The organism is Nocardioides xinjiangensis, assembly GCF_017916385.1.
GTDB lineage: Bacteria > Actinomycetota > Actinomycetes > Propionibacteriales > Nocardioidaceae > Nocardioides > Nocardioides xinjiangensis.
Window position 1 is genome coordinate 2,181,579 of sequence record NZ_JAFMSW010000001.1, and the last position, 226,139, is coordinate 2,407,717.

Annotated in this window: 215 protein-coding genes, 5 tRNA genes and 2 pseudogenes (1 of these 222 only partly in view); 150 read left to right on the top strand and 72 right to left on the bottom strand. The window is 72.6% G+C overall.

Features of this window, described 5'->3' with window-relative positions:
- Positions 1–305 precede the first annotated feature (305 nt).
- Entirely contained in the window at positions 306–1,763 is a 1,458-nt protein-coding gene (locus J3P32_RS10250) for a C40 family peptidase (RefSeq protein ID WP_307861651.1), read from the top strand.
- A 16-nt stretch (positions 1,764–1,779) separates the two neighbouring features.
- On the opposite strand, the gene J3P32_RS10255 is transcribed toward J3P32_RS10250, so the two are convergent.
- Positions 1,780–2,655, bottom strand: a complete 876-nt coding sequence (locus tag J3P32_RS10255) for a sulfotransferase domain-containing protein (protein WP_210439670.1) — start codon at positions 2,653–2,655, stop codon at positions 1,780–1,782.
- Positions 2,656–2,690: 35 nt separating this feature from the next.
- Between J3P32_RS10255 and J3P32_RS10260 the strand changes: the two genes are divergently transcribed.
- Entirely contained in the window at positions 2,691–4,763 is a 2,073-nt protein-coding gene (locus tag J3P32_RS10260) for an acyl-CoA dehydrogenase family protein (RefSeq protein WP_210439671.1), read from the top strand.
- Positions 4,764–4,848: 85 nt separating this feature from the next.
- Positions 4,849–5,424 carry an alpha/beta fold hydrolase gene (locus tag J3P32_RS10265; protein ID WP_210439672.1) on the top strand — a complete coding sequence of 192 codons (576 nt, stop codon included), beginning with the start codon at positions 4,849–4,851 and terminating at the stop codon, positions 5,422–5,424.
- A 94-nt stretch (positions 5,425–5,518) separates the two neighbouring features.
- Here the strand turns inward: J3P32_RS10265 and J3P32_RS10270 are convergent, their stop codons facing one another.
- Positions 5,519–6,055 (bottom strand): inorganic diphosphatase, encoded by a 537-nt coding sequence (locus J3P32_RS10270; RefSeq protein ID WP_210440743.1) that lies wholly within the window; start codon positions 6,053–6,055, stop codon positions 5,519–5,521.
- A 102-nt stretch (positions 6,056–6,157) separates the two neighbouring features.
- Between J3P32_RS10270 and dacB the strand changes: the two genes are divergently transcribed.
- The 13 genes from dacB (at position 6,158) to J3P32_RS18495 (ending at position 17,696) form a co-directional block, all read left to right on the top strand.
- Positions 6,158–7,639 (top strand): D-alanyl-D-alanine carboxypeptidase/D-alanyl-D-alanine endopeptidase, encoded by a 1,482-nt coding sequence (gene dacB, locus J3P32_RS10275; RefSeq protein ID WP_210439673.1) that lies wholly within the window; start codon positions 6,158–6,160, stop codon positions 7,637–7,639.
- 93 nt (positions 7,640–7,732) lie between these two features.
- On the top strand, positions 7,733–8,749 hold the full coding sequence (locus J3P32_RS10280) for a zinc-dependent metalloprotease (protein ID WP_210439674.1): 1,017 nt from the start codon (positions 7,733–7,735) through the stop codon (positions 8,747–8,749).
- Positions 8,746–9,720, top strand: coding sequence for a tRNA lysidine(34) synthetase TilS (gene tilS, locus J3P32_RS10285; protein WP_210439675.1), 975 nt, complete (start codon positions 8,746–8,748; stop codon positions 9,718–9,720). The genes J3P32_RS10280 and tilS overlap by 4 nt, the downstream gene beginning before the upstream one ends.
- A gap of 97 nt (positions 9,721–9,817) precedes the next feature.
- Positions 9,818–10,183, top strand: coding sequence for a response regulator (locus J3P32_RS10290; RefSeq protein WP_210439676.1), 366 nt, complete (start codon positions 9,818–9,820; stop codon positions 10,181–10,183).
- 34 nt (positions 10,184–10,217) lie between these two features.
- Complete coding sequence (hpt, locus tag J3P32_RS10295; RefSeq protein ID WP_210439677.1) at positions 10,218–10,769, top strand: hypoxanthine phosphoribosyltransferase; 552 nt, start codon at positions 10,218–10,220, stop codon at positions 10,767–10,769.
- A 114-nt stretch (positions 10,770–10,883) separates the two neighbouring features.
- A complete protein-coding gene (gene ftsH / locus J3P32_RS10300) occupies positions 10,884–12,941 on the top strand; it encodes an ATP-dependent zinc metalloprotease FtsH (protein ID WP_374222513.1) in 2,058 nt (685 codons plus the stop codon).
- 38 nt (positions 12,942–12,979) lie between these two features.
- Positions 12,980–13,558: a GTP cyclohydrolase I FolE gene (gene folE / locus J3P32_RS10305; protein WP_307807860.1), complete on the top strand. Its 579-nt coding sequence runs from the start codon at positions 12,980–12,982 to the stop codon at positions 13,556–13,558.
- Between the two features lie 41 nt (positions 13,559–13,599).
- Positions 13,600–14,436 (top strand): dihydropteroate synthase, encoded by an 837-nt coding sequence (gene folP, locus J3P32_RS10310; protein WP_210440745.1) that lies wholly within the window; start codon positions 13,600–13,602, stop codon positions 14,434–14,436.
- On the top strand, positions 14,433–14,807 hold the full coding sequence (gene folB / locus J3P32_RS10315) for a dihydroneopterin aldolase (RefSeq protein WP_210439679.1): 375 nt from the start codon (positions 14,433–14,435) through the stop codon (positions 14,805–14,807). The genes folP and folB overlap by 4 nt, the downstream gene beginning before the upstream one ends.
- Positions 14,800–15,369, top strand: coding sequence for a 2-amino-4-hydroxy-6-hydroxymethyldihydropteridine diphosphokinase (gene folK, locus J3P32_RS10320; protein WP_210439680.1), 570 nt, complete (start codon positions 14,800–14,802; stop codon positions 15,367–15,369). Before folB ends, folK begins: the two co-directional genes overlap by 8 nt.
- A gap of 7 nt (positions 15,370–15,376) precedes the next feature.
- Positions 15,377–15,871 (top strand): DUF3180 domain-containing protein, encoded by a 495-nt coding sequence (locus J3P32_RS10325; RefSeq protein ID WP_210439681.1) that lies wholly within the window; start codon positions 15,377–15,379, stop codon positions 15,869–15,871.
- Between the two features lie 10 nt (positions 15,872–15,881).
- Complete coding sequence (locus tag J3P32_RS10330) at positions 15,882–16,499, top strand: hypothetical protein (RefSeq protein WP_246850037.1); 618 nt, start codon at positions 15,882–15,884, stop codon at positions 16,497–16,499.
- A 108-nt stretch (positions 16,500–16,607) separates the two neighbouring features.
- A complete protein-coding gene (locus J3P32_RS18495; RefSeq protein ID WP_210439682.1) occupies positions 16,608–17,696 on the top strand; it encodes a GNAT family N-acetyltransferase in 1,089 nt (362 codons plus the stop codon).
- Positions 17,697–17,717: 21 nt separating this feature from the next.
- Here the strand turns inward: J3P32_RS18495 and J3P32_RS10340 are convergent, their stop codons facing one another.
- Positions 17,718–18,752 (bottom strand): ABC transporter ATP-binding protein, encoded by a 1,035-nt coding sequence (locus J3P32_RS10340; RefSeq protein ID WP_374222515.1) that lies wholly within the window; start codon positions 18,750–18,752, stop codon positions 17,718–17,720.
- Between the two features lie 3 nt (positions 18,753–18,755).
- Here J3P32_RS10340 and J3P32_RS10345 point away from each other — a divergent pair, with 3 nt between their 5' ends.
- The 3 genes from J3P32_RS10345 (at position 18,756) to J3P32_RS10355 (ending at position 21,220) form a co-directional block, all read left to right on the top strand.
- Positions 18,756–19,451, top strand: coding sequence for an ABC transporter permease (locus J3P32_RS10345; RefSeq protein ID WP_210439683.1), 696 nt, complete (start codon positions 18,756–18,758; stop codon positions 19,449–19,451).
- Positions 19,451–20,188, top strand: coding sequence for an ABC transporter permease (locus J3P32_RS10350; RefSeq protein ID WP_210439684.1), 738 nt, complete (start codon positions 19,451–19,453; stop codon positions 20,186–20,188). The genes J3P32_RS10345 and J3P32_RS10350 overlap by 1 nt, the downstream gene beginning before the upstream one ends.
- An 87-nt stretch (positions 20,189–20,275) precedes the next feature.
- The gene (locus J3P32_RS10355; protein WP_210439685.1) at positions 20,276–21,220 is read left to right on the top strand and encodes an ABC transporter substrate-binding protein; all 945 of its coding nucleotides are present in this window, start codon (positions 20,276–20,278) and stop codon (positions 21,218–21,220) included.
- Positions 21,221–21,230: 10 nt separating this feature from the next.
- Here the strand turns inward: J3P32_RS10355 and J3P32_RS10360 are convergent, their stop codons facing one another.
- Positions 21,231–22,370 (bottom strand): glycosyltransferase family 2 protein, encoded by a 1,140-nt coding sequence (locus J3P32_RS10360; protein ID WP_210439686.1) that lies wholly within the window; start codon positions 22,368–22,370, stop codon positions 21,231–21,233.
- A gap of 35 nt (positions 22,371–22,405) precedes the next feature.
- Between J3P32_RS10360 and J3P32_RS10365 the strand changes: the two genes are divergently transcribed.
- From J3P32_RS10365 to J3P32_RS10425, 13 genes are all read left to right on the top strand, one after another.
- Positions 22,406–23,521, top strand: a complete 1,116-nt coding sequence (locus J3P32_RS10365; RefSeq protein WP_307807842.1) for a sulfotransferase family protein — start codon at positions 22,406–22,408, stop codon at positions 23,519–23,521.
- Positions 23,518–24,468 (top strand): glycosyltransferase family 2 protein, encoded by a 951-nt coding sequence (locus tag J3P32_RS10370; RefSeq protein WP_210439687.1) that lies wholly within the window; start codon positions 23,518–23,520, stop codon positions 24,466–24,468. Before J3P32_RS10365 ends, J3P32_RS10370 begins: the two co-directional genes overlap by 4 nt.
- Positions 24,469–24,817: 349 nt before the next feature.
- A complete protein-coding gene (locus tag J3P32_RS10375; RefSeq protein WP_210439688.1) occupies positions 24,818–25,759 on the top strand; it encodes a MetQ/NlpA family ABC transporter substrate-binding protein in 942 nt (313 codons plus the stop codon).
- A 28-nt stretch (positions 25,760–25,787) separates the two neighbouring features.
- The gene (locus tag J3P32_RS10380; RefSeq protein ID WP_210439689.1) at positions 25,788–26,816 is read left to right on the top strand and encodes a methionine ABC transporter ATP-binding protein; all 1,029 of its coding nucleotides are present in this window, start codon (positions 25,788–25,790) and stop codon (positions 26,814–26,816) included.
- Positions 26,813–27,478: a methionine ABC transporter permease gene (locus J3P32_RS10385; RefSeq protein ID WP_210439690.1), complete on the top strand. Its 666-nt coding sequence runs from the start codon at positions 26,813–26,815 to the stop codon at positions 27,476–27,478. The genes J3P32_RS10380 and J3P32_RS10385 overlap by 4 nt, the downstream gene beginning before the upstream one ends.
- A gap of 123 nt (positions 27,479–27,601) precedes the next feature.
- The gene (locus J3P32_RS10390) at positions 27,602–28,513 is read left to right on the top strand and encodes a Rossmann-like and DUF2520 domain-containing protein (RefSeq protein WP_210439691.1); all 912 of its coding nucleotides are present in this window, start codon (positions 27,602–27,604) and stop codon (positions 28,511–28,513) included.
- Positions 28,510–29,460, top strand: a complete 951-nt coding sequence (gene panC, locus J3P32_RS10395; protein WP_210439692.1) for a pantoate--beta-alanine ligase — start codon at positions 28,510–28,512, stop codon at positions 29,458–29,460. The genes J3P32_RS10390 and panC overlap by 4 nt, the downstream gene beginning before the upstream one ends.
- Positions 29,460–29,876 (top strand): aspartate 1-decarboxylase, encoded by a 417-nt coding sequence (panD, locus tag J3P32_RS10400; protein ID WP_210439693.1) that lies wholly within the window; start codon positions 29,460–29,462, stop codon positions 29,874–29,876. The genes panC and panD overlap by 1 nt, the downstream gene beginning before the upstream one ends.
- A gap of 35 nt (positions 29,877–29,911) precedes the next feature.
- Positions 29,912–31,603 (top strand): L-aspartate oxidase, encoded by a 1,692-nt coding sequence (locus J3P32_RS10405; RefSeq protein ID WP_210439694.1) that lies wholly within the window; start codon positions 29,912–29,914, stop codon positions 31,601–31,603.
- Complete coding sequence (gene nadC / locus J3P32_RS10410; RefSeq protein WP_210439695.1) at positions 31,600–32,505, top strand: carboxylating nicotinate-nucleotide diphosphorylase; 906 nt, start codon at positions 31,600–31,602, stop codon at positions 32,503–32,505. The genes J3P32_RS10405 and nadC overlap by 4 nt, the downstream gene beginning before the upstream one ends.
- On the top strand, positions 32,502–33,272 hold the full coding sequence (locus J3P32_RS10415) for a type III pantothenate kinase (RefSeq protein WP_210439696.1): 771 nt from the start codon (positions 32,502–32,504) through the stop codon (positions 33,270–33,272). The genes nadC and J3P32_RS10415 overlap by 4 nt, the downstream gene beginning before the upstream one ends.
- A gap of 169 nt (positions 33,273–33,441) precedes the next feature.
- Entirely contained in the window at positions 33,442–33,798 is a 357-nt protein-coding gene (locus J3P32_RS10420) for a histone-like nucleoid-structuring protein Lsr2 (RefSeq protein WP_210439697.1), read from the top strand.
- Between the two features lie 172 nt (positions 33,799–33,970).
- Entirely contained in the window at positions 33,971–36,535 is a 2,565-nt protein-coding gene (locus J3P32_RS10425; RefSeq protein WP_210439698.1) for an ATP-dependent Clp protease ATP-binding subunit, read from the top strand.
- A 44-nt stretch (positions 36,536–36,579) separates the two neighbouring features.
- On the opposite strand, the gene J3P32_RS10430 is transcribed toward J3P32_RS10425, so the two are convergent.
- A complete protein-coding gene (locus tag J3P32_RS10430) occupies positions 36,580–37,461 on the bottom strand; it encodes an A/G-specific adenine glycosylase (RefSeq protein WP_210439699.1) in 882 nt (293 codons plus the stop codon).
- A 68-nt stretch (positions 37,462–37,529) separates the two neighbouring features.
- Here J3P32_RS10430 and J3P32_RS10435 point away from each other — a divergent pair, with 68 nt between their 5' ends.
- The gene (locus tag J3P32_RS10435; protein ID WP_210439700.1) at positions 37,530–38,372 is read left to right on the top strand and encodes a hypothetical protein; all 843 of its coding nucleotides are present in this window, start codon (positions 37,530–37,532) and stop codon (positions 38,370–38,372) included.
- Between the two features lie 354 nt (positions 38,373–38,726).
- On the opposite strand, the gene disA is transcribed toward J3P32_RS10435, so the two are convergent.
- Positions 38,727–39,851 carry a DNA integrity scanning diadenylate cyclase DisA gene (disA, locus tag J3P32_RS10440; RefSeq protein WP_210439701.1) on the bottom strand — a complete coding sequence of 375 codons (1,125 nt, stop codon included), beginning with the start codon at positions 39,849–39,851 and terminating at the stop codon, positions 38,727–38,729.
- A 121-nt stretch (positions 39,852–39,972) separates the two neighbouring features.
- A complete protein-coding gene (gene radA / locus J3P32_RS10445) occupies positions 39,973–41,367 on the bottom strand; it encodes a DNA repair protein RadA (RefSeq protein ID WP_210439702.1) in 1,395 nt (464 codons plus the stop codon).
- Between the two features lie 219 nt (positions 41,368–41,586).
- On the opposite strand from radA, the gene J3P32_RS10450 reads away from it, so the two are divergent.
- Positions 41,587–42,654 carry a LacI family DNA-binding transcriptional regulator gene (locus tag J3P32_RS10450; RefSeq protein WP_210439703.1) on the top strand — a complete coding sequence of 356 codons (1,068 nt, stop codon included), beginning with the start codon at positions 41,587–41,589 and terminating at the stop codon, positions 42,652–42,654.
- On the opposite strand, the gene J3P32_RS10455 is transcribed toward J3P32_RS10450, so the two are convergent.
- The 11 genes from J3P32_RS10455 to J3P32_RS10505 all read right to left on the bottom strand — a co-directional run bounded on the left by J3P32_RS10455 (position 42,651) and on the right by J3P32_RS10505 (position 52,229).
- Positions 42,651–42,800, bottom strand: a complete 150-nt coding sequence (locus J3P32_RS10455; RefSeq protein ID WP_210439704.1) for a hypothetical protein — start codon at positions 42,798–42,800, stop codon at positions 42,651–42,653. The two genes, J3P32_RS10450 and J3P32_RS10455, sit on opposite strands and share 4 nt — an antisense overlap.
- 74 nt (positions 42,801–42,874) lie before the next feature.
- Positions 42,875–43,558 (bottom strand): class I SAM-dependent methyltransferase, encoded by a 684-nt coding sequence (locus tag J3P32_RS10460; RefSeq protein WP_307861652.1) that lies wholly within the window; start codon positions 43,556–43,558, stop codon positions 42,875–42,877.
- A gap of 2 nt (positions 43,559–43,560) precedes the next feature.
- On the bottom strand, positions 43,561–44,199 hold the full coding sequence (locus J3P32_RS10465) for a VOC family protein (protein WP_210439705.1): 639 nt from the start codon (positions 44,197–44,199) through the stop codon (positions 43,561–43,563).
- Positions 44,200–44,258: 59 nt separating this feature from the next.
- A complete protein-coding gene (locus J3P32_RS10470; RefSeq protein WP_210439706.1) occupies positions 44,259–45,629 on the bottom strand; it encodes an alkaline phosphatase family protein in 1,371 nt (456 codons plus the stop codon).
- Positions 45,630–45,685: 56 nt separating this feature from the next.
- Positions 45,686–46,855, bottom strand: coding sequence for a metabolite traffic protein EboE (gene eboE / locus J3P32_RS10475; protein ID WP_210439707.1), 1,170 nt, complete (start codon positions 46,853–46,855; stop codon positions 45,686–45,688).
- 5 nt (positions 46,856–46,860) lie between these two features.
- The gene (locus J3P32_RS10480) at positions 46,861–47,724 is read right to left on the bottom strand and encodes a TatD family hydrolase (RefSeq protein WP_210439708.1); all 864 of its coding nucleotides are present in this window, start codon (positions 47,722–47,724) and stop codon (positions 46,861–46,863) included.
- 58 nt (positions 47,725–47,782) lie between these two features.
- Positions 47,783–48,433, bottom strand: a complete 651-nt coding sequence (locus J3P32_RS10485) for an EboA domain-containing protein (protein WP_210439709.1) — start codon at positions 48,431–48,433, stop codon at positions 47,783–47,785.
- The gene (locus J3P32_RS10490) at positions 48,430–49,323 is read right to left on the bottom strand and encodes a sugar phosphate isomerase/epimerase family protein (protein ID WP_307861653.1); all 894 of its coding nucleotides are present in this window, start codon (positions 49,321–49,323) and stop codon (positions 48,430–48,432) included. Before J3P32_RS10490 ends, J3P32_RS10485 begins: the two co-directional genes overlap by 4 nt.
- Complete coding sequence (locus J3P32_RS10495; RefSeq protein ID WP_210439710.1) at positions 49,320–50,180, bottom strand: SCO3242 family prenyltransferase; 861 nt, start codon at positions 50,178–50,180, stop codon at positions 49,320–49,322. Before J3P32_RS10495 ends, J3P32_RS10490 begins: the two co-directional genes overlap by 4 nt.
- Entirely contained in the window at positions 50,177–51,379 is a 1,203-nt protein-coding gene (locus J3P32_RS10500) for an inositol-3-phosphate synthase (RefSeq protein ID WP_210439711.1), read from the bottom strand. Before J3P32_RS10500 ends, J3P32_RS10495 begins: the two co-directional genes overlap by 4 nt.
- A gap of 67 nt (positions 51,380–51,446) precedes the next feature.
- The gene (locus J3P32_RS10505; protein WP_210439712.1) at positions 51,447–52,229 is read right to left on the bottom strand and encodes a hypothetical protein; all 783 of its coding nucleotides are present in this window, start codon (positions 52,227–52,229) and stop codon (positions 51,447–51,449) included.
- Positions 52,230–52,255: 26 nt separating this feature from the next.
- Here J3P32_RS10505 and J3P32_RS10510 point away from each other — a divergent pair, with 26 nt between their 5' ends.
- The 5 genes from J3P32_RS10510 to J3P32_RS10530 all read left to right on the top strand — a co-directional run bounded on the left by J3P32_RS10510 (position 52,256) and on the right by J3P32_RS10530 (position 56,646).
- Positions 52,256–53,200 carry a Ppx/GppA phosphatase family protein gene (locus J3P32_RS10510; protein ID WP_210439713.1) on the top strand — a complete coding sequence of 315 codons (945 nt, stop codon included), beginning with the start codon at positions 52,256–52,258 and terminating at the stop codon, positions 53,198–53,200.
- A 2-nt stretch (positions 53,201–53,202) separates the two neighbouring features.
- Positions 53,203–54,000 carry a sugar phosphate isomerase/epimerase family protein gene (locus tag J3P32_RS10515; RefSeq protein ID WP_210439714.1) on the top strand — a complete coding sequence of 266 codons (798 nt, stop codon included), beginning with the start codon at positions 53,203–53,205 and terminating at the stop codon, positions 53,998–54,000.
- 18 nt (positions 54,001–54,018) lie between these two features.
- The gene (locus J3P32_RS10520; RefSeq protein WP_210439715.1) at positions 54,019–54,612 is read left to right on the top strand and encodes a TetR/AcrR family transcriptional regulator; all 594 of its coding nucleotides are present in this window, start codon (positions 54,019–54,021) and stop codon (positions 54,610–54,612) included.
- A 580-nt stretch (positions 54,613–55,192) separates the two neighbouring features.
- Complete coding sequence (locus J3P32_RS10525) at positions 55,193–55,912, top strand: ABC transporter ATP-binding protein (RefSeq protein WP_210439716.1); 720 nt, start codon at positions 55,193–55,195, stop codon at positions 55,910–55,912.
- Entirely contained in the window at positions 55,909–56,646 is a 738-nt protein-coding gene (locus J3P32_RS10530) for an ABC transporter permease (RefSeq protein ID WP_210439717.1), read from the top strand. Before J3P32_RS10525 ends, J3P32_RS10530 begins: the two co-directional genes overlap by 4 nt.
- Here the strand turns inward: J3P32_RS10530 and J3P32_RS10535 are convergent.
- Positions 56,627–56,992: a hypothetical protein gene (locus J3P32_RS10535; RefSeq protein ID WP_210439718.1), complete on the bottom strand. Its 366-nt coding sequence runs from the start codon at positions 56,990–56,992 to the stop codon at positions 56,627–56,629. The two genes, J3P32_RS10530 and J3P32_RS10535, sit on opposite strands and share 20 nt — an antisense overlap.
- A gap of 84 nt (positions 56,993–57,076) precedes the next feature.
- Between J3P32_RS10535 and J3P32_RS10540 the strand changes: the two genes are divergently transcribed.
- The 7 genes from J3P32_RS10540 to J3P32_RS10570 all read left to right on the top strand — a co-directional run bounded on the left by J3P32_RS10540 (position 57,077) and on the right by J3P32_RS10570 (position 62,845).
- Positions 57,077–58,012, top strand: coding sequence for a proline dehydrogenase family protein (locus J3P32_RS10540; RefSeq protein ID WP_246850039.1), 936 nt, complete (start codon positions 57,077–57,079; stop codon positions 58,010–58,012).
- Positions 58,013–58,049: 37 nt separating this feature from the next.
- Positions 58,050–58,850 (top strand): pyrroline-5-carboxylate reductase, encoded by an 801-nt coding sequence (gene proC, locus J3P32_RS10545; protein ID WP_210439719.1) that lies wholly within the window; start codon positions 58,050–58,052, stop codon positions 58,848–58,850.
- A gap of 83 nt (positions 58,851–58,933) precedes the next feature.
- Complete coding sequence (locus J3P32_RS10550; RefSeq protein ID WP_210439720.1) at positions 58,934–60,115, top strand: acetoin utilization protein AcuC; 1,182 nt, start codon at positions 58,934–58,936, stop codon at positions 60,113–60,115.
- Between the two features lie 188 nt (positions 60,116–60,303).
- Positions 60,304–60,510: a helix-turn-helix domain-containing protein gene (locus J3P32_RS10555; protein WP_090969018.1), complete on the top strand. Its 207-nt coding sequence runs from the start codon at positions 60,304–60,306 to the stop codon at positions 60,508–60,510.
- Positions 60,511–60,617: 107 nt separating this feature from the next.
- Positions 60,618–60,719 (top strand): 30S ribosomal protein bS22, encoded by a 102-nt coding sequence (locus J3P32_RS10560; protein WP_008356322.1) that lies wholly within the window; start codon positions 60,618–60,620, stop codon positions 60,717–60,719.
- Positions 60,720–60,732: 13 nt separating this feature from the next.
- Positions 60,733–61,710 carry an SDR family oxidoreductase gene (locus tag J3P32_RS10565; protein WP_210439721.1) on the top strand — a complete coding sequence of 326 codons (978 nt, stop codon included), beginning with the start codon at positions 60,733–60,735 and terminating at the stop codon, positions 61,708–61,710.
- On the top strand, positions 61,703–62,845 hold the full coding sequence (locus J3P32_RS10570; protein WP_210439722.1) for a lysophospholipid acyltransferase family protein: 1,143 nt from the start codon (positions 61,703–61,705) through the stop codon (positions 62,843–62,845). Before J3P32_RS10565 ends, J3P32_RS10570 begins: the two co-directional genes overlap by 8 nt.
- Here the strand turns inward: J3P32_RS10570 and J3P32_RS10575 are convergent.
- The 3 genes from J3P32_RS10575 to J3P32_RS10585 all read right to left on the bottom strand — a co-directional run bounded on the left by J3P32_RS10575 (position 62,842) and on the right by J3P32_RS10585 (position 66,003).
- The gene (locus J3P32_RS10575; protein ID WP_210439723.1) at positions 62,842–64,125 is read right to left on the bottom strand and encodes a DUF5667 domain-containing protein; all 1,284 of its coding nucleotides are present in this window, start codon (positions 64,123–64,125) and stop codon (positions 62,842–62,844) included. The genes J3P32_RS10570 and J3P32_RS10575 overlap by 4 nt on opposite strands.
- A 79-nt stretch (positions 64,126–64,204) precedes the next feature.
- Positions 64,205–64,984 carry a sigma-70 family RNA polymerase sigma factor gene (locus tag J3P32_RS10580; protein ID WP_246850041.1) on the bottom strand — a complete coding sequence of 260 codons (780 nt, stop codon included), beginning with the start codon at positions 64,982–64,984 and terminating at the stop codon, positions 64,205–64,207.
- Positions 64,985–65,112: 128 nt separating this feature from the next.
- Entirely contained in the window at positions 65,113–66,003 is an 891-nt protein-coding gene (locus tag J3P32_RS10585; RefSeq protein ID WP_307861654.1) for an HAD family hydrolase, read from the bottom strand.
- A 31-nt stretch (positions 66,004–66,034) separates the two neighbouring features.
- Between J3P32_RS10585 and J3P32_RS10590 the strand changes: the two genes are divergently transcribed.
- From J3P32_RS10590 to hemB, 8 genes are all read left to right on the top strand, one after another.
- Positions 66,035–67,597 (top strand): class I adenylate-forming enzyme family protein, encoded by a 1,563-nt coding sequence (locus J3P32_RS10590; RefSeq protein ID WP_210439726.1) that lies wholly within the window; start codon positions 66,035–66,037, stop codon positions 67,595–67,597.
- Positions 67,594–67,833 (top strand): glutaredoxin family protein, encoded by a 240-nt coding sequence (locus J3P32_RS10595; protein WP_210439727.1) that lies wholly within the window; start codon positions 67,594–67,596, stop codon positions 67,831–67,833. Before J3P32_RS10590 ends, J3P32_RS10595 begins: the two co-directional genes overlap by 4 nt.
- Before the next feature lie 55 nt (positions 67,834–67,888).
- Complete coding sequence (locus tag J3P32_RS10600; protein ID WP_307861655.1) at positions 67,889–68,857, top strand: LLM class flavin-dependent oxidoreductase; 969 nt, start codon at positions 67,889–67,891, stop codon at positions 68,855–68,857.
- 201 nt (positions 68,858–69,058) lie between these two features.
- On the top strand, positions 69,059–69,733 hold the full coding sequence (locus J3P32_RS10605) for a redox-sensing transcriptional repressor Rex (RefSeq protein WP_210439729.1): 675 nt from the start codon (positions 69,059–69,061) through the stop codon (positions 69,731–69,733).
- Positions 69,730–71,016: a glutamyl-tRNA reductase gene (locus tag J3P32_RS10610; RefSeq protein ID WP_210439730.1), complete on the top strand. Its 1,287-nt coding sequence runs from the start codon at positions 69,730–69,732 to the stop codon at positions 71,014–71,016. The genes J3P32_RS10605 and J3P32_RS10610 overlap by 4 nt, the downstream gene beginning before the upstream one ends.
- Positions 71,013–71,969 (top strand): hydroxymethylbilane synthase, encoded by a 957-nt coding sequence (hemC, locus tag J3P32_RS10615; protein ID WP_307861656.1) that lies wholly within the window; start codon positions 71,013–71,015, stop codon positions 71,967–71,969. The genes J3P32_RS10610 and hemC overlap by 4 nt, the downstream gene beginning before the upstream one ends.
- Positions 71,966–73,630: a bifunctional uroporphyrinogen-III C-methyltransferase/uroporphyrinogen-III synthase gene (locus J3P32_RS10620; RefSeq protein WP_210439731.1), complete on the top strand. Its 1,665-nt coding sequence runs from the start codon at positions 71,966–71,968 to the stop codon at positions 73,628–73,630. Before hemC ends, J3P32_RS10620 begins: the two co-directional genes overlap by 4 nt.
- Positions 73,631–73,660: 30 nt before the next feature.
- Positions 73,661–74,656, top strand: a complete 996-nt coding sequence (gene hemB / locus J3P32_RS10625) for a porphobilinogen synthase (RefSeq protein ID WP_210439732.1) — start codon at positions 73,661–73,663, stop codon at positions 74,654–74,656.
- A 384-nt stretch (positions 74,657–75,040) separates the two neighbouring features.
- Here hemB and J3P32_RS18210 read toward each other — a convergent pair whose 3' ends face one another.
- Entirely contained in the window at positions 75,041–76,231 is a 1,191-nt protein-coding gene (locus tag J3P32_RS18210) for a lytic transglycosylase domain-containing protein (protein ID WP_210439733.1), read from the bottom strand.
- A gap of 182 nt (positions 76,232–76,413) precedes the next feature.
- Here J3P32_RS18210 and hemL point away from each other — a divergent pair, with 182 nt between their 5' ends.
- The 6 genes from hemL to ccsB all read left to right on the top strand — a co-directional run bounded on the left by hemL (position 76,414) and on the right by ccsB (position 82,368).
- Complete coding sequence (hemL, locus tag J3P32_RS10635) at positions 76,414–77,745, top strand: glutamate-1-semialdehyde 2,1-aminomutase (protein WP_210439734.1); 1,332 nt, start codon at positions 76,414–76,416, stop codon at positions 77,743–77,745.
- 2 nt (positions 77,746–77,747) lie between these two features.
- Positions 77,748–78,425, top strand: a complete 678-nt coding sequence (locus J3P32_RS10640; protein ID WP_210439735.1) for a histidine phosphatase family protein — start codon at positions 77,748–77,750, stop codon at positions 78,423–78,425.
- A 137-nt stretch (positions 78,426–78,562) separates the two neighbouring features.
- The gene (locus tag J3P32_RS17850) at positions 78,563–79,006 is read left to right on the top strand and encodes a TlpA family protein disulfide reductase (protein WP_307807850.1); all 444 of its coding nucleotides are present in this window, start codon (positions 78,563–78,565) and stop codon (positions 79,004–79,006) included.
- Positions 78,999–79,748 (top strand): cytochrome c biogenesis CcdA family protein, encoded by a 750-nt coding sequence (locus J3P32_RS10650; protein WP_210439736.1) that lies wholly within the window; start codon positions 78,999–79,001, stop codon positions 79,746–79,748. Before J3P32_RS17850 ends, J3P32_RS10650 begins: the two co-directional genes overlap by 8 nt.
- On the top strand, positions 79,745–81,385 hold the full coding sequence (gene resB / locus J3P32_RS10655; protein WP_307861657.1) for a cytochrome c biogenesis protein ResB: 1,641 nt from the start codon (positions 79,745–79,747) through the stop codon (positions 81,383–81,385). The genes J3P32_RS10650 and resB overlap by 4 nt, the downstream gene beginning before the upstream one ends.
- On the top strand, positions 81,382–82,368 hold the full coding sequence (gene ccsB / locus J3P32_RS10660) for a c-type cytochrome biogenesis protein CcsB (RefSeq protein ID WP_210439737.1): 987 nt from the start codon (positions 81,382–81,384) through the stop codon (positions 82,366–82,368). The genes resB and ccsB overlap by 4 nt, the downstream gene beginning before the upstream one ends.
- On the opposite strand, the gene J3P32_RS10665 is transcribed toward ccsB, so the two are convergent.
- Entirely contained in the window at positions 82,285–82,461 is a 177-nt protein-coding gene (locus tag J3P32_RS10665) for a hypothetical protein (RefSeq protein ID WP_210439738.1), read from the bottom strand. The genes ccsB and J3P32_RS10665 overlap by 84 nt on opposite strands.
- Positions 82,462–82,497: 36 nt before the next feature.
- Here J3P32_RS10665 and J3P32_RS10670 point away from each other — a divergent pair, with 36 nt between their 5' ends.
- On the top strand, positions 82,498–82,761 hold the full coding sequence (locus tag J3P32_RS10670; RefSeq protein WP_210439739.1) for a DUF4229 domain-containing protein: 264 nt from the start codon (positions 82,498–82,500) through the stop codon (positions 82,759–82,761).
- Positions 82,762–82,781: 20 nt separating this feature from the next.
- Positions 82,782–83,888, top strand: a complete 1,107-nt coding sequence (locus tag J3P32_RS10675) for a DNA glycosylase AlkZ-like family protein (protein WP_210439740.1) — start codon at positions 82,782–82,784, stop codon at positions 83,886–83,888.
- Here the strand turns inward: J3P32_RS10675 and J3P32_RS18500 are convergent.
- The 3 genes from J3P32_RS18500 to J3P32_RS10690 are packed head-to-tail and all read right to left on the bottom strand — an operon-like array spanning position 83,875 to position 87,405.
- Entirely contained in the window at positions 83,875–85,131 is a 1,257-nt protein-coding gene (locus tag J3P32_RS18500; RefSeq protein WP_210439741.1) for a GNAT family N-acetyltransferase, read from the bottom strand. The genes J3P32_RS10675 and J3P32_RS18500 overlap by 14 nt on opposite strands.
- A 59-nt stretch (positions 85,132–85,190) precedes the next feature.
- Positions 85,191–86,066 carry a 1,4-dihydroxy-2-naphthoate polyprenyltransferase gene (locus J3P32_RS10685; RefSeq protein WP_210439742.1) on the bottom strand — a complete coding sequence of 292 codons (876 nt, stop codon included), beginning with the start codon at positions 86,064–86,066 and terminating at the stop codon, positions 85,191–85,193.
- Entirely contained in the window at positions 86,050–87,405 is a 1,356-nt protein-coding gene (locus J3P32_RS10690; RefSeq protein ID WP_210439743.1) for an MFS transporter, read from the bottom strand. Before J3P32_RS10690 ends, J3P32_RS10685 begins: the two co-directional genes overlap by 17 nt.
- A gap of 215 nt (positions 87,406–87,620) precedes the next feature.
- On the opposite strand from J3P32_RS10690, the gene J3P32_RS10695 reads away from it, so the two are divergent.
- Both J3P32_RS10695 and J3P32_RS10700 read left to right on the top strand, forming a co-directional pair.
- Positions 87,621–89,180 (top strand): HNH endonuclease signature motif containing protein, encoded by a 1,560-nt coding sequence (locus tag J3P32_RS10695; protein WP_210439744.1) that lies wholly within the window; start codon positions 87,621–87,623, stop codon positions 89,178–89,180.
- A gap of 176 nt (positions 89,181–89,356) precedes the next feature.
- Positions 89,357–89,557, top strand: coding sequence for a hypothetical protein (locus J3P32_RS10700; RefSeq protein ID WP_210439745.1), 201 nt, complete (start codon positions 89,357–89,359; stop codon positions 89,555–89,557).
- Positions 89,558–89,743: 186 nt separating this feature from the next.
- On the opposite strand, the gene J3P32_RS10705 is transcribed toward J3P32_RS10700, so the two are convergent.
- Complete coding sequence (locus J3P32_RS10705; protein WP_210439746.1) at positions 89,744–90,028, bottom strand: hypothetical protein; 285 nt, start codon at positions 90,026–90,028, stop codon at positions 89,744–89,746.
- Positions 90,029–90,342: 314 nt separating this feature from the next.
- Here J3P32_RS10705 and J3P32_RS10710 point away from each other — a divergent pair, with 314 nt between their 5' ends.
- Positions 90,343–90,756, top strand: coding sequence for an ANTAR domain-containing protein (locus J3P32_RS10710; RefSeq protein WP_210439747.1), 414 nt, complete (start codon positions 90,343–90,345; stop codon positions 90,754–90,756).
- 245 nt (positions 90,757–91,001) lie between these two features.
- On the opposite strand, the gene J3P32_RS10715 is transcribed toward J3P32_RS10710, so the two are convergent.
- The 5 genes from J3P32_RS10715 to J3P32_RS10735 all read right to left on the bottom strand — a co-directional run bounded on the left by J3P32_RS10715 (position 91,002) and on the right by J3P32_RS10735 (position 93,813).
- The gene (locus J3P32_RS10715; RefSeq protein WP_210439748.1) at positions 91,002–91,463 is read right to left on the bottom strand and encodes a hypothetical protein; all 462 of its coding nucleotides are present in this window, start codon (positions 91,461–91,463) and stop codon (positions 91,002–91,004) included.
- Positions 91,464–91,528: 65 nt separating this feature from the next.
- On the bottom strand, positions 91,529–92,788 hold the full coding sequence (locus tag J3P32_RS10720) for a NupC/NupG family nucleoside CNT transporter (RefSeq protein WP_210439749.1): 1,260 nt from the start codon (positions 92,786–92,788) through the stop codon (positions 91,529–91,531).
- Entirely contained in the window at positions 92,781–92,957 is a 177-nt protein-coding gene (locus tag J3P32_RS10725) for a hypothetical protein (RefSeq protein WP_210439750.1), read from the bottom strand. Before J3P32_RS10725 ends, J3P32_RS10720 begins: the two co-directional genes overlap by 8 nt.
- Positions 92,958–92,976: 19 nt before the next feature.
- Positions 92,977–93,522, bottom strand: a complete 546-nt coding sequence (locus tag J3P32_RS10730; RefSeq protein ID WP_210439751.1) for an RNA 2'-phosphotransferase — start codon at positions 93,520–93,522, stop codon at positions 92,977–92,979.
- A gap of 3 nt (positions 93,523–93,525) precedes the next feature.
- On the bottom strand, positions 93,526–93,813 hold the full coding sequence (locus J3P32_RS10735) for a DUF1330 domain-containing protein (RefSeq protein WP_210439752.1): 288 nt from the start codon (positions 93,811–93,813) through the stop codon (positions 93,526–93,528).
- Positions 93,814–93,856: 43 nt separating this feature from the next.
- On the opposite strand from J3P32_RS10735, the gene J3P32_RS10740 reads away from it, so the two are divergent.
- Genes J3P32_RS10740 through menD form a run of 3 tightly spaced genes read left to right on the top strand, consistent with a single transcriptional unit; the run spans position 93,857 to position 97,442 of the window.
- Positions 93,857–94,885 carry an AMP-binding protein gene (locus J3P32_RS10740; RefSeq protein ID WP_307861658.1) on the top strand — a complete coding sequence of 343 codons (1,029 nt, stop codon included), beginning with the start codon at positions 93,857–93,859 and terminating at the stop codon, positions 94,883–94,885.
- A 17-nt stretch (positions 94,886–94,902) separates the two neighbouring features.
- Entirely contained in the window at positions 94,903–95,844 is a 942-nt protein-coding gene (locus J3P32_RS10745) for an o-succinylbenzoate synthase (RefSeq protein ID WP_210439753.1), read from the top strand.
- Positions 95,841–97,442 carry a 2-succinyl-5-enolpyruvyl-6-hydroxy-3-cyclohexene-1-carboxylic-acid synthase gene (gene menD, locus J3P32_RS10750; protein ID WP_210439754.1) on the top strand — a complete coding sequence of 534 codons (1,602 nt, stop codon included), beginning with the start codon at positions 95,841–95,843 and terminating at the stop codon, positions 97,440–97,442. Before J3P32_RS10745 ends, menD begins: the two co-directional genes overlap by 4 nt.
- 58 nt (positions 97,443–97,500) lie before the next feature.
- Here the strand turns inward: menD and J3P32_RS10755 are convergent, their stop codons facing one another.
- Positions 97,501–98,703, bottom strand: a complete 1,203-nt coding sequence (locus tag J3P32_RS10755; protein WP_210439755.1) for a glycoside hydrolase family 16 protein — start codon at positions 98,701–98,703, stop codon at positions 97,501–97,503.
- Positions 98,704–98,825: 122 nt separating this feature from the next.
- Between J3P32_RS10755 and J3P32_RS10760 the strand changes: the two genes are divergently transcribed.
- Complete coding sequence (locus J3P32_RS10760; RefSeq protein WP_210439756.1) at positions 98,826–99,461, top strand: MBL fold metallo-hydrolase; 636 nt, start codon at positions 98,826–98,828, stop codon at positions 99,459–99,461.
- Position 99,462: 1 nt separating this feature from the next.
- On the opposite strand, the gene J3P32_RS10765 is transcribed toward J3P32_RS10760, so the two are convergent.
- Entirely contained in the window at positions 99,463–100,710 is a 1,248-nt protein-coding gene (locus tag J3P32_RS10765) for an isochorismate synthase (protein ID WP_210439757.1), read from the bottom strand.
- A 146-nt stretch (positions 100,711–100,856) separates the two neighbouring features.
- Here J3P32_RS10765 and J3P32_RS10770 point away from each other — a divergent pair, with 146 nt between their 5' ends.
- Positions 100,857–102,053 carry an AMP-binding protein gene (locus tag J3P32_RS10770; protein WP_210439758.1) on the top strand — a complete coding sequence of 399 codons (1,197 nt, stop codon included), beginning with the start codon at positions 100,857–100,859 and terminating at the stop codon, positions 102,051–102,053.
- Here the strand turns inward: J3P32_RS10770 and J3P32_RS10775 are convergent.
- Positions 102,041–103,072, bottom strand: coding sequence for a L,D-transpeptidase family protein (locus tag J3P32_RS10775; RefSeq protein WP_210439759.1), 1,032 nt, complete (start codon positions 103,070–103,072; stop codon positions 102,041–102,043). The genes J3P32_RS10770 and J3P32_RS10775 overlap by 13 nt on opposite strands.
- 100 nt (positions 103,073–103,172) lie before the next feature.
- Here J3P32_RS10775 and J3P32_RS10780 point away from each other — a divergent pair, with 100 nt between their 5' ends.
- The 16 genes from J3P32_RS10780 (at position 103,173) to J3P32_RS10855 (ending at position 120,761) form a co-directional block, all read left to right on the top strand.
- Positions 103,173–103,862 (top strand): demethylmenaquinone methyltransferase, encoded by a 690-nt coding sequence (locus J3P32_RS10780; RefSeq protein WP_210439760.1) that lies wholly within the window; start codon positions 103,173–103,175, stop codon positions 103,860–103,862.
- 209 nt (positions 103,863–104,071) lie between these two features.
- Positions 104,072–104,431, top strand: coding sequence for an NADH-quinone oxidoreductase subunit A (locus J3P32_RS10785; RefSeq protein ID WP_210439761.1), 360 nt, complete (start codon positions 104,072–104,074; stop codon positions 104,429–104,431).
- A gap of 4 nt (positions 104,432–104,435) precedes the next feature.
- Positions 104,436–104,990 carry a NuoB/complex I 20 kDa subunit family protein gene (locus J3P32_RS10790; RefSeq protein ID WP_210439762.1) on the top strand — a complete coding sequence of 185 codons (555 nt, stop codon included), beginning with the start codon at positions 104,436–104,438 and terminating at the stop codon, positions 104,988–104,990.
- A gap of 29 nt (positions 104,991–105,019) precedes the next feature.
- Positions 105,020–105,883 (top strand): NADH-quinone oxidoreductase subunit C, encoded by an 864-nt coding sequence (locus tag J3P32_RS10795; RefSeq protein ID WP_210440756.1) that lies wholly within the window; start codon positions 105,020–105,022, stop codon positions 105,881–105,883.
- Complete coding sequence (locus J3P32_RS10800; protein ID WP_210439763.1) at positions 105,883–107,235, top strand: NADH-quinone oxidoreductase subunit D; 1,353 nt, start codon at positions 105,883–105,885, stop codon at positions 107,233–107,235. The genes J3P32_RS10795 and J3P32_RS10800 overlap by 1 nt, the downstream gene beginning before the upstream one ends.
- Positions 107,232–107,879, top strand: coding sequence for an NADH-quinone oxidoreductase subunit NuoE (gene nuoE, locus J3P32_RS10805; protein WP_210439764.1), 648 nt, complete (start codon positions 107,232–107,234; stop codon positions 107,877–107,879). Before J3P32_RS10800 ends, nuoE begins: the two co-directional genes overlap by 4 nt.
- A complete protein-coding gene (nuoF, locus tag J3P32_RS10810) occupies positions 107,876–109,183 on the top strand; it encodes an NADH-quinone oxidoreductase subunit NuoF (protein ID WP_210439765.1) in 1,308 nt (435 codons plus the stop codon). The genes nuoE and nuoF overlap by 4 nt, the downstream gene beginning before the upstream one ends.
- Entirely contained in the window at positions 109,180–111,660 is a 2,481-nt protein-coding gene (locus tag J3P32_RS10815) for an NADH-quinone oxidoreductase subunit G (protein WP_210439766.1), read from the top strand. Before nuoF ends, J3P32_RS10815 begins: the two co-directional genes overlap by 4 nt.
- Positions 111,660–113,009, top strand: coding sequence for an NADH-quinone oxidoreductase subunit NuoH (gene nuoH, locus J3P32_RS10820; protein WP_210440757.1), 1,350 nt, complete (start codon positions 111,660–111,662; stop codon positions 113,007–113,009). Before J3P32_RS10815 ends, nuoH begins: the two co-directional genes overlap by 1 nt.
- Positions 113,002–113,577 carry an NADH-quinone oxidoreductase subunit NuoI gene (gene nuoI, locus J3P32_RS10825; RefSeq protein WP_210439767.1) on the top strand — a complete coding sequence of 192 codons (576 nt, stop codon included), beginning with the start codon at positions 113,002–113,004 and terminating at the stop codon, positions 113,575–113,577. The genes nuoH and nuoI overlap by 8 nt, the downstream gene beginning before the upstream one ends.
- A complete protein-coding gene (locus J3P32_RS10830; protein ID WP_210439768.1) occupies positions 113,574–114,401 on the top strand; it encodes an NADH-quinone oxidoreductase subunit J in 828 nt (275 codons plus the stop codon). The genes nuoI and J3P32_RS10830 overlap by 4 nt, the downstream gene beginning before the upstream one ends.
- Positions 114,398–114,691, top strand: coding sequence for an NADH-quinone oxidoreductase subunit NuoK (gene nuoK, locus J3P32_RS10835; RefSeq protein ID WP_210439769.1), 294 nt, complete (start codon positions 114,398–114,400; stop codon positions 114,689–114,691). The genes J3P32_RS10830 and nuoK overlap by 4 nt, the downstream gene beginning before the upstream one ends.
- 52 nt (positions 114,692–114,743) lie before the next feature.
- Positions 114,744–116,693: an NADH-quinone oxidoreductase subunit L gene (gene nuoL / locus J3P32_RS10840; protein ID WP_210439770.1), complete on the top strand. Its 1,950-nt coding sequence runs from the start codon at positions 114,744–114,746 to the stop codon at positions 116,691–116,693.
- Positions 116,690–118,177, top strand: coding sequence for an NADH-quinone oxidoreductase subunit M (locus J3P32_RS10845; protein ID WP_210439771.1), 1,488 nt, complete (start codon positions 116,690–116,692; stop codon positions 118,175–118,177). Before nuoL ends, J3P32_RS10845 begins: the two co-directional genes overlap by 4 nt.
- Positions 118,174–119,766, top strand: a complete 1,593-nt coding sequence (gene nuoN, locus J3P32_RS10850; RefSeq protein ID WP_210439772.1) for an NADH-quinone oxidoreductase subunit NuoN — start codon at positions 118,174–118,176, stop codon at positions 119,764–119,766. Before J3P32_RS10845 ends, nuoN begins: the two co-directional genes overlap by 4 nt.
- Positions 119,763–120,761 carry a polyprenyl synthetase family protein gene (locus J3P32_RS10855; RefSeq protein ID WP_210439773.1) on the top strand — a complete coding sequence of 333 codons (999 nt, stop codon included), beginning with the start codon at positions 119,763–119,765 and terminating at the stop codon, positions 120,759–120,761. The genes nuoN and J3P32_RS10855 overlap by 4 nt, the downstream gene beginning before the upstream one ends.
- Before the next feature lie 16 nt (positions 120,762–120,777).
- On the opposite strand, the gene J3P32_RS10860 is transcribed toward J3P32_RS10855, so the two are convergent.
- Positions 120,778–121,041 (bottom strand): hypothetical protein, encoded by a 264-nt coding sequence (locus J3P32_RS10860; protein WP_210439774.1) that lies wholly within the window; start codon positions 121,039–121,041, stop codon positions 120,778–120,780.
- Positions 121,042–121,165: 124 nt separating this feature from the next.
- Here J3P32_RS10860 and J3P32_RS10865 point away from each other — a divergent pair, with 124 nt between their 5' ends.
- Both J3P32_RS10865 and J3P32_RS10870 read left to right on the top strand, forming a co-directional pair.
- A complete protein-coding gene (locus J3P32_RS10865; RefSeq protein ID WP_210439775.1) occupies positions 121,166–124,195 on the top strand; it encodes a M12 family metallo-peptidase in 3,030 nt (1,009 codons plus the stop codon).
- Positions 124,196–124,367: 172 nt separating this feature from the next.
- Complete coding sequence (locus J3P32_RS10870) at positions 124,368–125,894, top strand: S8 family peptidase (RefSeq protein WP_210439776.1); 1,527 nt, start codon at positions 124,368–124,370, stop codon at positions 125,892–125,894.
- 65 nt (positions 125,895–125,959) lie between these two features.
- On the opposite strand, the gene J3P32_RS10875 is transcribed toward J3P32_RS10870, so the two are convergent.
- The gene (locus J3P32_RS10875) at positions 125,960–126,184 is read right to left on the bottom strand and encodes a DUF2188 domain-containing protein (RefSeq protein WP_210439777.1); all 225 of its coding nucleotides are present in this window, start codon (positions 126,182–126,184) and stop codon (positions 125,960–125,962) included.
- A gap of 102 nt (positions 126,185–126,286) precedes the next feature.
- On the opposite strand from J3P32_RS10875, the gene J3P32_RS10880 reads away from it, so the two are divergent.
- A complete protein-coding gene (locus J3P32_RS10880) occupies positions 126,287–126,799 on the top strand; it encodes a GNAT family N-acetyltransferase (RefSeq protein ID WP_246850984.1) in 513 nt (170 codons plus the stop codon).
- A gap of 243 nt (positions 126,800–127,042) precedes the next feature.
- Here J3P32_RS10880 and J3P32_RS10885 read toward each other — a convergent pair whose 3' ends face one another.
- Both J3P32_RS10885 and rarD read right to left on the bottom strand, forming a co-directional pair.
- Complete coding sequence (locus tag J3P32_RS10885; protein WP_210439779.1) at positions 127,043–128,503, bottom strand: HNH endonuclease signature motif containing protein; 1,461 nt, start codon at positions 128,501–128,503, stop codon at positions 127,043–127,045.
- A 605-nt stretch (positions 128,504–129,108) separates the two neighbouring features.
- On the bottom strand, positions 129,109–130,017 hold the full coding sequence (gene rarD, locus J3P32_RS10890) for an EamA family transporter RarD (protein ID WP_210439780.1): 909 nt from the start codon (positions 130,015–130,017) through the stop codon (positions 129,109–129,111).
- 93 nt (positions 130,018–130,110) lie between these two features.
- Here rarD and J3P32_RS10895 point away from each other — a divergent pair, with 93 nt between their 5' ends.
- Positions 130,111–130,518: a hypothetical protein gene (locus tag J3P32_RS10895; RefSeq protein ID WP_210439781.1), complete on the top strand. Its 408-nt coding sequence runs from the start codon at positions 130,111–130,113 to the stop codon at positions 130,516–130,518.
- A 36-nt stretch (positions 130,519–130,554) separates the two neighbouring features.
- Here the strand turns inward: J3P32_RS10895 and J3P32_RS10900 are convergent, their stop codons facing one another.
- Positions 130,555–131,667, bottom strand: a complete 1,113-nt coding sequence (locus J3P32_RS10900) for a 2-oxoacid:ferredoxin oxidoreductase subunit beta (protein WP_210439782.1) — start codon at positions 131,665–131,667, stop codon at positions 130,555–130,557.
- Entirely contained in the window at positions 131,667–133,592 is a 1,926-nt protein-coding gene (locus J3P32_RS10905; RefSeq protein ID WP_307861660.1) for a 2-oxoacid:acceptor oxidoreductase subunit alpha, read from the bottom strand. The genes J3P32_RS10900 and J3P32_RS10905 overlap by 1 nt, the downstream gene beginning before the upstream one ends.
- A 506-nt stretch (positions 133,593–134,098) precedes the next feature.
- Here J3P32_RS10905 and J3P32_RS10910 point away from each other — a divergent pair.
- From J3P32_RS10910 to J3P32_RS10925, 4 genes are read left to right on the top strand one after another with little or no spacing between them, the layout of a single operon-like run.
- On the top strand, positions 134,099–135,136 hold the full coding sequence (locus tag J3P32_RS10910) for a sulfate ABC transporter substrate-binding protein (protein ID WP_210439784.1): 1,038 nt from the start codon (positions 134,099–134,101) through the stop codon (positions 135,134–135,136).
- Between the two features lie 16 nt (positions 135,137–135,152).
- Positions 135,153–136,001, top strand: a complete 849-nt coding sequence (cysT, locus tag J3P32_RS10915) for a sulfate ABC transporter permease subunit CysT (RefSeq protein ID WP_210439785.1) — start codon at positions 135,153–135,155, stop codon at positions 135,999–136,001.
- Complete coding sequence (locus J3P32_RS10920; protein ID WP_307861661.1) at positions 135,994–136,866, top strand: sulfate ABC transporter permease; 873 nt, start codon at positions 135,994–135,996, stop codon at positions 136,864–136,866. The genes cysT and J3P32_RS10920 overlap by 8 nt, the downstream gene beginning before the upstream one ends.
- Before the next feature lie 40 nt (positions 136,867–136,906).
- Positions 136,907–137,884, top strand: a complete 978-nt coding sequence (locus J3P32_RS10925; RefSeq protein ID WP_210439786.1) for a sulfate/molybdate ABC transporter ATP-binding protein — start codon at positions 136,907–136,909, stop codon at positions 137,882–137,884.
- 73 nt (positions 137,885–137,957) lie between these two features.
- Here the strand turns inward: J3P32_RS10925 and J3P32_RS10930 are convergent, their stop codons facing one another.
- Positions 137,958–138,254 (bottom strand): hypothetical protein, encoded by a 297-nt coding sequence (locus J3P32_RS10930; RefSeq protein WP_210439787.1) that lies wholly within the window; start codon positions 138,252–138,254, stop codon positions 137,958–137,960.
- Between the two features lie 156 nt (positions 138,255–138,410).
- Between J3P32_RS10930 and J3P32_RS10935 the strand changes: the two genes are divergently transcribed.
- Positions 138,411–139,331 carry a methylenetetrahydrofolate reductase gene (locus J3P32_RS10935; RefSeq protein WP_307861662.1) on the top strand — a complete coding sequence of 307 codons (921 nt, stop codon included), beginning with the start codon at positions 138,411–138,413 and terminating at the stop codon, positions 139,329–139,331.
- 160 nt (positions 139,332–139,491) lie between these two features.
- On the opposite strand, the gene J3P32_RS10940 is transcribed toward J3P32_RS10935, so the two are convergent.
- On the bottom strand, positions 139,492–140,064 hold the full coding sequence (locus J3P32_RS10940) for a DoxX family protein (protein WP_210439788.1): 573 nt from the start codon (positions 140,062–140,064) through the stop codon (positions 139,492–139,494).
- A gap of 131 nt (positions 140,065–140,195) precedes the next feature.
- The gene (locus J3P32_RS10945; protein WP_282593979.1) at positions 140,196–143,966 is read right to left on the bottom strand and encodes a glycosyl hydrolase; all 3,771 of its coding nucleotides are present in this window, start codon (positions 143,964–143,966) and stop codon (positions 140,196–140,198) included.
- Positions 143,967–144,154: 188 nt separating this feature from the next.
- Here J3P32_RS10945 and J3P32_RS10950 point away from each other — a divergent pair, with 188 nt between their 5' ends.
- The gene (locus J3P32_RS10950; RefSeq protein ID WP_210439790.1) at positions 144,155–144,808 is read left to right on the top strand and encodes a TetR/AcrR family transcriptional regulator; all 654 of its coding nucleotides are present in this window, start codon (positions 144,155–144,157) and stop codon (positions 144,806–144,808) included.
- A 115-nt stretch (positions 144,809–144,923) separates the two neighbouring features.
- Here J3P32_RS10950 and J3P32_RS10955 read toward each other — a convergent pair whose 3' ends face one another.
- A complete protein-coding gene (locus J3P32_RS10955) occupies positions 144,924–145,415 on the bottom strand; it encodes a YajQ family cyclic di-GMP-binding protein (protein WP_210439791.1) in 492 nt (163 codons plus the stop codon).
- 84 nt (positions 145,416–145,499) lie between these two features.
- On the opposite strand from J3P32_RS10955, the gene J3P32_RS10960 reads away from it, so the two are divergent.
- The 4 genes from J3P32_RS10960 (at position 145,500) to J3P32_RS10975 (ending at position 149,222) form a co-directional block, all read left to right on the top strand.
- Positions 145,500–145,581: transfer RNA gene (locus J3P32_RS10960), tRNA-Tyr, on the top strand.
- A gap of 86 nt (positions 145,582–145,667) precedes the next feature.
- Positions 145,668–146,924, top strand: a complete 1,257-nt coding sequence (locus tag J3P32_RS10965) for an AGE family epimerase/isomerase (protein ID WP_307861663.1) — start codon at positions 145,668–145,670, stop codon at positions 146,922–146,924.
- Positions 146,925–146,931: 7 nt separating this feature from the next.
- Entirely contained in the window at positions 146,932–147,885 is a 954-nt protein-coding gene (locus J3P32_RS10970; RefSeq protein ID WP_210439793.1) for a carbohydrate kinase family protein, read from the top strand.
- On the top strand, positions 147,882–149,222 hold the full coding sequence (locus J3P32_RS10975; protein ID WP_307861664.1) for an MFS transporter: 1,341 nt from the start codon (positions 147,882–147,884) through the stop codon (positions 149,220–149,222). The genes J3P32_RS10970 and J3P32_RS10975 overlap by 4 nt, the downstream gene beginning before the upstream one ends.
- Positions 149,223–149,252: 30 nt before the next feature.
- Here J3P32_RS10975 and J3P32_RS10980 read toward each other — a convergent pair whose 3' ends face one another.
- The gene (locus tag J3P32_RS10980) at positions 149,253–149,933 is read right to left on the bottom strand and encodes a histidine phosphatase family protein (RefSeq protein ID WP_210439794.1); all 681 of its coding nucleotides are present in this window, start codon (positions 149,931–149,933) and stop codon (positions 149,253–149,255) included.
- 249 nt (positions 149,934–150,182) lie between these two features.
- Here J3P32_RS10980 and mptB point away from each other — a divergent pair.
- Positions 150,183–151,490: pseudogene (gene mptB / locus J3P32_RS17855) on the top strand (polyprenol phosphomannose-dependent alpha 1,6 mannosyltransferase MptB); the annotation flags it as partial.
- Here mptB and J3P32_RS10985 read toward each other — a convergent pair.
- The 3 genes from J3P32_RS10985 to J3P32_RS10995 are packed head-to-tail and all read right to left on the bottom strand — an operon-like array spanning position 151,475 to position 154,779.
- Entirely contained in the window at positions 151,475–152,656 is a 1,182-nt protein-coding gene (locus J3P32_RS10985) for a glycosyltransferase (protein WP_210439795.1), read from the bottom strand. The pseudogene mptB and the gene J3P32_RS10985 overlap by 16 nt on opposite strands.
- A 51-nt stretch (positions 152,657–152,707) precedes the next feature.
- Positions 152,708–153,937 carry a fumarylacetoacetase gene (gene fahA, locus J3P32_RS10990; protein ID WP_210439796.1) on the bottom strand — a complete coding sequence of 410 codons (1,230 nt, stop codon included), beginning with the start codon at positions 153,935–153,937 and terminating at the stop codon, positions 152,708–152,710.
- Positions 153,934–154,779, bottom strand: a complete 846-nt coding sequence (locus J3P32_RS10995; RefSeq protein WP_210439797.1) for a hypothetical protein — start codon at positions 154,777–154,779, stop codon at positions 153,934–153,936. Before J3P32_RS10995 ends, fahA begins: the two co-directional genes overlap by 4 nt.
- 57 nt (positions 154,780–154,836) lie before the next feature.
- Here J3P32_RS10995 and J3P32_RS11000 point away from each other — a divergent pair, with 57 nt between their 5' ends.
- A complete protein-coding gene (locus tag J3P32_RS11000) occupies positions 154,837–156,057 on the top strand; it encodes a homogentisate 1,2-dioxygenase (RefSeq protein WP_210439798.1) in 1,221 nt (406 codons plus the stop codon).
- Between the two features lie 43 nt (positions 156,058–156,100).
- Positions 156,101–157,375: a multidrug effflux MFS transporter gene (locus J3P32_RS11005; RefSeq protein ID WP_210439799.1), complete on the top strand. Its 1,275-nt coding sequence runs from the start codon at positions 156,101–156,103 to the stop codon at positions 157,373–157,375.
- Between the two features lie 3 nt (positions 157,376–157,378).
- On the opposite strand, the gene J3P32_RS11010 is transcribed toward J3P32_RS11005, so the two are convergent.
- Complete coding sequence (locus tag J3P32_RS11010) at positions 157,379–159,313, bottom strand: ABC transporter ATP-binding protein (protein WP_307861665.1); 1,935 nt, start codon at positions 159,311–159,313, stop codon at positions 157,379–157,381.
- The gene (locus J3P32_RS11015) at positions 159,310–161,259 is read right to left on the bottom strand and encodes an ABC transporter ATP-binding protein (RefSeq protein ID WP_307861666.1); all 1,950 of its coding nucleotides are present in this window, start codon (positions 161,257–161,259) and stop codon (positions 159,310–159,312) included. The genes J3P32_RS11010 and J3P32_RS11015 overlap by 4 nt, the downstream gene beginning before the upstream one ends.
- A gap of 78 nt (positions 161,260–161,337) precedes the next feature.
- Here J3P32_RS11015 and J3P32_RS11020 point away from each other — a divergent pair, with 78 nt between their 5' ends.
- The 9 genes from J3P32_RS11020 to J3P32_RS11060 all read left to right on the top strand — a co-directional run bounded on the left by J3P32_RS11020 (position 161,338) and on the right by J3P32_RS11060 (position 166,695).
- The gene (locus tag J3P32_RS11020) at positions 161,338–162,276 is read left to right on the top strand and encodes a pirin family protein (protein WP_210439800.1); all 939 of its coding nucleotides are present in this window, start codon (positions 161,338–161,340) and stop codon (positions 162,274–162,276) included.
- A 53-nt stretch (positions 162,277–162,329) separates the two neighbouring features.
- Positions 162,330–162,860: a DNA-3-methyladenine glycosylase I gene (locus J3P32_RS11025; RefSeq protein WP_307861667.1), complete on the top strand. Its 531-nt coding sequence runs from the start codon at positions 162,330–162,332 to the stop codon at positions 162,858–162,860.
- A gap of 10 nt (positions 162,861–162,870) precedes the next feature.
- A complete protein-coding gene (locus J3P32_RS11030; protein WP_210439801.1) occupies positions 162,871–164,286 on the top strand; it encodes an amidase in 1,416 nt (471 codons plus the stop codon).
- A 70-nt stretch (positions 164,287–164,356) separates the two neighbouring features.
- Positions 164,357–164,429, top strand: a tRNA-Thr gene (locus J3P32_RS11035).
- A gap of 37 nt (positions 164,430–164,466) precedes the next feature.
- Positions 164,467–164,543: transfer RNA gene (locus J3P32_RS11040), tRNA-Met, on the top strand.
- 39 nt (positions 164,544–164,582) lie between these two features.
- Complete coding sequence (rpmG, locus tag J3P32_RS11045) at positions 164,583–164,753, top strand: 50S ribosomal protein L33 (protein WP_210439802.1); 171 nt, start codon at positions 164,583–164,585, stop codon at positions 164,751–164,753.
- Between the two features lie 88 nt (positions 164,754–164,841).
- A complete protein-coding gene (locus J3P32_RS11050) occupies positions 164,842–165,246 on the top strand; it encodes an FAS1-like dehydratase domain-containing protein (protein ID WP_210439803.1) in 405 nt (134 codons plus the stop codon).
- Positions 165,243–165,644 (top strand): MaoC/PaaZ C-terminal domain-containing protein, encoded by a 402-nt coding sequence (locus J3P32_RS11055; protein ID WP_210439804.1) that lies wholly within the window; start codon positions 165,243–165,245, stop codon positions 165,642–165,644. Before J3P32_RS11050 ends, J3P32_RS11055 begins: the two co-directional genes overlap by 4 nt.
- Entirely contained in the window at positions 165,637–166,695 is a 1,059-nt protein-coding gene (locus J3P32_RS11060) for a UDP-N-acetylmuramate dehydrogenase (protein ID WP_210439805.1), read from the top strand. The genes J3P32_RS11055 and J3P32_RS11060 overlap by 8 nt, the downstream gene beginning before the upstream one ends.
- Here J3P32_RS11060 and J3P32_RS11065 read toward each other — a convergent pair.
- Positions 166,692–167,732, bottom strand: coding sequence for an adenosine deaminase (locus J3P32_RS11065; protein WP_210439806.1), 1,041 nt, complete (start codon positions 167,730–167,732; stop codon positions 166,692–166,694). The two genes, J3P32_RS11060 and J3P32_RS11065, sit on opposite strands and share 4 nt — an antisense overlap.
- Positions 167,733–167,857: 125 nt before the next feature.
- Here J3P32_RS11065 and J3P32_RS11070 point away from each other — a divergent pair.
- The 6 genes from J3P32_RS11070 (at position 167,858) to J3P32_RS11095 (ending at position 171,524) form a co-directional block, all read left to right on the top strand.
- A tRNA-Trp gene (locus J3P32_RS11070) sits at positions 167,858–167,930 on the top strand.
- Positions 167,931–167,989: 59 nt separating this feature from the next.
- On the top strand, positions 167,990–168,244 hold the full coding sequence (gene secE / locus J3P32_RS17860) for a preprotein translocase subunit SecE (protein WP_210439807.1): 255 nt from the start codon (positions 167,990–167,992) through the stop codon (positions 168,242–168,244).
- Positions 168,245–168,292: 48 nt separating this feature from the next.
- A complete protein-coding gene (gene nusG, locus J3P32_RS11080; RefSeq protein ID WP_210439808.1) occupies positions 168,293–169,105 on the top strand; it encodes a transcription termination/antitermination protein NusG in 813 nt (270 codons plus the stop codon).
- 144 nt (positions 169,106–169,249) lie between these two features.
- A complete protein-coding gene (gene rplK, locus J3P32_RS11085) occupies positions 169,250–169,678 on the top strand; it encodes a 50S ribosomal protein L11 (protein ID WP_210439809.1) in 429 nt (142 codons plus the stop codon).
- A 63-nt stretch (positions 169,679–169,741) separates the two neighbouring features.
- Complete coding sequence (rplA, locus tag J3P32_RS11090; protein ID WP_210439810.1) at positions 169,742–170,464, top strand: 50S ribosomal protein L1; 723 nt, start codon at positions 169,742–169,744, stop codon at positions 170,462–170,464.
- A 193-nt stretch (positions 170,465–170,657) separates the two neighbouring features.
- Positions 170,658–171,524, top strand: coding sequence for a hypothetical protein (locus tag J3P32_RS11095; protein ID WP_210439811.1), 867 nt, complete (start codon positions 170,658–170,660; stop codon positions 171,522–171,524).
- A 21-nt stretch (positions 171,525–171,545) separates the two neighbouring features.
- Here J3P32_RS11095 and J3P32_RS11100 read toward each other — a convergent pair whose 3' ends face one another.
- The gene (locus tag J3P32_RS11100; protein ID WP_210439812.1) at positions 171,546–172,481 is read right to left on the bottom strand and encodes a DnaB-like helicase C-terminal domain-containing protein; all 936 of its coding nucleotides are present in this window, start codon (positions 172,479–172,481) and stop codon (positions 171,546–171,548) included.
- A 340-nt stretch (positions 172,482–172,821) separates the two neighbouring features.
- On the opposite strand from J3P32_RS11100, the gene rplJ reads away from it, so the two are divergent.
- The 16 genes and pseudogenes from rplJ to J3P32_RS11180 all read left to right on the top strand — a co-directional run bounded on the left by rplJ (position 172,822) and on the right by J3P32_RS11180 (position 194,403).
- Positions 172,822–173,487: a 50S ribosomal protein L10 gene (gene rplJ, locus J3P32_RS11105; RefSeq protein WP_210439813.1), complete on the top strand. Its 666-nt coding sequence runs from the start codon at positions 172,822–172,824 to the stop codon at positions 173,485–173,487.
- An 81-nt stretch (positions 173,488–173,568) separates the two neighbouring features.
- On the top strand, positions 173,569–173,964 hold the full coding sequence (gene rplL, locus J3P32_RS11110) for a 50S ribosomal protein L7/L12 (RefSeq protein WP_210439814.1): 396 nt from the start codon (positions 173,569–173,571) through the stop codon (positions 173,962–173,964).
- Positions 173,965–174,172: 208 nt separating this feature from the next.
- On the top strand, positions 174,173–175,129 hold the full coding sequence (locus tag J3P32_RS11115; RefSeq protein WP_210439815.1) for an ABC transporter ATP-binding protein: 957 nt from the start codon (positions 174,173–174,175) through the stop codon (positions 175,127–175,129).
- A gap of 18 nt (positions 175,130–175,147) precedes the next feature.
- Complete coding sequence (locus J3P32_RS11120; protein WP_210440764.1) at positions 175,148–175,921, top strand: MlaE family ABC transporter permease; 774 nt, start codon at positions 175,148–175,150, stop codon at positions 175,919–175,921.
- 1 nt (position 175,922) lies between these two features.
- A complete protein-coding gene (locus tag J3P32_RS11125) occupies positions 175,923–176,747 on the top strand; it encodes an MlaE family ABC transporter permease (RefSeq protein WP_210439816.1) in 825 nt (274 codons plus the stop codon).
- A gap of 5 nt (positions 176,748–176,752) precedes the next feature.
- Positions 176,753–178,027, top strand: a complete 1,275-nt coding sequence (locus tag J3P32_RS11130) for an MCE family protein (protein ID WP_210439817.1) — start codon at positions 176,753–176,755, stop codon at positions 178,025–178,027.
- Positions 178,024–179,061 (top strand): MCE family protein, encoded by a 1,038-nt coding sequence (locus J3P32_RS11135; RefSeq protein ID WP_210439818.1) that lies wholly within the window; start codon positions 178,024–178,026, stop codon positions 179,059–179,061. The genes J3P32_RS11130 and J3P32_RS11135 overlap by 4 nt, the downstream gene beginning before the upstream one ends.
- Before the next feature lie 61 nt (positions 179,062–179,122).
- Positions 179,123–180,085: an MCE family protein gene (locus J3P32_RS11140; protein ID WP_210439819.1), complete on the top strand. Its 963-nt coding sequence runs from the start codon at positions 179,123–179,125 to the stop codon at positions 180,083–180,085.
- A 3-nt stretch (positions 180,086–180,088) separates the two neighbouring features.
- Positions 180,089–181,234: an MCE family protein gene (locus tag J3P32_RS11145; RefSeq protein ID WP_210439820.1), complete on the top strand. Its 1,146-nt coding sequence runs from the start codon at positions 180,089–180,091 to the stop codon at positions 181,232–181,234.
- Positions 181,231–182,634: an MCE family protein gene (locus J3P32_RS11150; RefSeq protein WP_210439821.1), complete on the top strand. Its 1,404-nt coding sequence runs from the start codon at positions 181,231–181,233 to the stop codon at positions 182,632–182,634. Before J3P32_RS11145 ends, J3P32_RS11150 begins: the two co-directional genes overlap by 4 nt.
- Positions 182,631–183,920, top strand: a complete 1,290-nt coding sequence (locus J3P32_RS11155) for an MCE family protein (RefSeq protein WP_210439822.1) — start codon at positions 182,631–182,633, stop codon at positions 183,918–183,920. The genes J3P32_RS11150 and J3P32_RS11155 overlap by 4 nt, the downstream gene beginning before the upstream one ends.
- Positions 183,884–184,522: a hypothetical protein gene (locus tag J3P32_RS11160; protein WP_210439823.1), complete on the top strand. Its 639-nt coding sequence runs from the start codon at positions 183,884–183,886 to the stop codon at positions 184,520–184,522. Before J3P32_RS11155 ends, J3P32_RS11160 begins: the two co-directional genes overlap by 37 nt.
- Positions 184,519–185,346, top strand: coding sequence for a J domain-containing protein (locus J3P32_RS11165; RefSeq protein WP_210439824.1), 828 nt, complete (start codon positions 184,519–184,521; stop codon positions 185,344–185,346). The genes J3P32_RS11160 and J3P32_RS11165 overlap by 4 nt, the downstream gene beginning before the upstream one ends.
- Before the next feature lie 272 nt (positions 185,347–185,618).
- Positions 185,619–189,170: pseudogene (rpoB, locus tag J3P32_RS11170) on the top strand (DNA-directed RNA polymerase subunit beta); the annotation flags it as partial.
- Between the two features lie 86 nt (positions 189,171–189,256).
- Positions 189,257–193,102, top strand: coding sequence for a DNA-directed RNA polymerase subunit beta' (locus J3P32_RS11175; RefSeq protein ID WP_210439826.1), 3,846 nt, complete (start codon positions 189,257–189,259; stop codon positions 193,100–193,102).
- Positions 193,103–193,167: 65 nt separating this feature from the next.
- On the top strand, positions 193,168–194,403 hold the full coding sequence (locus J3P32_RS11180) for a geranylgeranyl reductase family protein (protein ID WP_210439827.1): 1,236 nt from the start codon (positions 193,168–193,170) through the stop codon (positions 194,401–194,403).
- Between the two features lie 7 nt (positions 194,404–194,410).
- Here J3P32_RS11180 and J3P32_RS11185 read toward each other — a convergent pair whose 3' ends face one another.
- Entirely contained in the window at positions 194,411–195,433 is a 1,023-nt protein-coding gene (locus tag J3P32_RS11185; RefSeq protein ID WP_210439828.1) for an acyltransferase family protein, read from the bottom strand.
- A 30-nt stretch (positions 195,434–195,463) separates the two neighbouring features.
- Between J3P32_RS11185 and J3P32_RS11190 the strand changes: the two genes are divergently transcribed.
- The 5 genes from J3P32_RS11190 to J3P32_RS11210 all read left to right on the top strand — a co-directional run bounded on the left by J3P32_RS11190 (position 195,464) and on the right by J3P32_RS11210 (position 200,738).
- On the top strand, positions 195,464–196,393 hold the full coding sequence (locus J3P32_RS11190) for an NUDIX domain-containing protein (RefSeq protein ID WP_210439829.1): 930 nt from the start codon (positions 195,464–195,466) through the stop codon (positions 196,391–196,393).
- On the top strand, positions 196,390–197,655 hold the full coding sequence (locus J3P32_RS11195; RefSeq protein WP_210439830.1) for a hydroxyacid-oxoacid transhydrogenase: 1,266 nt from the start codon (positions 196,390–196,392) through the stop codon (positions 197,653–197,655). The genes J3P32_RS11190 and J3P32_RS11195 overlap by 4 nt, the downstream gene beginning before the upstream one ends.
- A gap of 235 nt (positions 197,656–197,890) precedes the next feature.
- Entirely contained in the window at positions 197,891–198,556 is a 666-nt protein-coding gene (locus tag J3P32_RS11200) for a hypothetical protein (RefSeq protein WP_210439831.1), read from the top strand.
- A gap of 114 nt (positions 198,557–198,670) precedes the next feature.
- A complete protein-coding gene (locus J3P32_RS11205; protein ID WP_210439832.1) occupies positions 198,671–199,873 on the top strand; it encodes a class I SAM-dependent methyltransferase in 1,203 nt (400 codons plus the stop codon).
- Positions 199,866–200,738, top strand: coding sequence for a hypothetical protein (locus J3P32_RS11210; protein WP_210439833.1), 873 nt, complete (start codon positions 199,866–199,868; stop codon positions 200,736–200,738). The genes J3P32_RS11205 and J3P32_RS11210 overlap by 8 nt, the downstream gene beginning before the upstream one ends.
- Here J3P32_RS11210 and J3P32_RS11215 read toward each other — a convergent pair.
- Positions 200,735–201,424, bottom strand: coding sequence for an aspartate/glutamate racemase family protein (locus J3P32_RS11215; protein WP_210439834.1), 690 nt, complete (start codon positions 201,422–201,424; stop codon positions 200,735–200,737). The two genes, J3P32_RS11210 and J3P32_RS11215, sit on opposite strands and share 4 nt — an antisense overlap.
- Positions 201,425–201,444: 20 nt before the next feature.
- Positions 201,445–202,197, bottom strand: coding sequence for an SDR family NAD(P)-dependent oxidoreductase (locus tag J3P32_RS11220; RefSeq protein ID WP_210439835.1), 753 nt, complete (start codon positions 202,195–202,197; stop codon positions 201,445–201,447).
- 41 nt (positions 202,198–202,238) lie between these two features.
- Between J3P32_RS11220 and J3P32_RS11225 the strand changes: the two genes are divergently transcribed.
- The 3 genes from J3P32_RS11225 (at position 202,239) to J3P32_RS11235 (ending at position 205,035) form a co-directional block, all read left to right on the top strand.
- Positions 202,239–203,123, top strand: a complete 885-nt coding sequence (locus J3P32_RS11225; protein ID WP_210439836.1) for a ribonuclease HI family protein — start codon at positions 202,239–202,241, stop codon at positions 203,121–203,123.
- Between the two features lie 143 nt (positions 203,124–203,266).
- Positions 203,267–204,523 (top strand): D-inositol-3-phosphate glycosyltransferase, encoded by a 1,257-nt coding sequence (gene mshA, locus J3P32_RS11230; RefSeq protein WP_307861668.1) that lies wholly within the window; start codon positions 203,267–203,269, stop codon positions 204,521–204,523.
- Positions 204,520–205,035 carry a type III secretion system chaperone family protein gene (locus J3P32_RS11235; protein ID WP_210439837.1) on the top strand — a complete coding sequence of 172 codons (516 nt, stop codon included), beginning with the start codon at positions 204,520–204,522 and terminating at the stop codon, positions 205,033–205,035. Before mshA ends, J3P32_RS11235 begins: the two co-directional genes overlap by 4 nt.
- Here the strand turns inward: J3P32_RS11235 and J3P32_RS11240 are convergent.
- From J3P32_RS11240 to J3P32_RS11250, 3 genes are all read right to left on the bottom strand, one after another.
- Positions 205,022–205,975 (bottom strand): DMT family transporter, encoded by a 954-nt coding sequence (locus J3P32_RS11240; protein ID WP_307807945.1) that lies wholly within the window; start codon positions 205,973–205,975, stop codon positions 205,022–205,024. The two genes, J3P32_RS11235 and J3P32_RS11240, sit on opposite strands and share 14 nt — an antisense overlap.
- Positions 205,976–206,044: 69 nt before the next feature.
- The gene (locus J3P32_RS11245; RefSeq protein WP_210439838.1) at positions 206,045–206,722 is read right to left on the bottom strand and encodes a response regulator transcription factor; all 678 of its coding nucleotides are present in this window, start codon (positions 206,720–206,722) and stop codon (positions 206,045–206,047) included.
- Positions 206,723–206,789: 67 nt separating this feature from the next.
- Positions 206,790–208,031: a sensor histidine kinase gene (locus tag J3P32_RS11250; protein ID WP_374222516.1), complete on the bottom strand. Its 1,242-nt coding sequence runs from the start codon at positions 208,029–208,031 to the stop codon at positions 206,790–206,792.
- A gap of 111 nt (positions 208,032–208,142) precedes the next feature.
- Here J3P32_RS11250 and phoU point away from each other — a divergent pair, with 111 nt between their 5' ends.
- Positions 208,143–208,802 (top strand): phosphate signaling complex protein PhoU, encoded by a 660-nt coding sequence (phoU, locus tag J3P32_RS11255; protein WP_210439840.1) that lies wholly within the window; start codon positions 208,143–208,145, stop codon positions 208,800–208,802.
- A 57-nt stretch (positions 208,803–208,859) separates the two neighbouring features.
- Here phoU and J3P32_RS11260 read toward each other — a convergent pair whose 3' ends face one another.
- Genes J3P32_RS11260 through J3P32_RS11270 form a run of 3 tightly spaced genes read right to left on the bottom strand, consistent with a single transcriptional unit; the run spans position 208,860 to position 210,793 of the window.
- Entirely contained in the window at positions 208,860–209,603 is a 744-nt protein-coding gene (locus tag J3P32_RS11260) for a phosphoglyceromutase (protein ID WP_210439841.1), read from the bottom strand.
- Entirely contained in the window at positions 209,600–210,073 is a 474-nt protein-coding gene (locus tag J3P32_RS11265; protein WP_210439842.1) for a hypothetical protein, read from the bottom strand. Before J3P32_RS11265 ends, J3P32_RS11260 begins: the two co-directional genes overlap by 4 nt.
- 21 nt (positions 210,074–210,094) lie before the next feature.
- A complete protein-coding gene (locus tag J3P32_RS11270; protein WP_210439843.1) occupies positions 210,095–210,793 on the bottom strand; it encodes a UbiA family prenyltransferase in 699 nt (232 codons plus the stop codon).
- Positions 210,794–210,950: 157 nt separating this feature from the next.
- Between J3P32_RS11270 and J3P32_RS11275 the strand changes: the two genes are divergently transcribed.
- A complete protein-coding gene (locus J3P32_RS11275) occupies positions 210,951–211,436 on the top strand; it encodes a CarD family transcriptional regulator (RefSeq protein ID WP_210439844.1) in 486 nt (161 codons plus the stop codon).
- Positions 211,437–211,438: 2 nt separating this feature from the next.
- Positions 211,439–212,020 carry a 2-C-methyl-D-erythritol 4-phosphate cytidylyltransferase gene (locus J3P32_RS11280; protein WP_210439845.1) on the top strand — a complete coding sequence of 194 codons (582 nt, stop codon included), beginning with the start codon at positions 211,439–211,441 and terminating at the stop codon, positions 212,018–212,020.
- On the opposite strand, the gene J3P32_RS11285 is transcribed toward J3P32_RS11280, so the two are convergent.
- Entirely contained in the window at positions 212,001–212,684 is a 684-nt protein-coding gene (locus J3P32_RS11285; protein WP_210439846.1) for an IspD/TarI family cytidylyltransferase, read from the bottom strand. The two genes, J3P32_RS11280 and J3P32_RS11285, sit on opposite strands and share 20 nt — an antisense overlap.
- Before the next feature lie 12 nt (positions 212,685–212,696).
- A complete protein-coding gene (gene ispF / locus J3P32_RS11290) occupies positions 212,697–213,182 on the bottom strand; it encodes a 2-C-methyl-D-erythritol 2,4-cyclodiphosphate synthase (RefSeq protein ID WP_307807946.1) in 486 nt (161 codons plus the stop codon).
- Between the two features lie 36 nt (positions 213,183–213,218).
- On the opposite strand from ispF, the gene J3P32_RS11295 reads away from it, so the two are divergent.
- Complete coding sequence (locus J3P32_RS11295) at positions 213,219–214,736, top strand: molybdopterin-dependent oxidoreductase (protein WP_307807947.1); 1,518 nt, start codon at positions 213,219–213,221, stop codon at positions 214,734–214,736.
- Between the two features lie 43 nt (positions 214,737–214,779).
- Here J3P32_RS11295 and J3P32_RS18505 read toward each other — a convergent pair whose 3' ends face one another.
- Positions 214,780–215,982 (bottom strand): peptidase C39 family protein, encoded by a 1,203-nt coding sequence (locus J3P32_RS18505; protein WP_210439848.1) that lies wholly within the window; start codon positions 215,980–215,982, stop codon positions 214,780–214,782.
- A gap of 100 nt (positions 215,983–216,082) precedes the next feature.
- On the opposite strand from J3P32_RS18505, the gene cysS reads away from it, so the two are divergent.
- From cysS to J3P32_RS11315, 3 genes are read left to right on the top strand one after another with little or no spacing between them, the layout of a single operon-like run.
- Complete coding sequence (cysS, locus tag J3P32_RS11305; RefSeq protein WP_210439849.1) at positions 216,083–217,483, top strand: cysteine--tRNA ligase; 1,401 nt, start codon at positions 216,083–216,085, stop codon at positions 217,481–217,483.
- Between the two features lie 2 nt (positions 217,484–217,485).
- Positions 217,486–218,442 carry a 23S rRNA (guanosine(2251)-2'-O)-methyltransferase RlmB gene (rlmB, locus tag J3P32_RS11310; protein ID WP_210439850.1) on the top strand — a complete coding sequence of 319 codons (957 nt, stop codon included), beginning with the start codon at positions 217,486–217,488 and terminating at the stop codon, positions 218,440–218,442.
- Between the two features lie 7 nt (positions 218,443–218,449).
- Complete coding sequence (locus J3P32_RS11315) at positions 218,450–219,964, top strand: metallophosphoesterase (protein ID WP_210439851.1); 1,515 nt, start codon at positions 218,450–218,452, stop codon at positions 219,962–219,964.
- Between the two features lie 22 nt (positions 219,965–219,986).
- Here the strand turns inward: J3P32_RS11315 and J3P32_RS11320 are convergent, their stop codons facing one another.
- A complete protein-coding gene (locus J3P32_RS11320) occupies positions 219,987–221,195 on the bottom strand; it encodes a DUF4032 domain-containing protein (protein ID WP_210439852.1) in 1,209 nt (402 codons plus the stop codon).
- An 11-nt stretch (positions 221,196–221,206) separates the two neighbouring features.
- Complete coding sequence (locus tag J3P32_RS11325; protein ID WP_210439853.1) at positions 221,207–223,051, bottom strand: glycoside hydrolase family 13 protein; 1,845 nt, start codon at positions 223,049–223,051, stop codon at positions 221,207–221,209.
- A gap of 49 nt (positions 223,052–223,100) precedes the next feature.
- On the opposite strand from J3P32_RS11325, the gene J3P32_RS11330 reads away from it, so the two are divergent.
- Positions 223,101–223,176, top strand: a tRNA-Thr gene (locus tag J3P32_RS11330).
- Positions 223,177–223,185: 9 nt separating this feature from the next.
- Here the strand turns inward: J3P32_RS11330 and pdxY are convergent.
- The 4 genes from pdxY to J3P32_RS11350 all read right to left on the bottom strand — a co-directional run.
- Positions 223,186–224,049 carry a pyridoxal kinase PdxY gene (gene pdxY / locus J3P32_RS11335; RefSeq protein WP_210439854.1) on the bottom strand — a complete coding sequence of 288 codons (864 nt, stop codon included), beginning with the start codon at positions 224,047–224,049 and terminating at the stop codon, positions 223,186–223,188.
- A gap of 33 nt (positions 224,050–224,082) precedes the next feature.
- Entirely contained in the window at positions 224,083–224,856 is a 774-nt protein-coding gene (locus J3P32_RS11340) for a dioxygenase family protein (protein WP_210439855.1), read from the bottom strand.
- Between the two features lie 96 nt (positions 224,857–224,952).
- Positions 224,953–225,675, bottom strand: a complete 723-nt coding sequence (locus J3P32_RS11345; RefSeq protein WP_210439856.1) for a uracil-DNA glycosylase — start codon at positions 225,673–225,675, stop codon at positions 224,953–224,955.
- On the bottom strand, positions 225,672–226,139 hold the 3' end of the coding sequence (locus J3P32_RS11350) for a pyridoxal phosphate-dependent decarboxylase family protein (RefSeq protein ID WP_210439857.1). It continues 957 nt past the right edge of the window; the window shows 468 of its 1,425 coding nt (coding positions 958–1,425); its start codon lies beyond the right edge, outside the window; the stop codon is at positions 225,672–225,674. Before J3P32_RS11350 ends, J3P32_RS11345 begins: the two co-directional genes overlap by 4 nt.

Sequence of the window (226,139 nt, forward strand, 5' to 3'; positions counted from 1 at the left end):
GCCCGGCGGGAGGCCGTTGCGTCATGCGGAGGCGTACGTATGGGTGCGGGTTGGTATGACGCTGCCCGGCGGGGGGCCGTTGCGTCATGCGAAGGCGTACGTATAGGCGCCGGTTCGTATGACGCAGGCGCCGCCGGCGGGCGGCCCATAGAACTACAAGCGTGTAGTTCTCAAGCCGACACGCCGTCGATGCGTGAGAAAGTTGGGAAAAGTGTTCACAGTGTGACAAAAGTTCACTAACGTGCTTCGCGTTGCCCGTGCGATGGGGAAGTCGCGCGGTCCCGAGTTCACGTAGGGGAGCCACTGTGCCCGTCGCCCGCCCGCACCACCCGTCACCGACCCGGCGGCGTACGACGTCGCGCTGGGTGGGTGCCGTCGTCCTGGTCGCCGGACTCGGGGCCGGGGGTGGCCACGGGGTGGCGTTCGCGGACGAGACCGTCCCCAGCGAGGCGGACGTCTCCGCCGCGCGCGAGAGCGTCGAGCAGAAGGGCCGCGACGTCGCCGCCGTCCAGGCCGACCTGATCCGGGCCGGCCTCGAGCTCGAGTCCGCCGGGGACCGCGCCGCGCGGGCCGCCGAGGCCTGGAACGGGGCTCGCTGGCGCGCTGCCGAGGCTCGCCGCGACGCCAGGGAGGCCGAGGCCGCTGCGGCCGCAGCACGCGAGGACGTGCAGCGCCAGCGCGACCTCTACGCCGCAACGGTCGTGCAGTCCTACGAGGACGGGAGCCAGGTGCAGGGCCTCTCGGCCATCGTCGAGGCCGACGGGGTCGAGGCGCTCATCGACCGCACCGTGACGATGGGCAACACCTCCGACGCGCTCGACCACCAGTACGACTCATTCATCGCCGCGTCGGCCGTCGCCGAGGTCACCGCCAGCACGGCCGAGCAGGCGTCCGAGCGTGCCGCCGGCGCGGCTGCGGAGGCCGAGGAGGCCCGGGACGCGGCCGCCGCCGCCGAGGCCGCCGCCGGCGTCCGGGCGGAGTCGATCGCGACGACGAGGGCGGACCTCATCGCCGAGCTCGCCGAGCTCGAGGGCATCAGCGTCCGGCTCGCGGAGCGGCGCCAGCGCGCGCTCGAGCAGGCCGCCGCCGAGGCCGCCGCTGCCGCGGCCCAGGCCGAGGCGGAGGCGCAGGCGCAGGCCGAGCTCGAGCAGCAAGCGTCCACGCAGACGCCGACGTCCACGCCGACCCAGACGCCCACGCCGACCCAGACGCCCACGCCCACGCCGACCCCGACTCCGACCGGCACGCCCACCCCCACGCCCACCCCGACCCCGACCGGCACGCCCACCCCCACGCCCACCCCGACCCCGACAACGCCGCCCAGCCCAACCCCGACAACGCCGCCCACCCCGCCGCCCACCCCGACCCCCACCCCGCCGCCCACCCCGCCGGCCCCGGCGACCGGCGCGACCGCCGCGATCGCCTTCGCGACCTCGCAGCTGGGCAAGCCCTACAGGTGGGGCGCCGCCGGCCCGGACGCCTGGGACTGCTCGGGGCTCACGTCGGCCGCCTGGGCGAGGGGCGGCCGGTCGCTGCCGCACTACTCGGTGGCGCAGTACACCCAGTCCACCAAGCTCACCGCAGGCCAGCTGGCTCCGGGCGACCTGGTGTTCTGGGGGTCCTCCAGCAGCCCGAGCTCGATCTACCACGTCGCGCTCTACGTCGGCGACGGCCAGATCATCCACGCCCCCCGCACCGGCCGGCCGGTGACGCGGGAGTCGATGTACTCCTGGCGCGCGCCGAACTTCTTCGCCCGGCCCTGACGACCGGGGACGCGGTCTACCGCACCTTGCGCGCGAACCGGTCGGCGAGCTCGCCGGGGTCCAGGTCCCCGTCGAGCACGAGCCGGGTCGGCCACGCCGAGGTGTCGATCCCCGAGAGCTCCTCGAAGAGGGCCAGGTCCTTGGCGTAGACCTCCGCCACGCGGGACAGGTCGTCGGCGGTCGGTGGCGTGCCGGGCACCTGCTCCGCGCCGGCATGCCAGTTCCGCAGCGGCGGCACCTGCTCGAAGCGCGGCAGGCCCAGGAAGTCGGTCGTGCGGTGCACGGTCCCCTCGAAGTCGCCCAGCATCGCGCGCAGCTCGAGCAGCAGCCACTGCTGCCGGTCGAAGAGCTCGAACCCCCGCTGGAGCTGCTCGCCGTAGAACCCGCGCGCGAGTCCCGTCATGTGCCGCCACCGCATGGTGCGTACGTCGTCAGGCACCGCGTCGGGCAGCGACGTGTGCGGCCACTCCGTCAGGAAGTCGGGCCAGTCCGGCCACGCGAGGTTGCGCGAGCGCAGCATCACCCAGTGGGAGAACAGGCGCTCCAGCGGGTCGCGGAAGACCGCGATCAGCGGCATGTCGGGCTTGTAGGCCCGCATCCGCTCCAGCGCGCGCGGCCAGTACAGGTAGGTGGGCGACGCGTCGCCGAGCAGCCTGTGGACGGCCGCGCGCCGCGGCGCGGTGTAGTCGCGCTCGTAGTCCGGGGCCGACCAGTCGACGGTCTCGTCGTCGAAGTAGTGCCGCTCCTTGTCGGGCGCCTGGCACACCAGCCGGTGCTGGTTCAGCGTCACCGCCAGCGTCGACGTGCCGCCCTTCTGCACGCCGACGACGGCGAAGTTGTAGGGCATGGTCCCCAGCGGACCGCCCGAGGAGGTGGCATCCGACACGTTCATCGCGGTGAACCTACCCCCACGGCTACGTTGTCGGCATGGCCACCGACCAGGTCCCGCCCATCGCGGACGAGATCCCCACCGTGCAGCCCGAGTCGCCCGCCGTCGAGCGGGTCGAGGACGACGGCGTGCACGCCGACGACAGTGGCTACCGCCAGCCGTCCGTCGACGTCTCGGCCCTCCGGGCGCTGCTCGACGGCCGCTACCGCGAGGTGCGCGACCTCGTCCGCGCCAACCTCGCCGAGCACGCGCAGGTCCTCCTCGACCAGGAGCAGATGACCACCGCCGACTTCCGCGAGCGGGTCAGGGACGTCGTGGTGCTCATGGCCCGGACCGGGCAGACCGGCATGGGGTTCCCCGAGGAGTACGGCGGCGGGGGCGACATCGGGGCCTCCATCGCCGCCTTCGAGACGCTCGCCTTCGGCGACCTGTCGGTGCTGGTCAAGGTGGGGGTCCAGTTCGGGTTGTTCGGTGGCGCGATCCTCCAGCTCGGCACGAGGTCGCACCACGACGCGTACCTCGCCGACCTCGTCAGCGGCCGCACCATGGGCTGCTTCGCGATGACCGAGAGCGGCCACGGCTCCAACGTGCAGGCCCTCGGCACGGTCGCCACGTACGACGCGGAGACGCAGGAGTTCGTCATCACCACTCCTGACGAGGCGAGCCGCAAGGACTACATCGGCAACGCGGCGGCCCACGCCGAGCTCGCAGTGGTGTTCGCGCAGCTCGAGGTCGGCGGCGAGCGCCACGGGGTGCACGCCTTCGTCGTCCCGGTCCGCGACGGCGGGCGGGTCGTCGACGGCGTGCGGATCGAGGACTGCGGCCCCAAGATGGGTCTCAACGGCGTCGACAACGGCCGGATCTGGTTCGACGCGGTCCGGGTGCCGCGCACCGCGCTGCTCAACCAGTTCGCCGAGGTGACGCCGGAGGGCCGCTACCTCTCGCCGATCGACAACCCCCACAAGCGCTTCTTCACCATGCTCGGCACGCTCGTGCAGGGCCGCGTCTGCGTCGGCGGCGCCGGCATCAACGCCGCCAAGGTCGCGTTGACGATCGCGACGCGCTACGCCGAGCGGCGCCGGCAGTTCGAAGCGACCTCGCCCGACGAGGAGCAGGTGCTCCTCGACTACGGCATGCACCAGCGACGGCTGCTGCCGCTGCTCGCCCGGACGTACGCGCTCCACTTCGCGCAGGACGTGGTGTCCGGGCAGCTGCACGAGGTGTTCTCCGGCCCCGGACCGACCGAGCCCGGCAGCGACGAGCACGCCCGGCGCGTGCTGGAGTCCCGCGCCGCCGGCACCAAGGCGCTGGGGACGTGGCACGCCACCCGCACCATCCAGGAGTGCCGCGAGGCCTGCGGCGGTGCGGGCTACCTGAGCGAGAACCGGTTCGCGGCCCTCAAGGCCGACACCGACGTCTTCACCACCTTCGAGGGTGACAACCACGTCCTGCTCCAGCTCGTCGCCAAGGGGCTGCTGACCGACTACGCCGGCGAGTTCGAGGACATGGACCAGCTCGGCATGGCCCGCTTCGTCGCGGGCCTCGCGGTCGAGACCGTCGTCGAGCGCACCGCGGTGCACAAGCTCGTCCAGTCGGTCCGCGACCTCCTCCCCAGCGGCGACACCTGGGACCAGGAGACGGGGCTGCTCGACCCCAACTACCAGCTCGCGATGCTGCGCTTCCGCGAGGAGCACATGATCGGCAGCGTCGCCCGGCGGCTCAAGCGCGGCATCGACCAGGGGATGAACCCCGGTGCGGTCTTCTCCCGCGTGCAGGACCACGTCATCGCCGCCGCCCGCGCCCACACCGAGCGGCTCGTGCTGGAGGCGTTCGTGGCCAAGGCCGCCGAGCTCCCCGACGGAGACCTCAAGGTCACGCTCAACCTGCTCTGCGACCTCCACGCCCTCACCACCATCGAGGCCGACCGCGCCTGGTTCATGGAGCACGGCCGCCTCTCCAGCACTCGCTCGAAGGCCATCAGCCGCGAGGTCAACGCGCTGTGCCGCAAGATCCGGCCCCTGGCGGTCGACCTCGTGGACGCGTTCGGCGTGCCGGAGGAGATGCTGCGCAGCCCGGAGCTCCTGTCGTGGCCGGTCGGGTCGGACGGCTGAGATGGGCGCCCCCGGCCCCGGCGACAGCCTGTCGCCGCTGCCCGGAGCGCTGAGCTGCTGCCGAGGCACGAAGGGGGCCCCGGCCATGACCTTCGGCGGCCTGCCGACCCGTTGGGAGCCGCCCGGCGCGAGCCGCGGCGTGGCGCTCGTCGCCCCCGGCCGGGCGTACTCACCGAGCGCGCCCCTGCTCGAGTTCGCGCGCCGCGCGCTGCTGCAGCACGGGTTCACCGTCCAGCAGCTGTGGTGGGACTCCACCACCCGCGGCGAGGAGGACCCCGGGACGTGGGTACGCCGGCACGTGGCCGCGGCGCACGCCGCCGAGGGCGCCGACCGCGTGCTCGTCGTCGGCAAGTCGCTCGGCACCCGCGCCGCTTCGTACGCCGCCGAGCACGGGCTTGACGCCGTCTGGCTGACCCCGCTGCTCGTCGAGCCGGTCGTCGCCGACGCGATCGGCGCCCATCCGGGCCGGCAGCTCCTCGTCGGCGGGCTGGCCGACGAGCTGTGGGAGCCCGGCGTGGCCCGAGCGCTGGCCCGCGGCGGCTGCGAGGTCCTCGAGGTGCCGGATGCCGACCACTCCATGGGCACGTCGGACGCGGTCCGCACCGTCGAGATCCACCTGGAGGTCGCCCGGGCCGTGGACGCCTTCCTGGCACGGACCTGACCCCTCAGCGCCCAGGAGTGGGGCCGGGGGTGGGGTCCGGGGGGTGGGGGTCAGGCCGCGAGCACGAGCCTGCCCACCGGGCCGGCCTGGGGGCTCAGGCGTCCTCGCCGAGGCTGTCGTCGGCCATGTTGTCGAGGTCGTTGCCGTGGCCCTCGGTCTCGAACCGCTCGAACGACGCGCGGACCTCCGCCTCGGCCTCGGTGCGGCCGACCCAGTCGGCGCCCTCGACGGACTTGCCCGGCTCGAGGTCCTTGTAGACCTCGAAGAAGTGCTGGATCTCCAGGCGGTCGTACTTGGAGACGTGGTTGATGTCGCGCAGGTGCTCCAGGCGCGGGTCGTGGCTCGGGACGCAGAGCACCTTGTCGTCGCCGCCGGCCTCGTCGGTCATCCGGAACATGCCGATCGCGCGGCACTCGATGATGCACCCGGGGAAGGTCGGCTGCTGGAGGATCACCAGCGCGTCGAGCGGGTCGCCGTCCTGGCCGAGGGTGTTCTCGATGAAGCCGTAGTCGGCGGGGTAGGCCGTCGAGGTGAAGAGCATGCGGTCCAGCCGGATGCGTCCGGTCTCGTGGTCGACCTCGTACTTGTTGCGCTCACCCTTGGGGATCTCCACCACCACGTCGAACGTCAGCACGTCTTCCTCCACTCTCCGGCACGTCGTCGGGCCGCTCGCCGCGACCGGGCGGCAGCCCGACGCGTTGTCCTCGGGGCAGTCTCGCGCACAATGGCCCCGATGCGCGAAGCGAAGAGGCCCGAACGGCGGCGACGTGACGTACGCCACCCCGTGACGGTGTGGCTGCCGACGGTGCTGGTCCTGGCGCTGCTGGCCACGGGGGTCGGCGCCCACCGGTTCGAGTGGGGACAGCGCTACCTGCCGTGGCTCGCCGCGGACCCGGTGACCGAGCCGGAGCAGATGCTTCCGCCGGCGGGCCTCGAGCTGCCCGCGTGGTCCCCGCCCGCCGCCCCCGCGCACCCGATCGACGCGTCGGCCCCGATCGTGCCGGCGCGGGTGGCGGCCGCGGTCTCCGACGAGCTCGCGGACCCCGACCTCGGCCGCCACGTCGTCGGCGCCGTCTCCTCGCTGGCGCCGGGACCACCGGTGTGGACCTCCGGCGACGGGCGCTACCTGCCGGCCTCGACGACCAAGCTGCTCACCCTCGGCGCGGCGCTCGAGGTCCTCGGCCCCGACCACACCTTCACCACGAGGGTCGTGCGCGGTGCCTCGCGGCGCGAGGTCGTCCTCGTCGGCGGGGGCGACCCGCTCCTGGCCAGCGAGCCGGTGACCCTCGCGGAGGCGGGCTCGGCGTACCCGCCGCGCGCGGACGTGACGACGCTGGCGCTGGCCGTGGCCGACGCCCTCGGCGGTCGCGGCCGGGTGGAGGTCCGCTTCGACGACACCCTCTTCAGCGGCCCGACCGACAACCCGGCCTGGCGTCGTGACTACGTCCCCGACGACATCGTCAGCCCGATCACCTCGCTCATGGTCGACGGCGGGCGCGAGGCCGACGGGCAGTCCCGCTCGGACGACCCGTCATTAGCCGCGGCCCGGGTCCTCGCCGACGGCCTGCGGTCCGCGGGACTCCGGGTCGTCGGCGCGCCGCGGCGCGGCGCGGCCCCTCCCGGGGCCGAGCAGCTCGCCGCCGTCGAGAGCGCCCCGCTGTCGCAGGTCGCCGAACGGATCATCGACGTCAGCGACAACGAGGGCGCGGAGGTCGTCGCCCACCACGTCGGCATCGCCACGTCGGGCACCGGATCCTTCGAGGCGGGCGCCGCGGGCGTGACCGGGACGCTCCGCGCGATGGGCATCGACGTCGCTCGCGACCGGGTCCGCGACGGCTCCGGGCTCTCGCGGCGCAACCGGGTCTCGACCGCGACCCTCCTCGGCCTCGTCCAGCGTGCGGCCGGCCCGGACGGCGAGCGCCTGCGCAGCCTGGTCACCGGGCTCCCCGTCGCCGGCTTCACGGGGTCGCTGACCTACCGGTTCGCCGAGGGGCCTGCCGTGGCACGCGGCCTGGTCCGGGCCAAGACCGGCACGCTCACCGGGGTGCACGCGCTGGCCGGGATCGCGGTCGGCCGCGACGGAGCGCCGATGGCGTTCGTGCTCGCCGCCGACCGGGTCGCCCCCGAGGACGGCCTCGACGCCCAGGAGGCGCTGGACCGCGCCGCCGCCGCCCTGGCTGCCTGCCGCTGCTCGACGACTGCGTCGGCCGGCTAGGGCCTGCGTCCCGCCGCGCAGCCCCGGCGCCCGCGCGACGTCCCCTTCCCGCGGTCCGGGAGGCGATTCCTCGCCCCCGGCTAGGGTCGGCACATGGACCTCGTCGACTGGGACTTCGCCGTCACCGTGGGATCCCGCATCGCCGGGCCGGGACCCGACGTGTCGGCCGACGAGGCGGCCGCCGCCGTGCTCGAGCTGCGCGAGGGTGCGGCCCGCTCCACCCCGCTGGTCCGGGACTTCACCGGGCTGCAGGCGGAGGCCGGGACCGCGCCGGTGCTGGTCGTCGACCGCCGCGGCTGGCTGCGTGCGAACGCCGACGGCTTCGCCAGGATCCTCACCCCGGTCGTCGACCGGCTCGTCGAGAAGAGGGGCGCGCCTTCGGCCCTCGCCGGTGTCGTCGGCACCAGGGTGACGGGCGCCGAGGTGGGCCTGCTGCTCGGCTTCCTCAGCAGCAAGGTGCTCGGCCAGTTCGACCCGTTCCACGAGCCGCACGGCCGGCTCCTGCTCGTGGCGCCCAACATCGTCCACGTCGAGCGCGAGATCGGTGCCGACCCGACGGACTTCCGGCTGTGGGTGTGCCTCCACGAGGAGACCCACCGCGTCCAGTTCACCGCCAACCCGTGGCTCGGGCAGCACCTGATGAGCCAGATGCACGCGGTCGCCGACACCATCGAGCCCAGCGCCCTCCTCGACGGCCTGCGGCGCGGTGCCGAGGCGATCCGCGGCGGCGACGGCAGCATCATCGACCTCGTCTCCTCGCCGGAGCAGAAGGAGATCCTCGACCGGGTCACCGGCGTGATGTCGCTGCTGGAGGGACACGCCGACGTGGTGATGGACGGCGTCGGACCCACCGTCATCCCGTCGGTCGCGGAGATCCGCCAGAAGTTCAACCAGCGACGCAAGGGCGCCGGTTCGATCGACAGGCTGCTGCGCCGGCTGCTCGGCCTCGACGCCAAGATGGCGCAGTACCGCGACGGCGCGGTGTTCGTGCGTCACGTGGTCGACAAGGTCGGCATGGCCGACTTCAACGCCGTGTGGACGGGGCCGGAGACCCTGCCGTCGAAGGCCGAGATCGCCGACCCCGACGCCTGGGTCGCCCGCGTGCTGTGACCCTGCACCCCTCGGTCGCCGCCGTCCGCGTGCCGGTCCGGGCGGCGCTGTCCGAGCTGTCGCCCGGCGACACCGTCGGAGTCGCCTGCAGCGGGGGCGCCGACTCCCTGGCCCTCGCGTCGGCCGCCGTCTTCGAGGGACACAAGCTCGGTCTGCGCGTCGTCGGCGTGACCGTCGACCACGGCCTGCAGCCCGGCTCCGCCGCGCAGGCCGACCGCGTCGTCTCCCAGCTCGCAGCGATGGGGGTGGACGAGACCCTCACCGCGCGCGTCGACGTGGGGACGGCGTCGGGGCTCGGTCCCGAGGCCGCCGCCCGCGAGGCGAGGTACGCCGTCCTGGAGCAGGTCGCCGCACACCTCTCGGCGCGGGCGGTGCTGCTGGGGCACACCCTCGACGACCAGGCCGAGACGGTGCTGCTCGGCCTCACCCGCGGGTCGGGAGGCCGGTCGCTGCAGGGCATGCGGCCCGCGTTCGACGTCTTCGTGCGCCCGCTGCTGGGGGTGCGCCGCGTGGACACCGTGACGGCCTGCCAGGTCGAGGGCCTCGAGACCTGGGACGACCCGCACAACCACGATCCCGGCTTCACGCGCGTCCGGGTGCGCGACCACGTGCTGCCCGTCCTCGAGGCGGAGCTCGGCCCCGGGATCGCCGAGGCGCTGGCCCGCACGGCCGACCAGCTGCGCGAGGACACCGCCCTCCTCGACGAGCTCGCCGCGGCGGCGTACGACCGCGCCGCCCGGGACGGAGGGCTCGACGTCGCCGCCCTGGCGGCCGAGGCGCCGGCGCTGCGGCACCGCGTCGTGCACCGCGCGGCGCTCGCGGCGGGCGTGCCGCCGTCGGAGCTCACCCGCGACCACGTCCTCGCGGTCGACGCGCTGCTCACGGACTGGCGCGGGCAGAAGTGGATCGACCTCCCCGGCCACCGGCGCGCCCTGCGGCGCAGCGGCCTGCTCGTGCTCGAGGCTCGGTGACGCTCGTCCGGGCACGCCCACGTCCCGTAGGGTGCGCAGGGCCACGTACGTCGGGTCGTCGCACCCGGCGCCGGGTGCTCCAGAGCGGAGGAACGTCATGGACCGCGTGCTGGTCGTGGAGGACGACGACGACATCCGCGACCTCATCGTCCTCGCGCTGACCGGACGCGGGCTGCGGGTGCACGACTTCGCGGACCCGGTGGCGGCGCTGGACTTCGCCTCCACGGCCACCTGCGACGCCGCGGTGCTCGACTGGAGCATGCCCCGCATGCACGGTGGCGAGCTCTGCGCCCGGCTGCGCGAGCTGCCGCACCTGCGCGACGCACCCGTCGTCATCGTCACCGCGCACGCCGACGCCGAGACCCGCGACCGGGCCACCGCCGCAGGCGCGACCCGCTTCGTCACCAAGCCGTTCTCGTTGAAGCAGCTCGCCGAGGTGGTCGTCGACCTGCTGGCGGGGTGAGGACCGCGCCGACGCACGCCCTAGGCTGCAGCCCATGGACTCGTCCCACGTGGAGCACGACCTGGTCAACGTCCTCTTCACCGAGGAGCAGATCCAGCAGCGGCTCGCCGAGATGGCGTTGCAGATCTCCGAGGACTACGCGGGACGCGACCTGCTCGTGGTCGGCGTGCTCCGCGGCGCCGTGATGGTGATGGCCGACCTCGCGCGCGCGATGCCCGGCCACCTGGAGATGGACTGGATGGCCGTCACCTCCTACGGCTCGGGCACCAAGTCGTCCGGCGTCGTGCGGATCCTCAAGGACCTCGACACCGACATCAGCGGCCGTGACGTGCTCATCGTCGACGAGATCATCGACACCGGGCTCACCCTCAGCTGGCTGGTCAACAACCTCTCGAGCCGCAACCCGGCGAGCGTCGAGATCGCCACGCTGCTGCGCAAGCCCGAGGCCCTGTCGATGCCCGTCGAGCCGAAGTACGTCGGGTGGGACATCCCCAACGAGTTCGTCGTGGGGTACGGCCTCGACTACCGCGAGCGCTACCGCAACCTGCGCGACATCGGGACCCTCGCCCCCCACGTCTACAGCTGACCCCGCAGCGGCCGCCGCTCGCGGGGGTCGCCCCGCTACACCCCGCCTGAAAGAATGAGCCTCCCGGTGACGTCCGGCGTCGCCACCTCAATCCCCAACCGGTGAAAGTTGCCTGTGAAGCGCATATTCAAGGGTCCCTGGCTGTGGATCGTCCTGTCCGCCTTCGCGGTGCTCCTGGCGATCCAGTTCCTCGCGCCCAGTGACGGCTACGACGAGGTCAAGACCTCGACCCTCGCCTCCTACATCGACGACGGCTCGGTCGACGAGATCCTGTTCATCGACGGTGACCAGGTCATCGAGGCCACCCTCGACGAGGGCACCCGCGACGACGGCGACAAGGTGACCGCCCACTACATCCAGGGGGAGCAGGAGGCGCTGCTGGAGGCGGTCAAGGAGCAGTTCGCCGAGGGCACGATCTCCGACTACGACTCCGACAACCCGCAGCCGAGCTTCCTCGGCTCGCTGCTGGCGACGCTGCTGCCCTTCGCGCTGATCATCCTGCTGTTCGTCTTCCTGATGAACCAGGCCCAGGGCGGCGGCGGCCGCGGGGTGATGCAGTTCGCCAAGTCCAAGGCCAAGCTCATCACCAAGGACATGCCCAAGACGACGTTCAGCGACGTCGCCGGCTGCGAGGAGGCGATCGAGGAGCTCGGCGAGATCAAGGAGTTCCTCACCGACCCGGCCAAGTTCCAGGCCGTCGGCGCCAAGATCCCCAAGGGCGTGCTGCTCTACGGCCCGCCCGGCACCGGCAAGACCCTCCTCGCGCGCGCCGTCGCCGGCGAGGCCGGGGTGCCCTTCTACTCCATCTCCGGCTCCGACTTCGTCGAGATGTTCGTCGGCGTCGGTGCCAGCCGCGTCCGCGACCTCTTCGAGCAGGCCAAGGAGAACCCGCCGGCCATCGTCTTCATCGACGAGATCGACGCCGTGGGCCGCCACCGCGGTGCGGGCATGGGCGGTGGCCACGACGAGCGCGAGCAGACGCTCAACCAGCTGCTCGTCGAGATGGACGGCTTCGACGTGCGCGGCGGCGTGATCCTCATCGCCGCCACGAACCGCCCCGACGTCCTCGACCCCGCGCTGCTGCGCCCGGGCCGCTTCGACCGGCAGGTGCAGGTCGACGCCCCCGACCTCAACGGCCGCTACCAGATCCTCAAGGTCCACTCCCGCGGCAAGCCGATCGCGCAGGACATCGACCTGATGAGCATCGCCCGTCGCACCCCCGGCTTCACCGGCGCCGACCTGGCCAACGTGCTCAACGAGGCCGCGCTGCTGACCGCCCGCAGCAACGCCAAGCTCATCACCGACGCCTCGCTCGACGAGGCGATCGACCGCGTCATCGCCGGCCCGCAGCGTCGTACGCGCCTGATGAGCGAGCGCGAGAAGCTCATCACCGCCTACCACGAGGGCGGCCACGCCCTGGTCGCGGCGGCGCTGCCCGGCACCGACCCGGTGCACAAGGTGACGATCCTGCCGCGCGGTCGCGCGCTCGGCTACACGATGGTGCTGCCCGACCGCGACAAGTACTCCCAGACCCGCAGCGAGATGCTCGACTCGCTCGCCTACATGCTGGGCGGGATGGCGGCGGAGGCGCTGATCTTCCACGACGTGACCTCCGGAGCGGGCAACGACATCGAGAAGGCGACCAACCTGGCGCGCGCCATGGTCACGCAGTACGGCATGACCGAGCGCCTCGGCGCGGTCAAGCTCGGCGACAGCAACTCCGAGCCCTTCCTGGGTCGCGACATGGGCCACACGCGCAACTACTCCGAGAAGACGGCCGCGGCGGTCGACGAGGAGGTGAAGGCGCTGCTCAACCACGCGCACCAGGAGGCCTTCGAGATCCTCGAGACCAACCGCGACGTGCTCGACGCGCTCGTGCTGGCGCTGCTGGACAAGGAGACGCTCGACAAGGCGGAGATCGCCGAGATCTTCGAGCCGCTCACCCGGCGCCCGACGCGCCCGGCCTGGACGGGCTCGCCCGAGCGGGTGCCCTCCTCGATCCCGCCCGTCGACATCCCGCAGGAGATCCGCGACCGTGCCCTGGCCGGCGCGGCTGCCGAGGAGCCGGAGGCCGGCGCGATCCTGACGCCCCCGGGAGCCGGCGGCGACCTCCACGGCACGCCGGAGGTCGGTCCGGAGGCGCCCGTCCCGCCACGCCCGGACGCCCCGTGACCGACCCGATCTCCGCCCCGGACCGGGCGCCCGAGGACGTGCCGCCGTTCGACCACGCCCGCGCCGAGGCCGCGGTGCGCGAGCTGCTCGCCGCCCTGGGCGAGGACCCCTCTCGCGAGGGCCTGCGCGAGACGCCGGCCCGGGTCGCGCGGGCGTACGCCGAGCTGACGCAGGGCCTTCGGCAGACGGCCGAGGAGGTGCTGACGACCACCTTCGACATCGGTCACGAGGAGATGGTGCTGGTCCGCGACATCGAGCTCTGGTCGATGTGCGAGCACCACCTGGTGCCCTTCACCGGGGTGGCCCACGTGGGCTACATCCCGGCGGAGAGCGGCAAGATCACCGGGCTGTCCAAGCTCGCCCGCCTCGTCGACGTCTACGCCAAGCGCCCGCAGGTGCAGGAGCGGCTGACCACCCAGGTCGCCGACTCGCTGATGGAGATCCTCGAGGCGCGCGGGGTCATCGTGGTCATCGAGGCCGAGCACCTCTGCATGACCATGCGCGGGGTCCGCAAGGCGGGCGCGCGCACCATCACGTCGGCGGTCCGCGGCGCCATGCTCACCAACCAGGCCACGCGTGCCGAGGCGATGGCGCTGATCCGTTCGGGCACCAGGTGAGCGAGGCCGGCCTCCGGCACGAGCCCGGGGTCCCCCGGGTGATGGGCATCGTCAACGTCACGCCCGACTCCTTCTCCGACGGGGGCCGCTGGGACACCACCGAGACGGCGGTCGCGCACGGGCGGCGGCTGCTGGAGGAGGGCGCCGACCTCCTCGACATCGGCGGCGAGTCGACCCGGCCCGGGGCCACCCGCCCGCTCGTGGCCGAGGAGCTCGACCGGGTGGTCCCTGTCATCGAGGAGCTCGCCGGCGACGGAGCCCTGGTCTCGGTGGACACCATGCGCGCGGAGGTCGCCGAGGCGGCCCTCGCGGCGGGGGCCCGGATCGTCAACGACGTCTCCGGCGGGCTCGCCGACCCGCGCATCCTCGACGTCGTCGCCGCCGGTGACGCGACCTACGTGGCGATGCACTGGCGTGCCCACGCCGACCGGATGCGCGACTTCGCCGACTACTCACCCGACGGCGTCGTGGCGACCGTGCGCCGTGAGCTGGCCGAGCGCCTGGACTCCGCCGTGGCCGCCGGCGTCGCGCTGGAGCGCATCGTCGTCGACCCGGGGCTCGGGTTCGCCAAGCAGCCGCACCACAACTGGGAGCTCCTGGCCGGGCTCGACGTGCTGCGCGGGCTCGGCCGGCCGCTGCTGGTGGGGGCGAGCCGCAAGTCGTTCCTGGGCTCGCTGCTGGCCGAGGACGGCGCCCCGCGCCCGGTCGACGGGCGCGAGCACGCGCACGCCGCCCTGGTCGCGCTGCTCGCCGGCCGCGGGGTCGACGTCCTGCGCGTGCACGACGTACGCGCCACGCGGGACGCCCTCGCGGTGGTGCGGGCGCTGGCTCCGGGAGGTCCGGGCGAGCCGGCCCCCCACGGGAAGGACGAGGCATGAGCGACGAGCTGGCCGTGACCGGCATCGAGTGCTTCGCGCACCACGGTGTCTTCGACTTCGAGAGGCGCGAGGGACAGGTCTTCGTCGTCGACCTCGTGCTCGGCATTGACACCCGCCCCGCGGCGGCGTCGGACGACCTCGCGGAGACCGTGAACTACGGGACGCTGGTCACCGACGTGAAGGCCGCCGTCGAGCGCGACCCGGTCGACCTGATAGAAACCGTCGCCCAGCGCATCGCCGATGTGTGCCTGTTGGACGGTCGTGTTCAATGGGCCCGAGTCACGCTCCACAAACCTGATGCGCCCATCGACGCGACGTACTCGGACGTCGCGCTGACGATCACCAGAAGGCGAGACACCTCTCATGACTGAGACACCGAACCCGAACATCGTGGACGCCGACTCCCTCACCGGTGAGATGCACCCGATCCGGCGGGTCGTCGTCGCGCTGGGGTCCAACGTCGGGGAGCGCCTGGCCTCGCTCCAGGGTGCCGTCGACGCGCTCGCCGACACTCCTGACTTCTTCGTCACCGGCGTCTCCCCGGTCTACGAGACCGAGCCGGTGGACGCGCCGGACGGCTCGGGGCCCTACCTCAACGCCGTCGTGCTGGCCGACACCACGCTCCCGGCCGCCCGCCTGATGGAGCGCGCCCTCGCGATCGAGGACGCCTACGCCCGCGAGCGCACCGACGTGCGCAACGCGCCCCGCACGCTCGACGTGGACCTCATCGTGGTGGGCGACCGCCGCTCCAACGAGGACTTCCTGCAGCTCCCGCACCCCCGCGCCCACGAGCGCGCCTTCGTGCTCCAGCCGTGGTACGACCTCGAGCCCGACGCGGTGTTCCCCGACCGGGGACCGATCGCCCAGCTCCTCGACGCCGCGGACTCCTCCGGCGTCAAGCGGCGCGAGGACCTGCACCTCGAGGTCGAGTGAGCCACGGGTGACCCAGGCCGGACCGGGCGACGAGCCGCCCGAGCCGAGGGGGCGGCTGCGCCCGACCTCGGCGCGCGCCCTGACGACCTGTGCGGTCCTCGGGCTCGCCGTCGGGTGGGGCGTCCACCGGGTCGGCGACGCCGTGGCCGGCCGCCCGCCGCTCGTGTCGTGGGTGCAGGCACTGGCCCTCGTGCTGGTCGCCGCGATCCTGGCCTTCCTCGCCTGGCACACGTGGCAGACCGTGCACGTCCGCGGCGAGCGCCTCGACCCCCAGCAGGCCCTCAACCGCCTGGTGCTGGCGCGGGCGTGCGCCCTCGGCGGCGCCGTCGTCGCGGCGGGCTACGTGGGGTACGCCGTCAGCTGGCTGGGCGACCAGTCGGAGGTCGCCGACCGCTGGGTGCTGCGGTCGGTGGTGGCGGCGCTGGGCGGAGTGGGCGTGATGCTCGCCTCGCTCGCCCTGGAGCGTGCGTGTCGCGCGGACGGCGGCCGGCCGCGCACCTAGGCTGGGCGCCATGCCTTCCCAGCAGCCCCAGCAGTCACAGGTGTCGCGGACGCCCGCGCGCCGGCGCCAGCGCAGCACGCGCCTGGTCGTCGCCGTCGCGCTCCTCGCCCTCGGCGCCGCCCTCGTGGCCGGCGCCCTGGCGTCCGCCTCGGGCGTCCTGACCGCTGCCGCTGCCGTCGTGGCGGTGCTCGCCGGCGCCGCGGCCACCCGGATCACGCACGCCGAGCTCCTGCAGGCCCGGCGCGACGCCGCCCGCGACCGGGCCGTCCAGGCGCAGGAGTACCGCGCCCTCACCGAGCGCCGTACGGCCGAGTCGGCAGCCTTCGCCGCCGACATGGAGCGCCGCATCGCCGAGCGCGAGGACGCGATCCACGTGCTGGAGCGCGCCCTGTCGTCCGCGCAGAAGAACGCCGCCGAGCAGAGCCTCAGGCGCGCGCAGGAGACGCGCCGCGCCGACGCCGCCGAGCGCGGCCGCGACACCGCCGAGCGGGGTCGCGACGAGGCCGAGTCCCGGGCCGCCGAGGCGATCGTCCTCGTCGCCGAGCTCGAGGCCGAGCTCGACGTCGTGCGTGCCGAGCTCGACTCGCTCCGCGCCGCCGCCGCGCGCCGCAACCACCGCAGCGCCTGACCCGCTCCCGCCGCACGGGCGGTGCGGGAGGCCACCTGGGGCCGTCCCGGACCCGCTCCACTCACCGCCGGGGCGGCCGGCCGCGGGCGTACGGAAGAATGGGCGCTCGTGATCCCCGAGGACAACCGGTTCGAGAGCGACCCCGCCGAGGCCCTGCCCGAGGACCCGGGACTCCCCGCCGGCTGGGTCGTCGACACCCCTGACGGTACGGACCCCGCCACCGTCGAGCGGCTCACCGAGCTGCTGCGGGGCCACGAGCGGGCGGGTCGCGGGTGGGCCGCGTCGGGTCCGGGCGAGGTGCTCGTCGAGGTCTCCGAGCGTGGCCTGACGATGCGGGAGAACGTCGTGGTCCGCGACCCCGACGCTCGGGTGCGCGCCTGGGGCAGTGTGCACGACCGCGCCGAGGGCCGGATGCTGCTGGTCCACATCGTCGACCGCGACCTCGACGACCCGCTCGCCGACCGCTGCAGCGACCTGCTCCTCGAGTGGGCGGAGGCCCAGGCGAGGTCCGTCGGCGCCGCACGCGGGCTGGCGGTCCAGCAGGTCGACACCGGTGCCTTCGCCGACGACGAGCGCCAGCACCGGTGGCTGTCCGGCGCCGGCTTCCACCGGGTCCGCACCTGGTGGCAGATGAGCCGCTCGGTGGAGGCGGCCGAGGCCGACCTGGTCCCCGACCCGGCACGCTGGGAGCGCAAGGGCGTCGTGTTCCGCCGGGTCGAGCGGCAGGGCGACGGGATGCCGGCCGAGGCCGACCTGCGGGCCGTCCACGACGTGCTCGAGGGCGCCTTCACCGACCACTTCAACTCCGCCGAGGAGACCTTCGACGAGTTCATCCACCGCCTCCGCGAGGACCCCGGCCACCGCTGGGACCACTGGTGGCTCGCGGAGCTCGTCGACGGCGAGGGCGGCCGGCCCGAGCCGGCCGGCGCCCTGGTCGGGACGGTCAGCGAGTCGGCCGACGGGCCGGACGGGTCGTACGTCTCCTACCTCGGCGTGCTCGAGTCCGCCCGCGGGCGCGGCGTCGCGAAGGGCCTGCTGCGCACGATCATCGCCGACGCGGCCTCGCGCGGCCGCGACCGCGTCGGCCTCGAGGTCGACGCGGACTCGCCGACCGGCGCCGAGGGGCTTTACACCGCGATGGGCTGGGGCACCACGTACGTCACCGAGTCGTGGCACAAGGACGTGCGCGTCGACTGACGACCGTGCCCGGGCCGGCGCTCAGCGCGAGCGCAGCGACGCACGCAGCGCCCGGTGCACCCCCGCGGGGGTCAGCACACCGAGGAAGACCGGGCCTCGCCGCACGCCGACCATCGGCTTGTCGTCCCCCAGCATCGCCGCCAGCGCCTCCTCCAACGAGGAGTCGATGTCGATCGCCGCACCGAGCTCACCGGTGGTCACGCCGTCCAGCGGCTCGAGGTCCTCCTCGCGCAGCCGCGTGACGGTCAGCATCCGCAACCCGTCGGACCCGACGAAGTCGGCCACCTGGTCGTCGGCGGGGTGAGCCAGCAGCCGGGCTGGCGTGGCGTACTGGGCGAGGCGGCCGCCGGCCGCGAAGACGGCGACCCGGTCGCCCATCCGGATCGCCTCGTCGATGTCGTGGGTCACCAGCACGACCGTCTTGCCGAGCTCGGCCTGCACGCGGCGGAACTCGTCCTGCAGCCGGTGGCGCACGACGGGGTCGACCGCCCCGAACGGCTCATCCATCAGCAGGACGGGCGGGTTGGCGGCCAGGGCGCGGGCCACCCCCACCCGCTGCCGCTGCCCGCCGGACAGCTCGTGGGGGTAGCGCCGCGCGAAGTGGCGGGGGTCGAGGCCCACGGTGCTCAGCAGCTCGTGGGCGCGCTCGCGGGCCGTCGCCCGGGACTCGCCGTAGAGCAGCGGCACGGTCATCACGTTCTGCTCGACGCGCTGGTGGGGGAACAGGCCGACCTGCTGGATCACGTAGCCGATGCCCCGGCGCAGCGCGACCGGGTCGACGCCGGTGACGTCCTGCCCGTCGAGCCAGATGCGTCCGGTGGTCGGCTCGATGAGCCGGTTGATCATCTTCAGCGTGGTGGACTTCCCGCACCCCGACGGCCCGACGAGGCACACCATCTCGCCGCGCCCGACCTCGAGGTCGAGCTCGTGGACTGCGACCGTGCCGTCGGGGTAGGTCTTGCCGACGCCCTCGAGCCGGATCATGGCGTCGACGGCGGCCCCTGCTGCTCCGGGCTCGGATGGGGCCGGCTCGGCCCCTATGGCGGTAGCGTCCATGCGGTGACCCTACGTGCGGCAGCCGACGGCCCGAGCTGCTACAGCCGGTTCGTCAACGAGTGGTTCTGCTGGCAGTACGTCGAGGACCGGCACGACCAGATCGCCGACGCGCTCGTCGAGCACGTCACCATCACCGTGGCCGCGCTGCTGCTCGGCGTGGCCCTCTCCTTCCCGCTCGCCCTGCTCGCCCGCCGGGTCCCGCGGCTCGAGGCGCTGGTCCTCGGGTTCAGCACCGGCGTCTACACCGTCCCGTCCCTGGCGCTGCTGCCGCTGCTGGTGCCCTTCACCGGCCTGTCCGCGGCCACGGTCGTCATCGGCCTGGGTCTCTACGCGCTCACCATCGTGGTGCGTGCGCTCCTCGACGGCCTCCGCTCCGTGCCCGACGACGTCCGCGAGGCCGCCCGGGGCCTGGGCTACGGCCGCGCCCGGATGCTCGCCCGGATCGAGCTGCCCCTCGCGCTGCCGGTGACGATGGCCGGCCTGCGGGTCGCCGCCGTGTCCACGGTCGCGCTGACGACCGTCGGCACGCTCGTGGCGTACGGCGGGCTCGGCAACCTCATCGCCCACGGCGTGCAGCGCGACTTCCGCGCCGAGCTGACCACCGCCGCCGTCCTCTGCGTGCTGCTGGCGGTCGTGATCGACCTGCTGCTCGTCGCACTGCAACGGGTGCTCACGCCCTGGGCGGCGGGTGCGCGCTGATGGAGCTGTTCACCGACACGTGGCACTACCTGCTCGACGCCGACAGCTGGACCGGCGGCGGCGGGTTCGTGGCCCGGCTGCTGGAGCAGCTGCTGCTCACCGCCACCGCCCTCGTCGCCGCGGTGCTGCTCGGGCTGCCCCTCGCGCTGTGGCTCGGGCACGTGGGGCGCGGCGGCTTCGTGGCCGTCAACGTCTCCAACGTCGGCCGGGCCGTGCCGACGTTCGCCCTCCTCGCCGTGCTCGTCGCCGCCGACTGGCCCGGGTCGTCCGACTTCGGTCCCTACGGGCGCGCCGGGCTGGCCACGCTCATCGCGCTCGTCCTGTTCGCGCTGCCGCCGATCATCACCAACGGCTACGTGGCCGTGCGCGAGGTGCCGCGGGAGGTGCTCGAGGCGGCCGACGGCATGGGCATGGCGGCCCGCCAGCGCTTCCGGCAGGTGGAGCTGCCGCTCGCGCTGCCGGTGATCGCCTCGGGCGTACGGCTCGCGCTGGTCCAGGTCTGGGCCACGGCCACCATCGCCGCCCTGGTCGCCGGGCCGGGGCTGGGGCGCATCATCACCGAGGGCTTCGCGCGCAACGACTACGCGCAGGGCATGGCGGGTGCGGTCGTGGTCGCCGTCGTGGCGCTCGTGCTCGAGCTCGCCGCTGCGGCAGCCCAGCGAGCCGTCGACCCCCTGCCGCGGGGTCGTTCCGGCCGTGCCCCCGACGCCGTGTCGGTGGGCCCGACTACCGTGTGAGCAGCCCCCGTCGGGGACTGAGCGGTCTCCGCTCGCATCACCGGACACGCGTGGCTGCGCCACGGGACACAGAAGGTTGAACACGACATGCACGCACGACGCCCGCTGCTGGCGGTGACGGCACTGGCCCTGACGGCCCTCATGGCCGGCTGCGCCGGCGACGACCTCCCCTCCGACGACGACACCGGCTCCGGCTCCGCCGCGGGCGAGGGCACGTCCGTCGTCATCGGCAGCCAGAGCTTCGACGAGGCCGCCCTCGTCACCGCGATGTACCAGCAGGTCCTCGAGGGCGAGGGCTACGAGGTGGAGACCCGCCTGGTCGACACCCGCCCGGTCTACCTCAACGAGATGCCCGACTCGGTCCAGATCGCGCCGGAGTACGTCGCCGGCGTCGTCGACCAGCTCAACACCGACGCCTACGGCCCCGACGCCGAGCCGCTGTCCACCAGCGACGCGCAGGAGACGATCGACGCCGGCGCCTCGCTGCTCGAGGACAAGGGGATCACGCTGCTCGAGCCCTCCAAGGCGTTCTCGGCCAACGGCTACTTCGTCAGCCAGGAGTTCTCCGACGCCGAGGGCGTGACCAAGCTGTCCGACCTCGAGGGGGAGGCGGTCACGCTGGCCGCGGCGCCGGACTGCAAGGGCCGCACCGACTGCGAGAAGGGCCTGGTCGACACCTACGGCATCGACATCACCCTCGAGCCGCTCGGCTACGCCTCGACCGAGACGTTCCAGGCGGTGCTCGACGGCGAGGCCCAGCTCGGCCAGACGAGCACGCTCGACGGCACGCTCGAGGACCAGGGACTCCTCCTGCTGGAGGACGACCGGGGCATCCAGCCCGCGCAGAACCTCGTCCCGGCCGTGTCCTCGCAGTTCCTCGCCGACCACCCCGACGTCGAGGGCCTGCTCAACGACCTGATGGGCGCCCTCGACAACGAGACGCTGGCCGAGCTGCTGGTCCGGGTGCAGGTCGACCGGGAGGAGCCGGCCGACGTCGCCCAGGACTTCCTCGAGTCCGAGGGCCTGGTCTGAGCCCCGCCCGTCAGGACCCCACCTCGTGGTCCCGCAGCCTGAGGGCTGCGGGATCCACGGTGGTGTCGTCGAGCACCGCGTGCGGCACCGACAGCCGCCACGTCCCGGTCGCGACGTCCTGGACCCGCGGTGCCGGCCCGTCGAGGGTGGCGACCCACTCCATGAGCGCGGCGACGTCGGCGCGGCGGTCCTGCTCGACGAGCCAGCCCGCCAGCCGGTGCACCGGCAGCAGGCCGCTGTGCACGAGGGAGCGCTGCCCCCAGAGCTCCAGGACGCCCGAGCGCAGCAGTCGCCACCACTGCGTCGAGCACCCTGGCACGAGCTGGAAGTAGCGCCACAGGTCGCCGGCGAGCACCCGGTCGAGGAAGATCTCCTCGACCTCGACCGACCCGTGGGCCCGCACCGACGCCAGCGAGCGCCGCTTGGTCTCCCAGCGGTCGGCGAGGTCCTGCACGGTCGCCCGCGTCTGCGTGATCGACCCCTCGCGGATCCGCCACAGGTAGGTCGTCTCGCCGAGCACGTCGAAGGTGCCCTCGAGGAACGCGCGGGTGGTGGTCGGCTGGTCCTCGTAGCGCACGCCCTCGGGCCAGGACATCGCCTGCTCGTCCCACCACGACCGCCGGAAGAGCTTGTTCCAGGCGAAGATGTCGCCGAGCAGCTCGGGTCGCTGCTCGATCCGGGCCGAGCGCATCGGCGGGGTGTGCAGCCGCCTCAGCCACCGCGGCTCGGTCAGCGGGCCGTCGAGGTCGCTGTCGTCCTTCGACAGCCAGTGCAGCGCGGAGGCGGTGGCAAAGTCGGAGCCCGACGCCTCCAGCGAGTCGACGAGGGTGCGCAACGCGGTGGGCTGCAGGAGGTCGTCGGAGTCGACGAAGGCGAGGTAGTCGCCGCGCACGTGCGCGGCCCCGGTGTTGCGCGCGGCGCCCAGCCCCGCGTTGGCCTGGTGGACCACGGAGATCCGGTGGTCGCGCGCGGCCCAGGCGTCGGCCTTCTCGCCGGTGCGGTCGGTCGACCCGTCGTCGACGATCACCGCCTCCCAGCGCCGGTGCGTCTGGGCCACCAGCGAGCCGAGGCACTCGTCGAGCCAGCGCTCGACGCCGTACGCCGGGATCACCACCCCGACCAGGGGTCCTCGGGACAACCAACGCCTCACGGGCGGCGACTCTAGCCACCGGTAGGCTCACGGCCGTGACCGAGCAGCCACGAGCGATCGACGAGATGAATCCCGAGGGCGTGCCGCGGAAGGTCCTCTTCGTCGCGGGGGCCGGCCGCAGCGGCACCAGCACGCTCGCCGGCATCGTGTCCCGGCTCGGGATGCACGTGCCGCTGCCGGAGGTGCCGCCGGACGACTCCAACCCGCGCGGGTTCAGCGAGCCCCAGTGGGTCGTCGACGTGCACGACGAGTGGCTGAAGGAGGCGCTCGTCCAGGTCAGCGACAGCCGTCCGGGCGCGTGGTTCGACACCGGCCGGATCTGCAGCCGCGAGCCGGCGCGCATCCGGGTCAGCGAGTGGCTCGAGCCGCACTTCGCCGAGCACCCCGAGCTCGTCGTCAAGGACCCGCGGCTGAGCTGGTTCCTGGGCCTCTGGCGGGTGGCTGCGATCCGCACCGGCGCGACACCCGTCTTCGCCACCATGCTGCGCCCGCCGGCCGAGGTCGTCGGCTCGAAGCAGAAGTACTACGCCAACAAGCTCGGCTCGGCCCACCTCGCCGCCAGCTGGGTCAACATGCTGCTGCACACCGAGCGCGCCACCCGGAGCGTCGAGGGCGTGGGTGACGCCGGCGCCGGCCGGGGCCGGGTCTTCGTGCGCTACGAGGACCTGCTCACCGACTGGGTGCGCACGACGACCGCGTTGGGCCACGCGCTCGACCTGCAGACCATCATCCACACCCGCAGCGACCAGATCCGCGAGGTGCACCGCTTCATCGACCCCAACCTCAGGCGCGTCACCTCGACCCTCGCCGACCTCGCGCTCCCCAAGCGGCTGCACGACCTCACCGCCGCGACGTGGGAGCAGCTGAACAAGCTCGCCGACGAGGGCGGGGACACCCCCGGCGCGCACGCCACCTTCGACCAGCTGCGCGAGGCCTACGTCGAGCTCTACGAGGAGGCGGAGGCGATCAGCCGCTCGACCGCCGAGCACGCCCGCCACCAGGCCCGGCGCCGCGCGCTGGCCGAGGCCGCCGCGCAGGAGCCGTCGAGGTCGCTCGCCGACCGCGTGCCCCACGACGTGCGCGCGGCGATCCCGCCATCGGTGCGCCGCGGCGTCCGCAAGGCGCTGGGCCGCACGCGGGACGAGCAGTGACCGTCCCGATCGGGTCGGGCCACGGCGTCAGCAACATCGAGGGCCACACCGACTTCGACATCGTCTGGCCGTGGCACCAGCCCGGTGGGCTGCGCCGCGGCGCCACCGCGGTGCTCCGCGTGAAGAACGAGGCGCCCGGCCTGCGCTTCGTGCTGCCGCCGCTGCTGCGCGCCTGCGACCACGTCCTGCTCGTCGACAACGGCTCCGACGACGGCACCGGCGAGGAGGCGCTGCGCGTGGCGGCCGAGCACGGGCTCGCCGACCGGTTCACGCTGCGGGAGTACCCGTTCCGGGTGGCCCGCGCCGGCGCGGAGCACCTCGCGGTCAACGAGCGCTCGGTGCACTCCCTGGCCTACTTCTACAACTGGTGCTTCTCCCACGTCCGCACCCGCTACTCGTGGAAGTGGGACGGCGACATGGTGCTCACCACCGAGGGGGAGGTCTCGATGTCCGACCTGTCGTGGCAGGTCGGCACGGCTGAGGCGGTCATCCGGTTCCCGCGCCACGGGCTCTACGTCGAGTCCGAGCGCCGGGCGTTCCTCGACCTCGGGCTGCGCAACATCGAGGAGTGGGGCTTCCCGATGAGCCCCGACTACGTCTACACCAAGGCGCCCGAGTGGGAGATCCGCACGACCCCCGAGCGGATCGAGATGTTCGCCCTGCCGCAGGGGCTGTGCGTGGAGCTCAAGTGGCTCGACGGCGACGAGTTCGCCCACTGGACGAACCCCGAGTCGTTCGCCACGTCGATCCGCAACCGCCGCAAGCGCCGCGAGTGGCTGGTGTGGAACGCCCTGCACGCCGGGGAGGTGCCCGAGGGAGTCATCGAGATCGAGTCGCCCGAGGGGGTCCACGTCGTCGACCACGTCACCCACGCGTGGCTCCCGCGCGCGCCGCGGCCCTTCGTCGTCGACGACCCCGACCACGCCAAGCTGCACCTGCGGGCCTGACCGCTCCGCGCCTCCGGGTAGTCCACCGGGAAACGGCTGGCGATGGCCGCGATCCGGAGCCATTGCCCGGTGGACTACCCGAGCAGGCGACGGAGGAGCGGCCCCGTCGACCGCGCCAGCCGGGCGAGGTGACGTCGGCGAGCGCGCGTCGGGCCGGTGTCCGTGACCGGGTTCACAGGTGATCGGGGCATACCGGCCCCGGGCGCGGCGGTTGCCGGACTGTGGCCCTCGGTGGCTCCAGCCCTGCGCGCAGCGATCAGTAGCGCTCGTCCAGGGCGGACCGCCTGCCACGCCAGGTGACGGCGTCCCGCGCCGCGCCCTTCCCGTGCGTACGACGAAAGGCTCCGCCATGTCCGAGACCAACCCGCAGATCGCGCCGCCCACCTCGCGGCGTATGCCCCTCCTGATCGCCATCGCCGTGCTGGTCGTCCTCGCCGTCGTCGGCGGCGTCGTCTGGTCGCGCAGCGGCGACGACGCCGGTGCCGCCGCAGGCGAGGAGAGCACCAAGGTCGTCCTCGGCACGGTCGGGGCCAGCGACCCCTACTGGCAGGTGCTCGTCGACGCCGCCGCGGAGGAGGGCATCGACCTCGAGGTGAAGGACTTCGCCGACTACACCCAGCCCAACCCCGCTCTCAGCGAGGGCGAGCTCGACATCAACCAGTTCCAGCACATCGTCTACCTCGCGGAGTACAACGTCGCCAACGACGACGACCTGGTGCCGCTCGGCTCCACCGCGATCTACCCGCTCGGTCTCTACTCGAGCAAGGTCGACTCGGTCGAGGACATCCAGGACGGCGACACCGTCGTCGTGCCCGACGACGACAGCAACCAGGCCCGCGCCCTGCTGATCCTCCAGTCGGCCGGCCTCATCACGCTCGAGGACGGCGGCAGCATCTACTCGACCCTCGCCGACATCGACGAGGACGCCTCGCGCGTCCAGGTCAAGGCCATCAAGGCCGACCTCACGCCCACGTCGCTGCCCGACGTGGCCGCGGCGGTCATCAACAACGACTTCGTCGAGAAGGCCGGCCTCTCCTTCGCCGACGCGCTCGCCACCGACGACGTCGAGGACCCCAACGCGCTGCCCTACGTCAACATCTTCGCCGTCCGCCCCGAGGACCGGGACGACCCGGCCCTGCTCGAGCTCGTGGAGATCTACCAGGAGACCCAGGCCGTCCTCGACGGCGTGCAGGACGTCTCCGGCGGCACCGCCGAGCTCGTCAAGATCCCGCAGGACGAGCTGCAGGCCTCGCTCGACGAGGTCGAGGCCGACACCGAGGCCCGGCAGTAACGCCGACGCGCAGGAGGAGGAGCCCGCGATGCCACTCGTCGAGATGACCGACGTGCACAAGACGTTCCCGGCCGCCCGCGGCGGCGCGGCCGTCGAGGCGATCCGCGGCGTCGACCTGGCCGTCGAGGCCGGGGAGATCGTCGGCATCGTGGGCTACTCCGGCGCCGGGAAGTCCACGCTGGTGCGGCTCATCAACGCGCTCGAGACGACGACCTCGGGCAGCGTGCGGATCGACGGGCGGGAGATCACCACCCTCGGGGAGCGCGAGCTGCGTGAGGTGCGGCTGGGGATCGGCATGGTGTTCCAGCAGTTCAACCTGTTCGGCTCGCGCACGGTCTGGGGCAACATCGCCTACCCGCTCGAGGTCGCCGGCGTGCCCAGGGCCGAGCAGAACAGGCGGATCTCCGACCTGCTGCACTTCGTCGGCCTGGCCGACAAGGCCCACAGCCACGTGGAGGAGCTCTCCGGCGGTCAGAAGCAGCGCGTCGGCATCGCCCGGGCGCTCGCCACCAACCCGAAGCTGCTGCTCGCCGACGAGGCGACCAGCGCGCTGGACCCGGAGACCACCCAGGAGGTGCTCGCGCTGCTGCGGCGCGTCAACCGCGAGCTGGGCATCACGATCGTGGTCATCACCCACGAGATGGACGTCGTGCGCAGCCTCGCGCACCGCGTCGTGGTGATGGAGGCCGGCCGCATCGTCGAGGAGGGGCCTGTGGTCCGGGTGCTCTCCGACCCGCAGCAGCAGGTCACCCGCCGGTTCGTGTCGACCATCGTCGACGACGAGCCCGGCGCGGAGGCGCTCGCGGCGCTGCACGAGCGGCACGCCGGGCGCTTCGTCAAGCTCGCGTTCCGCGGCGACGAGGTGCGCCAGAGCGACGTCTTCGCGGTCCTCCTCGACCACGGGGTGCGCTTCGAGCTCGTCTTCGGCGGGATCGAGGAGGTCCAGGGGGAGACCTTCGGCAACCTGACCCTCGCCCTCGACGGCGACCCGGCGGCCGTGGACGCCGCCGTCGACGCCGTACGAGTGCTCGTCCCCCTGAAAGAGCTGGCGCGATGACCGACACCAACATCGGCCAGCTCTGGCCGCTCTTCTGGTCGGCGGCCTGGGAGACGCTCTACATGGTCGCGATCACGCTGACCCTGGGCGGGCTGCTGGGGCTGCTGCTCGGGCTGGCGCTGTACGTGACCCGGCGCGGCGGTCTCTACGCCAGTCGGCCGGTGAACGTGGTGCTCAACGTGCTCGTCAACTTCTTCCGGCCGATCCCGTTCGTCATCTTCATCGCCGCGGCGCAGCCCCTCGCCCGCGTGGTCGTGGGCACCGGGATCGGCAACCCGGCCATCATCTTCGCGCTGACCATCGCGGCGATGTTCGGCATCAGCCGCATCGTGGAGCAGAACCTCGTCACGGTGGACCCCGGTGTCATCGAGGCGGCCCGCTCCGTCGGCGCCAGCCGGGCGCGGATCGTGCGCACCGTGGTGATCCCCGAGGCGCTCGGCCCGCTCGTGCTGGGCTACACCTTCGTGTTCGTCGCGATCGTCGACATGACCGCGGTCGCAGGGGTCGTCGGCGGCGGCGGCCTCGGGAACTTCGCCCTGCAGTACGGCTTCCGCCAGTTCGACACGGTCGTCACGTGGACGGCGGTGATCGTGATCGTGGTGCTCGTGCAGGTCGGGCAGCTGGCCGGCAGCTCCGCGGCGCGGCGCATCCTGCGCCGCTGACCCGGCGTCACGCGTGGCGTGCGTCACGGTCACGCTCGGTTCCGCCGCGGAATCCGCGGGCGTAGGCTCGACGGTGATCGCAGTAGATCGGTACCCGCGAGGGACTGAAACGAAGAGGTCGACATGACGAAGCCTGTGCGCGTGTTCCGCGTCGGCGTGATCGGTGCCGGGCGCGTGGGCGCCGTGCTGGCCGCGGCGCTTCGCTCCGCCGGTCACGAGGTCGTGGCCGCCGCCGGCGAGTCCGACGCCTCGCGAGCCCGCATCGACGTGCTGCTCCCCGGAGTCCGGGCGGGCAAGCCGACCGAGGTGGCGCGGCGCAGCGACCTCCTGCTGCTCACCGTCCCCGACGACATGCTCTCCAACGTCGTCACGATGCTGAGCGCGAGCGGTGCGATCAGCGAGGGCCAGGTCGTCGTCCACACCAGTGGCCGCCACGGGCTGGCGGTGCTCGAGCCCGCCCGCGCCGTCGGTGCCCGCACCGTCGCGATGCACCCTGCCATGACCTTCACCGGGACCGAGGTCGACCTGCCGCGCCTGTCCGGCTGCGTCTTCGGCGTCACCGCCGACGAGGCCGACCGCGACCTCGCCGAGTCCCTGGTCGTCGACCTCGCCGGCCGCGCGATGTGGGTGCCCGAGGGCCGCCGCACGCTCTACCACGCCGGACTCGCCCACGGCGCGAACCACCTCGTCACCCTGGTCGCCGAGGCGATGGAGATCCTCTCCGCCGCCGGCGCCGAGGACCCGGCCGCCACGCTGCGCCCGCTGCTCTCCGCCGCGCTGGACAACGCCCTCGAGGACGGCGACGCCGCCCTCACGGGGCCGATCGTCCGCGGCGACGTCGAGACCGTCCGCGCTCACGTCGCGGGCCTGCTCGCCGACGCCCCGCAGACGCTGCCGTCTTACCTCGCGATGGCGCACGCCACCCTCGACCGGTCCGTCACCGACGGCCGGCTGCTGCCGATCCGCGCGTCGAAGATGCTGCGCGTCCTCGCGGCCGCGGAGACCTCCGTCGAGCAGGGCACCGGCCCTCGATGACCGCAGCTCCCGTCCTCGCGTCGACCCGCGAGGAGCTCGCCGGCCTGCTCGCCGCCGCCCGCAGGTCGGGCGACGCCGTCGCGTTCGTGCCCACGATGGGCGCCCTCCACGAGGGCCACGCCAGCCTCATGCGGGTGGCCCGGCAGGCCACCGACGGGCCGGTCGTCGTCAGCATCTTCGTCAACCCCATGCAGTTCGCGCCGACGGAGGACCTCGACCGCTACCCCCGCACGCTCGACGCCGACCTCGAGGTCTGCGCCGCCGAGGGGGTCGACGTGGTCTTCGCGCCGAGCGTCGAGGAGATGTACCCCGGCGGCTTCAGCCACGACTCCGTCCGCGACGGTGTCACCGTGGCCCCCGGAGCGCTCGCCACGATCCTCGACGGCGCCTCGCGTCCCGGCCACTTCGACGGCGTCCTGACGGTGGTGGCCAAGCTCTTCGGCCTGGTCCGCCCCGACGTGGCGGTGTTCGGGCAGAAGGACTACCAGCAGCTGGTCCTCGTCCGCCGCATGGTCCGCGACCTGTGCCTGGGCATCGAGGTCGTCGGCGCGGAGACCGTGCGCGAGCCGGACGGGCTGGCCCTCTCCAGCCGCAACCGCTACCTCGACGCCCACGAGCGCCAGGTGGCCACGGCCCTCGGTCGCGCGCTCCGGGCAGCGCGCGAACGCGCGCGCTACGGGGTGCCGGCGGCGCGCTGGGCCGCGATGTCGGTCCTCAAGTCGGAGCCGGGCCTGGAGCTGGACTACCTCGCGCTCACCTCGCCCGACCTCGGCGAGCCCCCGGAGACCGGCGAGGGCCGCATCCTCGTCGCCGCGCGGGTGGGCACCACGCGGCTGATCGACAACGTGCCGGTCGTGTTCGACCGCATCACGCCTCAGGCCGGCCCTGGGGCGACCCCGGCGGGGACCGCGCACGCGGCCTCGACCACCAGTGAGAGGAGCAGCTGATGCTGCGCACCATGATGAAGTCCAAGATCCACCGGGCCACCGTGACCCAGGCCGATCTCCACTACGTCGGCTCGGTGACCGTCGACGAGGACCTGCTCGACGCCGCCGACCTGCTGCCGGGCGAGCTGGTCCACATCGTCGACGTCACCAACGGCGCCCGCCTCGAGACGTACACGATCGCCGGGGAGCGGGGCTCGGGCGTCATCGGCATCAACGGTGCCGCCGCCCGCCTGGTGCACCCCGGGGACACCGTGATCCTCATCGGCTACGGCCAGATGGAGACGGCCGAGGCCAAGCAGCTCCAGCCGCGCGTGGTGTTCGTCGACGCCGACAACAAGGTCCTGGCCACCGGCCACGACCCGGCGGAGACCTTCGGCGACACCTCGCTGAGCCGCGGCGACCTCGTCGCCCGGTAGGGATCCGCCGGTCGGCGACTCGATAGCCTGCCCGGATGACATCGCACCGGCCGGTCCCGGGCCGGCTCCGCGCCCCCGCGCCCGGGTGGACCACCCGTGCCGACGTCGTGGTGGTCGGGTCGGGCATCGCGGGGCTTACCGCTGCGCTGCGCATCCACGCGGCGGATCCGTCGCTGCGCCTGCTCGTCGTCACCAAGGACGTCCTCGGCGCAGGCTCCACCCAGTGGGCGCAGGGCGGCATCGCGGCCGCCCTGGGGCCGGAGGACACCCCGGAGCAGCACGAGCGCGACACGCTCGTCGCAGGCGCGGGAGCCTGTGACGTCGAGGCCGTGCGCGTGCTGGTGACCGAGGGACCCGGGGCCGTCCACGAGCTGATCGCGCTCGGCACGCAGTTCGACCACCACCCCGGCGGTGAGCTGTCGCTGACGCGGGAGGGCGGCCACCTCCGCGACCGGATCGCCCACGCCGGGGGCGACGCCACCGGTGCGGAGATCCAGCGCGCGCTCATCGCAGCGGTCGAGCGCGCACCGGAGATCGGGGTCGTCCAGCACGCGCTGGCCGTCGACCTCCTCCGCGGCGACGACGGCGGCGTCGCCGGCCTGACCCTCCACGTCCTCGGTGAGGGCCGGCGCGACGGCGTCGGCGCGGTGCACTGCCGAGCCGTCGTGCTGGCCTCCGGGGGCCTCGGCCAGGTCTTCAGCCAGTCCACCAACCCGAGCGTCTCCACGGGCGACGGGATGGCGCTCGCCCTCCGCGCCGGCGCCCGGCTGCGCGACCTCGAGTTCGTCCAGTTCCACCCCACCGTGATGTGGCTCGGCCCCGACTCCTCGGGCCAGCAGCCGCTGATCTCCGAGGCGGTGCGCGGCGAGGGTGCCCACCTCGTCGACGACGCCGGCGACCGCTTCATGCTCGGCACGCACGAGCTCGCCGACCTCGCGCCGCGCGACGTGGTCGCCAAGGCCATCACCCGCCGCATGGGCGAGACCGGCCGGCCGCACGTGTGGCTCGACGGCCGCCACCTCGGCCGCGCCGTGTGGGAGCGTCGCTTCCCGACGATCCTCGGCGTCTGCGGCCGGCACGGGGTCGACCCGGTGAGCGAGCTCGTCCCGGTCGCCCCCGCCCAGCACTACGTGTCCGGCGGCGTCGCCACCGACCTGTGGGGCCGAACCACCGTCCCGGGGCTGTACGCCACCGGCGAGGTGGCCTGCTCCGGGGTCCACGGCGCCAACCGCCTGGCCTCCAACTCGCTGCTCGAGGGCCTGGTGTTCTCGCGGCGGATCGCCGAGGTGCTGCCCGCTGAGCTGCGCCCGTGGTCCGAGCCGGTCGCGGACGAGCGCCACGCCGGCCTCGTCGCGGCCGAGCGCAGGCGGGCGCTGCAGGAGGTGATGACCAGCCGGGTCGGCGTGCTGCGGCACGCCGACGGCCTCGACGAGGCGCTGGCGTTCCTCGGCTCGCTCGAGCACGGCGATGCGGAGGTCGGCCCGCCCGCCTGGGAGACGACCAACCTGCTCACCGTCAGCACCGCCCTCGCCGAGGCCGCGGCCCTGCGCACCGAGACCCGCGGGTCGCACTGGCGCGAGGACCACCCCGACCGCGACGACACGGGGGCCGGTCACGTCGACTCGTGGCTGGAGCCCGACGGCACCGTCGCGGCCGAGTGGACGTACGCGCCCGCGACCGATCCCTCGACCCCCTCGACCCCCTCGAACGTGGAGGTGCCGGCATGACGCGCATCGAGGACGTCCCCGCCGACGTCAGGGCCGACCTCGCCGCGGCCGGCCTCGACGAGGACCACGTCTGGGACGTGGTGGGGCGCGCGCTCATGGAGGACCTGCCGCAGCGGCCGCACCACGACCCCACCAGCGAGTCGACGATCCCGGCGGACGCCCGGGCCGAGGCGGTCGTCGCCGCCCGCGAGCCCGGGGTCGTAGCCGGGCTGGCCGTCGCTGCGGTCGCGTTCGCCATGGTCGGCGCCGACGCCACGATCAGCAGCCGCGCGCCCGACGGCACGCGGGTCGAGGAGGGCGACGTCGTCCTGCGCATCTCCGGTCGGACCCAGCGGCTGCTCGTCGCCGAGCGCACCGCGCTCAACCTCGCGTGCCACCTCTCCGGCATCGCCACCGCGACCGCGCAGTGGGTCGACGCGCTCGCCGGCTCGCCCACCCGCGTGCTCGACACCCGCAAGACGCTGCCCGGGCTGCGCACCCTGCAGAAGTACGCCGTCCGCTGCGGCGGCGGGGTCAACCACCGCTCGAGCCTGCAGGACATGGCGATGGTCAAGGACAACCACGTCATCGCCGCCGGCGGGGTGCTGCCCGCGCTCGAGGCGATCCGCGGCCGTCACCCGGGACTGCCGGTCGAGGTGGAGGTGACCACCCTCGACCAGCTCGACGAGCTGCTCGCACTGCCGGAGCCGCCGGAGCGCGTCCTGCTCGACAACATGGCCGACGACATGATGTCCGAGGCCGTCCACCGCACGGCGGGCCGGGTGCCGCTGGAGGCCAGCGGGGGGGTCACCCTGGAGCGTGCCGGACGCATCGGCGCGACCGGCGTCGACTTCGTCTCGGTCGGCGCGCTCACCCACTCGGTGGAGGTCCTCGACCTCGGCATGGACCTGGTCGAGCGATGAGCCTGCTCGCCGCGGACATCCGCAACACGCACACCTTCCTCGGCGTGCTCGACGGCGAGGACGTGCTCGCCGACTGGCGAGTGGCGACCGACGAGCGCCGGACCGCCGACGAGTGGTCGCTCCTCCTCCGCGGACTGCTGGGCGAGCACCTCAACGGCGTCGACGGCATCGCCGTGTGCTCGACGGTGCCGGCCGTCCTGCACGAGTGGCGCGAGATGCTCGACACGCACTTCGGCGACGTCACCGCCGTCGTGGTGGAGCCCGGCGTGCGCACCGGCATCCCGGTGCTGATGGACAACCCGCGCGAGGTCGGCGCCGACCGCATCGTGAACGCCCTCGCGGCGGCGACCCTCCACGGTGGCCCGGCCATCGTGGTCGACTTCGGCACCGCGACGACGTTCGACGTCGTCAACGGCAGGGGTCAGTACGTCGGCGGCGCGATCGCCCCCGGCGTCGAGATCTCGCTGGAGGCGCTGGGGCGGCGCGGCGCCCAGCTGCGCAAGGTCGAGCTCGCGCGCCCGCGGTCGGTGATCGCCAAGAACACCGTCGAGGCGCTGCAGAGCGGGATGGTGTTCGGGGTCGCGGCCCAGGTCGAGGGTTTAGTGGCACGGATGATCGCCGAGCTCGGAGCGGCGGAAGGCGACGTCACCGTCATCTCCACGGGGCACCTTGCGCCGCTCCTCGTCGAGGACTGCGGGTGCTTCACCCTGCATTCCCCGTGGTTGACGCTCCAGGGCCTGCGCCTGGTTTTCGAACGCAATTCCTGAGCGATACGGCGCACCCTTTTGCCCGCTGCAAACCCGTGCTGCCACAATGCGAAATGCATTTGCCTCGCCGCGCCATATTCCGCGCGTCGTTCCAGCATTCTCACCACGTCATTCTCACCACGTCATTCCTCGTTTGCGAATGAGGTGACCGAAGGAAAAGGAATTCGCCATGGCACAGAAGGTGAACATCGTCCTCGTCGACGACCTCGACGGCAGCGAGGCGACGGAGACCGTCACGTTCGGGCTCGACGGGACGACGTACGAGATCGACCTGAACGACGCCAACGCCGCCGCCCTCCGCGAGGTGCTCAGCGGGTACGTCGGGCACGCCCGCAAGGTCGCCGGGGGCGGTCGTCGCGGGCGCCGGTCGAGCGGCGGGTCGTCCTCGTCCTCCGGCGGCTCCAACGGCTCGGGCAGCGCGCACACCCGGGAGGTCCGCGAGTGGGCCAAGTCCCAGGGCATGGAGGTCTCCGAGCGCGGCCGCATCTCCGCCGAGGTGCAGCAGGCCTACGACGCCGCCCACTGACGCTCGAGACGTCCGTCCCCGCCCCCGGCCGGAGGCGGGGACGTTCGCTGTCAGCGGACGCCCTCGGCTGTGGGCGGGGAACACGTAGGCTGGAGTCGGGCGTTGAGCCCAGTGTCCGCACCCCGGCCGCCTGCGCCGGATCCGCGGACCACGCAGACGTAGAGGAGCGCACATGTTCGAGCGGTTCACCGACCGAGCCCGGCGAGTTGTCGTGCTGGCCCAGGAAGAGGCCCGCATGCTCTCCCACAACTACATCGGGACCGAGCACATCCTGCTCGGCCTCATCCACGAGGGCGAGGGCGTCGCGGCCAAGGCCCTCGAGTCCCTCGACATCTCCCTGGAGGCCGTGCGTGCCCAGGTCGAGGAGATCATCGGCCAGGGCCAGCAGGCGCCCTCCGGCCACATCCCGTTCACGCCGCGGGCGAAGAAGGTGCTCGAGCTCTCCCTGCGCGAGGCGCTCCAGCTCGGCCACTCCTACATCGGCACCGAGCACATCCTGCTCGGCCTGATCCGGGAGGGCGAGGGCGTCGCGGCCCAGGTCCTGCAGAAGCTCGGCGCGGACCTCAACCGGGTCCGCCAGCAGGTCATCCAGCTGCTCAGCGGGTTCCAGGGCAAGGAGTCGGCCACGGCCGGCGCCCAGACCGCCGGCTCCGGTGGCGAGGCGCCGTCCAGCTCGCTGGTCCTCGACCAGTTCGGCCAGAACCTCACCCAGGCGGCCCGCGAGGGCAAGCTCGACCCCGTCATCGGGCGCGAGCAGGAGATCGAGCGCGTCATGCAGATCCTGTCGCGCCGCACGAAGAACAACCCCGTCCTCATCGGCGAGCCCGGCGTCGGCAAGACCACGATCGTCGCCGGCCTGGCGCAGGACATCGTCAAGGGCAACGTGCCCGAGACGCTCAAGGACAAGCAGATCTACACCCTCGACCTCGGCGCGCTGGTCGCCGGCTCGCGCTACCGCGGTGACTTCGAGGAGCGCCTGAAGAAGGTGCTCAAGGAGATCCGCACCCGCGGCGACATCGTGCTGTTCATCGACGAGATCCACACGCTCGTCGGTGCCGGTGCGGCCGAGGGCGCGATCGACGCGGCCAGCATCCTCAAGCCGATGCTGGCCCGCGGTGAGCTGCAGACCATCGGCGCCACCACGCTCGACGAGTACCGCAAGTACCTCGAGAAGGACGCCGCGCTCGAGCGCCGCTTCCAGCCGATCCAGGTGCAGGAGCCCTCGATCGCGCACACCATCGAGATGCTCAAGGGCCTGCGCGACCGCTACGAGGCGCACCACCGCGTCACGATCACCGACGAGGCCCTGGTCTCGGCGGCGACGCTGGCCGACCGCTACATCTCCGACCGGTTCCTGCCGGACAAGGCCATCGACCTCATCGACGAGGCCGGTTCGCGACTGCGGATCCGCCGGATGACCGCTCCGCCGGACCTGCGCGAGTTCGACGAGAAGATCGCCGACGTGCGCCAGCGCAAGGAGGCGGCGATCGACGGGCAGGACTTCGAGGCCGCGGCCCGCCTGCGCGACGAGGAGAAGCAGCTCTCGGCCCGCCGTGCCGAGCGCGAGAAGCAGTGGCGCGCCGGTGACCTCGACGAGATCGCCGAGGTCGACGAGGAGCTGATCGCCGAGGTCTTGGCCGTGGCCACGGGCATCCCGATCGTCAAGCTCTCCGAGGAGGAGTCCACGCGACTGCTCAAGATGGAGGACGAGCTCCACAAGCGCGTGATCGGCCAGGAGGAGGCCGTCAAGGCCCTCAGCCGCGCGATCCGTCGTACGCGTGCGGGCCTCAAGGACCCCAAGCGCCCCGGTGGCTCGTTCATCTTCGCCGGCCCCTCGGGCGTCGGGAAGACGTGGCTGTCCAAGACGCTCGCGGAGTTCCTCTTCGGCGACGAGGACGCGCTCATCCAGCTCGACATGAGCGAGTTCTCCGAGAAGCACACCGTGTCGCGCCTGTTCGGCTCGCCCCCCGGCTATGTCGGCTACGAGGAGGGCGGCCAGCTCACCGAGAAGGTGCGCCGCAAGCCGTTCTCGGTCGTGCTGTTCGACGAGGTCGAGAAGGCCCACCCCGACATCTTCAACAGCCTGTTACAGATCCTCGAGGAGGGTCGCCTGACGGACTCGCAGGGTCGCGTCGTCGACTTCAAGAACACCGTCATCATCATGACGACCAACCTCGGTACGCGCGACATCTCCAAGAGCGTCAACCTCGGCTTCAACCAGATGGGCGACGCCGCGGGCTCCTACGAGCGGATGAAGAGCAAGGTGTCGGAGGAGCTCAAGCAGCACTTCCGTCCCGAGTTCCTCAACCGCGTCGACGAGATCGTGGTCTTCCCGCCGCTGTCGCGCGAGCAGATCATCGCGATGGTCGACAACATGGTCGACGCCGTGGAGCTGCGGCTCAAGGACCGCGACATGTCGATCGAGCTCACCCAGCCCGCCAAGGACCTGCTCGCCGAGCGGGGCTTCGACCCGGTGCTCGGTGCGCGGCCGCTGCGTCGCACGGTGCAGCGCGAGATCGAGGACGTGCTCGCCGAGAAGATGCTCTTCGGCGAGGTCGGCCCCGGGCAGATCGTGCTCGTGGACGTCGAGGGCGAGGGCGTCGAGGCGAAGTTCACCTTCCGCGGCCAGAAGAACTCGGCCGTGCCCGACATGCCGCCGCTCGAGACGGTCGTCGAGGGTCCGGTCGGCGACGGCCCGGACGACTCGACGGGTCCGGCGGACGTGCCGAAGGCCTGACCGGCGGCCCGACCGTCGCAGACTGACGGCCCAGCCTCACCAGATCACCCCGGGAGCGCCCAGCGCCCCGGGGTGATCCGCGTCAGGAGCCGGTCGGCGACGAGGCCGGCCAGGCAGCGCTCGCGCTGCTCCGCGTCGGGCCAGGCCGCCTCCACCTGCGCTGCGTGGACGGAGTCGGCGTCCCGGGCCAGCGCGAGGATCCGGCCGCGGCACTGGCGGTCGGTGCCGGCCCACGCCTGGCCCCGGCGGGGCGGGCCGGCGTACGCGGGGAAGCCGGCGCCGCGCCACGCGCACAGGTCGGCGACCGGGCAGGCGTCGCACGCCGGCCGGCGTGCCGTGCACACCAGTGCGCCCAGCTCCATGGTCGCGACCGCCCACGTCGCGGCGGTCGCGGGGTCGTCGGGCAGCAGCGCGGTGGCGACCTCGCGCTCGGCCCGGGTGACCGCCGGTGCGGGCGCCTCCACCCCGGACACGGCCCTGGCCAGCACGCGGCGGACGTTGGTGTCGAGGACGACGTGCCGCTGCCCGAAGGCGAAGCTGGCGATCGCCGAGGCGGTGTAGTCCCCGACGCCGGGCAGCGCGAGCAGGTCGTCGTACGACGCCGGTACCTCGCCGCCGTGCCGGTCGACGATCGCCGTCGCGGCGGCGTGCAGGCGCAGCGCCCGGCGCGGGTAGCCCAGGCGCCCCCACATGCGCACCGCCTCTCCGGTCGCCTCGACGGCGAGGTCGGCAGGCGTGGGCCAGCGCTCCAGCCACGCGGCGTGGACGGGCAGGACCCGGACCACCGGAGTCTGCTGCAGCATGAACTCGCTGACCATCACCGACCACGGGGTGGCCGCCGGCTCCCGCCACGGCAGCTCGCGTGCGTGCTCGTCGTACCAGGCGAGCACGGGATCGTGCAGCGCGCTGGTGGGAGGGGCGTCCATCGCCCGCGATCGTAGGCGAGCCGGTGCGCCTCCGCCGAGACGGGCCGCTCGGTGCCTAGCCTGACCACATGCCGACGACCGTACGACCTCGTGGGCTGCTGCCGGCCCGGGTCTACTGGACCCGACGGCTCGTCGTGCTGGGCGTCCCGCTCCTCCTCGTCGTCGTGCTGGCCCGGGTGCTCGGCGGCTCCGGCGACGGCACAGACGACACGGCCGGTCGTGCCACCCAGGCCGGCGCCACGCTCGAGCAGTCGCTCACCGCGCCGACCGCTGGCCCGACGGCGCAGGTGGAGCCCGGCACGAAGGGGAAGCGCAAGGGCCGGCGCGCGGAGCTGACCGCACCGCCCGAGCCGGTGCTCGCCGAGCCCACCGGGCCGTGCACCCCGTCCGACATCGTCGCCACCCCGGCCATCACCTCGGTCGCCGGCGGCGCGGACATCCCCATCACGCTCAACCTGCGCACCGTCGTCACCGAGGCCTGCACGTGGCAGGCGTCGGCGGAGACGCTGACCGTGACCATCACCTCCGGCAGCGACCACATCTGGAGCAGCCGCGAGTGCCCCGCCTCGATCCCTCCGCAGGACGTCGTGGTCCGCCAGGCCGTCGACGCCCCGGTCGTCGTGACTTGGTCGGCGCGTCGCTCCGACGAGGGCTGCACGAAGTGGGCCGAATGGGCTCGGGTCGGGTTCTACCACGTCGAGGCGGCTGCGCTCGGTGGCGAGCCGACGGACGTGCAGTTCGAGCTGGTCCCGCGGCAGCCGGAGGTCATCACGAAGACCGTCGACCCGCAGCAGCAGGGCACCGGCGGCGGGAATGGCGACGGGAACGGCGGGCGCGGCGGGCGCGGCGACGGGAGCGGCGACACCGCCCATACGCCCGGCGAGGACGGCCAGGGCAACTCCGCCGGCTGAGCCCCCGAGCGGTGAGTGAGGCAGGTTCCCTCCGGTGAGGGCGGGCCTCGGTTCCGGCGGCGCCGGCGGGCGTCATGCGAAGGCGTACGTATGGGTGCGGGTTCGTATGACGCAGGCGCGGGCCGAGGCGGCGCCGGCGGGCGTGATGCGGAGGCGTACGTATGGGTGCGGGTTCGTATGACGCAAGCGCCGGCCCGAGGCGGGCGTGATGCGGAGGCGTACGTATGGGTGCGGGTTCGTATGACGCAGGGGCGGGGCCGGGGCGAGCGTCATGCGGAGGCGTACGTATGGGTGCGGGTTCGTATGACGCAGGAGCGACGGCGCGCGGCCGCGGCCGCCCGGCAGGGGCGGGCGTCAGATGTAGCGCTCGGTGATGCTCGACTCCGCGAGGCGGGACAGGCCCTCACGGACGCTGCGGGCGCGCAGCTCGCCGACGCCCTCGACGGCCTGCAGGTCGTCGATGCCGGCCGACAGCAGCTGCTGGAGACCGCCGAAGTGGTCGACGAGCCGGTCGACGACGGCCGCCGGGAGGCGCGGCACCTTGGCGAGGAGCCGGTAGCCGCGGGGCGCGACGGCGGCGTCGAGGTGCTCGGCACCCCCGAGACCGATGGTGCGGGCCACCGCAGCGGGGTCCACCAGCTCGGTCGGGGAGAGGCCCTCGAGCTCGGCGAGGTGCGACTCGGGGCTGGCCTGGCGGCGCCGACCGCCAGGGAGGTAGTCGCGGACCACGAGCTCGCGCTCGGCGTCGACCCCGGTGACGAGCTCCTCGAGCTGGAGCGACAGCAGCCGGCCGTCGGTGCCGAGCTCGAGGACGTAGTCCTCGATCTCCCGGGCGATGCGGATGACCATCTCGAGGCGCTGTGCCACGACGGCGACGTCGCGCACCGTGACGAGGTCCTCGATCTCCAGCGCCGACAGGGTCGCGGACACCTCGTCGAGGCGGAGCTTGTAGCGCTCCAGCGTGGCGAGGGCCTGGTTGGCGCGGGTGAGGATCTTGCCGGAGTCCTCGAGGACGTGGCGGATGTCGCCGACGTAGGCGGCGATGATCTGCATCGACTGCGACACCGAGATGACGGGGTGGCCGGTCTGCTTGGCCACCCGCTCCGCCGTGCGGTGCCGGGTGCCGGTCTCCTCCGACGGGATCGTGTGGTCGGGCATGAGGTGGACCGCGGCCCGGTGGATGCGGGTGAGGTCCTTGTCGACGACGATCGCGCCGTCCATCTTCGCCAGCTCGCGCAGGCCGGTGGCGGTGAAGGGGACGTCGAGGGTGAAGCCGCCGGTCGAGATCGAGTCGACGGTCTTGTCCTGGCCGAGCACGATGAGGGCGCCGGTGCGGCCGCGGAGGATCCGCTCCAGGCCGTCGCGCAGCGGCGTACCGGGTGCGATGGACGCCAGGGTCGCGCGCAGCCTCAGCTGCTCGTCGATGCGCTCGGCCACCGGTCCTCCACCTGCCGTCTCCTCGGCGCCCCGGTGCGCCATCGGGTGAAGTGTAGGGGTGGCGACCCCGGTGGGACGGATCCTTCCCAGCGGTCGGCCCCGCCGGGGCGGCAGGTGGGAGGCCGGCGGAGCCGCCGGGGGAGTGGCACGTCGGGGCGGCGGGTCAGAGCGGCGGGGTCAGCTCGAGGGTCAGCAGCGCCCCCACCACGTCGTCCACCTCGATGACGCGGAGGCCGTCGACCGTGCGGCGCGAGGGGATGCCGCGCTCGCTCGGCAGGGCGCGGCCGCGGGGGACCACCGCCACCTTGAAGCCGAGGCGCGAGGCCTCGGCGATGCGCTGGGGCAGGTCGCGGACGCGGCGGAGCTCGCCGGCCAGGCCGATCTCGCCGATGGCCACGGCGCCGCGCGGGGCGGCGATGCCGAGGTGGGAGCTCGCGACCGCCACCGCGATGGCCAGGTCGGCGGCCGGGTCGTGCAGCTTGGCACCGCCGACGGTCGCCACGAACGTGTCGCTGCCCGCGATGCGCAGCCGGGCGTGGCGCTGCAGGACCGCGAGCACCATGTCGACCCGCGAGGACTCCACGCCCGAGACGGTGCGTCGCGGGCGCTCGAGCGGCGATGGGGTGAGCAGTGCCTGCACCTCCGCGAGCAGCGGCCGGCGCCCCTCCATGGTCACGGCCACGCAGGTGCCGGAGACGTCCTGGGTGTGGTGCTCGACGAAGAGGCCGGTCGGGTCGGTGACGGCCTGGATGCCCTCCGAGGAGAGGTCGAAGCAGCCGATCTCGTCGACGGGGCCGTAGCGGTTCTTCATGGCCCGGACCATGCGGAAGCGCGAGTTGCGGTCGCCCTCGAAGTGGAGGACCACGTCGACGAGGTGCTCGAGCACGCGCGGGCCGGCGATGGAGCCGTCCTTGGTCACGTGGCCCACGATCATCGTGGTGATGTTGCGGGTCTTCGCCACGCGGATGAGCGCGGCGGCGACCTCCTTGACCTGGGTCACGCCGCCCGGGACGCCGTCGATCCCCGAGGCGCCGATCGTCTGGATCGAGTCGACGACCAGCAGGGTCGGCCGGACGTCCTCGATGTGCGTCAGCACCGCGCCGAGGTCGGTCTCCGCGGCGAGGAACAGCTCGTCGTGCACGCCGCCGGTGCGGTCGGCCCGCAGCCGCACCTGGGCGGCCGACTCCTCGCCGGTGACGTAGAGGGTGCGCTGGCGGGTGCGCGCGGTCTGCGCGGCCACCTCGAGCAGCAGCGTGCTCTTGCCCACGCCCGGCTCACCGGCCAGCAGGATGGCCGCGCCCGGCACCAGCCCGCCGCCCAGCACGCGGTCGAGCTCGGGCACCCCGCTGGCGCGTGCGACGGACTCGGTGACGGGCACCTGCGCGATCGGGACCGCCGGGGTGGACACCGGGCCGGCCGCCGCCCGCAGCGTGGGCGCACCGGCCTCGGCGACCGAGCCCCAGGCCTGGCACTCGCCGCAGCGGCCCACCCACTTCGCCGTCTCCCACCCGCACTCCGAGCAGCGGTAGGAGGGGCGGGCCTTGGCCTTCGTCGACATGGGCGCAACGCTAGGCGAGGCCACCGACAGCACGGGGACGGCGTACGCCGGCGCGCCGGAGACCCGCGCCGCTCGGACACGCGCCCGCGGAGGCGCTCGGCCACGCGTCCCCGCGCGGCCGCTCGACCTTTCCCGCGCTCCGTGCGGAGCGTCCCGCGTCGCCGGTCGGCGTCAGGCTTATGCTGACGCCGATCGGTCCAGGGCTCGGGAGGGGGAGGGATGGCTCGCAGCGAGCACCGCCCGGGCGGCCACCTACCGGTGACGCCGCCCACCCTCGCCGACGTGGCGGAGCGTGCCGGGGTCTCCCGCCAGACGGTCTCGAACGCCGTGAACAACCCCGACCTGCTGCGGCCCGACACCCTCGAGCGCGTGCGGCAGACGATCGCCGAGCTCGGCTACTCGCCCAACCGCGCGGCGCGCAACCTCCGCACCCGGACCTCGCAGCTCATCGGTCTGCGCTTCGGTGCCGTGCAGGAGGGCACCGCCAACGCCGCGATGGACCGCTTCGTGCACTCGCTGGTCGAGGCGAGCGAGGAGGCCGGCTACCACGTGCTGCTGTTCCCCGGCGACGACGAGGACCCGGTCGGGGGCTACGACAACCTGCTGCGCTCGACCGCCGTCGACGCGTTCGTCGTCACCGACACCTACCTGGGCAACCCCCAGGCGGCCTGGCTGAGCCAGCAGCGGGCGCCGTTCGTCGCCTTCGGCCGGCCGTGGGACGACGAGGGCGCGCGGCACGTGTGGGTCGACGTCGACGGGGCAGCCGGCATCGCGCTCGCCACCCAGCACCTCATCGACCGCGGCCACACCCGGATCGCGTGGATCGGCTGGCGCAAGGACTCCCCGATCGGCGAGGACCGCCGCTCCGGCTGGGTGCGCACCATGCACGCCAACGGGCTCTCCACCACCGGCCTCGCCTCCCGGGTCGAGGACGTCGTGCACAGCGGCGCCGAGGCAGCCGCCGTCCTCCTCGACGAGTCGCGCCCCACCGCCTTCGTGTGCGCCTCGGACACCCTCGCCATGGGGGTCCTGCACACGTTGTGGATCCGGCAGCTCGCCCCGGGGCGCGACATCGCCGTGGTCGGCTTCGACGACTCCCAGGTGGCGCAGGTCTACCCGGTCGGGCTCACGTCGGTGCGCCAGCCGCTGGAGGACGTGGCCGTCGAGATCGTCCGGACGCTCCGGGCGCTGCTGTCGCACCAGCCCGTCGTGACCCGCGGCGTCCTCCTCGAGCCGACGCTCGCGATCCGCGAGTCCAGCCAGCCCGAGCCGCCGCCGAGGACCTAGCCGGACTTCTTGTTGGACTTCCCGCCCTTCTTGCCCAGCTCGGACTGCGCGGCCGACGACTTGCGCGGGTTGGACTCGCCCTCCTTGCCGGCCTTGGCGTTCGCCTTCTTCGCCGTCTTGCTGCCCTTGCCCTTCTCCTCGGCCACGACTGGCTCCTCTCGACCGGTGCCGGTGCTCACCGACACCCACGAGGTACCCCGGGCCGGGGCCGGCATGTCGCTCAGAAGTGGCGCCACCACAGGTTGACCGCGTAGTCGACCTCGGTGCCGGTGTGCGAGGCCAGCGCCTCGTCGGCTGCCTGCGGAGGCAGCTCGATGCGCACGACCTTCTCGAGGTCCTCCCGGGTGGCGAAGGACCAGCCCATGTCGATCGGGCGGCGCCGCCAGCCGTGCGTCGACCAGAACCGTTCGACCGCGACGGGGTCGACCTCGGGGAAGCCGCGGCGGAACCAGCGGCCGAACGTCGACCTCGTCGGGTCGTTGTCGATCACGAACGCCGTGCCGCCGCGTCGCACGACTCGCTCCAGCTCGCGCAGCCCGGGCTCGGAGCCGGGGCCGAAGAAGTAGGCCCAGCGGGCGTGGGCCACGTCGACCGACGCGTCGGGGAGGGGCAGCGCCTGGGCGGTGCCCTCGAGCACGGTCACGTGCGCCAGCGACCGCGTACGACGTCGGGCGAGCGCGGCGAGCGGCGGGTGCGGCTCGACCCCGACGACCCGTGCCGCGTCGCGCGCCCAGACCGGCAGGTGGAACCCGCTGCCGCAGCCGACGTCCAGGACGGTGCGCCCGGTCCAGTCGCCGATCTCGCGCATGGCCGTGGCGATGCGGTCGTGCGGGTCGGCCGCGCGGTTCTCGAGCTCGTAGAGCTCGGGGGTGTTCCAGATGTTGGGTGAGGGCCGCGCCCTCACCGTCAGATCCGGACCAGGCCGTGCGGGGTCTGGATCTGCACGGCGACGATCCCGGGGGTGCCGTTGGGGGCGACCCACTCGACCTTGACGTCCTCCAGGGGCGCCTCGACCGTCTCGCCGAGCCACTCGCTGACCCGCTGCGGGTCGCCGGCGATCTCCAGGCACGCCAGCGAGTAATCGCCCGTGGCGCCCGCGCTGGGGTGCATCTCCGACGGCGACTGCCACTGGATGAAGAACGGCAGCTGCGGGTCGGAGATCAGGCCGTTCACGCCGATCTGCTGCCACACCAGCTCGGTGCCGTCGGGACGGTGCCGGTTGCCCTTGACGGCCTCGCGGCCCAGGCGTGCCTCGATCGGGGCGATGTCGTCGACGGAGACGACCCAGCCCATCCAGCCGCCGCCGAGCGCGGAGCGGGCACGGACGGCTTGGCCGAAGGGAGCCTTGTCGCTGGCCGGGTGGTCGAGCACCTCGACGATCTCGAAGTAGGTGTCGCCCGCCAGCGGCAGGATCATGTTGCGGGTGCCGAATCGTGGGTGGACGCCGCCGTCCATGAAGTGCGTGCCGAGCAGCCCCCCGATGCGCTGGGCGGTGCTGGCGAGTCCATCAGGTCCGGCGGCGAAGCTGACGTGGTCCAGGCGCATGAACAGATTGTGAGCCTGTTCGCCCCGGATGTGGACATCGGGGTGGTGTTCTCTTGATGTCAAGAGGTGCCGGCGAGCCGGAGGAGCAGGTCTCGCACGTCCGTGGCCGGCACCGAGCCCGCGACCGCGCCGGGGGTGCTGCACACCAGCATCGGACCGCCGGCCGGGTCCTTCGGCAGGCGCCCGTGGGTGCCCCGGACCGGGGAGGGGTCGAGCGGGACGACCTTCATCGCGTAGCGCAGCCCGGCCATCTTCCTGGCCAGCGTCAGGCCCGCCTTGAGCTTGACCGCCTTGTCCTCGGGGTCGAAGAAGAGCTCGGCGGGGTCGTAGCCGGGCTTGCGGTGGATCTCCACGCCGCGCGCGAAGTCGGGCGCGCGCGCGTCGTCGAGCCAGTAGTAGTAGGTGAACCAGGCCGTCTCGTCGGCCACCAGGACCAGGTCGCCGGAGCGCTCGTGGTCGAGGCCGTACGCCGCCTGGCCCGCGCGGTCGAGCACCTCGTCGACGCCCGGGAGGTCGGCGCAGAGGGCGCGGACCCGCTCGAGGTCGGAGGGGTCGTCCACGTAGACGTGCGCGACCTGGTGGTCCGCGACCGCGAAGGCGCGGGAGGTCCACGGGTCGAGGTACTCCATGCCGTCCTGGGTGTAGACCTCGAGCAGGCCGTTGCGCCGCAGCATGCGGTTGACGTCCACCGGCTGGTCGGCGGCGGTGATGCCGTACTCCGACAGCACGAGCGCGGTGACGCCGGTCCGCTCGGCGTCGTCGAGCAGCGGGGCCAGGGCCGCGTCGACGTCGCGTGCGGCCTGTCGGGCCTGCGGCGAGTCGGGGCCGAAGCGCTGGAGGTCGTAGTCGAGGTGCGGGACGTAGCAGAGGGTGAGGTCGCTGCGCGGCATCAGCCGGCGGGTGGCGGCGATGATCCACTCGCTCGACGCGATCGAGGCGGTCGGCCCCCAGTAGGTGAACAGCGGGAACTCGCCGAGCTCGCCGACCAGCTCGTCGTGCAGCTCCGGCGGGCGGGTGTAGCAGTCGGGTGCCTTCTTGCCGTCGGCGTAGTAGATGGGTCGCGGGGTGACCGTGTAGTCGGTCGTCGCGCCCATGGCGTACCACCAGCAGACGTTGGCGACGGTGTAGTCGGGGTGCTCGCGCCGGATCGTCTCCCACACCTTCTCGCCCTCGACGAGCTTGTTGTGCTGGCGCCAGAGGAACACCTCGCCCAGCTCGCGGAAGTACCAGCCGTTGCCGACCGCCCCGTGGCCCGACGGCGGCTGCCCGGTGAGGAACGTCGACTGCACCGAGCAGGTGACGGCCGGGAGGATCGGCTCCAGCGTCGCCTGAGAGCCCTGGTCGGCGAGGCGGCGCAGCCGCGGCATGTGGGTGAGCAGGTCGGGGGTGAGGCCGACGAGGTCGACGACGAGCAGCTTGGGGTGGGCCACGGTGACGTCCTGTTCTGGTGGTTCCGGGGTGGTCTGTCGGGGTGCGGGGCGGGTGCTCAGTCGATCGGGGTGAGGCCGAGCCCGACGAGCTCGTCGCGCACCCAGGCGAGCTCGGCGGCGAGCCCGGTTGCGAGCGCGTCGTCGTCGGCGGGCGCGCCGTCGGGGAGCACGGACCACGTGTAGGTCTCGACCTCGAGGTGGTCGGTGCGGGCGGTGTCGCCGCCGAGGAGCGCCGCGAGCGACTGCCGGAGCTCCGCGCGGCTGTTGCGCAGCGGCGCCGCGGGGTCGGCGTGGACCGGCACGTGGAAGTGCACGCGCCACGGGGAGCGGTCGTCGAGCGGTCGCTGGCCCTCGAGGGCGTCGGGGAGGTCGTCGCGGGCCGCGAGACGGCTGCCCGCCCGCTGGCGTACCTGGTGAAGGAACCGGTCCTCGGAGTACGCCGTCAACGCGGCGCGCGCCTCCGGGTCGGCCGGGTCCTCCACCACCAGCGCGGCGGCGGGCTGGACCTTGACGACGTCGAGGCCGGCGGCGTCGAGCCGGGCCAGGGCGTCCGTGGCGTCCTCGAAGCCCACGGCGAGGTGGCAGAGGTCCAGGCAGACCCCGATGCGCTCGCGGTCGGCGGAGTCGAGCCGCTCGACGGCCTCGGCGATCGTCTCGATGACGCAGCCCGGCTCGGGCTCGAAGGCGACCCGGATGGTGCGGCCGGTGTCGGCCTCGATGGCGGCGAGCCCCTCGGCCAGCAGCTTCAGGTGCAGCTCGGCGTGCGCCTGGCGGTCGGCGAGCCACGGGGCGCGCCAGGCGAGGGGGAGCGTCGAGATGCTGCCGCGGGCGGCGTCCTCGGGCAGCAGCGCGGCGAGCACGCGGGCGACGTCGAGGGTGTAGTCGAGGCGGGCCTGCTCGGCCCACGTCGGGTGGTAGACGCGCTTCTTGACGACCTCGTCCTGGAACGCCGAGTAGGGGAACGCGTTGAGGGTGACCATCTCGACGCCGTGCGCCTCGATCGCCTCGCGCAGCCGCTGCACCTCGCCGAGGTCGGCGGCGAGCCGGTGCGCGGCGGCGGCCGGCAGCCACATGCCCAGCCCGACGCGGTCGGTGTCGAGGTGACGGCGGAGGCGGTCGCCGTACGTGCCGACCTGGGCGATGAGCCCGTCGACGTCCTCCGCGGGCAGCACGTTGGTGCCGTAGCCGAGGTGCACGACGGTCCCGTCGGGGTGACGCAGCCGCATCGCGATCAGTCCCGCGAGCCGCGCAGGATGGAGTTGCCCTCGAAGGTGGCCGAGGCGTCGGTGGCGGCGCCCTCGTCGTCGAGGAGCAGCCGGCCGCTCTGCCCGAAGAACTCCACGGGGTTGCGCCACAGCACCCGGTCGACGTCGTCCTCGCTGAAGCCGGCCTCGAGCATCGCGGCGCCGGTCTTGGCGGTCTTGAGCGGGTCGCTGCGGCCCCAGTCGGCGGCGGAGTTGACCAGCACGCGGTCGAGGCCGCGGCGCTGGAGGATGGCGACCATCCGGTGCTCGTCCATCTTGGTGTCGGGGTAGATCGAGAAGCCCATCCAGCAGCCGGCCTGGTCGACCTGGTCCACGGTGACCTCGTTGAGGTGGTCGACGACGACCATGCCCGGCGCGAGACCGGAGTCGGCGACGAGCTCGAGGGTGCGGCGGGTGCCCTGCTCCTTGTCGCGGTGCGGGGTGTGCACCATGGCCGGCAGCTCGAACTCGACCGCCAGCTCGAGCTGCCGGACGAACGCCTTCTCCTCCTCCACGGTCATGGAGTCGAAGCCGACCTCGCCCACCGCGACCACGCCGTCCTTGGCGAGGTAGCGCGGGAGGACCTCGAGCACCTCGGTGCACCGCGGGTCGTTGGCCTCCTTCGGGTTGAGCGCGATCGTGCAGTGGTGCGCGATGCCGAACTGCGACGCCCGGAACCGCTCCCACCCGACGAGGGCGTCGAAGTAGTCGGTGAAGGACCCGACGCTGGTGCGGGGCTGGCCGAGCCAGAACGCCGGCTCGACCAGGGCGCGCACGCCCGCGGCGTGCATGGCCTCGTAGTCGTCGGTCGTGCGCGAGGTCATGTGGATGTGCGGGTCGAAGATGCGCATCAGGGCTCCATCGGGTCGGGCTCGGGTCCGGCGTGGGGTTCGGGCATCGGGGCGCGCGTCAGGGTCGGGGCGGGGCGGCCGCAGAGGCGTCGAGGACGGCCTGCACGTCCGGGGGCACGTCGCGACCGGCCGCCTCGCGCTCGCGGCGGTAGCGCTGCACCATCTCGGCGAGCTCGCGGTCGGCCCGCGCGGCGAGCCCCGTCACGGCCGACACCGGGACGCCGGTGAACAGGCACTTGAGGACGCCCTGGCGCCAGGCGTCGTCATCCAGGCGGTCGCTGTGCGCCCCCATGGCGGCGGCCACGAGGCGGGTGTCGTTGGTGCGCAGCGCGTCGAGCAGCAGGTCGCTGCCGTCGAGCTGACCCGGTGGCGCGGCCTCGACGCCGTTGAGGGCGTGCAGCACGGCCCGCTTCTCGTCGCTGTCGCCGTAGCGGTAGACCTCCCGGAGCTCGGCGAGCAGCGCGGAGGCGTCGAGGGACCTCGCGGCCTCCCGCACCAGCTCCACGCGTACGGCGTCCTCGATGAGCACGCCGTCGGCGCCGGGGAGCGGCCCGCGGGCGGTCCTGCGTGCCGCCGCCGGGAAGGCGCGGCCGAGGCGGGACGGATCGTCGGCGACCTCCGCGGTGAGGTCGTCCAGCTGGGCCCGCCCGCGGTCGTCGAGCGCGGCCCGGATGGTGTCGTGGTCGGCCAGGGGCCGGATCTCGGTCATGGTGTACGCCCTTCGGCCGGGGTCGGAGCAGCGCCGCTGATGCGGTCGAGCGACGCGCGCAGCGCCGCGATCTGGCGGGCGGCCACGGCCGGCGCCGCATGCGAGTGGCGCGGCAGCTCGACGCTCGCCAACCCGTCGAAGCCGGTGGCGAGGAGGGCGCGCAGGACCGCGTCGAGGTCGAGCGTCCCCGTGCCGAGCTCGAGGTGCTCGTGCACGTCGCGCACCATGTCGTCGACCTGCACGTTGCCGATCAGCTCGCCGGCGAGGGCCACCGACGCCTCGGGGCTGCGCGGCTCGTTGCAGACCAGGTGTCCCAGGTCCAGGGTCAGGCGCAGGTGCTCGGGCTCCCCGAGGCGGCGGCGCAGGTCGAGCGCCTCGTCCACCGTGTCGACGTGCATGCCGGGCTCCGGCTCGAAGCAGACGGTCACGTCGAGCTCGTGGGCGAGCTCGAGGACGGGGCCGAGGCCGTCGAGCAGACGCCTCCAGCCCTCATCGCCGGTCACGCCCTCGGGCAGCACCCCCGACCAGCACGACATCGCCTCGGCGCCCAGGTCGGCGGCGATGCGCACGGCGCGGGTCAGCAGCTCGATGCGGGGGCCGCGGTCACCGTCGCTGACCAGCGTGGGCTCGTGCTTGCGCCACGGGTCGAGGACGTAGCGCGATCCGGTCTCGATGACGACGGCGAGACCGTGCTCGGCGAGCGTCGCGGCGGCACGGGAGGTCTGCGCGGCGGCGTCGTGGGCGAAGGGGTCGAGGTGCGGCTGGTCCAGCGTCAGCGCGACGCCGTCGTAGCCGAGCCCCGCGATCACCGCGCACGCGTCGGGCAGGCGGTGGCCGGAGAAGCCGTTGGTGCCGTAGCCGAGCCGCAGCGCGTGTCCCGGCGAGGTCACGTCGGGCTCCAGCGGCGCGAGAGCGAGCGGTAGGCCGGTCCGGCGCCCACGACCGCCGCAGCCGCGGCGAGCCGGCCGCGTCGGGCGAGCCAGGCGCCTTGGAGCAGCGAGAAGCCGCCGATGCCGGTGCGGGTGGCGGTGCGGACCGCGTCGGCGGTGGGGTCGGCCGCGGCCCGCGCCTGGGCACGGCCGACGACGACGGCGTACGCCGCCGCGAGCCCGACGCCGGCGAGGCGGGCGGCCCGCCCGGCGTCACGGTCGTGGTGGGCGGCGTGGGCGGTCGCCGCCGCGACGGCGAGGGTGCCGGCCGTCACCGCCGCGGCGATGCCGGGCCGGGTGCCATGCACCTCGCCGCGGCTGAGCCAGGTCAGGCCGGCGGTGTGGGCGGTCATCGCGAGGGCGGGCTGCCACGCGGCCGCCGGCGAGGCGTGGGCGCCGAGGAGGACGTCGAGGCCGCGGGTGGACGCCATGGCGAGCGGGCCGACCGGCGCGTCCTTGGCGGCCGCGTCGTAGGCGACGACCATCATCGCCAGCGGAGCGCCGATGGCCACGGCGGAGCGCCCGCCGAGCAGCGCGGCCGTGCCGAGCCCCGCGGCGCCCAGGCCTGCGGCGATGCCGAGCGCCGCAGCGGGCGTGACGCGACCGGAGGGGATCGGGCGCTCGGGGCGCTCCCGCGCGTCGACCTCCCGGTCGCACCAGTCGTTGAAGGCCATTCCCGACCAGTAGAGGCACGTCGACGCGAGCGGCATCGCCCAGCCCCGGCCGCCGGCGCCGTGGGCGGCACCCGACCAGGCGTCACCGGGGATGGAGAACGCGGCCGGCGCGCGGGTCAGCTCGACCAGGTCGGCGACCCTCACCCGGACACCCGCTCGGCACACTCGTGCGACCACGCGAGCAGCGTCTCCCACTGCTGGGCGAGGCGGTGCTCCTGCGAGCCGAGGGGCGACTTGAAGAAGAAGCCGAGCGCGGCCAGCGGCCCCGTCTCGCCGACGGCCACGGCGCGCCCCGTCAGGCGCGCGAGGTCGAGCACGAGCGGTGCGGCGAGGGCCGAGTCGCAACCCTCCCACGTGAAGTGCATGGTCATCCGCGTGCCCAGGAAGCCGTCGAAGCGGATGTGGTCCCAGGCGGTCTTCCAGTCGCCGAGGTCCTCGACGTAGTCGATGTGCATCGGACCGGGGACCTCGTGGCCCAGCATCGCCTCGAGCCCCGAGCGCTTCGTGCCGGTCTTGCTGGAGCGCGCGGCGGGGTCCGACAGGGTCGAGCCGTCACCGCCGCCGAGCAGGTTGATCGAGGTCCACGAGCGCACGGCGAGCGAGCGCGTGGAGAACATCGGAGCGAGGGCGGACTTCACCAGCGTCTCGCCGGTCTTGCCGTCGCTGCCCGCGAACGGCAGGCCGCACCGGTCCGCCAGCTCGCGCAGCGCGGGGACGTCCATGCCGGGGCTCGGGGTGAAGGAGACGTAGGGCGCGCCGGCGAGGAGCGCCGCGCAGGCATAGGCGGAGCTGGGGGACAGCGGTGCGCGTCCGGCCGCCCAGGCGGCCTCGAGGTCGGCCCACGTGGCGGCGTCCGCACCGGCGTCGTGGGGCGGCTCGGTGCTCGACACGTCGATGACCACCACCCGGTCGACGGTGGCGGCGAACTCGCGGATGTCGGCCGCGAGCCGCTCGACGTCGGCGCGCTGGTCGGCGGACTCGCCGAGGCGTACGCCGGCACGCAGGCGCGCCTCCGTGGCCTCGAGGTCGGGGCCGACCTGCTGCACGAGGACGCCGGGCACGACTCCTCCGGCCACGAGCCGCTCGGCCTGCTTGCTGAGCGGGACGGTGCCGACGTCGTGGCCGCCGACGACGATGTCGCCCCAGGCGGCGAGCCCGCGCCCGTCGAGGTCGGGGTGGGCGGTGACGCAGCCGGTCTCGTCGGTCAGGCGGCCCGCGAGCGCCGCCAGGCCGATGGTCGCCGTGGTCGCCAGCGAGCCACGGGCGCCGACGAACCAGATGCCGAGCGAGCCGGCGCCGGCGTCGGAGGGAAGGGGGGCCGAGGAGGTGGAGGGGGATGCCACTGGTCGAAGGTAATGCACGTCACAACCACTTTCCAACGGCGGGTCCGGAACTTTTGTCGGCAGACGGTCAAAAGTGGCGGGGGTCCGCCGGGTGGAGGGCGAGCGCCGAACGAGAGCGCACGTGGGCCTCGCAGTGGCGGACCAGCTCGGCGTACCCCTCGGGTCCCATCAGCTCGACCAGCTCGGCGTCGTGGGTGAGGTAGACCGGCTCGACCGCGACGTGCGCCTCGGTGTTGCCCGAGCAGTACCAGTCGAGGTCGTGGCCGCCCGGCCCCCACCCCCGACGGTCGTACTCGCCGATGGAGACCTCGGTGTACGACGTGCCGTCCTGCCGCTCGACGCTGCGGAACTGGCGTCGGATCGGCAGCTGCCAGCACACGTCGGGCTTGGTCTCGAGGGGGTTCCTGCCCTGGCGCAGGGCGAGCCCGTGGAGGGCGCACCCGGCGCCGCCCGGGCCGACGGAGGGCCCGAAGTCGGGGCGGTTCTGGAAGACGCACGCCCGCTGGCCGTCGTGCTCGAGGGTGGACGTCTTGCGCTCGCCGTCCTCGTCGACCTCGACCCAGTCGGCCTTCCCCACCGCGCGACGCGGGTGGAACTGCCAGTCGTCGGGCGTGAGCTGGGCGACGAAGCCGGCGACCCTTTCCTCGTCGTCGCTGTCGGCGAAGTGCGCCCCGAGCGTGCAGCACCCGACGTCGGGGGCGTCGGCGTAGATGCCCTGGCAGCCGCGGCCGAAGATGCAGGTGTAGGCGGACGTCAGCCACGTCAGGTCGCAGCGGAAGACCTGGGTCTCGTCGGCGGGATCAACGAACTCGACGAACGCGCGAGGGAAGACCAGGTCGACTTCGGGCACTCGATCACCCTAGTAGCGTGGCGGGCATGCGCCTTGGCGTCCTCGACATCGGCTCCAACACCGGCCACCTGCTGGTGGTGGATGCGCACGGCGGCGCCGCCCCGCTCCCGGCCTCCTCGCACAAGCAGCCGCTCCGCCTCGCCGAGCACCTCGACCGCGACGGCGCGGTCACCGCCAAGGGCGTCGAGGCGCTCACCGACTTCTGCGCCTCGGCGACGGAGATCGCCGAGGACAAGGGCTGTGAGGAGATGCTGGGCTTCGCGACCTCCGCGGTGCGCGACGCGGTGAACTCCGACGAGGTGCTGGCGCACGTCGAGGAGCACAGCGGGGTGCGGCTCGAGGTCCTCTCGGGCGAGGACGAGGCGCGGCTGACCTTCCTCGCCGTACGCCGCTGGTTCGGCTGGTCGGCCGGCCGCCTGGCGGTGTTCGACATCGGCGGCGGGTCGCTGGAGATCGCCGGCGGCACCGACGAGGCCCCCGACGTGGCCTGGTCGCTACCGCTCGGCGCGGCCCGGTTGGCGCGCGCGTGGTTCGACGGCGGCAGGCCGTCGGAGGAGCAGGTCAAGGACCTGCGCAAGCAGATCCGCGCCGAGATCGCCCGCGACGCCGGTCACCTGCTGCGCCCCGGCGTACCCGATCGGGCCGCCGCTACCTCCAAGACGTTCCGCTCGCTCGCCCGCATCTGCGGCGCCGCGCCCAGCGGTGACGGCCCCCTCGTGCCGCGGGTCCTCGAGCACGAGACGCTGTCGGGCTGGATCCCGAAGCTCATGGAGCTGTCCTCCGACGAGCTCGCCGAGCTGCCGGGCGTCTCGCCGAGCCGTACGCACCAGATCGTCCCGGGCGCGCTGGTGGCCGAGGCGTGCATGGACATCTTCGACCTGGGCGAGCTGGAGATCTGCCCGTGGGCGCTGCGCGAGGGCGTCATCCTCGAGCGGCTCGACCGGATCTCCGTCGTGACGAGGCCGCGCTGACGATGGGTGCCACGCCGCTGGTCGGCCTCTCCACCGCCTCGGTCTACCCCGAGTCGACGGCGCACGCCTTCGGGTGGGCGGCGCAGCTGGCCTACGACGCCGTGGAGGTGATGGTCGGCATCGACTCCCTGAGCCAGCAGGTCGACGCGGTGAGGAGGCTCAGCGAGCACCACGAGGTGCCGGTCTGCGCCGTGCACGCCCCGTGCCTGCTGTTCACGCAGCGGGTGTGGGGCACCGACCCGTGGGTCAAGCTGGAGAAGTCGGCCGAGATGGCCGCGACCGTCGGCGCCGACGTGGTCGTCGTGCACCCGCCGTTCCGGTGGCAGAAGGACTACGCCGCCGGCTTCGTCGAGGGCATCGCCTCGCTGGAGGCGCGCACCGGCATCGCCTTCGCCGTGGAGAACATGTACCCCTGGCGGGCCTCGTCGCGGCGCGGCATGGAGATGTACCTCCCCGGCTGGGATCCGAGCGACGAGGCGTACGCGAACACCACGATCGACCTCTCGCACGCCGCCATCGCGCGCAGCGACGTCATCGCGATGGCCGCCCGGATGGGCGACCGCCTGCGCCACGTGCACCTCACGGACGGCAGCGGGTCCGCCAAGGACGAGCACCTCGTGCCGGGCCGCGGCATCATGCGGGCGGCGGAGCTCCTCGAGCACCTCGCCGGCTCGGGCTTCTCCGGCCACGTCGTGCTGGAGATCAACACCCGACGCGCGGCCGACCGGGCCGAGCGCGAGGCCGACCTGGTGGAGTCGCTGGAGTTCGCCCGGTCGCACCTGGGCGTGACCACGCCATGAGCCGCCCGTGAGCCGCCCGTGAGCACGCGCGCGTCGCGCGGACGACGCCCGGGCGCACCCGACACCCGCGCCGAGGTGCTGGCCGCTGCGCGCACGTCGTTCGCCGAGAGGGGCTTCCGCGGCACGACCATCCGCGCCGTCGCGGCCTCCGCCGGCGTCGACCCCGCCCTGGTGCACCACTACTTCGGCACCAAGGACGACCTCTTCGTCGCCGCGCTGGAGATCCCCGTCGACCCGCGCGAGGTCCTGGCGCCCGTCGTGGCCGCCGGACCCGACGGCGCGGGCGAACGGCTGCTGCGCACCTTCCTCGGCGTGTGGGACGACCCGCAGGTCCAGCCCGGGCTGCTCGCCGTGGTCCGCTCGGTCGTCGCCGACGACAGCGGCGGACTGGTCCGCGAAGGGTTCATCCCGGTCGTGGTGGGACCCGTCCTGGCCGGCCTGGTGCCCGACCGGCCCGAGGTGCGGGTGCCGCTCGTGGCCAGCCAGATGGTCGGGCTCATCGTCACCCGCTACGTCCTCGCGCTCCCGCCGATGGCGCAAATGCCGGCCGAGGACGTGGTGGCCCGGGTGGGGCCGGTGCTGCAGCACTACCTCACCGGCGACCTGCCCTGACGCTCGTACGACGCCTGTTGCTGGGGCGGTGCCCCCTGCCGGAGGCCTGCCCGGAGCGGTGCGTGAGACATGTTTTGCGCCGCCCGAACCTGCGCCACGCACCGCTCGGCTGTCGTCCGCCGCTGCGGCGGTGCGTGAGACACGTCCCCAGCCCGCAGAACCTGCGTCACGCACCGCTCGCCCTGCAGGCACGCCCGGGGCGGTGCGTGAGACACGTTCCGGCCTGCCAGAACCTGCGCCACGCACCGCTGGGCTGTCGATGCTTGCTGGAGCGGTGCGTGAGGCACGTTCCGAGCCCCAGAACCTGCGTCACGCACCGCTCGCCCTGCAGGCCCAGCTGGAGCGGTGCGTGCGACATGTTTCGCGCCCGCAGAACCTGCGTCACGCACCGCTCGGCCTGCAGGCACGCCCGGGGCGGTGCGTGAGACATGTTTTGCGCCCGCAGAACCTGCGTCACGCACCGCTCGGCCTGCAGGCACGCCCGGGGCGGTGCGTGAGACACGTTCTCAACCCGCAGAACCTGCGTCACGCACCGCTCGAAGGGTTGACGGCGCCCACCCGCCGGCGCACAATTCAACACATGACGAAAAACGTCGTGCAAGTGCGAGACCTCGTGGTCGTGCGGGGCGGTCGCGAGGTGCTGCCGGGCGTCTCGCTCGACGTGCCGGCGGGGGTCACCGGTCTGCTCGGCCCGAGCGGGTGCGGGAAGACCACGCTGATGCGCTGCCTCGTCGGCGCCCAGCGCGTCCGGTCGGGAACGGTCGAGGTGCTCGACGAGCCGGCCGGCAGCCCGCCGCTGCGGACGCGCGTCGGCTACGTCACCCAGGCCGCGAGCGTCTACGACGACCTGACGGTGGCGGAGAACCTCGCCTTCTTCTCGCGCGTCCTCGGCGTCGGCCGCGACGCGGTGGACGAGGCCGTCGCGGCGGTCGGGCTCGATGACCACCGCCACCAGGTGGTCGGCCGGCTGTCCGGCGGCCAGCGCAGCCGCGCCAGCCTGGCGGTCGCCCTGCTGGGTACGCCGGACCTGCTGGTGCTCGACGAGCCGACGGTCGGCCTCGACCCGGTGCTCCGCCGCGACCTGTGGGCGCTGTTCCACCGCATCGCCGACGGCGGAGCGGCCGTCCTGGTCTCCAGCCACGTCATGGACGAGGCGGAGCGCTGCCACCGGCTGCTGCTCATGCGTGGGGGACGGATCATCGCCGACGGCTCACCCGCCGAGATCCGCGACCGCACCGGCGCCGCGGACGTCGAGCAGGCGTTCCTCCGCCTCGTCGAGGGGCGGGAGGAGGCCGCATGAGCCCGCGCGTCACGCTCGCCGTCGCCGGCCGGGTGCTCACCCAGGTCCGCCGCGACCACCGCACGCTCGCGATGCTGATGGTCGTCCCGTGCGCGCTCATCAGCCTGCTGTGGTGGATGTTCGAGGACCTCCCGGGCGACCTCTTCGACCGCTTCGGGCCCGGCCTGCTGGCGATGTTCCCCTTCATCGTGATGTTCCTCGTGACCAGCGTGACCACCCTGCGCGAGCGGTCGTCCGGCACCCTCGAGCGGCTGTTGACGATGCCGCTGGGGCGGCTTGACCTCCTGCTCGGCTACGCCCTCGCCTTCGGCCTGCTCGCCGCCGTGCAGTCGGCGGTGGCCGTGGGGGTCAGCGTCGGGCTGCTCGGCCTCGAGGTCTCGGGGCCGGTCTGGCTGCTCGGCGTCGTGGCCGTCGCCGACGCCGTCCTCGGCACCGCGCTCGGGCTGCTGGTGAGCGCCTTCGCCACCACGGAGTTCCAGGCGGTGCAGTTCATGCCGGCGTTCGTGCTGCCGCAGGTCCTGCTGTGCGGGCTGTTCGTGCCGCGCGACGCCATGCCCGGGGTGCTGGAGGTGGTCAGCGACGCGCTGCCGCTGTCGTACGCCGTCGACGCGATGCAGGAGCTCGTCGGAGCGGCCGACGCGGGCCGGGTGTGGCGCGACGTCCTCGTCGTGGCCTGCTTCGCGCTGGCCGCGCTGGGCCTGGGATCGGCGACGCTCAGGCGCCGGACGCCCTGACCCGGCTGAACAGCCACGCGGCGGCCGCGAAGAGGGCGGCGTACATGACGGTCAGCATCACGACGTCCACCACCGACGCGGCCACGTCGTCGGTGGCCACCATGCCGATCGCGACGGCGCCGGCGACCACTGTCGTGACGGCTGCGGCGCCGAGGGCGAGCACCATCCCGCGGGGCCGGAAGCGCGTCGACACGGCGACGACCAGGGCGACCACGGGCGCTGCGAGGTAGACGGCGTCGCGGTCGCCGTCGCCGACGATGCCGAGGGCGCCGATGCCGAACAGCAGGAACAGGACGGTGGCGAGGGACACGCCCGTCGCGAGGGCGTAGCGGGAGCTCGGGGTCATGCCCCACACGCTAGGAGCGGACCGGGCCGCAGGGGGTGGAGGAGGTGTGAAGGTACGGTCGAGGTTCGGCGTAGCCTTCGGGACATGTCGTTGCTCCGCCAGCCGATCCTCCTCCTCGCGCGCAGCCAGGGGGTCAAGAAGCTCGTCTCGACCATGCCCGTCTCGAGCGGCATCGTCACCAGCTACGTCCCCGGCGAGACCACGGCCGACGCCGTCGAGGCGACGCGCGCGCTGCTGGACGACGGCCTGCGGGTGACCCTGGACTACCTCGGCGAGGACACCACCGACGCCGCGCGCGCCGAGGCCACCGTCGCGGCCTACAAGGAGCTCCTGGCCGACCTGGCGACCCAGGGGCTGTCGGCGCACGCCGAGGTGTCGGTCAAGCTCAGCGCCATCGGTCAGTTCCTCCCCGACAACGGCCACAAGGTCGCGCTGGAGAACGCCCGCGACATCTGTCGCGCCGCCCGCAACGCCGGCACCACGGTGACCCTCGACATGGAGGACCACACCACCACCGACTCCACGCTCGCCATCCTGCGCGAGCTGCGCAAGGACTTCCCCGAGACCGGCGCCGTCCTGCAGGCGATGCTGCACCGCACCGAGGCCGACTGCCGTGCGCTGGCCTACGAGGGCTCGCGCGTGCGGCTGTGCAAGGGCGCCTACATGGAGCCCGAGGAGGTCGCCTTCCAGGACAGGCTCGACATCGACAAGTCCTACGTCCGCTGCCTCAAGGTGCTGCTCGAGGGACAGGGCTACCCCATGGTCGCCACCCACGACCCGCGGATGGTCCAGATCGCGTCGTCGCTGGCCAGCCGGTTCGGCCGCCGCCCCGGCACCTACGAGTTCCAGATGCTCTACGGCATCCGTCCCGAGGAGCAGAAGCGCCTCGCCGCCGCGGGCGAGACCGTGCGGGTCTACATCCCGTACGGCACCGAGTGGTACGGCTACCTCATGCGGCGCCTGGCCGAGAAGCCCCAGAACCTCGCCTTCTTCGCGCGGTCGCTCGTCTCCAAGAAGTAGGCGACGCCCGCCGGCGCCGACGCAGTAGGTTGGCCCCATGAGTACAGCCATCATCGGCGCCGGGGTGATGGGGGAGACCCTCCTGTCGGGGCTGGTGCGCGCCGGCCGCCGGGTCGATCAGCTCATGGTCGGCGAGAAGCGCGCCGAGCGGGCCCGGGAGCTCGAGGAGCGCTACGGCGTGGCCGTGGTGTCCAACCGCGAGGCCGCCGCCAAGGCCGACACCGTCGCGCTCGTCGTCAAGCCGCAGGACATGGGCGACGTGCTCGACGAGATCGCGTCCGACCTGCGCGCCGGGCAGCTCGTGGTGTCCCTCGCCGCCGGCATCACGACGGCCTTCATCGAGTCACGGGTGCCCGAGGGCGTGGCGGTCGTCCGCGTCATGCCCAACACGCCCGCCCTCGTCGACGAGGGGATGGCGGCGATCTCGCCGGGCTCGCACTGCGACGAGTCGCACCTGGAGGAGGCCGAGTCCCTCATGGCCTCCACCGGCAAGGTGCTGCGCATCCCGGAGAAGCAGATGGACGCCGTCACCGCGATCTCGGGCTCGGGACCGGCCTACATCTTCTTCGTCGTCGAGTCGATGATCGAGGCCGGCGTCCACCTCGGCCTGCCGCGGGCGACCGCCACCGACCTCGTCGTGCAGACCCTCGTCGGATCGGCGGCGATGCTCCGCGAGACCGGCACGCACCCCGTCGTGCTGCGCGAGCAGGTGACCTCGCCCAGCGGTACGACGGCCTCGGCGCTGCGCGAGCTCGAGATCCACCGGGTGCGGGCGGCGTTCCTCGCCGCGATGGAGGCCGCGCGCAACCGCTCGCGCGAGCTGGCCGAGGGGTCCTGAGCGACGCCGGACGACGACCCAGGCGGTCCGCCCACGCCGTCCGCCTGTCGGACCGCTGCGCGAGCAGGGGTAACGTCCGCCACATGGAGTGCGCCGGGCCCACGTCAGTCGTGTTCGACCCGACGCTGACGGCGTACGACTTCGGCCCCACGCACCCGATGTCGCCGGTGCGCGTGGACCTCACGATGCGGCTGGCCGAGGAGCTCGGCGTCCTCGACGGCATCAAGCGGGTGGACGCGCCGGTCGCCACGGACGCGCAGATCGCCACAGTCCACGAGCAGGGCCTCATCGAGGCGGTGCTGAAGGCGGGGAGCACGCCCGGCTTCGAGGACGCCGCCCGCGGCCTGGGCACCGAGGACGACCCCGTCTTCACCGACATGCACCAGGCGAGCGCGCACGTGGTGGGCGCCAGCCTGGAGGCGGCCCGCCAGGTGTGGAGCGGCGAGTCGCTCCACTCCGTGAACATCGCCGGCGGGCTGCACCACGCCATGCCCGAGCGCGCGAGCGGCTTCTGCATCTACAACGACGTGGCCGTGGCCATCACGAAGCTGCTGGCCGACGGCGCCGAGCGGGTGGCCTACGTCGACATCGACGTCCACCACGGCGACGGCGTGGAGCGGGTGTTCTGGGACGACCCGCGGGTCCTCACCGTCTCCCTGCACGAGACCGGGCAGATGCTCTTCCCGGGGACCGGCTTCCCGACCGACACCGGCGGCCCGGGCGCCGAGGGCACGGCCGTCAACGTCGCCCTCCCGCCGGGCACCTCCGACGCGGGCTGGCTGCGCGCCTACCACGCCGTGGTCCCGCCGCTGCTGCGCGAGTTCGGGCCGCAGGTGCTCGTGACCCAGCACGGCTGCGACTCCCACATGAACGACCCGCTGGCGCACATGATGCTCAGCGTGGACGGCCAGCGCGCGGCCTACCTCGCGCTGCACGAGCTCGCCCACGAGGTCGCCGGCGGCCGCTGGGTGGTCACCGGCGGCGGCGGGTACTCGGTGGTCGACGTCGTGCCGCGCGCCTGGTCGCACCTCCTCGCCATCGCCTCCGGCAGGCCGCTCGACCCCGCGACCCCGACGCCCCCGAGATGGCGGGCGTACGTCGAGGAGGTGCTGGGAGCGACGGCGCCGCACCGGATGACCGACGGGCGCACGCCGGCCTACCGCGACTGGGCGTCGGGCTACGACCCGGAGTCGTGGCTCGATCGGGCGATCAACGCCACGCGGACCGCGGTGTTCCCGCTCCACGGCCTCGACCCCCTGCCCTGAGCGTCGGGCCGGGCGCCTCGAACTGCCGTCCGCCGAGAATCAACCCGACACGCCGCCAGTCACACAAGTTTCTCTGTCATTCCTCTTCCCCACCCGTCACAGGGGCCCTATTGTCACCGGAAGCGGCACGCCTGTGACGCCGGTGGGGAAGCCGGCGCCGTCGCCGTACAGAAGGATCGGTGCACACCATGGCTGAGAACATCCCTGGCGACATGTCCGAGGCGCAGTTCCTGACCATCGCCGAGGTCGCGGCCAAGATGCGCGTCTCGAAGATGACCGTCTACCGGCTCGTCCACGGCGGCGAGCTGCCCGCGGTCCGCGTCGGCCGCTCGTTCCGGGTCACCGAGGACGACGTCAACGAGTACCTGCGCAAGAGCTTCTACAACGCCGGCTGAGCGCCGGGTTCCGCTGGTCTGACTCGATTCGGGGCTGCGTACACGGGCCAAGTAGGGTGTGCGGGTCCGACCGACGAGTGTCGGTCGCAACGAAAGGTCTGATCCACGTGGGTTCTGTCATCAAGAAGCGGCGCAAGCGCATGGCCAAGAAGAAGCACCGCAAGCTTCTCAAGAAGACGCGCGTCCAGCGCCGCAAGCTCGGCAAGTAACACCCCCTCGACCATGGGACGGGTCGTGCTGGTCACCGGGATCTCCCGGGACATGGGGCGACGCTTCGCGCGCGCCGCGGCCGGCGACCCGTCCGTCGACCGGGTGATCGGGGTCGACGTCGTCCCACCGCGGGGCGACCTCGGCGACGTCTCCTTCGTGCGTGCGGACATCCGCAACCCGGTCATCGCGAAGGTCCTCGCCAAGGAGGACATCGACACAGTGGTCCACATGAGCGTCATCGCCACGCCCGGCTCGGCCGGCGGGCGGGGCACGATGAAGGAGCTCAACGTCATCGGCTCCATGCAGCTGCTCGCTGCGTGCCAGAAGTCCGCGACCGTCGAGCGCGTGGTCGTGAAGTCGACGACCACGGTCTACGGCTCGAGCCCGCGCGACCCCGCGATGTTCACCGAGGACATGGGCCCCAAGCGCCTGCCGTCCTCCGGCTACGCCAAGGACGTCTACGAGGTCGAGGGGTACGTCCGCGGGTTCGCCCGCCGCCGCCCCGACGTCGCCGTCACCATGCTCCGCGCGGCCAACGTGGTCGGACCCCATGTCTCCAGCCCGCTGACCAACTACTTCCGGCTGCCGGTCGTCCCGCGGGTGCTCGGCTTCGACCCGCGCATGCAGTTCCTCCACGAGGACGACCTGCTCCGCGTCCTGCGGCACGCCGCGACGAGCGGCGTCCCCGGCACCTTCAACGTCGCCGGCGACGGCCTGATGACGCTGAGCCAGGCGGTGCGCCGGCTCGGCAAGCCGTCGGTGGCGATGCCCCGCATGGCCGTCGGCCGCCTCGGCGCCACGATGCGCCAGGCTCGCTTCTCCGACTTCTCGCCCGAGCAGCTGGGGTTCCTCACCTACGGTCGAGGGGTGGACACCACCCGGATGCGCACCGTCCTCGGCTTCGAGCCGGAGTACACCACGGCCGAGGCCTTCGCCGACTTCTGCCGCGCGATGTCGCCCGCCGCCCGGGAAGGAGCCGGTCGTGCCTGAGCCACGCCACAGCGGCGAGGAGGACGCCGTCGTGATCCCCATCGGGACCGGCGGACGCCCGGGCAGGGGGTCGGGCAGTGCCCGTCCCTCCGCAGCCGCTCGCAACCTCGCCCCGACCCCCCGGAAGTCGTCGGCCGGCCGCCAGCCGGGCCCACGCCCCGCGACCACCGGCGTCCGACCGCGCGCCTCCGCTCCCGAGGACGCCGGGCGCGCGGAGGCCGCCGACGCGGCACCGACCACCGGTATCCCGGTGGGTGACTGGCTCTCCGCCGCCCAGGAGGCGGCCCACGAGGTGTTCGGCGACGACTGGGAGCGGCGCCTCGCCGAGCTGATGGCGTTCGCGCGGCGCCGGCTCGAGGGCGACTACGAGGTCGACGACTACGGCTTCGACCGCGAGCTCACCGAGCGCTTCTTCATGGCCGCGCTGCGTCCCATCGCCGAGAAGTGGTTCCGGCTGGAGGTGCGCGGGCTGGAGAACATCCCGGCCGAGGGCGGCGCCCTCGTCGTGTCCAACCACTCCGGCACCGTGCCGCTCGACGGCCTGATGACGATGCTCACCGTGCACGACCACGCCCACCGGTTCCTGCGTCCCCTCGGCGCCGACCTGGTCTTCCGGCTGCCGTTCGTGAGCTCGCTGGCGCGCAAGAGCGGCGCGACCCTGGCCTGCGTCGAGGACGCCGAGCGGATGCTCTGCGGCGGCGACCTCGTCGGGGTGTGGCCGGAGGGCTTCAAGGGCATCGGGAAGCCGTTCAGCGAGCGCTACAAGCTCCAGCGCTTCGGGCGCGGCGGGTTCGTGTCCGCGGCGCTGCGCACCGGCGTGCCGATCATCCCGCTCTCCGTCGTGGGCGCCGAGGAGATCTACCCGCTCGTGGGCAACGTGCCGTCGCTGGCGCGCCTGCTCGGCGTCCCCTACATCCCGATCACGCCGTTCTTCCCCTGGCTGGGCCCCCTCGGCATGGTGCCGTTGCCGTCGAAGTGGATCATGGAGTTCGGCGAGCCGATCCGCACCGACTCCTACGACCCCGCCGAGGCCGACGACCCGATGCTGGTCTTCAACGTCACCGACCAGGTGCGCGAGACCATCCAGCACACCCTCTTCGACCTGCTGCGCGAGCGCGACGGGGTGTTCAGCTAGCCGCGACCGCCCGGGAGCAGGCCGCCGGTGGCGTTGTTCAGCGCGCCGCCCGTGAGCCCGTCGACCCCGCCGGTCACCTCACCGATCAGTCCGCCCGTGGCGTTGTCGACCCCGGACGTCAGGCCGCCGAGGGCGCCGCCGGTGACGCCGTTGAGCTGGCTGGCGAGGTCGCTGGTGGTGTCGGTGACCGTGCCGGTCACCGAGCCGGTGACGTCCTGGGGCAGGTTCTTGACCGGGGCGGTCGGCTCGGGCTTGACCGGGTCGGTCCGCGTGGGGCTGGGGGGCGGCGCGACCGGCGTGCCGGACGTGGACTGCGTGGGCGGCAGCGTCGTGGTGGACGGCTGCGTCGGCAGGGCCCGTGGCGGCACGAGGAGCTCGGGGACCCGGAGTCCGGACAGGTCCTGACCCGAGAGCGGCGCCGCCTCGAGCGTCTGCTCGTCGGCGTCGAGGCCGGAGAGCAGGTTGCCGGGTGCGCTGCTGAGCAGGAACTCCGGCACCGACGTGATGCCACCCGGGCAGCCCGCGCACTGGTTGCTGACCTCGAGGTCGAGGTCGGTCAACGTCCGCCCGGCCGCCAGCAGCTCGTCGCGCGCGCTCTCGGGCAGCCGGTCGTGCAGCCCGTCGAGACGCTCGATGCTCGCCGTGGTGAACTCGCGCGCGGCGAGGGCGTCGCGGTCGGCCCCGGTGGCCTCGTAGGACGCCAGCAGGTCGCGGACGCCGTCGCTGGACTGGTCGGTGAAGGAGTCGAGCGTGTCGGGGATGAGCTGGTCGCGGCCCTCGTCGCCCGACGCGAGCGCCTCGAGCTCGGAGAGGCGGGTCTCGGCCTGCGCGAGCAGCGCGCGACCGCGTGCGGCGTCGTCGGGGGCGAAGCGCACCTCGGCGGCCTCGATGCCGCGCTTGACGCCGTAGAGCGACTCGCCCGGCAGTGCGTCCTGGGCGGCGACGGCCATCGTGCCGGCGGCGCCGACGAGGGCGGCACCGCCGAGCACCGCGGCGACGCGGCGGTCCCAGGTGCGGGAGCGGGCGGGCATCGCCAGGCGTGACGGAGCGGTCGGCTGCCGGACCAGGACGGTGTCGGCCTCGATCATCAGCCGCTCGCGGAGCGAGGAGACGAACTCCGGGCGCGGGGCGGCCTCCGGAAGGGCCCTCAGGTCGGCGACGACCTCGAGCAGGTCAGCGAAGTGCGCGCTCTCGCGCTCAGTGCGCGCGGCGCCCGGCCCTCGGGCGAGGAGCGCCTCGAACTCGTCGGCACGGCGGCGTGCCGAGAATGGGGGTGTCATCGCGGTCGTCCTGTCTCACTGCTGGTGGCTCCTCCCACACAGGCGAACGAGGCAGGTGAGGCATTCGTTACGGGGTGTGTCACGAGTCTCTCAACCCCTCCGGCATGAGCTTGGCCAAGTTGCGCACGCCGCGCAGCTGGAGCTGCTTGACCGCGCCGTCCGAGCGGCTCAGCGCCAGCGCCGTCTCCGCGATGGACAGGCCCTGGAGGAATCGCATGATGAGGCACTCGCGCTGCTCGACCGGCAGCTGGGTGAGGGCCTTGAGGAGCGCCTCGTTGGTGAGTCCGGCGATGACGGCGCTCTCGGGCCCCTCGGTGGCGTCGTCGTGCGGCGTCATGTCCTCGGTGGTCATCTCCAGGCGGGTGCGGCCCGCCTTGAAGTGGTCCATCGTGAGGTTCCGCGCGATGGTCATCAGCCAGGCACCGAAGTCCTTGCCCTGCCACCGGAAGCTGTTCATGCTGCGCAGCGCCCGGAAGAACGTCTCGGAGGTGAGGTCCTCGGCCAGCGCCTGCGAGCGGGTGCGGTAGTAGAGGAAGCGGTAGACCGACGCCTGGTAGTGGTCGTAGAGGAGGCCGAACGCCTCCTTGTCGCCGGAGCGAGCCAGCTCGACGAGGGCGATCAGCCGTTCCCGCTCGGCGCCGTCCACCTCCGAGGACGTCGCCCGGTCCTCGTCGCCGACCGGGCTGGAGCCCGCCGGGTCGCGAGGCCCGTCCGCGGACAGCGGCACGGGACCGGGGGACGTCTCGGCGAGCAGGAGGTACGACCCCCGCGGGCCGGCGGGGTGCGCCAGCTGCGGGGACAGCTGGGGGGACAGCTGCGAGGACAGGACCGCGAGGACGGCGCGCCGTAGCGCGTCCATGCCTTCTTCGAAGGCATGCTCAACGTCTTCCCTGGACCGCATGCGGTTTTCCCTCCCAATCGCAGCATTGTCCACGATAGGTCGCCGCATGCACCTTGGGAACCAGAAAGTAACTTCGGTTTACACCCCTAAGAGCGAGGGAACGCCCTGCCGCGGAGGCTGACGCCCGCGGCGATGGCGCCGGTGACGGCGCCCGCGAGCGCCGCGCCCGTCAGCCCGGCGCGCGCCGCCTTGCGGCCGGTGCGGTAGTCGCGGACCCGCCATCCGTTGGCGCGGGCGTGCGCGCGGAGCCGCGCGTCGGGGTTGATGGCGCACGGGTCGCCGACGAGCGAGAGCATCGGCAGGTCGTTGCTGGAGTCGGAGTACGCCGAGCAGCGAGCCAGGTCGAGGCCCTCGCGGGCGGCGAGCGCCTTGACCGCCTCGGCCTTCGCGGGTCCGTGCAGCAGGTCCCCGACGAGCCGGCCGGTGTAGACGCCGTCGACGTGCTCGGCCACGGTCCCCATCGCACCGGTGAGGCCCAGCCTGCGCGCGATGACGCTCGCGATCTCGATCGGGGCGGCGGTGACCAGCCACACGCGCTGCCCCTCGTCGAGGTGCAGCTGGGCGAGGGCCCGGGTGCCGGGCCAGATGCGGTGGGCCATCGCCTCGTCGAAGATCTCCTCGGTCAGCTCCTCGAGCTCGGTGGTCGTGTGCCCGGCGATGAAGGCGAGCGCCGAGTTGCGCGCCTCGGCGACGTGCTCGGGGTCCTCGACGCCGACCACGCGGAAGTACACCTGCTTCCACGCCGCGTCCAGGATCTCGCGCGTGCTGAAGAACTCGCGCCGGTGCAGCCCGCGGGCGAGGTGGAAGATGCTCGCGCCCTGCATGATCGTGTTGTCGACGTCGAAGAACGCGGCGGCCGTGGGGTCGCTGGGGGTGATCAGCGCGCTCTCGACGTCGGCGGACGCCGCCGCGGCCTCCCCGGCCAGCGCCGAGCGCTGCTGCAGGTCGAGGCGTCGTGGGCGCTCGAACGGGGTCACCCGGGCAGCGTAGCTGTGGAAGGATCGGCGCATGCCGCGCAACGACATCTCCGCGCTGGTCGAGCAGGCCGCTGCGGACGTCCCGGACCGGCAGGCCCTCGTCGAGAGCGGTGGGCGGTCACTGACCTGGGCCGGCCTGGAGGACGAGGTCGGCCGGCTCGCGACGGGGCTCGGCGCCCACGGCGTCCGCGCCGGGCAGCGCGTGATGATCGTGGTCGGCAACCGGATCGAGTTCGTCACCACCTACCTCGCCGTGCTGCGCGCCCAGGTCGTGGCCGTGCCGGTCGACCCACGCTCCACCGCCGACGAGGTCGCCCGGATGCTGGCCGACTCCGGGTCCCGCCTCGTGGTGGTCGACGAGACCGCGCTCGACGTCGTCCGCGCCGCCCTCGCCGGGCTGGACGAGGCGGCGCCGTCGCCGGCCGTGGTCGTCGCCGGCACCGAGCCGGGGACGGGCGAGCTCGCCCTCGACGCCCTGCGCGCGGACGTCGTACGCCCCGTGCCGCCCCTGCCGGACCCCGAGAAGCTGGCGGCGCTGCTCTACACCAGCGGCACCTCGGACCGCCCGCGCGCCGCGATGCTCACCCACCGCGCGCTGCTCGCGAACATCGAGCAGGTCGCGGCCGTCGAGCCGCCGATGATGCACGGCGACGACGTTGTCCTGGGGGTGCTGCCGCTGCACCACGTCTACGGCCTCAACGCCGTGCTGGGCGGCGTGCTGCGGCACCGGGCCCGCCTCCTGCTCGTGGAGCGCTACGAGCCGCAGGCCGTCCTCGACCTCATCGACGACGAGGCGTGCAGCGTCGTGCCGATCACCCCTCCCGTCCTCACCCACTGGCTGCCCGACGAGCACCTGCGCGAGCGGCTCGGACCGGTGCGGCTGGTGCTGTCGGGCTCGGCGCCGCTGGCCCCGGAGGTCGTCGACCGCTTCACCGGGATCACCGGCATCCCGGTCCACCAGGGATACGGCCTGACCGAGGCCGCGCCTGTCGTGACGAGCACCCTGTGCAGCCAGGACCCGCGGGCCGGGTCGGTCGGTGCGGCCCTGCCCGGCATCGAGCTGCGGCTCGTGGACGAGACCGGGGGACCGGTTGACGGGGAGGACCCCGGGCAGATCCAGGTGCGCGGTGACAACCTCTTCAGCGGCTACTGGCCCGACGCCGCCGACGGCCCCGACGACGAGGGCTGGTTCGGCACCGGCGACGTCGGCTTCCTCGACGCGAGCGGCGACCTGTTCCTCCTCGACCCCGTGCGGGAGCTCGTCGTCGTCAGTGGGTTCAACGTCTACCCGTCCGAGGTCGAGGAGGTGCTCCGCGAGGTCGCGGGCGTCGCGGAGGCCGCCGTCATCGGGGTGCCCGACGAGGAGACCGGCGCGGCCGTGGTGGCGTACGTCGTCGCGGACCGCGGCGCGCGCGACGCCGGGCCGCACCTGGCGGAGGCGGTCCGGTCGCACGCCGAAGACCGGCTGGCGCGCTTCAAGCAGCCGGCGCGCATCGAGGTCGTGGACGAGCTGCCCCTCACCGCGACCGGCAGGGTGCAGAAGGGCAGTCTGCGCCGCATGGAGCGGCGACGCGTCCAGGAGCTGCTCGGATGAGCGCGCGCGTCACCCTCTACTCCCGGCCGGGGTGCCACCTGTGCGACGACGCGAGGGCCGTCGTCGCAGCCGTGTGCGACGACCTCGGCGAGACGTTCGAGGAGGTCGACATCACCACCGACCCCGATCTCGAGGACCGCTTCGGCGAGGAGATCCCGGTGACCTTCGTCGACGGCCGGCAGCACGACTTCTGGCGGGTCGACGAGCGCCGCCTGCGCGCGGCGCTGGGGGCGTGACGACCGCGTCACCCTCCCGGGGATGGCGGGCGTGCCGCCATGCGTTGGGGCAGGTGTGAAGCTCTCCCTCCTCGACCGCTCCCGGACCCGGCGCGGGGCGTCGGACGCCGATGCCTTGGGCGCGACGGTCGACCGGGCCGTGCGGGCCGAGCGGCTCGGCTACGAGCGCTTCTGGGTCGCCGAGCACCACGCCGTGCCGGGGATCGCGTCGGGGTCGCCGGCCGTCCTGCTGGCCGCGATCGGCGCCCGCACCGAGCGGATCCGCATCGGGTCGGGAGGCGTGATGCTCCCGCTCCACCAGCCGCTCGTGGTCGCCGAGCAGTTCCTCCTGCTCGACGCCCTCCACCCCGGGCGGGTCGACCTGGGCCTGGGCCGCTCGCTCGGCTTCACGCCGCCGGTGCGCCGTGCCCTGAGGCGCGACCTCGACGCCGCCGACACCTTCGAGGACGACCTCGTCGAGCTGCGGCGGCACCTCGCCGGAGCCGCCGAGGTGACCGCGCGCCCGGCTACCGGGCGGCCCGTGCCGATGTACCTGCTCGCCACCGGTCGCGGGCTCCGGCTCGCGGCCCGGCTCGGGCTGCCCGTCGTCGTGGGGGGTCCGATCCTGGACTCCGGGGAGCTCCCCGACGCGCTGGCCGGATATCGCCGCTCGTTCGTCCCGCACGACGGGAGCGCCCCGAGGGTGACGGTCGCGCTCGACGTCCTCCTGGCCGACGACGACGCGACCGCTCGCGAGCTCGCCCTGCCCGAGGCGTGGGCCCTGGCCATCTCCCGCCAGACCGGCGAGTTCCCGCCCCTGGAGCCGGTCGCCGCCATCCGCGCCGCCACGTGGACGAGCCAGGTGCGTCGTCGGGTCGAGGGCTCCCTCGACCGGACGGTCGCCGGGGGCCCGGCGACGGTGCGCCGCCGCATCGAGGACCTCCTCGAGCGCACCGGGGCCGACGAGCTGCTGGCGAGCGCCTCGACGCACGACCGCGAGGCGCAGCTCGAGTCGGACCGGATGCTGCGGGAGGTCGTGGGCTGACGGGCACCCGCGCGCTCGAGGACGGTCCTAGCACCCGGCCGCGCATGGTCCGTTGTCACGTCCCGGAGCCCCTGTCGACCCCCGCCGAGGGTGGGTCTTCTCACATGTGCTAGCCGACGCTCCTGCCGTTTTGTTCTCCCGTTCACAAACTCCTACAGTGGCGGAGTCACGCGAGGTTCGCGGGACTGGAAAGAAGCAGCTGTGACCGCACGGACCCCCGACTCAGCCCGGGACATCCCCGAGGCGACCGTCGCCAGGCTTCCCGTGTACCTGCGTGCCCTGATCGGCCTCGCCGAGGACGGCACCACCACCTGCTCCAGCGAGGAGCTCGCCGCGTCGGCCGGCGTCAACAGCGCGAAACTCCGCAAGGACCTCTCCTACCTCGGCAGCTACGGCACCCGCGGTGTCGGCTACGACGTCGAGTACCTCCGCTACCAGATCGCGCGCGAGATCGGCGTGACGCAGGACCGGCGCGTGGTCATCGTCGGGATCGGCAACCTCGGCCACGCCCTGGCCAACTACTCCGGGTTCCGCAGCCGCGGCTTCCGCGTGGTCGCCCTGCTCGACGCCGACCCCGCCCGGCAGGCCGAGGTGGTGGCCGGCCTCGACGTCCGCTCCTTCGACGACCTCGAGGCGATCGTCGCCGAGCACGACGTGTCGATCGGCGTCATCGCAACCCCCGCGGTGGCCGCGCAGGACGTCGCCGACCGGATGGTGGCGGCCGGCATCACCAGCATCCTCAACTTCGCCCCGACGGTGCTCGCCGTGCCCGACGGGGTCGACGTACGGAAGGTGGACCTCTCCATCGAGCTCCAGATCCTCGCCTACCACGAGCAGCGCAAGTCGGTCGCTCCCGGGACGGAGGTGGTCTCGTGAGCGTCCTGGTCGTCGGAATCTCCCACAGGTCCGCGCCGGTCGAGCTCCTCGAGCGCCTCGCCCTCGACGCCGAGGGCACCGCCAAGCTCGTCGCCGACGTGATGAGCGGTGACCACGTCTCCGAGGCCACCGCGATCGTGACGTGCAACCGGCTCGAGGTCTACGCCGAGGTCGACCGCTTCCACGGCAGCGTCGAGGACCTCTCCGGCCTCCTCGTCGCGCGCGCCGGGCAGCCCACCGAGGCGCTGCTGCCGCACCTCTACGTCCACTACGACGAGGGCGCCGTCTCCCACCTGTTCCAGGTGGCGGCCGGACTCGACTCGATGGTGGTCGGCGAGGGGCAGATCCTCGGCCAGACCCGCGAGGCGCTGCGGGTCGGCCAGGAGAACGGCACGGTCGGCCCGGCGCTCAACGCGCTCTTCCAGCAGGCGCTGCGCGTCGGCAAGCGAGCGCACGCCGAGACCGACATCGACCGCGCCGCCCCGTCCCTCGTGAGCGCCGCCCTCGAGCGCAGCTCGGTCCCCGTCGCAGGCGCTCGCGCCCTCGTCGTCGGCGCCGGCGCGATGGCGTCCCTCTCCGTGTCCCACCTCGCGCGCAGCGGCGCGGCCGGCATCGCCGTGCTCAACCGCACGGCCGCGCGCGCCGAGCGGCTCGCCGAGGAGTACGGCGCCACGTCGGTGCCGCTGTCCGACCTGCGCGCCGAGCTGGCCACCGCCGACCTCGTCATCTCCTGCACCGGTGCGCGCGAGTCGGTCGTGCGGCTCGCCGACGTGGTCGCCGCGCGGGGCGCGGACGACCGGCCGCTCACCGTCATCGACCTCGCCCTGCCCCACGACGTCGACCCGTCGGTGGGCGAGCTGCCCGGCGTCGAGCTGATCAACCTCGCGGGGCTGGCCGACGAGCTGCGCGGCCTGGAGGCCACGGCCGGGGTCGACGACGTACGCACGATCGTCGGGCAGGAGATCACCGCGTTCCTCGCCGTCCGCCGCCAGGCGAGCGTGACGCCCACCGTCGTGGCGCTGCGGTCGATGGCCACCGCGGTGGTCGACGCCGAGATCGAGCGGCTGGCCTCCCGCGTGCCCGACCTCGACGAGACCACCAGGGCCGAGGTGCTCCACGCCGTCCGCCGGGTCGCCGACAAGCTGCTCCACGAGCCGACCGTCCGCGTCAAGGAGCTCGCCGACGCCGAGCCGGCCGTGTCCTACACCGCCGCGCTCGCCGAGCTGTTCCGGCTCGACCCCGACGCGGTCGATGCCATCTCGCGGGCGGAGGGACAGCAGTGAGCACCTCTCCGTCCGCCCCCCTGCGTCTCGGCACCCGCGCCTCCGCGCTGGCCACGACCCAGTCCGGTCTCGTCGCCGACCTCGTCCGCGACCGGCTCGGTCGCGAGGTCGAGCTGGTCGAGGTCTCGACCGAGGGCGACCGCAGCGCGGCGCCGCTCGCGTCGTTCGGCGGCACCGGCGTGTTCGTCAGCGCGTTGCGCGACGCCCTCCTCGAGGGTCGCGTCGACCTCGCGGTCCACTCGCTGAAGGACCTGCCCACCACGCCCGCCGACGGCATCGCGCTGGCGGCGATCCCCGTGCGCGAGGACCCGCGCGACGTCGTCGTCGCCCGCGACGGCCTCACCCTGGGCGAGCTGCCTGCCGGCAGCCGTGTCGGCACCGGGTCGCCGCGCCGCGTCAGCCAGCTGGCGGCGCTGGGCCTGGGCCTGGACCTGCACGCCATCCGCGGCAACGTCGACACCCGGATCCGCAAGGTCCGCGACCGCGAGGTCGACGCCGTCGTCCTCGCCCGGGCCGGTCTGGCCCGCCTGGGTCGGCTCGACGAGGTCACCGAGGTCCTCGACCCGCTCCAGATGCTGCCGGCCCCCGGCCAGGGCGCCCTCGCGATCGAGTGCCGGTCCGGCGACACCGACCTGGTCGCGGCGCTGGCCGCGCTCGACGACCCCGCCACCCGCGCCGCGGTCACCGCGGAGCGCGCGGTCCTGTCGACCCTCGAAGCCGGCTGCTCGGCCCCGCTGGGCGCCCTGGCCGAGGTCGTCGAGGGGCAGGACGGCGAGGAGCTGTGGCTGCGCGCCGTGGCCCTCTCGGAGGACGGCGGGCTGTCGGTGCGGAGAAGCGCCAGCGGCGCGGTCGGCGAGGCCGTACGGCTCGGGACACGCCTGGCGAGCGACATGCTCGCCGAGGGAGCAGCAGACCTGATGGAAGCACCACCAGTGAGGAAGCAGCACGCATGACGCGAGTACAGACCCCGCAGACCAGCAGCGCTGAGGCCAAGGTGGCGACCCCGGCCCAGGGCTGGGTGTCGTTCGTGGGCAGTGGTCCCGGTGACCCGGGCCTGCTGACCGTGCGCGCCGTGGAGCTCCTCCAGGGCGCGGAGGTCATCGTCACCGAGGCGCCCGAGCACGTCGACCTGGTCCGCTCCGTCCTCGGCCTCGTCGAGGGCCCCGACGGGTCCTGGGACGGCCCCGAGATCGTCGACGGCGGCTTCGGCGAGGACGGCCAGCCGCTCACCCACGCGGCGCGCGCGAAGGTCGTGGTCCGCCACGGCAAGAAGCAGCGCGTCGTGCGTCTCATGACCGGCGACCCGTTCCTCTACGCCTCCGGCCCCGAGGAGGCGCAGGCCTGCGTGAAGGCCGGCGTCGGCTTCGAGGTCGTCCCCGGTGTCTCCTCGGTGAGCGCGGTGCCCGCCTATGCCGGCATCCCGCTGACCACCAAGCGCCACCGCGAGATGGCCGTCGTCACCTGCGGCGAGAAGATCGACTGGAGCGCGTACGCCGACGACCGCACGCTCGTCCTGCTCTCCGGCGTCGGCAGCATCGGCGAGACCGCGGCCGCCCTCGTCGAGGCCGGTCGCTCGCCCCAGACGCCCGTCGCGATGACCCGCGTCGGCACCACGACCGAGCAGCAGACGCTGATCTCGACGCTGGCCGACGTCGCGGCCGACGCGCGCGCCGCCCGCATCGCCCCGCCGGCGATCACCGTCATCGGCGAGGTCGTCGACCTGCGCCAGACGCTGTCGTGGTTCGAGACCAAGCCCCTGTTCGGCTGGCGCGCGCTGGTGCCGCGCACCAAGGAGCAGGCCGGCTCGCTGTCGCGCCGGCTGCGGGAGTACGGCGCCGTGCCCGAAGAGGTGCCGACGATCTCCGTCGAGCCGCCACGCAACCCGCTGCAGATGGACAAGGCCGTCCGCGGCCTCGTCGAGGGCCGGTACGAGTGGATCGCGTTCACGTCGGTCAACGCCGTCAAGGCCGTCCGCGAGAAGTTCGAGGAGTACGGCCTCGACGCGCGTGCGTTCTCCGGCCTCAAGATCGCGGCGGTCGGCGACAAGACCGCCCAGGCGATCGCCGAGTGGGGCCTGCGGGCCGACCTGGTGCCGTCGGGCGAGCAGTCGGCCGCCGGGCTGCTCGAGGTCTGGCCTCCCTACGACGAGGTGCTCGACCCGATCAACCGGGTCTTCCTGCCGCGCGCCGACATCGCGACCGAGAACCTCGTCGCCGGCCTCGTCGACCTCGGCTGGGAGTGCGACGACGTCACCGCCTACCGCACCGTGCGGGCCACCCCGCCGCCGGCGCCGGTGCGCGACGCGATCAAGACCGGCAAGTTCGACGCCGTGGTCTTCACCTCGTCCTCGACCGTGCGCAACCTCGTCGGCATCGCCGGCAAGCCGCACCCGTCGACGATCATCGCGGTGATCGGTCCGCAGACGGCGAAGACCGCCGAGGAGCACGGGCTGCGGGTCGACGTGCTCTCGCCCACGCCCGACGTGGAGGTCCTCGTCGACGCGCTGGCCGACTTCGGTGCCGCCCGCCGGCTCGCGATGCTCGAGGCCGGCGAGGTCGTCACCCGGCCGAGCGAGCGCACCGCGTCCGGGCGCCGCAAGGCCCGCGTCAAGTAGCCGCCACCGCCGCTGGGAGAGGATGGAGCCGTGACCGAGGAGAAGCACGTCCAGGGCCCGACCGTCCGACCCCGGCGGCTGCGGCGCACGCCGGCGCTGCGCCGGATGGTCGCCGAGACGCACGTGGTGCCCAGCTCGCTGGTGCTGCCGCTGTTCGTGCGGGAGGGCCTCAGCGAGCCGGCTCCGATCTCGTCGATGCCCGGGGTCGTCCAGCACTCCCGCGACTCGCTGAAGAAGGCCGCCTTCGAGGCCGCGGAGCTCGGGCTGGGCGGCGTGATGCTGTTCGGCATCCCCGAGCGCAAGGACGCGACCGGTTCGGGTGCGATCGACCCCGGCGGCGTGCTCAACCTGGCGATCACCGACGTGGTCGCCGAGGTGGGCGACCAGCTCACCGTGATGTCCGACCTCTGCCTCGACGAGTTCACCGACCACGGCCACTGCGGCCTGCTCACGCCCGACGGTGACGTCGACAACGACCTCACCCTCGCGGCGTACGCCGACATGGCGCTCGCGCAGGCGGCGGCCGGCGTCGACATGGTGGGCCCGAGCGGCATGATGGACGGACAGGTGCGGGTGGTGCGCCAGGCGCTCGACGCGGCCAGGCACAGCGACGTGTCGATCATGGCCTACTCGGCTAAGTACGCCTCCGCCTTCTTCGGGCCCTTCCGCGAGGCCGTCGACTCCTCGCTGGTCGGCGACCGGCGGACCTACCAGCAGGACCCGGCCAACGCGGTCGAGGGGGTGCGCGAGGTGCTGCTGGACGTGGCCGAGGGTGCCGACATCGTCATGGTGAAGCCCGCGCTGGCCTACCTCGACGTGATCCGCCGCGTCCGCGACGCCGTCGACGTGCCCGTGGCGGCGTACAACGTCTCGGGCGAGTACGCCATGGTCGAGGCCGCGGCGGCGAACGGCTGGATCGACCGCGAAGCGGCCATCCTGGAGACGCTGACCGCGATCAGCCGCGCGGGCTCGGACGTGGTCCTCACGTACTGGGCCGCCGAGGCCGCGGACCTGCTGCGGCGCTGACCGCTGCGCCGCTCGCCGCTCGGCGGGTAGGCCGGGCGGGCACTGGGCCGGGCGTCATACGAAGCCGCACCTATGGGTGCTGGTCGGTATGACGGGGCGCTGCTGACCGGCTCAGCGTCATACGAAGCCGCACGTATAGGTGCCGGTTCGTATGACGGGGCGCTGCTGGCCGGCCGACGTCATACGGAGCCGCACCTATAGGTGCCAGTTCGTATGACGGAGCGAGGTGGCCGGCTCGACGTCATACGAAGCCGCACCTATGAGTGCCGATTCGTATGACGCACCGGAGCTCGCCGGCCCGACGTCATACGAAGCCGCACCTATAGGTGCCGGTTCGTATGACGCAAGCGGCGGCCACGCCGGTCGGCGGCCGCAGCCCGACGGCTACGGGTTCATCAGGTCGGCGATGCAGGCGTTCAGCGCGGGCAGGTCGAGCGCCGAGACGCCGGAGGCCAGGCACTGGGCCTGCGCCTGCGCCCACGTGAGCGTGGCGCCGATCGTCCCGGTGGGGAGCGGCGGCAGCGTCGTGCTGAGCGTCGGCAGGCTCGTCGGCACGGACGGCGTCGGCACCGACGACGTCGGGTTCTTCGTCGGCGACTGGGTCGGCGTCTGCGTGGGGGTCTGCGTCTGCGTGGGGGTCTGCGTCTGCGTCTGCGTCGGCGTGGGGTTCCGGGTGGGCGACGGGTTCCTGGTCGGCGAGGGGTCCCGGTCCTTGTCGCCGTCGCCGCCCTTCCGGCCCTTGTCGCCGTCGTTGCCCCGGCCGGTGGCGGAGGCGGTCGGCTCAGGGACGATCACGCCGGTCGTCAGCGTGGCGGTCGGCACGGCGCTGAAGTCGCCGTCGAGGTAGGCCTGCATGACCTCCAGCACGAGGTCGACGTACTCGTTGGAGTGGTTGTAGCGGTAGACCGACGCGCGCTGACCCTGCTCCGTGGACAGGTCGTCCTCGCCGGAGCAGAGGTAGACCGCGGTGGCGAGCGCGGCGTCGTCGATGTCCTGCGGGTTCCGGGTGCCGTCGTTGTCGCCGTCCACGCCCACGACCGCCCAGGTCGAGGGGATGAACTGCATCGGGCCGACCGCCCGGTCGTGCCGGGTGTCGTTGTCGTACTGGCCGCCGTCGGTGTCGGCGATGTCCTGGGTGTCGTTCCGGCCGTTGAGCGCGATGCCGTAGATGCCGGGGCGCGCGACGCCCTGCGCGTCGAGGGTGTTGCCGCCGAAGCGGCCGTGGTCGGACTCGACGCGCCCGATGGCGGCAATGAGCTCCCACGGCAGCCGGCAGCCCCTGTCGGCCTTGTTGATGACGGCCTCGGCACGCTGGTACGCCGACAGCGCCGCCTGCGGGATGTCGCTCGCCGTGCCGGGCGTCAGGGCGGCGGCGCGGGTCACGGGGTCGCCGACGGTGGCCGGCGCCTCGATCGCGGCCGTCGGCAGGACCGTGCCGTCGGGGAGGGTCTTCGAGCCGTCGGAGTCGGCGCTCGCCGAGCCGACGCCCACGCCGGCGAGGCTCGCCGTCCAGGCGGCCGACAGCACCGCCAGCGGGATGATGGCGGTCGCGCGGTGAAGCCGGCCCGTCGACATGTCGTGCCCTCCCCTTGGTCGTCCTGGTGCCATGATGCCCCCTCCGGGCCCATCGACACCTCGACAACGACAGATTCCGCGACCAAGTTACGCGCCGGTCACCCTGTGGGCCAGTGCACAGCCGGGACCCCCGCTGGCACGCCGACTGGGGATCCTTTGCGTCCCTGCGGGACAATGACCGGGTGACCTCCGCGACCACACCCACCACGACGACCGCGGCCAGCCAGGCGTGGTTCGAGCGAGCCCGGGCGGTGACGCCGGGAGGCGTGAACTCGCCGGTGCGCGCCTTCACCGCGGTCGGTGGCACGCCCCGCTTCATCACCTCCGCCTCGGGCGCCTGGCTGACCGACGCGGACGGCAACGACTACGTCGACCTGATCTGCTCGTGGGGACCGATGCTGCTCGGCCACGCGCACCCCGACGTGCAGGCGGCCGTCGCGGGCGCCGTCGCGCGCGGCACGTCGTACGGCACCCCCACCGAGCCGGAGGTCGAGCTCGCCGAGGAGATCGTCGCCCGCACGCCGGTCGAGCGCGTGCGCTTCGTCTCCTCCGGCACCGAGGCCACGATGTCGGCGATCCGTCTCGCGCGCGGGGCCACGGGGCGCGACCTGGTCGTGAAGTTCGCCGGCTGCTACCACGGTCACGTCGACCCGCTGCTGGCCGAGGCCGGCTCCGGGGTCGCCACCCTCGCGGTGCCCGGCACGAGCGGGGTGCCCGCCACCGCGGCGGCGGAGACCCTCGTGCTGCCCTACAACGACCGGGAGGCCGTCCAGGCCGCGTTCGCGACCCACGGCCCGCGGATCGCGTGCCTAATCACCGAGGCCTCGCCGGGCAACATGGGTGTGGTCCCGCCGGCGCCGGGGTTCAACGCCTTCCTCGCCGAGACCTGCCGCGCCCACGGCGCCCTCTTCATCAGCGACGAGGTGATGACGGGCTTCCGCGCCACGGCGCAGGGCGGGTGGGGCCTCGACGGCGCCGTCGAGGGCTGGACGCCGGACCTGATGACCTTCGGCAAGGTGATGGGCGGCGGCTTCCCCGCCGCTGCGTTCGGCGGCCGCGCGGACCTGATGGCGCACCTCGCTCCGGAGGGACCGGTCTACCAGGCCGGCACCCTGTCCGGGAACCCGGTCGCCACCACCGCCGGCCTGGCCACCCTCCGGCTCGCGACCCCCGAGGTCTACGCGCACCTCGACGCGACCGCGCACACGATCCGTGCGGCAGTCTCCGAGCACCTGCAGGTCGCCGGCGTGCCGCACGTGGTGCAGGTGGCCGGCACGATGTTCTCGGTGTTCTTCCGAGACGGGGCGGTGCGCGACTTCGCCGAGGCCAGCCGGCAGGACACCGCGGCCTACGCCGCCTTCTTCCACTCGATGCTCGACCAGGGCGTCTACCTGCCCCCGTCCGCGTACGAGGCGTGGTTCGTGTCCGCCGCGCACGACGACCGGGCCGTCCAGACCATCATCGACGCCCTGCCGGCCGCGGCCCTCGCGGCCGCGACGGCTGGAGGTTACTGACCATGGCAGTGCAGACGATCGTCCACCTCCTGCGCCACGGCGAGGTGCACAACCCCGGAGGCGTGCTCTACGGCCGGATGGACGGCTTCCACCTCTCCGACCTCGGCAACCAGATGGCGCGGCGCGTCGCGGAGTCGATCGGCGACCGCGACATCGTCCACCTGCGCACCTCGCCGCTCGAGCGGGCGCGGGAGACGCTGGCGCCGCTGGCCGAGCGCCTCGGCCTCACGCCGGAGGTCGACCGTCGCGTCATCGAGTCGGGCAACAAGTTCCAGGGCGTCAACTTCGGCGCCGGCGCGAGGACGTTCCTCAAGCGGCCCGACCTGCTGCGCCACATGTACAACCCGTTCAAGCCGTCGTGGGGGGAGCCCTACGACCAGATCGCGGGTCGCATGGTCGCCGCGCTGCACGACGCCCGCGACGCCGCCGCCGGCCACGAGGCGGTGATCGTGTCCCACCAGCTCCCGATCTGGACGACGCGGCTCTTCCTGGAGAAGCGCAGCTACCTCCACCACCCCAAGAACCGGCAGTGCACGCTGTGCTCCCTCACCAGCGTGGTCTTCGACGACGACCGCGTGGTGCAGGTGCGCTACTCCGAGCCGGCCGGCGACCTGATCCCGGTGGGCGACCGCTCCGCCCCGTTCTCAGCCGGGGGCGCCCCGCGGGAGGACCGGCCCTGAAGCTCGTCCGTACGCTCCTCGCCCCGCTCGGGGCGCCCCTGCTGGGGCTCGCCTGCCTGCTCGCGCTCGCCGGCTGCTCGAGCCTGTCCGGGACCGGTGACAAGGGCTACATCACCGGCACGGGCGTCCCCACCGAGGTGAAGGCGGTCGACCGCGGCGCGCCCGTGGAGCTGACCGGCACCGACCTCGACGGCGAGGAGGTCGACCTCGCCGAGCTGCGTGGGCGGCCCGTCGTCGTCAACGTCTGGGCGTCGTGGTGCCCCCCGTGCATCGTCGAGCAGCCCGACCTCAACGCGGCGGCCGCCGAGCTCGGCGACGAGGTGGCCTTCGTCGGCCTCAACATCCGCGACGCGTCCACCGACGACGCCAAGGCCTACGTCCGCGACCTCGACGTGCCCTACGCCTCGATCTACTCCGCCGACGGCGCGGCGCTGCTGCCGTTCGCGGGCACGCTGACGCCCCGCTCGATCCCCAGCACCGTCGTCCTCGACGGGGAGGGCCGCATCGCCGCCTCCGTCAACGGGCGCATCCCCACGACGCAGACCCTGGTCTCGCTGGTGGAGGCGGTCCTCGATGAGTGACTGGTTCCAGGAGACGGCTCTCTCCGGCTCGATGGTGCTGGCTCTGCCGGTGGCCCTCGCCGCCGGGCTCATCTCGTTCTTCAGCCCCTGCGTGATCCCGCTGCTGCCCGGCTACCTGTCCTACGCCACCGGGATCTCCGGCGGCGACCTCGACCAGGCGCGCCGCAGTCGACTGGTGCTGGGCGCCACCCTCTTCGTCCTCGGCTTCTCCCTCGTCTTCGTGCTGCTCGGCAGCCTCACCGGCGCCGCCGGCGCGTGGCTGTTCACCCACACCCGCCAGCTCAACCTCGTCCTGGGCGTCATCACGATCCTGCTCGGCGTGGCGTTCCTCGGTGCCTTCGGCTTCCTGCAGCGCGACTGGCGCATCCACCGTGTGCCGGCCGTCGGGCTCGCCGCCGCACCGCTGCTCGGCTTCCTCTTCGGAGTCGGGTGGACGCCGTGCGTGGGCCCGACCCTGGCGGCCATCAACGTCCTGTCGGTCAACGAGGCTACGGCCGGGCGGGGCGCGCTGCTCTCGGCCGTGTTCGCCCTCGGTCTCGGCCTGCCCTTCATCGCCGCGGCGCTCGCCTACCGCCGCATGCTCGGCGCGTTCGCGGTCGTCCGGCGACACCAGCTGCTCGTCGTCCGGCTCGGCGGCGCGATGATGATCGTCGTCGGCCTGCTGCTCGTCACCGGCTGGTGGGACCGGATCGTGCAGTGGCTGCAGCTGCAGGTCGTCCAGGGATTCACGGTGCCGGTGTGACCGACCTCCAGCAGCGGCCGTCCGACGACCGCCAGGCCACCGCACTGCCCCCCGACCTCACCGTCCGCGAGCTCGGGCGCTGGACGTGGCGCCAGCTCACCTCGATGCGGACGGCTCTCGTGCTGCTCCTGCTCCTCGCCTTCGCCGCGATCCCGGGCTCGGTGATCCCGCAGGAGGACATCGACTCCCTCGCGGTGTCCCAGTGGCGCGACGACCACCCCCGCCTGGCCCCGATCTGGGACCGGCTCGACCTGTTCTCCGTCTACGGCTCGGTGTGGTTCTCCGCCATCTACCTGCTGCTCATGGTGTCGCTGGTCGGGTGCATCATCCCGCGGCTCCTCGTGTACGCCCGCGCGCTGCGGGCCCGGCCGCCGAGGGCCCCCCGCCACCTGTCCCGCCTGCCCGAGAGCGCGTCGTACACCACCGGCGACGCCCCCGAGGCCGTGCTCGGCCGTGCCGCGGACGTGCTGCGGGGCCGACGGTTCCGCGTGGAGCCGGACGACGGTGCCGTCGCAGCGGAGCGCGGCTACCTGCGCGAGGCCGGCAACCTGGTCTTCCACCTCGCCGTCATCGTCGTGCTGGTGGGCGTCGCCGCGGGCAGCCTGTTCGGCTACAAGGGCGGCGTCATCATGCTCAACGGCGAGGACTACGGCTTCTCCAACAACCTCACCCAGTACGACGACTTCGCCCCCGGTGCGCTCTTCGACCCCGACGTGATGGAGCCGTTCTCGTTCAGCATCACCGACTTCCAGGTCGACTGGCTGACCGAGGGCCAGCGCGCCGGCATGGCGCGCGAGTTCGTCGCCGAGCTCGCCTACGAGACCGAGCCGGGCAGCGGGACGAAGTCCTACGACCTCAAGGTCAACCACCCGCTCACGATCGGCGGCACCGACGTCTTCCTCATCGGGCACGGCTACGCCCCGGTGATCACCGTCCGCGACGGGGAGGGCGAGGTCACCAAGAGCGGCCCGGTCGTCTTCCTGCCCACCAACGCCCAGACCTTCGAGTCCTTCGGCGTGGTCAAGGCGCCGTTCGCGCGGCCGGAGCAGATCGGCCTCGAGGGCACCTTCTACCCGACGTTCGCGATGGGGGAGGACGCCGAGGGCAACCTCAGCATGCCCGGCTCGATCTGGGGCGACGCCCTCGACCCGCTGATCTCGATGAGCGTGTGGACCGGGGACCTGGGCGTCGACGACGGCAGCGCCTCGTCGGTCTACGTCCTCGACAAGGCCGGCGCGACCCAGGTGACGGAGGCCGACGGCCGGCCGTTCCGCCTCGACCTGCGCCCCGGCGAGACCGCGAAGCTCCCCGACGGTCTGGGGACCGTCACCTTCGACGGGCTCGAGCGGTGGAACAAGATCCAGATCAGCCGCAGCCCCGGCAAGCTGGTGGCGCTCGCGGGCGTGGTGCTCGCGCTGCTCGGCCTGCTCGGCTCGCTGTTCGTGCGCCCGCGCCGGATGTGGGTGCGCGCGCGGCGCCAGGACGACGGCACCACGCTCGTCGAGGTGGCCCGGCTCGACCGGTCGTCGGGAGGCGACCCCGAGGACGGCGCCGCCGAGCTCGCCGCGGTCGTGGCCGCGCTGCAGGGCGCGGACGACGACACGACCACCAGCAACGAGAAGGAGCAGCAGCCATGACCGACGAGTGGTGGGAGACGTTCAGCTACCAGGGCGTCATCGCGGCCGCAGTGCTCTACTTCCTCGCGATGCTCGCCTACTTCTTCGAGCTGGCCGGGCTGCGGTCGGTGTCGAAGGACGAGGAGCTCGACAGCCGCCGTACGGCGGTGGCCGGCCGCCTCGGCCTCGTGCTGGCGGGCTTCGCCGTGGTCGTCCACCTCGTCGCGCTCGTCGCGCGGGGCCTCGCCGCCGACCCGAACCGGGTGCCGTGGGGCAACATGTACGAGTTCACGATCTCGGGCACCTTCGTGGTCGGGCTGATCTTCGTGGTCGCCGCGCTCCGCACCGACGTCGAGTGGCTCGGACCGCTCGTCACGACCTTCGTGGTGGCCGCGCTGATGGCGGCGTTCCTCGGCCTCGACGACGCCGTGCTGCCGCTGCCGGACGCCCTCAACTCGCCGTGGCTGGTGATCCACGTGGTCTCCGCGGTGATCTCGACCGGCGCGTTCACGATCGGGGCGCTGCTCTCCGGGCTCTACCTGGTCAAGGCCCGCTCGACCGCGACCACGGGCTACCTGGCGCGCGTCCCCGACCCCAAGGTCCTCGACCGGCTCTCCTACCGGATGCACGCCTTCGGCTTCCCGGTGTGGACCTTCGCCGTCCTCATCACCGGGCCGATCTGGGCCCACCAGGCGTGGGGCGCCTACTGGAACTGGGACCCCAAGGAGGTGTGGGCCTTCATCACCTGGGTCGTCTACGCCGCCTACCTGCACGCCCGCGCGACGGCGGGCTGGCGCGGGCGCAACGCCGCGGTGCTGGCGCTGGTCGGTGCCGCGACGCTGTGGTTCAACTTCATCGGCATCAACTTCTTCAGCTCGTCCAGCCAGCACTCCTACGCCGAGGGCGCCCAGCAGGAGCGGTCAGTCGTCCTCCGGGTCGCGGGGCCGGTCGAGACCGCGCAGGAAGTCGGGGTCGTCGTCGGGGCCGATCACGCGCGGGCGTGACGTCGTCCCCCCGTCCAGGCGCCGCAGCGTCAGCTTGACCAGGAACCACACGACGACCGCTATCAAGGCGACGACGAGCAGGACCTTCAGCATTCCTCCAATGTAGTAGGGGGCCCCTAGGCTGGAGGCGTGAAGGAGTTCGTGGTCTACACGCTCATGCGGGTCGTGCTGTTCGTGGCGGCGTTCGCCATCGTCGTCGGAATCATGGCGTTGCTCCTCGACGGCCGCTACAACCTGTTCTGGTCGGTCATCCTCGCCTTCCTCATCTCCGGTGTCGCGTCGTACTTCCTCCTCGACCGCCAGCGCGAGGCGTTCGCCCGGCGCGTGGAGGCGCGCGCGGCGCGGGCCTCCGCGGCGTTCGAGGAGCGCAAGGCGCGCGAGGACTCGGACTGACGCGAGGCGGCTCCGGCGGCATGGCGACGCTGCGGGTGACCCGGCGCCAGGCGCTGGCCTGGCGGATGCGGCGACAGCACCTGTCGGTGCCCGGCGCCTCCGGCGCGGCGGGCGCGGGCGACGCGGGCGAGGTCGTCCGCACCCTGGCGGCGCTGTCGGTCTTCGGGTCCGACCCCGACCTCGCCGTGCGCCGTCGGCTCGCCGAGCCGCGGCAGCCGGGTGAGGTGCAGCGCGCCCTGCGCGACGGCCGGCTGCTGCGCACCTTCTCCTTCCGCGGCTCCGTGCAGGTCATGGCGCCCGAGACCGCGGGGTCCTACCTCGCGCTGCGCGCGGCCGGGAGGCAGTGGGAGCTGGCCAGCTGGGTGGAGCACTACCGGCTGCGCGCCGAGGACTGGCCCGACCTGAGGGCGGCCGTCCGCGAGGTCGTCGCCGGCGGACCGGTGCCGCCGCAGGCGGTGGCCGACGCGCTCGCGGGCAGCGCCCGCTTCGGGCACCTGGCCCGCGAGTTCGCCGAGCCCAACCACACCTTCCTCAAGCCCTTCGCCTGGCAGGGCGACATCGCCCTGGGACCCGAGCTCGACGGCCCGCTGGCCCTGCAGAGCCCGACGGCCGCACCCGGCTGGGCAGGCGTCCCCCCTCTCGACGAGGCGGGGCGCCGGGCGGTGCGGGAGTACGTCGGCGCCTACGGGCCGGCCGCTCCCGAGCACCTGCACTACTGGCTCGGCGAGGGTCTCAGCGCGGGCCGCAGGCGCATCGACCGTTGGTGGGACGAGCTGCACGGCGACCTGGCCGAGGTCGACGTCGAGGGCGAGCCGCGCTGGGTCCTCGCCGACCAGGCCGACGAGCTCGCCGCCGTGCCTCCCGAGCCGACGGTGCTGCTCCTGCCCGCCAAGGACGCCTGGGTGATGGGCCCGGGCACCAAGGACACCTGGGTGGTGCCCCCGGAGCACCGGGCGGCGATGACGCGCGTCGCCAACCCGGTCGTCGTCGACGGCGTCGTGCGCGGGACCTGGCGCACCGACGGCGACGTGCTGGAGGTCGCGGCACCGCCGTCCGCGGGCCTGACGGCCGATGCCGACCGGCTGGGTGCGCTGCTCGGGGTCGGGCTGCGGCTCAGAACCCCGTGAGGCTGTAGGGCGGCTCGGCCAGGTCGGCCATCGCAGCGAACCGGCGTACGGCGGCGTCCTGACCCGCGACCCGGCCGGCGCGGTGCAGCAGGAGCACCGGCACGGCGCTCAGGTAGAGCGATCCGAGCGTCTCGGCGGTGAGGCTGACGTCGGGCGCGCGGTCGGTGGGGGACACCGTCGCCACCCCGTCCGACGTCGCCAGCTCGAAGCCGCCCGCCGCGTGGCCCTGCGGGTCGTCCACCTCCACGACGACCGTCCCGTCCGCCGCCCACGGGCGGGCGGCGAGAGCGCGCGGCACGTCGAGGACGCGGAGCCAGAGGAACTCCGGCACCTCGGTCGTGCTCACGCGGTTGAGGTCGGTGAGCGCCCATGCGAGCGGGTCGTCGGGGTGGAAGAGGTTGAAGCCCACCTTCGTGACACGGTCCATCCCTGCGAGGAACGACCACAGTCCCAGCTGCGCCTCGGGACCGAGCGCGATCATCTCCTCGACCCGCACCGAGTCCTTCTCGCCGTGCTTGAAGACGACGAAGCCGTCGACGGTGCCGGTGGCGTCGAGGTGCACGGCCACCCGGATCTTGCGGTTGGGGCCGCCGGCGGTGAAGTCGTACGCGCCGGTGTGGATGTCCTCGTACTGCGCGGGCCACTCGACCGAGCCGCGCTGCCGTGCGTGGAACGCGTCGAACACCGCCTTCAGGTGCCGCCAGGCGGTCCCGGGCTCGACGAGCTCGACACGGCCGGGGTCGACGAACGAGCGCATCGCGAAGCCGGTCGTCGTGTCGACGTCGACGCCCTGCCGGAAGGTGGCCGGCCCGAACCCCCACCGACCGTAGATCGTGGCCTCCGACGCGGTGAGCGCCGCCATCGGCACGCCCTGTGCCACGGCGTCGGCCAGGTCGTCCTCGACGAGCCGGCGGAGCAGCCCGCGGCGGCGGTGGGCCGGGCTGGTGGTGACGTCGGTGATCATCCGCAGGGGGAGGAGCTCCCGGCCGGCGTTGAGGGTCTTGTCGAAGCTGGCGTACGTGGCGACCGGCATCGGACCGGCGCCGAACTCGCCCTCGGGCAGCCAGGCGCCGCGGACGATCACGCGGTCGGTGCGGTAGTGCGCGACCCAGCGCTCGACCATCTCGTCCTCGGGCCGGTCGTCGCGGAAGCCGCGCATGACCGCCTCGATCCAGCCGCGGCGTCGGGCGGCGGCCTCGGTGCCGTCGTCGGAGAAGTCGAGGATCGCGAAGTCGTAGTCCACGCGGTCACGCTAGTGAGGGCGGGACCGCGCCGGCCACGGGTTATCCGGCCGCGGCCGGGTCAGCCCGCGACGACGAGCGGCACGGCGACCAGCACCGACCACAGCAGCTCGGACGCCCCCGTGGCGGCGAGGACCGGCACGAGGGCGGGCCCGGCGGCACCCGCCAGCACCGCACGGGCGGGGGCGGCCGCGCGGACCAGGAAGCCGAGCCCGGCCAGCGCCCACCACGTGGTGGCGGCACCGACCGCCACCACCGCAGCCGCGGCGACCAGCACGAGGAAGGCGTAGAGGTGGCGGGTGCGCTCGTCGCCGAGGCGCACGGCCAGGGTGCGCTTGCCGGCCACCGTGTCGGTGGGGATGTCGCGGAGGTTGTTGGCGACGAGGATCGCGCAGGCCAGCGCACCGATGCCGACGCCGGCGTAGAGGGCGGGCCACTCCCACGTCCGCGTCTGGACGTACGTCGTCCCGACGACCGCGACGAGGCCGAAGAACACGAAGACCATGACCTCGCCGAGGCCGAGGTAGCCGTAGGGCTTGTCCCCGCCGGTGTAGTACCAGGCGGCCACCACGCACACCAGCCCGACCGCGACCAGCCACCACGCGGTGGTCGCGGCGAGGACCAGGCCGGCTGCGGCGGCCACCCCGAAGGCGGCGAAGGCAGCCGCCTTCACCGCGCGGGGGCTCGCTGCCCCCGAGCCGACGAGGCGCATCGGTCCCACCCGGTCGGCGTCGGTGCCGCGGATGCCGTCGGAGTAGTCGTTGGCGTAGTTGACCCCGACCTGGAGCGCGAGGCTGACCACGAGGGCCAGCAGCGCCTTCCACCAGACGGCCTCCTCGACGTACGCCGCCACGCCGGTGCCGGCGAGCACGGGCGCGACCGCGGCGGGGAGGGTGCGCGGCCGGGCGCCGGCGATCCAGTCAGCGGTGGAGGTCACCGGTGGATTCTGGCAGTGGCGCCTCGGGCTCGACGATCGAGGGCGGGCCGGCGGTCGCGACCTCCTCGGTGTGGGGGCCGCCGACCCGCGCGTCGGCGAGCACGTCGGCGGGGACGTTCCTCTCGAGGAAGCGTCGTCCGGAGTGCGCGGCGGAGTGCAGGCCGACAGCGGCCACGGTGACGATCGCGGCGATCGTCAGCCAGCCGAAGGCACCCCAGTGCATCGCGAGGAGGCCGTAGACGGCGGGCGCCCAGAACCGGCCGAGCGTGTTGCCGAGCTCCGAGACGCCCTGGTAGTCGCCGCGCCGGCGCGGGTCCATCAGCTCGGCCTCGAAGGTCCAGCCGGAGGCGGAGAGGAAGAGCTCCGCCACCGTCAGGACGACGTGCCCGAGGAAGAACATCGCGATGGTCACCCAGCCCACCGTCTCGTGCGTCGCGAGGGTGATCAGGCAGGTGAGGACGAAGAAGCAGGTCGAGATCCGGACCGCCCGCAGGGCCGTGTCGACGTCGTGGATGCCGCGCGAGGTGAGGCGGGGCAGCACGATGCACATCACCGTGTTCGTGGCGAACAGCACCGCCACGAGGACGCGCGGTGCGTCGGTCTCCGCCACCAACCAGAGCGGGATCACGGTGTGGAGCAGCACCTGGTTGGTCCAGAGGACCCCGGTGAAGAAGGTCACCGCGATCCAGCTGCGGTTGCGGATCGCCGGGATGCCCTCCGGCTTCGCCCTCGGCTCGGGGCCCCGGACGTCGTGCGTCGCGTCGGGCAGCCGCAGGATGGCGGCGGCGTTGACGACGAAGAGGACGGCGGTCAGGACCGGCGACCAGCGGAGCACGTCGGTGCCGAACGCGATCGCGCCACCACTGAGGAACGCACCGAGGCTGAAGCCGACGTTGAGCGCCGAGTACATGTACGCCCGGGACTCCACGCGCTCCGCAGGCGGCAGCACGTCGATGACGTAGGCGCCGTGGGCGGTGCCGCCGAGGGTGCCGGCGACCTCCATCGCCACTGCGAGGGCGACGTACTCCGGGAAGCTGTCGACGAACGGCCACGCGAGGAACAGGGCGCTCTGCACGGTCGCGCTCAGCGACCACATCCGCTTCGGCCCGAAGCGGTCGACCAGCTTGCCCATCGGCACCGCGACGCAGAAGCTCGCGACCGCGGCGATCGTGAGGCCGAGCCCGACCTCGGCCAGCGTCAGCCCGACGACGAACTTGAAGAAGACGGCCGAACCGGCGAGGAAGGCCCCCTCGCCTGCGGCGAAGAGCAGCGATTGGACGGAGAGCCGCCCAGCGAGGCTGGAGGGCGGGGTGGCGTAGCGGACCAGTGCGGCGATCATCGCCGACATTCTCTCCCGGGGCACCGACGGTCGTCCTCCCAATTCCCTCGACCGTCGTAGGGCTCGGTCGTCGCGCAGTCCGATCGTCGGCGGGAAGCGGCTCGTCGCCGTGCCAGTGGGTCGCGATCCGCGCACCGCGAACACGTTCGAAAACAGTTCTCCACAGATGTCTTCGGGCAGGTCAGGATGTCGGTGAGGTCTGGGAGACTGGACGCATGTCCACCACCACCCCGGCTGCTGTTGATCGGCCCTCGAGCCGTGCGGTGCTGGATCGTGCGGTGGCGGCGGTGGAGTTGCGGCGGCGGGCCGAGGTGGAGGTGGTGGAGGCGGCGTTGGCGTGGGCGCACGCCCACGTGCTGGCCGCGGACGCCGATGACGACCTGGTCGCGGGGTGGCGCTCGGACACCGTCGCGGCGGTGGGGAGCGCTGCGGGGTTGTTCGGGGAGCGGGCGCTGCCGGTCGCGGGGGCGGGGACGCCGCTGGTGGCGGAGTTCGCGGTGGTGGAGCTGGCGGCGGCGTTGGACCTGTCGCACGAGGCGGCGTTGGCGCTGGTGGGTGACGTGCTCGACCTGGCCCACCGGCTGCCGCGGCTGTGGGCGCTGACCCGTGGGCTGCGGGTGCCGGTGCGGCTGGCGCGGGAGGCGGCGCGGGTCTCGCGCGACCTGGACGTGGTGGCGGCGGGGCATGCGGACCGGCTGCTGGTGTGGCAGCCGCGGCGGTTGAACCCGCACCGCATCGCGGTGCTGGTCCACGAGGCGCGGTTGTACGCCGACCCGGACCGGGCGGTCGCCGACCACGACCACGCGTTGGCGGCGCGGCGCGTCGAGGTGCACCACGACGAGGGCGCCCCGGGCACGTCGGCGGTGTTCATGACGCTCGACACCGCCGACGCGGTCGCGTTCGACCACACCGTGACCACGATGGCCGCCACGATGCGCTCCCTGGGCCACCCCGGCGCGCTCGGGGTGCGCCGCGCGCACGCGGTCGGGGTCCTCGCCGACCCGCAGAAGGCACTCGACCTCCTGACCGTGGCCGCGGTCGCGGCACGCGACAGCGGGCCGGCGACCGGGGCCGCGGAGACAGGTGCCCCGGTCTCGCAGACAGATGGTCCGCCGCTCCCGATGGACGATCCCAGGGTCTGCGTCGCCGAGGACGCCGCCTACGAACCCGCCACCCCGTTCCGACGCCCCACCACCAGCGGCGGCAGCGGCGGCGGAGACAGTCAGGGCAACGAGGGTGGCGAGGTGCGGCTGGTCGTGCACGTCACCGACCGCGACCTCCTCGACACCCACTCCGGTGCCGCCGCGTCTGTCGCCAGCCGTGGTGTGGCGAGGTGTGACCGGCTCGGCCCGATGCTCCTGGGCCGGCTGCGGTCGTGGCTGCTCACCGCCGGACAGGTCACCGTCACCCCGGTGCTGGACCTCGACCCGCACACCACCGCCATTCCCGCGGTGGACCGCCACGACCCACCCGCGCGCATGGCCGAAGCGGTCCGACTGCGCGACGACACCTGCGTCTACCCCCACTGCGGCCGCCCGTCGCAGCGCTGCGACCTCGACCACATCACCGCCTACGTCCCCCTCCACGACGGCGGACCACCGGGCCAGACCCGCCCCGACAACCTGGCACCGCTGTGCCGGCGCCACCACCGCGCCAAGACCTTCGCCGACTTCACCTACCACCGCCGACCCGACGGCTCCTACCACTGGACCCTGCCGTCCGGACGCACCGTCACCACCGACCCACCCCACCGACGACCCCAACCGCCCCGCTGAGCCCGACACCCACCCGGTGATCGGGCCACCGGCACGCCCGGACCTGCCGACGAGCGACGGGCCGAGCCGATGTTGCCGGGTGTGGTCCCGGGTTCTGCGTCAATCCGTGCCGGGCGCGTCGCCGAAGCACCGTGGTGACGACGAGATCCGCGGATGGGACGGTCCGCAGCAGACGGTTGACGCGCGCGCAGATCGAGCAGGTGGCACGGCGGATGAATGCCCCGGAAGGACAGCTCGTCGTCTTCTCCCGCGACGGCGTCGTCCTGCACACCGACGCCGAACGACGCGGAACGCTGGCACTGCACGACGAGATCTACGCGGCCCGCCGGATCGGCAGCGAGATCGAGATCCAGCGGATCCCGAACCTGGATCAGTGATCCCCGTGCTGGTGCAGCTCGGGGCGGAAACACGTATCCGCCCGGCTCCACGGGGGCGGAGTCGGGCGGATACGGGCGTCGACTGCTACGTCCTGGCTCGTGCCGGCAGTAGCCGCACTGCGCCGTGGGCTGCAGCGGCGCTCAACATGCCGAGCACCTGGCCCAGCGAGCGTAGGTGTAGTGGGGTCACCGGTTGGCGCCGGCGCGGTCCGCGGCGTCGTCGTCGTAGAAGTCGCGGCTGCCGGACTTGGCGAGGCCGCGGCTGATCATGTAGCCGATGGTGAGGAGGGTGACGTAGAACCACGCCTCCTGGGTGCCGAAGTCGCTGTTGTCGGTCACGGCGGCCGCGACGAGGACGGCGACGGCGATGACGACGTACGCGATGAGCTCAGTGGTCTTGTACGACGACTTGGTCTCGGTGCTGACGCGGCGGGTGGTGGTGGGGCGGGTGTCGGCGTTGGTGGTCGACATTGGTGTCTCCTGTGTGACTCGCGAAGATGGCGTGCCCATGGTCTTGAGCCCGTGCGCCGATGGGCGCAGGGCCGCTCCGTACCCGTCGCCAGTGCGCTCATGCCCTGTCCCGTTGTGGGCTGCATCTCAAGCGGCGCGCTGCGCATCGGATCGACGACGAGGGGAACCGCCCCGGCAGGCTGCTCGGGCACCCCGGGAAGACCTGGGCGGCTCAGGCCCGGGCGCTCCAAGAAGCGGGGCGCCCGGGCTGCATTCCCGGGCTGCCCCCCGGGCGGTTGACCCCGTCCGCTACCGCGTTGCGCCACAATGTCCCCATGGCTGACCGCAACAGCGCGCACCTCCAGCAGCAGATCGACGAGCTCGTCGGCAAAGTGGCGACGAACACGGACCACATCGCCACCCTCACCGGTCGGGCCGATGCCTCGCATGCCCGCGCCGACGCCACCGAGCGACGGGTCGACGACATCGAGGCACGTGCGGCGGTGGACCGGGAAATCATCGCGGAGCTGCAGGCGGACGGCGTGCTCTCCCGCGAGCACGTCTCCCAGCTCGAGGCCGCGCTGGTGTCGTCCCGCGTGATCGGCACCGCCGTCGGATTCCTCATGTCCACCCGCGGCATCGGCCAGGACGAGGCCCTGGCCGTGCTCAAGCAGACCAGCCAGCGCACGAACAAGAGGATGCGGGACCTCGCGGAGACAGTGATCGCCGAAGCTGCCGCACCCCGGTAGACCCAGCACGTCCCGTCCGAAGGCCTTCGCTCGTGACAGGGCGGCGGCGCCCTCTCGCCTGCAGGTCGCGCCGCCGCCCTGCGAGCCGCACGGCTCGGGGGGCCCTGCTTTCCGGCGGGAGGTCGGCGCAGGGAGTCGAGCAGCCACCATGACAGCGCTCCGGCGCGCTGAAGTGTTACGGCCCCGGGCCAGCAAGTCGTGGTCCGCCGCCGAGAGCACCGCGACAGCGCTGCGCCGGCACCCGACTACCCAGCCGGGTAGGCGTAGACCACGCCGCGGATGCCCGTCGCCTCCTGGCAGCGCTCGATGCGGTCGGCGAACGTCTCTCCGCGCCACGACCTGAAGTCCGCGACCGGCGGGTACCAGCCACCACCGCCGTCGAACACGGCACCCACCTGCGCTGCGGGAGCGTCCTCGAGCTGCGGCGCGTCGTCGAACACCACCGTCCTGTTGTCGGCGTCCCATGTCGCTCCGTGCGGCCAGAACACGATGGCGCTGCCCAGGACCAGGCACCCCTTCCGGAGGTGGAGCAGCCCCGACACCTCCGCCGTCGGGTAGCTCTCCGCCTCCTCGGGCGCTGCTATCACCGGCGTCTCGGTGCCGGCGCCGTCGCCCGGCGCTCCGCCGGTGGCGCTTCCGCACGCGCTGAGCGCCAGCACCAGGCAGCCGGATCCTGCGAGCGACGTCCGTCCTCCCTGATCGCGCACCACCAGCCCCCTCGCATCGTGTGCCTGAAGTCTGCCGCGCAGCGCGGATGTCTGTCCTTCGTCGCCTAGATCGAGATCACGACCCCGGCGATCGCCGCGTTCGCGAGGTTGGCCAGCGCGCCCGCCAGCAGGGCGCGCAGCCCGAGCTGGGCGACGACGCCCCGGCGCTCGGGCAGCAGTGACCCGATCGTGCCGATCTGGATCGCGATCGAGCTGAAGTTCGCGAAGCCGGCGAGCGCGAAGGTCACGACGGCGACGGTGACGGGGGAGAGGCTCTCGACCTCGGGGCCGAAGCTGGCGAAGGCGACGAACTCGTTGAGCACGGTCTTCTCGCCGATCCACGACCCGGCCTGCACCGCCTCCGACCACGGCACGCCGAGCAGCCACGCGAGGGGAGCCAGGCACCAGCCGAGGAGCCGCTCGAAGGTGAGGCCGTCCACCCCGACCCAGGAGCCGACGGCGGCGAGGATCCCGTCGGCCATGGCGATGAGGGCGATGAAGGCGATGAGCAGCCCACCGACCGTCACCGCGATCCGGGCCCCGGCCAGGGCGCCGCGACCGATGGCGTCGATGACGTTCGACGACTCCTCGTCGCGCACCGAGCGGACGTCGACCTCCTCCTCGCTGTCCACCGGCGTGGCGCCGTCGAGCTCGTCGTCCTCCGGCGTGCTGTCGGGCCACATCACCTTCGCCATCAGCAGCGAGGCAGGGGCGTTCATGACGGTCGCCGCCAGCAGGTACTCCAGCGGCGCGCCGAGCAGCGAGTAGCCGACGAGCGTCGATCCCGCGGCCGCTGCGAAACCCGCCGCCATGATCGTGAAGAGCTGGCCCCGCCTCAGCGAGCGGAGGTAGGGCGCGATCATCAGCGGCGCCTCGCTCTGCCCGAGGAAGATCACGGTCGCGCCGTACATCGACTCCACCTTGCTGACGCCCAGGAGCCGCGCGAGGGCGCCGCCGAGGAGCCACGTGGCCCACTGGACGAAGCGCAGGTAGTAGAGCAGCCCGATCAGCGCGCCGAGGAAGATGATCACCGGCAGCACCTGCAGCGCGAAGATGGTCTCGTTCTCCTCGCCCACCGCGAGCAGCGGCCCGAAGACGAACGCCGTGCCCTCGTCGGCGTACCCGATCAGCGTCGCGACCCGGTCGGAGAACCACTCGAGGGCGTCCCTGCCCGGTCCCCAGCGCAGCACGAGCGCCGCGAACCCGACCTGCAGCGCCAGGGCGACGCCCACCGTCCGCCACGAGATGCCCCTCCGGTGCCGCGACAGAGCGACCGCGACGAGCAGCAGCAGCGCCAGGCCGAGGATCCCCCGCAGGTCAGCCATCGCCGCGCCGCTCGTCGCCGTCCGCCCGGTCGTCCTCCGGGGGAAGGCCGCGTGCGAGGTCGCGGGTGTCGCGGGCGATGCGCTCGGCGCGCCGGCGCTCGAACAGCAGGATGACCGCGACCACCGCGACCATCACGACGACGGTGACGACGAGCCGGTAGGCGTCCATGGCCCCACCATGGCACGGGCTACGGGTGGACCGACAGGTGCTCGGGCGGCACCCGGTCGGTCAGCCAGACCCCGTTGCCGGTGCGCCAGAACGTCGCGCCCGCCCCCACCATGGCGCCGGCGTCCACCTCGAGCACCACGGCATCGCCTCGGCGCCGACCCACGCGTCGGGCCGTGTCCACGTCGCCCGACAGGTGCACGTGGTGGCGGCCGCGGCGGTCGAGTCCCGTGGCGAGGACGGACGGCAGGTTCCGTGCGGGCGTGCCGTGGAAGAGCACGGGCGGCGGGTCGGCCGGCGTCAGCGCGAGGTCGACCTCGACGGAGTGGCCCTGCCGTGCCCTGATCCGGTCGCCGGCCCGGTCGACCTCGAAGCGCTGCTTGTCGTTGGTCCCCACGACGCGGTCGAGGTCCGCGCGGGCCAGAGGCGACCCGGCGGCGGCGAGCGCGGCGAGCAGGTCGTCGACGGCCACCCAGCCGTGGGCGTCCAGCGTCAGGCCGACGGAGTCCGGCCGGTGCCGGAGCACGTACGACAGCCGCTTCGAGGTGCGGACGTCGTCGGGCCGCACGGGTCAGGCCCCGGGCACCACGCGCATGTCGCGGTCGGCGCCGCCGTCCAGCGCCCGCAGCGCCTCCTGGTAGGGCTCGCTCTCGTGGGCGGCCACCGCTGCCTCGACGGACGCGAACTCGATGACGATCGTGCGGGTCGCCTCGCCCTTCTCGAAGGTGGCCTCGGGCATCCCGCGCACGAGGAACCGTCCGCCCGCCGCGCGCAGCGCCGGCCCGGCCAGCTCGGCGTAGGCCGCCACCTTGTCGGGGTCGTGGACGGCCTTGTAGGTGGTGATCCAGTACGCGGTCATGGCGCCGACACTACGGCGTGCGCCAGCGGCTAGCGTGGGCCGCGTGAGCTTCCTGCGGCCCTCGGACGAGCCGGCGGTCGCCATCGGGCAGCTGGCGCGATGGCTCGGGGCCGACGACCCCGAGCCGCTGCTGATCGAGACGTCCGGGTCCTCGGGCCGACCGAAGGGCGTGGTGATCCCGCGCTCCGCCGTGCTCGCCAGCGTGGAGGCCTCGGCGCGCCGGCTGGGCGCGACGGGGCGGTGGCTGCTCACCCTTCCGTCGTCGTACGTCGCGGGCGTCCAGGTCATCGTCCGGTCGCTGGTCGCCGGACACGAGCCGGCGGTGGTCGACGGGCTGGACGTCGGCCGGGCCGCGGCGGCCGACCGCACGGGCACCCCGGCGTTCGTCTCGCTCGTGCCGACCCAGCTCCACCGGATCCTCCGCGATCCCGAGCAGACGGCCGCCCTCGCCCGCTGCCACACCGTCCTCGTCGGGGGCGCAGGACTGGACGCCCAGCTGCGCCGGCGCGCGGAGGAGCACGGCGTGCGCCTGGTGACGACCTACGGGTCGTCCGAGACCTCCGGCGGCTGCGTCTACGACGGCGTGCCGCTCGACGGGGTGGGCGTCGCGCTGGGAGCCGACGGCCGGATCCGCATCGCCGGACCGACGCTGTTCAGCCACTACGACGGTGACCCGCAGCTCACGGCCGAGACCGTCGTCGACGGCTGGTTCCTCACCTCCGACGTCGGCCGGCTCGACGAGGACGGGCGCCTCCGGGTGCTCGGGCGCGTCGACGACGTCGTGATCAGCGGCGGCGTGAAGATCCCGCTCCCCGCGGTCGCCGAGCGCCTGCGCCGGCACGTGCTGGTGGAGGACGCCGAGCTCTTCGGCGTCCAGGACCCCGAGTGGGGCCAGCGGCTCGTGGCGGTGCTCGTGGGCACCGCCGACGACGCCGAGCTGCGCGACTGGATCGGCATCGAGCACCCGCGGTCGTGGGCGCCGCGCGAGTTCCACCGGGTCGAGCGGCTCCCGCTGCTGGCCAACGGCAAGGTGGACCGGCAGGCGATCCGGACGAGCCTCCGGCTCCCCTGATCGGGCACGCTTCAGCCATGCACGTCTTCTCCATCCCGCTGCGCACGAGGTTCCGCGGCATCACGGTCCGCGAGGGCGTGCTCCTCCGCGGCGACGCGGGCTGGGGGGAGTGGTCGCCCTTCCTCGAGTACGACGACGTGACCGCGCGCCCCTGGCTGGCCTGCGCGCGGGAGGCGGCGGACCTGGGCTGGCCGGCGCCGGTGCGCGACTTCGTCCCGGTCAACGTCACCGTCCCGGCCACCGACCCGGAGCGGGCGCACGCGATCGTCGTCGCGGGCGGCTGCCGGACCGCGAAGGTGAAGGTCGCCGAGCACGGGCAGGACCTCGCCGACGACGTGGCGCGCGTCGAGGCGGTGCGCGACGCCCTCGGCCCCGGCGGCCTGGTGCGGGTCGACGCCAACGGCGCGTGGGACGTGGACCAGGCCGTCCGCGCCATCGCCGCGCTCGACCGCGCCGCGGGCGGGCTGGAGTACGTCGAGCAGCCGGTCGCCGCGGTCGAGGACCTCGCCGCCGTGCGCCGCCGGGTGGACGTGCCGGTGGCGGCCGACGAGTCGATCCGCCGCGCCGAGGACCCCTACCGGGTGCGCGACCTCGAGGCGGCGGACGTCGCGGTGCTCAAGGTGCAGCCCCTCGGCGGCGTCCGGGCGTGCCTGCGGATCGCCGAGGACATCGGTCTGCCGGCCGTCGTCTCGAGCGCGGTCGAGTCGAGCGTCGGCATCGCCGCCGGCGTCGCCCTTGCGGCGGCGCTGCCCGAGCTGCACCACGCCTGCGGGCTCGCGACCGTCCAGCTGCTCACCGACGACGTGGCCACCGACCCGCTCCTGCCGGTCGACGGGATGCTGCCGGTCGGGGTGCCGGAGGTCGACGCGGCGGCGCTGGCCAGGCTCGCGGCGACCGAGGACCGGGTGGCCCACTGGCGCGACCGGCTGGCGTCGGTAGGGCAGGATCAGCCGGCGTGACCAACCCCTCGACCCAGCTCGCCCGGACCGTGGTGACCGCGCTGCGCGGCGCGGCGGTGCGTGAGGCGGTGATCGCGCCGGGATCGCGGAACGCACCGCTCTCCTTCGCGCTCTACGACGCGGCCTCCGCCGGCGCGCTGCGCCTCCACACCCGCCTCGACGAGCGCACGGCCGCCTTCGTCGCCCTGGGGCTGGCGAAGGTGAGCGGCCGGCCGGCGGCGGTCAGCTGCACGTCGGGCACCGCGGTGGCGAACCTGCTGCCAGCCGTCGTCGAGGCGGCCCACGCGGGGGTGCCGCTCGTCGTGGTGACCGCCGACCGCCCGGCCCGGCTGCGGGGCACCGGCGCCAACCAGACGACCGACCAGCGCGGCATCTTCAGCGGGTTCGCGCCGAGCCTCGACGTGGCGCACGCCGGTCTCGACGAGCTAATCGCCTTCCTGCGGTCCCACGACGGGCCCGTGCACCTCAACGTCCAGCTCGACGAGCCGCTGCTGCCCGACGACCACGGCTGGGACGCCGGGGCGGCGGCGCCGGAGCGGGCGGTCGCCTCCGCGACCCCGCCCCTCGAGAGGCTCGTCCTCGACCCCGGTCCGCGCACGGTCGTGGTGGCGGGGGACGACGCCGGTCCGCCGGCACGTGTCCTCGCCGAGGCCGCCGGGTGGCCGCTCCTCGCCGAGCCGTCCAGCGGGTGCCGCACCGGCGACCACGTCATCCGCACCTACCGCCTGCAGCTGACGGGCGAGCTCGGCCGGCAGGTCGAGCGCGCGGTGGTGCTGGGCCACCCCACGCTGTCCCGTCCGGTGTCGCGCCTGCTCGCCCGCGACGACGTCGAGGTCGTCTCGGTCCGCCACCGCGGCCTGTGGACCAAGCGACCGTTCGCGGTCGCCCGCGAGGTCGACCAGGTCGGGGTCCGGGAGCCGGACGACCCGGCGTGGCTGGCTGCGTGGCGCGAGGCGGACCGCACCACCTCCCGCGCCCTCGACCGGCTGCTGGCCGCGGAGCCGGACCTCACGCCGTACGAGGTGGCGGGCGCGGTGAGCCGGGCGCTGCCCCGACGCGGCCTGCTCGTGGTGGGTGCATCGAACCCGGTCCGCGACCTCGACCTGATGGTCGCGCGCTACGAGGTGGGCGGGCGCCGCAAGGTCATCGCCAACCGCGGGCTCGCCGGCATCGACGGCACCATCAGCTCGGCGGTGGGGGCCGCCCTCGGTCGGCCGCAGTCGTCGCGCGCCCTCGCGCTGATGGGCGACGTGACGTTCCTGCACGACACGACCGGCCTGTTCCTGGGCCCGCGCGAGGAGCGGCCGGACCTCACCATCGTCGTGGTCAACGACGACGGGGGGTCGATCTTCGCGACCCTCGAGCAGGGCGGTCCGGAGTACGCCGACAGGTTCGACGTGCTGTTCGGCACCCCGCACGGGGTCGACGTCGCCGCCCTCTGCGCCGCGGCCCGCGTCCCGCACCTGCGGGTGACGTCGCTGCCCGAGCTGGAGCAGGCGCTGGCCTCGCCCAACGGCGGGATCGAGGTCGTCGAGGCCCGGGTGCGCCGGGACAACCGGGCCGAGCTGGACACAAGGATCCGCGCGCTGGTCCCGTGAGGGACCAGCGCGCGGACGGAGTTCAGCAGTCGGGGCTCAGCAGTCGGAGCTCAGGACGTCAGGAGGCGGGGGTCTCCCACACGCGCACCCAGTCGACGTACATGTGCTGCGGCAGCTTCTTGTCCGACATCTCCAGCGCCTCGTAGTCGGAGGCGAGCAGGCTCAGGATGAGGTACTGCTGCTCCTTCGAGACGCGGGCCGACGTGCGCCACGTCTCCTTGCCGTCGATGCGGAAGATGATCACCCTGGGCGTCCACTGCACGGAGAACACGTGGTAGTTCTTCGACCAGCCGTCGCGCTTGTTCTTCAGGAACGACTTCGAGTCCTTGATCCACGAGCCGGTCTTGATCAGGCGCTTGCCCTTGTACCAGTGGATGAAGCTGGTCAGGCCGCCCTGCGGGTGCTTGTCGCCGAAGTACTCGATGACGTCGATCTCGTGGCCGTCGCTGCCCGGCCCGTTCTCGCCGACGGGCTGCGACCAGAAGCTGGCGTGCTGTCCCTGGCTCTTGTGCATCTTGATGCGGGCGGCCGCGACGCCGTACCTGAACGAGAACGCACCGTTGGTGCCGACGTGACCGTTGAGGCGGTAGGAGATCTTCTTGGTCACCTTGCGGGACTTGGCCTTGCACTTGCCCTTGGCGGAGCGGTCCTTGATCACGCTGAGGCGCAGGGCGCCGCCGCCGACCTTGACGGCCTTCGGGTCGCCCTTGGAGCACTTGCGCTTGCTCCGGGGCTCGTAGTTCTGGCCGCGCATGCCCCACGTGGAGCTCAGCGAGTTGCCGGAGAACTCGTCGGAGAAGGTCGGGACCAACCACCGCGAGGTGTCCTGGCTCCCGCTCGACTCCGCCTTGAGGCCCTTGAACTTCTGAGCAGTGACGCGGTAGGTCAGCGGCTGGCCGCCCTTCGAGACCAGGGCGGAGAACTCGGCGCGACCCGCCTTGTCCTGCTTGGCGGTGTCGACCTTCTTCCACGAGGAGCCGTCGAACTGCTCGAGGGCGACCGGGCGGCCGACCTTCGTCGGCTTGATGGTCGCGGTGACGGCAGCCTTGGCCGAGCTCGCGCTGGCAGTGCCCCGGCCCTGCTGGACGATCTGGGGGAGCACCTCCATGGAGACCCTCTGGCCGGCCTTCTTGGTGACCGACGTCGACGTGGCGCGAGCCGCGGAGTCGGTGGCCGAGCCGGTCTCGGTCGTCAGGAGCAGGGACGCGGGCAGGAGCAGCGCAGCGACGCTGCCTGCGAGCACGCGGCGTGCAGAAGACATGGGAACTCTCTTCGTCTCGGGTGCGATTGGTGTTTCCCCCTGGGCACTCCACCCGTCGGAGGCGCCACAACCTTAACCGCGACCCCGTCGGGATCCGATTCGACGGGCCTAGGGTGCAGCGCATGCAGATCACCAAGCTCGGCCACGCTTGCGTGCGGGTCCAGGGGGCCGGCGGCGTGCTCGTCATCGACCCGGGGGTGTACACCGACGCGGGCGCCCTCGACAGTGCGGACGCCGTGCTGATCACCCACGAGCACCCCGACCACGTCCATCCCGACCACCTGCGGGCGAGCGACGTGCCCGTGTGGACGATCGCGGCGGTGCAGCGTCTCCTGCGTGAGCAGGCGCCCGACGTCGCCGAGCGCGTCACGGTGGTCCGGCCCGGCGACCGGCTCGAGGTCGCCGGCACGTCGGTCGAGGTGGTCGGTGAGAAGCACGCGGTGATCCACCCCGACTACGACCGCTTCGACAACTCCGGGTACCTCCTGGAGTCCGGGGGAGCGAGCGTCTACCACCCGGGCGACGCGCTCACCCCGCCCGGGCGTGCGGTCGACGTGCTGCTCGCGCCGGTGAGCGCGCCGTGGCTCAAGGTCTCCGAGGCGGTCGACTTCGTCCGGCAGGTGGGCGCGCCGACGTCGCTCGGCATCCACGACCGCGTGTACAGCGACATCGGCGTGGCGATGGTCGCCACGCACATGGCCAACCTGCTGCCCGACTCGCAGGCGTTCGAGCTGCGGGAGCCGGGGCAGGACCTCTGACTCAGCCGGCTGCCAGCGCGTCGCGCACCGGCACGAACTTCGCCTGCGACTCGGCGAGCTCGGCCTCGGGGTCCGAGCTGGCCACGATGCCGCAGCCGGCGAAGAGGCGTACGCCGTCCTCGACCAGCATCGCCGAGCGCAGCGCGAGGCCCCACTCGCCGTCGCCCGAGGCGTCCATCCAGCCGACGGGGCCGGCGTAGCGGTCGCGCGGCATGCCCTCGATCTCCTCGATCAGCCGGGTCGCCGCCGGGGTGGGCGTGCCGCCCACGGCGGCGGACGGGTGCAGCGACTCGGCCAGCTGGAGCGAGGTCGCCACGTCGTGGACGACCCCGTTCACGTCGGTGGCCAGGTGCATCACGTTGGGCAGGTGGAGGACGAACGGCGACTCGGGCACGTTCATCGACGAGCAGTGCGGCTCGAGGGCGTCGGCGACCGAGCGCACGGCGTACTCGTGCTCCTCGAGGTCCTTCGACGACCGCGCCAGCGTGGCCGCGAGCGCGAGGTCGCGCTCGTCGTCGCCCGTACGCCGGATGGTGCCGGCCAGCACCCGTGAGGTCACCAGGCCGCGCTCGCGGCGCACGAGCATCTCCGGCGTCGCGCCGAACAGCCCGTCGACGTGGAACGTCCAGCACATCTCGTACTGCGCGGCGAGGCGCTGCAGCGGCCACCGGACGTCCAGCGGCTCGTCCGTCGTGGCGATCAGGTCGCGGGCGAGCACGACCTTCTCGAGGTCGCCGGCCGCGATGCGCCCGACCGCCTCCGCGACGACCGACATCCACTCCTCGCCGTTGCGGGCACCGTCGGAGAAGACCAGGCCGACGGGCGGCTCCGGCGCGGGCGCGGGGACGAGTGCCGGGGCCTCGACCGAGACGGTGGTCAGCCACGTGCGGTCCCCGCGGCGGCCGACGACCACCTCGGGGACGACCAGCGCGGAGTCACCGGGCTCGTCGGCGAAGGCGAAGGACCCGAAGGAGACCAGGCCGGTGCCGGGCTCGCCGACGTGGTCCTCCACGTCGGCGCGCGCGACGGTCTCGGACCACCACTTCACCGCGTCGCTGAACCGCGTCGGTCCCGAGGTGTCCAGCCGCGCGGCCACGCCCCACCCGACCAGGCCCTCACCCCGGCGCAGCCACGTCACCGGCTGCTGCTGCGGCAGCAGGTCGAGGAGCGGCAGGTCCGCGAGGTCCACCGGGACCGTGCGCACGACGAGCGGCGCGGTTGGTCCCGGGCGGGACGCGGGGGTCGTCACGAGGGGGCAGCCTACGCCGGGGCGCACAGCCCGCCGGCGGGAGATCGGCCAAACGGCGAACAGGAGAGGCGTGCGTCACCTACGTTGCCTCGAGAACCGACCCGCGCGACGTACGCGTCGCAGCCGACGCGCCCGAGGAGCCCGCCGTGCCCGTCCCCGCATCGCCCCTCGCCCGGTTGGAGCGCCACGCCCGCAACCGGGCGCTGGAGGTCGCGGTGACCGAGCCGCGGGCGGGGTCGTGGGCCTCGCTGACCTGGAACGAGCTCTACCGCCGCGTCATCGACGGGGCCGCCGGCATGATCGAGGCGGGCGTGGACCCCGGGCAGGTCGTGGTGCTCCGCATCCCGGCCGGCATCCGCCAGCTCGAGCTCGAGCTCGCCACTCGGGTCGCCGGAGCGGTGCCGCTGCTGCTGCCGGAGCACCTCGACACCGACGAGGTGGCCCGCCTCCTCGACGGGATCGGGGTGCGCCTCGTCGTCGTCGACGACGAGAGCCGCCTGGCGCTGCTGCGCCGGGCCGCCCTCTCCGACGCCCAGCTCTTCGAGTGCGACGACCGGTCGTGGGAGCGGCTGCGGGGGATGGGCCTGGAGCGGCGCAAGCGCCAGCCCGACCTGCTGACGTGGGTGGCCGGCGCGCGCGCCGGTGCCCCGTCCGGCGCCGTGCTGGGGTTGCGGCGGGACAAGGCCGAGGCCTGGCTGTTCCGGCCCGAGTCCTCCGGCACGCTGTCCGACCTCACCGGCGACGACGTCGTCCTGCTCACCGGCGAGGCCACCGACCGCCTCACCACGGTGGTCCGCGACGCCCACCTCACCGCCGGCTCCACGCTGGCGTGGATCGCCTCGCCCGACCAGCTCGAGGCAGCGCTCGCGCACGTCGCCCCCACGCACGTGCTGCTCGACCACGCAACGGCCCGCGTGCTCGAGGACCTCATCGAGCACGGCACGGTCGGCGGTGCGCCGTGGCACACCGCCCCGCGCGACGTCCTCGAGGCGATGTCGGCGCACGTGGCCGAGGCCCGGATGTCCGCGAAGGCGAGGAAGCTCGCCGCGGAGGTGTCCGCCCTCGCCCCGTGGTGGGGCGGGCGGCTCCGGCTGCTCGTGCTCGACGCGCGCGTCAACCGCACCGTCGGCGCGTTGGCGACCTCCCTGGGGTTCCGCATCGGTCGCATCGCGCACCACCCGGCGGCCCGGCTCGACCTCGCGCGCGAGCACGCCGTCGTGGCCGTGCCGGCGCCACCGGAGGTCGAGGTCGCCACCGTGTCGCTCCCGCGCCGCGGTCGCGCCGGCGACGGACTCGACGCGGCCTTCTCGCTCGCAGGTCCGGGCTGCGCTCAGGACCGGTAGACGATCACCTTGTCGCCGAGGCGGACCCGGTCGAAGAGCCAGGCGACGGCGGCGCGGTCGCGCACGTTGACGCACCCGTGCGAGGCGCCGTCGTAGCCGTTGGCGGCGAAGTCGGGGGAGTAGTGGACGGCCTGTCCGCCCGAGAAGAACATGGCGTACGGCATCGGGGTGTCGTAGAGGCTCGAGACGTGGTCGCGCGACTTGCGGAACACCGCGAACGCGCCCTCCCGTGTCGGCAGCTCGGCGGAGCCGAAGCGCACCTCGACGGTCTTGAGGACCACGCCGTCGACCACCCAGCGCAGCGACCGCGACGTCTTGTCGACGCACATCGCCCGGCCGGTGGTGCAGCGCGGGTCCAGGCGCGGCCCGCTCGGGACGAGGTTGAACAGCTCGGCCCTCGTCGGCTCCCGCGTCATCGCCCGGAGCCGGTCGAGGGTGCGCCGGTCGACCTGCCCGGTCACCGGGATCCTCCGCTTCGCCTGGAAGCCCTGGACCGCCTCGACGGTCGTCGCGTCGTAGCGTCCGCTCACCTTCGCGTCGTACCAGCGCAGCTGCCGGAGCCGGGCCTGGAGCTGCCGCACGCGCATGCCCGTGTCGCCGCGCTCGAGCAGGGGCCGGCCCGGCGTGTAGACGTTGTGCAGCGCCTCCCGGGTCGGCTCGGTCGTGCGCGAGAGGATCGCGCGCCAGGTGCGCTCGTCCACCACCCCGTCGGCGGCCCATCCGCGTCGGCGCTGGAAGGTGGCGACGCCGGCGCGCGTCTCCTGGTCGAACCGGCTGGTGACGACCTCCGAGTGCAGGCCGAGCTGGTGCAGGCGGCTCTGCAGCTCGCGCACCCGCCAGCCCGTGTCGCCGAGACGCATCGACACGTCGGCGCGCGAGGCGGGGGCGCCCATCGCCCCGGTGGCGCCGGCGGCGCCGGCGGTCGCGCCTGTCACGACGGAGCCGGCCACGGCGACCAGCAGGGCGAGCAGCGGGGCGAGCAGGAGTGCGCTGAGGCGCGGAGCAGGACGTCGTGGCATGTGGTTCCTCCCCAGGTGGCCATCGGCAGGTCGATCATAGGGACGCCTCACGACACCCCCGCGTTGCGCGTACCGGGGTCCGGACGCCTACGCTCGGCGGGTGGCCCGCGCTGACCTCGACAAGCAACCCTCCGACGTCCGCCGCATGTTCGACACCGTGGCCAAGCGGTACGACCTCACCAACGACCTGATGACGGCCGGCATCCAGCGCAGCTGGCGACGCTCCATGGTGGACGCCGTCGCGGCGCGTCCCGGCGACCTCGTGCTCGACCTCGCGGCGGGGACCGGCTGCTCGAGCGAGCCGTTCGCCGCCCACGGTGCCACCGCCGTGCCGTGCGACTTCTCGGTCGGGATGCTGCAGCAGGGGAAGAAGGACCGGCCCGGCCTGCCGTTCGTGGCCGGCGACGGCACCCGGCTGCCGTTCCTCGACGACACCTTCGACGCGGTCACGATCTCCTACGGGTTGCGCAACTTCGTCGACCCGGTGGCCGGCCTCGAGGAGATGCACCGCGTGACCCGTCCCGGCGGCCGTCTCGTGGTCTGCGAGTTCAGCCGGCCGGTGAACGCGGCGCTGCGCAAGGTCTACCTCGACGGCGTCATGCGCGCCCTGCCGGCGATCGCCTCGCTGACCGCCAGCGCGTCGGACGCCTACGTCTACCTCGCCGAGTCCATCCGCGCGTGGCCCGACCAGGAAGGCCTCGCCGCGATGATCGCGGAGGCCGGCTGGCAGCGACCGCAGTGGCGTGACCTGACCGGCGGCATCGTGGCGCTGCACCGCGCGACCGCCTGAGGCCGCCCGGAGCGGGGACGAATTAGGGCACGCGGTCTTGTCCTAAATCCGCAGGTCAGACCGCTGTCGGATCGTTGCCGAATGGTGTCCACCCCGACGTGACGCACGCCGCACCGCAGTCCTAGACTGTGGCGCGCGCCACTCGTGAAGTCATTCACAAGGTCACTTGGCTTCACCCGAACCGGGCGCAGTCCACCGGAAGGGAAGCGATGGAGCTCTACACGCCGATCCTGGCGCTGCTGGCCATCGCGACGGGGTTCGCGGTCTTCTCCGTGATCATGAGCGCCGTCGTGGGACCCAAGCGCTACAACCGCGCGAAGCTCGACTCCTACGAGTGCGGCATCGAGCCGACCCCGCAGCCCGTCGGCGGCGGCCGCTTCCCGGTGAAGTACTTCATCACGGCGATGCTCTTCATCGTCTTCGACATCGAGATCATCTTCCTCTACCCATGGGCCGTCCACTTCGACCAGATGGCGCTGTTCGGGCTGGTCGAGATGGTCCTGTTCATCGCGACTGTGTTCGTGGCGTACGCCTACGTGTGGCGCCGCGGCGGACTGGATTGGGACTGACGTCATGGGACTGGAAGAGAAGCTGCCGAGCGGCGTCCTGCTCACCACCGTCGAGGGCGTCGCCGGCTACATGCGCAAGGCGTCGTTCTGGCCGGCCACCTTCGGCCTGGCCTGCTGCGCCATCGAGATGATGACCACCGGCGCCCCGAAGTACGACCTGGCCCGGTTCGGCATGGAGGTCTTCCGTGCCAGCCCCCGCCAGGCCGACCTGATGATCGTCGCCGGCCGGGTCAGCCAGAAGATGGCCCCCGTCCTGCGCCAGATCTACGACCAGATGCCGGAGCCCAAGTGGGTGCTCGCCATGGGCGTGTGCGCGTCCTCGGGCGGCATGTTCAACAACTACGCCATCGTCCAGGGCGTCGACCACGTCGTGCCCGTCGACATGTACCTGCCCGGCTGCCCGCCGCGGCCGGAGATGCTCATCGACGCGATCCTCAAGCTGCACGACCAGGTGCAGCACACCAAGCTCGGCGCGCACCGCCGTCGGGAGATCGAGGAGCTGGAGACCAGTGCGCTGCGTGCCCTGCCCACGTCGGAGATGAAGGGCCTGCTGCGGTGAGCGGCGCGGACGAGACGCCCGAGGAGAACGTGGACGAGCGGGCGGACGAGAGGGTCGACGAGGCGGTCGCCGGCAGGGCCGAGGACGAGTCGGACGACAGGACCGACTCGAACGAGGAGGCGCGGCCCGCCGAGGAGGACAACCTCGAGGCGGCGAAGTCCGAGACGGGCACCGGCAGCGGCGTCGAGCAGGCCGCGCCCGAGCAGTCCCCGGAGAACGTCCCCGCCCCGACGGGGGAGGTGCGGGCCGTCGGTGCGCGTCACGGCATGTTCGGCGTCACCGGCACCGGCGACACCTCCGGCTACGGCGGCCTGGTCAGCGCCACGGTCTTCCCCACCCCGTCTCAGCGGCCCTACGGCGGCTGGTTCGACGAGGTCGCCGACGCGCTCGAGGCGCGGTTGCGCGCCACCGACCTGACCGCCGCGGTCGAGAGCGTCGTGGTGCACCGCGGCGAGATCACCTTTCACGTGCGCCGCGAGGACCTCCCGTTCGTCGCGCAGATGCTGCGCGACGACGAGGCGCTGCGCTTCGAGTTCTGCTCCGGCGTGAGCGGCGTGCACTACCCCGAGGACACCGGGCGGGAGCTCCACGCCGTCTACCACCTGCTCTCCATGACCCACAACCGGCGCATCCGCCTCGAGGTGACCGCGCCCGACAGCGACCCGCACGTGCCGAGCCTGGTGAGCGTCTACCCGACGCTCGACTGGCACGAGCGCGAGACCTACGACATGTTCGGCCTGGTCTTCGACGGTCATCCCGCCCTGACCCGGGTGCTCATGCCGGACGACTGGCCGGGCCACCCGCAGCGCAAGGACTACCCCCTCGGCGGCATCCCCGTGGAGTACAAGGGCGGGTCGATCCCGCCGCCCGACCAGCGGAGGTCGTACAACTGATGAGCACCGACACCAGCCGGCAGCAGGACCTCTACGCCTCGCCCGGCGACACCAGCCAGGGCCGCGTCTTCACCGTCACCGGGCAGGACTGGGACACGATCACCGAGGGCCTCGGCGAGTCCGCCGAGGAGCGGGTCGTCGTCAACATGGGCCCGCAGCATCCCTCGACCCACGGCGTGCTCCGGCTCATCCTCGAGCTCGAGGGCGAGACGGTCACCGAGGCCCGGTGCGGCATCGGCTACCTGCACACCGGCATCGAGAAGAACATGGAGTACCGCTCCTGGGTGCAGGGCGTCACCTTCTGCACGCGGATGGACTACCTCTCGCCGTTCTACAACGAGGCGACCTACGTCCTGGGCGTCGAGCGCCTGCTCGACATCGAGGACGACATCCCGGAGAAGGCGCAGGTCATGCGCGTGCTCCTGATGGAGCTCAACCGCATCTCCTCCCACCTCGTCGCCATCGCCACGGGCGGCATGGAGATCGGTGCGCTCACGGTCATGACCATCGGCTTCCGCGAGCGCGAGCTGGTGCTGGACCTGTTCGAGCTGATCACCGGCCTGCGGATGAACCACGCCTTCATCCGGCCCGGCGGGGTCGCGCAGGACCTGCCTCCCGGCGCGCTCGACGAGATCCGCGACTTCATCGCGCTGATGAAGAAGCGCCTGCCGGAGTACGCCGCCCTGTGCAACGCCAACCCGATCTTCAAGGGCCGCCTGGTGGACGTCGGCCACCTCGACCTGGCGGGCTGCATCGCGCTCGGCATCACCGGCCCCGTGCTGCGCTCGACCGGCTACGCCTGGGACCTCCGCAAGGTCCAGCCCTACTCCGGCTACGAGGACTACGACTTCGACGTCCAGACCTGGGACACCTGCGACTCCTACGGCCGCTTCCGCATCCGGCTCAACGAGATGTCGGAGTCGCTGAGGATCGTGGAGCAGTGCGCCGACCGGCTCGCGGGGCTCGAGGGCGCCCCGGTCATGATCGGCGACAAGAAGGTCGCCTGGCCCAGCCAGCTCGCCATCGGCAGCGACGGCATGGGCAACAGCCTGGACCACATCCGCCACATCATGGGCGAGTCGATGGAGGCCCTGATCCACCACTTCAAGCTGGTGACCGAGGGGTTCCGGGTCCCCGCCGGCCAGGCCTACGTGCCGGTCGAGTCGCCGCGCGGCGAGCTCGGCGCCCACGTCGTCTCCGACGGCGGCACCCGGCCCTTCCGCGCCCACTTCCGGGACCCGTCGTTCACCAACCTGCAGGCGACGAGCGTGATGAGCGAGGGCGGCATGGTCGCCGACGTCATCGTCGCCATCGCCTCCATCGACCCCGTCATGGGAGGAGTCGACCGATGAGTCTGGACCCGCAGACCCTGGCGGAGCTGCACGAGATCGCGGACCGCTACCCCGAGAAGCGCTCCGGCCTGCTGCCGATGCTCCACCTCATCCAGTCGGTGGAGGGCCGCGTCACGCCCGAGGGCATCGAGGTGTGCGCCCAGGTGCTGGGCATCAGCGCCGCGGAGGTCAACGGTGTCGCGACCTTCTACACGATGTACAAGCGCAGGCCCGTGGGCGACTACCACGTCGGCGTGTGCACCAACACGCTGTGCGCGGTGATGGGCGGCGACCTGATCTTCGAGCGGCTCAAGGAGCACCTCGACGTGGGCAACGACGAGACGACCGAGGACGGGAAGATCACCCTCGAGCACGTCGAGTGCAACGCGGCCTGCGACTACGCCCCGGTGATGATGGTCAACTGGGAGTTCATGGACAACCAGACGCCCGAGTCGGCGGTCCAGGTCGTCGACGACCTGCGCGCGGGCAGGGAGGTCCACTCCACGCGCGGCCCGCGGCTGTGCACGTGGCGCGAGGCCGAGCGCGTGCTCGCGGGGTTCCCCGACGACCGCGCCGACGAGGGCCCCGCCGCGGGCCCGGCCTCGCTGGCCGGGCTGAAGATCGCCCGCGAGAAGGGCTGGACGGCTCCGGAGGGAGAGAAGTGACCACGCTGACACCGGTCCTCACCGACAACTGGGACGCCGAGCGCGCCTGGACCCTCGCCGCCTACGAGGAGCGAGGCGGCTACGCCGCGCTGGACAAGGCGTTCGCGATGGCGCCCGACGCCGTCATCGACGTCGTCAAGGAGTCCGGCCTCCGCGGCCGCGGCGGCGCCGGCTTCCCCACCGGCATGAAGTGGGGCTTCATCCCGCAGGACAACCCGAGGCCGAAGTACCTCGTGGTCAACGCCGACGAGTCCGAGCCGGGCACCTGCAAGGACATCCCGCTGATGATGGCCAGCCCGCACACGCTGGTCGAGGGCGTCATCGTCAGCGCGTACGCCATCCGCGCCAACACCGCCTTCATCTACGTCCGCGGCGAGGTCCTCCACGTCATCCGGCGCCTGCAGCGCGCCGTGCAGGAGGCCTACCTCGCGGGTCACCTCGGCCGGAACATCCACGGCTCGGGCTACGACCTCGACCTGATCGTGCACGCCGGCGCCGGCGCCTACATCTGCGGCGAGGAGACCGCGCTGCTCGAGGGCCTCGAGGGTCGGCGCGGCCAGCCCCGCCTGCGCCCGCCGTTCCCCGCGGTCGCCGGCCTCTACGCCAGCCCGACGGTCATCAACAACGTCGAGTCCATCGCCTCGGTGCCCAGCATCATCACCAACGGTGCCGGCTGGTTCGCCGGGATGGGCACCGAGAAGTCCAACGGGTTCGGCATCTTCAGCCTGTCCGGGCACGTGCGCAACCCCGGGCAGTACGAGGCGCCGCTGGGCATCACGCTGCGCGAGCTCATCGACCTCGCGGGCGGCATGCGCGAGGGCCACGAGCTGAAGTTCTGGACGCCCGGCGGGTCGAGCACCCCGCTCCTGACCCCCGAGCACCTCGACGTCCCGCTCGACTTCGAGTCCGTGGGCGCCGCGGGGTCCATGCTCGGCACCCGCGCCCTGCAGCTGTTCGACGAGACGACCTGCGTCGTCCGCGCGGTGCTGCGGTGGACGGAGTTCTACAAGCACGAGTCGTGCGGCAAGTGCACCCCGTGCCGCGAGGGCACGTGGTGGCTCACCCAGACCCTGGCGAGGCTGGAGAAGGGGCAGGGGAGCGAGGCCGACCTCGACCTGCTGCTCGACCAGTGCGACAACATCCTGGGCCGCTCGTTCTGCGCGCTCGGCGACGGCGCGACGAGCCCGATCTCGAGCTCGATCCAGCACTTCCGCGACGAGTACCTCGCCCACCTGACCAATGGCGGCTGCCCGTTCGACCCGGCCGCCTCGACCGCCTTCGCACCCGTGGGAGCCTCGGCATGACGACCACCCCCGACCGCACCGAGGTCGAGACGGTCACGCTGACCATCGACGGCGTCCAGGTCAGCGTCCCCAAGGACACCCTGGTGATCCGCGCCGCCGAGCAGGTCGGCGTGCAGATCCCGCGCTTCTGCGACCACCCGCTGCTCGACCCGGTCGGCGCCTGCCGCCAGTGCCTCGTCGACATCCCCGACGCCGGCAACGGCCGCGGCTTCCCCAAGCCGCAGGCCTCCTGCACGCTGCCGGTCGCTGACGGCATGGTGGTCAACACGCAGGCGACCAGCGAGGTGGCCGACAAGGCGCAGCAGGGCGTCATGGAGTTCCTGCTGATCAACCACCCGCTCGACTGCCCCGTCTGCGACAAGGGCGGCGAGTGCCCCCTGCAGAACCAGGCGATGAGCAACGGCCGCGGCGAGAGCCGGTTCGCCGAGTCCGGGGGCGTGAAGCGCACGTTCCCCAAGCCGATCGCGATCTCCGCGCAGGTCCTGCTCGACCGGGAGCGCTGCGTGCTGTGCGCGAGGTGCACCCGCTTCTCCGAGCAGGTCGCCGGCGACCCCTTCATCGCCCTCGCCGAGCGGGGGGCGCTGCAGCAGGTCGCGATCTACGAGCGCGAGCCCTACCAGAGCTACTTCTCGGGCAACGCCATCCAGATCTGCCCGGTGGGGGCGCTGACGTCGGCCGACTACCGGTTCCGCTCGCGCCCGTTCGACCTGGTCTCCAACCAGAGCATCGCCGAGCACGACGCCTGCGGCGCCGCGATCCGCGTCGACCACCGGCGGGGCAAGGTCATGCGCCGCCTCGCCGGCAACGACCCCGAGGTCAACGAGGAGTGGATCAGCGACAAGGACCGCTTCGCGTTCCACTACGCCCGCCAGGACGACCGGCTGCGCTACCCGATGGTCCGCGAGGACGGCGAGCTGCGTCCCGCGTCCTGGCCGGAGGCGTTCGCCGTCGCGGCCCGCGGCTTGCGGGACGCCGGCGCCGCCGCGGTCCTCACCGGTGGTCGCGTGACCGCCGAGGACGCCTACGCCTACGCCAAGTTCGCGCGCGTCTCGCTGGGCACGAACGACGTCGACTTCCGCGCCCGCCCGCACAGCGCCGAGGAGGCCGCGTTCCTGGCCTCCCACGTCGCGCTGTCCGGCGGGGTCACCTACGCCGACCTCGAGGCCGCCCCCGTCGTGGTCCTGCTCGGCCTCGAGCCCGAGGACGAGGCCGCCACGATCTTCCTGCGGCTGCGCAAGGCCGCGAGGCGGGGTCGTACGCAGGTCGTGTCGGTCGCCCCGATGACCTCGCGCGGCCTGGCGAAGATGCAGGGTCGGCTCGTGCCCGCGGTGCCCGGCACCGAGGCCGAGGTGATCGCCACGCTCAAGGACGCCGAGCACGGCGTCACCCGGGACGCCGTCATCCTGGTCGGCGAGCGTCTCGCCCAGACGCACGGCGCGCTCTCCGCGGCCGTCGAGCTGGCCGCCACCACCGGCGCCCGGCTCGCGTGGGTGCCGCGTCGCGCCGGTGACCGCGGTGCGGTCGAGGCCGGCGCCCTGCCCAACCTGCTCCCCGGCGGCCGTCCGGTCGGCGAGGCCTCGGCCCGGGTCGACGTGGCCGCCGCCTGGGGCGCCGAGTCGCTGCCCGCGAAGGTCGGCCGCGACGGCAACGCCATCGTCGCCTCGCTGCTCAAGGGCGACCTCGGCGGCCTCGTGGTCGGGGGCGTCGACCCCGACGACACCAGCGACCCCGCGGCCTTCCGCGCGGCCCTCGCCGCCGCCGGGTTCGTGGTCAGCCTCGAGCTCCGCGAGACCGACGTGACCAGGCTCGCCGACGTCGTCCTGCCCGTCGCCCCGGTCACCGACAAGGCCGGCACCTTCGTGACGTGGGACGCCCGGGCGCGCTCGTTCGACGCGGTCTTCACCAACCCGTCCTCGCTGCCCGACCTGCGCCTCCTGGCCGGCATCTCCGAGGAGCTGGCCCGGCTGGGGCAGGGCCGTCCGCTCGGCTTCCGCACCGTTGCCGAGGTCCGCGCCGAGATGCGGTCGCTGGGCCCGTGGGACGGTGCCCGCCCGGCGCTCGACGCCGGCAAGCCGCCGCGCCCGGCGAAGGCGCCGCGCAAGGGCGAGACCCCCTTCGCCCTGGCCACGTGGAAGCAGCTCGTCGACCTCGGGTCGCTGCAGGACGGCGAGGTGCACCTCCGCGCCACCGCGCGCACCCCGGTCGCCGCCCTCAGCGCGGCGTCGTACGAGTCGGTGTTCGGCATGCTCGACGCCGAGGCCGGCGCCCCGCTCGTCACCGTCACCGGCGACCGCGGCAGCGTCACGCTGCCGGCCGTGGTGGCCGACCTCCCCGACGGAGTCGTCTGGCTCCCGGCCCGGTCCTTCGGACGCGGGGTCCTCGCCGAGCTCGCCTCGCCGGGCAGCGCGGTCACCCTGCGGCAGGCCCCCGCAGCCCTCGACAACGCGCACCAGGCAGTGAAGGGAGCCACCGCATGATGAGCCTCGCCCCCCGGGCGGCCGACCTCCCCGACCCGGGACTGGCCGCCTTCGGCCAGGACCCCTGGTGGGTGATCCTGCTCAAGGCCGTCTTCATCTTCGTGATCCTGGTGCTGCTGACGCTGTTCAACATCTGGTTCGAGCGCCGGGTCGTGGCCCGGATGCAGCACCGCGTCGGCCCCAACGTCCACGGTCCGTTCGGGCTCCTGCAGTCGCTGGCCGACGGCGTGAAGCTCGCGCTGAAGGAGGACATCATCCCGAAGTCGGCCGACAAGGTCGTCTTCCTGCTGGCGCCGGTCATCGCGGTCGTGCCGGCGTTCGTGACATGGGCGGTCATCCCGCTCGGCCCGGAGGTCAACTTCTTCGGCCACACCACGCCCCTCCAGCTGACCGACATGCCGGTCGCCGTGCTCTTCATGCTCGCGATCGCCTCGATCGGCATCTACGGCATCGTCCTCGGCGGCTGGTCCTCCGGCTCGACGTACTCCCTGCTCGGCGGGCTGCGCTCGAGCGCCCAGATGATCTCCTACGAGGTCGCGATGGGCCTCGCGCTCGTCGCGGTGTTCCTCTACGCCGGCTCGATGTCGACCTCGGAGATCGTCGCGGCGCAGGACCGCCTCTGGTTCGGCCTGATCCTGCTGCCGTCGTTCGTCATCTACGTGATCTCGATGGTCGGCGAGACCAACCGGGCGCCGTTCGACCTCCCGGAGGCCGAGGGCGAGCTGGTGGGCGGCTTCCACACCGAGTACTCCAGCCTGAAGTTCGCCCTGTTCTTCCTCGCCGAGTACATCAACCTCGCGACCGTGTCGGCGATCGCCACCACGCTGTTCCTCGGCGGCTGGGCCGCCCCGTGGGGCATCGAGAACGTGTGGGAGGGCGCCAACAGCGGCTACTGGCCCCTGCTGTGGTTCTTCGGCAAGGTCTTCTGCTTCATCTTCCTGTTCGTCTGGCTGCGCGGCTCGCTGCCGCGCATGCGCTACGACCAGTTCATGGCGCTCGGGTGGAAGGTGCTCATCCCGGTCTCGCTGGCCTGGATCGTGGCCGTCGCCACCATCCGGGTCATCTCGCTCGAGGGCAACATCAACCGCACCTACCTGGTCGCGGCGATCGCCGTCCTGCTCGTCCTCACCGTCGCGCTGATGTTCGTGGGGGAGAAGGACAGGGCCGAGGGCGAGGCCGGCGGCGCGAGCGCCACCGGGTCGAGCGAGGAGCCGCACGACGCCTTCGCCGGCGGCTTCCCCGTCCCGCCGATGCCGGCGGGAGGTGCCGTGCGCGGCGCCGCCGCGCCGCTGACCTTCGCCACGGGCCGCACCACCGTCACCGCAGCAGCGGAGGAGAGCCATGAGTGAGTCCGCCCAGTCCGCCCGATCCGGCCAGTCCGGCCAGGGGTCCAAGGGCGTCAAGGAGAGCCTCTGGGACCCGATCGCCGGGTTCGGCGTCACCTTCCGGACGATGTTCAAGAAGGTCGTCACCGAGCAGTACCCGTTCGAGAAGCTGCCGACGGCGCCCCGCTTCCACGGCCGGCACCAGCTCAACCGCTGGCCGGACGGGCTGGAGAAGTGCGTGGGGTGCGAGCTGTGCGCCTGGGCCTGCCCGGCGGACGCGATCTACGTCGAGGGCGCCGACAACGTCGACCTGCCCGACGGGTCGGGGCGCTTCAGCCCCGGTGAGCGCTACGGCCGCGTCTACCAGATCAACTACCTGCGCTGCATCCTGTGCGGGCTGTGCATCGAGGCCTGCCCGACGCGCGCGCTGACGATGACCAACGAGTACGAGCTGGCCGACGACAACCGAGCGGACCTCATCTACGAGAAGTCCGACCTGCTGGCGCCGCTGCTGCCCGGCATGGAGGAGCCGCCGCACCCGATGCGCCTGGGTGACGACGAGAGCGACTACTACAGGGGGACCACGCGATGACGTTCTGGCTCCTCGCTCCGCTCATGGTGGCGGCCGCGCTGGGCATCCTGTTCGTCCGCAAGGCCGTGCACGCTGCGCTGCTGCTGGCCGTGGTGATGATCAGCCTGGCGTTCCTCTACGCCGTGATGGACGCGCCGTTCCTCTTCGCGGTGCAGATCATCGTCTACACCGGCGCGATCCTCATGCTGTTCCTCTTCGTGATGATGCTGATCGGCGTCGACGCCGCCGACTCCGTGGTGGAGACGATCCGCGGCCAGCGGGCGACGGCGGTCGTCCTCGGCCTGCTCTTCGGCTCCGTGCTGGTGATCGGCATCAGCCAGGTCACCTTCGGCACGGTGGTCGGTCTCGACGAGGCCAACGCCGGCGGCAACGTGCCGGCCATCGCCAACATCCTGTTCTCCCGCTACGTCTTCGCCTTCGAGGCCACCAGTGCCCTGCTGATCACCGCCGCGCTCGGCGCCATGGTGCTCGCCCACCGCGAGCGGCTCACCCCGAGGGCGACGCAGGCCGACCTGGCCGCGCGACGCATCCGGGACTACGCGGAGCATGGCTTGCACCCCGGACCGCTGCCCTCACCCGGTGTCTACGCGCGGCACAACGCGGTCGACACCCCGGCCCTGCTGCCCGACGGCACCGCCGCCGAGTCGTCGGTCTCCCGGGTGCTCGCCGCCCGCGGCACCGTCCGGTCCGCCCCGGCGCTGGCCGACGACATCGACGACGTACGCCGCCAGCTCGCCGGCGAGGGGCACAGCGACCCGTCGACGATGCCCGAGACCTCGGGCAAGGCGGGCACCCCGGCGAACACCGAGGAGGACGTCAAGTGACCGAGTACATCGTGCTCTCGGCGATCCTCTTCACGATCGGCTGCGTGGGCGTGCTCGTCCGCCGCAACGCCATCGTGGTGTTCATGTGCGTGGAGCTGATGCTCAACGCCTGCAACCTGGCGTTCGTCGCCTTCGCCCGCCAGCACGGCAACCTCGACGGGCAGATCACCGCGTTCTTCGTGATGGTCGTGGCCGCCGCCGAGGTCGTGATCGGGCTCGCGATCATCATGACCATCTTCCGCACGCGACGCTCGGCCTCGGTCGACGACGCCAGCCTGCTGAAGTACTGAGGGAGCGCTCGTGAACCTGTTGTCCCACTCAGTCCTGCTCGCAGGACTTCCGATGGCGGAGGGCGCCCACGCACCGGTGGTCGCTCCCGACACCGGTGCCGGCGGGGTGTTCGACTTCCTCTGGCTGGTCATCGCGCTGCCGTTGCTCGGCGCCGTCCTGCTGCTGGCCGTCGCGCCGTTCCTGCCGGGGTCGGCGAGGGCCGCGGTCGACAAGCACGGCCACCTGCTCGGCACGGCCACCGCGGTCGCGTCGTTCGTGCTGAGCCTCGTGCTGTTCCTCTCGCTGCTCGGCCGTGACGCCGAGGAGCGACAGGTGGGCCAGCACCTGTGGACGTGGTTCGAAACCGGCTCGCTGGAGGTCGGCATGGACCTCCTCTACGACCAGCTGGCCGCGCTCTTCCTCCTGCTGATCACCGGCGTGGGGTCGCTGATCCACGTCTACGCGATCGGCTACATGGCCCACGACCCGCGCCGCCGCCGGTTCTTCGGCTACCTCAACCTCTTCGTCGCGGCGATGCTGACGCTGATCCTCTCCGCGAACTTCGTCGGCCTGTTCCTCGGCTGGGAGGGCGTCGGCCTGGCGTCGTACCTCCTCATCGGGTTCTGGCAGCACAAGCCCTCGGCGGCCGCCGCCGCCAAGAAGGCGTTCGTGATCAACCGCGTCGGCGACATCGGCCTCTCGCTCGCGATCGCGCTCATGTTCGCCACGTTCGGCACCACCGACTTCGGCGACGTCAGCGCCCACACGGGCGAGGCGTCGCAGGGCACGCTGACCGCGCTGGGGCTCCTGCTCCTGCTCGGTGCCTGCGGCAAGTCGGCCCAGGTGCCGCTGCAGGCGTGGCTGCTCGACGCGATGGAGGGCCCCACCCCGGTGTCGGCCCTGATCCACGCGGCGACCATGGTCACCGCCGGTGTCTACCTCGTGGTCCGCTCGAACTTCATCTTCGAGCTCGCCCCGGTCGCGCAGACCGCCGTCGTGGTCGTCGCCACCGTCACGCTCCTGTGGGGCGCGATCCTGGGCTGCGCCAAGGACGACATCAAGAAGGCGCTCGCCGGGTCGACGATGAGCCAGATCGGCTACATGATGCTGGCCGCGGGGCTCGGCCCCGTCGGCTACCCGTTCGCGATCTTCCACCTGCTCACGCACGGCTTCTTCAAGGCCAACATGTTCCTCGGCGCCGGCTCGGTGATGCACGGCATGGACGACGACGTCGACATGCGCCACTACGGCGCGCTCAACAAGGCCATGCCGGTCACCTTCCTGACCTTCGCGATGGGCTACCTCGCGATCATCGGGTTCCCCGGCTTCTCCGGCTTCTGGTCGAAGGACAAGATCATCGAGTCCGCGCTCGCGGAGAACCTCCTCGTCGGCGTCCTCGCGGTCCTCGGTGCCGGTATCACCGCCTTCTACATGACCCGCCTGATGCTGCTCACGTTCTTCACGAGCCGGCGCTGGGAGGAGGGCGTTCACCCGCACGAGTCGCCCCGCGTGATGACCGTGCCGCTGGTCGTGCTCGCCGCGCTCTCGGTGCTCGGCGGCGTCCTGCTGCTCGGCGACTGGATCGTCACCTGGCTCGAGCCGGTCACCGGCCACGCCGAGCACCACGAGCCCCCGCTGCCCGCGATCGCGATCACGCTCCTCATCACCGCCGTCGTCGCGCTCGGCGTCGCCGCCGCCTGGTTCCTCGTCGGGCGGCGCGAGGTGCCGCGCGAGGCCCCGCGCGAGGTGTCCTTCGCGACGAGGGCGGCCCGCGCCGACCTCTACGGGGACGCCATCAACGACGCCCTGGTCGTGCGTCCCGGTGCGGGGCTGGTCGGCGGGTTGACGCTGTTCGACCGGGTCGGCGTCGACGGTGCGGTCGAGGGCGGCTCCGCCGCCGTCGGTGGCCTGTCGAGCACGATGCGCCGCGTCCAGAACGGCTTCGTCCGCTCCTACGCCCTGTCCCTCCTCGGTGGCGCCCTGCTGGTCGTCCTCGCTCTCCTGGCGGTGAACCTCGGATGATCCTGACCCTCCTCATCCTCCTGCCGCTCGTCGGTGCGCTCGTCACGGCCGTCGTGCCGGGTGCGCTGGCCCGGCTGGTCGGCCTCGGCTTCGCCGTGGCGACCCTCGTCACCGGCGTCGTCGCGGCCACGCAGTACGACGTGGGCGGCGGCATGCAGCTCACCGAGACCCGCACGTGGATCGAGTCCCTGGGCGTGCACTACGCGCTGGGCGTCGACGGCCTCGGCCTGCTGATGGTCCTGCTCACGGTCGTGCTCGTGCCGATCGTGCTCCTCGCGGGCTGGCGCGAGGCCGACGCCGAGGGCAACAGCGGCGCCCGGGCGTTCTTCGCCTGGACGCTGGCGCTGGAGTCGCTGTCGCTGGCGGTCTTCACCGCCACCGACGTGCTGCTGTTCTACGTCGTGTTCGAGGCCACGCTCATCCCCGCCTACTTCCTGATCGGCGGCTTCGGCCGTGCCGGGCGCGGCCGGGCAGCGACCAAGTTCCTCATCTACCAGCTCGCCGGCGGGCTGATCATGCTCGCCTCGGTCATCGGGCTCTACGTCGTCTCGGCCGACGCCGGCCAGCCGAGCTTCCTGATCAGCGACCTCGCCGCCATCGACATCGACGAGACCACGCAGCGCTGGCTCTTCGTCGGATTCTTCATCGCCTTCGCGATCAAGGCGCCGATGTTCCCGGTCCACACGTGGCTCGCCGACACCACCGAGAAGGCGACCACCGGCACGTCGGTGCTGCTCGTCTGCATCCTCGACAAGATCGGCACCTTCGGCATGCTGCGGTTCTGCCTCGGGCTGCTGCCCGACGCCTCGCAGTGGGCGACCCCCGTGGTGGTGGCGCTCGCGCTGGTCTCGATCATCTACGGCGCGCTCGTCGCGATCGGCCAGGACGACGTGCTGCGCCTGATCGGGCTCACGTCGCTGTCGCACTTCGGCTTCATCGTGCTCGGCATCTTCGTGTTCAGCTCGACCGGCGGCGCCGGGGCGATCCTCTACATGGTCAACCACGGCATCGCCACCGCGCTGATGTTCCTGGTGGCCGGGTTCCTCATCCGCCGCACCGGCACGGCGTCCATCCGCGAGATGGGCGGCGTCGAGAGGACGGCCCCGGTGCTGGCCGGGATCTTCCTGGTCGCCGGCCTCGCTGCCTGCGGCCTGCCCGGCCTGTCGCCGTTCGTCTCCGAGATGCTCGTCATCGTCGCCGCGTTCGACCACCACTGGGTGGTCGGCTCGGTCGCGGTGCTCGCGATCGTGCTGGCGGCGTTCTACGCGCTCTGGATGTACCAGCGCACCATGACCGGCCCCGGCCGGGTCGACGCGGTGCCCGTCGCCGACCTCGACCGGCGTGAGGTGGGCGTCCTCGCACCGCTGGTGCTCGCGCTGGTGCTGTTCGGCTTCTACCCGATGCCGCTGCTCGACGTCATCAATCCCGTCGTCCACGACACCCTCGCAGGCGTGGGCGTCAGCCAGGAGGGTGGTCAGCCGTGACCGAGTTCGTGAAGCCCACCGTCGAGTACTTCGAGCTGTGGCCGCTGCTGGTGGTCTTCGGCGTCGCCTGCCTCGGCGTCGTCGTGGAGGCCTTCCTCCCGCGCAGGGCGCGCTACACCGCCCAGGTCGTGCTCGCGCTCGGCGGCCTCGTCCTCGCGCTCGTCGGCGTGGTGCTGGTGGCCCAGGACGTGCCGACCCACGACGACGGTGCCGCGCGGGGCGTGCTCGCGGTCGGCGGCACGATCGCCGTCGACGGGCCCAGCCTGTTCATCTGGGGGCTGGTCCTCGCGCTGGCGATCGCCGGGGTGCTGCTGTTCGCGGAGCGTCACCTCGACGGCGGCGTCTCCGCCTTCGCCGGCCAGGCCGCCGCGGTGCCCGGGACCGACGCGGAGACCGCGGCCATCGCGGCCCACCGCGAGCACACCGAGGTCTACCCCCTGATGATGTTCGCGGTCTTCGGGATGATGCTGTTCCCGGCCGCCAACGACCTGCTGACGATGTTCGTCGGCCTCGAGGTGCTCTCCCTGCCGCTCTACCTGCTCAGCGGGCTGGCGCGCCGTCGCCGCCTGCTCAGCCAGGAGGCCGCGCTGAAGTACTTCCTGCTCGGCGCCTTCTCCTCCGGGTTCTTCCTCTACGGCGCCGCCCTGCTCTACGGCTTCGCCGGGTCGATGGACTTCGCCGCGATCAACGAGGCCGTGCGCAACGACGTCGGCAGCTCGAGCCTGCTGCTCATCGGCACCGGCCTGCTGTCGGTGGGCCTGCTGTTCAAGGTGGGTGCCGTGCCGTTCCAGGCGTGGACGCCCGACGTCTACCAGGGTGCCCCGACCCCGGTCACCGCCTTCATGGCCGCCGGCACCAAGGTCGCCGCATTCGGCGCCATCATGCGCCTGTTCTACGTCGCCCTCGGTGCCGACCGGTGGTCGTGGCAGCCGATGCTGTGGATCATCGCCGTGCTCTCCATGTTCGTGGGGGCGGCCCTGGCCATCACCCAGCGCGACATCAAGCGTCTGCTGGCCTACTCCTCGATCGCCCACACCGGGTTCATCCTCACCGGCGTCGTCGGCCTCCAGGCCACCGACCAGCTCGCGACCGGCGAGATCACCTCGGTGCAGGCCGTGCTGTTCTACCTCGCGACCTACGGCTTCGCGACGATCGGCGCGTTCGCGGTGGTCAGCCTCGTGCGCGACGGCGGCGGCGAGACCACGGCGATCGACCGCTGGGCCGGGCTCGGCAAGGAGTCGCCGGTGGTGGCGGCGGTCTTCGCGTTCTTCCTGCTGGCGATGGCGGGGATCCCGCTCACGGCCGGCTTCGTGGGCAAGCTCGCGGTGTTCTCCGTCGCGCTGGCCGCCGGGGCGTGGCCCGTGGTGGTCGCCGCCGTGCTGGCGAGCATCGTCGCCGCGTTCCTCTACGTCCGGGTCATCAAGGTCATGTACTTCGACCAGCCCGTCGGCGACGGTCCCAGCGTGGCGTACCCGTCGGTGCTGACCGCGACGACCATCGCGGTGGGTGCCGCCGTCACCCTCGTCCTCGGCGTCCTGCCGGGGCCGGTGCTCGACCTCGCGGCAGTTGCGGGAGAATTCATCAGGTGACCGACTCGCCCCTCGCGCTCCCCGTCGTCGACGCCGCTCTCGAGCAGCGGCTCGTCGGTCGGCTGGCGCGCATCGAGGAGCTGCTCGAGGGCCACTGCCGGGCGCGTGCGCGGTTCGTCTCCGAGGCCGCCGCCCACCTGATGATGGCGGGCGGCAAGCGGTTCCGGCCGCTGCTGGTGCTGCTGGCGGCGGAGACCGGCCCGAACCCCGACGCCGAGGCGGTGGACACGGCCGCCTGCGTCGTCGAGCTCACCCACGTCGCCTCGCTCTACCACGACGACGTGATGGACGAGGCCGCCCTGCGGCGCGGCGCCCGCACGGCCAACGCCCGGTGGGACAACAACGTCGCGATCCTCACCGGCGACTTCCTCTTCGGCCGCTCCTCCGAGCTGACCGCCGAGCTGGGCCCGGACGCCGTGCTGATCCAGGCGCGCACCTTCACCCGCCTCGTCGAGGGCCAGATCATGGAGACCGTCCCGCCCGGTCCGGGCGAGGACCCGCTGGCGCACTACCTCGACGTCGTCGCCGGCAAGACCGGCTCCCTGATCGCCACGTCGGCGCGCTACGGCGCGATGTTCAGCGGCGCGCGGGCCGAGGTCGTCGAGGCGCTGAGCTCCTACGGCGAGATCGTCGGCTCGGCCTTCCAGCTCACCGACGACATCCTCGACATCGCCTCGGAGTCCGACACCTCCGGCAAGACCCCGGGCACCGACCTGCGTGAGGGCGTGCCCACCCTCCCGGTCCTCATGGCGCAGGCCTCCACCGACCCCGCCGACGCCCGGCTGCTGTCGCTGCTCGGCCGCCCGCTCACCGACGACGCCGAGCACGCCGAGGCGCTCGCGCTGATGCGCGCGCACCCGGCGATGGTCCAGGCCCGCGACCACGTCCTGGCGGAGGCCGCCCGGGCGAAGAAGCTCCTCGAGGTCCTCGACCCCGGACCCGTGCGCACCGCCCTGGAGTCCTTCGCCGACATCGTGGCGACGCGGACCTCCTAGAGCGGCGCGCCCTGCGTCACCCGCCGATGAGCGAGGTGACCGACCGGGTCTCGCCGTCGCGTGCGACCGTGAGCTTCACGCCGTCGGCGTTGTCGAGGAAGTCACGGGCCGCCTGGAGGTCGAGACCGGTGCGCTCGGCGATCGCGGTGTCGGGCACCGAGACGACCGCCTGGCCGAAGCCGGAGGCGTCGTTGTCGCTCATCCCGGGCTGTGCCTCCTGCCACAGCTCGCGGATGGTCTCGTAGACGTCGTCGGTCGTGGTCTCCAGGTCGCTGGTCATGCGCGACCTGTACCCAAGCGCGGCCTGGTTCAGACTGCGACACACCCCCTTCCGGGTGCACCCCGTGCCCCTCCGATCACTTACGGTTCAGCTTCCGTCCCACCGTGAGAAACCCGAGGGCTGCATGTCCCGTCTGCTGCGTTCCCTGTCCGTGCTCATCGCCGTCGTGCTCGCACTCGCGGGCCTCCAGGCGCTCACCCTGTCCGGCTCCGCCTCCCCACCAGACGGCTACTGGACCGCCACCGACGCACGCCCCGGCGGTGACCGGGGCGCCATCGAGCGGCGCGTCGAGCCCAGGCGCTACGCCGCCTTCACGCTCGACCGGACCGGGATCCGGGCGGTCCTGGACCGGGCCCCCGGCGAGGACGCCGCCCGCGACGCCGACGGCGCAGGCGCGGTCGTCGCCGTCCCGGCGCCCACCGGCGAGCTGATCGACTTCCGCGTGCACGAGGTCGCGGTGATGGAGGCCGGGCTGGCGGCGCGTCACCCCGAGCTGAAGACGTACGCCGGACGTGCGGTCGGGGACCCGACGGCGACGATCCGGCTCGACCTCACGCCGATGGGCTTCCACGCCTCGGTGCGCGGCTCCGGTGACCGCTCCGCGTGGTACGTCGACCCGGCGTGGAACGGCGACGACAGCCTCTACCTCTCCTACCGCCACGGCGACCTGCCCCAGACCGACCGCGGCCTGGTCGAGCCCGAGATCGACCTCGACGAGCTCGACGCGCACGACCACGGCGACGACGAGCACGGCCGGCAGGCGGGCACGAACCTGGCCGAGGCCCCGGGCGCGGAGGTGTCGCTGCGGACCTACCGCCTCGCGCTGGTCACCGACCCGTCGTACGCCACCTACTTCGGCACCGAGAACGTCCTCGCCGAGAAGGTGACCCTGATGAACCGGGTCAACCAGATCTACAACGACGACCTCGCGATCCGGATGCTGCTGATCGACGAGACCGAGAAGCTCAACCTCGACACCGCCGCGAAGGCGACGGAGCCCAACGGCCCGTGTGGCTCGCAGCCGTGCTTCACCGTCGCGCAGTTCGAAGCCGGCTGCACCGGCACCCTGCTCAATCGCAACCGCATCGTGCTCGGCCAGCTCGTCGGCGCCTCCGCGTACGACGTCGGCCACATCGCGCTCGGCGTCAACGGCGGCGGTGTCGCCGGCCTCGGCGTGATCGGCGGCGACGGCAAGGCCCGCGGCTGCACCGGCCTCCCGACGCCCGAGGGTGACTACTTCGCGGTCGACTACGTCGCCCACGAGATCGGCCACCAGTTCGGCGGTCCGCACACGTTCAACGGCACGCAGTTCAACTGTGGCGGCAACCGCGGCGGCTCGCCGTACGAGCCGGGCTCCGGCAGCTCGATCATGGCGTACGCCGGCATCTGCCAGCAGGACAACCTCCAGCCGCACAGCGACCCGTACTTCTCGCAGCGCAGCATCACCGACATCAGCAACACCGTCACCGCCACGCGCGCACCGAACAACGAGGTCCAGAACGTCTCGCTGCGTGGCTTCGACACCGACGGCGAGTCGTTCGTCCTCTCGTTCAACGGGCAGGAGACGGCCCCGATCGTCCGCGGCACCAACTACAACGTGGCCGGCATCGACCTCGCCATCGAGGCCGTGACCGGAATCGGCACCGTGGAGGTGCGCAGCTTCGGCGGCACCAGCACCACGACGCTCGACGACACCGGCTTCGAGGTGCGCTTCACCGGAGCGCCGTACGCCGGCACCGACGTGGGCCAGCTGGGCTTCACCCCGCGCTCCGGCGACGTCACCGGCTTCGTCGGCGAGACCGCTCAGGGCGGTCCGCAGGAGAACGGCGGCTACACGGTCACCCCGTCGGGCAACCGCGCTCCCGTGGTCACCGCTCCGGAGGACAAGGCGATCCCCTACCGCACGCCCTTCGCCCTGACCGGTGAGGCGACCGACCCGGACGGCGACGCGCTGGTCCACATCTGGGAGCAGAACGACCGAGGTGGCGCCGCCGGCACCGCGCTGGGCGACCAGGTCAAGCGGGACGGCCCGCTGTTCCGGATCTTCGGCACCTACGCGCCGGTGACCCCGGCGGGGGCGCTGCAGATCGACTCGCCCGGCGAGAACCACGCCACGGGCAACCCGACGCGGGTCTTCCCCGACATGGCGCAGATCCTCGAGAACAACACCAACGCCAACAACGGGGTCTGCCCGCCGATGCCGCCGGCGCCGCCGAGCGGTGGGGCGACCAACGTGCCGGTGCCGGTGATCGAGTGCTTCGCCGAGTGGCTGCCGACGGCCGACTACGTGGGCGCACCCGCCGCTCCCCAGTTCGGGTTCCCGGGCAACAACGAACCGTCGCTCAACTTCCGGTTCACCGCTCGTGACCTGGCTCCCGAGGGTGGCGGCTACTCCTACGACGACGTCAAGCTCACGCTCGCCAAGACCCCCGGCGCCGACGGTGTGGCTGGCACGGCGGACGACGTGCCCATCGGGCCGTTCCGCGTGACGTCGAAGGCCGCGACCACGGCCGCCGCCGTGGCCGGACGCACGGAGACGATCTACTGGACGAACAACACCGCGGCGCTCTCGCCCAACGTGAGGATCAGCCTGTCGCTCGACGGCGGTCGAACCTTCCCGAGGGTCCTGGCGGAGAGCACGCCGAACGACGGCAACGCCCAGGTGACCTGGCCGGACGTGGAGACCACGACGGCGCGGATCAAGATCGAGGCGGTCGAGAACTACTTCTTCGACGTGAACGACGCCGACATCACGATCATCGACAAGTCCGGGTCCGACCCGGTCCCGCCGACCACCACCCCGACCCCGACGCCCACCACGCCGACCACGCCGCCGGCGGACAAGGTGGCGCCCAGGATCGCGACCAAGGTGGTGAAGCCGCTCGAGGTCGGCACCCGGGCGAAGCTGCGGGTGACGGTGCGGGCCAAGGGCGTCGTCCCGTCCGGCACGGTGAGGATCCGTCTGCGGGGCGCCGGCGAGAAGGAGTCCTGGACGAAGACCCTCACGGTCCGCGGCCGGACGCGCGTCACGCTGCCGGCGTTCGCACGCACCGGCAAGGTCCGGGTCGTCGTCCGGTACCTCGGAGACGACGCGGTGCGGGCGGGTCGCAAGACCATCAGGTTCGCGGTGGTGGATCGCAGCACCGTGCGATGACGTGAACCCTTGCGAGGGGCCGCCGTTCCGAGGAACGGCGGCCCCTCGTTCCGTGTCCGGAGGCCCGGCGGCGCGCCACCGCCCTGGGGGTACTAGGCACCCGGTCGATCCCGGGACAGGATGTCGGCGGCGCCACCCGCGCCCAGACATCCCCTCGGGAGGAGAACCACCCATGCCCCACCCCATCTCTCGGCGGCGCCACGCTGCCCTCGCGACCGTCGTCGGCCTGACCACGGCCCTCGCGACGCTCGCCGGAACGGGCGGCGCCGCCACGGCCGGCGTCGACGACGTACCGTCCACCCCCGTGCCGATCAGCGCTCCCGACGGCACCGTGATGAGCTACGTCCTCAACGCCGAGGTCGCCGATCCCGGCCAGACGCGCCTGCTCGAGCGCGCCGTCCGGCGCGCGGACGGCGTGGTCGTCCAGTCGTGGCCCCAGATCGGCGTCGTCGTCGCGCACTCCGACCGCTCGGCCTTCCGCACCACGGTGCGCGACGCGGCCGGCAACGCGCTCGAGTCGGTGGGCGCGACCCGCACCGTCGGGGTCTCCGAGGGCACCCCCGAGGGCGTCGCGTCGCCGTGGGGACCGGGCGCGTCGGACTACAAGAGGCTCGACCGGAAGGACGACCGGGGCGACGTGGGCAGCGAGCCCACGACGGTGACGCCGGAGCCGCGCGAGGTCGAGCAGTGGGACATGCGCATGATCAAGGCCGACCAGGCCCACCGGATCAACGACGGCGACCGCGACGTCCTCGTCGGCGTGCTCGACAGCGGCATCGACGCCGATCACCCCGACCTCGCCGCGAACATCGACGAGGAGAGCTCGGTCAACTGCAGCGACGCCGGCCGGCCGGACCGCTCCGCCACGGGGTGGCAGCCGACCACCAGCGACCACGGCACGCACGTCGCCGGCACCATCGCCGCGCCGCGCAACGGCATCGGCATCGTCGGCGTCGCCCCGGGTGTGCGGATGGCCTCGGTCAAGGTCGTCAACGACGACGGGTTCATCTACCCCGAGTACGCGGTCTGCGGCTTCGTCTGGTCCGCGATGCAGGGGATGGACGTCACCAACAACAGCTACTACGTCGACCCGTTCATGTACTACTGCGAGGACCAGCCCGACCAGTACGCCGCCAAGGAGGCCGTCCGGCGCGCGGTCGCATGGTCGACCGAAAAGGGCGTCGTGCACGCTGCCGCGGCGGGCAACGCCGCCACGGACCTCGCGACCAACACGACCGACGCCACGAGCCCCGACGACAGCACCCCGATCACCCGCACGATCAACGAGGGGTGCCACGACATCCCCGCCGAGCTCGAGGGCGTCGTGACCGTGTCCTCGATGCAGCGCTTCCCGGCGGGCACCGACGAGAGCCGCCTCTCGAGCTTCTCCAACCGCGGGCTCGGCGTCATCGACGTGGCGGCCCCCGGCTCCTCGATCCTCTCGACGATCGTGCGCGACAACGGGTACGGCCTCAAGAGCGGTACGTCGATGGCCTCGCCGCACGTCGCCGGGGTCCTGGCCCTCATGAAGTCGGCCCACCCGGGGCTGACGCCGGCCGAGATGGTCGCGCGGCTGCGGGCGCAGGCAGACGACAAGCCGTGCGGCACGACCACCGCGGGCGCGGCCTGCGTCGGCACCCCGGAGAACAACAGCTACTTCGGTGAAGGCGTTGTCGACGCCCTCGACGCCGTGAGCTGACCAGGGACGACAGCCACACAGGGCGGCCCCACCGGAGCACCGGTGGGGCCGCCTGTGGCCCCTGGTCAGCCGGGGATGTTGCGGGGGTCGTGGCCGTAGGTGCTGCGCTGGTGGATCGTGCCGTCGAGGTTGCGGACGATGTGCTCGACCTTCCTCTCCCGGGCCTCGTCACGACCCACCTGCACGGCCTCCTCCTTGCGGTCGTACTCCCCGGGAAGGTCCTCCAGGGCCTCGATCCGATTGCGCCACGTGCCGTCCGAGTGGTACGTCTCGACGTCTCCAGCAGGCATTTGGTACGTCCTCTCCGGCGGCGCGGCCGCCCTCGTCCTCGTCCCGGTCCTCGGAGCGAGCACGTACCCGTCGCCGGGTCCGACGATGTGGCGGTGCTGCGCATGCTGCGACAGAAGCCGGTCCCCCAGCGCCGGATCCCGGGCGCCGACAGCGACGCGCAGGACGTCCCGGTGGTCGTCGAGGTGCAGCAACCCGCCGCCGCCGTCGGCCTCGCGAAGGTGTTCCCCCAGGACCGGTTCCCCTTCCCCTGCGAGGCGGTCGCGCGGCGTTGGGCGGACGACATCGCCACGTTGGGGATCGACTGCTTCGTCGTCGAGCAGGACGGGGCAGTGGTCGGGTTCGCCGCTGTCCGCGCGGACGAGCTCATGCACTTCGGTATCGCGCTCGAACGGTGGGGGACAGGTGCCGCTCAGGACGCGCACGACGCCGTCCTCGACCGGATGAGCGGGCAAGGAGTCACGCGCGTGGCTACGAGTCTTCACCGACAACGAACGTTGCGGCGCTTCTACGAGCGACTGGGTTGGACGCCGACGGGGGAGCGCAGCCACAGCACGTTCCCGCCCTACGCGGAGCTCCTTCGCTACGAACAAGGACTCACGAGCTCGACGGCCTGACGACTTCCGGGCACGCTTTGGGTGCCGTCCTCGCACCCTCCGAGGATTCTGACCGGGGCTCCCACAGACCGAGCGGTGCGGTGAAGCGGCACGAGGCGCTGGCTCCGCTTCGCCCGGCGGGTGCGGACCCTGCACCGTCGGAGCACGCACAACCACGACGAGGCCAGCGCCGTGCGGTCTAACGGCATCCCGGACGTGCCACCGGCCCCGCCCGGTGATGCTGCGGCGGGGTGTGGGGCGAGGTCATGGTCGGCGGGGTCGCGGGACGGTGGGCCGATGGGATGGATCGGGTGGTCCGATCCGACTCGTGCCGGTGTGGTCGCGTCGGTAGTGGTGGCCGTGGGGGCTGGTCCACTCGAACGCTCCTGGTTCGACTGCTCGGTAGTGCCAGGTGGTGTGGGTCTTGAGGCGGTGGTGGGTGCGGCACAGGGCGGCGAGGTTGTGGGTCGCGGTGGGGCCGGGTTGATGTCGGTCTTGTGCGTCGGCGTGGTGGTCGTAGGCGATGACGTGGTCGATGTCGCAGCTGCGGGCGGGGCGGCTGCACCAGGGGAAGACGCAGGTACGGTCGCGCAGGATGACCTGTTCGCGGATCCGGTCGGGGATGGCATAGCCCGGGGCGGTCAGGTCGGTGTTGAGGTCGATGACCGGTTTGACGGTGACCTTGGTGCGGGTATCGGCACACCAGCTCCTGAGCTGGTCGAGCAGCAGCAGCCGCTGGCGCTCCTCGAGCCGGCCGGTCGGCTCGAACAGCGTCTCGCCGTCCGGGGTGAACGCCGCGTCGAAGTGGGCGTGCAGCACCACCTCCCGGGCGGCGGGCAGACCGTCCACGTTCCGGCGCGTGTCGCCGCGAGCGGCGTTGGTGATGCTCGTGTCGCCGCTGTGCATGCTCTGGGTGTGGAGGTCGAGAGCGGTCTGGGTGCGGGCCAGGTCGCCGAGCGCGGCGGCGCGGCGGGCGTCGAGCGACACGGTGGAGCCGAGGGCCTTCAACGTCTCGGCGCCGTGGGCCAGGGCGCGGTCGAGGTCGAGGGCGTCGGCGATGTCGAGCTCGGCCTCGAGGCGCATGGTGCCGGCGTAGTGCACGTCCTCGTCGTGGACGGTGGCGTGGCGTGGGTCGACGGTGAGGTGGCCGTCCTCGGGGTCGGCGGTGGGGTCCGGTGTGGCGAGGTGGTGGCGGGTGATGGCTTCGGTCACGAGCCGGTCCAGCTGTGCGGGTCCGACCTTGCCGGCGACGGCGGCGATCTGGGTGTCGACCCAGCGTGCTGCGTCGACGGTGAGCGCCGGGGTGGCGTGGATGGTGGCCTCGGCGACGGCGCGGGCTCGCCATGGCGGCACGGCTCCGGCGTGGACCTGTGCCCAGAGCCGTGGCAGGCGGTGCCGCAGCTCGAGGGCGTGCCCGACCAGCCGTTTGGCCGCGGTGGTCGAGACACCCAGCACCGCGCCGAGCTCGGCGATGCAGAACTCCGCCACCAGGGGGCACCCGTCGCCGGCGATGGGCTCCTCGTGCTCGCACGACGGCACGGTGAAGGTCGCGGCGGCGTGGATCGACTCCGGCGGGTGCAGGTCGGCCCACCGGGTCGCGAGGTCGAGCTGGCGAGCCGCGGCGGCGTTCTCCGCCACACGCGCCTCACGGGCCGCGGACAGCAGCTCGGCGGCGGTGAGGTCCTCCACCTCAACCGCCTCGGATGCCGCCGATTGCTCGATCATGTGTTCGAGTCTAGGTGCCGCCACCGACAGCGGTCATGTCCTAGGCGACGTCTGTGGAACGTTGCCGCGCCTCGCTCGTCGCCATCGGCCAGGTTCGGCACGGGCGCCGCCTCACCGCTCGTGGGCACGACGGTGACCATCCCGGCAACGTCACGGCCGTCTCCCCCGGGAGCGGGTCTTCGGACTCAACATCCAACCCCGACTCGGGTGCGGCCGACACCGACCTCACGGCGCACACCGCCTCCGACGGCCTCTTCGTCCGTCAGGCCGGCAGCACGGTGATCGCGACCCCGGCTCGTACCGCGAGGCGCGGGTGGGTGAGTGAACTCGCCGGCGCGGCGCAGGCGCAGGTGCAGCCCGCCGACAGAACCGTCGTGGTCCAGGAGGTCCCGCCGGTCGTCGCGACGACCTCGGCGTCGTGGCGGCCGTCCGCCTCGAGAGAGGGTCCCCCAGGGGAAGCTCTACACCTCTCGGGCGCCTTCACCGTCATGAACGCGTTCTCCACCACCGACAGCGGACACGGCTCGAACGACGTCTTTGGAACGTCGCCGCGCCCGCCCCTCGTCGGTTGCTTCGCCCACTGGACGGCGCGCCAGGGCTCGCCCTCAGCAGGCGCTCGCCTGCGCCACCAGGCGCAGCTGGCGGCGGCGGTGGTTGACCGCCTCCACGGTGAAGATCGCGAGCGCGACCCACACCAACCCGAAGCCGATCCAGCGACTGGCGGGCATGGGCTCGTGGAACACCAGGAGGCCGAGGGCGAACTGGATCGTCGGCGCGAGGTACTGCAGCAGGCCCAGCGACACCATCGAGACGCGGATCGCGGCCGCACCGAAGAGCATGAGCGGGACCGCGGTGATGATGCCGGTGGTGGTGATCAGCAGCGCGTGCCCCACGCCGTGGCTGCCGAAGTTCGACCGCCCGTCGGCGACCAGCCACAGCACGTACGCCGCCGCGACCGGCGCCAGGACCAGGGTCTCCAGCGTGATGCTCTCGACCGCGTCGACGGCCGCCTGCTTCTTGAGCAGGCCGTAGGTCCCGAAGCTGAAGGCGAGCACGAGCGCGACCCACGGCGGTCGTCCGTAGTCGAGGGCGAGGACGACGACCGCGACGAACGCGATCGCCATCGCCGTCCACTGGAGGCGGCGGAGCCGCTCGCCGAGGACCAGGACGCCCATGAGCACGGTGACCAGGGGGTTGATGAAGTAGCCGAGCGACGTCTCGACGACGCGGCCGTTGTTGACGCCCCAGATGTAGCCGCCCCAGTTGACCGAGATCACGACGGCCGCGCCACTGATCAGCAGCACCTTCCGGCGATCGCGCAGCACCGACCGGAGCTGGCCGACGCGTCGCCACAGGACCAGGACGAGCGCCATCGTCACGAGCGACCAGAGGATCCGGTGCGCCAGCAGCTCGATGGCCCCGGCCGGCTCCAGGATCGTCCAGTAGAGCGGGAAGACACCCCAGAGGACGTAGGCCAGGGCGCCGACGATCAGTCCGCGACGGCTATCTGGCACTCCGGGAGTCTAGGGCCGCGTCCTCGCCTACGATGGAGCGGTCCCGGGGTTGGGACCCGGGACCCAGTCATCGTCTCTCGAGGGGGAAACACCATGCGGACCTTCCGCGTCCTGGCGGCGTTCGTCGCCGCGCTGCTCGTCTCCGGTGCGCTCAGCACGGGCGCCACAGCCGGCTCGCTGCCCAAGCGCATCATCGACGAGGTCCCGCCGGCCACCAAGCAGGTCTCCTACAACGCCTTCAAGCTCAAGGGCACGGTCATGGAGCCGCAGGTCGACGGCACCCTGCTGCCGTACGCCAACCAGAAGGTGAAGATCCTCAAGAAGAAGTGCGGCAGCTGCAAGTGGAAGACGGTCAAGAGGATCAAGACCAACGACGCCGGCGTGTTCAAGACCCGCATCTACGCCCCGGAGAAGGGCCGCTGGAAGTGGCGCTCCAAGGTCGACCACTCCAACGGCTACGGCAACACCAAGGGCCGGGTCTGGACGCTCTACTTCCGCTGAGCGCCGCTCACCACCCCACCTGCAGGACCTGGACGATCAGATGATCGTCCAGGTGTCGCCACCGCCGATCAGCGCCGCCAGACGAGCGGCGCGGTCGGCGGTGGCGTCGTCTCCGGCGCCGATCGCCGACGTGGTGGAGCCCATGGCGGTGGCCACCTGCTGGCGGGCCTGGTCGTCGTACGTCGGGCGCTCGACCTGCCGGAAGATGCCGATCGGCGAGGTGTTCAGGTAGCCCGCGTCGGTGAGGCGGGAGATCGCGAACGCCATCGTCGGGTCGGGGTTGTGCGCGTCGTGCACGAGGATGTCGGCCGCGTCCACGTCGGCGGTGGCGACGACCGTGACGCCCCCGCTCGCGGCGTCGCGCACCAGCGCCTTGGAGCCGTCGACGCCGAAGGTGATCGGCTGGCCGTGGACGAGCGGGATGATCGCGTCCGCCCGCGTGTCGGGGGACTTGATCGCGTCGAACGCGCCGTCGTTGAAGATCGGGCAGTTCTGGTAGATCTCGACCAGCGACGTGCCGCGGTGCGCGGCCGCGGCGGCCAGCACGCTGGTGAGGTGCTTGCGGTCGGAGTCGATGGTCCGGGCCACGAACGACGCCTCGGCGCCCAGGGCGAGCGACACCGGGTTGAACGGGTGGTCCAGCGAGCCCATCGGCGTCGACTTGGTGACCTTGCCGGTCTCCGACGTGGGGGAGTACTGACCCTTGGTGAGCCCGTAGATCCGGTTGTTGAACAGCAGGATCGTCATGTTGACGTTGCGGCGCAGGGCGTGGATCAGGTGGTTGCCGCCGATCGAGAGAGCGTCGCCGTCGCCGGTGACGACCCAGACCGAGAGGTCCTCGCGGGCCGTCGCGATGCCGGTCGCGATCGACGGCGCGCGGCCGTGGATCGAGTGCATGCCGTAGGTGTCGAGGTAGTAGGGGAACCTCGAGGAGCAGCCGATGCCCGAGACGAAGACGATGTTCTCGCGCCGCAGGCCGAGGTCGGGCAGGAAGGACTGCACGGCCTTCAGCACGGCGTAGTCACCGCAGCCCGGGCACCAGCGCACCTCCTGGTCGGAGGTGAAGTCCTTGCCGGTCTGCGGCTGGTCGGCCGCCGGCACCAGCTCGGTGCCGGAGCGGAGGCCGGGGAGGCCGAGGTCGGTCGTCATCAGATGTGCTCCTTCTGGCTGGGCTCGCCCCACACGCCCAGGTCGATCTCGGTGCCCTCGGCCTGACCCACCAGCTCGCCGATCGCGTGCGCGAGCTCGGTGGCCTTGAGGGGCAGTCCGCGGACGTGGTTGTAGCCGACGGCGTCGACGAGGTACTTCGCGCGCAGCAGCAGCGAGAGCTGGCCGAGGTTCATCTCCGGCACGAGCACCTTGTCGTAGCGCTTGAGGACCTCGCCGAGGTTGCTCGGGAAGGGGTTGAGGTGGCGCAGGTGCGCCTGGGCGACGTGGTAGCCGGCCTTGCGCACGCGGCGCACGCCGGCGCCGATCGGGCCGTAGGTCGACCCCCAGCCGAGGACGAGCACCTTCGCCTCGCCCGACGGGTCGTCGACCTCGACCGGCGGGATCGTGTCGGCGATGCGGTCGACCTTGGCCTGGCGGGTGCGGACCATGAAGTCGTGGTTGCCGGGGTCGTAGGAGATGTTCCCGTGGCCGTCACCCTTCTCGAGACCGCCGATGCGGTGCTCGAGGCCAGGCGTGCCGGGGATGGCCCACGGGCGGGCCAACGTCTGCTCGTCGCGCAGGTAGGGCCAGAACTCGGCCTCGTCACCCTCGCCGTGGTTCTTCTCGCTCGCGAAGGCCGGGTCGATCACGGGGAGCTCGTCGATCGCCGGCACCCGCCACGGCTCGGAGCCGTTGGCGAGGTAGCCGTCGGAGAGCAGCAGCACCGGCGTGCGGTAGGTGACGGCGATCCGGGTCGCCTCCACCGCGGCGGCGAAGCAGTCGCCGGGCGACTGCGGCGCCACGATCGGCACCGGCGCCTCGCCGTTGCGCCCGTACATCGCCTGGAGCAGGTCGGCCTGCTCGGTCTTGGTCGGCAGCCCGGTCGAGGGTCCGCCGCGCTGGACGTCGACGACCACGAGCGGCAGCTCGGTCATCACCGCGAGGCCGATCGCCTCCGACTTCAGCGCCACGCCCGGGCCCGAGGTGGACGTCACGCCGAGGTGCCCGGCGTACGACGCGCCGATCGCCGCGCCGACGCCGGCGATCTCGTCCTCGGCCTGGAAGGTCGTCACGCCGAAGGACTTGTGCTTCGAGAGCTCGTGCAGGATGTCGGAGGCCGGGGTGATCGGATAGGTGCCGAGGAACACCGGGAGCCCGGACTGCACGCCGCCGGCGACGAGGCCGTAGGCCAGCGCCAGGTTGCCGGTGATGTTGCGGTAGGTGCCGGGCGGGAGGGTGGCCGGCTTGATCTCGTACTGGATCGCGAAGGCCTCGGTCGTCTCCCCGAAGTTCCACCCGGCCTTGAAGGCCGCCACGTTGGCGTCGCGGATGTCGGGGACCTTGGCGAAGCGCTTCGCCAGGAAGGTGGTCGTCGGGTCCGTCGGCCGGCCGTACATCCACGACAGCAGCCCGAGGGCGAACATGTTCTTCGCGCGGGCGGCGTCCTTGCGGGAGAGGCCGAACTCCTTGACGGCCGCGACGGTCATGCCGGTGAGGTCGACGGTGTGCAGGGCGTAGTCGGCCAGGTCGTCGCCGTCGAGGGGGTTCTGCTCGTAGCCGGCCTTGGTGAGGTTGCGCGCGGTGAAGTCGTGGGTGTCGACGATGATCGTCGCGCCCTTGTGGAGGTCGCCGAGGTTGGCCCGCAGGGCGGCCGGGTTCATCGCGACGAGCACGTCGGGGGCGTCGCCGGCGGTGAGGATGTCGTGGTCGGCGAAGTGCACCTGGAACGACGAGACGCCGGGCAGCGTCCCCTGGGGCGCGCGGATCTCGGCGGGGAAGTTCGGCAGGGTCACGAGGTCGTTGCCGAAGGCGGCGGTCTCCTGGGTGAACCGGTCGCCGGTGAGCTGCATGCCGTCGCCGCTGTCACCGGCGAACCGGATGACGACGCGGTCGAGCTGCTTGACCTCTTTCTGGGGTGCTACCACAAGGATCAACGATAGCCGCCGCTCCCCCGCCGATCCCGTCCTCCTGACCCGTGGGACGCGCACTCCCGCGTGGCGTGTGACAGGCATCATGCGCGGTGCTCGCGCAGCGCCGTCCGCTGGCTGCGCCTCCGGCCGGGCGCGACGGTTTGCAATCCCCCGCTCAAGCGGGGGATTGCGAACTTCCGGGGGCGTGCAGACCCCAGCAAGTTCGCAGAACCCTCGGCGAGTTCGGCCCGTGCGCGCCCGTACCCACCCGGTCGTACGGCGGCGTGGCGTCCTGAGCGGACTGCCGGACGTCGTCGCCCGACGCTCCGGCGCCGCGGTTGCCAATGCCACGAGCGAGGTGCCGCTCGGCGTCGGCCGCCCGTCACCAGCCGGCCGGCCTGACTGCGAACGCAACCCGTCGCGACACGCGCGGTACGACTTCCGGACCAATGTCAGCCAGCCTCATAAAGTCATGTATGTTACTCGACATTGCTCCCGATCTAGAAAGTCGAGTACCCCTCATGCAGAACCGTTCACGTGCCGCTCTCGCGGCTGCTCTGGTCGGGGCCCTGGCCCTGTCCGCCTGCGCGCCCGGTGGCGCAAGCGGCGCTGACGAGGACGCGGCCAACACCATCCACATCGTCGGTTTCGCCGTTCCCGAGGCCGCGAACAAGAACATCGCCACGGAGTTCGCCAAGACGCCCGAGGGCGAGGGCGTGAAGTTCCAGACCTCCTACGGTCCGTCGGGCGACCAGAGCCGCGCGGTCGCCGCGGGACTGAAGGCCGACTACGTCCACTTCTCGGTGCCCACCGACGTCACCCGGCTCGTCGACGAGGGCCTGGTCGCCGAGGACTGGGACGCCGGCGAGAACAAGGGCGTCGTGTCGCGCTCCGTCGTGGTCTTCGGGGTCCGCGACGGCAACCCGAAGAACATCAGGACGTGGGCCGACCTCGTCAAGCCGGGTGTCGAGATCGTCACCCCGAACCCGGCCTCCTCGGGCGCCGCCCGCTGGAACGCGCTCGCCGCCTACGGACAGGTGATCAGCGACGGCGGCACCGAGGAGGAGGCCACCGAGTACGTCGACAAGTTCTTCGAGAACGTCGTCTCGCTCCCCGGCAGCGGCCGCGACGCGACCACGGCGTTCCTCGGCGGCACCGGCGACGTGCTCATGGCCTACGAGAACGAGGCCATCCTCGCGGCGCAGAACGACGAGCGCTTCGAGTACATCATCCCGGACACGTCGCTGCTCATCGAGAACGCGGGCGCCATCCTCGAGGACGCCTCGGAGCCGTCGCAGGCCTGGCTGGACTTCGTCCTCTCCGACGAGGGGCAGAAGCAGTTCGCGCTGACCGGCTTCCGTCCGATCCGTGACGACGTCGACTACGGCGGCACGGTCGAGGGCGCGGCCGACCCGAGCAACCCGTTCCCGCCCGTGAAGACGCTGCTCACGGTCGACGAGGACTTCGGCGGCTGGGACGAGGTGTCCACGAAGTTCTTCGACGAGGAGGACGGCCTGATCTTCCAGGCGATCCTCGGCGCCGGTCTCTCCCTCGAGTGATCCGACCCGTCACCGCATGACCTCCTTCGAGATCGCCGCGGTCCGGCCGGCGAGGACTCCTCGCCGGTCGGGCCCGCGCTCCACGCTGACGCGGTCGTCGGGCCTCGGGCTCGGCATCGCCATGATCTGGTTCAGCGCGCTGGTCCTGATCCCCCTGGCGGCCGTCGTCGTCACGGCCGTCGACGGCGGCTGGGACGTCTTCTGGTCGACCGTGACCAACGGTCAGACCGCCGCCGCCATCCGCCTCACCGTGCTCACCGCGGTCGGCGTCACCGCCGTCAACGTGGTGATGGGCCCGCTGATCGCCTGGGTCCTCGTGCGCGACCGCTTCTGGGGCAAGTCGGTGCTCGAGGTGATGATCGACATCCCCTTCGCCCTGCCGACGGTCGTCGCCGGCCTGGTGCTGCTGTCGCTCTACGGCCAGGACAGCCCGCTGGGAGTCGACGTCGCGAACACCCGGATGGCCGTCTTCTTGGCGTTCCTCTTCGTGACGCTGCCCTTCGTGGTCCGGATGGTCCAGCCGGTGCTCGAGGAGCTCGACCGCGACGTCGAGGAGGCCGCGGCCTCGCTCGGGGCAAGTCGGTTCACCACGGTCCGCCGCATCGTGCTGCCGAGCCTCGCGCCGGCCATCGCCGCCGGTGCCGCCCTGTCCTTCGCCCGCGGCGTCAGTGAGTACGGCTCGCTCGTGCTGCTGTCGGGCAACCTCCCCTTCAAGACCGAGGTCACGTCCGTGCGCATCCTGAGCAGCATCGAGAACGACAACGTCCCCGCGGCCGCCGCCGTCGCCACGGTGCTGCTGGCCATCTCGCTGGCCGTGATCGTGCTGCTCGACGTCATCCAGAGGCGGGTGGCTGCCCGTGGCTGACACCCTGGTCCACGCGGTGCCCGACCCGGCCCCCCTCGAGGAGCATCGGCGGGCCCCGCGGGTGCGCCGGACGCCCACGACGTACGTCCTCCGGTTCGTCGCGACCGCGTACCTGTTCCTCCTCGTCGCCTGGCCGGTCTCGCTGGTCGTGGTCAACACCTTCGACGACGGCTTCGGCTCGATCGGCTCGCTCCTGGCGGACCCCGACATGGTGGTCGCCCTCCAGCTGAGCGCGTACGTCGCCGTGTGGTCGGTGGTCATCAACACGCTCTTCGGCGTCGGCATCTCGCTGCTGCTGGTGCGCTACGAGTTCCCCGGCAAGCGGCTGCTCAACGCCCTGCTCGACATCCCGCTGTCGGTCTCGCCGATCGTGGTCGGCCTCGCGCTGGTCCTCGTCTACGGCGGACGCAACGGTTGGTTCGGCCCCACGCTGGCCGGGTGGGGGTTCCAGGTCATCTTCTCCACCCCCGGCATCATCATGGCCACGACCTTCGTGGCGCTGCCGTTGATGATCCGGGAGATCGTGCCGGTGCTGGAGGAGGTCGGCATCGAGCAGGAGCAGGCCGCCGAGAGCCTCGGTGCGAGCGCCGCGCAGCGCTTCTGGCGCATCACCCTGCCCTCGATCAAGTGGGGCATCGTCTACGGCGTCGTGCTGACCCTGGCGCGCTCGCTCGGCGAGTTCGGCGCGGTGAAGGTGGTCTCGGGCAACGTGCTGGGCCAGACCCGCACCGCCACCTTGGCGGTCGAGGAGAAGTACCTCAACTTCGACCCGCAGGGTGCCTATGCGACCGCCTTCCTCCTCGCCATGGTGTCGGTCGCCTGCATCGTCGTCGTCGCCATCATCCGTCCCAAGAACCACGCCTGAGCCACGCCTCGGGCCCCCAGAACCCGCGAAAGGTCACCCCATGAGCATCGAAGTGACTGGGCTGAACAAGAAGTTCGGCGACTTCGTCGCGCTCGACGACGTCAACGTCACCATCCCGACCGGCCAGCTCACCGCGCTGCTCGGCCCGAGCGGCGGCGGCAAGTCGACCCTGCTGCGCATCATCGCCGGCCTGGAGAAGTCCGACACCGGCACCGTCACCATCGAGGGCGTGGACGCGACCGACCTGCCGGCGCAGAAGCGCAACGTCGGCTTCGTGTTCCAACACTACGCGGTCTTCAAGCACATGACGGTTGCGAAGAACGTCGCCTTCGGCCTGGAGATCCGCAAGCGCCCCAAGGACGAGATCGAGCACCGGGTGCAGGAGCTCCTCAAGCTGGTGCACCTGTCCCAGTTCTCGCACCGCCTGCCGTCCCAGCTCTCCGGTGGCCAGCGCCAGCGCATGGCGCTGGCGCGCGCGCTGGCCGTGGAGCCGTCGGTGCTGCTCCTGGACGAGCCGTTCGGCGCGCTGGACGCCAAGGTCCGCAAGGAGCTGCGGGACTGGTTGCGGCGCCTGCACGACGACGTGCACGTGACCACCGTGTTCGTCACCCACGACCAGGAGGAGGCCCTCGAGGTCGCGGACGAGATCGTCGTGATCAACGAGGGCCGGGTCGAGCAGGTCGGCACCCCCGACCAGCTCTACGACGAGCCGGCCAACGACTTCGTGATGTCGTTCCTCGGCGAGGTCACCCACTTCGGTGGCGTGTCGCTGCGCCCGCACGACATCGAGCTGGAGACCTCGCCGAAGCTCGCCGGCAGCGTCGAGGGCACGGTGCACCGCCTGGTCCGCATCGGCTTCGAGGTGCGGCTCACCGTGCTCACGGTCGACGGGGACGAGGTCGCCGTGGTGGTCACGAGGGCGCACGCCCGGGCCCTCCAGCTGCGCGAGGGCAGCACCGTGTGGCTCACGCCCGCGGCCGGCGCGACCGTCGTCCCGCGGATGGCGGCCGCGGTCTGACCCGCGTCGTCGAGGCCCGAAATGGGGACCACCCCCGGCGGAGCGCCGGGGGTGGTCTCGTCGGGGTCGCGGGTCAGGCGCGAGCGTCGTGACGGTGCGCGTCGTCGTCGTAGAAGTCGCGGCTGCCCGACTTGGCCAGTCCGCGGCTCACCATGTAGCCGATGGTCAGGAGCGTGACGTAGAACCACGCCTCCTGCGCACCGAAGTCGGTGGAGTCGACCATGGCGGAGGCGATGAGCACGGCCAGCACTGCCGCCACGTAGGCGATCAGCTCGGTCGTCTTGAACGACGCCTTGGTCTCGGTCGAGAGGCGCCGAGCACCGTAGGTGGTGTTCGTGTCCCGAGCACCGGTGTTGACGTTTCCAGACATGGTTGTCTTGCCCGCTTTCATGGGATGGGGTGCCGGAGGGAGGGTCCCCTCCGGCGCTGCAGCACCGTTCGTACCCTCCGTCCAGCCCCCCATTCGGCCCGACCACTCGCGCGGGTGCGACGAACGGGTGTGTCAAAGCCCACTACCGTGACCCCGGTGGAGATCACCACCCGCGTCAGGTCCGGCCAGGGCGACTTCATGCTCTTCGCGATCACGCCGCCGAGGCGATCGACGCCCGCCGAGCGGCTCCCGGAGATCGCGCGTGCCACGATCGAGCGGCTGGACCACCTCGACCTCGACGGACTGATCCTCTACGACATCGACGACGAGGCGTCGCGCAACCCGGTCGAGCGGCCGTTCCCCTTCAGCCCGACCGTCGACCCGTCCGCCTACCGGGCAGAACACCTGAGGGCGTGGCGGACGCCGGCCGTCGTCTACCGGGCGGTGGGGAAGTACCAGCCGGACGAGCTGCGGAGGTGGCTCGCCGAGCAGGATCCCGAGCGGACGCTGACCGTGCTGGTCGGCGCTCCCTCCAGCAGCGCCACGGCCCCGGTGTCCCTCGCCGAGGCCCAGTTGCTGCGGGCCGAGGTCAACCCGGGGCTGCTGCTCGGAGGAGTGGCGATCCCGGAACGGCACAGCCGCCGCGAGGACGAGCACCTGCGGCTGATCGCCAAGCAGGCCGCGGGCTGCCGGTTCTTCGTGTCACAGGTGGTCTACGACCTCAACGCCGCCAAGAACCTCGTCTCCGACTACCGCTACGAGTGCCAGGCCCGCGGGTTGTCCCCCGTCCCGATCGTGTTCACGTTCTCGGTGTGCGGCTCGATGAAGACCCTCGAGTTCCTCCGCTGGCTCGGCGTCGGGGTCCCCCGGTGGATCGAGAACGACCTCCGGCACTCGACCAACCCGCTGGGTGCCTCCCTGGAGCAGGCACAGGCGGTGGCCGTCGAGCTCATCGACTTCTGTCGCCGCCTCGGCGTGCCATTCGGGCTCAACGTGGAGAGCGTCTCGATCCGCCGCGAGGAGATCGACGCCTCCGTGGACCTCGCTGCCCGGCTGACCGCCTACCTGCGCGCGTAGTCGGGCCTGGCCGGGAGACCGCCCGCACATGGACCGACTCGAAAGTGCCGGTGCGCCGGACGGGACGGGCCAACCGCTCCGGTTCGCCGGGTCGCGCCAGGCGGACGTCGTACGTCGGCACGCGCCCGGCTCCCGTCACGCCGGGGGAGCACACGAGCCGTCAGTCGGTGGTCACCGGGTCGCCCGCCGTCTCGCCCTCGGCGGCCTCGGCGATCGCGCCGTCAGGAGCGGGCGCGTCACCCGCCTGGCCGCCGCTCCGTCCCAGTGTCACGGCCAGGGCCGCCGCGGCGCCGCCGACGGCCAGGCCGCCGATCGCCCACGAGGGCCCCCACTCCTCCCTGCCCAGCAACGCGTCGACCGAGAGGTCTCCGGGACCGGCATCGATCAACGCCGTCAGGGCGGCGATGAGCACGGCGTTGTACTCCCAACCGCCCTGCGCCGCCCAGGGTCCGTTGGGCTTGTGCACCTTGTGGATCGCCGTCGCCATCGTGCCGATGAGTCCCGCCGCGGCGGCAGGAGTCGCCGCCCCGAGCACCACGAGGGCACCGCCCGCCGTCTCGGTGACCCCGGCCGCAACGGCGTTCGCCCGCGTGGGACGCATGTCGAGCGCGCCCATCATCTCCTCGGTGCCACCGAGGCCGGGCCCGCCGAACCAGCCGAAGAGCTTCTGTGTGCCGTGCCCGACGAACAGCCCGCCGATCACCGCTCGTGCCACCAGTCGTCCGACCTGCATGGGAGCCTCCTCCTCTAGGGAAGCAGGAGAAGTACCCGCGTCGGCCGCCCGTCATCCGCTGACCCGCGCTCCTCGCGAACGGGAGGAGGGCGCCAGGGCAACAGCCCCGACGCCCTCCGAGAACCCCCGTGTCAGCCCCGCTTGGAGACGACCCTCACGGTCGCCTTCGGCGACCGGGACCGCGCGAGCGTCGTGGACCCGAGGAACTTCGCTCGCACCTTGTGCGTGCCGACCCTCCAGTTCGGCAGCTTGAGGGAGACTCTGCCTCCGCTCAGGGTGACCGTCCGGTAGGCCCTGCCGTCGACGTTGAGGCGCACCTTGCCGTTCACCGTTGCTGCGGCGGAGGTGACCGTGACGACCGCGCGGGCGCGCTTGCCGACCTGCACGGTCGCCGGCCGGACCTCGAGCGTGGTGGTCGTCGCCGCCTTCACCACGCCCGGATCCGTGGGGGCTGGCGCCGTCGGCGTCGGCGCGGTGGGACTCGGGGTGGTCGTCGGGTCCGGCGTGGTCGCCACGATGGTGTCGCGGTAGGGGGTGAGCAGGACGGGGCCCATCAGGCCGGCGTTCTGCCAGGCGGGCATCTGGTAGTTGCTGTCCCCGGTGGACCGGACGGCGTTGAACATCGTGGTTGCGACGCGCACGACCACGGTGTTCGCGCCGGCGTCCAGGTTCCTGCCGAGGTCGATGCGGCTCCGGTCGGCTTGGTCGACCGGGACCTCGACGCCGTTGACCGTGACCGTGACGCTGTCGAGGACTGCACCGAGGTCGAGGTAGGCGCCGTCCTGACCGCTCCACGTGCGGGGCAGGTCCACCCTCGCCGTGTAGGTGCCGATGCCGGAGGACTGGCTCAGGTTGACCGGGGTGAGGATGTCGCGCCAGGACGGCAGCTTCCCGTTGTCGCCGGCGGTGATGGTGAACGGCGGCTGGTCGGTCTTCGTGGTCGTGTACTGGTTGGCACCGGGCGTCCATGTCTGCGCGTCGAGCGTCCACGTGCCGAGGGCCTGGGCCGGTGCGACCCCGGTGACGTCGGTGGTCCGCCTGATGCCGTTGGACAACGTGGTGGCGTAGCTGCCGTCGGCGGTCGCGCGGAGCACCAGGTCCTGGCGGCCTGCCGCCATGACCTCGGCGCCGTCGCCGCCGGTGACGTCGACGGCGTGCACGCGGAGGCCTGGTACCGGCGCCGCGGTGTTGCCGGCGACGGCCAGGATGACGGCGTCGTGGGCGGGCACCTCCACGGGCACGGTGACGGTGCCGTTGCCGGCGTCGGTGGCGTACCGCGCGACGGGCGTGATGGCGCCGGTCGTGGTGTCGAGCAGGTAGGGCTGACCGGAGCCCGTGAGCTCCAGCTCGGTCTCCACTGCGGCGCCGCTGCGGTTGTAGACGAAGTTGTACGTCACTCCGGATGCCTGGCGGCGGACGAGCCCGAGTGCCTCGGTGGGCCGGGTGGGAGTCACCGCGGGACGGATGCCCGCGGCGGCGAGCGCGGCCGGGAGGTCAGGCTCGGCTGCCACTCGAACCACGGACGGCTGGGCGAGGAGCTCCGCCACGACATCGGCGAGAGCGCCGCCGCCGGGCTTCGCGCCCGGGGTGGTGGTGGGAGCGTCCCCGACGACGAACAGCTTGAGGCCGTCCCTCGCCAGGGCCGCGAGGGTCCGGGCGTCGTCGACCGACATGGTGACCTGGTTGTTCAGCACCAGGGCCTTCTGGTCGGAGGTGTCACCGAAGAGGCCGCCGTCGGCCTCCACGGCCACGCCGTCGAGGAAGTCCGGGGCGACGTAGTCGTAGGTGTAGCCGGCCTTCGAGGTCGCGGAGGCGGTGCCGAGGAGGTGCTGCACGGGGCCCTGGGCTCCGACGCTGTCACCGAGCAGGCCGTACTCGTCGTAGTAGACGCCGAGGTCGACGACGGCTCGCCCCTGCTGGAGGACGAGCTGCGTGCGGGCGAGGGTGTCGTTGACCTTCGCGTAGTCGGGCCACGAGGCCTGACGGGGGCCGAACTCGTCGTTGACGTTGATGACGCCGAAGATGTCCCAGGGGTGGTAGCCCGGCCACGTCCCGCCGTCGCGACCCGAGGTGCCGACACCGGCCGGAGCGTCACGGTAGGGGTAGCCGTGCCAGACGACCTGGTTCACGCCACCGGCGTACGACTTGTACACCGAGTCGAGGAGGCCTTGGGAGTACTTGCCGCCGACCGCGGTGCCGTCACCACCCTGACCGAACTGGCCGGGGACGCTCGGACCCGCGAGGCTGGAGCGGAACCCGCCCTGGAAGATGGCGCAGCACTCGACCGAGACGACGTTGCGGCCGGCGACGTGCGCGCCGCCCGCGACGACGCGGTAGTTCTGCTCTGCGCCGAGGTTGTTCCTCGCCGCACCGAAGTTGAGCGACTCGCCCTCGGGGATGCCGGTCTCGGCGGCGGCAACGCCGGAGTGGATCGGGGTGCCGTACGCCTGGGCGCGGAAGTCGAGGCCGTGACTGCTGGCCCAGCGCTGCATGGTCTTGACGTAGCGGTGCGTGTACAGGTCCGACATGGTCGCGCGGTAGTCCTCACGGACCTTCGCTCCCACGTCGGCGAGCTCGAACGCGGGCGTGCCGGTGCCTTGGAGGCCGGAACCCAGGAGCGCCGGAAGGAGCAGCGTCGGGTCGTAGCCGCGCAGGGCGGTGAACTCGTCGAGGAAGCCCCAGGTCCACTTCTGCGAGGTGTGCAGCTCGAGCGAGTCCTCGAACACGGCGCCGGATCCGATCTCGTCCAGGTTCGCCCGGACGGCGTCGGTGAGGATGTGCTCGTCCCAGAAGCTGCCCTGGATGCGGGCGCCGCCGCGGCTCCAGTGGTCGACGACGTAGTTGGGCTGCGTGGCTGTGTAGCCGCCCGACTGGGCGATGAGACCCGAGGCGGTCTGCTTGAGGTCGAGCACCACCCAGGGGTTTCCGTTGCCGGTCGGGAAGGTGTGGTCCAGCGCCCCGCCGGTGACCTTGCCGGTCACGTCGACCACGGAGTCGGGGACCAGTGCGATGGAGCCGGTGGTCGCGGCGCTGCACGCGCTCGCGCACTGCGCGACCAGCGTCTTGAGGCGGGTGGACTTCGCGGTGTTGACCACCGGCTCGGCGAGCAGGTGCACGTCCTTCACGGCCGAGACCGAGAGGTCGCCGCACGTGGCGGTGCGGTCGCCGAGCCCGGTGACCACGACCTTCTCCGCAGTCGGGCCGGTGCCGACGGTGATGGTGTCGCCGGGAGCCATGCCGCCGAGCTTCTCGACCCTCAGGACCTCGTCGCCGGTGTTCGCGATGCCGCACAGCTTGGTCGTGACCGACGGTGGCGCGGTCGTGGTGGCCGGCAGGGCACCGGTGCGGCTGGTGCCGGCCGGGTTGAACTCTCGGCCGTAGATCAGTTGTTGCTCGGCCTCGGGCTGGTTGAAGCTGTTGAGCGTCGGGACGGTGGCCGGGTACTGCGGGCCGAGGTTCTGGTCGACCACCAGCCCGAGCCTGGCGGCCTCGTCGGTGATGACCTCCATCTTGTGCGCCCACGCTGGTGTTCCCCACCCGTACTGTGCGAGGAAGGCGTTGGACTGGTTGCCGGCCCCCGGGACGATGAACGGCGCGACCTCCACGCCGCCTGCGCCGGCGGCGGCCATGTCACGCAGCTCGGTGCGCAGTTGCTCGTCGTCGGTGTACGCCAGTGGCATCCACCAGCGGTACATCGGTCGGACGCTCGACGGTGGATCCGCGAACGTCGCAGCATCCAGTCGCGTGCCCTGGACCGAGGGGACAGGTGCCGCCGGAGCGGCGCTCGCGCTGCCGGGTCCGCTGACCACGGCGGTGGGCGCCACGGCGGCGAGCACGGACAGCGACGCCAGCGCCGCCAGCAGCGAGCGACCTCGCGCCGGACGGGATGGGAGTTGGAACATGACTACCTCGGGGGTGAGTGCGAAGTGAAAGGTTTCAAGTGACAAGTGACACAGTAGGTCCGCGCGGGTCGATAAGCAACGGGGAGTTGCTTGCGGCGACGTGGGCGCGCCGGCGGTCCAGACCGGCTGGCTGGCGTCTGGGCACGACAGAGGCGTGCTGGCGTGCAGGCGGATGCGAGACTCGCGGCGTGAGCACCGCGCGGAGTGGAGCAACGGACGCACCCCCGACGGGGCCCAGCGACGCGTCGATCATCGAGGCCGGGCGCCGCAGGCGCGGCCGAGCGCTCGAGGACGCGATCCTGGATGCAGCCCACGACGAGTTCGCCGAGCACGGCTGGGAAGGGTTCACCGTCGAAGCCGTAGCCCTGCGCTCCGGCGCGGCCAAGTCCGTCATCTACCGCCGATGGCGTAACCGCGTCGACCTCGCTCTCGCCGTGCTCGAGCGCGCCAACGTGCCCGCACCTGGAGCCTCGATGGACGGCCACGGCATCCGAGCGGACCTCCTCGAGTTCCTCACCGGCATGGCTCGCTTCCTCCGGACCCCGTTCGGCGCGGCAGTGCGAGGGGTCGAGAGAGACGGCGACGTCGACGGGCGCGTCAGCATCTTCCACGGCGACGCGCAGGTGGCGATCGTGCAGGACATCGTCGATCGCGCCGTCGCTCATGGCGAGCTGGACCACCAACCTTCAGTGCTGGCCATGAACCTCGGTCATGCCATCGTCATGAGCGAGTTCGTCCGGTTGCACCGCCCGCCGGACGACGACGCGTTGGCCGAGCTCGTCGACACGATCTGGCTGCCCGCGCTACGACACACGACACGCAGCGCGCCGGGCTCGGACTGACGCCGCACCACGGCCGGACGAGTAGTGGGATGGACGAGAACACCCTCCCCGCGCTGCACGGAGCCCGGTCGAGACGTGACCACCTATGGGAGCTCCACGCTCACAGCGGCGTGGCTCAGCGGTAGTTGGTGAACTGCACCGCGAAGTCGTAGTCCTGGGCCTTCACCAGCTGCTGCACGGCCTGGAGGTCGTCGCGCTTCTTCGACGAGACGCGCAGCTCCTCGCCCTGCACCTGCGCCTTGACGCCCTTCGGGCCCTCGTCGCGGATGAGCTTGGAGATCTTCTTCGCGTCCTCGGAGGTGATGCCCTCCTTGAGCACGATGTCGATCTTGGAGACCTGGCCCGACTGGCGCGGCTCGGAGGCGTCGAGGATCTTCAGGCTCTGGTTGCGCTTGATCAGCTTGTCCTGGAAGACGCTGAGCACGGCGCTGGCGCGGTCGTCGGCCGAGGCGGTGATCTCGATCGCCTTCTCGCCCTTCCACTCGATGGACGCGCCGGTGCCCTTGAAGTCGAAGCGGGTGGCGATCTCGCGGGCCGCCTGGCTGAGCGCGTTGTCGACCTCCTGGCGGTCCAGCTTGCTCACGATGTCGAAGCTCGAGTCAGCCATTCTGTGCCTCCTTGGGGGCCTTCCGCCGGGTCCCCCCGGCGATTCGTGGTGGTGTCGCTGCCTTGCTATTGTTCCGCACGGCCCGGCAGGTTGCCCGAGCGGCCAAAGGGAGCTGACTGTAAATCAGCCGGCATTGCCTACAGAGGTTCGAATCCTCTACCTGCCACTGGACGGATCCCGATCCAGTCGCGAGACCCCCGTACGATGTGCGGGGGTCTCGTGCGTCGGGGGCCCGGCTGGTTGACTGCGGACGTGAGCGCCCCCTCCGCACCCGGTGACGCGTGGCTCGACGCGGAGTGCCGGCGCCTGCTGGACTTCGGCCGCCGGGTCGTGCACCCGCTCGGGGGTGCTGCATGGCTCGGCGACGACGGCTCGCCCGACCTCGACCGGCCCGTCCACACCTGGATCACGAGCCGCATGGTGCACGTGTACGCACTCGGGTCGCTGCTCGGGGTCGAGGGCTGCGCCGAGATCGCGAGCGCTGCCCTCGAGGGGCTGCGCACCACCCTGCGCGACGCCGAGCACGGCGGCTGGTTCGGCGCCGTCGGCCCGGACGGCGACCCCGTCGCCGGCCCCGGTGGCGCGTCCAAGTCCTGCTACGCGCACGCCTTCGTGATGCTCGCCGGCTCGACCGCCGTGGTCGCCGGCCTGCCTGGCGGCGAGGACGTGCTCGCCGACGCCGCCGACGTCTTCGAGCGGCGATTCTGGGACGAGGGCCCCGGTCGCGTCGTCGACGAGTGGGACCGGGCGTGGACCGACGCCCTGCCCTACCGCGGCCTCAACTCCACGATGCACGCAGTGGAGGCGATGCTCGCCGTGGGCGACGTCACCGGCGATGCGGTGTGGCACCGGCGCGCCGGCCGCCTGTCCGGCCTGGTGCTGGACCTCGCGGCGGCCCACGACGGTCGGCTCCCCGAGCACTTCCGAGCCGACTGGTCGGTCGACCTCGAGCTGAACCGCGACCGGCCCGACGACCCCTTCAAGCCCTACGGGGCCACGGTCGGCCACGCCCTCGAGTGGTCGCGGCTGCTGCTCCACCTCGAGGCCACCCTCGGCCCGGCGGCGCCCGCCGGCCTGCTCGACACCGCCCGCCTGCTGTTCGAGCGGGCGGTCGCGGACGGCTGGCACGCGGACGGGGCGCCGGGCTTCGTCTACACCACCGACTGGGAGGGCCGGCCGGTCGTCCGGCAGCGCATGCACTGGGTCGCCGCCGAGGCGGTCGCGGCCGCGGCGGCGCTGCACCGGCGCACGGGCGAGGGCGGCTACGCCGACTGCTACCGCCGCTGGTGGGCGTACGCGGCGCAGCACCTGGTCGACCTCGAGCAGGGGTCGTGGCACCACGAGCTCGACGCGGCGAACCGGCCGCAGGCGAGCGTGTGGCCGGGCAAGCCCGACCTCTACCACGCGGTGCAGGCCACGCTCCTCCCGCGCCTGGCGCTCGCGCCGAGCCTGGCGAGCGGTCTCGCGGCCGTGGTGCGCGTGCCGGGCGCCGCGGCGCCACCGGCATGATGGAGGCATGACCGACGAGCAGCCCCGGGTCCTCGTCGTCGGCGAGGCGCTGGTCGACGTCGTGCCCGACCGCGACGGGACGCCGCGGGACCTCCCGGGTGGCAGCCCGGCCAACGTGGCGATCGCCCTCGGCCGGCTGGGGCGCGACGTGCGGCTCGTGACGCTGCTCGGCGACGACGACCGCGGCGCCGAGGTGCGCGCCTGGCTGCGCGCGAGCGGGGTCGAGGTGCTGGCGCGGCCCACCGGCAGTGGACGGACGTCCTCGGCCGCGGTCACCCTCGACGCGAGCGGAGCCGCCTCCTACGACTTCGACCTCGACTGGAGCCTCGAGGACGTCCCGGACGAGGCGTGCGACGTGCTGCACGTGGGCTCGATCGCGACCGTGCTCGAGCCGGGCGCCCGCGCCGTGCTCGACGCCGTACGCCGCTGTCGCGGCCGCGCGCTGGTGTCGCTGGACCCCAACTCCCGCCCGGCGATCACCCCCGACCGCGCCGGCCCCGCCGCGCGCGTCGAGGAGCTCGTGGCACTGGCCGACGTGGTGAAGGTGAGCGACGAGGACCTCGGCTGGCTGCGCCCGGACGACGAGCCCCTCGCGACGGCCACCCGCTGGGCCACCCGTGGCCCCGGCCTCGTCGTGGTGACCCGCGGTGGCGCCGGGGCCGTCGCGGTGCGCCCCGGCGGCAGCGTCCTGGAGGTGCCGGGCGTGCCGGTGACCGTGGCCGACACGGTGGGCGCCGGCGACACCTTCAGCGGCGTCCTCCTCGACGCCCTGCTCGCCCTGGGCGTCGCCGGGCCCGGTGCGGCCGACGCCCTGCGCGCGTTGAGCGACCGCGACGTGCTCGGAGCCGTCACCACCGCGTCGATCGGTGCGGCCGTCAACGTCTCGCGACCGGGCGCCGACCCGCCCTGGCGCGCCGAGCTCACCGCCGCGCTGGGCGGTCCGGGATCGGGCGAGGAGTGAGCGCCGAGCAGATCCACGACATCGGCAGGCGACGGGCCTGGGTCATCTGGCTGGTCTCGCTCGCGGTCTACGTGCTGGCGGTCTTCCACCGCAGCTCGCTCGGCGTCGCGGGCATCATCGCCTCCGAGCGCTTCGACATCAGCGCGACCAGCCTGGCGTCGTTCACGGTGCTGCAGCTGGTCGTGTACGCCGGCATGCAGGTGCCGGTCGGCGTGCTGCTCGACCGCTACGGCTCGCGGACGATGCTGATCATCGGCCTGGTCCTGATGACCGCGGGGCAGTTCGCCTTCGCCGTCTCCTCGTCCTTCGCCGGGGCCGTCGCGGCGCGAGCGGTGGTCGGAGCCGGCGACGCGATGGTGTTCGTCAGCGTCATCCGGCTGGTGACGGTGTGGTTCCTCGTCCGCCAGGCCCCGATGGTCACCCAGCTCACCGGGCTGACCGGGCAGCTCGGCGCGATCGCCGCGGCCGGTCCGCTGTCGTACCTGCTGCACGAGCTCGGCTGGACCCGCGCCTTCGCCCTCACCTCGAGCGCCGGCGTCGTGCTGCTGGTCGCGGTGCTCGCCCTGGTCAAGGACTCGCCCTACCGCCGCGGCGACGTGGTGGCGATCAAGCTGCGCGCCCTCGCGCAGTCGGTGCGCACGGTGTGGGGCAACCCCGGCACCCGGCTGGGCATGTGGTCGCACTTCACCTCGCAGTTCTCGAGCACGGTGTTCGCGCTGCTGTGGGGCTACCCGTTCCTCGTCCAGGGGCTCGGCTGGTCCAGCGGCGCCGCGAGCACGCTGCTCATGGCCATGACCGCGTGGGCCGTCGTGAGCGGCCTGGTGACCGCCCGGCTCGTCGCCCGGCTGCCCTACTACCGCTCGTGGATCGTCGTCGGCGTCGTCGTCGCGATGGTCGTGCCGTGGACCGCCGTGCTGCTGTGGCCGGCCGCGGCACCTGCCTGGCTGGTGGTGGTGATGGCCTTCGCCACCGCGAGCGGCGGCCCGGCCTCCATGGTCGGTTTCGACCTCGCCCGGTCCTTCACGCCACCGCACGAGACCGGCCGCGCCAACGGGCTGGTCAACGTCGGCGGCTTCACGGCCTCGCTGCTCACCATGGCGCTGATCGGCGTGGTGCTCGACCTGTCCGCGTCGGGCGGGATGGAGTCCTACACGCTCGGCGACTTCAGGCTGGCCATGACCGTCCAGTACGCCTTCTGGGCGCTCGGCGTGGTCCAGGTGCTGCGCTACCGGCGCCGCGGGCTGGCCCACCTGGCCCGGCTGCACCCCGGCTCGGTGGAGCAGATGAGGGCAGGACGGCCGTTCGTGCACCCCGGGATCGGCACCGAGGGCGTCTAGCGTCCTTCCCCGGCCCGGACGCCTCCGGACTCAGCCGACCTCGCCGTCGCCGTCGGCGTCCAGGTCGCCCGTCGGGTCCTCCGCGGTCGGGTCCTCGAGCAGCTCGCCCCCCACGGGGTGGCCCTGCCAGGACACCATCCGCCACCCGGCGTCCGTGTCGCCCTCCAGGACGATGAGCGCGGTGTTGTGCAGCGGCTGCGTCGCGGGCGGGGCGTCCGGGTGCGGTGCCATCCGCGTCGAGACCCACGTCCGCAGGGCGGCGCCGTGGCTGACCACCAGCGCCGCGTCGTGACCGGCCTCGACGATGGTCCGCACGGCCGCGTCGTAGCGCGCGAGGAACTCCTCGCCGGTCTCACCGCCGGGCATCCGGTGGGCGAGGTCGCCCTCGAGCCACGTGGCGACCGTGCCGATGTAGCCGGAGACCGCGTCGTGGTCGCTGCGCATCTCGTAGTCGCCCGCGGAGACCTCCTCGAGCCCGTCGAGCTGCGTCGGCTCGATGCCCCGGTCCTCGGCGACGGGTGCGGCGGTCTGGTGGGTGCGCACCCGGCTGGACACGTAGATCGCGTCGAGCGGCTCCGCGGCGATCGCGCGGGCCGCCGCGGCCGCCTGGGCGCGTCCGAGGTCGGTCAGGTCGAGGCCCGGGTGGGCGGTGTCGAGCTCGCCCGCCACGTTGGCGTGCGTCTGGCCGTGGCGCATCAGCAGGAGTCGCAAGGCAGGGTCCTCAGCTCGGGGACGAGGGAGCGGGCTCGGCGCCGACGGTGGCAGCGGCGCGCCGGGGTGCGGCGTACCGTCCGAGCTGCATCACGAGGGAGAGCCTAGGGCCCCCCGCGAAGGGCGGACGGGGGTTGGCCGCCCGTTCACCCGGACGTCGGGCGCCGGTCGGGAGGCGCCCCTACCGTCCGCGACGTGGTGTCACGGGGAGTCGTCGGGAGCGTGCTCGTCCTGCTCGGGGGCCTGGTGGTGGCGACCATCCCGCCCAGCGCCGCCGTCGCGGACGTCGAGCCCCTGCAGCTGCTGCGCGGCTCGGCCGTGGGCCGCATGGCCGGCCTCGTCGTCGTGCTCGCCGGCCTCGGCATGCTCGCCTCGGCCTGGCTGCAGCTGTGCCGGGTCGCGTCCCGGGCCGACGAGGCCGCGCAGCCGGCCGTGGTCGCACGGGTGCGCACCGCGACCGTCGCGTGGGCGCTGCCGCTCCTGCTCGCGCCGCCGCTCTTCTCCCGCGACGGGTGGTCGTACGCCGCCCAGGGGACGATGGTGCACCGCGGGATCTCGCCCTACGACCACGGACCCTGGAGCCTGGTGGGTCCGCGATCGGTCCCGGGGCCGATCGTCGAGGGGGTCGACCCGCGCTGGATGGCCACGCCGACGCCCTACGGCCCGGTGCCCCTCATCGGCGGCGACCTCGCCGCGGGCCTGACCGCGGACCCGTGGCTCCTCGTGGTCGCCCACCGGATGATCGCGCTCGTCGGCCTGGTCCTGCTGGCGTGGGCGGTGCCGCGGCTGGCCCGCTGGTGCGGCGCCAACCCGGCCCTGGCGTCCGGCCTGGTGCTCGCCTCGCCGCTGATGGTGTCCAACGGCGTGGCCGGGCTGCACAACGACCTGCTCATGGTCGGCTTGATGGCCGCCGCGGTCGTCGTCGCACACGAGCACGGGTGGGTGGCAGGTGCGGTCCTGGGCGGGCTCGCCGCAGGGGTGAAGCTGCCGGGCGGCCTGGCGTGCGTCGCGGTCGTGCTGCTCACCGCTCCCGCGGCCGCCCCGGCGGTCGTCCGGCTGCGCCACACCGCGCGCGTCGGAGCGGTCGCCGTCGCTGCGCTGGTCCTCCCCGGCCTGGTGTGGGGGCTCGGCGTCGGGTGGTTCGGTGCCCTGGCCGTGCCGGCCACCGTCGACACGCCCCTGTCGCTGCCGACGCTGCTGGGCGGCTGGCTCGATCTGGTCGCCCAGCTCCTGGACGCCGACACGCCGGACGACACGTTCCTCGGACTGGTCCGGCTGCTCGCGCAGGTCGCCGCGCTGGGCGTCGTGGCCCGGGTGCTGGCGACGTACGCCACCCGCGACCGGCGCCAGGCGGTGCGCGCCCTCGCGGTGGTGATGGTCGCCGTCGTGGCGCTCAGCCCGGTGGTCCACCTCTGGTACTTCCTCTGGGCGGTCCCGTTCGTCGCCGTCCAGCGGCTCGGGCGGGGAGCGATGGTGGCGCTGGTGGCGGTGTCGCTGGTGTCGGGTCTCGTGGCGCCGATGGACTCCTCCCTGCACGGCGCCTACCTGGCGATCGTCATCGGCTCCCTGGTCGTCGCGGCCGTGGCGGTGCTGCTGCTGGTCACCCGACGCGCGCGCGAGCGGCTCTCCGGCATCGCCACCGAGGCGTGGACCTCCAGCATCGACCCGACGGTCGCCGACCACGGGTAGCGCTCGGCGCGCGCACGGGCGGCCGCGCGCCGGCTGGGCGCCGGACGGGCCGCCACCTCGAGCACGGCGTCCGCGAGCGCGCGCGGGTCCGGGGAGCCCCAGGCCCCGGAGGTCTCGTCGACGAGCTCGCGCGCACCGCCGCGGTCGGCGGTCACGACAGGGGTGCCCGACGCGAGCGCCTCGAGGACCGAGAGCCCGAACGTCTCGCCCGGGCACACGCTCAGCGCGACGTCGGCGTGCGCCAGCGCGCGGCTGAGCCGGGCGGGGGAGTCGACGTACCCCCGGAAGCGCACCGGCGCGTCACCGGCGATGTCGACGAGCTCGGCCCGGTGGGGGCCGACCCCGTAGACGTCCAGGCGCACGGGCAGGCCGCGGCGGTGCAGCTCCACGGCGGTGGCGACGGCCAGGTGCGGGCTCTTTTCCCGCGAGAGCCGGCCGGCGTGGACCAGCCGGAGCACGTCGACCGGTCCGCGGGCGTGCGGCCGGAACGTGTCGAGGTCGACGCCGAGGGGGACGCGCAGCACCGGGCAGCCGGCGGCGTCCGCGACGTGCTGGAACTCCCGGCGAGCGTACTCGGAGGTGACCACCACCGTGTCGACGCTGCGCACGAGCAGCCGGTTCAGGAGGGCGACCGACACCTTGGAGGTCGCGTCGAGGCCGGTGCGGAGCGCGAGCATGTCGTCGAGCCGCTCGTGCGAGAGGAGGACCGAGCCGACGCCGCTGCGCCGGGCCCACCGCGCGACCGGCAGCAGGGTGAGCTTGTCGCTGAGCTCGACGGAGGTCGGGCCCCACTCCTCCAGCACCTCCGTCACCCGCCAGGGCTCCACGATCAGCCGGTAGCCGCCGCCGACGCGCGGTGCCCGGAGCTGGACGACGTCACCGGCCGCGGTGGAGGTGCGGGCGTCCTCGGGCCCGGGGACGACGAGCAGGCGCCGGCACCCGGCGTCCACGTAGCCGGGGCCGAGGGCGCGCAGCGCCGTGCGCATCCCTCCCGACGCGGGGCCGACGAAGTTGGCGAGCTGGGCGATGCGCATGGGCGCAGGCTGGCGCAGGCAGGTGAACGGACGCCGACGCCGACCCGGCCGTCAGCGGGCCGGGAGGATGCGTCCGGTGACCTCGCCGAGCGAGATCCGGCCCCCGCCCGTGCCGGGCGCGGTGTAGCGCAGCGTCACCTCGTCGCCGTCCTCGAGGAAGGTCCGCTCGCGGCCGGCCGCGGTGAACGGCTCCGTGCCGCCCCAGCACAGCTCGAGCAGCGAGCCTCGCTGGTGGCGCTCGGGGCCCGACACGGTGCCGGAGCCCCACAGGTCGCCCGTGCGCACGCTCGCGCCGTTGACCGTGGTGTGCGCCAGCATCTGGGCGGGCGACCAGTACATCGTGCGGTAGGGCGGGCGGGCGACGACCTCGCCGTCGAGCACCACCTCCACCTCGATGTCCAGACCGGCCGGCTCCTCGACGCGCAGGTAGTCGAGCACCGGCGGTTCGTCCTGGCCGGGCAGGTCCGTCCAGGCGGCGTCGAGCGCGGCGAGCGGCGTCACCCACGCGCTGACGGAGGTCGCGAAGGACTTGCCGAGGAACGGGCCGAGGGGGACGTACTCCCAGGCCTGCAGGTCGCGTGCCGACCAGTCGTTGAGGCCGACGACCCCGAACGTGTGGCGGGCGAAGTCGGCGGTCGTGACCCGCTCGCCCATCGCCGACGGCACGCCGACGACGAAGCCCAGCTCGGCCTCGATGTCGAGTCGCCGCGACGGGCCGTAGGTGGGGAGCTCGTCCGTCGGCGCCTTGCGCTGGCCGCAGGGCCGCACCACGTCGGTCCCGGAGACCACGACCGTGCCGGAGCGCCCGTGGTAGCCCACGGGGAGGTTCTTCCAGTTGGGCAGCAGCGGCTCCTGGTCGGGCCGGAACATCCGCCCGACGTTGGCGGCGTGGTGCTCGGAGGCGTAGAAGTCCACGTAGTCGCCGACGGCGAACGGCAGCAGCATCGTCACCGAGTCCACCGGGGCGAGGGCGGGCTCGACGAGGTCCCGCTCGGCCTCCGTCGTGAGCAGTGCGGTGATCCAGGCACGCGTCGAGGCCCACACCTCGGGGCCGGCGGCCATGAAGGGGTTGAGCGAGGGCTGGTCGAAGAGGGCGTGGGTGTCCACCATCTCGGCGGCGGCCACCACGCTGAGGTCGAGCACCTGGTCGCCGATGCGCACCGCCACCCGCGGCCGCTCGCCGTCGCGGGCGACGACGCCGTAGGGCAGGTGGTCGACGTCGAAGCCCGAGCCCGTCGCTCCCTCGACCCACGTCGTGGCGGGACGCTGCGGCGGGGTCATGGCTGCTCCGTGGGGTGCTGGGTGGGGGGCGCGAGGAGGCCGAGGGCGAGCAGGTCCTCCAGCGGTGCGGTGACCGAGCACGACCCGAAGGAGGTGAACCAGCGCCGCGCGGCGGCGACGTCGGTGGCGGCGAGGGCCGCGCCGTCGCGCACCTCGAGCACGGCGGCCGCGTCGTCGACGGACCCGCCGTCCCAGAGGACCTGCGTCGCGGCGAGCACGTTGAGGAACCCGTGCGCGCCACCGCCCTCGGGGTCGTGGCGGACGGCCCGGTGCAGCCCGGCGGTGGCCTTGAAGCGCGTCTCGCGGTCGAGCGCCGCGTCGATCCAGGCCGCGACGGTGGCGGGGGAGGGGACCAGGTCGTGGTCGACGTTGCCCAGCCTGAGCTTGAGGCGGTGGCCGCAGGCGGCGACCTCGTCGACGGCCGCGAGCCAGGCCGCCGTGACCGGGCCGGGCACCTCGAAGAAGAGGGGTACGTCGACCTCGGCGGCACGGGCGGCGGCGTCGATGCGCCGCACGTTGCCGACCGGGTCGTCGGCGTCGCGCACCGCGGCCTCGATGCCGGCGACCCGGAGGCCCTTGCGCGCCGCGAGCGCCGCGACCCCGGCGACGGCGCCGGCGCCGCTCGTGAGCACCACGGAGACGGGGACGTCCGCAGGGACGGAGGCGAGGTGGGTGTCGGTGACCACGAACGAGCCGACCAGGCCGGAGTGCCACTCCGCGGCGCGGTCGGCGTAGGTCGCGAGCGCGACGCCGAGGTCGGCGTCGCCCGGCGGGAAGGTCGCGGCGTCGTCGACCAGACCACGCCAGGCGTCGGGGAAGGGAGGTGCGGGATCAGGGGCCACGGCGCTACTCTAACCACCAGATAGCGGACGCATACGTTCGATAATCGGAGGATTGCGATGGCCCACTACCGAGCACTCGGCCGCCTGCCGCGCCAGCGCCACACGCAGCTGCGAGACGACAACGGCCACCTCTTCCGCGAGGAGCTGATGGGTGAGGAGGGCTTCTCGTCCGACTCCTCGCTGCTCTACCACCGCGGTGTGCCCAGCGCGATCACCGACAGCCGGGTGTGGGAGCTGGGCGACCAGTCACGCACCCCGAACCACCCGCTCAAGCCGCGGCACCTCCGGCTGCACGACCTCGAGACCGGCGGCTGCCCGGTCGAGGGACGCCGCCTCGTCCTCGGCAACAACGACGTCCGCATCGCCTACGTCGTCACCGGCACCGAGCCCTCGCCGCTCTACCGCAACGCCATCGGCGACGAGTGCGTCTTCGTCGAGTCCGGCACCGGCACCGTCGAGACGGTCTTCGGTGTCGTGCCCTACCGCCCCGGCGACTACGTCGTCGTCCCCCGCGCGACCGACCACCGCTGGGTGCCGGCCGAGCCGTCCCGGCTCTACGCCATCGAGGCCAACAGCCACATCCACCCGCCCAAGCGCTACCTCTCGCGCTTCGGGCAGTTCCTGGAGCACGCGCCCTACTGCGAGCGCGACCTCCACGGGCCGACCGAGACGTTCGAGGTGGAGGGCACCGACGTCGAGGTGCTGGTCAAGCACCGCACCAGTGCCGGCATCGTCGGCACCCGCCTGACCTACGCCACCCACCCGTTCGACGTGGTCGGCTGGGACGGCTGCCTCTATCCCTACACGTTCAACGTCGAGGACTTCATGCCGATCACCGGCAAGGTCCACCAGCCGCCGCCGGTGCACCAGGTGTTCGAGGGCTGGAACTTCGTGGTGTGCAACTTCCTGCCGCGCAAGGTCGACTACCACGAGCTCGCGATCCCGGTGCCCTACTACCACTCGAACGTCGACTCCGACGAGGTCATGTTCTACGTCGGCGGCGACTACGAGGCGCGCAAGGGCTCCGGCATCGGCATCGGGTCGATCAGCCTCCATCCCGGCGGTCACGCCCACGGCCCGCAGCCCAGCGCCATCGAGGCCAGCCTCGGCGTGCAGTACTTCGCGGAGTCGGCCGTCATGGTCGACACGTTCGCCCCGCTCGAGCTCGGGGAGGGCGGCCTGGCCGCGGAGGACCCGGCGTACGCCTGGACGTGGGCCGGCCGCGGTCCCGACGCGGCCGACGGCGACGGCGGGCCCGCGGTCTACAGCAACACCTGACGCCGCGGGGCCGCCGCCGCAGCGGGGGACTAGATTCGCTCCGGTGCCCATCGATCCCGCCCGGTCCACCGCCGCAGGCGGGACGACGCCGAGGACGCCGAGGAGGCTGGGAACGCTGGGGACGCGCAGGTCGCGGGCGCTGATCCCGGTCGTACTCGCGATGCTGTCGATGATAGGCCCCTTCAGCATCGACACCCCCTTCCCCGCGTTCCCGCAGATGGGCGTGCAGCTCGACGTCTCGTCCGGCGAGCTCCAGCTCGTGGTGACGGCCTACATGCTGGCCTTCGCAGCGATGAGCGTCTTCCACGGGCCGCTGTCCGACGCGGTCGGTCGCCGACCGGTCATCGTCGGCTCGCTGCTGGTCTACGCGGTCGCGTCCGCGGCCTGCGCCTTCGCGCCGACGCTGGAGTGGCTGCTGGTGGGGCGGGTCGTGCAGGGCCTGGCCGCCGGCGGCTCGACGATCGTGAGCCGCACCGTCGTCCGCGACCTGTTCGAGGGCCCCGAGGCGCAGCGGATGATGAGCCAGGTGTCCGTCATCTTCGGGGTGGCGCCGGCCGTCGCCCCCGTCGTCGGGGGCCTGCTCGTGCAGGTGGGCCCGTGGCAGACGGTCTTCTGGTTCATGGCCGGCCTGGCGCTGGTGCTGGTCGCCGCCTCGGTGGCGCTCCTGCCCGAGAGCCACCCGCCCGAGCGCCGCGTCCCGCTCCGGGTGGGCGAGATCGTCCGCGGCCTGGGCGCCGTCGTCGCCGTACCGGCCTTCCACCGGATGGCGTGGGCGGGCACCCTCGTGTTCGGCGCCCAGTTCCTCTACATCGGCGGCGCGTCCATCTTCATGGTCGACGTGCTGGGCCAGGGTGAGCTCGACTTCTGGAAGCTGTTCGTCCCCATGATCGGCGCGATGGTCGTCGGTTCGGTGGTGAGCGGTCGCTACGGACGGCTGGTCAGCAGCTCCCACCTCGTCTCCACCGGGTACGCCGTCAGCGCCGCCGGTGCCGTGCTCGGGGTCGGCGTCGCGCTGACGCCCCTCGGCGAGGTCATGCCGTGGGCCGTCGCCGGGGTCGCCCTGATCGCCTTCGGCAACGGGCTGGCCTACCCCAACATCCAGCTGCTGATGCTCGACCTCGTGCCGACCCGCCGCGGTGCGGTCGTGTCGGCGGCGGCCTCCATCACCCTCGTGTTCAACGCCGTCAGCGCTGCCGTCCTGGCCCCGTACGCCGGCCGGTCGGTGCTCGGCTTCGCGCTCACCGCCGCGACCTGCGTGCTCCTCGGCTGGGGCTGCTGGCGCTGGCACCAGCGGGCCGCGAGGGTCCTGTCCGCCTGAGGCTCAGGACGTCCAGGCCCGCCAGAGCGCGGCGTACTCCCCGTCCAGGTCGAGCAGCTCGTCGTGGCTGCCGAGCTCCACGATCCGCCCGTCGAGCACCACCGCGATGCGGTCGGCGTCGTGCGCGGTGTGCAGGCGGTGGGCGATCGCGACGACGGTGCGACCCTCGAGCAGGCTGTTCATCGACCCCTCGAGCGTCCGTGCGGTGCGCGGGTCGATGAGGGAGGTGGCCTCGTCGAGCACGAGGGTGTGCGGGTCGGCGATGATCAGCCGCGCGAGCGCGACCTGCTGGGCCTGGGCGGGCGTCAGCGCGTGACGGCCGGACCCGATCGTGGTGTCGAGCCCCTCGGGCAGCCGCTCCACCCACGCGAGCGCGCCGACGGCCCGCAGGGCGGCGCGGACGTCGTCGTCGGAGGAGTCCTCCCGCGCCAGAACGACGTTGTCGCGCACGGTGCCGATGAAGACGTGGTGCTCCTGGGTCACCAGCGCCACCTCGGTGCGCAGCACCTCGAGGGGCAGGTCGACGAGGTCGACGCCACCGACGCGGGCCGACCCGGTGCGCGGACGGTTGATGCCCGCGAGGAGCCGGCCGAGCGTGGACTTGCCCGACCCGCTCGGGCCGACCACGGCCAGCCGCTCGCCCGTGCGCAGGCGCAGGTCGACTCCGTGCAGCACGTCGTGGCCCTCGCGGTAGGCGAAGCGCAGGTCCTCGCCCACCAGCTCGACGCCGTCGGGCAGCCGGTCACCGGGCTCGCGGTCGGGCGGGACCTCGGCGATGCCGAGCAGCCGGCTCGTCGAGGCCGCCCCGACCTGGAGGCGGTCGACCTCGCCGATCACGGCGTCGAGCGGCTCGCTCAGGGCGACGACGTAGAGCATCGCGGCGGTGATCTGGCCGAGGTCCACCCAGCCGCGGCTGTAGCCGTAGGCGCCCACGACCAGGGTGACGACCTGGGGCACCTGGAAGGCGCCGTTGAGGGCCGCGAACAGCACGTTGCGCAGCGTCATGCCGTAGCGCTCGGCCTGCGCGGACACCTCGATGTCGTCGCCACCGGCCCGCACCCGTGCGGCGGAGAGGCCGAGGGCCTCGACCGTGCGCGCCCCCTCGACGGTCTCGGTGAGGGTGGTGTTGATCCGGGAGTACGTCGCGCCCTCGGTGATGTACGCCTTGGGTGCTCGCCTGAGGTACGTGCGCACCGCGGGGGTGCAAAGGGCGAACACCAGCAGTGCCGGCACGGCGAGCACCAGCGAGTTGAGCAGCATGGCCACCACGGACAGCACGACCGTCAGCAGCGAGATCAGCAGGCGGGGCACACCCCACTGGACGGAGCGGGCCATCGTGCCGACGTCGCGGGTGACGCGCGTGACGAGGTCGCCGGTGCTCGCGCCCTCCACCCGGCCCACCGGGAGCCGGAGGATCGTGCCCACGACGTACTCGCGGGCCGAGGCGAGGAGGTCCTGGCCGAAGTGCGTGGAGGTGCGCTGGGCCCCGAAGGTGAACAGGGCCTGGAGGACGACGACGCCGACGACCGTCAGCGCGAGGGCGTCGAGCCCGTCGACGGCGGTGCCCTGCGACTCGACCCGGTTGACCAGCGCGCCGAGGAGGCGGGGCACCACGAGCGCCGAGCCGGCCGCGAGGGCGTTGAGGAGCACGAGCAGGGCGAAGGAGCGCCGGCGCCGGCGCACGAGGTCGCCGAAGAAGTGGAGCACGGCCCGGTTGCCCGACACCGGCCAGCCGCGCACCGGGTTGCGCGAGGCCGCGTAGACCTCCTCCGCGCGCTGTCGGCGCAGTGCGTGCCGGTGCCACAGGGCGCGGCGGCGCTCGCGCAGGCTCGCGTGCTCGGGCGGGCGCAGCACGTCGGGCACGGCGGGCGCGTCCTGCGAGCGGTCCCGCCAGGTCTGCGCCGAGGTGGCCAGGAGGTCCGGGCCCGAGCCGGTCACCGGACGACCTCCTCGTCGTCGAGCGCGCGGGCCACGACCCGTCGGTAGTCGTCGTCGGAGACCAGCAGGTCGGCGTGGCGGCCCTCGGCGACGACGGTGCCCTCGTGGAGCAGCACGACGTGCTCGGCGTGGTGCAGCCAGAGCGGCGAGACGGTCGTGACGACCGTGGTGCGGCCCCGGCGCGCGTCGGCGACGCGCTCGGCGATCCGTGCCTCCGTGTGGGCGTCGACCGCCGACGTCGGCTCCACGAGCACCAGCACCGGCGGGTCCGCGGCGACCGCGCGGGCGAGGACGACGCGCTGGCGCTGGCCGCCCGACAGGCCGCGACCGCGCTCGTCGAGCTGGCCCTGCCAGCCCTCCGGCAGCGCGTCGTAGACGTCCTCGGCGCTGGCGACCCGCAGCGCGTGCTCCGCCTGCTCGCGGGTGAGCCGGCCGTGGGGGTCGACGGCGTCCTGGAGCGTGCCGGCGAACAGCTGGCTGCCGGTGTCGCTCACCAGCACCTGGCGGCGTACGTCGTCGAGGCGGGCGCGCGACAGGTCGACCCCACCGAGGGTGACGCCCCACTCGCGACCGGCCCGCTCCTCGTCGCGCGCGGCGATGCGGGCGCGCTCCTGCGCACGGGCGGCACGGGCGCGCCGTGCTGCCCGGCCCCTGACGCCGTCGTCCTCGGCCGCGGGGACGGGCTCGGTGTCGTCGGGGAGGTAGCGGCCCAGGCGGTCGGCCAGCGCCGCGCTCTGCTCCGGCACGGCGCTCACGACGACCGTGAGCAGGCCGGGCCGCACGGTGAGGCCACTGGCCGCGTCGTGCAGGGCGCCGGCGCCGTCCAGCGCGACGGGGTCGGCCGGGTCGCGCCACGGCGGCCGCTGCTCGAAGATGGCGATGGCCTTGCGGGCACTGACCAGCGAGCGGACGCCCTTCTGCGCGAACTCGAAGAACGTCCGGATCGGCCCCACCATGAACAGGCCGTAGCCCAGGAAGGTGATGAGCTCGCCGACGGTCAGGGCGCCGGCCTGGACCTGCCTGGTGCCGAGCCAGACGAGGGAGACCAGGAAGATGCCGGACAGGAGCACGCCGACGGCCTCGACCGCCGCCTGCCAGATGCCGGCGCCGACCCCGGCCTGCTTGGCCGACTGCGACTGGCGGGCGTAGTTGGCGCCGAAGGTCTGCTCGCCGCCGATGCCGCGCAGGATGCGCAGGCCCGCCACGATGTCGGTGGCCAGGGAGGTGAGGTCCGACGTGCGCGAGCGCTCGACCTGCTGGCGGCGGTGCAGCGGGCGCAGCAGCGGCAGCGCCGCCCCGACCAGCACCGGCGCCGCGACCAGCGTGAGCAGGCCGAGCTCCCACGACATCGTCAGGACGATGACGGCCACGGTGAGGTACGACGCGAGCTGGCCGAGCGTGCGGGAGAGGATCTCGGTGAGCGCACCGAACTCGTCGGAGTCGCTCGAGGCCACGCTGAGCACCTCGCCGGTGGGGGAGCGGCGGGGCAGCACGTGCCCCATCTGGGCCACCTTGCGGGTCACCATCTCGAGCGTGCCGTAGAGGCCGACCAACCAGCTGCGCACGACGAGGGTGTGCGACACGATGCCGAAGACCGCGCCCACCGCGACCACGCCGAGCAGCAGCGACGCCCATCCGAGCAGGGCCGCCTCCGAGCCGCCGACGATGCCCTCGTCCACCGCGTTGCCGAAGATCCACGGTCCGAGGGTCATCGGGAGGAACCACAGCGCGTAGCACAGCGACGACAGGGCGACCAGGGCCTTCTGCTGTCCGAGGACCCAGCGGAGGAACGCCGCGGGCGACCGGGTGTCGGGGTCCGGGCTGGGGGCGTCGTCGCTCCCGGTGAAGAACGTCGCGATCCGGGGTGGGAAGTCCTGCATGTCGTGGGAGACCTTAGGCGTCGCCGCCCAGCGGGCCGGCTCCGCGCGGGCGGTGAGGTGTGTCACGTAGACCAAAGTCGGCAGTCCTCTCACTCCCTGCCACTCCCTCCCGCTCGTCCACCCCTGCGGGTACCGTGGCGGTCGATGACCGACGTCGAGGTGATGACTCCCCGCGAGGTCCCGCTCGGGGGCCCCCGGGCCATGCGCGTACGACGGACGCTCCCGCAGCGGCACCGCTCGCTGATCGGCGCCTGGTGCTTCGTCGACCACTACGGACCCGACGACGTCGACGAGACCGGCGGCATGGTCCTGCCGGCGCATCCGCACACCGGGTTGCAGACCGCCAGCTGGCTCTTCGACGGCGCCCTGGAGCACCGCGACTCCGTCGGCAGCCTGGCGACCGTGCGTCCCGGCGAGCTCAACTTGATGACCGCCGGCCGGGGCATCAGCCACACCGAGGTCTCCACGCCGGGCACCACGACGCTCCACGGCGCCCAGCTGTGGATCGCCCTGCCCGAGGACAGCCGCCACGTCGAGCCGCGGTTCGAGCACTTCGCCCCCCGGCCGGTGCGGGGTCCGGGGTGGGAGGCGCGGGTGTTCATCGGCTCGCTCCTCGGCGCGAGCTCGCCGGTGGTGACCCACACCCCGCTGCTCGGCGTCGAGCTCATGCTCGCGACCGGCAAGAGCCTCGACGTCGACGTCGACGAGACCTTCGAGCACGGGGTGCTGCTCGACGTCGGCGCGGTCGACGTCGACGGCCAGGACCTGCGGCCCGGCGACCTGGCCTACGTCCCGACCGGCCGCGGCTCGCTCACCGTCACCGCGCACGAGGAGGCGCGCCTGCTGCTGCTCGGCGGGCCCCCGTTCGGCGAGGCGATCGTCATGTGGTGGAACTTCATCGGTCGCAGCCACGACGAGGTCGCCGGCTACCGCCGCGAGTGGCAGGACCAGGTCACCGCCGGCGGGGAGGTCGTCGCGGACGGCCGCCAGGTCGCCCCCGGCCGGTTCGGCACGGTCGACCTCGACCTGCAGCCGATCCCCGCGCCGCCGCTGCCCAACGTCCGCCTCAAGGAGCGGCACTGACGGGCGCCGGGCCCGTCGTGGGGCCCGACGGCATCGCCCGATGCCCGTGGGCGGTGGGCGACGCGGTCAACCTCGCCTACCACGACACGGAGTGGGGCATGCGGGTCTCCGGCGAGTCCGCGCACCTCGAGCGGCTGACCCTGGAGGCGTTCCAGTCCGGCCTGTCCTGGCGCACCATCCTCGACAAGCGCGACAACTTCCGCGCCGCGTTCGCGGGCTTCGACGCCGACGTCGTGGCGGCCTACGGCCCCGACGACGTCGAGCGGCTGATGGCCGACGCCGGCATCGTGCGCAACCTCCGCAAGGTCCAGGCCGCGATCACCAACGCGCGCGCCACCGTCGCTCTCCGCGATCGGGGCGGCCTCGAGACGTTCATCTGGTCGTTCCGCCCCGAGCCGGGGCCGGCCCCGCGCACGACCGCCGACGTGCCCACCACCTCGCCCGAGTCGGTGGCGCTGTCGAAGGCGCTGAAGAAGGCCGGTTTCGCCCACGTCGGGCCGACCACGATGCACGCCCTGATGGAGGCGATCGGCCTCGTCGACGACCACCTCGAGGGCTGTCACCGCCGCGGCTGCGCCCACTAGCCTCGCGCGCATGACCACCGTCACGCGCGTGCACGCCTTCTCCGCCGACGACGCCCTGTCCGACCTCGACGCCACCGGCCTGGTGTCGGCGCTCCGCGCCGGCGCGGTCTCGGTGCCCGAGGTGGTGGAGGCGGCCATCGCCCGCACGGAGCAGGTCGACGCAGCCCTCGGGGCGGTGGCGTACGCCGCTTACGACCGCGCCCGTGACGAGGCGCGCCGGCCCCGGGGCGGCTGGTTCGCCGGCGTGCCGACGTTCGTCAAGGACAACGTCGACGTGGCCGGCATGCCCACGCAGCACGGCGCGGACGCCTTCGCCGCGGAGCCGAAGCAGGCCGACGGCGACTTCGCCCGCATGTACCTCGCCACCGGCCTGATCCCGCTCGGCAAGACCCAGCTCTCGGAGTTCGGCTTCTCCGGTGCCGCCGACCACGTGCGCCTGGGACCGGTCCGCTCGCCGTGGAACCCCGAGCACTACGCAGGGGCCTCGTCCGCGGGGTCGGCCGCGCTCGTCGCCGCCGGTGCCGTGCCGATCGCCCACGCCAACGACGGCGGCGGCTCGATCCGCATCCCGGCGGCGGTCAACGGCCTCGTGGGGCTCAAGCCGACGCGCGGGCGCCTGGCCCAGGACCGGATGATGCGGGACATGCCGGTGCGGATCGTCTCCGACGGCGTGCTGACCCGCAGCGTCCGCGACACCGCCGCGTTCTACCGGGAGGCGGAGAAGATCTGGCGCAACCCTCTCCTGCCGCCCGTCGGCGACGTCACCCGCCCCAGCCGGTCGCGCCTGAGGATCGCGGTCGTCACCACCGGGATCGGCCGCGAGTGCAGCGCCGAGGTCCGCGAGCTCACCCTGAGGACCGCCGCCCTGCTCGACGAGCTGGGCCACCACGTCGAGGAGATCGACAACCCGGTCCCGGACAGCTTCCCCGAGCACTTCGTGCGGTTCTGGTCCATGCTGGCGCTGGTCATCGCCCGGCGTGGCCGCAAGGACTTCGGCGACACGTGGGACCCGGCCAAGCTGGACAACCTCACCCTGGGCCTGGCGCGGCACGCCGCCCGCAACCTGCACAAGCAGCCGTTCTCGATCGCGGTCCTGCGCCGCTCGCAGCGGCTCGCGGCGCGGCACCGGGTGTCGTACGACGTCACCCTGACGCCCACGCTGGCAACCGAGACGCCGCGGGTCGGGCACCTGCGGCCGGACCAGGACTACGACGAGATCATGCGGCGGCTGATGGAGTGGGTCGCCTTCACGCCGCTGCAGAACGCGACCGGCGAGCCGGCGATCTCGCTGCCCCTCGCCACCACCGCGGGCGGGCTGCCGCAGGGCATGATGCTCGGCGCCGGCGCCGGCCGTGAGGCGCGCCTCCTGGGCCTGTCCTACGAGCTCGAGGAGGCCGTCGGCTGGCCGCGGATCCAGGCCCCCTGACAGGGCCGTCGATCGGGGTCCGGAGCCGATTTCTCATCGTGGCGGGGCGTGTGTACAGTTCTCCGTCGTTGCCCCTTTAGCTCAGTCGGCAGAGCGTCTCCATGGTAAGGAGAAGGTCTACGGTTCGATTCCGTAAAGGGGCTCTGGGTCGGACCCCTTCCGGGGGCGTCCGTCCTCCGCGGCGGGGTAGCTCAGGTGGTTAGAGCACACGGCTCATAATCGTGGTGTCGCGGGTTCGAGTCCCGCCCCCGCTACCACCAGCTGACACCGCACCACCCGCAACCCAAGGATCTGCCATGGCCAGCAAGTCGTCGGACGTTCGCCCCAAGATCACGCTCGCGTGCACCGAGTGCAAGGAGCGCAACTACATCACCAAGAAGAACCGTCGCAACGATCCCGACCGGATCGAGCTGCAGAAGTTCTGCCCGCGCTGCCGGCGCCACACCGCCCACCGCGAAACCCGCTGACGCTTCCTCCGTCACCACCGACCCGTCCGAGAGCCTCGGACGGGTCGCTGTGTTTGGGGGGTGCATCCGCAGGCCCTAGGGTCGGAGTATGCCCGTCGACCCCTCGCTGGTGGGGCGCGAGTTCCCCGCACCGGCGCCCCTGACCGTCACCCCCGAGCGGGTCCGCGCCTTCGCCGCTGCGGTGGGCCACCCGGACGGAGCGGTCCCGCCGACCTTCCCCATCGTGCTGGCCTTCGACGCCATGCAGGCCTTCCTCGACGCAGAGCGCATCGACCTGCACCGGATCGTGCACGGCGAGCAGCGCTTCGCCTACGTGCGGCCGCTGGAGCTCGGTGACGAGCTCACCGCGACCCTCACCGTGACCGGCCTGCGCCAGATCGGCGGCGCCGACATCATCGCCACGGCCAGCGAGCTCACCGACGTCACCGGGGCGGTGGTCTGCACGGGCAAGGCGACGCTCGTGCACTCGGCCGGAGCAGGAGGTGCGGCGTGAACGCCGGCGACGTCCTGGGCCCCCTGACCTTCACCGTCACCCGTGCCGACCTCGTCGCGTACGCCGACGCCAGCGGCGACCACAACCCGATCCACCAGGACGAGGAGGTGGCGCGCAGCGTGGGCCTGCCGGGGGTGATCGCGCACGGCATGTACACCCTCGCCCTGGTCGGCCGCGCCGTCGCGGAGTGGACCGACGGGGCGGAGGTCGTGGACCTCGGGGCGAAGTTCACCAGCCCGGTGGTGGTGCCGGCCGAGGGCGGCGCCGAGGTGGTCGTGGCAGGCACGGTGAAGTCCGTCGCCGACGGCCTGGCCACCTTCGCCCTCGAGGCCACCTGCGGCGGGCAGAAGGTGCTCGGCATGCCGAAGGCGGTCGTGAGGACCGGCGCACGTGCCTGACCTGCGCGACCACACCACTCTCCGGCTCGGCGGGCCCGCGCGCGAGTGGGTGCGCGCTCGCACCGAGGCCGAGCTCGTCGCCGCGGTCGCCGACGCCGACGCGAGCGGCACGCCCGTGCTGGTGCTGGGCGGCGGGTCCAACCTCGTCGTCGCCGACGAGGGCTTCGACGGCCGTGTCGTGGAGGTCGCCACCACCGGCGTCGCCGCCGACACCGACACCTGCGACGTCGACGCGCTCGCCCAGTGCGGCGGGGTCGTGCTGACGGTCGCCGCAGGCGAGGACTGGGACGCCCTCGTCGCCCGGACGGTCGCGAACGGTTGGGCGGGTGTCGAGGCCCTCTCCGGCATCCCGGGTTCGGTCGGGGCGACCCCGATCCAGAACGTCGGCGCCTACGGGCAGGACGTGTCCCAGACCATCGCCCGGGTGCGCACCTGGGACCGCCTCGAGCGCACCCAGCGCACCTTCGCCGCCGCCGACTGCGGGTTCGGCTACCGGCACTCCCGCTTCAAGGCCGAGCCCGGCCGCCACCTCGTCCTCGAGGTCACCTTCCAGCTGCGAAAGGGCGACCTCGGTGAGCCCGTGCGCTACGCCGAGCTCGCCCGCCGCCTCGGTGTCGAGCCGGGGCAGCGCGCCCCCCTGGCCGCCGTCCGGGAGGCGGTGCTCGCCCTGCGGGCCGGCAAGGGGATGGTGCTCGACGACGCGGACGCCGACACGTGGAGCGCGGGGTCGTTCTTCACCAACCCGATCCTGACGCCCCAGCAGGCGGCGGCGCTGCCCGACGACGCCCCCCGCTGGGAGCAGCCCGACGGGACCGTGAAGTCCAGCGCCGCCTGGCTGATCGAGCGCGCCGGGTTCGGCCGGGGCCACGTGAGCGAGGCGGCAGGGGAGCGGGTCGGCCTCTCGACCAAGCACACGCTGGCACTCACCAATCGCGGGGGTGCCACCACCGACGAGCTGCTCACCCTCGCTCGCGAGGTCCGCGACGGCGTGCGCGAGAGATTCGGCGTCACGCTGGTCAACGAGCCGGTGACGGTCGGCTGCTCCCTCTAGGCGAGCCAGGCGGCGATGTCGCGCCTCGCGGCAGCGACGACGTCCGACGGCGCCCGGGACGCCTCGAACGACATCTCGGCCAGCCGGGCCAGCGTCGCGTCGTCGAGGTCGTGGGCGGCCCGCATCGTGGCGTACTGGCCGGCCAGGCGCGAGCCGAACAGGAGCGGGTCGTCGGCGCCGAGCGCCACCGTCGCGCCCGCGGCCAGCAGCTGCGGCAGGGGCACGGACGTCAGGTCGGAGTAGACCCCGAGCGAGACGTTGGACACCGGGCAGACCTCGAGGGCGATCCCCGCCGAGACGATCCGGTCGAGCAGCGCCGGATCCTCCACGCTGCGCACGCCGTGCCCGAGCCGCTGCGGAGCGAGGGCGTCCAGGCACTGCCGCACGTGGTCGGGGCCGCGCAGCTCGCCGCCGTGCGGCACCAGGAGGAGGTCGGCGCGCGCGGCGATCCTGAAGGCGCCGGCGAAGTCCTCGGTCCGGCCGCGTCGCTCGTCGTTGGACAGTCCGAACCCCACCACCCCGCGACCGGCGTACTGGGCCGCCAGCCGGGCCAGCGTCCGGGCGTCGAGCGGGTGCCGCGTCCGGTTGGCCGCGATCACGACGGCGATGCCGAGTCCGGTGCGCTCCGAGGCGTCGCGGACGCAGTCGAGCACGAGGTCGGTGAACGCCGTGATCCCGCCGAACCGGGCCGCGTACCCGCTCGGGTCGACCTGGATCTCCAGCCACCGACCGCCGTCGCGCACGTCGTCCTCGGCGGCCTCCAGCACCAGGCGGCGGACGTCGTCCGGCGTGCGCAGCACCGAGCGCGCCACGTCGTAGAGCCGCTGGAAGCGGAACCAGCCCTTCTCGTCGGCCGCGCTGAGCCGTGGCGGCCAGTCCTCGACCAGCGAGTCGGGCAGCACGATGCCGTCGCGCTCGGCGAGTTCGAGCAGGGTGGCGTGGCGCATCGACCCGGTGAAGTGGAGGTGGAGGTGCGCCTTCGGCAGCGCGCTCACGTCGCGGTGCCGCTCGATCCCGCCCGCCCCCGCTGCCGTCATGGGACGAATCGTAGGGAGCCCGGCGACCTCGGTTCGACGCGGGCTGGATCCGCCCCGTATGCTTCCCGATTGGTGGTTTCGCCACATGCTTCGGCATGCCCCCGGCGAGGGGGAGGGACCATCGGAGGGCACTAGCTCAACTGGCAGAGCATCGGTCTCCAAAACCGAAGGTTGGGGGTTCAAGTCCCTCGTGCCCTGCGAGGAACACTGCACAGCAACGCACGACAACGCACAGCAACAGCGAGAAGGTGGATGACGTGGCCGACGGCAACGCGGTTCAGGACCGGCGCGACTCGCGCGGCGACGACCGTGGGCGCACCAGCCCGGCCACGTTCCTGCGCCAGGTGGTGGCCGAGCTCCGCAAGGTGGTGTGGCCCACCCAGCAGCAGCTGGTCACCTACTTCTTCGTCGTGCTGGTCTTCGTCATCGCCGTGATGCTGCTGGTCTCGGTGCTCGACCTGGCTTTCGGCAAGCTGGTCTTCGAGATCTTCACCGGCAGCAACGCCCAGTGACGACGGGGCAGTGATCCCGCCCCCCAGCAACGACGTACGGAGTGAGACGTGTCTGACAACCATGACGTGGACCGGGTCGACGACCAGGTCGAGTCCGCCGACGAGGTGACCCCGGAGGACGCCGAGGTGGACGCCGTCGAGGACACCGACGACGCGGCCGAGGCGAGCGACGAGACCGCCGGCGACGACGCCGAGCAGGCAGACGAGGCCGCCGACGAGGCCGCCGACGAGGCTGCTGACGAGGACCCGCTCGAGGCGTTCCGTCGCGAGCTGTGGGCCAAGCCGGGCGACTGGTTCGTCGTGCACACCTACTCCGGCATGGAGAAGCGGGTCAAGCACAACCTCGAGAACCGCATCATCTCCCTCAACATGGAGGACTACATCCACGAGATCGTGGTCCCCACCGAGGAGGTCGCGGAGATCAAGAACGGCCAGCGCAAGATGGTCACCCGCACCGTCCTGCCCGGCTACGTCCTGGTCCGCATGGACCTCACCGACGAGTCCTGGTCCGCGGTGCGCCACACCCCGTCCGTCACGGGGTTCGTGGGCCACAGCCACCAGCCCGTGCCGCTGAGCATGAGCGAGGTCGAGGACATGCTCGCGCCGGCCGTCGTGGCCGTCGCCGAGGCCGAGGCCGCCGCGGCCGGCGACAAGGGCGCCTCCACCACCCCGCGCAAGCCGGTCGAGGTCGCCGACTTCGACGTCTCCGACTCGGTGATGGTGGTCGACGGCCCGTTCGCCACGCTCCACGCGACGATCACCGAGATCAACGCCGAGTCCCAGCGCGTCAAGGCGCTCGTCGAGATCTTCGGTCGCGAGACCCCGGTCGAGCTGTCGTTCTCGCAGATCCAGAAGGTCTGAGCACCGACGTCGGACGTCGTTCGTCCCGCCGCACGCGCGGGGGCTCGATTTCCCGCGCGGTCGCTCGGCAGCGACAATGAAGTAGCAACAACCCGTGGCAGGGGGCAACGGCCCTCGTCATGACCACAAGAGAGAGAGAAGGCAATGCCTCCGAAGAAGAAGATCGCCGCGCTGGTCAAGGTGCAGCTGCAGGCCGGTTCGGCCACCCCTGCCCCGCCGGTCGGTACGGCCCTCGGTCCCCACGGCGTGAACATCATGGACTTCTGCAAGGCCTACAACGCCCAGACGGAGTCCATGCGCGGCAACGTGATCCCGGTCGAGATCACGATCTACGAGGACCGCTCGTTCACCTTCATCACCAAGACCCCGCCGGCCGCCGAGCTCATCAAGAAGGCCGCCGGCCTCTCCAAGGGCTCCGGCGTCCCGCACAAGGAGAAGGTCGGCAAGCTCACCAAGGACCAGGTCCGTGAGATCGCGCAGACCAAGCTCCCCGACCTCAACGCCAACGACATCGACGCGGCCATGAAGATCGTCGAGGGCACCGCGCGCTCGATGGGCATCACGACCGACTGAACACGTGGGAGAGCCGCGCTGGCTCGCTGACCACATCCTTCGCACCAGAGAAACGAGAAGACCATGCAGCGCAGCAAGACCTACCGCGCGGCGGCCGAGGCGTTCGACAAGGACGAGCTCTACGCCCCGCTGACCGCCATCAAGATCGCCAAGGGCGGCTCGAAGAAGAAGTTCGACGAGACCGTCGACGTGGTGATGCGCCTCGGCGTCGACCCCCGCAAGGCCGACCAGATGGTCCGCGGCACGGTGAACCTCCCGCACGGCACGGGCAAGACCGCCCGCGTGCTGGTGTTCGCCAACGGCGACAAGGCCGAGGCCGCCCGTGAGGCCGGCGCCGAGTACGTCGGCAGCGACGAGCTAATCGAGAAGGTCGCCGGCGGGTGGCTCGACTTCGACGCCGTCGTCGCGACGCCCGACATGATGGGCAAGGTCGGCCGCCTGGGTCGCGTCCTGGGCCCGCGCTCGCTCATGCCGAACCCGAAGACCGGCACGGTGACCCCCGACGTCGCCAAGGCCGTCACGGACATCAAGGGCGGCAAGATCGAGTTCCGCGTCGACCGCCACGCCAACCTGCACTTCATCATCGGCAAGGCGTCCTTCTCCGAGGTCCAGCTCGCCGAGAACTACGCCGCCGCCCTCGAGGAGGTGCTGCGCCTGAAGCCGGCCAGCTCCAAGGGCCGCTACATCAAGAAGGTCACCGTCTCCACGACGATGGGCCCCGGCATCCAGGTCGACCCGAACCGCACGAAGAACGTCGCGGAGGAGGACGAGGCCGTCCAGGCCTGATCGTCCGCAGCCGCCGCGCCCGGCCCGGCCACCCCGCACGGGGTGGCCGGGCCGCGTCGTTCCCGCGCCTCCGTGCCCCCGCCGCCTCGGGCGGCGCCGTCTCGGTGTGGAACGATCGGGGTACGACGGCGTCGGGCGACCGCCACGGTGTCGCCGATCCTCATCCGTCGAGACATCCGTCCAGGAGACCCACATGCGCGTCCCGTCCCTCGCCCGCCGCCTCGGCTCCGCCGCCCTGGTGCTGACCCTGGGAGTCGGGCTCGCCGCGTGCAGCGACGACTCCGGCTCCGGCGACACCTCGAGCTCCGCCACCGACGAGGGCTCGGAGTCCGCCTCCCCCGAGGAGCCGGCCGAGGAGGCGGAGACCGAGACGGAGGACCCGGCCGAGGCGTCGCCGGCCGAGCTCACCGCCGACGACTTCTACCCGTCGGTGATGGACGCGATGCGCGAGGCCGAGACCTTCGCCTTCGAGACGACCACCGGCACCGCGGGCCAGACCCAGACGATGACCGGCGAGGCCCGGTTCAGCGACGCGGGCATCGAGATGCAGGCGTCCAGCACGGGCGCCCAGGCCATGGAGATGATCCTCCTGGGCAAGGCGATGTACATGAAGTCGCCCGAGCTCGGCACCGGCGGCAAGTGGCTCAAGATCGACCTGAGCGACCCGAACTCGCTTTTCGGCATGATCGGCAAGGCCACCGACCCCGAGGTCATGTTCAAGGCGATGGAGGCCCCGAAGAAGCTCGAGCTCGTGGGCTCCGAGGAGGTCGACGGCGTCGAGACCAACCACTACCGGATCACCCTCGACCCCTCGCAGTACCTCGACGCCATGGAGTTCCCGGCCGCGATGGCCGACATGCTTCCCGAGGAGATGGTGACCGAGATGTGGGTCGACGCCGACGACCTGCCGCGGAGGTTCGCGCAGACGCTGGAGGTCCCGGCGGTCGGTGGCGGCCAGCCGACGACCTCGACCACCGAGGGCACCTACTCCGACTTCGGCCTCGACGTGGAGATCGAGGAGCCCCCGGCCGGGCAGGTCACCGAGCAGCCGGGCATGTGACGCCCGCGGTCGGCGAGCGGGTCAGTCGCGGAAGACCCGCTCGTCGATCAGCTGCTCCTTGACCTCGGTGCCCTCCGGCTCGAAGCGGCCCTGGTCGAAGCGCGTGCGGAACTGCAGCACCGCGCCGTCGCGGCCGAACCGGTTCTTCTCGACCGTCAGCACCGCGTAGTCGCGGAACCGCTCGGCGTTGCCGAGGTCGTAGGTCAGGTGGTGGCGCGCCACGATGTCGAACTTGTTGTTGAGCACCAGCACGACGTCGGCCTCGTAGGCCAGCGCGCTCGACCCGCGCAGGTCGTTGGCCCGCATCCTCCTGCCGGAGCGCAGCGCCGCCTTGTCGGCTGCCGCGACGGCCAGCACCGGGGCGTTGATGTCGATCGCGAGGTCCTTCAGCCCCTCGACGACCTCGGTCGTGCTGGCCTCCTCGTCGAGGTGGTGAGACTTCACCTTCTGCAGGTAGTCGACGACCACGAGCGGCGTGGTCCCCGTCAGCTCGCGCACCGCCTCGATCGCGGCCTGGATCGCCGCCAGGTCGGTGCGGCTGCCGGTCGAGCGGTGCACGAAGAGCATCTCGGAGTACTGCGCGACCTTGGCCAGCGCCTCCACGCCCGAGGGCACCGACTCCAGCCGGTGCTCCAGCGAGCTGACCCACAGGTCGTCGAAGATCGAGCGGATGCTGCCGACCCGCACCTGGTCGGACTCGTCGAGCTCGCCGGCCTCGAGGGCGATCAGCTTCTGCGTGAGGTCCTCGGCGTCGTGCTCGTAGGAGAAGTAGAGCACCGGACGGCCGGTCGCGGCGTTGTTGCGCGCCACCTGCAGGGCGAAGGTCGACTTGCCGAGGCCCTGCGGGCCGGCGAGGAGGACCAGCGAGCCGGCCCGCATCCCGCCACCGATCAACGGGTCGAGCCCGCCGAAGCCGGTCCTCCAGACGCGCCCCGCCGCGTTGCGTCCGGTGAGCATGCGTTCGTCGCTACGGGCCAGCGAGGCCCCGACGGTCAAGAGCTGATGATCCACGCGCACATGGAACCAGTGATGGGTGCCCGCCGTGGGAGGATTGCGCGGTTTCGCCGGCGAGCCGCGCCGATTTGTCGGGTCCCCACCGGGCGCGTACTGTTGCCACTCGAAACCAGAGACCGCAGGTTGTCCCGGGCTCCCCGCCCGTGACCGAAGGTCCGCAGCAGCGGACGGCCGGCGCAGGTGACAGAGCAGCGGCGCACGCCGCGATCACGCCCTGAGCCTGCGCTCAGGGCGTTCGTCGTCTGTGGGCCCGACGCCGGTGGTCAACCCCGGAAGGAGACCCATGGCGCGGCCAGAGAAGACTGCCGCCGTCGCAGAGATCGTTGAGTCCTTCAACGACTCCGCCGGCGCTGTGCTGACCGAGTACCGCGGGCTCACCGTGAAGCAGCTGCAGGACCTGCGGCGCTCCCTCGGCGAGAACGCCAACTACGCCGTGGTCAAGAACACGCTGGCCAAGATCGCCGCCACCGAGGTGGGCATCGACGGCTTCGACGACCTGCTGACCGGCCCCACCGCCATCGCCTTCATCAATGGAGACGTGGTCGAGGCCGCCAAGGGTCTGCGTGACTTTGCCAAGGCGAACCCCGCCCTTGTCATCAAGGGTGGAGTCCTCGACGGCAAGCCGCTCGACGCGTCCGAGGTGGCCAAGCTGGCCGACCTCGAGTCGCGCGAGGTGCTGCTGGGCAAGCTGGCGGGCGCGATGCTCGCGAGCCTCTCCCAGGCCGTCTACCTGCTCAACGCCCCGATCGCCCAGGCCGCCCGTCTCGCGGGTGCGCTGCAGGCCAAGGCCGAGCAGGACCCCTCGATCCTCGCAGGTGGTGCCGGTACGCCGGCTGCTCCGGCTGCCGAGGACGCCCCGGCGGAGGAGGCCCCCTCGTCCGAGGGAGCCGCCGAGACCGAGGCGACCGACGAGGCTGCCGAGCCGGCCGCCGAGTCCACCGACGCCTGAGCCCAGGCCGACGTACACCACCTGAAACCCGGCACGGCCCGCACCACCGCGGCCGCGCCACACACGGAAGGAACCGCCACCATGGCGAAGCTCAGCACCGACGAGCTCCTTGACGCGTTCAAGGAGATGACCCTGATCGAGCTCTCCGAGTTCGTGAAGCAGTTCGAGGACACCTTCGGCGTCACCGCCGCCGCCCCCGTCGCCGTGGCCGCCGCCCCGGCCGCCGGTGGTGCCGCCGGTGGCGACGCCGCCGCCGTCGAGGAGAAGGACGAGTTCGAGGTCGTCCTCGAGGCCGCCGGCGACAAGAAGATCAACGTCATCAAGGAGGTGCGCGCCCTGACCTCCCTCGGTCTGAAGGAGGCCAAGGACCTCGTCGAGGCCGCCCCCAAGACGATCCTCGAGAACGCCAACAAGGAGACCGCGGACAAGGCGAAGGAGGCCCTCGAGGCCGCCGGCGCCACCGTCACGGTCAAGTGACCCACTGACGGCCGGTCCGCCGGCCGTCGACCGTCCGAGGGCGGCCACCCCACACCGGGGTGGCCGCCCTCGGCGCGTCCCGGGCCCCTGCAGTGACGAGCGTCGCACCGACGCGTAACCTCTCGCCGGGTCCGACGTTGGACTACTCAGGAGTAGCGGGCGGGGGCCGCTCGGACCGGACCTGAGCCCGAAGGGAGGAAGTGCGCGGATGGGTGTGGAGATCCAGGTCCACGACCTCAGCAAGTCCTTCGGCAAGCAGCTCATCTGGGGCGACGTGACGCTCACCGTCCCCGCCGGCGAGATCTGCGTGATGCTCGGTCCGTCGGGAACCGGCAAGTCGGTCTTCCTCAAGACGCTCATCGGGCTGCTCAAGCCCGACAAGGGCTCGATCGTCATCGAGGGCACCGACATCGCGAGCTGCTCCGAGCGTGAGCTCTACGAGATCCGCAAGCTCTTCGGCGTGCTGTTCCAGGACGGCGCGATGTTCGGCTCGATGAACCTCTACGACAACGTCGCCTTCCCGCTGCGCGAGCACACGAGGAAGTCCGAGTCCGAGATCCGCGACATCGTCATGGAGAAGATGGACCTCGTCGGCCTGCTCGGTGCCGAGGACAAGCTCCCCGGCGAGATCTCGGGCGGCATGCGCAAGCGCGCCGGCCTCGCCCGGGCCCTCGTGCTGGACCCGGAGATCGTGCTCTTCGACGAGCCCGACTCGGGGCTCGACCCGGTGCGCACGGCGTTCCTCAACCAGCTCATCGTCGACCTCAACGCCCAGATCGACGCGACGTTCCTCATCGTCACCCACGACATCAACACCGCCCGGACCGTGCCGGACAACATCGGGCTGCTCTACCACCGCCACCTCGCGATGTTCGGTCCCCGCGAGCAGCTGCTCAGCTCCGAGGAGCCCGTGGTGCGCCAGTTCCTCAACGCCCAGCGCGTCGGCCCGATCGGCATGTCCGAGGAGAAGGACGCCGACGAGCTCGCCGCCGAGGCGGGCCAGGAGCTCCCGCCGCTGCCGCCGATCCCGCTCCAGCTCGACCCCTCCAACGGCATCCCGCGCCGCAGCCAGCGTCCGGCGGGGGAGTGGTGCCGCGAGAACGGCGTCACGCCGCCGCCCGGCTCGTTCCAGTCCAGCAACGCCGGCCTGGCCCCGGGGGTCTGACGTCCCGTGGCCACGTCCATGTCCTCGCGCGCGCTCGCGCCCATCGGGGTCGCAGGCAACCTCTTCGCCTTCGCCCTCGACGTGGCTCGCGCGCTGTTCCGGCGCCCCTTCCAGCTGCGCGAGTTCATCCAGCAGGCCTGGTTCATCGCGTCGGTCACCATCGTCCCCACGGCGCTCGTGGCCATCCCGTTCGGCGCGGTGATCGCGCTGCAGGTGGGCGGGCTGATCAAGCAGTTCGGCGCGCAGTCCTTCACCGGCTCCGCCTCCGTGCTCGCCGTCGTCCAGCAGGCGGCTCCGATCGGCACGGCACTGCTGATCGCCGGCGCGGGCGGCTCGGCCATCGCCGCCGACCTCGGGGCCCGGAAGATCCGCGAGGAGCTCGACGCCATGATGGTGCTGGGCATCGACCCGATCCAGCGTCTCGTCGTGCCCCGCGTGCTCGCGTGCATGCTGGTCGCGTTCTTCCTCAACGGCATGGTGAGCGTCGTCGGCGTGACCGGCGGCTACGTCTTCAACGTGGTCCTCCAGGACGGCACGCCCGGCGCCTACCTCGCCAGCTTCACCGCCCTCGCGCAGCTGCCGGACCTGTGGATCGGCCTGCTCAAGGCGCTGGTCTTCGGCCTGATCGCCGCGATCGTCGCGTCCTACAAGGGCATGAACGCCAACGGCGGCCCGAAGGGCGTCGGCGACGCGGTCAACGAGTCGGTCGTCATCACGTTCCTGCTGCTCTTCATCGCCAACTTCGTCCTCAGCATGATCTACCTCCAGGTCGTGCCGCCGAAGGGCGGGTGAGATGGCCCTCCGCGACGTCTACGCCAAGCCGCTCGCCTCCCTCGACGACCTCGGGGGCCAGCTGGCGTTCCACCTCAAGGTGCTGCGGGCCGTGCCCCGCTCCGTCACCCGCTACCCGCGCGAGATCATGCGCATCCTCGCCGAGGTGACCCTCGGCTCGGGCGCGCTCGCCGTCATCGGCGGCACCGTCGGCGTGATCATCGGCATGACCTTCTTCACCGGCGCCCAGGTCGGGCTCTCGGGCTACGCCGCGCTGAACCAGCTCGGCACCGCGGCCTTCTCCGGCTTCGTCTCGGCGTACTTCAACACGCGCGAGATCGCGCCGCTCGTGGCCGGCATCGCGTTGGCCGCGACCGTCGGCTGCGGGTTCACCGCCCAGCTCGGCGCGATGCGGATCTCGGAGGAGGTCGACGCCCTCGAGGTGATGGCCATCCCGTCGATGCCGTTCCTCGTCGCCACCCGCGTGGTCGGCGGCCTGATCGCCATCATCCCGCTCTACGTCGTGGGCCTGCTGTCGTCGTACTTCGCCAGCCGGTTGGTCGTGACCCAGGTCTACGGCCAGTCCGCCGGCACCTACGACCACTACTTCAACGCGTTCCTGCCGCCGGGTGACGTGCTCTGGTCCTTCGGCAAGGTCCTCGTCTTCGCCGTCACGGTGATCCTCATCCACTGCTACCACGGCTACAACGCCTCCGGCGGTCCCGCCGGGGTCGGCGTCGCCGTGGGTCGCGCCGTGCGCACCAGCATCGTCGCGATCAACGTGCTGGACCTGCTGCTGTCCATGGCGATCTGGGGCGCCTCCACGACCGTCCGGCTGGCGGGGTGAGCGGCATGAGGACCAAGTCCCTGGGCGTCGTCTTCCTCGTCCTGATGCTCGCCGCGGTGTGGGCGACCTACGCCGTGTTCACGAAGAAGTTCAGCGACTACGACGAGGTCACGGTCAAGGCGTCGAGGATCGGCCTGCAGCTGCCGCACCGGGCCGACGTGAAGATCAAGGGCGTGATCGTGGGCGAGGTGCTCGACTACGAGCCCACGACCGAGGGCGCCGACATCACGCTCGGCCTCTACCAGGACCGCACCACCGACATCCCGCGCGACGTCACCGCCTCGATCCTGCCCAAGACGCTCTTCGGCGAGAAGTTCGTCTCCCTCGTCGTGCCCGACGGCGGCTCCTCCGCCCAGCCGATCGCCGACGGCGACGTCATCGAGCGCACCGACCTCTCGATCGAGGTCGAGCAGGTCCTCAGCGACCTCTACCCCCTGCTGCGCGCCGTCCAGCCTGCCGACCTCAACACCACCCTGAACGCGGTCGCGACCGCGCTGGAGGGCCGCGGCGAGCAGCTGGGCGAGACGATCGAGACCCTCGACCGCTACCTGACCCGGTTCAACCCCGAGCTCCCGGCCCTCGTCGAGGACCTCCGGCTGACCGCCGAGGTGTCCGACACGTACGCCGACGTGCTGCCCGAGGTCGCGACCATCCTGCGCAACACCATCACCACCACCTCCACGCTCGAGGACCGGGAGGACAAGCTCCAGGCGCTCTTCAACGACGTCTCGCAGTTCGCGTCCGTCGCGGAGCGGTTCACCCGGACCAACGGCGACAACCTGGTCCGCCTCGGCGACCTGGCCGCCGCCCAGCTCGACGTGTTCGCCCGCTACGCGCCCGGCTACCCGTGCCTGCTGGGCGGCATCGTCGGGGCCGGCAAGCTCCAGGCGGAGGCGTTCCGCGGGTTCACCCTCCACATCGTGCTCGAGACCCTCCCCAACCAGCCCCGCGGCTACGGGCCCCAGGACGCGCCCGTCTACGGCGACAAGCGCGGCTACTACTGCGGCCGGCTCCCGTCCCCGCCGTGGTCGCAGAGCAACCCGGTGACCCACCAGCCCGACTTCGTCGACGGCATCGACGAGCCCACCGGCAAGGGCACGAGCCGGGTCGGCCCCGGCTGGTCGGGGACCGCCGCCGGCTTCGCCGGCGGCCGCGACGAGGCCGCGCTGCTCAAGGCGCTGCTCGCGCCGGGGCTCGGCGTGAGCGCCGACGACGTGCCCGACCTGGGCGTCCTCCTGGTCGGGCCGATGGCGCGCGGCGCGGAGGTGTCGCTGCGATGAGCGCGGTGCTGGACAAGAAGACGTCCCTCGACCTGGTCAAGCTGCTGGTCTTCGTCGTGGTGACCTCCCTCGCCACGACGGTGCTCGTCGTGACCATCGGCAACCTCGGGTTCGGCTCGTCGCGCGAGTACAGCGCCGAGTTCACCGACGCCACCGGCGTCACGAAGGGTGACGACATCCGCGTCGCGGGTGTCCGCGTCGGCACGGTCGAGGACGTCGAGATCGTCGACCGCACCCGGGCGCTCGTGACGTTCTCCGTGGACAAGGGCACGCCCGTCAACGGCGGGACCAACGCGGCCATCCGCTACCGCAACCTCGTCGGGCAGCGCTACATCTCCCTCACCCAGGAGGTCGGCGACACCGCCCGCCTGCCTGCGGGCTCGACCATCCCCGTCTCCCGCACGAAGCCCGCCCTCGACCTGACGGTGCTCTTCAACGGCTTCAAGCCGCTGTTCCAGGCGCTGTCCCCCGAGGACGTCAACCAGCTGTCCTACGAGCTCATCCAGGTCTTCCAGGGCGAGGGCGGCACCCTCGAGGGACTGCTCGCGCACACCGCGTCGGTCACCTCGACGCTGGCCGACCGCGACGAGGTCATCGGCGAGCTGATCGACAACCTGTCGCTCGTGCTCGACCACGTCGCCGACCGTGACAAGCAGCTGACCCGCCTGATCCGGTCGTTCCGCACCCTGGTCGGTGGGCTGAAGAAGGACCGTCACGCGATCCTGGGCTCGTTGGAGGAGGTCTCCGCGCTGTCGGTGGAGACCGCCTCGCTGATCGACGGCATCCGCGAGCCCTTCGTGAAGGACATCCGCGAGCTGCGAGCCGTGGCGGGCAACGTCGACAGGAACAAGGCCGAGCTGGACCGTGCCCTGCAGGTGCTGCCCATCAAGCTGAACAAGATCGGCCGCACCGCGATCTACGGGTCGTTCTTCAACTTCTACCTCTGCGAGTTCCAGGGCCGGGTCAACCTGCCGGGCAACGTCTCGATCCCGGTGAAGTACCAGACCGGCTCCGACAGGTGTGATCTCGGATGACGTCACCCCGCGCCGTTCTCCCCTGCTGCGCTGCTCCGAACAACGTCGAGGGGACCCCGACATGAAGCCCTTCAGGGAGCGCAACCCCGTCGTCGTCGGCGCCGTCAGCCTCGTCGTCCTGGCGACGGTGATGGTCGCCGCGCTGCGCGCCGACGACCTGCCGATCATCGGTGGCGGGGACACCTACCACGCGATGTTCACCGAGGCGGGCGGCCTGAAGGTCGACGACGAGGTGCGCATCGCCGGTGTCCGCGTCGGCAAGGTGGACGAGGTCGAGCTCGCGGGCGACGAGGTGCGGGTCAGCTTCAAGGTCGACGACGGCGCCGACTTCGGCACCGACACGCGGGCGGCGATCAAGGTGAAGACGATCCTGGGTGCGATGTTCCTCGCGCTCGAGCCGGCCGGCAGCGGCCAGCTCGACGAGGGAGCCACCATCCCGGCCGAGCGCACCACCTCGCCGTTCGACGTGGTCGAGGCCTTCGAGGGCCTGGCCGCCACGTCCGAGCAGATCGACACCGACCAGCTGGCCGAGTCGCTGACCACGCTCGCCGACCTCACCCGCAACACCCCCGACGAGTTCCGCGGTGCCCTCAGCGGCCTGAGCCGGCTGTCCGCGAACATCGCCGCCAAGGACGAGCAGCTCAACACGCTCCTGGTGAACCTCGAGCGGGTCTCGACCGTCCTCGACGAGCGCGACCGCGACATCATCGCGCTGATGGAGGACAGCGACGTGCTGTTCCGTGCGCTCGTCGCCCGCCGCGAGGCGGTGCACGACCTGCTCGTGTCGACCACGCGGCTCTCCCGCGAGCTCACGCGGCTGATCGAGCAGTCGCGCGACGACCTCAAGCCGGCGTTGGCCCACCTCGAGAACGTGCTCGCGGTGCTGCACAAGAACGAGGACAACATCGACAGCAGCCTGCGGCTGATGGCGCCGTTCTACCGCGTCTTCGCCAACACCCTCGGCACGGGTCCCTGGTTCGACACCTGGATCTCCAACTTCCCTCCCGTCCCGCAGGTGGGCTGACCCATGGACCTCGTGAAGCGCATCCTCGTCCCCCTCGTCGTGCTGGCCTTCGTCGTCGCGGCGGCCGTCAGCGTGCTCGGCGGCGACACCGCGAAGACCGTGGTGGCGCACTTCCCGCGCGCCATCTCGGTCTACGAGGGCAGCGACGTGCGCGTCCTCGGCGTGCCCGTCGGCACCGTGACGCGCGTCGAGCCCACCGGCACGGACGTGACCGTGACGATGACGTACGACGCCGAGGTGCGGCTGCCGGCCGACGCCAAGGCGGTGATCATCGCCCCCTCGGTGGTCGGCGACCGCTACGTGCAGCTGACCCCCGCGTACTCCGGCACCGGCGACGTGCTCGCCGACGGCGCCGAGCTCGGCGTCGAGCGGACGTCGCAGCCGCTGGAGCTCGACCAGATCTACGAAAGCCTCGACCGCCTCAACGTGGCGCTCGGCCCACGCGGTGCCAACAGGACCGGCGCGCTGTCCGACCTCCTCGCCGTCACGGCCGACAACTTCGGCGGCCAGGGCGCGACGTTCCGACAGACCATCGCGGACTACTCGCGCCTCAGCGCCACGCTGGCCGGCAACAAGGAGGAGCTGTTCGGCTCGGTCGAGGCGCTGGAGGGGTTCATGCACACGCTGGCCGAGAACGACCAGACCGTCCGGGGGTTCAACCAGTCGCTCGCCGACGTCTCCACCATGCTGGAGGGGGAGCGGGAGGAGCTCGTCGCGGCCACCCGGAACCTGTCGGTGGCGCTCACCGCGGTGAAGGAGTTCGTCGAGGAGAACAAGGGCTCCCTCAGTCGCAACATCAGCGGCCTCAATCGCGTGGCGAAGGTGCTCGTGCGCCAGCGCGCGGCCCTCGACGAGATCCTGCACGTCGCCCCGGGTGCGCTGAACAACCTCGCGATGGCCTACAACCCACAGGCCGGCACGCTCGACACGCGCGCCAACTTCGGCCAGTCCATCACCCAGCTCGAGATCGACCCGGCCGCCTTCCTCTGCGGCTTCGTCGGGCAGGTGGAGCGCAGCGGCCGGCTCTGCGACCGGATCACCGAGCTGGTCGCCCGCCCGCGGCCGGGGGCCCTGGACGACACGCCGGTGCTCCCGGCGCGCGAGGTCTTCGACCCGACCCTCGGCGGGCTCGTGGAGGTGGAGCGGTGAGGCGGCTCCAGGCCCTCGTGCTCGGCATGCTCGCCGCGCTCGTGCTCTCCGCGTGCGACGCCAGCGTGTACTCGCTGCCGCTGCCGGGTGGTCCCGACGTCGGCGAGGACCCGATGACGATCAAGGTCGAGTTCGCCGACGTGCTCGACCTCGTGCCGCAGTCGACCGTCAAGGTCAACGACGTCAGCGTCGGCAAGGTGACCGCCGTCGACCTCCAGGGCTACCAGGCGCTCGTCACGCTCGAGATCCGCCGCGACGTCGACCTGCCGGGCAACGCCGTCGCCGAGCTGCGCCAGACCAGCCTCCTCGGCGAGAAGTTCGTCGAGCTCAGGGCGCCCGAGGAGGGCGCGGTCGCCGACCCGCTGGAGGACGGCGAGCTGATCCCGATCGAGCGAGCCGGTCGCAACCCCGAGGTCGAGGAGGTCCTCGGCGCGCTCAGCCTGCTCCTCAACGGCGGCGGCGTGGCCCAGCTCAAGAGCATCACCCAGGAGCTCAACCTCGCGCTCGAGGGGCGTGAGGACTCGGCGCGGTCGGTGCTGCGCAACCTGCGGACGTTCACCGGCCAGCTCGACGAGAACAAGGCCGACATCGTCGACGCGATCGAGTCGCTCAACCGGCTCGCCCTCGCGGCCGAGAAGCAGCTGCCCACCATCGACAGGGCGCTCGACGAGCTGCCGAGCGCGCTCGACTCCATCGACCGCCAGCGCGACGACCTCGTCGAGATGCTGGGGGCGCTCGACCGGCTCTCCGCGGTCGCCGTCGACGTCATCGCCCGCTCGAAGGGCGCGACGATCACCTCGCTCCGCCGGCTCGACCCGGTGCTCACCCAGCTGGCGGCCTCCGGGGACGACTTCGTCAACGCCTTCCACGTCTTCCTCACCTACCCGTTCGTCGACGAGGTGGTGGGCCGCGACCCGCAGGTCGCCCGCAACCTGCACATGGGCGACTACACCAACCTGTCGATCACCCTCGACCTCGACATCGCCGGTGGCGTGAGCAGCACGCCGTCGTTGCCCACCAACCTGCCGACGGTCATCGACCCGACCGTGATCGTCACCGACGTCATCGCCTGCCTCCGCAGCGGCTCGCTCACGAGCGAGGCGTGCCGGAAGGTGCTGGCCAACGTGGAGAAGCTCGTCCAGCTGCGGGAGGAGTGCCGAAAGTCCGAGAACCGGGACAAGGACGTGTGCCGCGAGCTCGACATGATCCCGGGCCTTCCGGAGGTGCCGAGCCTGCCCGTCCCGACGACCCTGCTGCCCACGCTCCTGCCGACCGGTCTGCCCCGTGCCGCGACCGACGAGAAGCCACGGCACGGGCGGGGCCCGACGATGGGTGAGCTGATGGAGACCTACGACCCGGCGCTGGTCAGCCTGCTCGTCCCCGGGATGGTGCAGCGATGATCACCCGACGGACCAAAGTGCAGCTGCTCGTCTTCGCCATCATCACGCTGGTCGGGGTCAGCTTCGTCGGCGCCCGCTACGCCCGGCTCGACCGACTGGTCCTCGACCAGGGCTACACCGTCGTGGCGCACTTCGCCGACTCCGGTGGCGCGTTCGCCGGAGCCGAGGTCTCCTACCGCGGCGTGCGCGTGGGCGAGGTGCGCGAGCTCGTCCTCACCGACGACGGCGTCGACCTGGTGCTCGACATCGACGACGAGCACGACGACATCCCGGCCGACGCGCACGCCCTGGTCGGCAACCGCTCGGCCGTGGGCGAGCAGTACGTCGAGCTCCAGCCGCAGAGCGACCGGGGCCCCTACCTCGCGGACGGCTCGGAGATCGCCCGCGACCGGACCACCACGCCGATCCAGACCGACACCTTGCTGACCCACCTCGACGAGACGGTGCGCAGCGTGGACCAGGACGACCTCCGCACCGTCACCTCCGAGTTCGGCCAGGCCTTCAGCGGCGCGGGCGAGGACCTCCAGACGATCCTCGACAGCAGCAGCGAGTTCATCACCGCGGCCGAGCAGAACTTCGACGTGACCGTCGACCTGATCCGCGACAGCAACACCGTCCTCGACGGCCAGGTCGACTCCGAGGGCGCCTTCCGCCGCTTCGCCCGCGACCTCTCGGCGTTCTCCACGACGGTCGCCGACCACGACCGGGACCTGCGCCGGCTCATCGAGGACGGCTCCCTGGGCGCCGACGAGCTGCGGGTCTTCCTCGAGGCCAACGAGGTCGAGCTCGGCGACCTGATCAACAACCTCGTCACCACCGGTGAGGTGGTGGTCCAGCGCCTCGACGGCATCGAGCAGCTGCTGGTGATCTACCCGTACGTCGTCGAGGGCGGCTTCACGGTCGTGTCCCGGTCGCCCGGCACCGGCCTCTACGACGCCCACTTCGGGATGGTGATGACCCAGGACCCGCACGTGTGCACCGCCGGCTACGAGGGCACGGACCGCCGTTCGCCGCTCGACGGCACGAACACGGGCATGAACGAGGACGCGCGCTGCACCGAGCCGGCCTCCCAGAGCAACGCGCGCGGCGCCCAGAACATCCAGGCGCCGCGAGCCGCGCCCGGGTGGGGGCCGGCCGACTTCGCGTACGACCCCGAGACCGGCGCGCTCACCTCGGACCCCGCCGAGGTCCGGCGCCTGGAGCGGGGCGGTAGCGTTGCGCCCCGCAGCCTGGGAGAGGAGACGTGGAAGTGGCTCTACCTCCAGCCCCTGCTGGCACGCGACTGACCCCACGGGTCCGCTTCGCGATCGCCGCCGCGCTGGCGCTGGTGGTGCTCGTGTGCGTCGCGCTGCTGGCCTGGTCGGCCCTCGGCGGGCGCGCGTCCGCCGACGGGGGACTCGACCTGCCGGAGGAGCGGGAGCAGGTGATGAGCCTGACCGACCAGTTCGTCAAGCGCCTGGGCACCTACAGCCCCGACATGCTCGACGACTCCGGTCAGATGCCCGACTACCGCGAGCAGGTGCGCGAGGTGATCACGCCGAAGTTCGCCGCCGACTTCGACAAGGAGGTGGCGACCGCCGAGCAGCTCGTCGCCCAGGGCGGCATCACCCGCACCACCGACGTCTTCGCCACCGCCGTGTCCTCGATCGACGACGACTCCGCGCGGGTGCTGGTCGCCGGCGCGTTCATCGACAGCTACCGGCAGGGCGCCGGCGCGAAGGCGCGCACGGTCGACCAGGAGCCGCTGCCGTTCCGGTTCACCGTCGACCTCGTCGTGGTCGGGGGCGAGTGGCTGGTCGACGACTTCAGCCCGGTGAGCGCGCCGGACGAGGGCTCGCCGACGGCCCCGCAGGGCGGCGCCGGGTCCACCCAGGGGAGCGCGCCGTGAGCGACGCCCCGACCTGGTACGACCTGCTCGACGTGCCGCGCGACGCCCCGGCCGAGGAGGTGCGGGCCGCCTGGCGGACCCAGATCGCCGACCTCGAGCCCGGCGACCGGCGCTTCGACGCGCTCAACCGGGCCGCGAAGGTGCTGCTCGACCCGGTCGAGCGCACGGCGTACGACGCCTCGCTGCCGCCGGAGCGGCCGGACGACGCGGCGGTGACCCCGGCCGCGCCGGCCGAGGAGCGCCGTGCAGCGCCCGGGACGGTCGCCCCCGACGAGCAGGCGGGATCCGTGGAGCAGCCGGATGCCCCCCTGGCCGACCGGCCCGCCGGCGCGAGCCGCGGCGTGCCGTCGTGGCTGCTCGTCGGGCTCGGCGTCCTGGCCGCCGGCCTGCTGGTCGCCACCGCGTGGATGTGGACCCGCGACGACGCCGGCGGTGACGACTCCGCCGCCCGGGAGGCCCAGGTCGCGGCTGAGCGCGCGGTGGTCCCGGTCCTGTCCTACGACTACGAGCACCTCGAGGCCGACCAACGCGCCGCCCAGGCGCTGATGACCGGGAGCTACCGCGAGGAGTACGACAAGCTCTTCGCCGTCCTGGAGAAGAACGCGCCGCAGACCCGCACGCGGGTGACGGCGTCGGTCGTGGCGTCCGGCATCGTGCGCGCCAGCGCCGAGCGGGTGCAGGTGCTCGTCTTCGTGGACCGGCCCACGACCAACAAGCTCAACGCCGAGCCGGTCGTCTACAAGGACCAGGTCACGCTGTCGATGCAGCTCGTCGACGGCGAGTGGCTCGTCGACGACCTCGCCACCTCGCCGGTCCAGGGCTAGCCCGCGGGGGTGGCCCGGGGGAGGGAACCGGCGCGTTCTGCTTGACCCGGGGCGCCCCGGCGTTCATAGTCGTGGCAACGCGTGGCAGTGTCCTTCCCGGAATCGACCCCGCGTTTGAAGCGTGTCCACAAGTGCGCTATCGTGGCTCCTTGCGCCTGCCCTCAGATGCCCGACGCCTTCCGGACGGTCGTCGCGGTGGTCGGCCGGCGCCGAGATCACTTGATCATTTGTGAGGAAACCTCTTGGCCGCGCGCAGCTCCGCTGGAAACCACCGTCGCACCTCTTTCGCAAAGATCACCGAACCTCTCGAGGTTCCCGCCCTCATCTCGCTCCAGACCGACAGCTTCGACTGGCTGGTCGGCAACGAGCGCTGGGAGGAGACGGTGGCCGCCCGCAGGGCTGCCGGTGAGGACGTCTCCGAGAAGACCGGTCTGCAGGAGATCTTCGAGGAGATCTCCCCGATCGAGGACTTCTCCGAGACGATGATGCTCTCCTTCGACAACCCGGTCTTCCTGGACGAGAAGTACACCGAGGAGGAGTGCAAGGAGAAGGACTTCACCTACTCCCGCCCGCTCTACGTCTCGGCGGAGTTCATGAACCACGAGACCGGCGAGATCAAGGGCCAGACGGTCTTCATGGGCGACTTCCCGATGATGACCCGCAAGGGCACCTTCATCATCAACGGCACCGAGCGGGTCGTCGTGTCCCAGCTCGTCCGCTCGCCGGGCGTCTACTTCGAGTCGACCCCCGACAAGACCTCCGACAAGGACGTCTTCACCGCCAAGCTCATCCCGAGCCGCGGCGCGTGGCTGGAGTTCGAGATCGACAAGCGCGACCTGGTGGGCGTGCGCCTGGACCGCAAGCGCAAGCAGAACGTCACCGTCCTGCTCAAGGCGCTCGGCTGGACCACCGACCAGATCCGCGAGGAGTTCGGTCAGTACGAGTCCATGATGCTGACGCTCGAGAAGGACAGCGTCCGCTACGAGACCGTCTACGAGGACCTGCAGAAGAAGGCGCGGGGCGAGGCCCCGACCGCCGAGCAGGTCAACGACGAGGTCACCCGCCTCGCGCTGCTCGACATCTACCGCAAGCTCCGTCCGGGCGAGCCGCCGACGGCCGAGGCCGCGCAGACGCTGCTCAACAACTACTACTTCAACCCCAAGCGCTACGACCTGGCGAAGGTCGGCCGCTACAAGATCAACAAGAAGCTCGGCCTCCACGAGGCGTTCGACCAGCAGACGCTGACCATCGACGACATCGTGGCCGCCATCCGCTACGTCGTGCAGCTGCACGCCGCGGGTGTGCAGGTCGAGGCGCCCGACCTGGTCGACGCCGAGGGCAACGTCGTCGAGGGTCCTGACGGTGCCCCCGTCAAGGTCCAGGCCGACGACATCGACCACTTCGGCAACCGCCGCATGCGCACGGTCGGCGAGCTCATCCAGAACCAGCTCCGCACCGGCCTGGCCCGCATGGAGCGCGTGGTCCGCGAGCGGATGACGACCCAGGACGTCGAGGCGATCACGCCGCAGTCCCTGATCAACATCCGCCCCGTGGTCGCGGCGCTGAAGGAGTTCTTCGGCACCTCGCAGCTCTCGCAGTTCATGGACCAGACCAACCCGATCGCCGGCCTGACGCACAAGCGTCGCCTCTCGGCCCTCGGTCCCGGTGGTTTGTCCCGCGACCGCGCCGGCATGGAGGTCCGCGACGTCCACCCGTCGCACTACGGCCGCATGTGCCCGATCGAGACCCCTGAGGGCCCGAACATCGGCCTGATCGGCTCGCTCGCCTCCTACGGCCGGATCAACCCCTTCGGGTTCGTCGAGACGCCCTACCGCAAGGTCGTGGGCGGCGTGGTCACCGACCAGATCGACTACCTCACCGCCGACGACGAGGACCGCTACGTCATCGCCCAGGCCAACGCGCCGCTGGACGCCGAGATGCGCTTCGTCGAGGAGCGCGTGCTGGTGCGCCAGAAGAACGGCGAGGTCGACGCGATCCTGGCCGAGGAGGTCGACTACATGGACGTCTCGCCGCGCCAGATGGTGTCGGTCGCGACGGCCCTGATCCCCTTCCTCGAGCACGACGACGCCAACCGCGCGCTCATGGGTGCCAACATGCAGCGCCAGGCCGTGCCGCTGATCACGAGCGACAGCCCGCTCGTCGGCACCGGCATGGAGTACCGCGCCGCCGTCGACGCCGGTGACGTCGTGGTCGCCGACGCGGCCGGCGTGGTCAAGGAGGTGTCCGCCGACGCCATCGAGACGATGAACGACGACGGCACCTACCAGACCTACCGCATGGCGAAGTTCCGTCGCTCCAACCAGGGCACCTGCATCAACCAGCGCCCGCTGGTGAAGGCCGGTGACCGCCTCGAGGTCGGCACGCCGATCGCCGACGGCCCCTGCACCGACGACGCCGAGATGGCGCTGGGCACCAACCTGCTCGTCGCCTTCATGCCGTGGCAGGGCCACAACTACGAGGACGCGATCATCCTCAGCCAGCGCCTGGTGCAGGAGGACATCCTCACCTCGATCCACATCGAGGAGCACGAGGTCGACGCCCGCGACACCAAGCTCGGCCCCGAGGAGATCACGCGGGACATCCCGAACGTCTCCGAGGAGGGTCTCGCCGACCTCGACGAGCGCGGCATCATCCGCATCGGCGCCGAGGTCACGACCGGTGACATCCTCGTCGGCAAGGTCACGCCCAAGGGCGAGACCGAGCTGACCCCCGAGGAGCGCCTGCTCCGCGCGATCTTCGGCGAGAAGGCGCGCGAGGTGCGCGACACCTCGATGAAGGTGCCGCACGGCGAGTCCGGCACGGTCATCGGCGTCCGCGTGTTCGACCGCGAGGACGGCGACGACCTGCCCCCGGGCGTCAACCAGCTCGTCCGCGTCTACGTCGCGCAGAAGCGCAAGATCTCGGTCGGCGACAAGCTCGCCGGACGCCACGGCAACAAGGGCGTCATCGCCAAGATCCTGCCGATCGAGGACATGCCGTTCATGGAGGACGGCACGCCGGTCGACGTCGTGCTCAACCCGCTGGGCGTGCCGCGTCGCATGAACATCGGCCAGATCCTCGAGCTGCACCTCGGCTGGCTGGCCAAGCAGGGCTGGGACCTCAACCTCTCCGGCGAGAAGGGCGAGGCCGACTGGAAGAAGCGGCTCATCGCCATCGGTGCCGACAAGGCCGACCCCGACACCAAGGTCGCGACCCCGGTGTTCGACGGTGCCCGCGAGGACGAGATCACCGGCCTGCTCGGCTCCACGCTGCCCAACCGCGACGGTGAGCGGATGGTCAAGGAGGACGGCAAGGCCAACCTCTTCGACGGTCGTTCGGGCGAGCCGTTCCCGGAGCCGGTGGCGGTCGGCTACATGTACATCCTCAAGCTGCACCACCTCGTCGACGACAAGATCCACGCTCGCTCGACCGGCCCCTACTCGATGATCACGCAGCAGCCGCTGGGCGGCAAGGCCCAGTTCGGTGGCCAGCGGTTCGGCGAGATGGAGGTCTGGGCGATGGAGGCCTACGGCGCCGCCTACGCCCTCCAGGAGCTGCTGACGATCAAGTCCGACGACGTGCCCGGCCGCGTGAAGGTCTACGAGGCGATCGTGAAGGGCGAGAACATCCCCGACTCCGGCATCCCCGAGTCGTTCAAGGTGCTCGTCAAGGAGATGCAGTCGCTCTGCCTCAACGTGGAGGTGCTGTCGCAGGACGGCTCCACCATCGAGATGAAGGACGCCGAGGAAGACGTCTTCCGGGCGGCCGAGGAGCTCGGCATCGACCTGTCCCGCCGCGAGCCCAGCTCCGTCGAGGAAGTCTGAGCGAGGCGGTACGCCGGTCCCGGCCGGCGTACCGCACCTCAGTCCCCAGCTTTTCTCCCACGTACTAACGAAGGACTGCAGCCATCGTGCTCGACGTTAACTTCTTCGACCAGCTTCAGATCGGCCTGGCCACCGCGGACGACATCCGCACGTGGAGCCACGGCGAGGTCAAGAAGCCGGAGACCATCAACTACCGCACGCTCAAGCCCGAGCGTGACGGCCTCTTCTGCGAGAAGATCTTCGGTCCCACCCGGGACTGGGAGTGCTACTGCGGCAAGTACAAGCGCGTGCGCTTCAAGGGCATCATCTGCGAGCGCTGCGGCGTCGAGGTGACCCGCTCGAAGGTCCGCCGCGAGCGCATGGGGCACATCGAGCTCGCCGCTCCCGTGACCCACATCTGGTACTTCAAGGGCGTCCCCTCGCGCCTGGGGTACCTGCTCGACCTGGCGCCGAAGGACCTCGAGAAGGTCATCTACTTCGCCGCCTACATGATCACGTCCGTCGACGAGGACGCCCGCCACCGCGACATGGAGTCGCTGGAGAACAAGGTGGGCCTCGAGCGCGAGCGCCTGGAGAAGCGTCGTGACGCCTCCGTGGAGGACCGCGCGAAGAAGCTCGAGGAGGACCTGGCGACCCTCGAGGCCGAGGGCGCCAAGGCCGACGCCAAGCGCAAGGTGCGCGACGGTGCCGACCGCGAGATGAACCAGCTTCGCGACCGCGCCAACCGTGAGATCGCGCGGCTCGAGGAGGTCTGGGACACCTTCAAGGGCCTCAAGGTCCAGGACCTGCTCGGCGACGAGCTGCTCTACCGCGAGATGAAGACCTGGTTCGGCAAGTACTTCGAGGGCCACATGGGCGCCACGGCGATCCAGAAGCGCCTCCAGGACTTCGACATCGAGGCCGAGGTCGAGGCGCTGCGCGACACGATCGCCAACGGCAAGGGCCAGCGCAAGGTCCGCGCCCTCAAGCGCCTCAAGGTCGTAGACGCGTTCCGCAAGACCGGCAACCAGCCGATCGGCATGGTGCTCGACGCCGTCCCGGTGATCCCGCCGGACCTGCGGCCGATGGTCCAGCTCGACGGTGGCCGCTTCGCCACCTCGGACCTCAACGACCTCTACCGCCGCGTCATCAACCGCAACAACCGCCTCAAGCGACTGCTCGACCTCGGTGCTCCCGAGATCATCGTCAACAACGAGAAGCGGATGCTGCAGGAGGCCGTCGACAGCCTCTTCGACAACGGCCGTCGTGGTCGTCCCGTCACCGGCCCGGGCAACCGGCCGCTGAAGTCGCTGTCCGACATGCTCAAGGGCAAGCAGGGCCGCTTCCGCCAGAACCTGCTCGGCAAGCGCGTGGACTACTCGGGCCGCTCGGTCATCGTGTCGGGCCCGCAGCTCAAGCTGCACCAGTGCGGTCTGCCGAAGCAGATGGCGCTCGAGCTGTTCAAGCCGTTCGTGATGAAGCGCCTCGTCGACCTGTCGCACGCGCAGAACATCAAGTCCGCCAAGCGGATGGTCGAGCGCGCCCGCCCGGTCGTGTGGGACGTCCTCGAGGAGGTCATCACCGAGCACCCCGTGCTGCTCAACCGTGCGCCCACCCTGCACCGCCTCGGCATCCAGGCCTTCGAGCCGCAGCTGATCGAGGGCAAGGCCATCCAGATCCACCCGCTCGTCTGCGGCGCGTTCAACGCCGACTTCGACGGTGACCAGATGGCCGTGCACCTGCCGCTGTCCGCGGAGGCGCAGGCCGAGGCCCGCATCCTGATGCTCTCGACCAACAACATCCTCAAGCCGTCGGACGGCCGTCCGGTAACCATGCCGTCGCAGGACATGATCATCGGCCTGTTCTGGCTGACCGCCGACCGTGACGGCGAGCCCGGCGAGGGTCGCGTCTTCTCCAGCCCGGCCGAGGCGATCATGGCCTTCGACCGCCGCGAGATCACGCTGCAGAGCAAGATCCGCATCCGCCTCACCGACGTCGTCCCGCCGCTCGACCTCGAGCTCGGTGCCGACTGGGAGGACCGGACCGCGATCCAGCTCGACACCACGCTGGGCCGCGTGTACTTCAACGACACGCTGCCGGCCGACTACCCCTTCGTGAACGAGGAGGTCGGCAAGAAGCGACTGGGCGCGATCGTCAACGACCTCGCCGAGCGCTACACCAAGGTGCAGGTCGCGGCCTCGCTCGACGCCCTCAAGGACGCCGGCTTCCACTGGGCCACGCGCTCGGGTGTGACCGTCTCGATCGACGACGTCACCACGCCCGACAGCAAGGCCGAGATCCTGAGCCGCTACGAGGCGCAGGCCGAGAAGGTCCAGAAGAACTACGAGCGCGGTGTGATGACCGACGACGAGCGTCGTCAGGAGCTCATCGAGCTGTGGACCCAGGCCGCCGCCGAGGTCGGCCGCGCGATGGAGGCCAACTTCGACCGGGCCAACCCGATCTACATGATGGTCGACTCGGGCGCCTCCGGAAACATGAACCAGATCCGGCAGGTCGCGGCCATGCGCGGTCTGGTGGCCAACCCGAAGGGCGAGATCATCCCGCGCCCGATCAAGGCCAACTTCCGCGAGGGCCTGACGGTGCTCGAGTACTTCATCGCCACCCACGGTGCCCGCAAGGGTCTCGCCGACACCGCGCTGCGCACCGCCGACTCGGGCTACCTGACCCGTCGCCTGGTCGACGTGTCGCAGGACGTCATCATCCGTGAGGACGACTGCGGCACCGAGCGCGGCCTGCCCAAGCGCATCGACGACGAGCACGTGGAGACCTCGGCGTACGCCCGCTCCGCCGCCGTCGACGTCGTGCACCCGGAGACGGGTGAGGTGCTCGCCGCGGCCGGCGAGGACCTCGGCGACGTGAAGATCGGCGAGCTCGTCGCGGCAGGGGTCACCGAGGTGAAGGTCCGCTCGGTCCTGACCTGCGACGCCCGCACCGGCACCTGCGCCAAGTGCTACGGCCGCTCGCTGGCCACCGGCAAGCTGGTCGACATCGGTGAGGCGGTCGGCATCATCGCCGCCCAGTCGATCGGTGAGCCCGGCACGCAGCTGACCATGCGTACCTTCCACACCGGTGGTGTGGCCTCGGCCGACGACATCACGCAGGGTCTGCCCCGTGTCGTCGAGCTCTTCGAGGCCCGCTCGCCCAAGGGTCGTACGCCGATCTCGGAGTCCGCCGGTCGCGTGAAGATCGAGGAGACCGACAAGGCCCGCGTCGTCGTGGTCACCCCCGACGACGGCTCGGAGGTCCAGGAGATCCCGGTGTCGAAGCGCTCGCGCCTCAACGTCGAGGACGGCGACCACATCGACGTGGGTCACCACATCACGTCCGGTACGCCCGACCCGCAGGACGTCCTGCGCATCCTCGGTGTCCGCAAGGCCCAGGAGCACCTCGTCAACGAGGTCCAGGAGGTCTACCGCTCGCAGGGCGTGGCGATCCACGACAAGCACATCGAGATCATCGTGCGGCAGATGCTGCGCCGCGTGACGGTCATCGAGTCCGGCGACACCAACCTGCTCCCGTCCGATCTGGTCGACCGGGTGCGGTTCGAGGAGGAGAACCGTCGCGTGGTCTCCGAGGGCGGCAAGCCGGCCTCGGGTCGCCCGGTGCTCATGGGCATCACGAAGGCCTCGCTCGCGACCGAGTCGTGGCTCTCGGCGGCCTCCTTCCAGGAGACCACCCGGGTGCTCACCGACGCCGCGATCAACGGCCGCTCCGACAGCCTCCGCGGCCTGAAGGAGAACGTGATCATCGGCAAGCTCATCCCCGCCGGCACCGGCCTGGAGCGCTACCGCAACATCCGGGTGGAGCCGACGGAGGAGGCGCGCGCCGCGGCCTACTCGGTCACCGGCTACGACTCCTACGACTACGACTTCGGTCCGTCGTCGCAGGCGGTCGCGCTGGACGACTTCGACTTCGGGTCCTACCAGAATTGAGCGCAGTCACCCTGAGGCCCCGGCTCCTTTCGAGGAGCCGGGGCCTCTGCCTTTAGACTCCGCCGGTGACGAACCCGACCTCCGCCGACGTGCTCGTCGTGGGCGCCGGCCCCGCCGGCTCCGCGGCCGCGGCCTGGGCGGCGCGTGCGGGCCTCGACGTCCTGCTCGTCGACGCCGCGCGGTTCCCCCGCGACAAGACGTGCGGCGACGGGCTCACGCCGCGCGCGATCGGCGAGATGCAGAAGCTGGGCCTTGAGGAGTGGCTGCGGGGCCACACGGTCAACCAGGGGCTGCGCGCCCACGGCTTCGGCCAGACCCTCCTGCTGCCGTGGCCGGGAGGGTCGCTGCCCGACTGGGGCTCCGCGGTCGCGCGCACCGAGCTCGACGACCACCTGCGCACGGTGGCCGTCACGAGCGGTGCCCGGGCGCTCGACGGCGCCCGCGCGGTCGGCGTGCGCCGCGACGGTGAGCGCGTCGCGGCCGTCGAGCTCCGCGACGCCGAGGGGACCTTCGAGGTGGCCTGCCGGTGGCTGGTCGTCGCCGACGGCGTGCGCTCCCCGCTCGGCAAGCTGCTGGGGCGCGAGTGGCACCGCGACACGGTGTACGCCGTGGCGGGGCGCTCCTACGTCGACTCCGACCTCTCCGACGACCCGTGGATCAGCTCCCACCTCGAGCTGCGTGACGAGGCGGGCGAGCTGGTGTCGGGCTACGGCTGGATCTTCCCGCTCGGCGACGGGAGCGTGAACCTCGGCGCCGGCACGCTCGCGACGAGCAGGCGGCCCGCCGAGGTGGCGATCAAGCCGCTGATGCAGACCTACGCCGACGCCATCGGCAAGGACTTCGGGCTCACCGGCGAGCTGCGGATGCCGACGTCGGCACTGCTGCCGATGGGCGGCGCGGTGAGCAACGTCGCCGGTCCCAACTGGGCGCTGGTCGGCGACGCGGCCGCGTGCGTGAACCCGCTCAACGGCGAGGGCATCGACTACGGCCTGGAGACCGGCCGGCTCGTCGCCGAGCACCTCGCCTCCGGCACCGGGCTGGGGGAGGCCTGGCGCGCGACCCTCGTGGAGCACTACGGCGAGGCCTTCTCGATCGCTCGGCGGCTGGCCGGCATCGCCACCCAGCCCAGGGTCGTCTCGGCCCTGGGACCGGCCGGCATGCGCTCGGACTGGCTGATGACGCTTGCCCTGCGCTGGATGGGCAACCTCGTCGACGACGCGGACCGCGACCGTGCCGCGCGCGTCTGGCGGTGGGCGGGGCGCCGGTCGATGTCCCGGGACGCGCGCCCGCCCTTCTCCTGAGCAGGCGTCAGACCGCGGTGCGGGTGCGGCGTGCCGACCGCCTGGCTCCCAGCCAGCCCAGGGGGTTGGTGAACGGCGTCAGCACCGTGCGGACGGGTCGCGACGCGAGCACCAGGGCGAGGGCCACGGCGCCCAGCGTCGTCAGCACCAGGCCGAGGGTGGGGTGCGCCGCGGTGAAGTCGGGCCAGCCGACCGCCAGGAACGTCTTGATGACGAAGCCGTGGAACAGGTAGACCACCATGGTCGCCGAGCCCATCGTGGTGAACCACCCGAGCGACCGGCGGGGCACCAGCGACATCGCCGCGAAGGCGCCGACGAGCCCCACCATCATCACCGTCAGGCGGGTCTGAAAGGCGATCTCGTTGTCGATGGGGAGCGCGGAGTAGCCGGTGTCGTACCAGAGCAGCGCGGTCTCGGCCCAGGTGTCGGTGTAGACCGCCATCACGCCGATCCCGGCCAGCAGCGGCACGGCGGCCGCCCGCACCCACACGTCGTCGAGGTGCTTGAGGTGCCGCGGCTTCAGGTGCAGGCCCAGGACGAAGAACGGCAGCAGCCCGAGGAAGCGCGGGATCATCAGGGTGTCGTCGTTCCACAGCCCGCCCAGCAGGCTCACGATCACCGACAGCGGCAGGAACAGCCAGTGCCGCTTGAGGATCGGCGTCACGAGCCGCCACATCAGCAGGACGATGAGGTACCACATCGTCCAGTGCGGGACGAGCCACAGCGGGCCCTCGACCCCCTCGCCGGCGACCTCGCGCCGGAAGTAGAACAGCGTCGGCTCGAAGATCAGGTAGGGCACGGCGAGGGTCTGGACGAGGTTCGTCATCCGCCGCCGGTCCCACTCGAACGACTTCGACAGGTACCCGCTGACGAAGACGAACGCCGGGATGTGCCAGAGGTAGATGAAGTCGTAGACCCAGTGGCTGCCCGCCGTCTCCTCGACCAGGCCGATCGCGTGCCCGACGACGACGAGGGTGACCAGCACGATCTTCACGTTGTCGAGCCACGGGTCACGGGACGCGGGGGGCACGGCGTCACCGTACTTCACTAGGTTGGAGGCATGGGATCCCTGCCGAGGCGCCAACGGGTGGCCGCGTACGCCGTCATCCTGCGGGTGCGCGGCGGGCAGGTCGACATCCTCCTGAGCCGGCTCGCTCCCCGGGTCTCGCGCAGCGAGATGTGGACCCTGCCCGGTGGTGGGGTCGACCACGGGGAGGACCCGCGCGACGCCCTCATCCGCGAGGTGGGCGAGGAGACCGGGCTCGCTGCCACGGTCGGTGACCGTGCGCGCGTCTACAGCGCCCACATGCCCCGCGCCCCGCGCGACGGCCAGCTCGTCGACGCGCACGCCATCCGGCTGGTCTACGAGGGCTGGGTGGCGCCGGACTCCCCGGAGCCGCGGGTCGTCGAGGTCGACGGGTCGACGATCGAGGCCGCGTGGAAGCCCCTCGGCGACGTCACGTCGGGCGCCGTCCCGGTGTCCGCGGTGGTCACCGAGGCGCTCGTCGACCACCAGCCGTTCCGCCTGCAGCGGGTGGCGGCGTACGCCGTCGTCACCCGCCGGCGCGACGACGTCCAGCAGGTGCTCCTGACGCGGTTGTCGGCGCGGGCAGCCCACCCGGGCATGTGGACGCTGCCGGGCGGCGGGGTCGACCACGGCGAGCACCCGTCGGTCGCGCTCGCGCGCGAGGTCCAGGAGGAGTGCGGGCTGCGCTGCGAGGTCCAGGAGCTGGTCGGCGTCCACGACACGCACTTCTCCGGCACGGCGCCGTCGGGGCGCATCGAGGACTTCCACGGCGTGCACCTGCTCTACCGGGCCACCGTCGAGGACGGCGAGCCGGCGGTTGCGGAGGCGGACGGCACCACCGACGCCGTCGCCTGGGTCGACGTCACCGACGTGGGCGCGGGCCGGGTGCCCGTGCTCGACCTGGTCCGTCACGCGCTGGCCGCGGAGCATCCGGCGCACGTCCGGCCCGGGGGGACCGCATGAGCGAGAGCGTCTTCACCTACGCCGCACCCGGGCTCAAGTTCGGCCGCGGCGCGAGCGGCGAGGTCGGCCACGACGTGCTGCAGCTGTGCCGCGGCACGACCGGCGGGGCGCGGCGCGTCCTGCTGGTGACGGACCCCGGGGTCGCCGCGACCGGCCACCCGTCCCGCGTCGCTGAGGCCGTGCGGGCCCGTGGGATCGAGGTGACCGTCTTCGCCGAGGCCCGCGTCGAGCCGACGGACGCCTCGCTCGCGGCGGCGATCGACTTCGCGCGCGATGCCGGCCCGTTCGACGCGGTGGTCGCCGTCGGGGGCGGCTCGTCCATCGACACGGCCAAGGCCGTCGACCTGCTGCTGACCAACGACGGCGAGCTCATGGACTACGTCAACCCACCCGTCGGTGGCGGCTGTGCCCCCACGCAGGCGCTGCTGCCGCTGGTCGCGGTGCCGACCACGACCGGCACCGGTGCCGAGTCGACGACGATCTGCGTCCTCGACGTGCTCGCTTTCAAGGTCAAGACCGGCATCTCGCACGCTCGGCTGCGTCCGACGCTGGCCGTGGTCGACCCCGACCTGACCATGACCCAGCCCGCGATGGTCACCGCGTCGGCGGGCATGGACATCCTCTGCCACGCGCTCGAGAGCTGGACCGCGCGCTGGTTCGCCGACTTCGACGCCAAGCAGCCCGAGCAGCGGGTGCCCTACTGCGGCGCGAATCCGATCGCGGACATGTGGGCGGAGAAGTCGCTCGCCCTCCTCGCCGGCTCCTTCCGTCGCGCGGTGCACGACGGCTCGGACCGGCACGCACGCGAGCAGATGGCCCTGGCCGCCACGTTCGCCGGCCTGGGCTTCGGCAACGCGGGTGTGCACGTGCCGCACGCCTGTGCGTACCCGATCGCCGGTCGGGTCCGCGACTACCGGCCCGCGGACTATCCCCCCGACGAGCCGATCGTCCCGCACGGGATGGCGGTGGTGATGACCGCGCCGGCGGCGTTCGAGCTCACCTTCGACGCCTCCCCCGAGCGGCACCGGCGCGCGGCCGAGCTGCTCGGCGGCGGCGGCGAGCCGCTCCCCGAGGTGCTGCGGGGGCTGATGCGCGACGTCGGCCTGCCGAGCGGGCTCGCCGAGATCGGCTACGGCGCCGCCGACGTCGACGACCTGGTCGAGGGCGCCCTCCAGCAGCAGCGCCTGCTCGCCACCGCGCCGATCGACGTGACTCCCGACGACCTGGCCACGGTCTTCGCCGCCTCGCTCGAGCACTGGTGAGCCGGGCCCCCCCGGGCGGCGGGGCAGCGGGCAGCGGCAGCGGGGCGGGCCGTGCAGCACTCGCTGGTGCGTGCTCGGTCGTGCGCGCCAACCTCCTGCGGCGGGCAGTCGTCGAACGCAGGAGCCTGGGTCACCCGACCGACTGCGCGACGTCGGTGCGTCGGTGCGTCGGGGCGGCGGAGCCGGCCTGTGGAGGACGCTCCGGGTGCGCGCGCCCGCCCGTAGCGTCGACGGTGTGCCCGAGGTCTGCGACCCGTTCGATCCCCACGACTGGCTGACGCAGCGCGCCGCCGCCCAGGTGCTGCACGAGGACCTGGGCATCCACCCGGAGACAGCGCGCCGGCTCCTCGTGGCCGGAGTGCTCGGTCGTCCCCGGCGCACCAGCCTGGCGGCGTTCCACCACCGCGACGCCGTCGACGCGTTCGTCGCCCGCTGTCGCGAGCAGGCCCCGCTGCCGGTGCCCGACCGCAACCTCGTCGTCGTGAGGGTCGGCAACGCGCGTGTGGCGTACGGCGCGACGGAGCAGCACCAGCTCGACCGACTGGCCGACGGGTGGCGCATGTCCCCGACCTGGCGCGCACTGTGCCGCGGCGTCGTGGAGGCCGGGCTGCCGCCCGTCGGCCTGCTGGTGACGTTGAGCGGCGTCGTCGTGGCCGGGGCCGACATCGCGGGCGCCGAATGGGCAGGGGCCGAGGTCGAGGGGGCGGACCACCGCACCCTGTCGCCCCTCCTGACGCGCTTCGACCTGCGGGCACCCGGCGAGTGGTACGACGACTGGCGCGGCCGCCTGCTGCCGACGGGAGCCGGCGGGGCCGCGCTGCGGTTCTGGGCGCTCGGGACGCGGCCGCCGTGGGAGCGCACGACGAGGAATCGGGCGCCCTGGCGACCGGTCCTAGGATGAGGACATGAACCCCCGCCACCGACGCCTCGTGATCCCGGTGGCCCTCGGGGCGCTGATCCTCGTCGTCGTCCTCGCCGCGGTGCTGTGAGCAGCCGAGGCGCTTCGGGCGGTGAGGTGGGCGACGAGCTGGACCGCTTGCGGTCGTCGGTCCTCGACGCCGACGGACTCGTGCGTGCACTGGCCACCGGGCGTCGGAAGGGCCGGCCCGCGCCGGTCGTCGGCGGCCGCGAGGTGCGGCGCGTCGAGCTCCGGGTGGTCGACCTCAAGGCGGGGCGCCACCTGCAGGTGGTGTCCTACGACGCCACGCAGGCCCACACGACCAACCACCGCCTCGGCGAGGATGCCGAGGCGGCGGTCGACGCGCTGCTCGCGCAGCCGTTCGCCAACTGGCACGTCGACACGACCGCGGAGACGCTGCAGCTGCGGGTGACCAAGAAGGGCGTGCCGCTGCTGCACACCTCCGGTCGCGCCGGGACCGTCGAGGTCTCCCGCGAGCACGACCGCGCCAAGGACCGGCTCCTGCCCGAGGACGACCCGGTGCTGGTGGCCCTCGGCATCAGCGACGCCCACGGTCGGGTGAAGCCGACCCGCCAGGCCAAGTACCGGCAGGTCGAGGAGTTCCTGCGGCTGCTGGACGCCAGCCTGGGCGAGGCGATCGCCCAGGGGCAGGTCCGCACGCCGGACGCCGGCGATCCCCTGCGGATCGTCGACCTCGGGTGCGGCAACGCCTACCTGACCTTCGCCGCGCACGCGTTCCTGAGCAGGCGCCTCCCGGTGCGGATGACCGGGGTCGACGTCAAGCAGCAGTCGGCCGACCACAACTCCCGGGTCGCCGCCTCGCTGGGCATCGACGCCGACTTCGTCGTCGGTTCGATCGCGGACGCGCAGCTCGACCGGGCGCCCGACGTGGTGCTGGCGCTGCACGCCTGCGACACCGCCACCGACGACGCGCTCGACCGCGCCGTGGGGTGGGGCGCGTCGCTCGTGCTCGCCGCCCCGTGCTGCCACCACGACATCGCCGCCCAGCTCCGCACGGCCGAGGCGCCCGAACCGTACGCGATGCTCACCCGCCACGGGATCCTCCGCGAGCGGTTCGCCGACACCCTCACCGACGCGCTCCGCGCCTCGCTGCTGCGGCGCGAGGGCTACCGGGTCGACGTCGTGGAGTTCGTCGAGAGCGCCCACACGCCGCGCAACACGCTCATCCGCGCCGTGCGCACCGGCGCACCCGGCGCCGACGCCGCGCGGGAGTACGACGACCTGCTCGCGACGTGGGGCGTGCGGCCGCGGCTCGGCGAGCTGCTCGACGGTGCCTGACCCCCGACGCGTCGTCCTCGCGACCTGCGTGGTCGTGCCCTTCCTGCTCGGAGCGGCCACCGGCGCGCCCGGACCGGTGGACCGTCCGGCGTTCCGGTTCACCGACGCCGAGATCGTCGAGTCGAGCGGGCTGGTGGTGGTGGACGACCTCGTCGTCACCACCAACGACTCCGGCGACTCCGGCCGGGTCTTCGCCGTCGACGCCACCACGGGCGACACCGTCGGCGTGACCTCGTGGCCGACCGCCCCCGAGGACGCCGAGGCCCTCGCTCCCGCCGGCCGGGGCCACGTGTGGGTCGGTGACATCGGCGACAACAGGCGCGCGCGCGACGCGGTGGTGGTGCTGCGCGTGCCGGTCGGGCGCGGCGACGCCAGCGCTGTGCCCGAGGGCTACGAGCTGGTCTACCCCGACGGCGCCCACGACGCGGAGGCGCTGCTGAGCCACCCGCTGACCGGGCGGCTGTTCGTCGTCACCAAGGGCGTGTTCGCCGGCTCGGTGTACGCCGCCCCCACCCGGTTGCGGTCCGGGCGGCCCAACCCGCTGACCCGGGTCGGCGAGGCTCCCGGCATGGTCACCGACGCGACGTTCCTGCCCGGCGGTGGCGGCGTGGTGATGCGCACCTACACGGCCGCCCACCTCACGGCGTTCCCGTCCTGGCAGCCCGTCGGGTCCTGGCCGCTGCCCGGCCAGGAGCAGGGCGAGGGCCTCGCGCTGGCGGGTCGGGGGCTGCTCGTCAGCACCGAGGGCGCCCGTACGGAGGTGCTGCGGGTGGACCTGCCGGCAGCTGCCGGCCGCACGGACCTGCGGTCACCGGCCTGGACGGCCCTGCGCTGCCTCGCGACGGCGTACGGCCTGCCGCTCTAGGCGAGCGCGGCGTCCAGGGCGGCCTGCACGTGCAGCGTCGTGCACGGGAAGACGGGCAGCTCCACGTCGGCCTGCTTGACCAGCAGCTCGAGCTCGGTGCACCCGAGCAGCACGCCGCCGGCGCCGGCGTCCCAGAGCTCCTCGATGATCGAGACGACGCGGCTCCGGGTGCGCGGCAGCGCGACGCCGTGGACGAGCTCCTCGTAGATCGCGTCGTTGAGCAAGTCGTGGTGGGTGGCGTCGGGGACGACCACGGACAGGCCGTGGGCCCGCAGCCGGTCGACGAAGAACGACTCCGACATCGCCACCTTGGTGCCGACGAGCCCGACGGTCTGCACGCCCGCGGCCCGCACCGCGTCCGCCACGACGTCGCCCAGGTGCAGCAGCGGGATGCCCACCGCCTCCTGCACCTGGTCGGCGACCTTGTGGAACGTCGTCGTGCAGAGCAGGAGGAAGTCCGCACCCGCGCGCTCGACGCCCCGGGCGGCGTCCGCGAGCAGCACGCCGACCTGGTCCCAGCGCTCGTCGTCCTCGAGGTCGGTGACCTCGGCGAAGTCGACCGTCGTCAGCGCCAGCTTCGGGGAGGAGAGCCCGCCGAGGCGCTGCTGCATCCCGAGGTTGAGGTCGCGGTAGTAGACCGCGCTGCTCTCCCAGCTCATCCCGCCGACGAGTCCGATGGTCTTCACGCGCGGCAGTCTCTCATCCCTCAGGACCGGTGCACCTTGTGCGCCGCTGCCTGGGCGCGGGGCTTGATCACCAGCTCGTCGACGTCCACGTGGGAGGGGCGGGTGGCGACCCAGGCGATCGCGTCGGCGACGTCCTCGGCGAGCAGCGGCTGGTCCACGCCGGCGTACACCGCGGCGGCCTTCTCCTGGTCGCCGCCGAAGCGCACGAGCGAGAACTCCTCGGTCTGCACCATGCCGGGCGCGACCTCGCAGATGCGGATCGGCTCGCCGTTGAGCTCGAGGCGCAGCGTCTCGGTCACGACCTTCACGCCGTGCTTGGCGGCGGTGTAGCCGGCGCCGCCCTCGTAGGCCCAGCGCCCGGCGGTCGAGCCGACGTTGACGATCACGCCGTCGCCACTGGCCCGCAGCGCCGGCAGCAGCGCCTTGGTCACCCGGACCAGGCCCAGCACGTTGACGTCGTACATCCAGCGCCACGCGTCGAGGTCGGCCTCGTCGACGCGGTCCACGCCGACGGCCCCGCCCGCGTTGTTGACCAGGACGTGGCACGTCGTCACAGCCGCGGCGAGCGCGTCGACCGACGCCTGGTCGGTGATGTCGCAGGTGACCGCCTCGCCACCGATCTCGGCGGCGAGGTCCTCGATGCGGTCGGTGCGGCGGGCCGCGCACACGACGCGGAACCCCTGCGCGGCCAGGGCCCGGGCGGTCGCGGCGCCGATGCCGCTGGAGGCGCCGGTGACGACGGCGGTGCGTGGCTGGGTGCTGTCCTGGGTCATGGGGTCATCCTCCCAAGATCCCCTGCTGACAGGATGTCGGGGTGATCATCGCGGCGGCCGACGGTTCGGCACTCGGCAACCCCGGCCCGGCCGGCTGGGCGTGGTACGTCGACGACGACTGCTGGGCCGCCGGCGGCTGGCCGCACGGCACCAACAACATGGGCGAGCTGATGGCGGTGCTCGACCTCCTCCAGCAGACCGCCCACCTCGACGAGGAGCTGCGCGTCTACTGCGACAGCACCTACGTCATCAACACCGTCACCAAGTGGATGGCGGGGTGGAAGCGCCGCGGCTGGCGCAAGGGCGACGGCAAGCCGGTGATGAACGTCGAGCTGGTCAAGGGGCTCGACGCCGCGATGCAGGGCCGGCAGGTCGACTTCGTCTGGGTCAAGGGCCACGCCGGGCACGCGCTCAACGAGGCCGCCGACCGGCTGGCCAACGCGGCGGCCGTGGCCTTCCGCGACGGACGCGTGCCCGACCCGGGACCGGGCATGCCCCACAGCCTGACGGCCCACCCGGCGGCGACGGTCGGGCAGGTCGAGGTGGAGGAGGACCTGTTCTCCGGCCTCGACCCGGAGGAGCTGGCGGTGCCGACCGACGAGGAGCACGTCGTCGCGATGGAGCGGGCGCTGCTGGGCGACGAGCTCCGCTCCGACCCCGCCGCTGTCGCCGCCCTGCTCCACCCGGACTGGCGGGAGATCGGCCGCTCGGGCCGGCTGTGGACCCGCGACGAGGTGCTCGAGTCGATCGGCCCGATCGAGCCGGTGGACGTCGAGGTGGTCTCGGTCGACCGCCTCGGCCCCGACACGATCCTGCTGCTGTGGCGCACGTCCACCGCCGAGCGCTCGACCCTGCGCAGCTCCCTGTGGCTGCGCACGGGCGGGCAGTGGCGGGCCCGCTTCCACCAGGGGACCGACGAGCCCTGACCCCCGCCGCCGGGGCACGGCAGCGGACCACCCCGGGGGAGGGTGCGTCGAAGGTCACGGGAATTCGCCGGCCGTCCCGTGGCGTTGTGCCCGAGGTGCTCCCGGGTACCGGACGTGCACGAGACGGCAGGAGAGGAGGCAGCGTGGGCGAGCGGGTGGCGATGATCAGCCTGCACACCTCACCCCTGGACCAGCCCGGCACGGGTGACGCGGGTGGGATGAACGTCTACGTCATCGAGCTCTCCAAGCGCCTCGCCGCGCAGGGCATCGCGGTCGACGTCTTCACCCGGGCGACCTCCTCGGCGCTGCCGCAGGTGGTCGAGGCCGCCGACGGCGTGCTCGTGCGCCACGTCGCGGCCGGACCCTTCGAGGGACTGGCCAAGAGCGAGCTCCCCGGTCAGCTGTGCACCTTCGCGCGCGAGGTGCTGCGCACCGAGGCGATGCAGCCGCTGGGCCACTACGACGCGGTCCACTCCCACTACTGGCTCTCCGGGCAGGTCGGCGCGCTGGCGCGCGACCGCTGGAACGTCCCGCTCGTGCACTCGATGCACACGATGGCGAAGGTCAAGAACGAGGCGCTCGCCGACGGCGACACCCCCGAGCCGCTCTCGCGGGTGATCGGCGAGGAGCAGGTCGTCGAGGCGGCCGACCTCCTCGTCGCCAACACCGACACCGAGGCCGCCCAGCTCGTGGAGCTGTACGGCGCGGGTCGCGACGCCGTGGAGGTGATCCACCCGGGGGTCGACCTCGACGTGTTCGCCCCGCGCGGCCGTGCCCGCGCTCGCCGCGAGCTCGGCCTCCCCGAGGACGCCGCGGTCCTGCTGTTCGCCGGTCGGATCCAGCCGCTCAAGGGCCCCGACGTGCTGCTGCGCAGCGTCGCCGTGCTGCTCGAGCAGGACCCGGCGCTGCGGCACCGGCTCGTCGTCCCGGTCGTCGGCGGTCCGTCCGGCTCCGGCCTCGAGCACCCGAGCGCGCTGGCCGACCTCGCCGGCGACCTCGGCGTGGCCGACGTCGTCCGCTTCGTCCCCCCGGTGACGCAGGCCGAGCTGGCCGTCTGGTCGTCGGCCGCCACCGCCGTCGCCGTGCCGTCCTACAACGAGAGCTTCGGCCTGGTCGCCGTCGAGGCGCAGGCCACCGGCACGCCCGTGGTGGCCGCGGCCGTCGGCGGTCTCACCACGGTCGTGCGCGACGGCGTCAGCGGACTGCTCGTCGACACCCACGACCCCCGCGACTGGGCCGCCGTGCTGCGTCGCCTGGTCGACGACCCGGCGCTGGTGGACCGGCTCGGCCGGGGCGCGGTCGCGCACGCGCAGGAGTTCAGCTGGGAGCGCACGGCCGCGCGCACGCTGGCGGCGTACGAGCGCGCGAGCCGTCGGATGCACGTCGAGCTGGCGTCGTGAGCGCTTCCGCCGTCGACCGGGTCCGCGCGTACCTCGCGGACAACCGGCTCGAGCACGAGGAGACCACCCGCGAGGGCGTCGACGGTGCGACCTTCTCGCTGAGCCTGCCGGGCGAGCGCAAGCTCCAGGTCCCGGTGCGCCTCGACGTCGGCGCCCACGCGCTCGGCGTCCACGCCTTCGTGTGCCGCAACCCCGACGAGAACCACGCGCGCGTCCACCGCTGGCTGCTCGAGCGCAACCTGCGGATGTACGCCGTCTCGTTCGCGGTGGACCGGCACGGCGACATCTACCTCGAGGCGCGGCTGCCGCTGGCGTCGGTCGACGCCGACGAGCTCGACCGCGTCCTCGGCTCCGTCCTCGCCAACGCCGACGAGTCCTTCAACGCCATCCTCGAGCTCGGCTTCGCCTCCTCCATCCGCAAGGAGTGGGAGTGGCGGATCTCGCGCGGGGAGTCCACCCGCAACCTCGAGGCGTTCCGCGGCTGGCTCGAGGCCGGACCTACCGCGGACTGACTCCCGCCGGGCCGCCCGGCCGGCTCGCGGGCCGGGGCTTGCGACGGGTCATCAGCACGCCGACGATCGCGAGCGCGCCGCCGACGAAGGACAGCGACGGCGGCACCTCGTCGATGGTGAGCCACGCGATCACCGTGGCGATCAGCGGGACGAGGAAGGTCGTCAGGGACAGGGCCCCGGCGTCGGTGTGGGTCAGCGCGTAGGCCCAGGTGGTGAACGCGACCGCCGTCGGGAAGACGCCCAGGTAGACGATCCACCACAGCTCGGCGCCGCCGTCGGCGACGATCGCGGGCAGGTCGGCGGAGAACGGCAGGCAGGTGACCGCGCCCATCAGGAACGACACGAACACCACCTGCACCGACGGGAGCCGGCGCAGCAGCACCTTCTGCGTCAGCACGCCCACGGCGTACATCCCCGCGGCGACGAGCACCAGCAGGACCCCGAGGAGGCTGGCGTCCGCGTGGGTCGACGAGCCGCGCGCGATGACGGCGACGCCCGCGAAGCCGACGACCATGCCGGCGACGAGCCAGGCGTGGAGCCGCTCGCCGAAGAGCGGGACCGCGAGCAGCGCCACGATGATGGGGCCGATCTGGATGATCATCGCCGCGGTGCCTGCGTCGACGTGCCGCTCGCCGGCGTTGAGGGTCAGGTTGTAGACGCCGAACCAGCCGACGCCACCGAGCGCGAGGAGCGTCCACTCACGTCGCGTCGGACGCACCCACCCGCGGCGCAGCACGAGCGGCAGCACGACGAGGGCCGCCACGAGCAGCCGACCCGAGCCGAGCGCGCCCGGGCTCACGTCGTGGGCCACGTGGCGGATCACCACGAACGCCGAGGCCCACATCACCAGCGTGACCCCGCCGGCGGCGACCGGCAGCCACGGTGCCGGGGAGGCGGGCGCGGCAGGAGCGGACTGGGTGGTCTGGCTGGCGGTAGTCACGAGTCAAGACTAGGTACGGTCATGACCGCCCGCCAGCGCATTTCGGACGCCGAACGGTGACTTACCGCCTCAGAGGTCGAGCTTGTAGCCCAGCCCGCGGACCGTCACGAGGTACTTCGGCTCGCTCGGGTCGGGCTCGAGCTTGGCGCGCAGCCGCTTGACGTGGACGTCGAGGGTCTTGGTGTCGCCGACGTAGTCCGAGCCCCAGACGCGGTCGATGAGCTGGCCGCGGGTCAGCACCCGTCCGGGGTTGCGCAAGAACATCTCCAGCAGCTCGAACTCCTTGAGCGGCAGCCGCTGCTCGGAGCCGTCGACGGTGACGACGTGGCGCTCGACGTCCATCCGCACCGGACCTGCCTCGAGCGTGTCGGGCATGAGCTCGGGCTCCTGGCCCCGGCGCAGCACCGCGCGGATGCGGGCGACCAGCTCACGGGGCGAGTACGGCTTGGTGACGTAGTCGTCCGCCCCCAGCTCGAGGCCGACCACCTTGTCGACCTCGTCGTCCTTGGCGCTCACCATGATCACCGGCACCGAGGACGACTGCCGGATCTGGCGGCACACCTCCGTGCCCGGGACGCCGGGCAGCATCAGGTCGAGCAGGACGATGTCGGGGCCGAAGCGGTCGAACTCCGTGAGCGCGGTGGTGCCGTCGGCGGCGATCGCCACCTCGTAGCCCTCCTTGCGGAGCATGTACGCGAGGGCGTCGCTGTAGCTCTCTTCGTCCTCGACGACGAGTACGCGGGTCATGCGGGGTCCCCCTGGTGTTGTTCGGTGCAGGAGCGCAGCGGGGGAGGCGAAGGACATCGTGGGGTACTCATGTGCTGGTCTCCTGCTGTGCTCTGCGGGGTGGTTCGGTGGTGGCGGTCACGGGCCTGGCGGGCACCACGACCTCGACCGGGGTCGTGGTGCGGCCCGAGCCCTGGCCGGGCTCGGAGTTGCGGGGGAGGGTGAGGGTGAAGGTCGAGCCCTGGCCCTCGACCGACCAGACGGAGATGTCGCCACCGTGCGTGGCGGCGACGTGCTTGACGATGGACAGGCCGAGGCCGGTCCCGCCGGTGCTGCGGTGCCGGGCGGGGTCGACGCGGTAGAACCGCTCGAAGATGCGGTCGATGTCGCCGGCAGGGATGCCGATGCCCTGGTCGACGACCGAGACCTGCACCTGCTCGCCCTCGGCGCGGGTGGTCACGACGACCCGGGAGCCCGCGTTGGAGTAGGCGACGGCGTTGGCGACCAGGTTGCTGATGGCGGCGCCGATCTGCTCCTGGGAGCCGAAGACCTCCAGGCCGGGGTCGCCGCAGGACTCCACGGTGATCTGCTTGGCGGCCGCCTCCATGGCGCTGGTGTCGACGGCGGTCGCGACGGCGGCGTCGAGGTCGACCATGACGGGCGTCTCGAGCGGGTCGTGCCCCTGCAGCCGGGACAGCTCGATGATCTGCTGCACCAGCTTGGTGAGGCGGTCGCTCTCGGTGAGCATCCGGTTCGCGAAGCGCTGGACGGCCTCGGGGTCGTCGGAGGCGTCCGTGACGGCCTCCGCCAGCAGCCGCATCGCGCCAACGGGCGTCTTGAGCTCGTGGCTGACGTTGGCCACGAAGTCGCGGCGCACCGCCTCCACGCGCCGCTCGCGCGTGCGGTCCTCGACCAGCGCCAGCACGAGGCGGGCGCCCAGCGGGGCCACGCGCGCGGTCAGCGTGCGGGTGAAGCCGCCGTCGGCCGCGGGCATGTCGAGGTCCTCCTCGCGGATCTGCCCGTCGCGGCGCACCTGGGCGATGAGGTCGAGCAGCTCGGGCACCAGGACGGTGTTGCCGCGCACCAGGCCGAAGGCGTACGCCGGCGCCGAGGCCTTGAGGACCCGGTCGGACTCGTCGACGACGACGGCGCTCGAGCGCAGGATGCTCAGCACGGCGGCGACGCCCGCCTGCACGACCGGCTCCTCGACCGTGGGAAGGGTGTGGCGCTGCCGGTCGCTGATGTGCCACGCGAGCACGGCACCACCGGCCACGATGGCCCCGATGATCGCGGCCAACCCGGCCTGCATCGTCGGATCCACGCTCACCATCGTACGCATCGGGCACCGGCGGCCAGCCCTGCTGGACACCCGGCACGGAGTGTTCATCCCTCGTTCACCGGGCACGCACGTCTGTTCGCTTCGGGTGCCTACAGTCGAGGCATGCGTGAGGCTTTCCATGACCAGCTCGACGGCATCTTCGCCGACCTGTCCGAGATCTGCGGCCAGGTCGAGACCGCCGTCCGCGAGGCCACCCGTGCCCTGATGACCGGCGACGTCCACACCGCCGACCAGGTCATCAGCAACGACAAGGTGATCGACGCGGCGCGCGAGCGCGTCGAGGACACCGCCTTCGCGCTGCTCTCCCTGCAGCAGCCCGTCGCCGGCGACCTGCGGATCATCGTCTCCGCGCTCCGCATGGTCAGCGAGCTCGAGCGGATGGGCGACCTCTCGGTCCACGTCGCCAAGATCGCCCGGCTCCGCGTGCCTGCCGTCGCGGTGCCGGACGAGCTGCGCCCGACGATGGAGCGGATGGCCGAGACGGCCGAGGACATGGTCCGCCGCGTCCGCGGCATCATCATCGACCGCGACGTCGACGCAGCGATCGAGCTGGGCCGCGACGACGAGGTCATGGACCAGCTGCGCCGCCGCAGCTTCACCGAGCTGCTGTCCAAGGACTGGGAGCACGGGGTCGAGGCGGCCGTCGACATCGCCCTGCTGGGCCGCTACTACGAGCGCATCGCCGACCACGCCGTGTCGGTCGCCAACCGGGTCGTGTTCGTCGTCACCGGCGACCTGCCGACCCGCCCGGCCCGCGCCTGAGCCGACGTCCCGTCACCGCCGCGCGTCCCGCGCGGCGACCGGCTGAGGGACGGCGGCTCAGCGACCCTGGTTGGCGACGGCCGCGGCGGCCGCGGCGGCGGCCTCCGGGTCGAGGTACTCCCCGCCGGCGACGGTGGGGCGCAGGTCCTCGTCGAGGCGGTAGACCAGCGGCATGCCGGTCGGGATGTTGAGCCCGGCGATGTCCTCGTCGCTGATCTGGTCGAGGTGCTTCACCAGGGCCCGCAGGCTGTTGCCGTGGGCGGCGACCAGCACCGTCCGGCCGGAGCGGAGGTCGGGGACGATCTCGGACTCCCAGTAGGGGAGGAACCGGGCGATGACGTCCTTCAGGCACTCGGTGCGGGGCATCTCCTCGCCGAGGTCGGCGTAGCGCGGGTCGCCCGCCTGCGAGAACTCGTCGCTGTCGTCGAGCGGCGGCGGGGGGACGTCGAAGGAGCGGCGCCAGAGCATGAACTGCTCCTCGCCGTACTGCTCGAGCGTCTGCTTCTTGTCCTTGCCCTGCAGGGCGCCGTAGTGGCGCTCGTTGAGCCGCCACGAGCGCTTCACCGGGATCCAGTGGCGGTCGGCGGCGTCGAGGGCCAGGCACGCGGTGTTGATCGCGCGCCGCTGCAGCGAGGTGTGGACCACGTCGGGGCGCAGGTCGGCCTCGCGCATCAGCTCGCCGCCGCGGACCGCCTCGCGCACGCCCTTCTCGGTGAGGGCCACGTCGACCCAGCCGGTGAACAGGTTCTTGGCGTTCCACTCGCTCTCGCCGTGGCGGAGCAGGACCAGGGTGTGCGTCATGAGGCGTCGAGGCCTTCCCAGTAGCCGGAGTCGTTGCTGACGACGGGGACCTCGAGCGTGACCCGCTCGCCGTTGCCGAAGTCGACGGCCAGCGGGATGAACTCGCCGGCACCGAAGTCGCCTGTGAGCACGACCCCGGTCTCGGACTCGGCGAGGTTGACCAGACCCCCGGCGGGGATGGCGACGGGCTCGAACTCGCCCGCCTCGATGGACTCGCCCTCGTCGCCGGACACGCCGGTGAAGGTCTGCTCGTCGTCGACGTCGTTGTTGGACAGCGACGCGATGAAGGTGCCGGACCCCTCGGTCGCGGAGACCACGACCGCGGACAGGACGTCGACGGTGCCCTCACGGTTCTCGGCGGCGCTGTTGACGTCGTACTCGCGATCGGTGGCGTAGTCGAAGCCGCACGACGACAGCGGCGCGGCGAGCGCGAGGACCGCGCAGGCGGTCGCGAGGGGTCGAAGTCGCATGGCGCACAGCCTAGCGTCGGCTCAGGTCAGCCCGACGGTCCGCCCTGCGATCAGGATCGCGGCGACCACGAGGGCCGTCAGCGCGCCGGCCAGCAGCAGCAGGCGAGGGGTGCCCGTGCGCAGGGCCAGCAGCATCGGCAGCGACCGCTCGCCCTCCTCGTGGTCGTGGACCAGGCCCGGCAGGGCGAGCAGGACGTGCACCGCGACGCCGAGGACGGCGGCGAGCGCGACCATGACCTCGGTCGGCGGCGTGGGGGCGCCGACGCCGGCCCACCCGCCGTAGGCGAGGAAGGCCGGGTAGAGCGCGAAGCTCACCATCCACGGCACGAACGACAGCGGCCGGGCGTGCAGCAGCCGGTCGCCGATCGCCGAGACGGCGAGGAGGGCCAGGTACGTCGCTCCGGCGCGCCTGCCGTGCGCGACGGAGAGCGGCACGACGAGCAGCACCGCGCACGTCAGCGCGAACCAGACCGTCGCCGGGTCCAGCCGGTCGCCGCTGAGCGGCTTGTCGGGGCGCCGGCGGGCGTCGCGGCGACGATCGGCGAGGTCGTCGGCCCATCCGAGCAGCGACTGGCCCACCAGGACGGTCGCCGCCACCAGCGCGACCTCGCGCGGAGGACGGCCCGCCACGGCCGCGGCGGCCGCGAGGACAGCGGCGGTCGCGAGCGCCTGGCGGGGGTGCGCCGCCCTCACGAGGAGCAGCGACGGGGTCGTCGGCATGGGCCGAAGTATGGACCAGCGGCGTGCCGGCGCGGGGCGCGCACCACAGGAACATGCGATCTGTCAAGCCCGGATGTGCCCTCTGACCTGCGCAAACGCGTCGGGAGCCGGTTCGAACCCGTGTTAGAATGGACACCTAGGAAGGGGAACTGAACACATGACTTTCACCGTCGGCGAAACGGTCGTCTATCCCAATCACGGGGCCGCAGTCATCGAGGACATCGAGATGCGGAAGATCAAGGGAGAGGACCGGCAGTACCTCGTCCTCAGGATCGTCGCACAGCAGGACCTCGTCGTGCGCGTCCCGGCCTGCAACCTCGACCTCGTCGGCGTCCGTGACGTCGTCGACCGCGAGGGCCTCGACCGCGTCTTCGACGTGCTCCGCGCGGCGCACGTCGAGGAGCCGACCAACTGGTCGCGTCGCTACAAGGCGAACCTCGAGAAGCTGCACTCCGGCGACGTGATGAAGGTGTCGGAGGTCGTCCGCGACCTGTGGCGCCGCGAGCGGGACCGCGGCCTCTCGGCCGGCGAGAAGCGGATGCTCGCCAAGGCACGTCAGATCCTGGTCTCCGAGCTCGCGCTCGCCGAGAAGACCAACGAGGACAAGGCCGAGGCCATGCTCGACGAGGTGCTCGCCTCCTGAGCGTGGACGACGCCGACCGAGGCCCCTGGGACGACGCTCCCCGGGGCCTCGGTCTCGTTCTGGACGAGGAGCGCGGCGCCCTGCCCTACTCGCTGGTGCACGGCGAGGCCCTGGTGGCCTGTGCCGCGTGGGCGGTGGGGGAGGCCGGGGTGGACCTGGTCGACGCGAGCGTGCCGTGGTCCGAGCTGGCTGCCGCGGGCGCCGACCTGGTCCTGCACGACGCGCTGTGCCCGATGACCCCGCCCGCCTTCATCGCCGCCTGCCTCGACCGGGCCCGACGGACCGGGCGGTGCGTGGTCGGGGTCCGTCCCGTCACCGACACGGTGAAGGTGGTGGCCGCGGGACTGCTCGGCGAGACCCTCGACCGCGACGGGCTGCTCGCGGTGGCGTCACCGCTCGTCGTCCCGGCGCGGGTCCTCGCAGCCGTGCCACGGCGCCCCTCGTCCGACCTCGCCCGAGCGGTCGCGGACCTCGCCGCCTCCGGTCACGCGGTCGACACGGTGGAGGCGCCGCCCGAGGGGCGACGGGTGGCGTCCCCCGACGACGTCCGGCTGCTCGAGGCCCTCACGAGCCCGCTGGGCTGAGCTCCTCCGCGAGGGCCACGTCCTCGGGGAACGTGACCTTGAGGTTCAGGGCGCTGCCGGGCACGGCGGCCACCTCCACGTCGCGGTAGGCCGCGACGCACGCGGACGTGTCGGTGCCCTCGAAGCCGTCGCGCGCCGCCGCACGGTAGGCCGCGAGCACCTCGCCGGCGCGGAAGGCCTGCGGTGTCTGGACGGCCCCGACGCCGTCGGCGACCGGCGTGAGGTCGGCGTGCAGGAGCTGCGTCGCCGGGACGACCGGGACCGCGCCGCCCGTGCGGAGCGCGGCTGCCGCCGCGGCCCGCCAGAGGGAGGGACCGGCCAGGGGCCGGGCGCCGTCGTGGACCACCACGACGTCGACCTCGCCGGAGTCGATGTCCGCGGCGAGCACCCGGAGCGCCGCCCACTCCGACGCGTGGCGGGTCGCCCCGCCGTCGACCACGAGGACCTCGCGGTCCCCCAGGTGGGGGGCCACCGCCGACTCCACCGCCGACCGGTCCGCGGGCCGCACCACGAGCAGGACCCGGCGTACGTCCGGCAGCGCCAGCGCGTCGCGCAGCGACCACACCAGGACGGGGACGCCGCGCAGCGGCAGCAGCACCTTGTTGCGCCCGGCCCCGACCCGGCTGCCGGAGCCGGCGGCCAGGATCACGACGGCGGTCGACACGGCGTGCCCTCCTCAGCGCACGACGAGGGCGGTGGCGATCGCCGCCACGCCCTCGCCGCGACCGGTGAGGCCGAGGCCGTCGGTCGTCGTGGCCGAGACGCTCACCGGTGCGCCGACCGCGGCCGACAGGGCCGTCGCGGCCTCGTCACGGCGAGCGCCGAGGCGCGGCACGTTGCCGATGACCTGCACGGCGACGTTGCCGATCTCCCACCCCGCGGCGCGGACCCGGCGGGCGGTCTCCGCGAGCAGGCTGGCCCCGGACGCGCCGGCCCACTCGGGCTCGGCGGTGCCGAAGTGGGTGCCCAGGTCGCCCAGGCCGGCGGCCGAGAAGAGCGCGTCGCACGCGGCGTGCGCCGCGACGTCGGCGTCCGAGTGGCCCTCGAGCCCGGCCGGCTCGTCGGGCCAGGCCAGCCCGGCGAGGTGCATGGGCACGCCCGCGACGAGGCGGTGCACGTCGGTGCCGACACCGATCCGCGGCACGGGGAGGGGAGAGGTCACGTCGGCATCATGCCCGACGGCCGTCACAATGGGCCCGTGACCACACGCCGTCCCCTGTGGGCCCTCGCCGGAGTCCTCGCCGGGCTCGCCGGGCTCGCGACGAGCTACGCGACGGCGATGGTGCTCACCATCCGCGAGTCCCCGGTGGTCGCGGTCGCCGAGCTGGTCATCAGGCTCACCCCCGGCCCGGTCGCCGAACGCGCCATCGCGGTGCTCGGCCACCTCGACAAGCCGGTGCTGATCGCCGGGGTGCTCGTGCTGCTGCTCGCCTGCTTCGCCTGGGCCGGTGTGCTCGCCCGGCGCGCGTGGTGGCCGCCGATCCTGGTGTGGCTGGTGCTCGCAGCCGTCGGCCTGGTCGCCGTCACGGTGCAGCGCGGGGCGGGACCCGTCGACGCACTGCCCGTCGCGGTCGGCCTCGTCACCTGGATCACGCTGCACTCGGCGCTGACCGACGCGCTCGACCGCGCCCGGCGCCGGCCGGAGCTGGAGTCGCACGAGCGCCGGGTCTTCGTGATGGTCGCGGGCGTCGTGGCGGTCGCGACGGTCGGCATCGCCGTCGCGGGGCGCCTCGTCGGTGCGGGTCGCCGGCACGTGGAGGTGAGCCGGCGGCTGCTCCGCATCCCGGGCGTCACCCGGCGCGAGCCGCCCGCCGCGACGTCGCTGGGGCTGCCCGGCATCGCGCCGTGGCAGACCCCGACCGCGGACTTCTACCGGATCGACACCGCCATCGCGCTGCCCACGATCGAGCCGGACGAGTGGTCGCTGCGCATCCACGGGATGGTCGACCGCGAGCTGACGCTGACCTACTCCGACCTCGTGCGACGCCAGGTCACCGAGTCGTGGATCACGCTCAGCTGCGTGAGCAACGAGGTCGGCGGGGGGCTGGTGGGCAACGCCCGGTGGAGCGGCGTCCGGATCGCCGACCTGCTCGCCGGACTCGGCGTCTCGTCGGGGGCCGACTGCGTCCTCCAGACCTCCCACGACGGCTGGACCTGCGTCACCCCGCTCGAGGTGCTGACCGACGACCGCGACGCGATGCTGGCGGTGGCGATGAACGGCCGGCCGCTGCCCATCGAGCACGGCTTCCCGGTCCGCACCGTCGTGCCGGGCCTCTACGGCTACGTCTCGGCCACGAAGTGGGTGGTCGACCTGGAGGTGAGCACCTTCGCCCGGTCGACCGGCTACTGGACCGGCAAGGGCTGGTCGGCCCTCGGGCCGGTGAAGATCGCCTCCCGCATCGACGTCCCCCGCGCCGGCGACGAGGTCGCGGCGGGATCGGTCTCCTTCGGTGGTGTCGCGTGGCACCAGCACACCGGGGTGGCGTCCGTGGAGGTGCAGCTCGACGGAGGGGAGTGGCAGGCCGCCCAGCTCGGCCAGGTGCCGTCGGTCGACACCTGGGTCCAGTGGGCGCTCACCCTCGACGTGGACGAGGGCGACCACGAGGTCCGGGTCCGCGCGGTCGGCAAGGACGGCGAGACCCAGACGAGCGTCGTGCGCGCGCCCGACCCCGACGGCGCCACCGGGTGGCACACCGTCGGCTTCAGCGCCGGGTGAGCCGGGTGAGCCGGCGGAGCCTTGTGGGCCGGGTGAGGTCCGCTCAGCCGTTGCGGATGACGTACGCCGTGCCGCCCGACGCGGCGATCCACAGTCGCTCGAACTGGGCCCGGTCGTAGGTGCGCCGCACCTGGCCGTTGCTCGCGCCGGCCGGGTCGTTGACGACGACGTCGCCGTCCGCCTCGAACCCCACGACCACCAGCAGGTGGCCGTTGCTCGCCGAAATCGGCGCACCGGCGAGCTGGTTGCGGCCGAACGCGATCGAGACCACGAGCGGCACACCCGCCGCGATGTGGTCCTCGGCCTCGCGCAGGTCGCGCAGGCGCGTGACGTAGCTGTCGCCGCCGACCAGGGTCGCGGCGTAGGCGGTGTTGAACGCCCAGTTGCCGGTGCCGCGGTAGCCGTGGTCGTAGACCATCTTGGCGGTGTGGTCGACCACGGCGTCGGCATGCCCTGGCGCGATGCCCGCCGGTGCCGGCGAGATGCCGTAGTAGCCGAGCACCATCGCGGTCGAGGTCGGCGAGCACCACGCCTCGCCACCGCCGCCCCACTTCGGGTAGTGCCCGCTGTGCGTCATCTGGGAGTACGTCGGCACGGGCAGCACCGTGCCGGCGGCGGGACCGGGGGCCGACGTGCGCCTCGGTGCCGTCTCGTTGAGCGAGGCCACCGCGCCGACGCGCTCGAGGGTGACCGCCTGGGCGCCGCCGCGGGGCCGCATGAGCGTCACCCGCACCTGCCAGGAGGTGACCGCGGTGGTGGCGAACCACGTGTCGGCGCTGACCCGACCGAGGTCGTCGGCCTGTCCGGAGTAGGTGGTGCGCGGCACCGGGCGGTTGGTGCGCGACCAGTCGGCGACGGTGTCCCAGCTGCCGGTCCGGCCGTCGGCGCCGCGCCCGCGGACCTCGACGCGCACCAGGGTGCGGCCCGGGGTCGTGGCCTCCCAGCTCGGGACCAGCGCGGTCGCGGCGAACCCGGGCGTCGCCCAGGGCGACGTCCACGTCCCGGCCTCGTAGGCCTTGCCGGCCACGGTGCGCGGCGACGGGTCGAGCAGGGAGACGTGGCCGCGGCCGAGCTTCAGGCCCGCGCGCCTGCCGGCCTTGAGGTCGGCGTAGCTGCTCCACGACGTCAGTGCGACCTGCGGTGTCGACCGCTTGCGCGCGTCCGCCGGGCTCGCAGCGCCCGCGGACGGGACGAGCGAGGTCGCGAGGAGGAAGGGGAGGGAGAGGGCCGCAGCACGTCGGAGCACTGCTCGACGATAGCCCGGAATTTCCCATGTGTCCCATGAGTCACACAGCCCGTCCCGCTCACTTCGGTGTTGCACGGGCCGCGCACCTAGACTCTGCCGGGTGACTCTGAGGCTCCACGACACCGCGACGCGCGAGACCCGCGACTTCGTCCCCCTGGTCCCCGGCCGGGCGGGGATCTACGTGTGCGGCCTCACGGTGCAGTCGGAGCCGCACGTGGGCCACGTGCGCTCCGCGGTCAACTTCGACGTGCTCCGGCGGTGGCTCACCGCGACCGGCTACGACGTCGACTTCATCCGCAACGTGACCGACATCGACGACAAGATCCTCGCCAAGTCCGCGGAGCAGGGAGTCCACTGGTACGCCCTCGCGGCGGCGATGAAGCGCGAGCTCGACGCCGCCCTGGCGGCGATCAACGTGCTGCCGCCGACGTACGAGCCGGGCGCGACCGGCCACGTGCCGGAGATCGTCGAGCTCATCGAGCAGCTCATCGCCCGCGGGCACGCCTACGCCGCCGAGGACGGCAGCGGCGACGTCTACTTCGACGTCCGCAGCTGGCCGTCGTACGGCGAGCTGACCCGCCAGCGGGTCGAGGACATGGAGCCCGCCGGCGACGCCGACCCGCGCGGCAAGCGCGACCCGCGCGACTTCGCCCTCTGGAAGGGCTGGAAGGAGGGCACCGAGCCGCGCACCGCGTCCTGGCCGTCCCCGTGGGGGCGCGGCCGCCCCGGCTGGCACATCGAGTGCTCCGCCATGGCCGGCAAGTACCTCGGGCCGGCCTTCGACGTCCACGGCGGCGGTGTCGACCTGCGCTTCCCCCACCACGAGAACGAGCAGGCGCAGTCCCGTGCGGCGGGCCGTCCGTTCGCGTCCTACTGGCTGCACAACGCGTGGATCACGACCGCCGGCGAGAAGATGAGCAAGTCGCTGGGCAACTCGCTGCTCATCCCGTCGGTGCTCCAGCGCGTGCGGGGGATCGAGCTGCGCTACTACATGGTCGCGGCGCACTACCGCTCGCACGTCGAGTTCAGCTTCGAGGCGCTGGAGGAGTCGGCGCGGGCGTTCCGGCGGATCGAGGACTTCCTCGACCGTGCCGCCCCGGTCGTCGGCACCTGGTTCGCGGCGCTGCCCGACGCGTTCGTGGCGGCGATGGACGACGACCTCGGCACGCCGGCCGCCGTCGCGGTCATCCACGAGTCCGTGCGCGAGGGCAACCGGCTGCTCGCCGACGGCGCCTCCGACGCGCTGAGCCGGACGTTCGGCGAGGTGATCGCGATGCTCGACGTGCTCGGCCTCAACCCGGCGGACACCGCGTGGGCCACCGACGGCTCCGACGACCGGCTGACCGACGTGGTCGACGCCCTGGTCAGGGGTCTCCTGGCCGAGCGGACGGCGGCGCGCGAGGCCCGGGACTGGGCGCGCGCCGACGCCATCCGCGACCAGATCAAGGCGGCCGGCATCGAGGTCGAGGACACCCCGACCGGCCCGAAGTGGAGCGTGTGACCATGGCAGGCAACTCCAAGCGCAAGGGCGCGATCAAGAAGTCGGGCAAGGGCAACCCCACCGCCGGGTCCGGCGGCCGCGTCCGGCGCGGGCTCGAGGGCAAGGGCCCCACCCCGAAGGCGAAGGACCGGCCCTACCACAAGGCGCACAAGCTGGCGGCCCGTGCCGAGAAGGAGCGGGCCCGGCCGAAGCGGCGCACGACGGCCGACGCCGAGTGGGCGGCGGGGCGCAACTCCGTGGTCGAGCTGCTCCAGGGCGGCGTCCCGGTCGCGGCCGTGTACGTCGCGGAGGGCGCCGAGCGCGACGGCCGGATGCGCGAGGCGTTCCGGCTCGCCGCCGAGCGCGGCCTGACGATGCTCGAGGTTACCCGCAACGAGATGGACCGGATGACCGGCGGCGCCGTGCACCAGGGCCTCGCCGCCCGGCTGCCGGCGTACGAGTACGCCCACGCCGACGACCTCCTCCAGCGCGCCGAGGACGACAGGGAGCCGCCGCTCATCGTCGCGCTCGACCAGGTCACCGACCCGCGCAACCTCGGCGCGGTGATCCGCTCGGCCGCCGGCTTCGGGGCGCACGGGGTGCTCATCCCCGAGCGTCGCGCCGCCGGCATGACCGCCTCGGCGTGGAAGACCAGCGCCGGCGCGGCCGCCCGGCTGCCCGTGGCCCAGACGGTCAACCTCACCCGCCAGCTCAAGGCGTACCAGGAGGCCGGCTGCATGGTGGTCGGACTGGCCGCCGACGGCGATCTGACGCTCCCGGAGCTCGTCGCGTCCGGCGGGCTCGCCGAGGGGCCGCTCGTCGTCGTGGTCGGCTCGGAGGGCAAGGGCCTCGGCCGCCTGGTCACGGAGACGTGCGACCAGATCGTGTCGATCCCGATGGCCGGCCAGCTGGAGTCGCTCAACGCCGGCGTGGCCGCGTCGGTCGCCCTCTACGCGATCTCGCAGGCCCGCCTGGCATGAGCCGCGGATGAGCCTCCCGCGCCGGCTGCTCGTGGCCGCCGCCCTGGCCGGCGTCAGCCTGCTGCTCGGCACGGCGGTCGCGGTCTCCCTCTTCCTCAACAGCACCCGCACCGTGGTGCTCGTCGGCCACGACACCGTCGTGCGCCCCACGCTGGCACGCGACGCGGTGGTCGAGACCGGCCCGCTGCTGCCGGACTTCCGGTTCCGCGACGTGGCCCCGGTCGGGGTCACCCTGACGCTCGGCAAGACCGAGGTGGGCTCGATCGAGGAGCTCGTCGAGCGCTACGCCCTCATCGCGGGCGACCCCACGGCCCCGATCGACAAGGTGCGCGACGTGGTGGTCGACATGGCCGTCTCGGCCGCGCTCCGCGGACTCGCCGTGGGGCTGGTGCCCGTCGCGTTCTACCTGCTGCTCGGCCAGCACCGGCGCGGCGAGCTGTTCCGCGGGGTCGGGACCCGCGAGGGCGTCGTGGCCCTCGGCCTCCTGCTCGTCCTGCCGGTGCTGGTGTGGCAGCCGTGGCACTCCGACGAGGAGACCCAGGAGGAGCAGGGCTCGTGGCAGACCCTCGCCGAGCTTGCCGGGCCCGATGTCGTCCTGCCCGCCGAGGTGCGCGGGATCGAGGTGCGGACCGGACCGGTGACGACGCAGAGCAAGCGGCTGGTGCTGAGCGCGATCGACACCTACGACAAGAGCAAGGCCTTCTACACCGCGGCCGCCGACGGGGCCGCGGGGCTGGTCGCGCAGGGCCTGCGCGTGCCCGCCGACGACGAGACCGTCGCCGTGCTGGTGAGCGACCGCCACGACAACATCGGCATGGACCGGGTCGCGCGAGCCATCGGGGACGCCGCGGGCGCGACGGTGGTGCTCGACGCCGGCGACGACACCTCGACCGGCCAGCCGTGGGAGGCCTTCAGCCTGGACTCGCTGCAGGGCGCGTTCGCGGACTGGGAGCGCTTCGGCGTCGCCGGCAACCACGACCACGGCCCGTTCGTCAGCGGGTACCTCGCCGACCAGGGGTGGACGATGCTCGACGGCGAGGTGGTCGACGCGCCGTGGGGCGGCACGCTGCTCGGCGTCGACGACCCGCGCAGCAGCGGGCTCGGCAGCTGGCGCGACGAGAGCGGGCTGAGCTTCACCGAGGTCGGGGACCGGTTGGCCGACGCGGCCTGCGCGGCCGCGGCGGACGGCGAGCGGGTGAGCACGGTGCTCGTGCACGACGCGAACCTCGGCCGCGAGGTGCTCGCCCGCGGCTGCGTCGACCTCGTCCTCGGCGGGCACACCCACGTGCAGGCCGGTCCGACGGCCGTGACCGGCGAGGACGGCAGCACGGGCTACTCCTGGACCAACGGCACCACCGGCGGGGCGGCGTACGCCATCGCGTTGGGCAGCAAGCCGCGGCGCGACGCCGACGTCACCCTGGTGACGTACGCCGAGGGGCGTCCGACGGGCCTCCAGTGGGTGCGGCTGCGCACCGACGGGTCGTGGCTGGTGGGCGACTGGAGCCCTGTCGAGCCGGGCTGAGCAGCCCGCCCGCCGCCCTGGACTACTCCTGGCCCGCGATCGCCTCGTCCGGGCGCGTGGTGAGGAAGCGCTCGATGTAGTCGCGGGCGGTCTCGTGGATGTCGACCTCGTGGCCCGCCTGCTCGGAGAGGTACCAGCGGTGCTCGAGGATCTCGTGGAAGATCTCGGCCGGCTCGAGCTTGCCGGTCGCGTCGGGCGGGATCATCGCCATGATCGGCTCGAAGACCTCGTGCATCCACCGGCTGGCGACCAGGTGGCGGTCCTCCCGGCCCAGGTCGTGGTGGGCGGTGTAGGAGTTGAGGTCGTTGAGCAGCCGGCGCGCCTGGTTGTCCTCGACGGTCATCCCGGTCAGCGCCTGGATCTCGCGCGCGTGGTGGCCCAGGTCGACCACCTTCGGCTGGATCCGGACGGTGTCGCCGTCGAGGTCGGTGACGATGTCGAGCTCGTCGACGTCGAACCCGAGGTCGTTGAGCCGCTCCACGCGCCTCTCGATGCGCCACATCTCGTCGGCACGGAACTCCTCGAGTCCGGTCAGCTCGGACCAGAGGGCGTCGTAGCGCTCGCGCAGGTGGCCGATGATCGCGAAGCCGTCGATCGGCCGTTTCACCGCGCCGCTCGCCGAGAGGTCCATCAGCTCGGCGAAGATGTTCTCGCAGCCGACCGTGATGTCGTACTCGCGCAGCCGGTCGCCGACCGTCTCGTGCAGCTCACCGGTCTCGGCGTCGACGAGGTACGCCGCCAGCGCGCCGGCATCGCGCCGGAAGAGCACGTTGGACAGCGACACGTCGCCCCAGTAGAAGCCCGCGAGGTGCAGGCGCACGAGGAGCACGACGATCGCGTCGATGAGCGTCGGCACGTGCTCGACGTCCATGCCGCGGCTGAACAGGCTGCGGTAGGGCAGGGAGAAGCGGAGGTGCCGGGTCAACAGGGCGGCCGGCAGCTCCTCGCCGTCCTCGGCCTCCCGGCCCGTGACGACGCCCTGCGGCACGACCGCCGGGAGACCGAGCCGCTGCAGGTCGCGCAGCATCCGGTACTCGCGGAAGGCGATCGCGTCGTTGGTCTCCTTGACCGCGTAGACGTTGCTGCCCAGCCGCACGATGCGCACCACGTGCCGCGACAGTCCGCGCGGCAGCGGCACCACGATGTCGTCCGGCCACTCCTCGAGCGGGGTGTCCCACGGCAGGCCGAGGATCGCCGGGTCGGGCCGGCTCGCGACGATCCGCATGGCCATGCCCAGACACGCTACTCCGTGCCGAGCTCCCACACGTCGGCCCGAGGACCGTCCGCCGCGGGCACCTCGACCCCGTCGGGGCCGGCGGGCAGGTCGGTGCCGCCGGGCTCGGTGCCCAGCAGGTGGCGGGCCGCCGGGAGCGGCAGCGTGAACGACGCGCCGGCCGCGCGGCGCACCACGACCAGGACGGCCTCCTCGGGGTGCTCGCGGACGTAGGCGATGGTGTCGGCGTCGACGTGGGCCCACCGCAGTCCGCCGCGGCGCAGGGCAGGGCGCTCCCGCCGCAGCCGCGCCAGGTCGCCGTACGTCGCGAGGGTGCGGGTGTCCCACTCGTCGCGGCGGTTCCACGGCATCGTGCGGCGGGCGTCCTCGCCGTTGACGCCCTCGAGCCCGATCTCGTCGCCGGCGAAGACCATGGGCACCCCGGGCAGCGTGAACTGCAGCCCGGCGGCGACCCGGTGCACGGCGGCGTCGCCGCCGACGACGGTGCGGATGCGCGCGGAGTCGTGCGAGCCCAGGAGGTTCCAGCTCGACGTCGTCGCGCGCCAGCCGAGCGCGCCCTGCCAGGTCCGGAACGTCTCGACGACCGTGGGCCCGTCGCGCCGGGGGACCGGCACGGGCCGGCCGAACGGCCGGGCGGGGGAGGAGGGGTCGCGCAGCCACGACCACACCGGCCAGGAGAAGCCGGAGTAGTTCATCGTGCCGTGCCAGCCGTCGCCGTCCACGTCGCCGGAGGCGTCGTGGTTGTGCTCGCCGATGATCCACGGGTCCTCGCGCAGCGCCGCCGCGGTGGCGCGGACGGTCCGCGCCACGTCGTGGGCGACGTCGACGGCGCCGAGCCGTCCGGTCATGTTGGCCACGTCGATGCGCCAGCCGTCCAGGTCGTAGGGCGGCTGCAGCCACCGGCCCACGACGGAGCTCGGCCCGTCCACCATCGCGTGGCGGGCGTCGAGGTTGGCGTGGTTGATCTTGGGCAGCGTGCCGTGGCCCATCCAGCACGCGTAGCTGCCGTCGTCCTCGAAGTGGTAGAAGGAGCGGTGCGGGTCGTGCGGGTCGTCGACGGCCGAGAGGAACCACTCGTGCGTGTCGCCGGTGTGGTTGGTCGTGAGGTCGCCGAGGATGCGCCAGCCGCGGGCGTGGACCGCCGCGCTGAGCCGGGCGTACGCCTCGCTGCCGCCGAGCAGCGGGTCGACCTCGGTGAAGGTGGTGGCGTTGTAGCGGTGGTTGCTCTCCCCGGGGAAGACCGGGGTCGTGTAGAGGATGTCGGCGCCCACCTCGTCGACGTGGTCGAGGTGCTCGCCGATGCCGTCGAGGTCGCCGCCGAAGAGCTGCATCGGGGTGCGCGGGTCGCTGCCCTCGAACACGACCTCCTCGTCCCAGGCGGCCGGCAGCGCCCAGTCGGGGACGGGTCGCTCGTCGGCGGCCGCGGAGCGGGCGAAGCGGTCGGGGAAGACCTGGTAGACGACGCCGTCGCGGCCCCAGTCGGGGGCGGCGGGGTGCGCCGTGAGCCTGAAGTCCGCGGCGTCCGGGGGGTCGTGGGCCACGAGGCCCGCGCCGGTCAGCCACTCCTGCCGGCCGCGGCCGTCCGCGGAGTCGCGGACCAGCAGGAACCGGTAGTGCGTGACGGGGTTGTGGACCGGCAGCCGGCCCGCCCACCACGTGGTCGCGCCGTCGGTGGTCGGCGTGGTCGGGTGGTAGACCGGCTCGGCGTCGTACGTCGTGCGCAGCCAGATCGCGTCGACCGGGTCGTCGGTGCTCGTGCGGACCCGGACCGTGACGGTGTCGCCGAGGGCCGGTGCCTCGTCGGAGACGTGGAGCGGGGAGCCGTCGTGGTGGGGCTGGCGGAGGAGGCTCACACGCCCCATCCTCCCTCACCTAGGATGGCCGCCGCGCCCGAAGGCGCAGGCCGGTGTAGCTCAGTTGGTAGAGCGCTTCTCTTGTAAAGAAGATGTCGCGGGTTCGAATCCTGTCACCGGCTCCACGCCGCCGCTCAGCGGACCTGCTGGACCTCGAACTCGCACGCCGGCGAGGCGATGGCGTCCTGGGCGGCCACCAGTCGCAGCTCGCGCTCGCCGGAGTCGAGGGTCTCCTTCAGCACGGCGAACACCGATGAGGCGGTCCGGGCGAGCGCGTCGGCGGGTGAGCCGGTGGTGGCGAGATGGGCGGTGAACAGCGCGGCGGTGATGTCGCCGGAGCCGTTGGCCTTCATCGGCAGCCGCGGGGTCGTGACGAGCCAGGCGCCGTCGGCGGTCACGGCGAGCATCTCGATCGCGTCGGCGGGCGCGCCGTCGCGGTCCATCGAGGTGACCAGCACCGTCGACGGGCCCAGGTCGCGGACCTCCTCGACCGCCGACAGCACGTCGTCGAGCGACGAGGGGCCGCTGAGGCCGTCGCGGCCGGTGATGAAGCCGAGCTCGAACTGGTTCGGCGTGAGCACGTCGGCGACGGGGATCACCGTGGAGCGGTACTTCGGTGGGATCGCCGGGTTGACGAAGCAGCCGGACGTGGCGTTGCCCATGACGGGGTCGCAGGTGTACGTCGCCGCGGGGTTGGCCGCCTTGACCTGTGCCACCGCGTCGACGATGACGTCGGCGATCTCCGGCGAGCCCTGGTAGCCGGAGAGGATCGCGTCGCAGGACGCGAAGGCGCCGCGCTCCCCGATGCCGGTGATCACCGCTGCCACGTCCTCGGCGGCGATCAGCGGCCCGCGCCACGCGCCGTACCCGGTGTGGTTGGAGAAGTTCACCGTCAGCACCGGCCAGACCTCGTGGCCGAGCCGCTGGAGGGGGAAGACCGCGGCGGAGTTGCCGACGTGTCCGTAGGCGACGTGGGACTGGATGGAGAGGACGCGCACGACCTCGACCTTAGCCCCCGGGCCCCGGGCCGGTCAGGCGACCTGCAGCGACCGCTTCGACAACCCCATCCAGTAGCCGTCGATGACCTGGGTGCCCGGCTCGTCGGCGGTGGTCGCCGCGCCCAGCGTGACGAAGAGGGGCGTGTAGTGCTCGACGGTCGGGTGGGCGTACGGCATGCCCGGCGCCTTGGCGCGGAAGTCGGCCAGGGCGTCGACGTCGCCGCGCGCGAGGGCGTCGGCCGCCCACAGGTCGAAGTCGCGCGACCAGCCGGGGACGGCGGCGTCGATCCGCCACTCGGTGAGGAACGGCAGGCCGTGGGTGAGGAAGCCCGAGCCCACGATCAGCACCCCCTCGTCGCGCAGCGGGCGCAGTCGCTCGCCGAGCCTCATCAGGCGGTGCGGGTCGTCGGTGGGCAGCGACATCTGCAGGACCGGGATGTCGGCCTCGGGGTACATCACCTTCAACGGCACCCAGGCCCCGTGGTCCAACCCGCGCGAGGCGTGCTGGTGCACCGGCTCCCCGCTCGGCATCATGGCGGCGACCCGCTGGGCGAGCGCCGTCGCGTCCGGCGTCCGGTAGGTCATCTCGTAGTACTTCGGCGCGAACCCGCCGAAGTCGTAGACCAGCGGGGCGCCGCTGGCCGACAGGCTCACGGGCGCGGACTCCCAGTGCGCCGAGACGATCAGCACGGCCTTCGGTCGCGGCAGGTCGCGGGCCCAGGCCGCGAGCTGCCCGGACCACGTGGGGTCGTCGAGCAGCGGCGGGGCCCCGTGGCCGATGTAGAGGGCAGGCATGGAGTCGGTCATGGTCACCTCGATAGTCCGACTTTCAACTATACGCCCCGGGTAGTCCACCGGCAAACGGTCGGCGACCGGGGTCTTCCGCGACCGTTTCCCGGTGGACTACCGCGGGGGGACGTCGTCGTACGCCGGCAGCGACCAGTCGACCGGCGCGGCCCCCTGCTCCTCCAGCAGCCGGTTCACCCGGCTGAAGGGCCTCGAGCCGAAGAACCCGCGTCGCGCGCTGAGCGGCGACGGGTGCGCCGACTCGACCGACGGGACCGGCCCGAGCAGCGGCTTGAGCGACTGCGCGTGGCGACCCCAGAGAATGGCCGCGCACGGGCCGCCGCGCTCGGCAAGGGCGACGATCGCGCGCTCGGTGATGGGCTCCCAACCCTTGCCGCGGTGGCTGTTGGAGTCGCCGGGACGCACGGTCAGCGACCTGTTGAGCAGCATCACCCCTTGATCGGCCCAGGCGGAGAGGTCGCCGTGCCGCGGCGGCACGATGCCGAGGTCGTCGCGGAGCTCGACGTAGATGTTGACCAGGCTGGGCGGCAGCGGCCACACGTGCCGCTCGACGGCGAAGCTCAGCCCGATGGGGTGCGCCGGGTTCGGGTAGGGGTCCTGCCCCACGACCAGGACGCGGACGTCCGCGAGCGGGCGGCTGAAGGCGCGGAGGACCAGGTCACCCGCGGGCTGGTAGCCCCGGCCGGCCGCGACCTCCTCCCGCAGGAAGCGGCCCATGGCGGCGATCCGGTCGTCGACCGGCGCGAGCGCCTCCGCCCAGTCCGCGGCGACGAGTCCCTTCTCGACCAGCCCTGCCAGCGCGCCCGACCGGGAGCTCATCGGACCGGTCGCTGGAGGCGGTCGAGGAAGGCCACCAGCAGCGCCTCGCGCATCGCCGGCGACGCGACGTCGAGCATCGCGTTGACCTCGGCCATCCGCGTCGGCAGCTCGAGGTCGCCGTCGGCGGACGCGCCCACCAGGCCGGAGGCCGCCAGCAGGCCGTCGAAGTCGTCGTCGCCGAGTGCCGTCGGGTCGAGCGCCTCGATGAAGGCCACCACACCGGGGTCGACCGCGACCGGCCCGGCCGCCTGTGCGGCTGCCACCGAGGCGTGCAGGACCGCCGCGAAGTCGTCCACGTGGGGCAGGGTCCCGGCGCTCACCGACAGGTGGACGCTGGGACCGCCGTCGCCGTGCGACAGCTGCGGCTGGACGTACCAGCCGCGGGAGACCAGCTCGTCGGTCACGGTGAAGGGGTCGCACGAGCCGTCGGTGCTGAAGGTCACGAGCGTCGAGTCCGGCGGCGC

Bases quoted from the DNA above. Each gene is read 5' to 3' on its own strand.
- J3P32_RS10255 (WP_210439670.1), bottom strand. From the start codon at position 2,655: ATGAACGTGTCGGATGCCACCTCCTCGGGCGGTCCGCTGGGGACCATG.
- J3P32_RS10260 (WP_210439671.1), top strand. From the start codon at position 2,691: ATGGCCACCGACCAGGTCCCGCCCATCGCGGACGAGATCCCCACCGTG.
- J3P32_RS10265 (WP_210439672.1), top strand. From the start codon at position 4,849: ATGACCTTCGGCGGCCTGCCGACCCGTTGGGAGCCGCCCGGCGCGAGC.
- dacB (WP_210439673.1), top strand. From the start codon at position 6,158: ATGCGCGAAGCGAAGAGGCCCGAACGGCGGCGACGTGACGTACGCCAC.
- J3P32_RS10280 (WP_210439674.1), top strand. From the start codon at position 7,733: ATGGACCTCGTCGACTGGGACTTCGCCGTCACCGTGGGATCCCGCATC.
- J3P32_RS10290 (WP_210439676.1), top strand. From the start codon at position 9,818: ATGGACCGCGTGCTGGTCGTGGAGGACGACGACGACATCCGCGACCTC.
- hpt (WP_210439677.1), top strand. From the start codon at position 10,218: ATGGACTCGTCCCACGTGGAGCACGACCTGGTCAACGTCCTCTTCACC.
- folP (WP_210440745.1), top strand. From the start codon at position 13,600: ATGGGCATCGTCAACGTCACGCCCGACTCCTTCTCCGACGGGGGCCGC.
- folB (WP_210439679.1), top strand. From the start codon at position 14,433: ATGAGCGACGAGCTGGCCGTGACCGGCATCGAGTGCTTCGCGCACCAC.
- folK (WP_210439680.1), top strand. From the start codon at position 14,800: ATGACTGAGACACCGAACCCGAACATCGTGGACGCCGACTCCCTCACC.
- J3P32_RS10330 (WP_246850037.1), top strand. From the start codon at position 15,882: ATGCCTTCCCAGCAGCCCCAGCAGTCACAGGTGTCGCGGACGCCCGCG.
- J3P32_RS10340 (WP_374222515.1), bottom strand. From the start codon at position 18,752: ATGGACGCTACCGCCATAGGGGCCGAGCCGGCCCCATCCGAGCCCGGA.
- J3P32_RS10350 (WP_210439684.1), top strand. From the start codon at position 19,451: ATGGAGCTGTTCACCGACACGTGGCACTACCTGCTCGACGCCGACAGC.
- J3P32_RS10355 (WP_210439685.1), top strand. From the start codon at position 20,276: ATGCACGCACGACGCCCGCTGCTGGCGGTGACGGCACTGGCCCTGACG.
- J3P32_RS10375 (WP_210439688.1), top strand. From the start codon at position 24,818: ATGTCCGAGACCAACCCGCAGATCGCGCCGCCCACCTCGCGGCGTATG.
- J3P32_RS10380 (WP_210439689.1), top strand. From the start codon at position 25,788: ATGCCACTCGTCGAGATGACCGACGTGCACAAGACGTTCCCGGCCGCC.
- J3P32_RS10385 (WP_210439690.1), top strand. From the start codon at position 26,813: ATGACCGACACCAACATCGGCCAGCTCTGGCCGCTCTTCTGGTCGGCG.
- J3P32_RS10390 (WP_210439691.1), top strand. From the start codon at position 27,602: ATGACGAAGCCTGTGCGCGTGTTCCGCGTCGGCGTGATCGGTGCCGGG.
- panC (WP_210439692.1), top strand. From the start codon at position 28,510: ATGACCGCAGCTCCCGTCCTCGCGTCGACCCGCGAGGAGCTCGCCGGC.
- panD (WP_210439693.1), top strand. From the start codon at position 29,460: ATGCTGCGCACCATGATGAAGTCCAAGATCCACCGGGCCACCGTGACC.
- J3P32_RS10405 (WP_210439694.1), top strand. From the start codon at position 29,912: ATGACATCGCACCGGCCGGTCCCGGGCCGGCTCCGCGCCCCCGCGCCC.
- nadC (WP_210439695.1), top strand. From the start codon at position 31,600: ATGACGCGCATCGAGGACGTCCCCGCCGACGTCAGGGCCGACCTCGCC.
- J3P32_RS10415 (WP_210439696.1), top strand. From the start codon at position 32,502: ATGAGCCTGCTCGCCGCGGACATCCGCAACACGCACACCTTCCTCGGC.
- J3P32_RS10420 (WP_210439697.1), top strand. From the start codon at position 33,442: ATGGCACAGAAGGTGAACATCGTCCTCGTCGACGACCTCGACGGCAGC.
- J3P32_RS10425 (WP_210439698.1), top strand. From the start codon at position 33,971: ATGTTCGAGCGGTTCACCGACCGAGCCCGGCGAGTTGTCGTGCTGGCC.
- J3P32_RS10430 (WP_210439699.1), bottom strand. From the start codon at position 37,461: ATGGACGCCCCTCCCACCAGCGCGCTGCACGATCCCGTGCTCGCCTGG.
- J3P32_RS10435 (WP_210439700.1), top strand. From the start codon at position 37,530: ATGCCGACGACCGTACGACCTCGTGGGCTGCTGCCGGCCCGGGTCTAC.
- disA (WP_210439701.1), bottom strand. From the start codon at position 39,851: ATGGCGCACCGGGGCGCCGAGGAGACGGCAGGTGGAGGACCGGTGGCC.
- radA (WP_210439702.1), bottom strand. From the start codon at position 41,367: ATGTCGACGAAGGCCAAGGCCCGCCCCTCCTACCGCTGCTCGGAGTGC.
- J3P32_RS10450 (WP_210439703.1), top strand. From the start codon at position 41,587: ATGGCTCGCAGCGAGCACCGCCCGGGCGGCCACCTACCGGTGACGCCG.
- J3P32_RS10465 (WP_210439705.1), bottom strand. From the start codon at position 44,199: ATGCGCCTGGACCACGTCAGCTTCGCCGCCGGACCTGATGGACTCGCC.
- eboE (WP_210439707.1), bottom strand. From the start codon at position 46,855: ATGCGGCTGCGTCACCCCGACGGGACCGTCGTGCACCTCGGCTACGGC.
- J3P32_RS10480 (WP_210439708.1), bottom strand. From the start codon at position 47,724: ATGCGCATCTTCGACCCGCACATCCACATGACCTCGCGCACGACCGAC.
- J3P32_RS10485 (WP_210439709.1), bottom strand. From the start codon at position 48,433: ATGACCGAGATCCGGCCCCTGGCCGACCACGACACCATCCGGGCCGCG.
- J3P32_RS10510 (WP_210439713.1), top strand. From the start codon at position 52,256: ATGCGCCTTGGCGTCCTCGACATCGGCTCCAACACCGGCCACCTGCTG.
- J3P32_RS10515 (WP_210439714.1), top strand. From the start codon at position 53,203: ATGGGTGCCACGCCGCTGGTCGGCCTCTCCACCGCCTCGGTCTACCCC.
- J3P32_RS10525 (WP_210439716.1), top strand. From the start codon at position 55,193: ATGACGAAAAACGTCGTGCAAGTGCGAGACCTCGTGGTCGTGCGGGGC.
- J3P32_RS10530 (WP_210439717.1), top strand. From the start codon at position 55,909: ATGAGCCCGCGCGTCACGCTCGCCGTCGCCGGCCGGGTGCTCACCCAG.
- J3P32_RS10535 (WP_210439718.1), bottom strand. From the start codon at position 56,992: ATGACCCCGAGCTCCCGCTACGCCCTCGCGACGGGCGTGTCCCTCGCC.
- J3P32_RS10540 (WP_246850039.1), top strand. From the start codon at position 57,077: ATGTCGTTGCTCCGCCAGCCGATCCTCCTCCTCGCGCGCAGCCAGGGG.
- proC (WP_210439719.1), top strand. From the start codon at position 58,050: ATGAGTACAGCCATCATCGGCGCCGGGGTGATGGGGGAGACCCTCCTG.
- J3P32_RS10550 (WP_210439720.1), top strand. From the start codon at position 58,934: ATGGAGTGCGCCGGGCCCACGTCAGTCGTGTTCGACCCGACGCTGACG.
- J3P32_RS10555 (WP_090969018.1), top strand. From the start codon at position 60,304: ATGGCTGAGAACATCCCTGGCGACATGTCCGAGGCGCAGTTCCTGACC.
- J3P32_RS10565 (WP_210439721.1), top strand. From the start codon at position 60,733: ATGGGACGGGTCGTGCTGGTCACCGGGATCTCCCGGGACATGGGGCGA.
- J3P32_RS10575 (WP_210439723.1), bottom strand. From the start codon at position 64,125: ATGACACCCCCATTCTCGGCACGCCGCCGTGCCGACGAGTTCGAGGCG.
- J3P32_RS10580 (WP_246850041.1), bottom strand. From the start codon at position 64,984: ATGGACGCGCTACGGCGCGCCGTCCTCGCGGTCCTGTCCTCGCAGCTG.
- J3P32_RS10590 (WP_210439726.1), top strand. From the start codon at position 66,035: ATGCCGCGCAACGACATCTCCGCGCTGGTCGAGCAGGCCGCTGCGGAC.
- J3P32_RS10595 (WP_210439727.1), top strand. From the start codon at position 67,594: ATGAGCGCGCGCGTCACCCTCTACTCCCGGCCGGGGTGCCACCTGTGC.
- J3P32_RS10620 (WP_210439731.1), top strand. From the start codon at position 71,966: ATGACGCGAGTACAGACCCCGCAGACCAGCAGCGCTGAGGCCAAGGTG.
- J3P32_RS18210 (WP_210439733.1), bottom strand. From the start codon at position 76,231: ATGTCGACGGGCCGGCTTCACCGCGCGACCGCCATCATCCCGCTGGCG.
- J3P32_RS10640 (WP_210439735.1), top strand. From the start codon at position 77,748: ATGGCAGTGCAGACGATCGTCCACCTCCTGCGCCACGGCGAGGTGCAC.
- J3P32_RS10650 (WP_210439736.1), top strand. From the start codon at position 78,999: ATGAGTGACTGGTTCCAGGAGACGGCTCTCTCCGGCTCGATGGTGCTG.
- ccsB (WP_210439737.1), top strand. From the start codon at position 81,382: ATGACCGACGAGTGGTGGGAGACGTTCAGCTACCAGGGCGTCATCGCG.
- J3P32_RS10665 (WP_210439738.1), bottom strand. From the start codon at position 82,461: ATGCTGAAGGTCCTGCTCGTCGTCGCCTTGATAGCGGTCGTCGTGTGG.
- J3P32_RS10675 (WP_210439740.1), top strand. From the start codon at position 82,782: ATGGCGACGCTGCGGGTGACCCGGCGCCAGGCGCTGGCCTGGCGGATG.
- J3P32_RS10690 (WP_210439743.1), bottom strand. From the start codon at position 87,405: ATGATCGCCGCACTGGTCCGCTACGCCACCCCGCCCTCCAGCCTCGCT.
- J3P32_RS10695 (WP_210439744.1), top strand. From the start codon at position 87,621: ATGTCCACCACCACCCCGGCTGCTGTTGATCGGCCCTCGAGCCGTGCG.
- J3P32_RS10705 (WP_210439746.1), bottom strand. From the start codon at position 90,028: ATGTCGACCACCAACGCCGACACCCGCCCCACCACCACCCGCCGCGTC.
- J3P32_RS10710 (WP_210439747.1), top strand. From the start codon at position 90,343: ATGGCTGACCGCAACAGCGCGCACCTCCAGCAGCAGATCGACGAGCTC.
- J3P32_RS10720 (WP_210439749.1), bottom strand. From the start codon at position 92,788: ATGGCTGACCTGCGGGGGATCCTCGGCCTGGCGCTGCTGCTGCTCGTC.
- J3P32_RS10725 (WP_210439750.1), bottom strand. From the start codon at position 92,957: ATGGACGCCTACCGGCTCGTCGTCACCGTCGTCGTGATGGTCGCGGTG.
- J3P32_RS10735 (WP_210439752.1), bottom strand. From the start codon at position 93,813: ATGACCGCGTACTGGATCACCACCTACAAGGCCGTCCACGACCCCGAC.
- J3P32_RS10745 (WP_210439753.1), top strand. From the start codon at position 94,903: ATGCACGTCTTCTCCATCCCGCTGCGCACGAGGTTCCGCGGCATCACG.
- J3P32_RS10755 (WP_210439755.1), bottom strand. From the start codon at position 98,703: ATGTCTTCTGCACGCCGCGTGCTCGCAGGCAGCGTCGCTGCGCTGCTC.
- J3P32_RS10760 (WP_210439756.1), top strand. From the start codon at position 98,826: ATGCAGATCACCAAGCTCGGCCACGCTTGCGTGCGGGTCCAGGGGGCC.
- J3P32_RS10775 (WP_210439759.1), bottom strand. From the start codon at position 103,072: ATGCCACGACGTCCTGCTCCGCGCCTCAGCGCACTCCTGCTCGCCCCG.
- J3P32_RS10785 (WP_210439761.1), top strand. From the start codon at position 104,072: ATGGAGCTCTACACGCCGATCCTGGCGCTGCTGGCCATCGCGACGGGG.
- J3P32_RS10790 (WP_210439762.1), top strand. From the start codon at position 104,436: ATGGGACTGGAAGAGAAGCTGCCGAGCGGCGTCCTGCTCACCACCGTC.
- J3P32_RS10800 (WP_210439763.1), top strand. From the start codon at position 105,883: ATGAGCACCGACACCAGCCGGCAGCAGGACCTCTACGCCTCGCCCGGC.
- nuoE (WP_210439764.1), top strand. From the start codon at position 107,232: ATGAGTCTGGACCCGCAGACCCTGGCGGAGCTGCACGAGATCGCGGAC.
- J3P32_RS10815 (WP_210439766.1), top strand. From the start codon at position 109,180: ATGACGACCACCCCCGACCGCACCGAGGTCGAGACGGTCACGCTGACC.
- nuoH (WP_210440757.1), top strand. From the start codon at position 111,660: ATGAGCCTCGCCCCCCGGGCGGCCGACCTCCCCGACCCGGGACTGGCC.
- nuoI (WP_210439767.1), top strand. From the start codon at position 113,002: ATGAGTGAGTCCGCCCAGTCCGCCCGATCCGGCCAGTCCGGCCAGGGG.
- J3P32_RS10830 (WP_210439768.1), top strand. From the start codon at position 113,574: ATGACGTTCTGGCTCCTCGCTCCGCTCATGGTGGCGGCCGCGCTGGGC.
- nuoL (WP_210439770.1), top strand. From the start codon at position 114,744: ATGGCGGAGGGCGCCCACGCACCGGTGGTCGCTCCCGACACCGGTGCC.
- J3P32_RS10845 (WP_210439771.1), top strand. From the start codon at position 116,690: ATGATCCTGACCCTCCTCATCCTCCTGCCGCTCGTCGGTGCGCTCGTC.
- J3P32_RS10860 (WP_210439774.1), bottom strand. From the start codon at position 121,041: ATGACCAGCGACCTGGAGACCACGACCGACGACGTCTACGAGACCATC.
- J3P32_RS10865 (WP_210439775.1), top strand. From the start codon at position 121,166: ATGTCCCGTCTGCTGCGTTCCCTGTCCGTGCTCATCGCCGTCGTGCTC.
- J3P32_RS10870 (WP_210439776.1), top strand. From the start codon at position 124,368: ATGCCCCACCCCATCTCTCGGCGGCGCCACGCTGCCCTCGCGACCGTC.
- J3P32_RS10875 (WP_210439777.1), bottom strand. From the start codon at position 126,184: ATGCCTGCTGGAGACGTCGAGACGTACCACTCGGACGGCACGTGGCGC.
- J3P32_RS10880 (WP_246850984.1), top strand. From the start codon at position 126,287: ATGCTGCGACAGAAGCCGGTCCCCCAGCGCCGGATCCCGGGCGCCGAC.
- J3P32_RS10885 (WP_210439779.1), bottom strand. From the start codon at position 128,503: ATGATCGAGCAATCGGCGGCATCCGAGGCGGTTGAGGTGGAGGACCTC.
- J3P32_RS10895 (WP_210439781.1), top strand. From the start codon at position 130,111: ATGCGGACCTTCCGCGTCCTGGCGGCGTTCGTCGCCGCGCTGCTCGTC.
- J3P32_RS10900 (WP_210439782.1), bottom strand. From the start codon at position 131,667: ATGACGACCGACCTCGGCCTCCCCGGCCTCCGCTCCGGCACCGAGCTG.
- J3P32_RS10910 (WP_210439784.1), top strand. From the start codon at position 134,099: ATGCAGAACCGTTCACGTGCCGCTCTCGCGGCTGCTCTGGTCGGGGCC.
- cysT (WP_210439785.1), top strand. From the start codon at position 135,153: ATGACCTCCTTCGAGATCGCCGCGGTCCGGCCGGCGAGGACTCCTCGC.
- J3P32_RS10925 (WP_210439786.1), top strand. From the start codon at position 136,907: ATGAGCATCGAAGTGACTGGGCTGAACAAGAAGTTCGGCGACTTCGTC.
- J3P32_RS10930 (WP_210439787.1), bottom strand. From the start codon at position 138,254: ATGTCTGGAAACGTCAACACCGGTGCTCGGGACACGAACACCACCTAC.
- J3P32_RS10940 (WP_210439788.1), bottom strand. From the start codon at position 140,064: ATGCAGGTCGGACGACTGGTGGCACGAGCGGTGATCGGCGGGCTGTTC.
- J3P32_RS10945 (WP_282593979.1), bottom strand. From the start codon at position 143,966: ATGTTCCAACTCCCATCCCGTCCGGCGCGAGGTCGCTCGCTGCTGGCG.
- J3P32_RS10955 (WP_210439791.1), bottom strand. From the start codon at position 145,415: ATGGCTGACTCGAGCTTCGACATCGTGAGCAAGCTGGACCGCCAGGAG.
- J3P32_RS10970 (WP_210439793.1), top strand. From the start codon at position 146,932: ATGACCGACGAGCAGCCCCGGGTCCTCGTCGTCGGCGAGGCGCTGGTC.
- J3P32_RS10985 (WP_210439795.1), bottom strand. From the start codon at position 152,656: ATGCGCATCGCCCAGCTCGCCAACTTCGTCGGCCCCGCGTCGGGAGGG.
- fahA (WP_210439796.1), bottom strand. From the start codon at position 153,937: ATGACCCCGCCGCAGCGTCCCGCCACGACGTGGGTCGAGGGAGCGACG.
- J3P32_RS11000 (WP_210439798.1), top strand. From the start codon at position 154,837: ATGGCCCACTACCGAGCACTCGGCCGCCTGCCGCGCCAGCGCCACACG.
- J3P32_RS11020 (WP_210439800.1), top strand. From the start codon at position 161,338: ATGACCGACGTCGAGGTGATGACTCCCCGCGAGGTCCCGCTCGGGGGC.
- J3P32_RS11030 (WP_210439801.1), top strand. From the start codon at position 162,871: ATGACCACCGTCACGCGCGTGCACGCCTTCTCCGCCGACGACGCCCTG.
- rpmG (WP_210439802.1), top strand. From the start codon at position 164,583: ATGGCCAGCAAGTCGTCGGACGTTCGCCCCAAGATCACGCTCGCGTGC.
- J3P32_RS11050 (WP_210439803.1), top strand. From the start codon at position 164,842: ATGCCCGTCGACCCCTCGCTGGTGGGGCGCGAGTTCCCCGCACCGGCG.
- J3P32_RS11065 (WP_210439806.1), bottom strand. From the start codon at position 167,732: ATGACGGCAGCGGGGGCGGGCGGGATCGAGCGGCACCGCGACGTGAGC.
- rplK (WP_210439809.1), top strand. From the start codon at position 169,250: ATGCCTCCGAAGAAGAAGATCGCCGCGCTGGTCAAGGTGCAGCTGCAG.
- rplA (WP_210439810.1), top strand. From the start codon at position 169,742: ATGCAGCGCAGCAAGACCTACCGCGCGGCGGCCGAGGCGTTCGACAAG.
- J3P32_RS11095 (WP_210439811.1), top strand. From the start codon at position 170,658: ATGCGCGTCCCGTCCCTCGCCCGCCGCCTCGGCTCCGCCGCCCTGGTG.
- J3P32_RS11100 (WP_210439812.1), bottom strand. From the start codon at position 172,481: ATGCTCACCGGACGCAACGCGGCGGGGCGCGTCTGGAGGACCGGCTTC.
- rplJ (WP_210439813.1), top strand. From the start codon at position 172,822: ATGGCGCGGCCAGAGAAGACTGCCGCCGTCGCAGAGATCGTTGAGTCC.
- rplL (WP_210439814.1), top strand. From the start codon at position 173,569: ATGGCGAAGCTCAGCACCGACGAGCTCCTTGACGCGTTCAAGGAGATG.
- J3P32_RS11115 (WP_210439815.1), top strand. From the start codon at position 174,173: ATGGGTGTGGAGATCCAGGTCCACGACCTCAGCAAGTCCTTCGGCAAG.
- J3P32_RS11120 (WP_210440764.1), top strand. From the start codon at position 175,148: ATGTCCTCGCGCGCGCTCGCGCCCATCGGGGTCGCAGGCAACCTCTTC.
- J3P32_RS11125 (WP_210439816.1), top strand. From the start codon at position 175,923: ATGGCCCTCCGCGACGTCTACGCCAAGCCGCTCGCCTCCCTCGACGAC.
- J3P32_RS11130 (WP_210439817.1), top strand. From the start codon at position 176,753: ATGAGGACCAAGTCCCTGGGCGTCGTCTTCCTCGTCCTGATGCTCGCC.
- J3P32_RS11135 (WP_210439818.1), top strand. From the start codon at position 178,024: ATGAGCGCGGTGCTGGACAAGAAGACGTCCCTCGACCTGGTCAAGCTG.
- J3P32_RS11140 (WP_210439819.1), top strand. From the start codon at position 179,123: ATGAAGCCCTTCAGGGAGCGCAACCCCGTCGTCGTCGGCGCCGTCAGC.
- J3P32_RS11145 (WP_210439820.1), top strand. From the start codon at position 180,089: ATGGACCTCGTGAAGCGCATCCTCGTCCCCCTCGTCGTGCTGGCCTTC.
- J3P32_RS11155 (WP_210439822.1), top strand. From the start codon at position 182,631: ATGATCACCCGACGGACCAAAGTGCAGCTGCTCGTCTTCGCCATCATC.
- J3P32_RS11190 (WP_210439829.1), top strand. From the start codon at position 195,464: ATGGGATCCCTGCCGAGGCGCCAACGGGTGGCCGCGTACGCCGTCATC.
- J3P32_RS11195 (WP_210439830.1), top strand. From the start codon at position 196,390: ATGAGCGAGAGCGTCTTCACCTACGCCGCACCCGGGCTCAAGTTCGGC.
- J3P32_RS11220 (WP_210439835.1), bottom strand. From the start codon at position 202,197: ATGACCCAGGACAGCACCCAGCCACGCACCGCCGTCGTCACCGGCGCC.
- J3P32_RS11245 (WP_210439838.1), bottom strand. From the start codon at position 206,722: ATGACCCGCGTACTCGTCGTCGAGGACGAAGAGAGCTACAGCGACGCC.
- J3P32_RS11250 (WP_374222516.1), bottom strand. From the start codon at position 208,031: ATGGTGAGCGTGGATCCGACGATGCAGGCCGGGTTGGCCGCGATCATC.
- phoU (WP_210439840.1), top strand. From the start codon at position 208,143: ATGCGTGAGGCTTTCCATGACCAGCTCGACGGCATCTTCGCCGACCTG.
- J3P32_RS11260 (WP_210439841.1), bottom strand. From the start codon at position 209,603: ATGACGCACACCCTGGTCCTGCTCCGCCACGGCGAGAGCGAGTGGAAC.
- J3P32_RS11265 (WP_210439842.1), bottom strand. From the start codon at position 210,073: ATGCGACTTCGACCCCTCGCGACCGCCTGCGCGGTCCTCGCGCTCGCC.
- J3P32_RS11270 (WP_210439843.1), bottom strand. From the start codon at position 210,793: ATGCCGACGACCCCGTCGCTGCTCCTCGTGAGGGCGGCGCACCCCCGC.
- J3P32_RS11275 (WP_210439844.1), top strand. From the start codon at position 210,951: ATGACTTTCACCGTCGGCGAAACGGTCGTCTATCCCAATCACGGGGCC.
- rlmB (WP_210439850.1), top strand. From the start codon at position 217,486: ATGGCAGGCAACTCCAAGCGCAAGGGCGCGATCAAGAAGTCGGGCAAG.
- J3P32_RS11315 (WP_210439851.1), top strand. From the start codon at position 218,450: ATGAGCCTCCCGCGCCGGCTGCTCGTGGCCGCCGCCCTGGCCGGCGTC.
- J3P32_RS11320 (WP_210439852.1), bottom strand. From the start codon at position 221,195: ATGGCCATGCGGATCGTCGCGAGCCGGCCCGACCCGGCGATCCTCGGC.
- J3P32_RS11340 (WP_210439855.1), bottom strand. From the start codon at position 224,856: ATGACCGACTCCATGCCTGCCCTCTACATCGGCCACGGGGCCCCGCCG.
- J3P32_RS11345 (WP_210439856.1), bottom strand. From the start codon at position 225,675: ATGAGCTCCCGGTCGGGCGCGCTGGCAGGGCTGGTCGAGAAGGGACTC.